We start from the raw sequence: 222,132 nt of genomic DNA on the forward strand, positions 1-222,132 counted from the left end.
TCGCGGCCGGCGCGAATTAACCACGATCGCAGGCGTCGCGTCGCGAGGGCTATTGCCCGGGCTGCCGCAGGCCTACCTGCATGGCAGGAGCAAAAGCCATGAAGCGTTTGATCTTTGCAGGTAGCTTGCTGCTCGCGTCCGGGACGGTGAGCCTCGCCGATGGATTGTTCTGGGTGGTCGGCAACCGCGCCACCGGCAAATGCGATATCGTGACCAGCAATCCCGTGATCATCGGCGATATCTGGTTCGGTGACGGCCCCTACAAATCCAAGGCCGACGCCAAGCTCGCCCGTTCGACGATCCGCGCCTGTCCCGCGGCAACGCCCGACGAGGAGAAGGACGAGGACGGGTCGAACTAAGTCGCTTGCACCTAGTGCAGGACGCTGCCGCCGCGCTCGGTGAGACCGCGATCGGCGACCGCGGCGTAAGCCTTTGCAAGCTCCGCTTCGAGATGCTCGTTGATCAGGAGCAGCGCCCGCACGGCACCGCGCAGGTCGCCGCTGCAGCTCGCGACGATCTCGTCGATCGCAGTGTCGTTCGATCTGAAGCTCATCGAAAATCCTCCGGTTCAAACCAGGAAAAAATCCTGCCGGTCTTTCCCGCATCCCCGAGGCTGCGAGGAGGATCGGCGCCCACCCGCGCCTAGATGGCCGAACCGACCATGGCGATTATATGGAAGCCGCGATGACGACTGCATGAAGCTGGTCCGAGGCTTGCGTGACGCCAAGGAATATTGTTGATTCCGTTGGGTTTTTACGTTCCCTAATTGTGCACATATCCACAGCCCCGCTGTTTCCGGTGGAAGCCCTGAAGCCGACTGAGCGAAACTGCCGTGTGCCAAGACCCGTAACTGCCTTGTGCCCAGGACCGCCCGGATTCGCTCAATGATCGTGATGTCAGTCGTGACGGCGCTGGTTCTGCTGGCGCTGGCCACGCAGGCCGGAATCCTTGTCGTGCAGCGCGCCTTTCCGCCGCAGGGCCGGATGATCGAGGTCGACGGCGCGGTGCTTCACGTCGTCGATCTCGGCCCGCGCAATGCTGGCCTGCCGATCGTGATGCTGCACGGCGCAAGCTCCAATCTCGAAGCAATGCGGCGGCCGCTCGGTGATCTCCTCGCCAGCGATCATCGCGTCATTCTGATCGACCGTCCCGGCCATGGCTGGAGCACGCGCGTGCGGCGGCAGGATTCGACGCCGCAGATCCAGGCGCGGATGATCGATGATGCGCTTCAGAAGCTCGGGATCGACCGCGCGGTCTTCGTGGTGCATTCCTGGAGCGGCGCCCTGGGCGCGCGGATCGCGGTCGATCACCCGCACCGCGTCGCTGGCCTCGTGATGCTCGCGCCCGTCACTCATCCCTGGCGCGGCGGCGTCGGCCGCTACAACGAGATCATCGCAACGCCTGTGATCGGTTCGCTGCTCGCCTACACGATCACGCTGCCGCTCGGCTATGCTCTTACTGAATCCGGTGCGCGCAACGTCTTCCTGCCGCAAGTCATGCCGGACGGCTTCGTCAAGGACTCCGCGACGCCGCTGCTGCTGCGTCCGCGCGAGTTCATCGCCAATGCCTATGATCTGGTGACGCTGAAGGAAGCGGTTGCTGCGCAAGTCGCGCGTTATGGCGAGATATCGGCGCCGGTCACGATCATCGCCGGCGAGCCCGACAAGACCGTATCGACCGGCATCCACGCACGCCCCTTTGCCGCGATCGTGCCGAATGCGAAGCTGATCGTGCTGCCCGATCTCGGCCACATGGTGCAGAACGCCGTACCGGATGTCGTGAAGGCGGAGATCGAGACGATGATCGGGAAAATCGTCTCGGCGCAGGCGGCCGCCGATTAAAGCCTTTTCGAGCGAAGTGGATACCGGTTCGCGTGAAGGAAACGCGTCAAGAAGCTAGAGCTTCGGTTCTGATTCAATCAGAATCGAAGCTCTAGCGGCCGCCTTTTCCGCACCTACTGCTTGATCTTCCCGTCCTTGTCGAACTGCGAGACATAGGCCCAGAGATTGTTGATCTCGGTCTCGTTCTTGATGCCGGCGAACGCCATCTTGGTGCCGGGGATCTTGGCTTTGGGATCCTTGATGTATTCCTTGAAGGTCGGCTCGTCCCAGGTGATGCCGGAATTCTTGTTCGCATCCGAGTAGTTGTAGTCCGGAGCGGTGCCCGACTTGCGGCCGTTGAGGCCGTTGAGCTCGGGGCCGACCTTGTTCTTGGCGCCTTCGCCGATTGCGTGGCAGGCCAGGCATTTGTTGAACGATGTCTTGCCGGCCGCGACATCCTGCGCCATCGCGGCGGGTGCGGTGGCAATCACGGTGAGGATCGTCAGTGCGCCAAAAGTCAGTTTTGTCATCGGGTGCTCTTCGTCTCTTCCCTGGTGGGTCTAGTCAGTCTCTTGCCTGAGCGGCAATCGTCGGACCTGCCGGTTTTGGCAGGCCTGCCCGGCTTGGACAAGCCGCCAGACCATGACAGGTTTCACGATTTCCTACTTGTCCCAGAGCGAACTCGCTGGCGATTGCGGATCCGACTTTCGGATGGCCTACCCAAACACCCCCGGACGTGGTTGATTTACCGCGACAAATTGGACCGCCCGGCGTGAGCCGGAAGGATATGCCATGAAGGATTTGATATGGCCATCATGATGCCTGCGAGCGACCAGGCCGTGCTCGCGCGCCGCGCGGACGTCGTTGCCGCACTGCGCGCAATCGTCCCCGGCGAAGGCGTGATCGACAGCGCCGCCGAGATGCGAGCCTATGAATCCGACGGATTGACGGCCTATCGGCAGCCGCCGATGGTCGTGGTGCTGCCTGACACCACCGAGCAGGTCTCGCTGGTCCTGAAATATTGTGCAAAGCAGGGCATCAAGGTCGTGCCCCGCGGGTCCGGTACCTCGCTGTCCGGGGGCGCGCTGCCGCTCGAGGACGGCGTGCTGCTCGGGCTCGGCAAGTTCAAGCGCATCCGCGAGATCGATTTCGACAACCGCGTCGTCGTCACCGAGCCCGGCGTCACCAACCTCGCCATCAGTCAGGCGGTCGCGCATGCCGGCTTTTACTACGCGCCCGACCCGTCCTCGCAGATCGCCTGCTCGATCGGCGGCAATGTCGCGGAAAATTCCGGCGGCGTGCATTGCCTGAAATACGGGATGACCACCAACAACGTGCTCGGTTGTGAGATCGTGCTGATGAGCGGCGAGATCCTGCGCATCGGCGGCAAGTCGGCGGAGAACCCTGGCTACGATCTGATGGGCGTCATCACCGGTTCCGAAGGCCTGCTCGGGGTCATCACCGAGATCACGGTGCGCATCCTGCAAAAGCCGGAGACCGCGCGTGCGCTGATGGTCGGCTTCGCGGAGGTCGAGGCCGCCGGCGAATGCGTGGCGCGCATCATCGGGGCCGGCATCATCCCTGGGGGCATGGAGATGATGGACAGGCCCGCGATCCACGCCGCCGAGGCCTTCGTCCATGCCGGCTATCCGCTCGATGTCGAGGCGCTGCTGATCATCGAGCTCGACGGTCCCAAGATCGAGGTCGACGAGCTGATCACGCGCGTCGAGGCGATCGCGAATGGCTGCGGTTCGACCACCTGCCAGATCTCGACCTCGGAGGCCGAGCGCAATCTGTTCTGGGCGGGCCGCAAAGCCGCATTCCCCGCCGTGGGCCGCATCTCGCCCGATTATCTCTGCATGGATGGCACGATTCCCCGCGGCGCGCTGCCGAAGGCGCTGGCGCGCATCCGCGAACTCAGCGAAAAATACCAGCTCGGCTGCGCCAACGTGTTCCATGCTGGCGACGGCAATCTGCACCCGCTGATCCTCTACGATGCCAACAAGCCCGGCGAGATCGAGCGCGCGGAGGCTTTTGGCGCCGACATCCTGCGCGCCTGCGTCGAATTCGGCGGCGTGCTCACCGGCGAGCACGGCGTCGGCATCGAGAAGCGCGACCTCATGCCGGATATGTTCAGTGAGATCGACCTCAACCAGCAGCAGCGGTTGAAATGTGCCTTCGACGCGCAGGGCCTGCTCAATCCCGGAAAGGTGTTTCCGACCCTGCACCGCTGCGCCGAGCTCGGCCGCATGCATGTGCATGCAGGTAAGCTGGCGTTTCCGGATATTCCCCGGTTCTGAGCGACCGGGATCACTCACACGAAGAGCCGCCGGGTTGAGACCGCGGCGGCTCTTGTCATTGGCCTATTGGCAATTGCGGGGCGACCGTCAGTAGCCAGACTTCGTGCTCGCGCCACCAGACTTCGTGCTCGCGCCAGTGGTTTGGCCGGGAGCGTAGCCAGAAGCGCCGGGGTGACCTTTCTTAGAACCCATGGCGTGCTTCTTATGTCCCGGAGTGTAGCCGGATGCTCCCGGATGGCCTGCCTTGGAGCCCTTAGTCTGCATCTCTTGGCCCGGCGTCTTGCTTGATACGCCTTGGGCAAAGACGGCCGGCGCAGTGCCGATGAGGGCGATGGCAGAAAGTGCAACAATTATTCTCTTCATCTTCATTCCTCCTTCTGAAGGAAGCACCGTGATCAACGGGTTGGAAACTGCGCCGTTCCATGAACGCCTGTTCATCAATCTATTATCGAGGGTCCACCAAATGCCCGATGTGCGCGTCGCGCCGATCCGCCGAAGCAGTACCGGTGATCCCGACGATTGATGCAGAGCGCGAAGTCTGGTTGCGGGCGCCGAGAGATTGCGTCGCCTTACCGTTCTTGCTCGCTTCGTCCGGCTGGGCTGCTTCGGTAAGATGCGCCAGTTGACGACAAGCAGCGGAAGGCATGAGCAGCATAGCGAGCGCCCGGCCACCGCTCTTTCGCGTTGCACCAGAGATTGCCGGCCTGGGCGAAGCGCAGTGTCTGACAGATTTGATTTCCGGCGCGAATTTCGTTACGGCCTCCTCTCGTGGATACGCTCAAGGTCAGAGACGGCAAAGACGTCGAAGAGGTGGTGCGCGCGGCGATCGCCAACGAGCAGCCGCTCGAGATCATCGGTCATGGCTCCAAGCGCGGTATCGGCCATGCGATGGCGACCAATGCCGTGCTCGACGTCTCCGCGCTCAATGCGGTCACCTCCTACGAGCCCAACGAGTTGATCGTCACGCTCCAGGCCGGCGCGCCGCTGGCCGACGTGCTGTCGCTGATCGATGCCAAAAACCAGCAATTCGCCTTCGAGCCGATGAACACGGCGCCGCTGCTCGGCACGCCGGCGCTCGGAACCATCGGCGGCATGATCGCCGCCGGGCTCGCCGGTCCCCGGCGGATCAGGGCGGGCGGGGCGCGCGATCACCTGCTCGGGGCGCACGCCGTCTCCGGCTTCGGTGACAGCTTCAAGACCGGCGGCAAGGTGGTGAAGAACGTCACCGGATACGACCTGTGCAAGCTTCTCGCGGGGTCCTGGGGTACGCTGGCGGTGATGACCGAGGTCACGCTCAAGGTGATGCCCAAGCCCGAGGCCGAGCGGACGCTGCTGCTCCGCGGGCTCGACGATGCCCGCGCCAACAAGGCGATGACGGCGGCGCTCGGCTCGCCCTTCGACGTTTCCGGAGCCGCGCATCTGCCGAAATCGGCCTTTCGCGCCAAGGCCAACGGGCTCGGCGACATCGCGGGCCAGGACGAGGCACTGACCGTGCTGCGGCTCGAGGGCATCATGGCCTCCGCCGCGCACCGCGCCGGCTCCTTGCGGGAATTGCTGGCGCCGTTCGGAACCGCGACCCTGATCGAAGACGGCGCATCGGCCGCGCTGTGGGCCACGATCCGCGACGTCCTGCCGTTCGCGGCAAGCGGCGCGGTGGGCGCCTGGCCGGTCTGGCGGATCGTCTGTCCGCCGGCGTCGGGCGCGGCGCTCGGCACCCAATTGGCACGCGAGACCGGCGGCGACCTGATCTACGATTGGGGCGGCGGACTGATCTGGGCGGCGGTGCCGCCGAAGCCGGACGCGCATGCCCCGGCCGTGCGCCAGCTCACCAACGCGTTCGGAGGACATGCTACACTGATCCGGGCGGCCGAGGACGTCAGGCGTGATGTCGATGTATTCCATCCGCAAGCGCCTGGCATCGCGGCGCTGAGCGAGCGGGTGCGCGCCAGTTTCGATCCCAAGACTATTCTCAACCGGGGACGCCTGAGGCGGGGCGCTGCGGCATGAAGACCGAATTCTCACTGGCGCAGCTCGCCGACCCCGACATCGCCGAAGCCGACAAGATCCTTCGCGCCTGCGTCCATTGCGGCTTCTGCACCGCAACCTGTCCGACCTATGTACTGCTCGGCGACGAGCTCGATAGCCCGCGCGGCCGCATCTACTTGATCAAGGAGATGCTGGAGAAGGACCTGGCGCCGACCGCCGAGGTGGTCAAGCATGTCGACCGCTGCCTTTCGTGCCTCGCCTGCATGACGACCTGCCCGTCAGGGGTGAACTACATGCACCTCGTCGACCAGGCCCGGGTCCGGATCGAGCAGCGCTATCAGCGGCCGCTGACTGAGCGGTTGTTGCGTCAGGTGCTGGCCTTCGTGCTGCCGGACCCGCAGCGTTTCCGCGCGAGCATGTGGCTGGCGCGGCTGGCCCGCCCGCTTGCCGTCTTCCTGCCGACGCCCAGGCCCTCGGCCACGCCCGGACTGATCCAGCGCATCAAGGCGATGCTGGCGCTGGCGCCGAACCGACTGCCATTGCCGGGGCCCGCCGCCGGCAGCGTGTTCGCCGCGCTCGGCAAGAGACGCGGCCGGGTCGCTCTGCTGCAGGGCTGCGCCCAGCAGGTGCTGGCGCCGCGCATCAACCAGGCCGCCATCAGCCTTCTCACCCGCCACGGCATCGAGGTTGTCCTGGTCCGGGACGAGCAGTGCTGTGGCGCGCTGACCCATCACCTCGGCAACGACCACGACGCATTGGCGCGGGCGCGCGCCAATATCGCTGCGTGGTGCCGGGAGGCGGCCGGCGAGGGGCTCGACGCCATCCTGGTGACGGCGTCCGGCTGCGGCACCGTGATCAAGGACTACGGCTATCTGCTGCGCGAGGATGTGGCGTTCGCAGCCGATGCGGCGAAGGTGTCCGCGCTTGCCAAGGACATCACCGAATACGTCGCCGGCCTCGGACTTTCGGCCACCGCGCCTCAGGACAACATCGTGGTCGCCTATCACTCCGCGTGCTCGTTGCAGCATGGGCAGAAAATCACGGGCCTTCCGAAAGAATTGCTTTCCAAGAATGGATTCGTGGTGAAAGATGTGCCGGAGAGCCATTTGTGTTGCGGTTCGGCGGGCACCTACAACATTCTCCAGCCCGAGCTTGCGGACCGGTTGCGCGATCGCAAGGTCGCCAACATCGCGAGCGTCAAGCCGGACATGATTGCTGCGGGCAATATCGGCTGCATGGTGCAGATTGCCAGTGGCACATCAATTCCGGTCGTACACACGATTGAGCTTCTCGATTGGGCTACGGGCGGGTCGCGGCCGGCATTGAACGCGCAAGTTTGAGCTTTCAAAAGCTGAGCTTTCGTCCGCAGGTGACGGCAGAAAGACGCCCGATCGACCATTGTTCGGCGGCAACAGGAGGACCACGATGGCGAAAGCGAAGAAGAAAAAAAGCAAGAAGGCCAAAAAGGCTAAGAAGGTCGTAGCGGCGAAGAAGAAGACCGCGAAGAAGGCAGCCAAGAAGTCCGCGAAAAAGTCTGCAAAGAAAGCTGCGAAGAAATCTGCCAAGAAGGCAGCCCCGAAGAAAGCCGCCAAGAAGGCTGCGACGAAGTCGGCCAAGAAGGCCGCACCCAAGAAGGCCGCGAGGAAAGCGGCACCGAAGAAAGCGAAGGCAGCTCCTGCTCCGAAGCCATCAGCACCGGTGGAAGCTCCGGCTCCCGAGCCTGCCGCCGAGACAAGCTGGGCGATGCCTTCGTCTTCTGCGGAATCGGCGCCGGCCGAGGGACAGGGGTAGGTCCAGCGACGCGATCGACAACAGAAAGGCCGCTGCGGTGACGCTGCGGCCTTTTTGCATCGCCACAAGCACCTACAGAGGCCGCCCTTTCTCGCGCCTGTCTGATTCGTAACCTGGGGGCCACGCTTCCTGGCTTCCCCGTACTTGCACGGACCATCCTTTGCAGTTTGCGACGCAATTGATGTGTTCGAGAAGACACACAAGCTGACAACCTTTCGTGGAACGGTCAAAACGCCTAAAAAGGCGGCAGATGCCCGCGCTTTTTGCTTCACCGTTCGCACCCCTCAATTCACATTGCCGCAGTTACGAAATTTGCAATCAGGTCGAGCGCCCCGGGGGGCTAACGGGATCTGACTGGGTCTAAGAACTGGCGATGGGGATCGAAATGAAAAAAGTGGCTTTGTTGGCAACGGCGCTGGCAATGGTGGCGGGTTCGGCTTTCGCGGCAGACATGCCGGTCAAGGCATTGAAAGCCCCGCCGCCGCCGGCCTTCGATCCCTGGGATATCGCCTTCGGCGGCGCCATCATGAGCGACTACATCTTCCGCGGTATCACCCAGTCGAACCACAAGCCGTCTGTCGCCGCCTATTTTGAGCCGCGCTACAACGTCACCAAGGACCTCCAGCTCTATGTCGGCTTGGCCGGTGAGAGCATCTCCTTCCCGAACCGCGCCGCGGCCGAGATCGACGTCTACGGCGGTATCCGCCCGACCTTCGGTGCGTTCGCCTTCGACATCGGTGTCTGGGGTTATCTGTATCCGGGTGGCACCTGCTTTTACGGCGCGCCGACTGACACCGCCGGCAACCCGCTCAGCGCGCAGTGCGCGGCGAACGCCCTGCTCAACGGCAACGTGATGAAGAAGGATGTCAGCTTCTTCGAAGTCTACGGCAAGGTGGCTTACACCATCAACGACAGCTGGACCGTCGGCCTGAACGAGTACTACACGCCGAGCTTCCTGAACTCCGGTGCGTGGGGCGACTATGTGTCGATCACCGCCAAGTACACCGCGCCGAGCACCATTTTCGGCTCCAGCGGCGTCGGCATGTACGTCTCGGGTGAGTTCGGCCGCCAATTCCTGGGCACCTCCGACTCGTTCTACGGCACTGGCTTCGCCGCGCCGGGCTTCGCCGGTCCGTTCCCGAACGGCATCAAGTACGCCGATTACAACACCTGGAATATCGGCATCGGCTTCACCTACAAGGTGTTCACGCTCGACCTGCGTTACTCCGACACCGACCTTTCGAAGGCGAACTGCAACGCGTTCACCAGCGACTACACGGCAGGCTTCAACGGCAGCTTCAGCAACATCAATCCGACTGGCGTCGGCTCCAATTGGTGCGGCGCCGCCGGTATCGCCAAGCTCTCCTTCGACCTGACGGCGATGACCAACCTGAAGTAAGTTTCTTCCCGAAACGACTTGATGAGGGCGGCGGAGCAATCTGCCGCCCTTTTGCTTTGGGGCTAATAGACTAAAGGAGTTCGGCCGTGGCGTGCGCGGTGAGGGCTCGATGTTGGCCACATCGTCATGGCCGGCCCGACCTGGACAAGCCAGGGCATGACGTGAAGAAACTTCCACCCTCCCCTGGAGAGGCCCTGTAGGGGGAGGGTCGATCGCGCGCAGCGCGAGCGGGGCGGGGTGATCTCTCGACACGGACAGTGTCAACGCGGATAGACCGTCACCCCACCTCGGTTCGCATTACGCTTCGCTGCATGCGAACCGATCCTCCCCCTCAGGGGAGGATGGGAGCTCGTGTCGCGAAACCGCGCTAAATCACGCCGCCGCGCACACGAATCCGGAGCGCCGCGCCTCAACGCGCCGCGCTCGGCTCCGCTACAGCCGGTTCGCCGCCGAGGACGTGGATCTCGCCGTCCTTCACCATTGTCATCTTGCGGGTGTGGAAGGCGTCGAGCGTCGAGCGGTGGCCGATCGAGACAATGGTCGCCTGCGGCAGCTTCTCCGCCAACAGCCGGTACAGCCGGGCCTCGGACGGCTCGTCCAGCGACGCCGTGGCCTCGTCCAGGAACAGATAGTCCGGCGCATGCAACAGCGCGCGAGCGAGCCCGAGGCGCTGCTGCTCGCCGAGCGACAGCATCCGGTTCCAGTGACCGTCCTCGGCAAGCCGCTTTGCCAGACGCGGCATGCCTACCGCTGTCAGCACTTCCGCGATCTTCTCGGGCGCGATTGTGCCATGATCGGAGGGGTAGATCACGGCATCCCCGAGCGGACCGATCGGGAAATACGGCCGCTGCGGCACCATCATCAGCTTCGCCTTCTCAGGAATGGCGATCGTTCCGTCGCCGAAAGGCCAGATGCCGGCAATGGCCCGGAACAACGTCGACTTGCCGGAACCGGACGGTCCGGTCACCAGAACTCGCTCTGCCGGCCGGACGATGAAGGCATCGGCGCTGACCAGTGGCTCGCCGTTTGGCAGGTTCACCAGCAATTGCTTGAGCGTGATTGCCTTGGCGCTGCCTGGCGCAACGCTGATGGCCGGCTCGTGCGCCGCGACGGTGGCTGCTGAGCTGACCGACATCTCGAAGCCATCGAGACGAGCAATCACCGAGCGCCATTCCGCGAGCGAGCGATACGCCGTGACGAAGAACGACAGCGCATCCTGCACGCTGCCAAACGCCGAGCCGGTCTGCATCAAGTCGCCGAGCTGGATTCTCTTGGCGAAGTAAGCCGGAGCCACCACCACATAGGGGAAGATCACTGCAGCCTGACTGTAGCTTGCCGTGAAAGCGGTCAGGCGCTTGGTCCTGCTCATAATCGCGTACCAGTTGCCTATGACGAAACCAAAGCGCTGCAGCAGATTCCCTCGCTCCGCGCTCTCACCTTTCAAAAGGGCGATCTGCTCCGAATTTTCGCGCACGCGGATCAGGTTGAAGCGGAAGTCGGCCTCGAAGCGCTGCTGTTCGAAATTGAGGTTGATGAGCGGGGCACCGATCCAGTGCGTCAGCGCCGTACCCAGGATTGCGTAGACCAGCGCACACCAGACCAGAAAACCAGGGATAACGATATCGGTACCGTAAATGTGCAGCGGCGCCTTGTCCGACAGGCCCCAGAGAATGACGACGAACGAGGCCAGCGTCACGATCGACGACAGCAGGCCGAGGCCGATGGTCAGGGTCTGCTCGACGAAATTCTTGACGTCCTCGGTGATACGCTGATCCGGATTGTCGGCGGCGTCGCCCTTGAGCTGCATGCGGTAATGCGTCGAGCCGTTGAGCCATTCGCCGAGATAATGTTGCGTCAGCCAGCGCCGCCAACGAATCTGGAGCCACTGGTTCAGGTAGAGCTTGTAGACCGCCAATGCGACGAAGGTGAAGGCAAGGCCAAGAAAGATCCAAATCTCTCTGACGAACCGGTCCAGTTCATATCCCTGGATCGCACTGAAGAATCGGTTCTGCCACTGACTGACCAGAACATTGATCGCCACCAGCGCCAGCTCCATGGCGATGACGGCGGCGAGCAGGCCGCGGCCAGCCCATTTGTCCTCCGATCGGAAATAGGGGGCGGCGATTCGCCAGACGATCGCGAGCGTGGCGCGGATGTTCTTCACAGAGCTGGGTCTCCTCAGGGGATGTGCATAACGGCCCAGAGCCATATGGCTGAGGTAATGGCGAAAATGGGCGCGCTTAGACTAAAGTCGCAAGGTCTGCAATTTGCGTTGGCTTGTCGCAGCTTGCAACCCTAGCATGGGGCTCGACGGCGCGGGGCGGGGTGCTTCGGGATTTCGCGAGCTTGTGAGCGGACGGGAACCGCCGCATTCGCGAGGAATTCGCGTCCGACCCGGGGGTTATCGCTTTCAGCGTCAAGCAGGACCGGCTCTCCACGCGGGTCGCCTGCCACAAACATGCGTGGGGAGGAAGACCATGTGGAATCAAATCTATGACCCGCTGCACAGCCCGGTGCTGTCGACGATCGCGGCGGCAGTGCCCGTCGTCACGCTGCTGGTCCTGATCGCGAGTGGCCGCGTCCAGGCCCATATCGCAGCCGTCATCGCAGTGATCGTGACCAACCTGATCACGATCTTCGTCTTCACCATGCCCGCGAACATGTCGATCCGCGCCTCGGTGCTGGGCATCGTCACCGGGTTCTTCCCCATCGGCTGGATCGTCCTCAACGTCATCTTCCTCTATCAGGTGACGGTAGGGTGCGGAAAATTCGAACTGCTGAAGCGCGCGATCGGCGGCGTCACCGAGGACCGGCGTTTGCAACTGTTGCTGGTGGCGTTCTCGTTCGGTGCCTTCTTCGAGGGTGCCTCGGGCTTCGGCACGCCGGTCGCGATCACCGGCGCGGTGTTGATCGGGCTCGGCTTCTCGCCGCTCGCAGCCTCCGGCCTGTCGCTGATCGCCAACACCGCGCCGGTCGCCTATGGCGCGCTGGGCACGCCGATCCAGGGCCTTGCCTCGGTCACCGGGCTCGACCCGTATATCTTGGGTGCGATGGTCGGCCGGCAATTGCCGTTCTTCTCGCTGATCGTGCCGTTCTGGGTGGTGTGGGCGTTCGCGGGCTGGAGGGGCATGAAGGACGTCTGGCCGGCGATCCTCGTCACGGGCGTGTCGTTTGCAATACCGCAATATGTGATCTCGAATCACATCAATCCCTGGATCGTCGACATCGGGGCATCGCTGATCTCGATGGGCGCCCTCATCCTGTTTCTGAAGGTGTGGCAGCCGAGGCAGCTCTGGCTGTCGCCGGAGCTGCGTGGACACGACGAGTCGCATGCGACCATGGCGCCGGCGAAGCCGCTCGACAAAACTCCGCTCACGCAAGCGGAGCTTTGGAGCGCGCTCTTGCCGTGGATCATCGTCTGCGTCGTGATGCTGCTGTGGGGCAGCGGCTGGTTCAAGACCTGGGCGAACTCGATCTTCACCTTCAACTACGCGGTTCCCGAGCTCGACAAGATGATCAACAAGATGCCGCCGGTGGCGGCGAAACCGACGCCGGAAGGCGCGGTGTTCAGCTTCACCTACCTGTCCTTCACTGGCACGGGCATGCTGATCGCGGCGATCATCTCCGGCTTCCTGATGGGCGTCGGTCCCGTCAAACTCGTGACCGAGTACGGCCGCACCATCCGGCTGTGCGCGATCTCGCTGATCACGATCTCCGCGATGCTCGCGATCGGCACCTTGACGCGCTTGTCCGGCGTCGACGCGACGCTGGGCCTCGCCTTCGCGGCCACCGGCGTGCTCTATCCCTTCTTCGGCACGCTGCTTGGCTGGCTGGGTGTCGCGCTGACGGGATCGGACACCGCCTCAAACGTGCTGTTCGGAAACCTGCAGAAGATCACCTCCGAGCAGCTCGGCCTGTCGCCGGTCCTGATGGCTGCGGCGAACTCCTCCGGCGGCGTGATGGGCAAGATGATCGACGCGCAATCGATCGTCGTCGCCTCCACCGCCACCAATTGGTACGGCCACGAGGGCACCATCCTGCGCTTCGTGTTCCGGCACTCGATCGTGCTGGCCTGCCTCGTCGGCGTGCTCGTGACGTTGCAGGCCTATGTCTGGCCGTTTACGGCGCTGGTGCTGAAGTAGCGGTCGACGCCAGGCTGCGATGCCAATCCCCGCGAGGCTCGCCTCGCGGGGATTTTTGCATCGACATCCGCCATGGGCGAACCTTCTCAAGAACGCTGCCGTCTTATAGAAGGTGCGGCAAGTCAGGTCGGTCGAGAGGTCTCATGGTTTCGTTCAAGCGGTTGGTGTGTGCGGCAGTTGCCATGCTCGCGATGTCCACGCTCGCGCGTGCCGAGGACGGGTTCCCCTTCGGCACCGAAATGACGCTGGAAGCGCTGCCACAGCCCGGCTCGAAGCGGATACCGAACATCGAGATCGGCGACAATGGCGAGGTCGTGCTGGAGCTCTGGTGCAAGGGCGGCAAGGGCCAGTTCTCGGTCGCCGGCAACACCGTGATCTTCGTTCCCGGGCAGATCCAGGATCGTTCCTGTCCGCAGGCCAAGGCCCAGGCCGACGATGAGCTGGTCGGAGCGCTCGGCAGCGTCGAGACTTGGAAACGCCAGGGCGACGTGCTGACGCTGATCGGCCCCAAGCCGCTGCGCTTTCGCGTGAACGGGAATTAGATCTGCTCTCGTGTCCCGGACAAGGCGCGTCGCGTAAGCGAGGCGCCGCAGAGCCGGGACCCAGATTCTACCGGTTATCGAACTCGTGGCCTCTGGGCCCCGGCTCTGCAGCGCTACAGCGCTGCGTCCGGGGCACGATAGCGGCGCCTACTTCCACACCGACTTGTCGGCGTCCCAGCGCTGGCCCTTCAGTTCCTTGGCGAGTGCCTCGACCGAGCCGTTGTCGTCGGGCAGATCGCCTTCCTCGTCGGCCGAAGCGTCGTCCGAGAGGTTAAGCTTGGCGCCGCTACTTTCATCAGCTGTCGTGGTCGCGGGGCTGCCGATCCACAGCATCAGCTTGTCCGTGGTGCCGGGCTTGTCGGGCGAGACGAGCCCTGCGACCTCGATCGTGTCGGTGAGCTCGAGCGCCGGATGATCCTGGTTCGGCCGCTTGAACACCAGCTTGAGCTTGCCGGTCGCCGGGTTGAAGCTTTGCGACACCGGCTTTGCCGCCAGCGTCCTGCTCAGCACGCCCGCAACCGCGGTCGCGAGCTTGTCGCGGTTGATCTTGTCGCCATCGCGCCAGTCGGCGGCGGGGAAGCGGATGGTGCGGTCCATCTCGGTCATGCCCGCGGTCCAGCCCGCGGCGGTGACGCCGGGCATCGCCTTGAACTTTGCCAGCAGCGCCCCCGCGCGCTCCGGATCGACCGACATGTTGATGGTCTGCTCACCGGCGCGCAGCGCGTCGCAGCCGACATTGAGGCTGGCCAGCGTCACCTCAACCTCCTGGCCCTTCAGGCTCTTCAGGAAGTCGGTCGCGGCATCGAGCTTGACCTTGACCGCGATCGCCTCCGGCGAGACGTCGGTGAAATCCTTCGGCTGCGGCGTGATGCCGTCATCGGAGGTCTGGTTGTCGAGGAATTCCTTCTCGCTGAGATCGGAATTGTCGGGCGAGGTGACCTCGGTCACGGTCTGGCCGATCGTGATCTGGCCGCGGAACTCGAACGTGTCCCCGGCCTGCTTGCGCAGCAGCTTGACGCTGACCGGCGCCTTCGCGCCGAGGCTCTGCGTCGTGCCCGTCAGGTTCTGGCCCGCAACCTGGAGATTGACGACGAAGCGGTCCTTCCGGTCGGAATTCTTCGCGACGGGATAGCAGACGTCGAGCACGGCCGCCGTGACCGTCTTGCCCTGGCGCGTCTCCTTCAGGATCACGTCGGCATTGCCGTCCATCAGCCCGTCGATCGAGGTGAAATAGCGCGTCTCGACGCCGCCGGGCGTAGTGGCCTTCGGCGACAGCTTCATCTGGGCGGAAGCGATCTCGGGCGAGGCGGCGAGTAGGGCCACCAAAAGGGCTGTCGAACAAACCGGAAGCGCGCGCATCGACGAAATCCTCGAGCAATCAGAATCGGGGCCACCGTAGTGGGTTTTGGCCGCCGGTTGAATCGGAAAGCGGAGGGGCAGGGTCGGCAAAAAAGAAGGCCGCCCGGAGGCGGCCTTCGTAACACTGGAGGGTGAGGATGGGCCTTAGAAGCCGCCCATGCCGCCGCCGGCCGGCATGGCGGGCGGAGCTTCCTTCTTCGGCATTTCGGCGACCATGGCTTCGGTGGTCACCAAGAGGCCGGCCACGGAGGAGGCGTCCTGGAGCGCGGTGCGCACCACCTTGGCGGGATCGATGATGCCCTTCTCGACCATGTCGACATAGTCCTCGTTCTGGGCGTCGAAGCCGAAGGTCTCGGACTTGTTCTCCAGGATCTTGCCGACGACGATCGAGCCTTCCACGCCGGCGTTCTCGGAGATCTGGCGGATCGGGGCTTCCAGCGCCTTCAGCACGATGTTGATGCCGGCCTGGACGTCGGCATTGTCGTTGGACAGGCGGCCGACCGCCTTCTTGGCGCGCAGCAGCGCGACGCCGCCGCCGGGCACGATGCCTTCCTGCACCGCGGCGCGGGTGGCGTTGAGGGCGTCCTCGACGCGGTCCTTCTTCTCCTTGACCTCGATCTCGGTCGCACCGCCGACGCGGATTACCGCGACGCCGCCGGCGAGCTTGGCGAGGCGCTCCTGAAGCTTCTCACGGTCGTAGTCCGAGGTGGTCTCCTCGATCTGCGCCTTGATCTGGCCGACGCGGGCCTCGATGTCGGGCTTCTTGCCGGCACCGTTGACGATCGTGGTGTTCTCCTTGTCGATCACCACCTTCTTGGCGCGACCGAGCATCTTCACCGTGACGTTCTCGAGCTTGATGCCGAGCTCTTCGGAGATGAGCTGGCCACCAGTGAGAATCGCGATGTCCTCGAGCATGGCCTTGCGGCGGTCACCGAAGCCAGGCGCCTTGACGGCGGCGACCTTGAGGCCGCCCCGCAGGCGGTTGACCACCAGGGTGGCGAGCGCCTCGCCCTCGACGTCCTCGGCGACGATGACGAGCGGCTTGCCCGACTGCACCACGGCTTCGAGCACCGGCAGCATGGCCTGCAGGCCCGAGAGCTTCTTCTCGTGCAGGAGGATATAGGCGTCCTCGAGCTCGGCGGTCATCTTCTCGGCATTGGTGACGAAGTAGGGGCTGAGATAGCCGCGGTCGAACTTCATGCCCTCGACGATGTCGACCTCGGTGTCGAGCGACTTGTTCTCCTCGACGGTGATGACGCCCTCGTTGCCGACCTTCTGCATCGCCTGGGCGATCATCTTGCCGATGGCGGCATCGCCGTTGGCCGAGATGGTGCCGACCTGGGCGACTTCGGAGGAGGCGGCGACCGGCTTGGCGCGCTTTTCGATGTCCTTGACCACGGCCGCAACCGCGGAGTCGATGCCGCGCTTGAGATCCATCGGGTTCATGCCGGCGGCAACCGCCTTGGCGCCTTCGCGCACGATGGCCTGGGCCAGCACGGTCGCGGTGGTGGTGCCGTCGCCGGCGAGGTCGTTGGTCTTGGAGGCGACCTCTCGCACCATCTGGGCGCCCATGTTCTCGAACTTGTCCTCGAGCTCGATCTCCTTGGCGACGGTGACGCCGTCCTTGGTGATGCGGGGTGCGCCGAAGCTCTTCTCGATGACGACGTTGCGGCCCTTCGGGCCGAGCGTCACCTTGACGGCGTTGGCGAGAACGTCGACGCCGCGCAGCATGCGATCGCGCGCGTCTCCGGAAAACTTGACGTCTTTGGCAGCCATTTCTGCAATCCCTCGTGTTTCGTGATGTATCTGCCGCTTGTGTTGCGCCAATCCCGGGTCCGCAAGTCGAACCCGGCGGAATGATGGATGCCCGGATCGCGCGATCCGGGCATGGCATTCAGCGGCCGTTCAGACGGATGGCCTTAGGCCAGCACGCCCATGATGTCCGACTCCTTCATGATCAGGAGCTCTTCGTTCTCGATCTTGACCTCGGTGCCCGACCATTTGCCGAACAGCACGCGGTCGCCGACCTTGAGGTCGATCGGGATCAGCTTGCCGGTCTCGTCGCGGCCGCCCGGGCCGACGGCGACGATTTCGCCCTGGGAGGGCTTTTCCTTGGCGGTGTCGGGAATGATGATGCCGCCCTTGGACTTTTCCTCGGCGTCGATACGTTTGACCACGACACGGTCATGCAGCGGACGAAATTTGGATTTAGCCATGACGTTTCCCTTTGGAGGCTCGCTTCGGAAGTAGTGGAAGTGGGTTGGGGCGGCGCTTCCGTCCACCCTCTTCCCGAGGATCGAACGGCACGCTTAGCAATCGGGCTTTCCGAGTGCTAATAGTGCGCCCGGAAATATGGCTTGGCCGCGATCCTGTCAAGCAAAGGTGGTTAAGCGATTGGTGAGGCGGATATAGGATGGTGGCATTGGAAACTCGTTCGGGGCGCCGGCGTATCAAACGACGGCATTGCTCCAGCGGCGGTTTTGCGCTTGGCTGCGGGAGGGGTGCGGCCATGGTCTTGTTCGGGGGAATGCCATGATCAGTTCAGCTCGCGCGCGCACGGTTGCCAATCTGGCCGCCGCGTCTTGTCTGGCGCTATTGCTGGGCGCCTGCGGCGGCGGCATGAGCCTGCCGTCCTTCTCGTCGTCTTCGCCGCCGCCCGAGGCTGAGCCGGGCACCGGCCCGGAAATGCCCGCGACGATCCGCTCCGACGAGATCGTCGGCCGCTGGGGTCTCGCCTCGTTCCAGAACCCGGCCGACCGCGCCCGCACCGAGGCTGCCGCCCGGGCGCAGTGCAAAAATCCCTATGTGATCACCGCCGGCTCCTCCGGCGGCGTGATCATGCATCTGGCCGACCAGGCGACCCCGCAGGAGCTGCGGCTGAAGGGCTCGCCGAGCGGCAAGAACTACATCGGCCCCGCCGGCCCGACGCCGGGCGAGCAGGACCGCGAGATCATCTCCTTCGATGGCCGCGTGCTGATCACCCGCTTCATCGACAAGGACGCCGCCACCCGCTACGGCAACATGGTCTACGTCCGCTGCGCGCCGAGGGCGTGATCGGGATTCCGGCCTAACCACGCGTCATTGCGAGCGGTAGCGAAGCAATCCAGAGTCTTTCCACGGTGACGGTCTGGATTGCTTCGCTACGCTCGCAATGACGGCAAACAAAAAAACGCCGGCTTGCGCCGGCGTTTTGTTTTTCAGAATGACAAGTCCGCTCAGTCGAACAGCGCGTCGATGTCGTCCTGCGAGGCATGGCCGACGTCGCCGGCGAGTTTCGGGCCGTTGAGGAGCTTTTCGTCATCGCTGCGGTTGTCGACAGGCGCCGGCACATGGGCCTTGATCGCGTCGACGCCGCCCCAGATCTCCATCATCGCATTGATGTGCTGCTCGATGAACTTCATCGTGGTCATGACCTTGCTGATGCGCTGGCCGGTCAGATCCTGGAAGTTGCAGGCTTCGAAAATTGAGATGACGCGTTCCTGGATGTCGTCGGCGAGCCGCTTCTGCTGATCGGCCGATTGCACCTTGGACATCGCGCTGGCCGCCTGGTCGATCGACTCGGCGGCTTCGAGGATTTGCTGCGTCGCCTGCTCGGTGCCGCCGACGACCGCGCCGAGCTCGCCAGTGACCTTGGCCATCTCGCCGCCGTCGAAGCTCTTGCCGTGCAGCGTCGCGATCTCGCGCTTGGTGCGGTCGATGGCGTCGTGGATGAGGTCGAGCTCGACCTTCAGCTTCTCGCACTGCTCGATCTGCGCCCGGTAGGTCTCGAGCATGGTACGAGCTTCCGACAGCTCGTGGGCGGTGGAGGCGTCGATCGCCGCCATGGCTGCGCTGCCGGACAAGGGCACAGTGCCCTTCGCCATCTGTGCGCGGATCGCGCGCAGCTCGGCCATGATCTCGCTATGCATCGGGATTGCTTCTTCGGTTACGTCAAGAATCGGCATCTCGCCACCGGCGATATCTTCGACGCGAAAACGCTTGCGGTGAACAGCCATCAGGATACTCCCCCCACCTCATTCACGCGTCTTTGTAGGCAGAAGCGATTTAACACGAAGTTCACAGCCGGAACTGTCGTGCGGCGTCGCGCGACGGCGCGCAAAGAAGCGATTAACCATGGCCGCGCTGCGTTCATCGAAAATAAACGCTGATCGCCAAATTGGCCCGCGCTTGACGACGTGGTGAATCCAAACGCCTGATACGTTTACCAAACAAAACGGCTTTTGCTTTTTATTGACCACGTCGCGGCGGTCGATCAGCCAGGCGCCTTCCCCGACGCATGTGATCTAGACGAAACAGTACAGAGTACGTCGATGTTCAAGAAAATGTCTGTCGCGCTGCTCGGCAGCGCTTGCACCTTCATTGCCGGCGCAAACAGCGCCAGCGCCTTCGATAACACCGTGCCGAACGATCCGCCCGCGGTGCTCTATGCGCCGCAGGTGCCGCCGGCGCCGGTGCGCGTCGCCTCCAACTCGAACATGGGCGGCGGCTTCATCGAATTCCTGTTCGGCGACGGTCCCGGCCGCGGTCCGGCCTATGCGCCGCAGCAGCCGGTGTATCAGCAGCAGCCGGCCTATTACGATCAGCGCCGTCTGCCGCCGATGGGCGAGCCGCAGATGCAAGGCGGAGTTCAGCAAGGCGCGCTCCAGCAGGATGCGGTCGATCCGCGGCAGCGTCCGTTCGATCCGAAATTCGAGAAGCAGCTCGTTGACTATGGCGGCAAGGAAAGCCCCGGCACGATCGTGGTCGATACGCCGAACAAGTTCCTCTATCTCGTCGAGGGCAACGGCAGGGCGATGCGCTACGGTATCGGTGTGGGCCGTCCCGGCTTCACCTGGTCCGGCGTGAAGTCGATCACCGCTAAGCGCGAATGGCCGGACTGGACGCCGCCGGCGGAAATGCTCGCACGCCGCCCCGATCTGCCCCGGCACATGGAAGGCGGCCCGGAAAATCCGCTGGGCGCCCGCGCGATGTATCTGGGCTCCACGCTCTACCGCATCCATGGCTCCAACGAGCCCTGGACCATCGGCACCAACGTCTCCTCCGGCTGCATCCGCATGCGCAACGAGGACGTCATCGACCTCTACGGCCGCGTCAATGTCGGCACCAAAGTCGTGGTGATGTGAGGCGTTTTGCGCTTGAAGCGAGCCGTCAACCCGCGCCGGCTCGCGATGCGCGGCATCGAAGGCGTTGCGTGCCGCCGGCGAACGCCTTCCAGCTATGCTCGCTGACGGTGCCGCGTCGACCCGGCAACGGAGCAGCGACGACGAGTTGACGAATGGGAATGCGGTGCGCGAGCGGAGCGGTTCAGCCGCCGCGCCGACAGCTCTGCCTTCCTGAGCCGCTCGTGCAGTCCCTCCAACTCGTACAATTCGGTGATGAGATGTGTCGTCACGTCGGATAAGGTTGCAATGCGCTGCTGAAGTGAACTCATTTTAAAACCCCGACTGTTGCCAAGAGCGGCAGCCACATCGTGTGTGGCATGAGCAACGTGTTCTTCCAGTTGAACACCCATGTCCGAATTTGGAAATCCGGGAGTCTACGGCCGCGCGCGTCAGAAAGTGATTTCGGCTTTCATGGTGAACTCGGGCGCGTCCGGCAACGTTCAGCTCAGTGTAAGCCAGCAACCATGCGCATTAGTCATACTATATCGAACGGCTTCTCTGCGCGCGGTGGCACAAGAGGCGCTTGAGCTACGCCCTAAAAGAAAACGGCCGCCGAGAGGCGGCCGTTTCGTATCTACCGGGTGAATTGCTCACGCGTAATCGCTGCCGCCATCGTCGCCGCCGCCGAAATCGCTGTCGTCGCCGGTGTCCATGTTGTCGTCGCCATCGTCGCTGTAATTCTGGTCGTTGTTGTCCCGATCGTTCGACGCCTGATCGAAGAAGCCTTGGCGCGAGTCGTCGCGGCGGTTCGAGCCGATATCGTCGAGGCCCGCATCGCGCGCGAGCGAGCCGCCGGACTGGTCACTGCCGCCCCAAGGACTTCCACCAGCGCTGCGGTCGCCCAGGGCGTTGGTGTCGCCAAAGGCCTGCTGATGCGGTCCGCCCATCATGCCGCGGATGCTGGAGAGCAGCAGCGAGCCGCCGACGACGCCGGCCGCGGCCGCCGCCGCCGTGCCGAGGAACGAGCCGCCAGCACCGCCGATCGGCGGCGCGCCATAACCCTGACCCGGACCCTGGCCGTAGGCCTGACCGTAAGGCGGCTGGCCGTAGCCCGGCTGGGTCTGCTGCATGGCCTGGCCGCTATTCCAGACCGGCCGCGAGTCGCGCGGCGGCACGTTCGGAACCGAACCCCGCGACGGGCTTCCGCCGAACAACGTCTCGCGCATGGAATCCAGGAAGCCGCCGGACTGCGCCTGCTCGGGCGCCTGCCCCGCTTCCAGCTCCTGGATACGGGCGTGGGCGCGCTTCAGCGCTTCGTCCTGCAACAGCACGGTCTGCACCAGCGCGTAGATCGCACCGGGTGCCTTGCGCAAGCCGTCGGAGATCGCGGCGGTTGCGTCCGGATCGCGCGGTGCATTTTCCAGTTTGGTAAGCCGGTCGAAAAGCTCGTCGACGAGCTGGCGTTCCTGCGGCGTCATGATCAATCTCCTTCGCGCAAAACCAAGCGCGCAGGAGATGTAGGGTTCCATTATGGCCCCAACAGTGCCGGCCGGATTAAATTTCGGTATGCGACAAGCTGCCCCGCAAGGCGGTTTTCGGCGACTTCATCCCAGCGTGACGCCGCTGTCCGCCAGCAGACGTGGGAACGCGTCGCCGGCGAAATAAGCGTGCTCGCGTTCGCGCACATCCGTCATCGGGTCGAGACCGACAAGAACGTCATCGACGAAACCGGGATGGCACATCACGAGACCGCCCTCGGGGAGGCCTTCCAGGAACTGCCGCATCAATGCGCCGAAATCGGCCGCCCGCGTGAAGTCGTAAGCCCCGGCGAAGCCGGGATTGAAGCTGAGACCGGCCGCGCCGGCGCGGCGGCGGAATTGCGCGCTGAGGATATCGAGCACCATGGCCTTTAGTGAGGCCATCCGCTGCGCCAGCGGCAGGTTGCGTCCGCACTGGCGTACCCAGGCGTTCGGTGCGGTCTCGCTCACGGCATCGACAAAGCCGTCGCGCACCTGGGGATAGAGCTGCACATGCTGGTGGCCGTCGACGAAGTCGGGCGCACGCCCGAATGCTTCGGTGAACGCTGCGAGCTGCGCCTTCACCTCGTTGCGAAAGAATTCGCGGTCGAGCCGCCGCATCAGTCCGGCGCGCAGCAGCTTCGGAAAGGCCAGGAACATGTCGCCGTCGAGAGGGCGGAAATGCATGGTGAGCGGCCGGAACGGTGCCGACAGCGTCACGTGCAAGCCGATCGCGCAGCGCGGGCTCGATTTGGCTGCCGCGTCCAGCGCTTCGATCTCGCTGCGCTGGATCGCCGGACCCACCATCATCACCGACGTGGCGTTGAGGCGGCCGCGTTCGATCAGGTCGCGGATGGCGCGGTTGACGCCCGGGCTGATGCCGTAATCGTCGGCGCAAAGCCAAATCCGCCGCAGGCCCGCGGCAGCACTCATTCGGCGGCCGTCCTTTTCGAAGCGTCGTCGGCGTTGTCGGCCTCAAAATGCTTCTCGCTGTGCTCGGCGACGAAGTAGATCGGGCGCGCCTTCAGCTCGGAGAGGATCTTGCCGATATATTCGCCGACGATGCCGATCATGATGAGCTGCACGCCGCCGATGGTCATCAGGCCGACCACGAGCGAGGGATAGCCGGGCACCTGCTTGCCGGTCGTGAAGACCTCCCAGAGGATGGAGAGGCCGAACAGGAAGGCGATACCGGCAAGAGCCGCGCCGAGCAGGCTGGCGAAGCGCAGCGGTGCCACCGAGAACGAGGTCAGGCCCTCGATCGACAGGCCGAGCAGGCGAGCGGCGTTGAAGGTGGTGACGCCATGGGCGCGCGGCGCCGGTTCGTAGTCGACGCGGATCTGGCGGAAGCCGATCCAGCTGGCCAGTCCTTTGAAGAAGCGGTTGCGCTCCGGCAGCTGCCTCAGCGCTGCGACCGCGCGCGGTGAGAGCAGGCGGAAGTCACCGGCGTCCTCGGGAATCTTCTGCCGTGCGCCCCAATTGATCAGCGCGTAGAAGCCGTGCACGGCGAGCCGCCGCAGGAAAGGCTCGTTGTCGCGATGCGCCTTGGCGGTATAGACGACGTCGTAGCCGTCTTCGATCCAGTGCTGCACCAGCTGCTCGACCAGGGCCGGCGGATGCTGGCCGTCGCCGTCCATGAACATGACGGCGCCGAGCCGCGCATGGTCGAGGCCGGCCATCAGCGCCGCCTCTTTGCCGAAATTGCGCGACAGCGAGACCACCTGGACGCCGATCGCGTCGGCCGGCAGGCTGCGGGCGATCGACAGCGTCGCATCCGCGCTGCCGTCGTCGACATAGACGACCTCGCAAGCAAGGCGATAGCGCTGCCGCAAGGTCTTCGCGAGCTCGCAAATCCTCTGATGCAGGGCGGCGAGGCCCGCCGCCTCGTTGTAGACGGGGACGACAATCGACAGCCCCTTCGCGGCGGCGCTGGCCGCTGTGGTCGTCATGCCGGAAACGTCAGAGCCCAGCGTCATCGATCAAGGTTCCAGAGGCGTTTAGGTCTTCTCAACCGCATATGGTAGCAGCCGTTTGCTGTCGCTACGCTGAACAAAGCTAGGGCTCACCGCCCCAGGAACGCTTCGAGCTTGGCGAACAGCGGGTTCTCCCGGTCGAACACGTAGTCGAGCGAAACCACCGAGACGGTCTCGGCGCCATGCTCGCGCAGGAAGCTCGCCAGCGCATAGAGCTGCCCCGGGGGGCAGTGCAGCGTCAGCATGCCTGACGAGGTCGGTCCGCCAAATGGGGCCTCCACGCCGAACCGGCTGTGGGCCTCGCCGAGCAGGGCGGCGTCGCACTGCCGGAAGCGGGTGCGGACCTCGCGGTATTTGTTGGCCCGCGCCCGCGCCGCAATGTGATCGAGGATGACGCGCGCGGTCTCGCGCGCCTGCGGCGACCAGTCGGCCTCCTTCGAGGCGACCAGATTGGCCTGGCTGCGCAGGATCACGCCGTCGTCGAGCACCCGCAAGCCATTGGCGGCGAGCGTTGCACCGGTCGTGGTGATGTCGACGATCAGCTCGGCGCTGCCGGCCGCGGGCGCGCCTTCGGTCGCGCCGGCGCTTTCGACGGTGCGGTAGTCGGTGATGCCGTGGCTCTGGAAGAAGGCGCGGGTCAGATTGATGAACTTGGTCGCGACCCGCATCCGCATGTGATGCTGCTCGCGAAAGCCGGTGGTGACGTCGTCGAGGTCGGCCATGGTGCGGACGTCGATCCACGCCTGCGGCACCGCGACGACGACATCGGCATAGCCGAAGCCGAGCCCCTCGATCAGCGACACGCGCTTGTCGGCATCAGCGATGTTCTCGCGCACCAGGTCTTCGCCGGTGACGCCGAGATGCGCGAAACCGCGGGACAGTTGCGAGGCGATCTCGCTCGCCGAGAGATAGGCGACCTCGACATTGTCGAGGCCCGCGATGGTGCCGCGATAGTCGCGGGCACCGCCGGCCTTCGACAGCTTGAGCCCGGCGCGGGCGAAGAAGGCTTCGGTGTTTTCCTGCAGGCGGCCCTTGGAGGGAACGGCCAGAACGAATGGCGCGCTCATGACTTAAGCTCCCACCTTGCGGCCGATCTTGGTCAGCGCGTCCACCCAGACCGAGAAGCCGACCGCAGGGATCGGCTGCGCTGAGCCGAGCTGGGTCATCAGCCCATCATAGCGGCCGCCGGCGACCAGCGGCTCGGCGCCATTACCCCTGTGATGCAATTCGAACTCGAAGCCGGTGTAATAGTCGAGCCCGCGTCCGAACGCGGTCGAGAAGCGCGTCAGCTTCACGTCGATGCCGCGCGCCGCCATGAAGCCGACCCGGCTCTCGAGCTGGTCGATCGCAGCCGTGAGATCGAGCTTGGCATCGGTGGTCAGTGCGCGCAGCTCTGCGATGGCATCGTCGGGATTGCCTGCGATCGACAGGAAGCGTTTGAGCACGGTGATCGCCTCGCGCGGCAGCGCGCCACCCTTCAGCGTCGATTGCTCGAGGAAGCGGTCGGCGATCTCGGCCGTGGTGCGGCCGCCGACATTGGTGGTGCCGGCGATCGACATCAAATCGGTGACGAAGGCGAGCGCTGCCTTGCGATCGGAGCCGGCCAGCGCGGCGAGCACGCCCTCATATTCGCTGCGGGTCGCGGTGGCCGCGGCCGCCAGCCGCTCCAGATCCTGCTCCAGGCTGATCTTGCGGTTGAAATCCTTGACCAGCCGGCGGCGCCAGACTGGATAGAGATCGAGCGCATCGAGCAGGGCGTTGAACAACGCGACGTCGCCGGTGCGGATCTCGACGTCGCCGACTCCGAAGGCGGCGGTCGCCTCCAGCGCCAGCGCCAGCATCTCGGCATCCGCCGCGGCGCGGTCCTGACGGCCGAAGGATTCGATGCCGGCTTGCAGGAATTCGCTGGCCTGGCCGCTGCGGTAGCGGAACACCGGGCCGAGATAGCTGAACCCGGCCGCCTGGCCGGCACGGGCAGAGGCGAGGTAATCGCGCGCCACTGGAATGGTCAGGTCCGGGCGCAGGCAGAGCTCCTCGCCCGTGAGGTCCGTGGTCAGGTAGAGGCTCTTGCGGATGTCTTCGCCCGAGAGGTCCAGGAACGGCTCGGCCGGCTGCAGGATGGCGGGCTCGGCCCTGACATAGCCCGCCTGCGCGAACGACAAGAGCAGCGTGTCCGCCCAGGCGGCGGAGCCGGCAGCATTTGAGGTGGCAGTCGCGGTCATAACAGGGTCCATCGTCCCGGTGGAACCGGGCAGGCAAGGGGAAGGCAACAGAATTGGCGCAGCCCTTAGCATGGCCGGAAAGCGGTTTCGACCTCCAAAGGATCAATCGCTTAACGGCCGGGCAATTCATCGTTTCATCGTCAGGCCGACGGAAGCTAGCCAGTCTTGCCGCCCCAATCGCCCAGCACCGCCTGCACCAGCGCCAGGGCCGCCACCGCGGCGGTGTCGGCCCGCATGATCCGGGGGCCGAGCGCCAGCCGCAGGATCTTCGGCTGCCGCAGCAGCAGTGCCCGTTCCTCCGCGGCAAAGCCGCCTTCGGGGCCGATCAGCACGTCGATGCCTTGGTCGGCCTCGCGCGCGTTCTGTAGGCTCTGAATGGGGCTTTCGACCTCCGCCGCCTCATCGCAGAAGATCAGCAGCCGGCCCGCGGCGCGCTGGCTGAGGTACCGCTCCAGCGGCACCGGCTCGGCCACCGCGGCGATGCTGAGGATGCCGCATTGCTCGGCCGCTTCGACGACGTTGGCGCGCATCCGTTCGGTGTTGACCCGGGAGGCCTGGGTGAACCGGGTCAGGACCGGCTGAAGCGTGGCGGCGCCCATCTCGATGGCCTTCTGCACCATGTAGTCGAGCCGGGCATGTTTGAGCGGGGCGAAAATGTAGGCGAGGTCGGGCAGTCGGTCCTGGGGCCGGGTCTGCTGGAGGATGACGAGGCCGTCCGGCCGCTTGCGGCCTTCGATGGCAGCTTGCCACTCGCCGTCGCTGCCGTTGAAAGCCAAAACCTCGGCCCCGGCGGCAAGCCGCAGCACATTGCCAAGATAGTTGCTCTGGTCGCGGTCGAGCAGGACCCTGGCGTCCTGGGCCAAGGGAGCGTCGACGAACAGGCGAGGGGCGCGAAAATCGTGGGAAGGCATCGTTCGAAGGTCCGATTTATCGCCGTTCTTAACCGAAAGCCGCCATTTCGGGGGTAAATATTGCCAAACTGGTGCGTCCCAGCGCCGCGCTCTTGCCCTATTCCACGGGTTGTTAAGCGCCGGTGGGAATCGTAGAAACGCGAACACGCTGGTTGCGCTTCCAATTGGGAAGACGCCGAAACCGTAAGCTCCTGCCGGAGAGACTATCTTGATGATCCGTCATTTGATGGTTCCGATCACTGCCGCCATGGTCACGATGGGCGCCGCGGGCGCTGATGCGCAAAGCGCGTTCCCGGCGCCGCTGCCCAATCAGGCCGCGACCAGTTCCGCGTTTCCGCCCGTGAACGGTTCGGCGCCCGTCGCGTCCGTCGGCACCGCGCCGCAATCGTCCTTTCCCGTGAACGGCGCTGCGCCGATCGGCGGCGCCGGCGCCTTCAGTGCGGCCCCGCCGACGCAAGGCGGTCCCGGCGAGGACTGTATGAAAGCGTTCATTCCGCTCCGCGAGGAAGCCGAGAAGCGCGGCAAGCTGATCAAGGCCGCGAGCGACCGTCATGCGCCGCCGGACGAGGCCTGCAAGCTGATCGGCAACTTCAGCCAGGCTGAGCTGAAGATGATCAAATACATCGAGTCCCACGCCGCCAAATGCGGAATCCCGCCGCAGATCGGCGAGCAGATGAAGACCGGCCACAAGAACACCGAGACCATGCAGAAGAAGGTCTGCACGGTCGCGCAGCAGATGCAGCAGCAGCAGGCGCGCCCGGCCGGCCCATCGCTGAGCGAGGTGCTGGGTTCGGGCTCGGCGCCTGAAGCCAATGCCGGCAAGAAGGGCGGCAGCACCTTCGATACGCTCAATGGCAACGTCCTGACCCGATGAGCGATACATCCGCCCGCGTTGCCGATTCCACTGGCAACTGGGTCGATACGCGCGCGCCGCAATGGGCGCGGCCTTATTTGCGCTTGTCCCGCTTCGACCGTCCGATCGGCTCCTGGCTGCTGTTGATGCCGTGCTGGTGGTCGGCGGCGCTCGCCGCCGGCATCGCGCACGAGGTCCGCGGCCTGCCGCTCACCATCATCCTGTTCTTCATCGGCGCCTTCGTGATGCGTGGGGCCGGTTGCACCTGGAACGACATCACCGACCGCGACCTCGATGACAAGGTCGAGCGCACCCGCTCGCGGCCGCTGCCATCAGGGCAGGTGACCACGAAGCAGGCGCTGGTCTTCATGATCGCACAGGCGCTGATCGGTCTCCTCGTGCTGTTGCAGTTCAACCGCTTCGCGGTCCTGACCGGCATCGCCTCGCTGTTGATCGTCGCGATCTATCCCTTCATGAAGCGCATCACCTGGTGGCCGCAGATCGTGCTTGGGCTGGCCTTCTCCTGGGGCGCCCTGATGGGGTTTGCCGTCACGTTCGGACGCATCGACGTCACCGCGCTCGTGCTCTATGCCGGCGCAATCTCCTGGGTGATCGGCTATGACACGATCTACGCGCATCAGGACGCCGAGGACGACGCGCTGATCGGCATCAAGTCCACCGCGCGCCTGTTCGGCGCGCACACGCATCAGGCGCTGATCCTGTTCTACGGGCTCGCGGTGATGCTGATCGGCGTCGCGCTGGCCTCCGGCGATGCGCGCTGGCCGGCCTGGCTCGGGCTTACGGCCTTCGCCGTGCATCTGGCGTGGCAGATCGTGCGGTTGAGAATCCACGATCCCGAGCTCTGCCTGCGCCTGTTCAAGTCGAACCGCGATGCAGGCTTGCTGCTGTTTGCGGGATTGCTCGCGGACGCGGTGATGCGGGCTGCGTAGCTCTCGTAGGGTGGGCAAAGGCGCCCTTGCGCCGTGCCCACCATGTTTCCGAGACTGGGATAGAAGAGGTGGGCACGCTTTCGCTTTGCCCACCCTACGGCACCTTTAATTCCTTGCGATGATCTCGCGTTCGCCGCGATGGACGGAAAGCTCGCGTGCGATGCCGGTGCGCCGGCGCATCAAAAATTTCGGGCGGCGGGCGCGGATCGCGTTGGTGCGGCGGCGACGCGGTGCGGGTTTGCGTGCGTCTTCGTCGAGCTGCGGCAGCGCAAAGATCTCGCTCCAGATCGCCCAGGCTTCAGTGAGCTCGTCGCCATCGGCGCCGACCAGCAGCGGAACGGAGAGCGAGGGATCGCGATGCACGAGGATAAGGGCCTGCGCCTCGTCGTTGCCGCGGAGCGCGACACCGGTGAAGTCGCTGACGCGGACGTTGATCGCCATTTGCATGCCGCGAACGGCACGACGCAGCACCACACGCTCACGATGAAGCTCGATCTGCCTGACATGTCCGTCGGCGCGCGGATCGTGCGCATCGAAGCGAACCGGTAGGGAAAGAGGGTCGAGCCGCAAGGAGCGGCTCGACCCGGCGGGAGTGACCCCGCTTGTTGCTGTTTGACGCCTCACGGCTTTAGTTCTCCCCGCCGGGATTATGTTCCCGGTCGATGCGAGGACCTTAGCGCGCGCCTTTCCCAAACCGCTTAAAAAGGCTGGTTAACCCACCGTCACTGCTGCTCATGATTGACAAGACCTTGGCGCGCATGATTGACGAGACGTTGCGCCGAAGTCGCGAATCTGAGCTTTTGGCGGGCTGAAAATGCTTGAAGTCCGCGCTATCAGGGCACATCTGTGGGTTCCAGTCCCGAACCCCCGCCCCAACAGGATTTCGTTCGTGAACTCTTCACCATCCGCAAGCTCGACGCTTTCGACCTCAGCCAATCGCGACCTGTTCGATCAGTCCGCGCTCTCCGATCTCGCGCAGCGACTGGTCGAGGCGGCCAAGCGCGCCGGCGCCGATGCGGCCGATGCGGTCGCAGTGCGTGGCGTCTCGCAGGGCGTCGAGGTGCGCGACGGCCGCGTCGAGGAATCCGAGCGGTCCGAGGGCGACGATGTCGGCCTGCGCGTTCTGGTCGGCCAGCGCCAGGCGGTGGTCTCGACCAACGACGTCAGTGGCGATGCCGTGACCAAGCTCGCCGAACGCGCGGTGGCGATGGCGCGTGTTGCGCCCGACGACAAATATGTCGGCCTCGCCGATCCCGCGCTGCTCGCGCGCGACTTCCCCGATCTCGACCTGCTCGATTCCGACGTGCCCACGACATCAGAGCTCGAGCGCCGCGCGCTTGCGGCCGAAGCTGCCGCGCTCGGCGTCAAGGGCGTGACCAAATCCGGCGGCGCCTCGGCTTCTGCCGGCATCGGCGGCATGGTGCTCGTCACCTCTACCGGCTTCCACGGCTCTTACTTGCGCTCCAGCCAGGGCATCTCCGCGACCGCCATATCGGGCGAAGGCACCAGCATGGAGCGCGACTACGACTTCACTTCGGCGCCGCACGGCGCCGATCTGCTGTCGCCGGAAGCCGTCGGCCGTTCCGCCGGCGAGCGCACCGTAGCGCGCTACAATCCGCGCAAGGTCGAGACCTGCAAGGTGCCCGTCGTGCTCGATCCGCGCGTTGCGGGCTCCCTGGTCGGCCATCTCGTCGGCGCCATCAACGGCGCCTCGATCGCGCGCAAGACCAGCTTTTTGAAGGACAAGCTCGGCCAGCAGCTGTTCGCGAAGAACATCCGCATCGTCGACGATCCCTTGCGCAAGCGCGGTCTGCGCTCGCAGACGTTTGATGCCGAAGGCGTCGCGGTGAAGAAGACCGCGCTCGTCGACGAGGGCGTGCTGACGACCTGGCTGCTCGACTGCGCCACCGCGCGCGAGCTCGGCCTCACCACCACCGGCCACGCCCATCGCGGCGTCTCCTCCTCGCCCTCGCCCGGGCCGTACAACCTGCATCTCGAAGCCGGAACGCCGACACCGGCCGAGCTGATCGCCGACATCAGCCAAGGCTTCTACGTCACCGACCTGATCGGCTCCGGCGTCAACGGCGTCACCGGCGATTACAGCCGCGGCGCCTCCGGCTTCTGGATCGAGAACGGCGAGATCACCTATCCCGTCAGCGAGGTGACGATCGCCGGCCATCTGTTCGAGATCTTCAAGTCGATGCAGCCGGCGAACAATCTCGAGTTCCGCTACGGCATCAATGCGCCGACGGTGCGCATCGAGGGTCTGACGCTTGGCGGACGTTGACGCGCAATCCCTGGACGCGACCATCCTGACGCGCGATGCGGCGCTGCTGAAGGACGCGGTGCGGGACGCAGGCGCGCTGGCGCAATCGATGTTCCGCACCGAGCTGAAGAAGTGGATCAAGGGCGTATCCTCGCCGGTGTCCGAAGCCGATATCGCGGTCAACGATCTGCTCGAAGCGCGCTTGCGTGCTGCGAGGCCCGATTATGGCTGGCTGTCCGAGGAGAGCGCCGACGATGCGGCACGGCTGTCGCGGCGGCTGACCTGGATCGTCGATCCCATCGACGGCACGCGCAATTATCTGGGCGGCCATGACGATTGGTGCGTCAGCGTCGCGCTGGTCGAGGACGCCTCGCCGGTGCTTGCCGCGGTTTTCGCGCCGTCGCGCGATGAGTTCTTCTTCGCGGTCCGCAGCGAGGGCACGACGCTCAACGGCGAGCCGGTACAGACGACGTCCGGGTCCGAGCTCGACTTCGCACGCGTCGCCGGCCCGAAGCCGCTGGTCGAGCGGCTGAAGCCCTCGCTTGGCGAAATCAAGCTGCATCCGCGAATCGGCTCGCTCGCGCTGCGTCTGTGCCGGGTCGCCCACGGCGCGCTGGATGCGGCTTTTGCGGGCGGCAACAGCCATGATTGGGATCTTGCGGCGGCCGATTTGATCGTGCAGGAAGCGGATGGTAAGATGAGTGACCTCTCCGGAGAACCCATCCTCTATAACCGCCGGGAAGTGGCGCACGGGGTGCTGGTGGCAGCGGGACGCGATCGTCATGCGGGCATTGTCGCGCATTTTCGAAACCGCCCCTTAGCCTAAAGCGCTTTCGTCGTGCTTGTCGAACACTGCTTTGCCGGGCAGACCGTTAGGAAGAGAACCCATGCCAGATAGTGCCCCGCAACAACTGCTTCACCTCGTCATCGGTGGCGAGCTCGTCGATCTCGAGCACAATACCTTCAAGAACCTCGACGACGTCGACATCGTCGGCATCTATCCGAACTATGCCACCGCGCACGCGGCTTGGCGGGCCAAGGCGCAGAGCACGGTCGACAACGCGCAAATGCGCTATTTCATCGTCCATCTCCACCGGCTGCTCGACCCCAATCAAGAACCGGCGCGTTGAAAAAACTGCTTCGCAATACGCTGCGAAGCAGCTGGTTTCAGCGTGCCGTCGGGGTCCTGGCGGCCGAATATCTGCGTCTGGTCTGGTGGACCAACAAGTTCACGTTCGATCCGGCTGACGTCTATGACCTCGTCGAGCCGCAGATCCCGGCGATCTTCGCCTTCTGGCATGGCCAGCATTTTCTCACCCCCTTCATCAAGAACAAGGACTGGTACCAGGCCAAGGTGCTGATCTCCCGTCATCGCGACGGCGAGTTCAATGCCATCGCCGCCGAACGGCTCGGCATCGGCACCATCCGCGGTTCCGGCGACCATGGCGGCGCCTTCCACCGCAAGGGCGGGGTCGGCGCTTTCAAGGAAATGGTGCGGACGCTCCAGGACGGTTGTAATGTCGCGCTGACCGCCGATGTCCCCAAACGCTCGCGCGTGGCCGGGCTCGGCATCATCATGCTGGCACGGGAATCGGGGCGGCCGATCATGCCTTTCGCAATGGCGACCAGCCGCTTCATCCGGCTCAAGAACTGGGACCGCACCACCATCAATTTGCCATTCGGGCGCGGCGCATTGGTCGGAATCAAGGAGATCCACGTTCCGCCGGATGCCGACGCAGCCACTATGGAAGCGCTGCGGCTGGAGTTGGAGGAGACGTTGAACGAGGCGACCCGCCGCGCCTATGCGCAACTCGGCCGCCCGGGACCGGAAGATGTCTGACCCGCTGCCGATGACGCTGCGAATGTATCGCCGGCTGGCCTCCGGCCTGGTGCCGCTCGCGCCCGCGCTGATCAAGCGGCGATTGAAACAGGGCAAGGAGGATCCCGCGCGCGTCGGCGAGCGGCGGGGCTTGTCGCGGGACGTGCGGCCACATGGCCCGCTGGTCTGGATCCACGGCGCCAGCGTCGGCGAGGTTCTGGCCGCGGCGGCGCTGGTCGAACGGCTGCGCGATCTCAATCTGCGCATCCTGCTCACCTCCGGCACCGTCACCTCGGCGGCCGTGGTCGCGAAGCGCTTCCCGCCCGACGTCATCCATCAATACGTGCCGTATGATTCCCCGCGCTATGTCGCGCGCTTCCTCGACCATTGGAAGCCGTCGCTGGCGCTGTTCATCGAATCCGACCTGTGGCCGAACCTGATCCTCGCCGGTGCGGCGCGCCGGGTGCCGATGGTGCTGGTCAACGGGCGGATGTCGCCGCGTTCCTTCCCGCGCTGGCGGCGCATGCATGGCACCATCTCGGCGCTGTTGTCGCGCTTCGACATTTGTCTTGCACAATCGCAGACGGATGCTGAGCGTTTTGCCACGCTTGGCGGCCGCGACGTCCTCACGACGGGCAATCTCAAGCTCGACGTGCCGGCGCCGCCGGCCGATCCCGCCAGACTCGAACGGCTGATGGCTATGACGCGCGGGCGTCCCATCATCGTCGCGGCCTCGACCCATCCGGGCGAGGATGAGATGCTGATCGCGGCGCATCGCAGCCTCGCCGGTTTCTTCCCGCAACTCTTGACCGTGATCGTGCCGCGCCATCCGGATCGCGCCCCCTCGATCGCGGGCCTGATCACGGCCTCGGGCCTGAAGCCGGCGTTGCGCTCGCGCGAGGAACTGCCGACGGCGACGACCGACGTCTATGTTGCCGACACCATGGGCGAGCTCGGCCTGTTCTACCGCCTTTCGCCGATCGTCTTCATGGGCGGATCGCTGATCCATCACGGCGGCCAGAATCCGATCGAGGCGATCAAGCTCGGCGCCGCCATCGTCCACGGTCCGCACGTCTTCAATTTCACTGACGTCTACGAGGCGCTCGACAAAAGCGGCGGGGCGCGCCAGGCCGACACGCAGGAGGCGCTGGTCAAGCAGCTCGGCCAATTGCTGGCCGATCCGACCATGCGCGACAAGATGCAGCGCGCAGGCTCGGGCGTGGTCGAGCAGCTCGGCGGCGCGCTCGATCGCACCATGACCGCGCTCGAGCCCTATCTGTTGCAACTGCGGATCGAGATGGGGGCCGCCAATGCGTGAGCCGGCCTTCTGGTACCGGCCACGTTCCCCGCAGTCGTATCTCCTTAGTCCTCTGGGCGCGCTCTACGGCGCGATTACAGCGCGCCGCATGGCGCGCCAGGGCTTTGACGCCGGCATTCCCGTAATCTGCGTCGGCAACTACCATGTCGGCGGTGCCGGCAAGACGCCGACCGTGCTGGCGCTGACCAAGCTCCTGCGCGAGCTCGGTGAGACCCCGGTGGTGCTCAGCCGCGGCTATGGCGGAAGCCTGAAGGGGCCGGTGATGGTCGACCGGATGCGCCACACCGCTGCCGACGTCGGCGACGAGCCGCTGATGATGGCGCGCGAGGTCCCCGTCGCGGTCGCGCGCGATCGCCTCGACGGCGTCGCGCTGGCGAAGTCGCAAGGCGCTACCGTGATCCTGATGGACGATGGCTTCCAGAATCCGAGCCTGCTCAAGGACGCCTCGCTGATCGTGATCGACAGCGAGCGCGGCCTCGGCAACGGCATGGTGTTTCCCGCCGGTCCTCTTCGCGCGCCACTGCAAGCACAGCTCGCGCGCACCGATGCGCTGGTCCTGATCGGCGACGGGCGTGCCGCGAACGATGTCGCGGCCGAGCTTGCCAAGCGCGACAAGCCGGAGCTGCGCGCGCGGCTGCAGGCGGATGCGGCCTCGCTCGCGCAGCTCCTTGGCAAGCGGGTTTTCGCCTTCGCCGGCATCGGCGATCCCGAGCGCTTCTTCCGCAGCTTGCGCGCCAGCGGCGTCGATGTTGCGCGCATGCGTTCCTTCGCCGATCACCACATGTTCTCGGATGACGAGCTCGCCGCGCTCGCGGTGGAGGCCCAGCGCGAACAGCTCACGCTGGTGACCACGGAGAAGGATCTCGCGCGTTTGCGCGGCCGCGCGGGCGTGCCTGATAACATTGTGCCGTTCGCCGTCCAGCTCGAGTTCGACGATCCGGCAAAGCTGCGACAGTTGATCAGCGATCATCTGTACAAGGCGCGCGAGCGGCGGTTCAGCACGCGTTGATCTCGCGCGTTAAAGCATGATCCGGAAAGTGCGCAGCGGTTTTCCGAAAAGATCATGCTCAAACAACAACCTAAAGCGCGATGACGATTCATCCTAATCTCATCGCGCTTTAGGCAAGCGTCTCTGCCGTAGCCCATACGCCGAACGAACTTGCTTGCCAGCGGCAGCGGCAACGGCCTGGATCGCGGTGCAGCATTCAGTCATGCTCACCACGCCCCGATGGCGATCAATCCAATAATGGTCAGGCATGAAGCGCAGGCTACCATCACAGTATAGCATTCGGGTGTATTCATCGCTGCCTCCCAAGCTGCAATTTGCTTGGTCATCGCTACGCGGGAGAGATCGTGGTCTTGGGGCCGCTTCAATTCGGCATGCCGCAATCGGTCTTGCGCTGCGCGTCCGTCCTCTCATCGCCACCCTGATCCGCAGGCGGATAGTGCGCTTCGTGAGCTTCAGCGCGTTGGGCTGAGATCAGAAGCTGTTTCCGCATTTCAGCGAGGCGGGCGCGGCAATATTCACGATAGAGCATGTCGAATATGGTGGGCATGATTCACCCCCATCGCTTGACCCTGATTTACAGATATTCCACCGCGAATTTTCGAGGTGATCGTAGCCCGCCAGATGGCTCTTCGATATGAGCCCGTTCACAGACTGCGCCAATTCCAAAGCTCGATCGCTGTTTGGCTGACTTGATTGTCCGCGCGATAAAAAGAGCAGGGCTGATTACCTAACACGCAATATAGCAGCCCTTTGTTTCACCAAGACTTCGTCAAACAACTTAAGAGCGCTGATCTGCAACAAAGAATCCAACTACAGCGCGAAATGACAAACTACGGAGTGCAGGCACTGTTCGATGCAACGTCGGATCGGAACGATTGCGGGAGGGCGAGCCGCGCACAAGGCGCGGGAACGGCGGTTCAGCGCACGATGATTCCGTAGGCGGCAAGGCGACCTGTTCACGAGCTCAACTCGGAAAGCATGCCCGGGCGGTCAGCGTCACCGGGGACAGATTGAGAATCTCCGGAAACGTAAATGCATAACTCGCGCTTACCTCGTTGCCGCATGCTGACGTGGAAAAGGTGAATGTGTCCGCAGGGAGCGTGAGGCCGAACGCCTGCTGGGCAGCGTAGCTCGTTATGGCGCTGCTGCTTGGGCAGAGCGTGCTATTGACGGTTGCGCAACGCGCCGCCATTTCGCTCCCATGCTGGATCCCCAGCTGAGTCCAGAACAGCAGCCCGCATTCGATGATCCCAAATATGAACAGGAAGAATGCGGGAGCGGTCAGCGCAAATTCCAGCGCCGACGCGCCCTGATTGTCGTGCCATAGCGCCGTGAGTTTCACTGCAGCCTCGCAGTGGATTGCGCGCTATAAGTATATGTGGCTGCCACGATCTGGTAATCGATGAGCGTATAGTAGGTCGCTCGCGCCGAGACCGTCGTATACGTTCCAGCCTGCGTGCCGCCGGTGCAGGTCGTCCCGCAAGTGACAGCGCTGACTCCCGCGCTCGTTGGACATCCGCAAAATTGGACCGGCGCAGGCGAAGCAGTGATGTCCGTGGCATTGGTGGCATTTGTCACGGCGTTCGAAATGCCGCTCACGTCAAAGCCGCGCGCAATTGCGTATTGCGCTCCCGCTTGTGCGGCATTTTCGACCTGCATCTTGCGATAGAGTGCGAGCCCGATGTCTATCACCGACACGACCATCAGAGACAGTATCGGGATCAAGATGCCGAATTCGGCGGCCGCGACGCCGCGTTTGTCGCCGATAGCGGCGCGCACGTGCCCCGTCAGAGAATGAAGCAATCGACGGCAGTGCCTGGATGAGAAGTTCTGGATTTGCATTGGTCCAAACCTCATTCGATGAGCTGCGCGGTTTGCGAACCTATCGTCGCGGTGCCGAGCGCGGTACAATTGACCTGGAGGTTCGACGTGCCGCTGAACGTCAGCGTATCCGCGATGATTTTGGTGCAGGATGTGCTCGTGCCGTTGCCGCCACTGAAGCTGAGGTTGGCCTTTGGCAGGTAGATGGCACCGCCGAAGTTCTGTGTGCTGCCGCCGGTGAGATTGAAAGCAGTCCCGGCCGGCATATTGCGATCGCCGTACATGACGATGCCTTTCGTGGCGCCGCTGGTCGGCGCCGTCAGGTCGACGGTCGCGTTGCTGCCGATCGAAGCGGTGCCCCAGTTGCTTCCCGAGCCGGTAAACACCAGGGTTACGCCGCTGCCCGTGATGGTGGCGTTTCCAGCGACGCTCAAGCTTGCCCCGTCCAGATAATAGATGCCTGGATTAAGGTTCAGGACTGCGCCGGCATTGACCGTAATGCTGCCCGTGTAGCAGCCGGGGTCGAGCGAGGTTGTTTTTCCATTGGAGTTGACCACTATCTTGCCGTTGGTGCAACTCGGCCTCGCGGGGGGAGAGACGTTGGCGTAGGGGTCGGCGACGGGCAAAATGTGCGTCTTGACACCGTTGGTCGCCGTGATGCTGCTCGCGCCTGAGACGTCGCCAACCACTCCGACCTGATTTGCAGCGACCGAGGCGCTGCCGGCAACGTTGAGTGAGGGGCTTGCACTTGAGTTGCTGTAAAGGTTGCACTTGATCAAGTTGAGCTGGTTGCCGCCGCTGACGTTGACAGCGGGACTTGCGCTCGAGTTGAGCGCAAGTACGCAGCCTGTCCCGGAATTGGGCAGGGCGACAGATCGTGCGGTTATGAGGACAGGATCCGAGCCGAACAGGGCTGATAGCAGCCGCTGTTGCGGTTGACTCACGATGACTTCGATGGCCTGCGAATTGGATGTGTGATTGCCTGTCTTCGGCGGCTGGTTCACCGTGACCGTGACGTTGTTTGCCCCGTTCGCGTAACCGTAGTTTGCCGTAACCGCTTTGGCTTCGGACGAGGGGTCGGTCCCTGCACTCGCCGCTGTCGCAGCGCTGACCGCGCCAGAGTCAGCCGCGCTCTGCATGTTCTTATGTTTGTAGTACCACCAGCCCACTTCCGTGCCGAGCCCTGCTGTGCCGACCAGGACCGGCATCAGCAGCGCCGAAATGATCACATAGCTGCCCGACTGATCTCGGGCGAATCGTTCAAGCAGGCTAACCGCCCGCTCGCGCCGACGAGCATGTCGCTCTGGGCCGAATGGTGCATCGAACGAATGGCTGCAAAGTCTCCGGGGGTCCATGTGCGTCCTGCCCGCTTGCCACTTTTTCCCGTGGCAATGTGCTGCAGACCGACTTAAACCGGCCCCAATGGAAACGAGACAATTTTAAACATCAGCCGACATTCAGCCGGCATTCATGGCCGCGCTTCTATCGATACATCTCCGATCAGGAGAATTCGATGAAACTGCGGTCCGCGATCATTGCCGTCAGCCTCACGTGTCTGCCGGTTTTGCCCGCCCTTGCTCAGACTCCCTCGCCGCCGCCTGCGGCCGCTCCGGCAAATCCGACAGGTGCGGTGCCGGTTCCCGCGACCAAGCGCGTCACGTGCCTCGCCACGACGCAAAACCTGAAGGGACAGGATAAACGCGACCAGCTGCAGCTCTGCATGGCGCAGGCGCGGCTCGACTGCCTCAAGCAGGCGATCGATCAGAAGATCGTCGGCGAGGCCCGCAAGACTTTCATCAAGACCTGCGTGGGCGCGGATGGCACCGAGCAACAATAGCCGCAGGCGCGCGGCCTTATCCCTGCGGCTTCGGCGCGCCGGGGAAATGCCGCTGGAGCACGGCGGCGGGCGTGGCGTAGGCTTCCTGCAGATCCACGCTCCAGTATTTCAATTCGTCGAGCGGGATACGCGTGTCGGTGATCGCGCAGCGCACATAGGTCCCCGGCGAGATCACCCGGAAATCGCCGTCGAGATATTGCACCTGCGCTTCGCCATGGCCCGAGGGGCCAAACTTGTTCAGCACGGTCGAAAGTCTCCGTGGAAGGCCTCTCCGTGGAAATTCCTTGGAGGGCACGATGTGTCGGGCTGGATGTAGCATAGATAGGGTGGCTTGTCCGCCCGGTAAACCCACTGGTTTGTGATGTTTTGGCGCCGTTTCCGCGTGGTAGTGCTTGGACGAAGGGTCTTGACGCCGAGTCCGATGCGCCTTCGACTGACCGCCTTGTTCCTGACGCTCCTGATGTCGGCCGCGCACGCTGCGCCTGTGCCGCAGCAGGTCGACATCCCGCTGTCGTCGGGCGTCCTGCATGCGCAGCTCTACAAGCCCGAGGGCGAGGGGCCATTTCCGGCCGTGATCGCGCTGCATGGCTGCGGCGGGCTCAGTGGCCATTCCGATTCCGTACTGCCGCGCTATCGCGACTGGGCCGAGCGGCTGCTTAGGGCCGGCAACGCCGTGCTGCTGCCTGACAGCTACGGCTCGCGCGAGCTCGGGCCGCAATGTCGCGTCAAGGAGATGCACGTCAAGGCGCGGCGTGAACGCGTCACCGACATCGCAGCGTCACGCGCCTGGCTGATGAAGCAGAGCTGGGTGGCGCGCGACCGTGTCAGCCTGATCGGCTGGGCCAACGGCGCCAGTGCGCTGCTGTGGGCCGTGCGGCCGCAGAGCGCGGCGCGCGATTTGAGCCCGGATTTTCGCGCCGCGGTCGCCTTCTATCCCGATTGCCGGATCTCCGCCGGCCTCGGCTGGAGCACGCGGGTGCCGACCCTGGTGCTGATCGGCGCCGATGACGACGTGTCGTCGCCGCCGGCCTGCCGCCAGATGGTGGACGGCGCGCGCGGCCGCAGCGCGCTCGCGCGCATCGTGGTCTATCCCGGCGCCTATCATGATTTCGACCGCGCCAACACGCCGCTGCACGCAGCTGCGGGCGGCACCGACGTGGCCGCGCCCGAGCATGGCCATCTCGGCACCGATGCGCAGGCGCGTGCGGAGTCGCAGAAGGACGTCGCGGAATGGCTGGCGCGGTGAGGATGGTGCCGTAGTTCCTAGCCCGGACTTGTCCCGCCGTAGCTCGGTAGAGCGAAGGCGGAAGCGGGGCCGGCCGAGGAACAACGTCAGGCGGACAGCCCCGCATCGACCACCGCCCTGCACGGACCATGATGGCCGACCGGGAATCTACGGATCGCGCGTGGCGCCGGTTTCAGCATGTCGCGATGCCATCATTCGACCACGATGTCGATTAAACGCAATCAGTATGCGCAGCCGTATCGTCCTGCTCTCCTCCGCCGTGATCGTCTTCACTGTCGCGATCTTCCTGTTTGAAGCCCACGCCGGCGCGCCACAGTTCGCGCCGAAACATTGCGGCTTCTGGACCACGATCGACGCGGGATTGTCGTGCCGCTGAAGTACACCAATCCATCGCCGTCATCCCCGCGCAACGGCGAAGCCGATGTCGCTGGAGGTGCTCGCCTCTTCGGCGAGCCTCGAAGGACGACGGCCCGGCTGCATCTCGGCCGTACATCCTTCGAGGCTCATCTTGCGATGCGCCTGCATCGCAAGCCTCGCACCTCAGGATGACGGGTCTGAATGGGCTCCGCCTTGCCGCCACACCGTCATTCCGAGCGCAGCGACTTGTCCGCCGAAGCTTTAACAAGATGGAAGCAATTCAGAGTCCCTCTGCGGAAAGATTCTGGATTGCTTCGTCGCAAGGGCTCCTCGCAATGACGAGGTTGTGGCTACACTCGCCTCCACACACGCGCTGTCATCGCCCGGCTTGACCGGGCGATCCAGTACGCCGAGACGTCAGTGGTTCACCGAGAAGCCTCGGCGTACTGGATTCCCCGCATTCGCGGGGAATGACACCGGGCGAAGTGCTGCCCTCGCGCCTCAGAACAAGCTGCCCTGATCCACCGGCTTGGCCACGCGCTTCGGCGCGGGCTTTGCGTCTTGCGCGGCCGGCTTTGGCTGTGAGGGCGCACGCATTGCCGTCGGCGCCGGGCGGTCCGCATCCGCAGTCGCGGCCACACGTCCGTCGGCAAACTCGATCTCGAGCCGCGCATTCGGCCCGACACTGTCGGCCGCATGCAGGGGGTGGCCGGCTTCATCGCGCACCAATGCAAAGCCGCGCGCGAGCACGCTGCGGTAGGACAGCGCGGAGAGCAGCTTGCCGCTGTTCTCGACACGCGCATCGAGCCGTTGCAGCAGCGTGACAAGCGCGCGTTGCGCGCGCTCGGCGAGCCGATGCGTGTGCTCGCGCTGGCGCAGAATCGCGTTGCGCTGCGCCTGTGCGTTGGAAAGCTTTGAGGCGCGCAAGCGAACCTCGAGCCCGGCAAAGTGGTCGCGCCGCCGCCGCAGCAGCGAGCGCGCGGAGAGGCCGAGCCGCTCGCCGCACACGGTGAGGCGGTGATCGGCCTGCGCGATCTGGCCGTGCAGCACCCGTAGCGTCAGCTTGGCACTCGCCGCCGTAAAACGGCGGAAATGCGCATGCGTGTTGGCCTTGAGGCAGCGGGGCAGGGAGGCGCCCGCCGAATCCAGCCGCTGCCGCGGGATCGCCAGCAGGTCGCCGGCCGCCGGCAGCGCGCGCGCGGCGGCGCGCAACTCGTTGCGCCGGCTTTCATGGCCGCGCTGCCAGCAGGCGCGGGTGCGCCGTCCGAGATCGGCGACCTCGACGAAGAGGTCGCTGCGCACCGGCACCGCCATCTCGGCCGCCGCCGTCGGCGTCGGCGCGCGCTTGTCGGCGACGAAATCGATCAGCGTGATGTCGGTCTCGTGCCCGACCGCCGAGATCAGCGGGATCATGCTGTCGGCCGCTGCGCGCACCACGATCTCCTCGTTGAACGACCAGAGATCCTCCAGCGAGCCGCCCCCGCGCGCGACGATCAACACATCGGGCCGCGGAATCTTGCCGCCCTCGGGCAGCGCGTTGAAGCCGCGGATCGCGGCCGCGACCTGCTCGGCCGAGCCTTCGCCCTGCACCTTGACCGGCCACACCAGCACGCGGCGGGGAAAGCGGTCCTCGAGCCGGTGCAGGATGTCGCGGATGACCGCGCCGGTCGGCGAGGTGACGACGCCGATCACCTCCGGCAGCCAGGGCAAGAGCTGCTTGCGCGCCTGGTCGAACAGGCCTTCGGCGGCAAGCTTCTTCTTGCGCTCCTCCATCAGCGCCATCAGCGCGCCAATGCCGGCCGGCTCCAGCGCCTCGATCACGATCTGGTATTTCGAGGAGCCTGGATAGGTGGTGAGCTTGCCGGTGGCGATCACCTCGAGCCCCTCCTGGGGCTTGAAGCGCATGCGGCTATGCACGCCCTTCCAGATCACCGCCTCGATCTTGGCGCTGTCGTCCTTGAGCGCGAAATAGCAATGACCGGAGGAGTGCGGTCCGCGGAAGCCGGAGATCTCGCCGCGGACCCGGACATGGCCAAAGGCGTCCTCGACCGTCCGCTTCAGGGACAGCGAGAGCTCGGAGACGGTGAATTCGGGCGCGTTGAGCAATTGTTCCGCAGGCGGCATCGGCAAACGATTCGGCATTTTGGGGTCAGACCCGACGTTAAGGATTTTCGCGCCGCGGCGCCAATCCCGGGATTGATTGGAAGAGTACTCTGTAATATAGAGTTCTCTATTGGTTGATGATTAGGGGGATGAGCCATGGCGATCGGGCTGCTGCGCGGCGTTTTGACCGGCCTGAAATGGGCCTTGTGTGCGCTCGGCGGCGTGGCGCTGATCCTGGGCGCCATGATCGCAACGCCGCTGGAGCGGCCGCCTGAGATGCGATCGGTCTCGGATTCAGCCAAGGGCATCGACTGGTCCACGTTGCCACCGCTCGAACGCTTTCAGGCCCGCGATGGCACCTGGATCGGTTATCGCCACTATGCGCCGAACGGCCCGGAGACGAGCCGCGGTGCGATCTTCATCCATGGCTCTTCCGGCTCCAGCGGCACCGTCAATCACGCGCTGACCCATGCGATCGCCGCGCGCGGGGTGGAGACCTGGGCGCTGGACATCCGCGGCCATGGCGGCTCCGGCACGCGCGGCGACATCGGCTATGTCGGCCAGCTCGAGGACGACCTCGTCGACTTCGTCGCTCATGTCCGCAGGAACGCGCCCGATCTGCCGCTGACCTTGATCGGCCATTCCGCTGGCGCCGGCTTCTCGCTGCGTGTCGCGGCCACGCCGATCATGCAGGACATGTTTGTCCGCACCGTGCTGCTCGCGCCCTATCTCGGCTATGACGCGCCGACCAACAAGCCGCATTCCGGGGGCTGGGCCAATGCCGATATGCCGCGCTTATTCGGGCTTGCCGCGCTGCGCAAGCTCGGCATCGATTGCTGCGCGCAGCTGCCGGTGCTCGCCCTGGCGGTGCCGCCGGCCTCGGCGAAGTACCTGGTCTCCACCTATTCCGACCGCCTGATGCGCAATTTCGCGACGCGTGGCTATCGCATCGATCTTCCGGCGACGACACGTCCGATCACGATCTTCGGCGCCGCCGAGGACGAGATGATGATCTCGGACAAATATGCCGAGACGGTTCAGGCGATCAAACCGTCGATCGACGTCAAGATCATCGACGGTGTCAACCACATGGGCATCGTCACCAATCCGAGGGCGGTCTCCGCAATCGCCGAGGACGTGGCGACGCGCGGTGCGGCGGGGAGCTGACCATGATCGCGCATTTGACCCTTGCAGGTACGATCCATCTGGTGCTGGCGCTGCTCTGCAGTACCGTCGGGTTCATCCAGTTCCTGCGTCCCAAGCGCGGCGCCGGCCACCGTGCGCGCGGTTACTTCTACGTTTACGCCATGCTGGTCTCTGACGGCACGACCTTGCTGATCCACCGGTTCACGGGGCATTTCAACGTCTTCCATGTCGCCGCGATCGTGAATTTCGCCTGCATCGTGCTGGCGGTCGTTCCGCTGCTACGCATGCCGAGGCCGTCGAACTGGAGATCCATCCACTACCACTTCATCGCCTGGTCCTATGTATCGCTGATGTCGGCCGCGGCAATCAACACAGCGTTGCGGCTGTTGCCGCTGACGATGCGGAACCAGGCCGGCTTGGCGGCACTCATCGTGTCGATGGCGACGATGACGATCGCCTATCTCGTGATCCGCAAGTACCGGCCTCCAGCGGATGTGGCGGCGCCATCCACCGGGTTGGCCGGGCAGGCTGGAGCGCCGTCATGATCGACAGCAAGCAAGCCGCGGACGCGATGGCGGATATCGACGACACCGTCCGCCGCGTGCGCCAGTCGCTGATCTATCAAGTGTCGAGCCTGGCGTTGTTGATGTGGGGCGTGCTGGCGTTCGTCGGCAACATCGCAGGCTGGTTCTGGCCGCGCTATGGACTCTATTTCTGGATCAGCATTTACGCGGTGTCGATCGTCGGCTTCCTTGCTATCGGCGCCTATCACCGGTCCCGAAGCCGCATTCGCGTGTTCGACATCCGCTATCTCCTGACATTTCTGCTGATCGTCGCCTTCGGCATCTTCGTCTGCTATTTCGGCCATTTCACCCCGCGCCAGCAGACGGCGTTCTGGCCGATCTACATCATGCTGTTCTACATCATGGCGGGGGTGTGGTTCGGCTACGCCTTCCTCGTGATCGGCGCCACCATCATTGCGCTGACGCTGATTGGTTATTTCTACATCCCTGGCATATCCCTGTTGCTGTGGATGGCAGTCGTCAATGGCGGCGGGCTGACCCTCGGCGGCCTCTGGATGCGGCGGAGCTAGCATTGGCCGAGCTCGACGAGATCATCCATCAGCCGCTGCGCCTGAAGATCATGGCCGCGCTGAACGCCCTGCCTGCGGAGGTGGGGCTCGAATTCGTCCGCCTGAAGAAGCTCACCGGCGCCACCGACGGCAATCTCGGCGCGCATATCGAGACGCTCGCGAAAGCTGGCTATATCCAGGTGGACAAGGCGTTTGTAGGCAAGAAGCCGCAGACCACGGTGACCGCCACCGCCGCCGGCCGCGGCGCCTTCGCACGCCATGTCGCGACGCTGCAGGAGATCATCGCGGGGAAGCAGGTGTGATCTCTGCGGTGCCCATTGATGCGCCCTCTCCCCTTGTGGGATTACGGTGACAGTGCTGTCACCGTAATATGCCGGAGTGAAAGACGCGTTTGCCGGTAATCGCGAACCGATTGCCGGATCCTCTCCCTTGCAAGAGCGGGATGATTGCCCATTGCGCCACAACTACAGATGGCAATACGATTGCCTGGGGAGGGGTAATGGCGGACCTGACCGAGGACGAGCTGCACTTTCTGTACAACCAACGCATTGATGAGAGCGCGGTCATGGACTGCTCGTGGATGCGACCGCGTGGCTGCAAATGGCATATGGAGCAGCAGGGATACCTTTGGTGCACAGCGCCGAAGCCCTGCTATGCCGGTCAATCGTGCCGCTCACCAAAGATCTTTGGAGCAGATTTTGTTCACGATATATGACGAAATAGAGAGCGCTTGGGCAAAGGCTTACAATCATATTCAACTGAGTCAGGACCACCGAGGATCGTTCTCCGAGTTCATCTCGGGTGAGGAAAAGGAATCCAGAACGAAGGCTACAGTTGATCTACAACCATGGCTTGCGATCTTTGAACTCGGCCTTGAATGGCTTTCTTATGTGCATGTGGCACTTTCAAATGGCTTGAAAGAAAAATCTGGCGACGGACGATACTTGGCCACTTGGTCGCTTGTCGGCTCCGCTGTTTCCTTTGGTCTCTCCATCCGGCTGTTGTGCATCTCGGGGTTCGACACACCTGCGCGGGCGCTATCTCGCAGTTACACCGAAGCGCTCTTGCTTTGCTTGGCCGTTCTAGAAGACGAGCAGATGGCTACGGCTTTCGTGACTTCCGTGACCGATGAGGAGGTCAAAAACTTCTGGCATTCGGCGGCGTCGCCTAAGAACCTTCATAAGCGGATCATCGAAATCGAAAGAAAATCAGGACTACCCGCAGCGGATATCGACTCGATGACGTCTTGGCGTCGCGAAGAATACGAAATCTTGTCTCAGTCGTCACACCTTTCTTACACCGCGTCGGTCTTAACCAGTAGGACGCAGCCTTTGAGCGAGGGAGGTGAAGACGAAGAGAATTTCGCGATCGGAATTTGGGGGATGGCGTCAGAATTTTCGCACAGAACCATTCACTATGCTGCCGCGACGGCTTGGTACTTCTCTCGGTTTAGCTACCGTCATCTGATCGTTCGACAACCATCCGAAGGATTGCTTGTCCTTGACCGCGCGGATGAATGGCAGCGCAAAATTGTGCTAGGACGTGACGTTCTCGATGGTTTGGTTTCGGCGCATTGGAACGACTAGCTTTGATCGCGCTCCTTTAAGTCATTGCCGCCTGCCGACCGCCCGCATCACAGACGGTGGTCGGCGACCTCTTTCATTCAGCCAGCGTTGACTTCCGCCTGTGGCCTTCAGCGGCACCACGCGGTGACGCGCCTATATCGTTGCTTTCGGCGCTTGAGCGGACATCGTCCGCTCCATCTCCCGCCAGTGTCATCGGAATTTCGGTTTTCTACACCGGCCATACACTCGAACGATTGCCGATTGATTTCGCTCAGCAATTCCCGCTATTGACTTTCCCACAAGGGGAGAGGGAAGAGGAGCTTCGCTGCGCGCCGGAATGAAGGGGAGTTTGGGCCGTTTCCCCTTGAGGCCCGCCCCGATTCGTGCGACCTCCGCCCCCAGCAAAACCCCTCATTTTCTGAGCCTTCGATGCACATTCTCCTGCTCGGTTCCGGCGGCCGCGAACATGCCCTGGCGTGGAAGATCGCAGCCTCTCCCCTGGTGACCAAATTCTGGTGCGCGCCCGGCAATGCCGGCATCGCGCGGGAGGCGGAGTGCGTGGCGCTCGATATTGCCGACCATGCCGCGGTGATCGACTTCTGCAAGACAAACGCGGTCGAGCTCGTGGTGGTCGGGCCGGAGACGCCGCTCGCGGCCGGCATCGTCGATGACCTCGCCGCCGCCGGCATCAAGGCGTTCGGCCCGAGCAAGGACGCGGCCCAGCTCGAAAGCTCCAAGGGTTTCACCAAGGCGCTCTGCACCGAATTCGGCATTCCGACCGGCGCCTACAAACGCTTCACCAATGCCAATGAGGCGCGCGCCTATGTCCAGAGCCAGGGCGCGCCGATCGTGGTCAAGGCCGACGGTCTTGCCGCCGGCAAGGGCGTCGTGGTCGCCAAGACTGTGCGCGAGGCCGAGGACGCCATCGCCATGATGTTCGAGGGCGCCTTCGGCGAGGCCGGCGCTGAAGTCGTGATCGAGGAATTTCTGCCCGGCCGCGAGATCAGCTTCTTCGCGCTGTGCGACGGCGAGACCGCCATTCCGCTGGCCTCGGCCCAGGACCACAAGCGCGTGTTCGACCACGACGTCGGCCCGAACACTGGCGGCATGGGCGCCTATTCGCCGACGCCGCTGGTCACGCCCGCGATCCACGACGCGATCATGGCCAAGATCATCCTGCCGACGGTATCAGGCATGAAGCAGCGCGGCACGCCGTTCCGCGGCGTGCTCTATGCCGGGATCATGCTGACGACGCAGGGCCCGAAACTGTTCGAGTTCAACGTCCGCTTCGGCGATCCCGAGTGCCAGGTGCTGATGCTGCGCATGATGTCGGACATCGTGCCGGCGCTGCTCGCCGCCTGCGACGGCGAGTTGAAGCATTTCGATCTGCGCTGGTATCCGGAGTCCGCGCTCACCGTGGTGATGGCGGCGAAGGGCTATCCCGGCGACTACCAGAAGGGCACGCGCATCGGCGGGCTCGATGACGCCGCCAAGGTCGATACCGTCGAGATCTTCCACGCCGGCACCGTGGCAAAGGATGGCGCCATCCTCGCCAATGGCGGCCGCGTGCTCAATGTCTGCGCGCTCGGCAAGACCGTGACCGAGGCGCAAGGCCGTGCCTATCAGGCCGTCGACCGCATCGACTGGCCGGAAGGCTTCTGCCGCCGCGACATCGGTTGGCAGGCGGTGGAAGCGGAGAAGGCCAGGAATTAACGCGACTGGCTCGCGATCCCGGACGGTGCGCAAAGCGCACCAGTCCGAAAATCTCGAGGCTTGCTGTCACCGCGCCGCCACATCGACATTCCAGAATGTGCAATCGGCTGTTGGGGTTAGCAGCCCCGCCGATAATACCGCTACTGTGCATGGGGTTGTTTTCGACATTTGTTTGTCGGGGGCCGGCTCCGGGACTGACCAGACAAGGATGCAGAAAGATGTCCGATCTCGCCGACCTCTATCCGGGCTTTGCCGCCGAATGGATCGACACCTCCTTCGGCCGCATCTTCGCCCGCGTCGGCGGCAGCGGGCCGCCGCTGCTCCTGCTGCATGGCTTCTCCGAGACCCACGTGATGTGGCACCAGGTGGCGCCGCAGCTGGCCGATAGGTTCACGCTTATCATTGCCGACCTGCCGGGCTATGGCTGGTCCGACATGCCCGCGAGCGATGCGCTGCATATCCCCTACAGCAAGCGCGCCATGGCCAAGGCCATGGTCGAGGTGATGGAGCGCCTCGGCCACGTGCATTTCGCGCTCGCCGGCCACGACCGCGGCGGCCGCGTCTCCTACCGCCTCGCGCTCGACCATCCCGGCCGGCTGTCGCGCCTCGCCGTGCTCGATATCCTGCCGACCTACAATTACTGGGAGCGGATGAACCGCGCCTACGCGCTGAAGATCTATCACTGGACCTTCCTGGCGCAGCCTTATCCGTTGCCCGAGACCCTGATCGCCAGCAATGGCGAGTTCTTCCTGCGCTTCAAGATGGCGAGCCAGACCAAGTCGAAGACGTTGGACGCGATCGACGAGCGCGCGCTCGAGCACTATCTCGCCCCGTTCCGCGATCCCGCCCGGGTGCATGCGATGTGCGAGGACTATCGCGCCGGCGCCTATTTCGACTACGACCTCGACAAGGCCGATTTCGAGGCCGGCAAGAAGATCGCCGTTCCCATGCTGGCGTTGTGGGGCAATGCCGGCATCGCCCAGGCCGCCGCCACCCCGCTCGACACCTGGAAGGAATGGGCCACGGATGTCGTGGGCATGCCGGTGGATTCCGGCCACTTCCTCACCGAGGAGAACCCGGAGGTCACCGCGAGCGCGTTGCGCGAGTTTTTCTCGGCTTGATCCTCATCGTCATTGCGAGGAGCTCTTGCGACGAAGCAATCCAGTCTGTCTCCGCGGAAAGAATCTGGATTGCTTCGCTACGCTCGCAATGACGAGGAGGGACCTACCGCCGTTCGCGAAAGAACTCCCGCAGCAGCCGCGCCGCCTCGCTCTCGCCGACCCCGGAATAGACCTCCGGCGCGTGATGGCAGGTCGGGGAAGCAAAGAACCGCACGCCGGACTCGACCGCGCCACCCTTGGGGTCGGCGGCGCCGTAATAGAGCCGCCTCACCCTTGCAAAGGAGATGGCGCCGGCACACATGGTGCAGGGCTCGAGCGTCACGTAGAGGTCGCAGTCGACGAGGCGCTCGCTGCCGATCTTCTTCGCCGCCTCGCGCAGCGCGATGATCTCGGCATGGGCCGTCGGGTCGTAATCGGTCAGCGTCCGGTTCGCCGCGGTGGCGATGACCTCGTAATTGCGGACCACGACGCACCCGATCGGAACTTCGCCCGATTTTCCGGCATTTTCGGCCGTCTTAAGCGCCAAATCCATGAAAGAAGGGGCTTTCATGCCTCGTATCATCGCCAGAAACCTGCTACTAGCTCCGCCTTCAGCAAGAGTGGATACCGATTTTGCCTGAGCATGCGGCTCGGAACGAGCGCGCACAATGCTCATCGCGCCACCCCTAAGTGAGATTATTCATGCCCCGCGACAGCGACAAAGACAACGATTCCCGCGGCCGGCGTGATCGTGGCCCGTCCAAGGGCCGTACCGGCAAGCCCCGGGGACCGGACAAGAAATTCGCCAAGCGCGGCTTCGAGGGCAAGCGCGATCGCGACAGCCGCCCGCCCCGCGAGGGTCGTGAGGGCCGTCCGTTCCGCCGCCGCGAGGAGGGCGACGCGCCGCGCCGCGATTTCAGTGACCGTCCGCGCTTCAAGCGCGACGACCGCGGCGGAGAGGGCCGCGGCGAGCGCAGCTTCAAGCCGCGGGGTGATCGGCCGTTCAAGCCGCGCGGCGACCGTCCGAAGTTCGATCGTGATGAGCGCGCGCCGCGCGGTGAGCGTTCGGAGCGGCGGTTCGAGGACCGCAAGTTTTCGCGCGGCGACTCCGACCGGCCGCGTAAGGACTTTGGCCGCGACCGTGACTTCCGGGATAGCAAGCGCAGCTTTGGCGACCATCCGAGGGATCGTGGCGAGCGCGGCGATTCAAAGCCGTGGCAGAAGCGCGACGATCGTCCGCGCAGTGACCGGCCGCGCAAGAGCTTCGACAAGGATTTCGGCGGCCGTGATCGCGGCGATGAAAAGCCCTGGCGTCAGCGCGACGACCGTCGTGAAGGTGGCCGTGGCGACGATCGTCCGCGTTTCTCCCGGCGCCGCGACGAGGGCGATGATCGCCCGCGTTTCTCGCGCCCGCGCGAGGAGCGCTCCGGTGACGATCGTCCGCGCTTCAATCGCTCGCGCGAAAAGCGGCCGGAAGGCCGCATGGACTGGCAGGAGCATCCCCGCAGCGAGGGTCGCTTCCGCGATCGGCCGCCCCGCGACAACGAGGACGACAGCAGGATTTTCGAGAAGCGTCCCGCCTTCGGCGGCCGCGGCGCCTATCGCGATCGCGATCGCGATTTCGAAGGGCGTCCGCGCCGTGAAGACGCGCCTAAGCCGAAGAAGGCCGGCGAGCGCATTGCAAAAGTGCTGGCCCGCGCGGGCCTCGCTTCGCGGCGCGATGCCGAGGAATTGGTTACGCAGGGCCGCGTCACCGTCAACGGCCGGGTGATCAATTCGCCGGCGCTCGACGTCACCCAGAACGACGTCGTCGCCGTCGACGGCAAGCCGTTGCCGCCGCGCGAGCGCACGCGGCTGTTCCTCTATCACAAGCCACGCGGGTTGATGACGACACATGACGACCCCGAGGGGCGCCCGACCGTGTTCGACAATCTTCCCGAAGGTCTGCCGCGTTTGATCAGCGTCGGCCGGCTCGACTTCAACACCGAAGGCTTGTTGCTGCTCACCAATGACGGCGGCCTCGCCCGTACGCTTGAGCTGCCGGACACCGGCTGGCTGCGCCGCTACCGCGTCCGCGCCCATGGCGACGTCACCCAGGCGCAGCTCGACGAGCTCAAGGGTGGCATCGAGGTCGAAGGCGTCAAATACGGTCCGATCGAAGCGACGCTGGAGCGCGACCAGGGCGCCAATGTCTGGCTGGTGTTCGCGATCCGCGAGGGCAAGAACCGCGAGGTGCGCAATGTCTGCGCCCATCTCGGGCTCGAGGTGAATCGGCTGATCCGCGTCTCCTATGGCCCGTTCCAGCTCGGCGAGATCCCGGAAGGCCAGGTCGAAGAGATCAAGTCGCGCGTGCTGCGCGAGCAGCTCGGCGACAAGGTGATCGAGAAGTCGGGCGCCGAGTTCGACGTGCCCGCGAAATCCGCCGCGCGCGAGGGCGATGCGCCGAAGAAGCCGATGAAGCGCGCTGTCATCAACGATCGCAAAGGCCGCCGCGTGCTGGTGCAGCGTACCGGCAGCGAGGAGGCGCGCGAGCGCAACGAGCTGGAGGCGAGCGGCTATGGCCCGCCGCGCCGTCCCAAGCGCGGCTATCACGGCAAGCGCGACCTGACGCCGCGGGAGGATTAATTTGCGCGTCGTCGGCGGTCGTCTGAAGGGGCGCAATCTTGCCTCACCGTCTTCGCGCGACATCCGCCCCACGGCGGACCGCCTGCGCGAGTCCGTGTTCAACATCCTCGTGCACGCCTATGACGATCCGATCGAGGACGCGCGCGTGCTCGATCTCTTCGCTGGCACCGGCGCCCTCGGCATCGAGGCGTCGTCGCGCGGGGCGAAGTTCACGTTGTTCGTCGACAATGGGGCCGAAGCGCGAGCATTGCTGCGCAACAATGTCGAGTCGCTCGGCCTCGGCGGTGTGACCAAGGTCTATCGCCGCGATGCGACCGATCTAGGCCCCGCGCATCCCGTCGAGCCGTTCTCGCTGGTGTTCCTCGATCCGCCCTATGGCAAGGGCTTTGCTGAGAAGGCGCTGGCGAGCTTGCGCGACGGCGGTTGGCTCACGCCGGGTGCACTGCTGGTGGTGGAAGAGGCGAAGGCCGCGCAGTTCGTGACGCCGGAAGGTTTCGAAGAATTGGAGCGGCGGGCTTATGATGACACGGAGTTCGTGTTTCTGAGGAAGCCGTAGTCTCGCTGCCGTAGGGTGGGCAAAGGCGCAAAGCGCCGTGCCCACCATCTTTTCTTGATCGCCAGAGAAATGGTGGGCACGCTTCGCTTTGCCCACCCTACGGCACCGTCACCTCCGCCCGAACAGCTTCTCCACATCGCTCAGCTTCAGCTCGACATAGGTCGGGCGGCCGTGATTGCACTGGCCGGAGTTCGGGGTGTCCTCCATCTCGCGGAGCAGGGCGTTCATCTCCTCCGGCCGCAGCCGGCGGCCGGCGCGGACCGAGCCGTGGCAGGCCATGGTGGCGGCGACATGCATCAGGCGGCGCTCCAGCGGCAAAGCCTCGTCCCACTCGGCCATGTGCTCGGCGAGATCGCGGAGTAGCCCGCCTGCATTGGTCTTGCCCAACAGCGACGGCGTCTCGCGCACCGCGACCGCGCCGGGGCCGAAGGACTCGATGGCGAGACCGAACGATGCCAGCTCCTCGCTGCGATCGAGCAGGCGCTCCACAGTAGATTCGTCCATCTCGACGATCTCGGGGATCAGCAAGATCTGCCGCTGCACGCCGTTCGCCGCCAGCGAGGCCTTCAGCCGCTCATAGACGATGCGCTCGTGCGCGGCATGCTGGTCGACGATGATCAACCCGTCGCGGGTTTGCGAGACGATATAGGTCTCGTGGATCTGGGTGCGTGCGGCGCCGAGCGGGCGGTCGACGAGATCGCCGGCGGGCTGCGTCTCGGTTCGCACATCCGCACTGGGCGCACCGACATCGAATGCGGCTTGCGCGCGCTCGGCGAAGGCGGGCGCTGCTGAACCTTCGAACGACGGCAGCGTCCCAACCGGGACGGATGGCGATTGGCGCCAGTCCCAACTGGCAGACCGTTGCGGCGTGAAGGCAGGGCGGAACGAGGACAAGGCGGCACCGCCGCTGTTGGCCGCCGTGCGCCGTCCCTCGCGCGCAAGCCCTTCCTTCAATCCATGCACGATCAGCGCGCGCACCAGCCCCGCGTTACGGAAGCGCACCTCGGTCTTGGCCGGATGCACGTTGGCGTCGACCTCACGTGGATCGAGCGTGACGAACAGCGCCACCACGGGATGGCGGTCGCGCGGCAGATAGTCGGAATAGGCCGCGCGCACCGCGCCGAGGATCAGCTTGTCGCGCACCGGACGGCCGTTAACGAAGAGATATTGCCCGAGCGCGTTGGCTTTGGTCAGCGCAGGTGCGGCGGCATAGCCGGCGACCACGACGCCCTCGCGCTCGGCATGGACCTCGATGGCGTGGCTGCGAAACTCCGCGCCCAGGATATCGCCGAGCCGCGTCAGGCGCCCCGCGGCACCGGGCAGCGCCGCGGCCCAGGTCACCGGCGCACGCTCCTCGCCCGCGAGCGTGAAGGCGATATCGGGCCGCGCCATCGCGAGGCGCCGGACCACTTCGCGAATGGCTTCCGCCTCGGTGCGGTCGGTCTTCAGAAACTTCAGCCGCGCGGGTGTCGCGTAGAAGAGATCGTTGACCTCGACCCGCGTGCCATGCGCCAGCGCCGCCGGCATGATCTCGGACTTCTCGCCGCCTTCGACAGTCAACGCCCAGGCGTGCGGCTCGCTGGCGTGCCGCGTCGTGATGGAGAGGCGCGCGACTGCCCCGATCGACGGCAGCGCCTCGCCGCGGAATCCGAGGGTGCGGATCTGGAGCAGGTCCTCATCGTCGAGCTTGGAGGTGGCGTGGCGCTCGACTGCGAGCGCGAGATCCTTTGCAGTCATGCCGCCGCCGTCATCGGTGATGCCGATCCGCCGGCGCCCGCCACCGTCGGTGAAGACGTCGATGCGGCTCGCGCCGGCATCGATCGCGTTCTCGACGAGCTCCTTGACCACGCTCGCCGGACGTTCGACCACCTCGCCGGCGGCGATGCGGTTGACGACTTGCTCTGGAAGCTGGCGGACGGGCATGACTCGATCTTGGGGCTCGAACGGGGATTCGCAGACGACGCTATTCTAGGCCGTGTTGCGTCAAAAGCATGGGCTGGGCAACACCGGAGTGGCGGGCTGGGGAAGAGGGCTCTCTATCACATTGAAGACATTGGGCGTTCGAGAAAATTCCGCAACCGGGATGGACGCGTCTCCGGCCACCGTCGTGATTGTGAGGTGCCGGGGAGCGGTGTAGCATCGTGAAAAAATGGCAACAGGACGGGAGGACGCCATGTGCCATCTCTTCGCGCACCAGCCCCAACGCGACTACGAATCCCAAACCCGTTCGTTAAGGATCGGCGGGCACTGCACCTCGATTCGGCTGGAAATGGCGTTCTGGGACACGCTGGAGGAGATCGCGGCCAAGGAGAGCATGAGCCTCGGCAAGTTCCTGACGACACTCTACAACGAGGTGCTTGATCATCATGGCGAGGTCAACAATTTCGCGTCGCTGCTGCGGTGCTCGTGTTTGATCTACCGCTCCCGGAGCTCGGTGCCGGTGCAGGAATTCAAGGGCACCGTGGAGCCGATTCTCGACGCGGCGGAATAGACGTTCCAACATAAGTGCGTAGCCCGGACGGAGCGAAGCGCAATCCGGGATTCGAGCGCACGTGAAGGCGGCCCCGGATTGCGCTGCGCTCCATCCGGGCTACGGGACTACGATACCCCCCGGCGTCATTGCGAGGAGCTCTTGCGACGAAGCAATCCAGACTGTCGCTGCGGAGAGATTCTGGATTGCTTCGCTGCGCTCGCAATGACGGGGAGGATGCCCGGCCTCAAATCTCCTTCTTCTGCATCGCGCCGGCGATGTAGTCGGCCTGCCGGATGGCCAGCGCGACGATGGTCAGCGTCGGGTTGCAGGCCGCGCCGCTGGTGAACTGGCTGCCGTCGGAGACGAACAGGTTCTTGATGTCGTGGCTCTGACCGAACTTATTGACCACGCCGTCCCGCGGTTTGTCGCTCATCCGGTTGGTGCCAAGATTGTGCGTGCTCGGATAGGGCGGCGTCGGATAGGTCACGGTGGCGCCGACGGCGTCGTAGACTGCAGCGCCTTGCTTGTAGGCATGGGCCCGCATTGCGACGTCGTTGGGATGATCGTCGAAATGTACGCTCGCGACCGGCTGTCCGAACTTGTCCTTCACGACAGGGTCGAGCGTTATGCGATTGGTTTCCTGCGGCATGTCTTCGCCGACCAGCCACATGCCGGCCATCCTGGGATAACCGTCGAGTGCTGAGGTGAACGGACGGCCCCAGGCGCCGGGATTGAGGAACGCCGCCATGAAGGGCAGGCCGATCGACAGCGTCTCCATCTCGTAGCCGCCGACGAATCCGCGCTTCGGATTGTTGGCGGCTTCATCACGGATGATGCCGGCCATGGTGGTGCCGCGATACATGTGCACCGACTTTTCGAACACGGCGTAGACGCTGCCGGTCATGTGACGCATGTAGTTGCGGCCGACTTGGCCGCTCGAATTGGCGAGACCATCGGGGAACGTGGTCGAGGCGCTGTTGAGCAGCAGCCGCGGGCTTTCGATCGAATTGCCGGCCACCGCGACGATGCGCGCCTTCTGGCGCTGCATTGCGCCATTTTCGTCGGCGTAGACGACGCCGGTCACCTTGCCGCTCGCATCGTGCTCGATCTTGACCACCATGCTGCCGGGGCGGACTTCGAGATTGCCGGTCGCCTCGCCCTTCGGGATCTCGGTGTAGAGCGTCGACCATTTCGCGCCGGATTTGCAGCCCTGGAAGCAGAATCCGATCTGCTGGCAGGAGCCGCGCCCGTCGCGCGGCTGGCTGTTGATCGCCATGTTGCCGGTGTGCACGGTCTTGTAGCCGAGCTTCTTCGCGCCGGCCTCCAGCACCTTGAAGTTATTATTGCCGGGAAGCCCGGGAATGCCGTTGGTGCGGGTCACGCCCATCTTGTTCTCGGCCTTGGCGTACCACGGCTCCATCTCCGCGAGCGTGACCGGCCAGTCCAGCAGATTCGCACCGGGAATGTTGCCGTAGGTGCTCTTCACCCTGAACTCGTGCTCGTCGAAACGCAGCGAGGCGCCGGCCCAATGCACGGTGGAGCCGCCGACCGCCTTGACGATCCAGGCGGGGAGACCCGAAAAATCCTTGGCGACGCGCCATGTGCCTGACGTGGTGCGCGCATCGGTCCAGGCGAGCTGCGAGAAGCTCTCCCATTCGTCGTTGATGAAGTCGTGGTTCTCGATGCGGGGACCTGCCTCGAGAATGACGACCTTGACGCCTTTCTGCGCGAGCTCGTTGCCCAGCGTGCCGCCGCCGGCGCCGGAGCCGACGATCACCACAACGCTGGAGTCGTTCAGATCGAATTTTGCCATATGCGTTCTCCTGAACCGTTGGGTGACGTTAAGCCTTCGGCAGCCAGTCAATGTCGGCAAAGCCGCGGTTGATGTATCCGCCATGCTCGGCCGAGGAGCCCTCGTAGCCGAACCGCGGCCAGACCTCTTTCTGGTTGTAGAGCGAGACGACGAGGTCGCCGCGCACCTTCTGGAAGAAGTCGCTCTGCTCGATCTCCTTCAGCAACACCACGCGGTCGGCTTCCCAGGGCACCTCGGCGTAAGCCACCTTGTGGCGATCGCGCGCGTTCTGGTCGAGCCGCGTGATGCCGTCGCTGATCAGCGATTTGACGGCGGGATCCTTGGCCGCCTTGCCATCCCACGGCTTGATCGCGGTGATGTAGTAGCTGTCGCCGAGCACATCGTGCGGATAGATGTCGCGCGCGACCTTCAGCAGTGTCTTCATTGTCGCGGGCGACAGCGCGCTCGCTTCATCTGCCCAGGCATTGTCGATACTGACACCGACGCTGGTCGCGACGGCCGCAACCGGTACGGCGGTTGCCGCGCCCTTGAGAAAGACGCGGCGGCTGTGCTTGCTTCGACGGTCGACTTCTCTCATGGCATGTCCTCCTTCAATTCTTGTGATTTGGATTATCGTGATTTGGTCAATTGAACCGGCCGCCCCGTTGGATCACTTCGATCTTGTAGCCATCGGGATCGTTGACGAAGAAGAAGCGCGCCAGCGTCCTGCCGTCGTGCTTGAAGTCGCGTAAGGGGCCCGGCGCGAGCTGCTCGCGCTCGAAGCGGGCATGTTCGGCGTCGAGGTCTTCGACCACGACGGCGAGATGGCCGTAGCCGTCGCCGAGCTGGTACGGCTCCTGGCGGTCGAAATTCACCGTCAGCTCGAGCTCGAAAGGTGAGGAGGGATGACGCAGATAGATCAGGGCGAAATCCGCGAATTTCAGATGGTCGGCGACCTCTAACAGGCTGTTGAAGAAGTAGCCAATCGGCGGGCGATAAAAGGAATGTCGTCGCCGCCTTCGAGGCATATCTTACCTTCGAGCGAGCCATCGGCGAGCTCTTCTGCCCAACCACGGCCTTTTGCGGGCTCCATCTCGTCGTTGCCATCCCATGTGAACTCGACGGCATCGCCTTCGCAACGGCCGTATATTGCCCCGGTGAGACAATCCAGGGCGAACTCGCCACCATCGTTTGTGAACAGGATGTAAGAGCCCGACCCGGCCATGTCGTGATCGGGCGTTTCCACGACGCGCCATTTGCCCCGCACGCTCATAGCTGCACCGCCAGCAGCTTGGGCAGGCGGATCAGATTGTAGGCGGCAAGCGCCAACGTAAAGACGGCGTCCACACGCTCGCGCCCTCGCAGCTTTACCTTGGCCAGACCGGCGGAACTCTTGATCCATCCGAACACTTCCTCAATCCGCTTGCGGCAGCGTTGGCTGATCTCGTAGCCGGCATGGCGGGTGGAGCGGGCATCGACCGCCGTCTTGCGCGGGACGCCTGTCTTGCTGAGGTGTCCGTCGATTGCGATGTGCGGCGTCACCGATCGTTCTCTCAAGTCGTGCACGAACTGCGTAACGTCATAAGCCTTGTCCGCGCCGAGCGTGACCCGCCGGCCTCTGGGATGGCAATTATCAATCAACGCCAGCGCTGTCTCTCGTTCGGCCGTACCGGTGGCCTGGCTGACAATGCCGCCGACCGCCAAACCATGGCGATTTTCCATCAGAGCATGCCCCATGTAGCAGAGCTTGGCCGGCTGCCCATCGCCCTTCTTGTACAGCCGAGCCTCCGGATCGGTGGTGCTTTGGTGCGTCTTGTTTGAACGCTTCTCCTTGTGGAAGCTGCGCTCAGCGTTACGTCCCGGCCCCCCACTGTCGTTGTCGCCTCCATCCCTTCTGCGGAAGCTCTTGATCGAAGCCCACGCCTCAATCAGCGTGCCGTCCACCGAGAAGTGGTCGCTCGACAATAGCCGCTTCACTTTCGGCTGAGCCATTACCGCGGAGAGGAACTTAGCGGCGATCTCACCCTCTAGCAGCCGGTCGCGGTTCTTGGAAAAGGTCGAGTGGTCCCACACCGGATCGTCCACGCCAAGACCGACAAACCAGCGGAACAACAGGTCGAACTCCAGCCGCTCCATCAATTGTCGTTCCGAGCGGATGCCATAGAACGCCTGCAACAACATCGCCCGAAGCAGCCTCTCCGGTGCAATCGAGGGTCGGCCAAAGTCCGTGTAAAGCCCCGCAAATGCCTTCGATAGATCGTCCAGCGCAGCGTTCACAATCTCCCGGATCTTCCGTAAGGCGTGATCCGGGCGAACCCGCGCTTCAAGATCCACGTAACTGAAGAGCGATCCAGACCGCTCGTCCGATCCCCGCATCATGGCCTCCCGATTCAACTATCGAGAGAATCACGTCCACTGCCATCCCGCCAGAGACTTCTTCAACAGCCTGCTAAGCCGAAGGCGCGTCTGTAGAAGTCGAGCGATCGCGCGTCGTCGCGCACGCGGATCATGGAATGGACGGGCTTTGCCATTCAATTCTGCTCCTTGAGATAAGTGATGATGGCGGCGCGCGTCTCCGGCTTCGCCTGCCGGTAAGCCATGACCACGCCGGGAACGACCGCTTGAGGATTGGCCAGCCAGGCGTCGAGCTTTGCCTCGTCCCAGGCGAAGTCAGCCTTCGCGAGATTCTCCGAGTAGCGAAAGCCATCGAGCTTGCCGGCGGGCCGGCCCACGATCTTGACCAGAGGCGGACCCTGCCGCATCGGCTCCGACAGGTTGGTGGTGTGGCACACCGCGCATTGCTGTTTGAAGAGTGTCGCGCCATCCAGCGGTCTTGCCGCCGGCAAGGGCATCTGCGCGTCGGCAACCCGCATCATCAGCACCATCGCGGTGCACAATGCCAGCACGACTGCGCGCATCGCCAAGAGCTCGCCCCATCCACTTCGAAGTCAGCGTGCGCAAACTCTAGGCGGCGCCAAAGATGCAGTGGTAGTAGCGGGCTGTTTCGCTGCAAGCGGGGGCTCGCGCGTGGCGTGTGTTCCGCGCTGCCGCATATGAGGAGCACAATTCCGCGAAACCGCCCAGAAATCCCTAAACGATGACCACACGACGCAGGTTGCATCACAACCGCGCCGTTCAAACTCTCTTTGCGATGAACTGGTCCGGTGCAGGCGAGCGGCGCAGGGATGTTGCCGTGCCGTTCATCGCGAAAAAATCCAGGAGAAATGGATGAAGTTGGTGAAGACCTCTGCAATCGCATGCGCTCTCTCGGCCCTCATTGCGACGCCTGTTCTCGCGCAAGGTACGTCATCTGGCGTGAAGCCCGGAGGCACCGTGCAAAGCAAACCCATGCAGGGCGGCACGGTGGGCAGCGAGGATGATGATGTCGGCGCGCAGCAGGGGGCTGCCGGCGAGAAGGTCGGCGTGAAGTCGACCAAGGGTAAAGGTACCGCCGGAACCACTGGCAGCGCGACACGTAAGGGCACGGCCGACGATGCGGCTACGGGCGGTGCTGCGACCGGCAAGCGCTACTGACGCCAGCTTACGAACCGGCAAACCTTCGGTCGCTCTGCGACCGAAGGTTTTTGCTTGATCAATCGTCGAAGCGGCCGCCGCGTCCGGCCTTGATGTCGCTACGCCGCTTCTTGCCTTCGAGCCGGCGCTGCTTGGACGCGAAGGTCGGCCGTGTCGCGCGCCGCGGGATCGGGCGTACCATCGCCTCGCGCAACATTTCGACCAGCCGGTCGATGGCATCCTGCCGATTGCGCTCCTGGGTGCGGAAGCGCTGGGCGTGGATCACGATCACGCCGTCCTTGGTCATGCGCTGTCCGGCGATGCGGGCAAGCCGGATGGCGGCATCCTCCGGCAGGGTCAGCTTGCGCGTGTCGAAGCGCAGTTGCGCTGAAGTCGCGACCTTGTTGACGTTCTGTCCGCCAGGCCCGGAGGCGCGGACAAAGCCGATCTCGATGTCGTCCTCGTCGATGACGAGATCGCGGGATATCCGCAGCATGATGGCACCATTCGTGATGTCCGGACATATCGCGAACATCTACGTTCGGCAATGGTGCATCGTGGAAACGCAAATGGCCGGGACCCGGCTCCGCTATGGCTTCGCCGGACTTTGAGTGCTGGGCCGGCGAAGCCGCAGGCGGAGACGGCGAGCGGCCATTCCAGGAGACGTTTTATCCGATCAGTTCGACTTCGTCGCCGGTACCGCCACCGGCTGCGCAGCGGCCTGGGGGGCGCGGCCGACGACGACGGTGAGGAGGCCCTCGCCCCACAGGCGCTTCGCGGCAGCCTTGGCGTCGTCCAGCGTCACCGCATCGACGATGGCGTTACGCTTCTCGATATAGTCGATCGGCAGCTTGTCCTGCTGATACTGCAACAGCGCCTGCGCCAGCTTGGAGGAGGTGTCGAGCGCCAGCATCTGCGAGCCCTTGAGGTAGGACTTGGCCTCATCGAGCTCCTTCTGTGTCGGGCCCTCCTCGGCGATGCGGCGGACCTCCTTCTCGATGGCGTCGATGGTGTCGCCGGCGCGGTCGGCGCGCGTGCCGGTATTGCCGGTGAACAGCGCCGAGTGCTCCATCCAGAGCAGCGATTCGTACACGGAATAGGCCAGCCCGCGCTTCTCGCGGACCTCGCGATAGAGCCGGGAGGACAATCCACCGCCGCCAAGGATGTGATTGACGACGTAGGCGGCCATGAAGTTGGGATCGCTGCGCTTCACCCCGGGGCCACCGAAGGTGATCACGGTCTGCGGCACGTCGAGCGTCACGAAGGCGCGCTGCGGCGGCTTTGCGGCATCGACGTCGGGGACCGGCGTGAGGTTGGCCTTGGCGGGGAGGCTACCAAAGGTGTGGTCGAGCAGCTTGCCGAGCGTGGCCGGATCGACGTCGCCGACGACCGCGATCTTCAGCCCATCCTTGGCGAGCACGCGGCCGACATAATCCTTCAAGTCGGCGACCGTGATGGTCGGCACGCTGTTGAGGTTGCCGTTGGTCTGCCGGCCGTAGGGGTGATCGCCGAAGGCGACCTCGAGGAATTTGCGGCTCGCCAGCGATGTCGGATTGGTGGTCTCGCGGCGCAGTCCCGAGATGACCTGCGAGCGGATGCGCTCGACGTCGGCGGTGTCGAAATGCGGCGAGGTCAGCGCCATCCTGAGCAGATCGAAGGCCTCGTCCTTATTGTCGCGCAACATGCGCAGGCTGCCGCGGAAAGTATCGCGTGTGGCATTGAAGGAGAGCTCGATGGCGCGGCGGTCGAGCCGTTCATGGAACGTCTTGGAGTCGAGATCGCCGGAGCCCTCGTCGAGAAGGTCGCCGACGAGGTTGGCGACGCCCGATTTGTCCTTGGGATCCTGCGCCGAGCCGCCGGCGAAGGAATATTCCATGGCGATCAGCGGCACGGTTGCGTCCTGCACGAACCAGGCTTCGATGCCGCCCGGAGAGGTCAGATGCTGGATCTTTGCGGCTGCATGCGACGGCGAGACCGCGGCCAGTGCGAGGGCCGCGCCGGTAACGAAGGACAGCGCGAAATGATGCGCGCGAAGGAAGGGATAGGTCACGAACGCTTCTCCTCGCGCTTGGCGGTGGCGGTGTCCTTGATCAGATAGCCCGTCACCGAGCGCTTCTTTTCGAGCCATTTCTGCGCAACGGCGCGAACCTGCTCGGCAGTGACTGCGCGGATGCGGTCGGGCCAGCTCCTGATGTCCTCGATCGATAGGCCCGTGGTCAGCGCGCCGCCATACCAACGCGCCAGCACCGCCTGGTTGTCCTGGGCGTAGATCGCTTCCGCAATGAGCTGGGTCTTGACCCGCTCCAGATCCTCGGCGCGGATCGGGTTCTGCGCGACATTGGCGATGACGCCATCGACCGCCTGCTCGACCTCTGCAAAGCTGACGCCGGGTTTCGGTGCGGCCGAGATCGCGAACTGGGTCGGGTCGAGCGAGATGCTCGAATAGCTGGCGTTGGCGGAGACCGCGAGCGGCTTGTCGACGACGAGGGCGCGGTAGAGATAGGAATTGCTGCCGCTGCCCATCAGCTGCGCGAGCACGTCGAGAGCCGCGCTCTCGCCGGCCGCAGCGGTGGTCGCCGAGGGCACGAGATAATAGCGCCGCATGTTCGGCTGCTCGACCCGCGGGTCGGCCAGCGTGACGGTGCGCGGTGCGGCCGGCTCCGGCTCCTGCGGACGAATGCGCCGCGCCGGGATGGCGGGCTGCGCCGGGATGGCGGCGAAATTGCGCTCGACCAGCGGGCGGATTTCAGCGGCGTCGACGTCGCCGGCGATCACCAGGATCGCGTTGTTCGGCGCGTAGAAGCGGCGGTAGAAGGCGAGCGCATCCTCGCGATCGAGCTTCTCGATCTCCTGGTGCCAGCCGATCACCGGCCGGCCGTACGGGTGGTTGAGATAGAGCGCGGCCATGATCTGCTCGTTCAGCCGCGCGTCCGGATTGTTGGCGACGCGCATGTTGTACTCTTCGAGCACGACGTCGCGCTCGGGCAGCACGTTCTCGTCCTTGAGGATGAGGCCGGTCATGCGGTCGGCCTCGAACTCCATCATGGTCGGCAACTGCTCGCGCGGAACGCGCTGGTAGTAGTTGGTGTAGTCGACCGAGGTCGAGGCGTTCTCGTTGCCACCGACGCGGAGCACGGTCTGCGAGAATTCGCCGACCGGATGCTTCGAGGTGCCCTTGAACATCAGGTGCTCGAGGAAATGCGCGAGGCCGGATTTGCCTGGCGTCTCGTCGGCCGAGCCGACCTTGTACCAGATCATCTCCGTGATCACGGGCGTGCGGTGATCCGGGATCACCACGACCTGCATGCCGTTGCTGAGCGTGAAGCTGGCGGGCGGGGCCGATGTTACCGTGGTCTGGGCGAGGGACGCGCCGGCCGTCAGGACACTCGTCGAAAGCAGCGCGGCAAGGAGGCAGGCAGCCGATCGGTAAGAGGACATCATGATCCCTAGTGAAAGGCCGAGATCCGGATGTCCGGCTCGGAAGCACGGCATGGTACACCGTGCGGCTGAGGCTTCGCGTCACGAAGCAGAGAACTCAACGCGGAGGCAAGTTACTGATAAGCAATTTTGGAACCGCGTCCGGCGTGCACGAGCCGCCGGCGCAGGGTGCGGTTCTGTCAGGATGTCGCGGCGCGACAGGAACGTTATTGTTCCTTCTCCTTGCCGGACATGATGTCGAAATAGGTCCGTCGCGACTTGTCAGGCCCGGCGCCATAGGCGTAGTTCGGCGACGGCGTCTGATACCCAGGCGGGGGCTCGACCAGCGATTGGCGCGGCGGCTCGCTAACGAATTTCTTTTCTTCGGAGCTGTTGCCGCCCTTCATCATGTTCCACAGACCACCAGTGTATCCGAGTTCGGCGGGGCTGAGCGACGGGTTGCCGTTGGCTCCCGGCTGTATGGGATCATTGCTGGTGCGGGGGGCCGCGGCGACCTCACCCGCCTTCATCTCAGCAGGGGTCAGGGGCCGGGCGGCCTGCCAGTTCTCCGTCGCCTTGGTGGCTTTCTTGCGCGCGGCAATCGCTTCCTTGCGGCGCTTCTCGTCGGGGTCCTTCGGCCAGTTCGGCGCATTCGTGGCCTGGGTGGCGGCCGGCGGCGGCAGGTCGAGCTTGGGCGGCACGACCAGCGGCGAACGCTCGCGGTACTCGATGCCGGGCTTCTCCATGCTCTTGGCGCCGAGGCCGGACATCAGATTGTCGATGAGCTTCTCTTCGAAGGTCATGTCGTCTTCCTCGTCGTCGTCACCGGCGCGGGCAGCGCCGGTCGATATGACGAGACCGATGCCGAGCGCGACAGCGGACAATTTCAATGCCCGCCAGAACCCCCATTTGGGGTCTCGAACCATTGAACTGCTGGTCTTCGAGCTGCGCATCACCATACCTGTTCCAAATTGTGGCAGTTTGCCGCTCGCACGCGGCTTGACCCTTGCAAAAACGGGTTCCACCTGCCGGTCGTATCGGCCGGGATCAGGGCGCTTTTGCGGCGGGTACCCCCAGGAAGGAATCATACAATAGCGCCGCCACCCCAGCAACGATGGCCACGTCGGCGAGGTTAAACACGTACCAATTATAGGTATGTCCGCCGATTTCGATGTGAAACAGGGCGAAATCCACCACCGCACCATAGGCCAGGCGGTCGATGCCATTGCCGATGGCGCCCCCGATGATCAAGCCCAGCGCGATGGTCGCGAGAAGGGTGTGGGAGCGGGCCATCCAGATCGCCAGCGCGACTACCGCGATAGCTTTGACGGCCATCAGCGCGAGCTGCGCCGCCTGGCCGTCGTTCTGGAGCCAGCCGAAGCTGATGCCGATGTTCCACGCCAGCACCAGATCGAAGAACGGTGTCACCCGCACCACGTCGCGATGAGCGAGGTCGAACACGTTCAGCAACCAAAGTTTGGAGGCCTGGTCGAGGACGAGGGTGACCAGGGCGGAGGTGATGCCGGCGCGGAGCGGGGTCATGGGCAGACAGCCGCCGCAGTCTCTGCCGTCGTCGTCCTGGCGAAGGCCAGGACCCATAACCCCAGGCGGTGATTGTTTGAAAGACTCGTAGTCATCAGCCTTCGCTGCAATTAGCCGCGGTGGTAATGGGTCCTGGCCCCCGTGCGCAATTGCGCACTGGGCCAGCACGACGGGTTGAAACTTAAACGCTGACCCCCAGCGCCTTCCATTCGCGCAGTGCCTGAGCGTCGCGCGGGGTGACGTCGGGGTATTCGGGGTCTTCGCCCACCGTCGGTGAGATCTTCCAGGAGCGGGCGCATTTGGTGCCGACCGCCTTCTCGACGACGACCGCGACGCCGGGCACGGCATCGAGGCGGAACGCGGAAGCCGGCGCCTCGCCCTCACGCACCTCGTAGTTCGAAGTGATGCAGACTTCGGCGAGATCGACGTCGAACAGCGTCGCCAGCATGACCCGGTCGGCGACATAGATCACCGGCGAGGCCTCCAGCGACGAGCCGATATTCTTGGCGGCGCGTTCGAGCTCGAGCGCGCCGGTGACGACGCGGCGCACGTTGCGGATCGTCTCCCACTTCGCCGCGAGCTTGTCGTCGCGCAAGCTTTCGAGATCGTTCGGAAACAGCGTCAGATGCACGGACGGCTCGGCGTCGGGCCGGTACATGCGCCAGCCTTCCTCCGCGGTGAAGCTGAGGATCGGCGCCAGCCATTTCAGGATCGAGGCGCACAACAGGTCGATGGTGGTCAGCGCCGCCTTGCGCGTCAGCGAAGAGGGCGGATCGCAATAGAGCGTGTCCTTGCGGATGTCGAAGTAGAAGGCTGACAGCTCGCTGTTGAGGAAGGCGGACAGAATAGCCACCACGCTCTTGAAGTCGAACTCCCGATAGGCCTTGTCGATGGCGGCAGCGCGGATCGCGAGCTCGTGCAGCATCAGCCGCTCAAGCTCGGGCATGTCGGCAGAGGCGATCGCGTCGGCCGGCTTATAGTGATGCAGCGTACCCAGCATCCAGCGCACGGTGTTGCGCAGCTTGCGATAGGTCTCGACGGTGTTCTTCAGGATCTCGGGGCCGATGCGCTGGTCGTCGGTGTAGTCGCAGGACGCAACCCAAAGTCTCAGGATGTCGGCGCCGGATTCCTTGATGACGGCCTGCGGCTCGATGGTGTTGCCGAGCGACTTCGACATCTTGCGGCCGTCCTCGGCCTGGGTGAAGCCGTGGGTCAGCACGATGTCGTAAGGAGCCCGACCGCGCGTGCCGCAGCTCTCCAGCAGCGATGAGTGGAACCAGCCACGATGCTGGTCCGAGCCTTCGAGATACATCACCGTGTCGGTGCCGCCATCGACCTTGCGCTTGATACCGGCGAGGCCCGGGAAATGCACGGGGTCTTCGAGCACGAAGGCGTGCGTCGAGCCGGAATCGAACCAGACGTCGAGGATGTCGTCGACCTTCTGCCAGTCCTCGCTCGCGCGCGGGCCGAGAAAGCGCTCGCGCGCTCCCTTCGCATACCAGGCGTCCGCGCCTTCCTGCTCGAAAGCTTCCCCAATGCGCGTATTGACGGCCTCGTCCTGGAGGATCTCGGCGGAGCCGTCGCCCTTCTCGCGCACGAACACGGCAATCGGCACGCCCCAGGCGCGTTGGCGCGAGATCACCCAGTCCGGCCGGGCCTCGATCATGCCGTTGATGCGGTTCTCGCCCGACGGCGGCACCCATTGCGTCACCGAGATCGCGTGCAGCGCGCGCGCGCGGAGCGTGTCGCCGGACTTCGTCTTGCCGTCAGCGGCAACGTCCTTGTCCATCGCGATGAACCATTGCGGCGTGTTGCGGAAGATCACCGGCTTCTTGGAACGCCAGGAGTGCGGATATTGATGCTTCAGCCGACCGCGCGCGAGCAGCATGCCTCTTTCGACGAGCGCCTTGATCACGGCCTCGTTGGCGTCGCCCTTCTCGCCCTTGTCGTTGATGACCCGCTTGCCGGCAAACCCCGGCGCATGATCGGTGTAGGCGCCGTTCTCATCGACGGTATAGGGGATCGCCGTGTTGATGCCGCGCGCATCGAGATCGCGCGCCTGCGCCATCCACGCGTCAAAGTCCTCGCGGCCATGGCCGGGCGCCGTGTGCACGAAGCCGGTGCCGGTGTCATCGGTGACATGATCACCGGGCAGTAGCGGGACGATGAAGTCGTAGCCGCCGGCGAGGCCCTTCAGCGGATGGGCGCATTCGATCGCGTCCATGGTGTCGCCGGGGACGTCGCGGACCTTCTCATAGGCTGTCACGCGCGCCTGCTTGAAGACTTCTTCAGCGAGCGCGTCGGCGAGGATGAGGAGATCGCCGGTCTTGGCCCAATTGTCGGCGGGCGCGTCCGTCACCTTGTACAGGCCATAGCCGATCTTCGGCGAGAACGAGATCGCGCGGTTGCCGGGCAGAGTCCAGGGCGTGGTGGTCCAGATCACCACGCTTGCGGAGGCAAGCGCGCCGTGCGCGGGCGAGGTGACCGGGAATTTCACCCACACCGTATCGGAGGTGTAGTCCTCGTATTCGACCTCGGCTTCGGCCAGCGCGGTCTTCTCGACCACGCTCCACATCACCGGCTTGGAGCCGCGATAGAGCGTGCCGTTGGCGGCGAACTTCATCAGCTCGCGCGCGATCTGGGCTTCGGCCGGAAAGCTCATGGTGGCGTAGGGATGGTCCCAGTCGCCGATCACGCCAAGGCGCTTGAACTCCTCGCGCTGCACGCCGAGCCAGTGCGTGGCATAGGCGCGGCATTCCTTGCGGAAATCGATCATCGCGGCACTGTCGCGGAAGTCGGGCTTCTGCTTGCCCTTCTTGCGATAGTGCTCTTCCTCGACCTTCCACTCGATCGGCAGGCCGTGGCAGTCCCAGCCCGGCACGTAGTTGGAATCGAAGCCGAGCATCTGCTGGCTCTTGGTGACGAGATCCTTCAGGATCTTGTTCAGCGCCGTGCCGATATGGATGTTGCCGTTGGCGTAGGGCGGGCCGTCATGCAGGACGAATTTGGCGCGACCCTTGGCGCTCTCGCGCAGCTTCTCGTAGAGGCCGATCTCGTACCAGCGCTTGAGGATCTCCGGCTCGCGCTGCGGCAGGCCGGCGCGCATCGGGAATTCGGTCTGCGGCAGGAATAGGGTTTTCGAATAGTCTTTGACTTCAGACTTTTGGGACTTCTGCGGCTTTTCGGACATGAGGCTGACTGGCTCGGAAGGGGCGCGGAAAACGGATAGCGATAAGGAATCGCGGGGGTGAAACGACAACATCCCGGTCTTGCGCCGAGCCGAAGGCTCAGGCGGAAGCCGGGCCGCTAATCGCTATGATGCGCCGCGCAAACATGGGCTCTCCATAGCAGCCGGGCGGGGGAAGCGCAAAGGTTCGGGTGGCCCGGTTTCCGGCTCAATCGATCGCGCCAAGCTTCGGAAACGCGTCCGGGGCGGCGGCCAGCATGGCGCGGGCGCGGGCGGAATCGTCGTCCATCTGGCGGATCAGGGCCTCCAGGCTGTCGAATTTCAGCTCTTCGCGGATGAAGCCGACGAAGGCGCAGTCGAGCGCCTGCCCGTAGAGATCGCCCTTGAAGTCGAACAGGAAGATTTCCAGCAGCGGCGCGCCATTGTCGAAAGTCGGGCGGCGACCGAAGCTTGCCACGCCGTCGAGGCGCTCGCCGCCGCGGCCGACCCGCACGGCGTAGATGCCGTGCTTCAGGCCGCAATTGGCGTCCAGACGGATGTTGGCGGTGGGATAGCCAAGGTCGCGGCCGCGCTTCTCACCGTGGATCACCTCGCCGGTGATGAACCAGGGGGCTCCCAGCATGCTGGTGGCTTCGTCCACCTGGCCCTCGGCGAGGGCGATCCGGATCGCGCTGGAGGAGACTGGCCGCTCGTCGATATCGACATGGGGCTGCACGTCGACCTCGATGCCGAGCCTGGGCGCCTCGTTGACCAGCAGGCTCGGCGAGCCGACGCGACCTTTGCCGAAATGGAAGTCGTAACCGACGGCGATGCCGCTGACGCCGAGGCGTCCGATCAGGTCATGGTGAATGAAGTCTTGCGCGCTGGTTCCGGCGCGCGCCTTGTCGAAAGTCATGACCACGGCGCCGGCAAGGCCGGTGCCGGCCAAAAGCCGCAGCTTGGCCGGCTCGTCCGTCAAGCGGAATTGCGGGGTGTTGGGGCTGAAAAACCGTCGCGGATGCGGTTCGAAGGTCAATGCTAGCGCAGGGCGGCCATGCGCCCGGCCCATTTCCAGGGCGGCCGCAATCACGGCGCGGTGACCGAGATGAACGCCGTCGAAATTGCCCATGGCGACCACGGCGCCCCTCGGAATCGCAGAGTCCGGCGTGGTGTCGCGGATGACGGTAAAATGCGGAGCCATCAGGGGAATTCTCGAAGCGGCAGGACCGGTCGGGACCGTGGCTCGACCGGCCTGACGAAGTCAAGCGGGGGGAGCCGGGAGATTGAACACGATTTCAGTCCTTTGGAGGCGTCCGCAGTTAACGCGCTGTTTAACGCCTTGATGCTAGTCCTTGAGCGTGGAACTGCCGGGCTTCGGGCCTGGCAGGTCCGATCGTAATATTCCTGGGTTTGCGTTTGGGGGAGTCGAGATGGCGGTTGATTTGTCGATGCCGGTTCTGGTGGTGGACGACTACAGCACCATGATCCGTATCATCAGGAATCTGCTGAAGCAGCTTGGCTTCGAGAACATCGATGATGCCAGCGACGGTTCGGCGGCGCTGAACAAGATGCGCGGCAAGAAGTACGGGCTCGTGATCTCCGACTGGAACATGGAGCCGATGACGGGTTACGACCTCCTGCGTGAAGTGCGCGCGGATCCGAACCTCGCCACCACGCCCTTCATCATGATTACGGCCGAGTCCAAGACCGAGAACGTGATCGCGGCCAAGAAGGCCGGCGTGAACAACTACATCGTCAAGCCGTTCAACGCGGCGACGCTGAAGACCAAGATCGAGGCGGTCTTCCCGGACATGGCGAGCGCGTAAGGGCGCCTGGCCTGAAAACAGTCATCCATTGAGATCGTCATGCCCGGGCTTGTCCCGGGCATCCACGTTCTTGGACATGCGAAGGACGGCCGTCATGGCCGGGTCAAGCCCGGCCATGACGAGGTCTGGAGCCCTGCAATTCGTCCAAGCTCGCGTCGTGTCGTAGTACGCCATCACCACTTCAATTCGCGCATCAGCGCCTTCGGCGGATGGCCGAACAATTCCATCACGGATGCCGGATCGAGCTGATCGAGACCCTCGAACTCCTCGGCATGGATGCCGCGGGTGACGAACAGGCAGTCGATGCCGAACTCGCGCGCGCCGGTGAGATCGGTGCGGACGGAATCGCCGATCGCCAAGACCTTTTTGCGATCAATTTGGTGGCCCTGGCGTTCGCCGGCGAGCGCCATCGCGCGCTCATAGATCGGCCGGTGCGGCTTGCCGTAGAAGATCACCTCGCCCCCGAGCTCGCGGTAGAGCTCGGCGATGGCGCCGGCGCAATAGATCAGCCGGTCGCCGCGTTCGACCACGATGTCGGGGTTGGCGCAGACCAGCGTCAGCTTGCGCTCGCGCGCCTTCAGCATCATGCCGCGATAGTCTTCCGCCGTCTCGGTCTCGTCGTCATAGAGGCCGGTGCAGACGATGTAATCGGCTTCCTCCAGCGGCGCGGTCGTCGCATCGAGGCCACGGTAGATCGAGTTGTCGCGCTCGGGGCCGAGCCAGAACATCTTGCGGCCGGGATGCTCGGCGACATAGAGCCGCGTCAGGTCGCCCGACGAGACGATCGCGTCATAGGTCTCGTCCGCGACACCGAGCTTGCGCAATTGCCGCTGCACGGAGTCGGCTGGGCGCGGTGCGTTGGTGATCAGGATCACCGTGCCGCCGCGGCTGCGATAGGTATGGAGCGCCTCGCAGGCCTCGGGGAAGGATTCGAGACCGTTATGGACCACGCCCCAGATGTCGCTGAGCACGACGTCAACGCCAGCCACGAGCTCGCGCAGGCTTTCGGCAAAATGCAACGTGGTCATGATGCGCGCGGCCGATCAGATGCGGCGCGCGAGCGCCGCGTTGCCGGTGATGCGTTGTGGCGGCGGCGCTGAAGACGTTGCGCCTGAGCTGGGTGTGCCGGAGCCATTGGATCCCTGGATGTCCTGCGCCTGGTTCGGCGAGGCCCCGCCGGTAGCAGATGCCCCTTCCGGCCGCAATGGCCGGGGCGGTGCGAACAGAAAGCCCTGGCCGAACCGCACGTCATAATCGAGCAGGTCGACCACCGCGCGCTCGCCCTCGATCCGCTCGGCGATCAGGTCGATGCCGAAGCGGCCGAGCAGGTCGGAGAGATCGGACGGATGGATGTCCGAGGTCGAGGCCTGCTTCGGATCGAGCAGCAGCGTGGCCGGCACCTTGATGAAGCGCACGCCGCGGTCGGCGAGCTCGCGCGGCTCGATGCGCAAATCCGTGACATGGTCGATCGAGAAGCGGTAGCCGCGCTGGGCGAGTGCGGCGAGATTCTCGGTCTCGGCCGGGCCGAGGTTGCGGAAGGTCGACTGCTTGAACTCCAGCACCAGCGAGGGTGCCAGCGCCCGGTTGGCTTCGAGGAAGTCGAGGCATTGCGCGAAGGTGGTGGAATTGCCGAGCGTGGAGGCCGCGACATTGCAGAACACGCCGACATCCTTGTTGCGCACCATCAGGCGCCGCAGCACCTGCACACAGCGCAGCATCACCATGTTGTCGATGCGCCCGATCAGCCCGGAGGCTTCCGCGATGCTGATGAACTCCTCGGCGGCGATCAGCTGGTCGCGCTCGTCGCGCAGGCGCGTCACCGCCTCGTAGAACCGTACCTTGCGCTGCGGTAGCGTCACCATCGGCTGGAGGAAGATGTCGATGCGGTTCTCGTCGATCGCGTTGCGCAGCGTCGCCAGCAATTGGGTCTGGTTGCGGCCGTTGGCGACTTGGGTTGGGGCCGCCTGTGCGGGCCGCGGCTGCGCTGCGGGAGGCGGGGGCGCCACGGGCAACGGTGACGGGGCAGCCGGCCGCTCGTCGATCGTCGCGATCAGATCGAGCGGCGCCACCGGATCCTGCTTCTCGACCGGGCTTGCGGCTGATACCGGAGCGCCGCCAGCCAGCAGGTCCTCATGCGCCGAGACGGTGGTCGCGAGCTGCCTGACCAGTCCGCCGAGCTCGTTGATCTCGCCGACCACCGAGTGGATGCGGTCGGAGTTGGTCGAATTGGACGAGGCGATGCGTCCCTCGACCGCCGCAAGCCGGCGGCCGAACTCGGCCACCTGACGGGCGAGGTCGGCGGTGCCGCGCGAGAGGTCGGCGATCTGGCCGCCGACGTCGCTGCGGTCGCGCAGCCGCATCGACACCGCGTTGTAGAGGATCAGGAAGGTCAGCGCGGTCAGCGCCACGATCGCGGATTCGGTTCCGCTGATGCCGGCGACCGAATAGAGCATCAGCCCGAGCGAGGCCGCGACCAGAACCATGCAGATGGCGATGAAGATCGTCGAAATGCGAATCATGCCGCGCGTTACTTCTCAAGAGCTGACTGTCTTACCCGGGAAAACACGGGCCGCCGTCCGACCCGTCACTCCTCATGCTCCCCCAAGCAGCATGACTTTAACATCATTGTTGATTCGAGGGGATAGCAGCCTCCGGCACGCGCGTTCAGGACTGTCATGGCCTCAGGCCGGCGCGGCCGCGCCGACCGTATCGGCCGAGACGGCTTCGCGGCTGCCGAGCGGCTTCGGCCGCCCGGTGGTCGTGTCGCGCAGGGTCTGCCGTTCGATCTCCGAGTTCAGCTCGGCTCCGAACATGATGACGATCGCAGACACCCACATCCACATCATCAGGCCGATCGCCGCACCGAGCGAGCCGTAGGTCGCGTTGTAATTGGCGAATTCCGAGAGATACCAGGACAGCAGTGCCGAGCCGGCGATCCAGAGGATGGCCGCCGTCACCGCGCCGAGGCTCAGCCATTGCCAGCGCGGTGCATCGCGGCTGGGCGCGAAGCGGTAGAGGATGGCGAGCGCCACGAGCAGGATCAGGAACAGCAGCGGCCATCGTGCCAGCGCCACGATCAATTTGCTTTCAGGCGCCAGGCCGAGGTGATTGAGCGCGAGCGGGAGGGCGACGACGGCAGCCACCATCAGCAACAGCGCCATGATGCCGCCGACCGTGAAAGCCAGCGACACCATGTTCAGCCGGATGAAGCTGCGCTTCTCGCGCTCCTCATAGGCGACGTTGAGGGCGTCGAAGATCGCCTTGACGCCGGCATTGGCGCTCCAGATCGCAAGCACAAGGCCGAACAGGAAGGTGGCACCCAGCGCCGTATTGCCCTTCGACACCACACGCCCGACCTGCTCCTCGACGATCTGGAAGGTACCTTCGGGAAGCATCATCGCCAGCTTCTGGAGGTTATCGCTGATCGTGGAGGGATCGGCGAACAGCCCGTAGGACGAGACCAGCGCGGTCACGGCCGGAAAGATCGCGAGCAGCCCGAAGAACACGACGCCGCCCGCTGTGGCGAGCAGGCGATCCTCGTCGATGCGCTGATAGGTGCGCCAGAAGATATCCTTCCAGCCAGCCCAGGGGATCGTGAAAGGGCTCTTCGCGCGGCGGCCATGGCCGGGCTGTACGGCTGCGCGCGCCGGGTCGGTTTCCGGTGAATTCGCCTCTCCTTTGCGGTGGTCCTGCGGGGGCCCCGAGCGGACCAGGCCGGAGTCCTGGAAGTAGCGCTCGGCGGTGAGCACGAAGACAGCCGTGGCCGCCACCAGCAACCAGTTATCCATCCGCTCGGAGCGCCGTACCACCACTCACGCCTCCAGACTGTGCCTATGGCGCCGCCGGCGTGCGGCCGTAAGCCCAACCAGGCCGACGGCTGCGAGCATCAGGCCCAGTTGCACGGGACGGTTGGCGCGGTTCGGCCAGGCTTTGCTGCCATGACCGCGTTCGCCGGGCGCAAGCGGCACGAGGGGGATCGTCGTTGCGACCTCCTTCACGGCCTCCTTGACCGTTCCACGAGGAATCCGCGGGGTGGTGATCGCAACGCGCACGCGGCTGGCAAGCGGCACGACCGGCTTGGCCGGCCGCTTCATCATCGTCATGGCGATGCCGACGCAGACCGCCGCCAACACCAGCAGCACTGCACCGACAGCACCGAAACCCCAGAATTGCCCGTAGGTGATCTCAACCCAGCGATACAGGGCGGCCAGACCGACAAAGAAGGCCGCGATGACGAACAGCCCGGCCACCGCAAACAGGCCGGCTGCAACCGCGTAGGACGTCGCGCGTCCGGTGGCCTGGCTGGTGCGGTCGCGCAAGTACGATTGCGTGGCTCGCTTGAGATGGTTGAGCTTGAGCGCCACGCCGGCGCGCAGCAATTCGCCCGATGGCGCGAGCATGCGGACATCCTCCGAGAGCCACGAAATTCGTCGGAGGATGAACGTGGCGGAATTTGACTTGTTCCGAGGGAGCGGGCCCGCCGTAGAGGATCAGCCGAGATCGGCGGCTGCGATCCAGAACACTTCGGCCTCGGAGTCTTCGGTGTCCAGCCAGAGCAACGGCAGTTCCGGAAAGGCCTCGTCGACCAGCTCGCGGCCGCGCCCGATCTCGCAGATCAACCCGCCATCCGGTGTCAGGTGATCGGGCGCCTCGCGCAGGATGCGGCGCACCACGTCGAGGCCGTCGGCGCCGCCGTCGAAGGCGAGTTTTGGTTCGGCCCGGCACTCCGGCGGCAGCGCGGCCATGCCTTCGGCATCGACATAGGGCGGATTGGTGATGATCAGGTCGTAGCGTGCATCGCCGAGCGGGGCGAACAGGTCGCCGCGATACAGGCTGATCCGGTCCTCCAGCCCATATTCGCCGACATTCCGCGTGGCGACCTCGATCGCGCCCTTGGAGATGTCGACGGCATCGACCGCAGCATTCGGAAAATGATGCGCGGCGAGGATGGCGAGGCATCCCGATCCCGTGCAGAGATCGAGCACGCGCTCGACGGCGGAGGGATCATCGATCAGCGATCCGGCAGCGCCGTCGCTGCCGAAATGCGAATCCAGCAGCTCGCCGATGAAGGAGCGCGGAACGATGACGCGCTCGTCGACATAGAAGGGAAGGCCGCGCATGTAGATCTTGTTGACGAGATAGGCGGCCGGTTTGCGCGTGGTGACGCGCCGATGGATGAGATCGAGGATGGTCTTGCCCTCGGCGACTGTGACGCGCGCGTTGGCAAAAATCTCGAACTGTTCGGGATTGAGATGCAGCGCCTCGCTGACCAGGAAGGCTGCCTCGGCAACCGGATCGGTCGTGCCGTGAGCAATGGCGAGCTCGGCTTCGACAAAGCGGCTCACCGCATAGCGGACGAAATCGAGCAGCGTGAGAAGCTCACCCGGGCCGACCTTCGCAAGTCTTGGCGCGGCGCGGCCGCGCGCGGTCTTTTTGGTTGCTCTTGCCATCAGGATCGGGTCCAGCGCGCGGCGGCTTCGTCGTCACGGGCCTGGGCCTCGACCCAGCCGGCGCCGGCTTCGCTCTCTTCCTTCTTCCAGAACGGCGCGCTCGTCTTGAGATAATCCATCAGGAACTCGGCCGCCTGGAACGCGGCCTGGCGGTGTTGCGAAGCAGTCAGCACCAGCACGATGTTCTGGCCGGGCATGAGGCGGCCGACGCGGTGGATCACCGTGACGCCGTTCAGCGGCCAGCGCGAAATCGCCTCGTCGACGCGACGCTTGATCTCTTCTTCCGCCATGCCCGGATAATGTTCGAGCGTGAGCGCTGCGATCTTCGCGCTGTCCTCGTCGGCGCGGCAGATGCCGGAGAAGCTCACGACCGCGCCGATGTCGGAACGGCTCTTGGTCAGGATCGCGATCTCGCGCCCAATGTCGAAATCATCCTCCTGGATGCGGATGGTGACGGGGCAGGTGGTGACAGCGGAGGTCATGGCCTAGCCGCCGGTCATCGGCGGGAAGAACGCGATCTCGCGGGCGCCCGCGATCGCGGTGTCCTGCTTGACATGGGCATGATCGATCGCGGCGCGGATCACCTTCGGCTTCTCGAAGGCGTAGGCGTAGGCCTCGCTCCGGCCGGACAGCCAGGCGATCAGCTCCTCGATGGTGCGCACCGTCGCGGGCGGCTCGATCATCTCCTCGGCCTTGCCGACGCGCTCGCGCACCCAGGCGAAATACTTCACCTTCATCCCTCGTCCTCCTTGATGAGGTGATGGATGCCGGCACGGAAATAGTCGTAGCCGGTGTACATGGTGAGGATCGCCGAGGCCCACAGCAACGCCAGTCCGATCATCGACACCACCGGCACCACTTCATCGCCGGCCGGGCCGGCGAGCAGGAAGCCGATGGCGACGAGCTGAACCGTGGTCTTCCATTTGGCGAGCTTGGTCACGGGCACGCTGACGCGCAGGGCGGCGAGATATTCGCGCAGGCCGGAGACCAGGATCTCACGGCACAGGATCACGATGGCAGCCCACAGCGACCAGCCATGGATGATACCGTCGGCGGCCAGCATCAGCAGGCACGAGGCGACCAGCAGCTTGTCGGCGATCGGATCGAGCATCCGGCCAAACGCCGATTGCTGATTCCAGATTCGCGCATAATAGCCGTCGAGGTAATCCGTCACCGCGGCGCCGATGAAGATGGCCACCGCTACCCAGCGCAGCCACAGCGGCCCATCCACGATCGACTGCGCGTAAATGCATCCGACCACGACCGGGATCGCGGCGATCCGGCCGTAGGTCAGGATGTTGGGAAGGGACATCGAGCGCCTGGTTGCCCCTCGTGTCGTTGCGATGTTCATCCGTCCTACCAATACCGCTGGTGCCTGAACGTCAACCGTTCCGCTCCCCAAATGAGGCGCGGACGCAACGATCATATGACCGCGGTCCCCCTTTAGTTCATCCCGGCTGGGGATGGAAATACTCGAAAATCCTGCGGGCGCTCTCGGCGCTGACCCCCGGAACCTTGCCGAGATCGGCGATCGAGGCACGTTCGATCTCCTTCAGGGTTCCGAAATGATGCAGCAAGGCACGTTTGCGTGACGGGCCGATGCCCGGGATCTCCTGCAAACCGGCCTCGCGGATGTCCTTCTTGCGCAGCTTGCGGTGCGAGCCGATGACGAAGCGGTGGGCCTCGTCGCGCAGGCGCTGGATGAAATAGAGCACGGGATCGCGCGGCTCCAGCTTGATTGCCTCGCGCTCCGGCATGAACAGGGTCTCGCGGCCCGCATCCCGGTCCGGCCCCTTGGCGACCGACATCAGCGACACCTCGGTCAGGCCGAGATTTGCAAAGATCTCGCGGACGGCGTTGAGCTGGCCGCGGCCGCCGTCGATGATGACCAGGTCGGGCCATTGCGGGAAATCGTCGTCCTTCGCCTTGGTCACGCCCTCCTCAGGCGGATTGATCAGGCGCTTGAAGCGTCGCTCCAGCACCTCGCGCATCATGGCGTAGTCGTCGCCGGGCGTCAGCCCTTCCGACTTGATGTTGAACTTGCGGTACTGGTTCTTCACGAAACCATCCTGGCCGGCGACGATCATGGCGCCGACCGCGTTGGTGCCCTGGATGTGGCTGTTGTCGTAGACCTCGATGCGCTTGGGCACGTGCGGCAGGCTCAGCGTCGCGGCCATGGCCTCGAGCAGGCGGCTCTGCGTCGCGGTGTCCGCGAGCTTGCGGCCGAGCGCCTCGCGCGCATTGGTCAGCGCGTGGGTGACGAGCTCCTTCTTCTCGCCGCGCTTGGGCGCGGTGACCTCGACCTTGTGGCCGGCCTTGATCGACAGCGCGTTGGCGAGCAGCTCGCTCTCCTCGATCTCGTGCGAGAGCAGGATGTTCTTTGGCGGCGGCTTGTCGTCGTAGAACTGGGCGAGGAAGGAGCCGAGCACTTCCTCCGGGGTAAATGTCTTTTCCGCACGCGGAAAATAAGCGCGGTTGCCCCAATTCTGTCCGGTGCGGAAGAAGAACACCTCGACGCAGGAGAAGCCGCCCTCCTGGTGGATGGCGAACACGTCGGCTTCCTCGACCGTGCGCGGATTGATGCCCTGCTGCGACTGGATCGCCGAGAGCGCGGCGAGGCGGTCGCGGTAGAGCGCCGCGCGCTCGAATTCGAGCTCGCCGGAGGCCTTCTCCATCTCGCCGGCGAGCTCCTGCTTCACCGCATGGCTCTTGCCGGAGAGGAAGTCGGTCGCCTCGCGCACCAGCGTCGTATAGCCGGGAAAGTCGATCTCTCGGGTGCAGGGGCCGGCGCAGCGGCGGATCTGGTAGAGCAGGCAGGGCCGGGTGCGGCTCTCGAAGAAGGAATCGGTGCAGGAGCGGATTAGGAACGCGCGCTGAAGTGCGGTGATGGTGCGGTTGACGGCGCCCGCCGAGGCGAACGGGCCGAAATAGCGGCCGGGCCGCGTCTGCGCGCCGCGGTGCTTCAGGATCTGGGGCGCCCAATGGTCGCCGGTGATCAGGATGTAGGGAAACGACTTGTCGTCGCGCAGCTGCACGTTGAAGCGCGGCCGCAGCTGCTTGATGAGGTTGGCCTCCAGCAGCAGTGCTTCCGTCTCGGTGTTGGTCGAGACGATCTCCACGGTCACCGTGGCGGCGATCATGCGCAGGATGCGCGCCGGCTGCGGCGCACTCTGGCGCGCATAATTGGACAGGCGCTTTTTGACGTTCTTGGCCTTGCCGACATAGAGCACGTCCGCGTTCGCATTGAGCATGCGATAGACGCCGGCCGAGGTGGGGGCGAGCCGGACCGCGCGCTCGATCGCCTCATGACCGGTCGCCAGCGGGCCCTCGCCGACCGCGCCGCTCTCTTCCAGGATATCCGGCAGCCGCGCATCGTCCTCGTCGTCGCCGCTCGCGGTCGCGGGATCGAGGTCCGGTGGCGTCATTTCCGTGTCCCGGGGCGGGGCGTCCGGCGCGGTGACGCGCACCGGTTTGCGCGCGCGTGCCTCGTCCGGGTTGTCGGGGGAATCGTGAACCATGGTACGAATTTAGGCGCTGGGGTTGCCGATTTGAAGTTCCGGCCGTGGCGCCCGCACAGGGATGGCGGGCGCAGTTCCCGGTAACGCTTGCTTAAGCCTGTTAACAGCGCGGTAACCCGGCTTAACAGCCCTTTAACTTAGAACTCTCGATAAATCTTACGCGAAAAAGTGGTGGTTCCGTAACCATGCGGTCTGGCCTTGCGCGGCAGCGCAGGCATCGCGGTGGCGGCAGTTGCGTTGGAGTGTGTGATGAAGGGGCTCGTTGTGGGCGCAGCCGCGTTGGTTGCAGCCGGCTGGACAGCTTCGGCAGGGGCCGCCGATTTCAATTACGGGCAGCGCGCGCCCTATACCGTCAATCAGCCGCTCAATGCGTATAGCTGGGCTGGTCCTTATCTGGGCGGCAACATCGGCTACGAATGGGGCTCGGTCGACAACAATCCCTCAAAGCCCTCCGGCTTCGTCGGCGGCGTGCAGGCCGGCTATAATTTCCAGAACGGCCCTTGGGTGTTCGGCGTGGAGGGCGACATCCAGGCCGCCGGTGCCGACGATACCTTCGCGCCTTGGAAGTTCTCCAATCCGTGGTTCGGCACCCTGCGCGGCCGCGCCGGCTATGCCTTCAGCAACGTGCTGTTCTACGGCACCGCCGGCCTCGCCTTCGGCGAGCTGCGCGCGCAGACCTTCGGCTGGACGGAGTCGCACACCACCGCCGGCTGGACCATCGGTGCCGGCGCGGAAGTCGGCCTTGCGCCGAACTGGAGCGCCAAGCTCGAATATCTCTACATCGACCTGTCGACGAGTCAGTTCGCAATTACGGGCGTGTCAAACGGCTATAGCGCCAGCGTTGTCCGCGCAGGCGTGAACTATCACTTCTGATAGCTGAAGAAGAAAATACCGGACCAACCTCCCGGCCGCTCGCGGCCGGGATTTTTTTAAAGCCAGGCTCGCTAGGAGAGGATGACCAAATTGACCGCCTTCGGTCCCTTCCCCTTCTTGTCCGGTTCGACTTCGAACGTAATACGCTGTCCTTCGGCAAGGTCCTTCAGTCCCGCCCGCTCCACGGCGGTGATGTGAACGAAGACGTCGCGGCCGCCGTCGTCGGGCTTGATGAAGCCGTAGCCGCGCTCACCGTTGAAGAACTTGACCGTTCCCGTCATGGCCATCGGGAAACTCCCCCTCATTGCTCCTCCGCCGCGACGCAGACTCACGTCACGACATGACCGGACCTTACGAAGCCCGGGAGCTGGCCATCCTTGGCGGACCTCATCGGTCCGGCCGGATCTTTCTTAGGCCTTCACTCCGCCGCAACCATTCGCGGAAGCGGAACGTAAAGCCAGTCACGGCAACAGCATAATACGGTTCTTCGCAGATTGACTACCGCTCCTGCATATTTTTCCCAAGAATGCCGGAGTGTTACGGCCTCGGCACCTCCAATCGGAATCTGGCAGCGCCGCCCTGGCCGAGCGGCATTTCGAGCTCCGGCAGGATCGTCTTGAGCTCGCCGTGCAGCGTGTAGGGCGGGTTGACGATCAGAAGACCGGCGGAGGTGAGGGCCGCACCATCGAGCTGCGGGGCCACACTGAATTCGAGGCGCAGGCATTTTCCGGGCGGCTTTGCTGCGGCTGCGAGCCGCGCCACCATTTGCGCCAGCGTGTCGGTGGCGCGCCGGTTCTTGGCCGGATACCAGATTACGTAGATACCGGTCGGCCATTTCGCGAAAGCCGTCGCGAAGGCCTCGCCAAGCCGCTCGAACTCGTCCTTGGCCTCGAAGGGCGGGTCGATCAGCACGAGGCCGCGCCGCTCTTTCGGCGGTACGAAGGCCGGCAGTGCCATCCAGCCGTCGAGATCGACCACCCGCGCCTGTTCGTCGCGGCGCAGCACGTCGATCAGCGCCTTGCGTGCCTTCGGCTCGAGCTCGCAGGCGACGAGGCGGTCCTGCGGCCTGAGCAGGCCGCGCGCGATCAGCGGCGAGCCCGGATAGGCCTTGAGCTCGCCCTTCGGATTGAAGGCGCGGACGATGTCGAGATAGGGCTTGGTCAGCGCCGCGGTCTCGTTCGACAGGCGCGCCTGCATCAGCCGTGCAATGCCGGTCAGCCACTCGCCGCCGCGGCGTGCCTCGTCGCTGCCGAGGTCGTAGAGACCGGCGCCGGCATGGGTGTCGATGACGCGGAACGCCGCCGGCTTGTCCTGCAAATAAGTGAGGATGCGCGCCAGCACGATGTGCTTGATGACATCGGCGAAGTTGCCGGCGTGGAAGGCGTGGCGGTAGTTCATGGGATCAGACTATGTTGTCTCGCGCGATCCCAACCCCTTGTCATTGCGAGCGCAGCGAAGCAATCCAGAATCTAACTCCGGAGGCAGTCTGGATTGCTTCGTCGCCAGCGCAAAATTGCTTCGCAATTTTGTCGCGGGCTCCTCGCAATGACCGGAACTATCCACCCCTGATCGGCGGCATCGTCACCTGGTCGCGGCGACAGGCGCGGCGTTCGATCTCGTCGCAGGCGCGGAATTGCAGGTCCTTGCTGAGGCAGATGCGCACCTCGGAGAGCCGGGTCCGGTTGCAGGTGACCGAGATGGCGGCATCGTTGAGGCCGGGATTGGCCTTGATGAAGGCGTCCTCGATCTCCGCCGGCGCCACGGTCTTGGCCTGCGACAGATCGAGATATTCGGCCGGGATCTTGATCGCGGCGCGCGCCTTGCGGATCGTCTCGAAATAACTGCGGCCCTCGAGCCCGGAGCAGGTGCCGTGCTTGTCCCATTCGTTGAAGATCAGGCCCGGCGCCGGCATCAGGTCGAGCATCGAGGAGACGATGCTGCGGTTCAGCCGCGGTGCCGGCCGCTGGCAATATTCGGGGAAGCCGTTTTCATATTGCGGCCACAGCCCATGCACCACGAAGGCGTAGGGGCGTCCGCTGCACTGCATCTGTGAGCGGCCGCCGCGCTCGGCCGCTTCCTCGCAGAAGGAGGGCGACCATGACAGCGACAGCACATAGAAATCGAACTCGCCCGGCGCGTTCTGCCGCTTGTCCTGGGCCTTTGCGTCACCGGCGAACGAGGCCAGCCCCGCGGCAAGGATCAGGGAAAGGGTCAGCGAGATCACCAGGCGGGAGAACGAATGCAATCTGGAATGAAACATGGCGACGCCCCTCAACTAGACTGTGCAAGGAAGCCTAGCAGGCGATAAGAACATTTCAAGAACAAAATTCAGGCGACCGCCATTCAGCCGCCAGATCGACCCGAATCAGGGCTTTGCGGCGCGGCAGGCCGGATTATAGGCCCAGTTGCGGTCGACGCCGACGACGCACCATTCGACGCCATTGCCGTAGCCGGCGAAGCCGCCATCCTCGATGATCGAGAAATGCACCTTGCGCACCTTGCCGTCATTGAGCAGGGCATCGCCGGTGCAATAGCGGCGCGGAATGTTGTCGGACTGCCAGGGACGGAACGCGGTCTCGCGAACGGCGGAGAAGCCGGTGATTTTCAGCGAGGAATTCCAGAACGAGCTTTCTTTTTCCCAGAACTGGGCGGCGATCGTCGGCAGCGCCTTGTCGCAATCGGCGACGGCGCCGTCGTAGCGCGGTCCGCTCAGCCAGAAATTCAGCTCCAGCGGATTGGCGGCTCTGGCCTCACCGAACGACAGCGCCCCGAACATGAGGCCGAGCACGGCGGCAAAGCGGAGCGATTTCAGGGAGGGGGCGCGCATGGTCAATCCGGACAGCTGGGTCTTGCGAAGGTCGGACGGTGCCGCGAAGGCCGGGGGAGGTCAAGTGCACCGCGGCAACACTTCGCCAGGAGTTGACCATATCGTCGCAGCCGACAGGGCTTCCGTTCTTTTCACTTCCAGTCCGGCACCGTAAACTGGGGGCAGCCAATTGGAGTGACGGGAATGCGAATCATTGCGGCCGCGGGCCTTCTTGCCTTGGGTATGATGGCGAGCCAGTCGGCGCGCGCCGATATCCTTCCAGTGCCGCCGTTCAAGGGCAACGACACCGGCGGCATCATCGCCTATTCGATGGCGACCCAGGCCGATGCGCGACAGGTCGCGGTCGATCACTGCGCGCGCTACGGCAAAGTCGTCAAATTCCTCGCGGTGCAGGCCTATGAGGGCGGCTACATCTCGTTCTCCTGCCGCTGGGTGCCCTATGGCGCTGCCGAGCAGCCGATCCGCACGCTGTACTGAGGCGTTGTCGTAACGCCCAAACTCTCAAGCCGGGAGTCTTCCACATGACGCGCAAACTCGCTTTGCTCGGCTCGGTCGCTTGTCTCGTGCTGTCGGCAGGCGCAGCCGGCGCCGACGAGCTGCCGATGCGCAAGGCCGGGCTATGGGAAATGAAGCTTGTCACGACCGGTTCGCCCGTGCCCGAGATGACCATGCAACACTGCACCGACGAGACCGTCGATAAGGAGATGAGCAACAACGTCTCCCCGATGGCCAAGCAGATCTGCGCCAAGCAGGAGATTAAGAAAACGGCGACCGGCTATGTCAGCGATTCCGAATGCAGCGTCGCCGGCGTCAGCACGACCTCGCATGCCGAGATCACAGGCGACTTCAATTCGGCCTACACCGTGAAGACCTCCTCGCATGCGCAAGGCGGCGTCGCCGGTGCGGCCGGGCGCGATAGCACCATGACGCTGCAAGCCAAATGGTTAGGGGCCTGCAAGGCGGACCAGAAGCCCGGCGATATCGTGATGCCCGGTGGCTTCAAGATGAACGTGCGCGATGTCGATAAGCTGAAGGCGCTGCTGCCGAAGTAGACGCACTCACCGCGCAACCGGTGCGCTCCCTCGCCCCGTTCTTACGGGGAGAGGGGTGAGGGGCCTCTCTCCGCGAACGAGATTTTTGTGAGACCTGTACCCCCTCACCCGAATTCGATCTGCGATCGAATTCGACCTCTCCCCGCAAGCGGGGAGAGGTGAAGATGCCGCCTACACCGGAATCCTCACGCTCGCCCTCAATCCTCCCATCGGGCTGTCGCCGAGTGTGATGTCGCCGCCATGGGAGCGGGCGATGTCGCGGGCGATCGCAAGACCAAGACCGGTGCCGCCTTCGTCCTGATTGCGGGCGTTGTCCAGCCGCAGGAACGGCTTGAACACCTCCTCGCGCAAATGCGCGGGAATGCCAGGGCCGTCGTCGTCGACCGTGACGGTGAGATAACGGTGATCGCGCTGGCCGGTGATGGCGATGGCCTTGCCGTAGCGCGCGGCGTTGGTGACGAGATTGGCGAGGCAGCGCTTGAACGAGGCCGGCTTCACCGTCACCACCGGCAGGCCGTGGAATGCGACGGTCGCAGTGTGGCCGTGGCGTTCGGCGTCACTGCGCAATTCTTCCAGGGCCTGGGCCATGTCGGTCGGCTGTGACTGCTCGCCGGAATCGCCGCGGGCAAAGGCGAGGTAATCCTCCAGCATCATCGACATCTCGTCGACGTCCTTGCGCATGCCCTCGAGCTCGGGACTGTCGCCGATCAGCGCCAACTCGAGCTTGAAGCGGGTCAGGATGGTGCGCAGGTCGTGGCTGACGCCGGCCAGCATCGCCGTGCGCTGCTCCATCGTGCGCTCGATGCGCGATTTCATCTCGAGGAAGGCGACGGAGGCGCGCCGCACCTCGCGCGCGCCGCGCGGTCTGAAGTTCGGCGCCTCGCGGCCCTTGCCAAAGCTTTCGGCGGCGTCGGCGAGCCGCAGGATCGGCTTGATCTGGTTGCGCAGGAACAGCACGGCGACGATCAGCAGGATCGAGGACGTGCCGACCATCCAGAACAGGAAGATCTCCGAGTTCGAAGCATAGGCGGCGCTGCGCTGCGCGAACACGCGCATCACGGCATCGTCGAGCTGGATGCGGATCTCGACGAGGTTGGAGCGGCCGACGGTGTCGATCCAGAACGAACGCCCGATCTGGCGGCCGAGCTGCACCGACAGCGTCTGGTCGAGCAGCGAGAAGAACGGCTTCGGTCCCGGCGGCGGCATGTCGCCGGCGGGCAGGAAATCGACGACGAGGCCGAGCCGCTGCTGGGCGATGCGGCGGATCTGGTCGCGATCTTTGTCCTGCGGATAGCCCTTGTAGACGTCGATCAGCGCGGCGATGTCCTGCACCACTGCGGCCGACAGGCGGCGCGTCACCGTGTTCCAGTGCCGCTCCATGAACACGAAGGCGACGACCGATTGCAGGATCACCATCGGCACGATCATGATCAGCAGCGCGCGCGCATAGAGGCCGGTCGGCATCCAGCCCTTGAACGCGTTGCCCATCCAGCCATTGGCGGCGGAGACGCGGCCGGCGGCGCTCTTCAGAAGCGTCAGGCCGGTATCGATCGTGCTCATCGGTCGCGCTTCACTGCGGTTTAAGGCGAGGCCACCAGCCGGTAGCCGATGCCGCGTACCGCCTGGAGGAACAGTGGATTGGCGGGATCGGTCTCGATCTTGCGCCTGAGGCGGTTGATCTGCACGTCGACGGCGCGCTCGTTGACGCTGCCATTGCCGGTGAGCGCGCTGCGCGGCACGGTCTCGCCCGGCGTCTCTGAGAGGATACGCAGCATCTCGCGCTCGCGGTCGGTGAGATGGATGATCTCATCGCCCTGGCGCAGCTCGCCGCGATCAAGATGGTAGACGTAGGGGCCGAAGGCGATCTTCTCCACCGCCGCGGCCTGCGGCGGCGGCGCGGCGCGCTTGAGGATGTTGTTGATACGCAGCGCGAGCTCGCGCGGCTCGAACGGTTTGGCGACATAGTCATCGGCGCCGATTTGCAGGCCCTCGATGCGCGCTTCTGCCTCGTGCCGCGCCGTCAGCATCACGATCGGCACCGAGGACGAGGTGCGGATGAAACGGGCGAGCTCGAAGCCGGTCTCGCCGGGCATCATGACATCGAGGATCAACAGATCGAAATGCAGACCGATGAGCTTGGCGCGCGCATCGCTGGCACTGGCGGCGGTCGAAACGCGGTAGCCTTCGCTGGCGAGGAAGCGCGAGAGCAGATCGCGGATGCGGCGGTCGTCATCGACCAGCAGCAGATGCGGGGCATCGTCGGCGGGTTGCACCGGCGGACGGGCGAGCGTGGCAGCGAGCGGCACGGTCACTCCTTGGCGTCCTGGTTGACGGAAGCGAAGATCGTCTCGAGCACCTTGTCCGGATCATCGCGGTCGATCATCGCGCGCAGGAAGCGCTTGACGGTCTCGGCATCCTGCGGACCCATCTCGGCGAGCGCCTTGGTGATCCGCATGGTCTGGAGCCCGGCAAGCTTCTGCACCAGCGCTTCGCCCTTCGGCGTCGCGTAGAGCAGGCGCTGGCGACGGTCATTGTCGCCGGTCTTCTGCACGATGTAGCCCTCGTCGAGGAGCTGCTTGAGCACGCGACCGAGCGACTGTTTTGTGATGCGCAGGACGTCGAGGAGGTCGGCGACCTTGAGGCCGGGGTAGCGATAGACGAAGTGCATGACCCGGTGATGGGCTCGGCCGAAGCCGAAGGCTTCCAGCTCCTGGTCGGGATCGCCGACGAAATCGCGATAGGCGAAGAACAGCAGCTCGATGATATCCCAGCGCAAATTGCCTCCATCCCCTGCGGCCGGCCGAGGCTCGGCGGCATCTTGAGAAGGACTTACGAAATTTATGTCAGGCATATTGACGTATCTTGGGTTCAATGTTACAAAACGATCGACCCGCACGAAATTTTAGATCGTTTCGCGACGGGCAGCGTCGAAGCAGGGACGGCGGAAAGAGCCGGACAGGCGACGACGGGCGATCAGATCTACCGTGCGATTGTCGAGCGGCATTTCGGCAAAACATACTGGACTTCCGCCTTCGGCAAAAGCATGTCCTCGGCGACATGCTGGCCACGGGAAACCGGCCGTAACAAGGCTGGCGGTGGTCCAGACAGACACCTAATGAAGCCAGCCGGCCCCGAACAGGGGTAGGCCGGTGCCAGAACAGCGCCGATACCGGCAGCGGGAGCCAAGGACATGAGTATGACATTCGACATCCAGCCCGCATCCAATCCGACTCCCGAGAAGGACCGCATCGCCAAGCTGGTGGACCCCGGGTTCGGGCGGGTCTTCACCGATCACATGGCGATCGTCCGCTACAACCAGGCCAAGGGCGGCTGGTACGAGGCCAGAATCGAGGCGCGCGCCAACTTCCAGCTCGATCCTGCCGGCGCGGTCCTGCACTACGCCCAGGAAATTTTCGAGGGCCTCAAGGCCTACAAGCGCGACGACGGCGGCGTGAACCTGTTCCGCCCCGATGCCAATGCGCGGCGCTTCAAGGACTCGGCCGACCGCATGGCGATGGCGCAATTGCCCGAGGACGTCTTCATCGAGGCGGTCGAGCAGGTCGTGCGCATCGACCGCGCCTGGATGCCGGGCGGCGAGGGCAGTCTTTACTTGCGGCCCTTCATGATCGCGAGCGAGACCTTCCTCGGCGTCAAGCCGTCCTCCGAATACATCTTCGCGGTCATCGCCTCGCCGGTCGGCTCCTATTTCAAGGGCGGACCTGCGCCGGTGTCGATCTGGGTTTCGGAGAACTACACGCGCGCAGCCATCGGCGGCACCGGCGCGGTGAAGTGCGGCGGCAATTATGCCGCGAGCCTGCGCGCCCAGGCCGAAGCGATCCAGCATGGTTGCGATCAGGTGGTGTTCCTCGACGCGGTCGAGCGCCGCTACATCGAGGAGCTCGGCGGCATGAACGTGTTCTTCGTGTTCGACGACGGCTCGCTGTCGACGCCGCCGCTCGGCACCATTCTGCCCGGCATCACCCGCGACTCCATCATCACGCTCGCCCGCGATGCCGGAAAGACGGTGCGCGAGGAGCCCTACTCGCTAGACCAGTGGCGCAAGGACGCCGCAAGCGGCAGGTTGAAAGAAGCCTTTGCCTGCGGCACCGCGGCCGTGATCTCGCCGATCGGCAAGGTGCGCTCGGTCAGCGGCGATTTCGACATCAGCGGCGGCGCGGCCGGCCCCGTCGCCATGGGTCTGCGCAAGCAGCTCGTCGACATCCAGTACGGCCGCACCAACGATCCGCACAATTGGATCCGCAAGGTGTTTTGAGGCGGAGTACTCGGCTGCGCTCTTCCTTCTCCCCTAGTGGGAGAAGGTGGCGCGCGAAGCGCGCCGGATGAGGGGTCTGCTTCCGCGGATAGAACCCCTCACCCGTCTCGCCGCTAGCGCGGCGAGCCACCCTCTCCCGCAAGGGGAGAGGGGAAAAGCCAGCGGTTGCCGCACCGCGCGTCGGCTGGTAAACGCCGCGGATGGCCGAGAAACCCAAAAAACCCCAGAAACTGAAGGCGCGCCTGCCGCGCGGGCTCGAGGATCGCGATCCCGCCGCGATCCGGGCGACGCGCGAGATGGTCGAGAAGATCCGCGCCGTCTATGAGCTCTATGGCTTCGAACCGGTGGAGACGCCGGCGATGGAATTCACCGACGCGCTCGGCAAATTCCTGCCCGACCAGGACCGTCCGAACGAGGGCGTGTTCTCGTTCCAGGACGACGACGAGCAGTGGATCAGCCTGCGCTACGATCTGACCGCGCCGCTCGCCCGCTATGTCGCGGAAAATTTCGACACGCTGCCAAAACCCTATCGCAGCTACCGCGCCGGCTACGTGTTTCGCAACGAGAAGCCCGGCCCCGGACGCTTCCGCCAGTTCATGCAGTTCGATGCCGACACGGTCGGCTCCGCGACGCCGGCGGCGGATGCCGAGATCTGCATGATGGCTGCGGACACGATGGAGGCGCTGGGCATTGCCCGCGGCTCCTATGTCGTGAAGGTGAACAACCGAAAAGTGCTCGACGGGGTTCTGGAAGCCATCGGGCTCGGCGGTGATGAGAACGCGGCACGCAGGCTGACCGTGCTGCGCGCGATCGACAAGCTCGACAAGTTTTCCGCCGACGAAGTGCGCAAGCTGCTTGGTCCCGGACGGTGGGACGGCGGCGAAGAAGGCAAGGGCGACTTCACGAAAGGCGCCAACCTGAGCGCGGCGGAGGCTGACGTTGTTCTCGCCATCACCAAGTCGCGCGACGATTGGAAAGAGGCAATTGCCGCGGCAGAAACCTACCTCGCCAAGAGCGAAGTCGGTCAGGCCGGCGTGAGCGAACTGGAAGAGATTGCCAAGCTGGTCTCGGCCTCGGGTTACGGGGCGGATCGCATCAAGATCGATCCCTCCGTCGTGCGCGGCCTCGAATATTACACCGGCCCGGTCTACGAGGTCGAACTCCTGCTCGACACCAAGGACGAAAAGGGCCGCCCGGTGCGCTTCGGCTCGGTCGGTGGTGGCGGTCGTTATGACGGGCTCGTCTCGCGCTTCCGCGGCGAGCCGGTGCCGGCGACCGGTTTCTCGATCGGCGTCTCTCGCTTGCAGGCCGCGCTGACGCTGCTCGGCAAGCTCGACACGCGGCCCGAGTTCGGCCCCGTCGTCGTCACCGTGTTCGATCGCGACCGCGTCGCCGACTATCAGAAGATGGTCGCATCCTTGCGCACCGCCGGCATCCGCGCCGAGCTCTATCTCGGCAATCCCAAGAACATGGGCAATCAGCTCAAATATGCCGATCGCCGCAACGCGCCCTGCGTCATCATCCAGGGCTCGGATGAAAAGGCGCGCGGCGAGGTGCAGATCAAGGATCTGATCGAAGGTGCCAAGGCCGCCGCCGCGATCGCCTCCAACCAGGAATGGCGCGAGAGCCGGCCGGCACAGTTCTCGTGCAGCGAGGCCGATCTCGTCGCCAAGGTGCGCGAGGTCCTGGCGCGCCATGACGTGAGCTGGGGCTAGCCATTCGCTGACGCCGTCATGCCTGGGCTTGTCCCAGGCATCCACGTCTTGTTTGATGGCGGCCGTCAATGGCCGGTGTTCGGCCGCAAGGGAGAGAAAAATGCCTGAGATCACCATCAGCATGGCCGAAGGCCGCACCGACGAGCAGAAGGCCGGCATGATGCGCGACATCACCCAGGCGCTGGTGAAAAATCTCGGCGTCGACGCCGATGCCGTCGTCATCCAGATCAACGAAGCCCCGCTTCGCCATAAGATGAAGGGCGGCAAGACCTTCGTGGAGCGCGCGGCGGCTGCGAAGAAATAACAGCTGGCGCTGCAACCGCAGTCGTCGTCCCGGACAAGCGTCAGCGCAGATCCGGGACCCATAACCACAAGGGTTAGCTGGCGAAGCGGCAACTCCGAATCCCCGCAACCACGACGCCCTGTGGTTATGGGTCCCGGATCAGCGCTCCGCTCTAGACAACGCTGCGCGTTGTCGAGAGCTTCGCTTGTCCGGGACGACAGCGGAGTTTGAGGCAGGATGGACGCACGCGACTTCATCACAATCGGCATGAGCGCTGAGCGCACGCTGGTGGTGCCGGTGGAGCGCACGGTCGGGCATTTCGTGCCCGGCATGCCCATGGTCTACGCGACGCCGATGATGATCCTGGAGATGGAGATGACATCGGGCGATGCGATCCGCTCAGCGCTCCAGCCTGGGTGGGTCACCGTCGGCACCGAGGTCGACATCCGCCATCTCGCCGCCGCTCTCGTCGGTGCCACGGTGCGAACCGCCGCGAAGGTGGTCGCGGTCGAGCGCCGCGTCATCCGCTTCGAGGTCGAGGCGTTCGAGGGCGCCCGCAAGCTCGGGGAGGGGCGCCACGCGCGCGGGCTCGTCAATGTCGAGATGTTCAATAAGCGGCTCGGGGCTGGCTCGACGCCGTAGGGTGGGCAAAGGCGCGAAGCGCCGTGCCCACCATCTTTCCGGGACCGCGATGAAGTCGGTGGGCACGCTGTCGCTTTGCCCACCCTACGACACCTGCTTACTTCGCCAATTCCTTCGACCGCTGCGTCGCCGCCGCGATCGCGCGGATCATGAGGTCCCGCAGGCCGGGCTCGCCCATCAGCACGCCGAGGGCCGCAGCGGTCGTGCCGCCGGGCGAGGTGACGTTCTGGCGCAGCGTGCTGGATGCAAGCTCGGATTGGTGCAGCAGCTCGCCGGAGCCGGCGACGGTCTCGCGTGCGAGCCTGGTCGCCAGCGCCTCGGGCAATCCGGCCTCGACGCCGGCGCGGGCGAGTTCCTCGGCGAGCAGGAACACGTAGGCCGGGCCCGAGCCGGAGACGGCAGTCACCGCGTCCATCAGGCTCTCATCGTCGACCCATTCCACCGAGCCGGTGGCGCGCAGCAGTGCATCGGCCACCGCGCGCTGAGACGAGCTGACGTCTGGTGCGGCGACGGCGACGGTGATGCCGCGGCCGATCGCAGCCGGCGTGTTCGGCATCGCGCGCACCACGGCGCCGCCGCAGACGTCCTGAAGCGAGGCGATCGTGGTGCCCGCCATGATCGAGACCACCGACGTCTTGTCCGAAACGAATGGTTTCAGCTTGGCGCCCGCCTCGCGGAACATCTGCGGTTTCACCGCGACGACCAACGTTTCGATCCTGCCGGCGGTCGTCACGTCGGGATTGAGTGCAACCCCCTTGGCCGCAAGCGCGGCGATCTCGGGCGAGACCTGCGGATCGATCACCGCGACGCGGCGCGGATCGAGCCCGCCCGCCAGCCATCCGGTCAGCATTGCGCCGCCCATCTTGCCGGCGCCGGCGAGGAGGATGGTGCCGGTGATGTTTTGGAGGGTGTTGTTCGCCATCGCTGTTGCCACAAAATCCGTCGTCCTGGCGAAAGCCAGGACCCATTACCCCAAGTGGTTCTAGTGGATGGAGGGCAGGGCAACAAGCATCGCGAGCTACGGAAAGACCTCGCGGTATGGGTCCTGGATCGGCGCGACGACAGCGCTTCGCGCCGGCGTCGCTGGTCCAGGACGACGATGAGGGGAGAGCTCTGGCTCCCTCACGCCTGGTGGAGGCAGACGTAGTTACGCCTCTCCCACCGTGTCGAACATCGCCGCGTCCATGGCTTGCGCGGTGGTCTTGCCGGCCCACACCACGAACTGGAATGCCGGGAAGTAGCGCTCGCACGCGTGGATGGCGCCGGCGAGCATGGCTTCGCACTGCGCGGTCGAGGCGGTGAGACCGCCCGGCAGCACCAGCGCCTGGCGGTGCATGATCATGCCGGTGTTGGTCCAGAGGTCGAAATGGCCGACCCACAATTGCTCGTTGACGGCGGCGACGAGCCGCTGCACCTCGCCGCGCCGTGCGGGCGGAATCTTCATGTCGAAGGCGCAGGCCAGATGCAGCGCCTCGATCTCGCCCATCCAGGTAAAGGAGAGCTGGTAGTCGGTCCATTGTCCCTTCGAGACAATCGTGAGTTCGTCTTCGCCGGAGCGTTCGAACGGCCAGTTGTTGCTGGCAGCGATATCCTCGACCACCGCGAGCGGGTGGCTCTTGGAATCGATAGTGCCTTCGAGCAGGGACATGCCGTCTCGACCTCTTGCCTTCTTGTTGTCTTTGATACGCACGCGGTTGGCCCGGCGCGCGCTCCCTTCACGTCGCTACGGCGATCCCTGGGGTCGCTCTCGCGATCCCCTCGGATCAACGCGGGCCTGTCGCGGATCAAGTGATGTGATTTGCGGAATCTGCGCAACGGGGTCCCGAGTCCGTCCACAAGCCAGGACTCCTTCGTCCACAGCTCATCTCCGCCACAATTCTTAACGGGGCGAGGCAAAACCGGACGAAGCAGAACAAACCGGAATCGGATTCGGGCGGCGGCCTTCAATCGCTAATTCCGTCCCGCGAGGGCCGCTCCCACCGCGACGGCATGGGACCATGCGATTTGCCCATGCGGAACGCGCTTGCCGCGACGGCTCCCCGGCGGCATATTTCGCCTCAGGCCGTTCATCCCGAACGGCCGATGTTCTCAGGGCGGGGTGAAAGTCCCCACCGGCGGTAAGGGCCGAAAGGCCCAAGCCCGCGAGCGCCTTCCCCCAGGTTCTGTCCTGAAAAGGATTTCACTGAAGGGAAGGGTCAGCAGATTCGGTGCAACTCCGAAGCCGACGGTCAAAGTCCGGATGAAAGAGAACGGTCGGTGGCAGACGCATCGCAAGATGCGGCTGTTTGTCGTTCCGTGTGCCCTGATTCTGGTCCTTAAACCGAGGAAAGCCATGAATCAGATGTTGCAAGATCCCCAAGTCCAAACCTCCAAAGTCGAAACTGAAGTCGCCCGACCGCCGGTTCCGCAGGATCCGGCGCCCGAACACCCGCGCTTCGCAAAGCCGCAGCGGGTGGCCTTCGTGCAGGCCCGCTGGCATCGCGATGTGGTCGAGGAGGCCCGCATCGCCTTCCTGAAGGAAGCAGAAGCGCGGCACCTTACCCATGTCGACGTGTTCGAGGTGCCTGGCTCGTTCGAGATCCCGCTGCACGCACAGGTCCTCGCCAAGACGCGGCGCTACACCGCGATCGTCGCGGCCGGCCTCGTCGTCGATGGCGGCATCTACCGCCATGAGTTCGTCGCCGACACCGTGATCAAGGCGCTGATGGACGTGCAGCTCCGCACCGAGGTGCCGGTGTTCTCGGCGGTGCTGACGCCGCAGCAATTCCACGAGACCGAGGTGCACTACGACTTCTTCCGCAAGCATTTTGCGATCAAGGGCGTGGAGGTCGCGGCCGCCTGCGCGGAGACATTGCTCGGCCTCGAACGCCTGCGCGGCCAGGTCGCGGCAGGGATCGCGGGGTAGTAAGGGGCGGAAGGACCGCGCACTCCCTCGCCCCGCTTGCGGGGAGAGGGTGGGGTGAGGGGGAGTCTCAGCGGGGACGGTGAGAGTTGGACTCGCGGAGAGTCCCCCTCACCCGGATTGCATCTGCGATGCAATCCGGCTTCTCCCCGCACGCGGGGAGAGGCGAAAAGGAAAGATCAGTCGAACAGGCTCGACACCGACTCTTCGGCCGCCGTGCGCGCGATCGCATCCGAGATCAGGCTGGCGATCGGCAGCATGCGGATGTTCGGCGCCTTGGTCACCGCATCGGTCGGCAGGATCGAGTCGGTGATCACCAGCTCCTTCAGCTTCGAGCCGGAGATGCGGGCGGCCGCGCCGCCGGAGAGCACGCCGTGGGTGATGTAGGCGTAGACGTCCTTGGCACCCTTGGCGATCAGCGCGTCGGCTGCGTTCACCAGCGTGCCGCCGGAATCGACGATGTCGTCGACGAGGATACAGGTGTGGCCGGCGACGTCACCGATCACGTTCATGACCTCGGACTCGCCCGGACGCTCGCGGCGCTTGTCGACGATGGCGAGCGGAGTGTTGATGCGTTTGGCAAGGCCACGCGCACGGGCCACGCCGCCGACGTCGGGCGAGATCACCATCACCTTTGAGAGGTCGAACTTCTCCTTGATGTCGCGCACCATCAGCGGGGCCGCGTAGAGATTGTCGGTCGGGATGTCGAAGAAGCCCTGGATCTGGCCGGCATGCAGGTCGAGCGTCATGACGCGGTCGACGCCGGCCTGCGTGATCAGATTGGCGACGAGCTTGGCCGAGATCGGCGTGCGCGAACCCGATTTGCGGTCCTGCCGGGCATAGCCGAAATAGGGCAGCACCGCGGTGATCCGGCGCGCCGAGGAGCGGCGCAGCGCGTCGGTGATGATCAGCAATTCCATCAGATGGTCGTTCGCCGGGAACGAGGTCGACTGGATGATGAACGCATCCGAGCCGCGGACGTTCTCCTGAATCTCGACGAAGATCTCCATGTCGGCGAAGCGCCGCACCACCGCCTTGGTCAGCGGCAGGTCGAGGCCTTGCGCAATGGCCTGGGCGAGAGCCGGATTGGAGTTGCCGGCGACGAGCTTGATGGAGCCGTTTTTGGCCGACATGGACGCTTCCTCCCGCGCTTTGCTGGATACGACGTTCAACATCCTACGAATACCCACTGGAAGCACGGTTTACGACGGGCGAGGAAATATCAGGCCGGAGGCTCAAATGGCAACCCGGGATGCTACGTTTTCCCTTCGAAAATCCCGAGTCGGGCCAACGGTTTGGCCGTAACTTGGGCCCGTGGTTTAGCGGGGGTTATTGCTCGGCATAGCCGAGCGCCGTGACCGGCATCTCCGCCGCCGGCGCCTCCCGGATCACGCCTGCCACCGCCGGTCCCCGCAGGTTCGGAGCATCCGGCGTTCCGTTGATCATGTTGGAAAGTCCGCTGAATCCGGCCTGGGCGATCTTGCGCAGCACGAGATCGTCGGCAGCCGCCCAAGGATCACGGGCAGCATCGCGGCCACCCTTCGCCGAGGTCGGTTCCTCGCCGGAGAGGCGCAGCGCCCGCTGCTGGTTGGCGTCGTAGACATCCCAGACCCAGGCGATCACGGTCTTGCCGCGCACGACCTGGGCGGAGAGGTAGCTGCGCACGCGATAGGCGGCCGTGCCCTCGCGGGAGACCACGGACAGGCTGCGCAGCTTGGATTCACTGTCGAGCACGCCGACCATGCGGTCGAACACCTGCGGCGGTGGCCCGTCGATCGATTCGAAGGCGACCGTTGCGCCGCTGCCGCCGCTCGGCGCCATCGCATAGGAATTGCTCGGCGCGTTGCCGCCGGCGCAGCCGGCAAGCATGGTCGCAGCCGCCAGCAGCATGACCGCCAGCACGCGCGAGCCCGCGCGGCGCAGGATGGATGACGCTTCCCTCATTATGGAGGGCAGCGATATCGTTAAAATCGATTAAGGTCTAGGGCGGGCGAGCCACAAACACACTGTCATTCCGGGGCGCGCCACCTGGCGCGAGCCCGGAATCCATTTCGCCGCGTGATTTGCCGCACGATGGATTCCGGGTTCTCGCTTCGCGAGCCCCGGAATGACGATCGTTAATGTTGCCGGTGTGTTCACGCTTCGAGCGCGATCGCGTGAATGTGCCGGCCGTAGTCCGGCTCCTTGCGATGAACCGAGCGGCGGTAGCTGAAGAAGCGTTCGTCGGCATAGGTGTCGAGGCCGAGATCGTCGATCATCAGGATGCCGGCAGATTCGAGCCGCTTGCGGATGAAGCCGGGGAGATCGAACATCGCGTGGCCCTCGCGCGCCGACGGGATGAAGAACATGGCGTTCTCCGCGTCGGCTTCGATGAAGCGCGCCACGAACTCGTTGCCGACCTCGTAACTTTCCTGCCGGATCAAGGGGCCGATCGCGGCGATGATGCCGCCGCGCGTAGCGCCGAGATTCTCCATCGCCGAGATCGTTGCTTCCAGCACGCCTGATAACGCGCCCTTCCAGCCGGCATGGGCGCCGCCGATCACGCGTGCATTGGGATCGACGAACAGGACCGGCCCGCAATCGGCGGTGGAGACGCCCAGCGCGATGCCGGGCGTCTTGGTGACGAGTGCGTCACCCTTCGGGCGCGGTCTGCTCGGCCACGGCATTTCGGCAATGAGCACGTCGGGCGAATGGATCTGGTGCAGGCTGAGGAAGCGTTCCGGCGCGACGCCGACATGCTCGGCCATGCGGCGGCGGTTCTCCGCGACGAGGGTCTGATCGTCGTTGGAGCCGAGCCCGCCGTTCAGTGCCGAATAGATGCCGCTGGAGACGCCGCCTTCGCGGGTGAAGAAGGCATGGCGCAGGCCGGGCACGGCCGACAGCAGCGACGAAGCAAGCGTCATGAGGCCTCTCCAGCCTGTTCGAGATCGCTGAGGCCGGCAAGGCCGGATAGCCGCGGCTCGGAGATGCCAAGCACCTTGAACATCGAGCCCATGCCGCTGCGCCCGGTATCGGTCAGGCGCTTGAGCGCCACTGAAATGTCGGTGGCGACCTCGGGCGTCGCCTTCTGCATCAGCGCCGCCGCGCGGGTGTCGATGCCGACGCGCTTGAGGAAGTCACCTTGCGTCACCGGCCCGTGCACGCGCGCGCCGACGTCCTCGGCCGCACGCGCCAGCGCCTGGAAGTCGACATGGGCGGTGACGTCGGCCTGGCCCGGCGCCTTCAAGGGATCGGTGAAGCTGTGACGCGCAATGGCCTGAAACGTATCGCCGGCATCGCTGCGCAAATGGCCGTAGTCGATGATCAGCGCCGCGCCATCCTGGTCGCGCACGCGCGTCGCAAGCTTCATGATCTCGCCATCGGGCCGCCATTCGAACACGGCGCCGATGGGTGCGGCACGCACCAAGGGCGGCAGCAACACGTCGAAGCGCGGCGTCGGCTCGGGCGCCGCGCCGAATTGAAGCTTGCCGTTGGGATCGATCTCGATCACGCGTTCGTGCCAGCCGTTCTCGTGCCGGACCATCTGATGGATCGGCAGAACGTCGAAATATTCATTGGCGAGGATGATGCTCGGGCCTTCCGGCACCTCGTCGATGCTGTCGTGCCAGGCGATGTTGCGCACGGCGGACAACGTCGCGCTCTGCCGGTCGCGCAGCACCGGATTGACCTCGACCATGTGGATATAGAGCGCCTGGTAGAGCGGCGGCAGCACGCGCAATGCGCGCAGCGCGTCCGCCATCATGGTGCCGCGGCCGGGGCCGAGCTCGATCAACCGCAAGAATTGCGGCGAGCCCATCTGCTTCCACACCGAGGCGGCCCACAGTCCCAAGAGCTCGCCGAACATCTGGCTGACCTCGGGCGCGGTGGTGAAGTCGCCCTCCCGCCCGAGCGGATCGCGCGAGACGTAATAGCCATAGCGCGGGTGCATCAGGCACAGTTCCATGTAGCGCCAGACCGGCATCGGGCCTGAGGATTTGATCAGCGCCTTGATCTCGTTGAGTAGCGGCGAGTCGGTCACGATCCATGTTCTCGAAATGAATTAACGAATGGCCTCGATAGGCTTCGGCGCGCCGCGCCGGATAGCCCATACAATAAGTATGGCGCCGACGATAAGCATCGGGATCGACAACAGCATGCCCATGGTTAATCCGCCCCAGAGGAAGCCGAGCTGTGCGTCCGGTTCGCGGAAGTGTTCGCCGGCGATCCGGGTCAGGCCATAGATCAGGATGAAGGCGCCGAGGATCATGCCGGGCCGCTTCAGGGCACCGAAGCGGATCATGATCGCGAGCACCGTGAACAGCAGGATGCCCTCCATGCCGGCCTCATAGAGCTGGCTCGGATGGCGCGGCAGCTGTGTGGGATCGTTCGGGAAGATCATCGCCCAAGGCAGGCTCGCATCGGTGGCGCGGCCCCACAATTCGCCATTGATGAAATTGGCGATGCGTCCGAGCAGCAGCCCGACCGGGGCGACCGCGGTGGTGATGTCGCCGAGCGACAGGATCGAGATGCCGCCTCGATAGGCAAACCACATCACCGCAACGACGCAGCCGAGGAAGCCGCCATGGAAGGACATCCCGCCCTCCCACAATTTGAAGATCGCAGCAGGATGCTCGATGAAGAAAGGCAGATTGTAGAACAGGACGTAGCCGGTGCGGCCGCCGAGGATGATGCCGAGCGTGACCCAGAGGATGAAGTCGTCGATCTGGAGCAGCGAGATCGGTGCGGGTCCGCCCCACAGACGCTGGTTCTTCAGGAGCGAGCGCGCATAGAGCCAGCCGAACACGATGCCGCAGATATAGGCCAGCGCGTACCAGCGGATCGCGAACGGACCGATCTCAATCGCGATCGGCTTGAAGGCTGGGAAGTCGATGAGCAGGAAGGGCATCGCGCCTTGCTTCTAGGGACTGATGGGCAAGCTGCGGCCCCGACGGAGCTGCGCCCCCTCTCCCGCTTGCGGGAGAGGGTTGGGGTGAGGGTGTTTCCGCGACGAAGACTCCCCAAGAGGAGAGAGCCCGCTCCCGCCTCGCATCTGTCGATGCGATGCGACCTCCCCCGCAAGCGGGGGAGGTGAAGCGAGATCGCGTATAGACTGATCCATTCTGCTTACACGAGATTGCGGCGATAGAGCCCTAGCAGCCGCTGCTCGATCTGCCGGTCGATCATCTCTGGCACCTTGTGATTCTTCTTATGCAGGGACGTTGAGTACGATTGCAAGGAAACCGGAGCATGACAAGGATACCTCCGCTCGGCCCTTGAACCGTTCCCTTCGGATTGCCATTGTGTTTCGGAGAGTTCGCGCAAAGTTTATCGGAGGCCGCCATGACCCAGACCAGCAACCGGTTTTTCGACGAGATCGGCCGCCTGATGAATGACGCCGCCGGTGCGGCCCAAGGCGTCAAGCGCGAGTTCGACACGGTGATGCGGACGCAGGCGGAAAAATTCCTGCGCGACATGGATCTGGTCAAGCGCGAGGAGTTCGAGGCGGTCAAGGACATGGCCCGCCTCGCCCGCGAGGAGAACGAGGCGCTGAAGGCAAGGATCGCCGCGCTGGAGGCCAAGCTCGGCGGCACGCCGACGTAAGGCACTCTTTTTTACCCCCCCCCCTCCAGGGCCCTCCAAGGGAGGGTGGGAACTCAGGCCGGCAGCCCATTCTCCTTGTCATTTCCGCATCTTCCGGGTAAAAGCCCGCCACGTCCGCGGCCCCCGCACCCCTGGAGGCTTGCTGCGGACTATGCCATGGGCCGCGCTGCGGCCCATTAACTTTTGCAAAAACAAGGACTTAACGACATGGCGACGACCGTCAAGGAATTGAAGGCGACCGCACGTCCGAAGAGCGGCAAGGGGGCCGCCCGGGCTGAGCGTCGCGCCGGCAGAGTGCCCGGAGTGATCTACGGCAACAACCAGCCCCCGGTGACGATCTCGATCGAAGATCGCGACTTGCGCCAGCGCATCCTCGCCGGCCGGTTCCTGACCACGCTGGTCGACATCGACCTCGAAGGCAAGAAGCACCGCGTGATTCCGCGCGACTATCACCTCGATCCGGTCAGGGACTTCCCGATCCATGTCGACTTCATGCGGCTCGGCGAAGGCGCCACCATCCGCATCAGCGTGCCCTTGCACGTGGTGAAGGCGGAAGGCTCGCCCGGCGTGAAGCGCGGCGGCACCGTCAACATCGTCGCCCACGCGATCGACCTCGAATGCGGTGTCGAGAGCATTCCGCAATACATCGAGGCCGATGTCGGCTCGCTCGAAATCGGTCACTCCCTGCATCTGTCGGACATTAAGCTGCCGGCCGGTGTGAAGGCGATGACCCGCGAGGACGCGACTCTCGTCACCATCGTCCCGCCGTCGGGCTACGCCGAAGAGCAGAAGGCGGCGGCTGCGGCTGCGGCGGGTGGTGCGGCTCCGGCCGCGGGTGCTGCTGCTCCGGCGGCTGCTCCGGCTGCGGGCGCTGCTGCTCCGGCTGCGGCTGCCAAGGCTCCGGCCGGCGGCGACAAGAAGAAGTAATCTCTCAAAGCTGGCGCGCGGTCCTTGATCGCGCGCCGAGCGAGGGGCGCGCCGCGTCATGCGACTCTTTGTTGGGCTCGGCAATCCCGGCGCGAAATACGCACGTAACCGGCACAATATCGGCTTCATGGCCGTCGACGAGATCGCGCGGCATCATGGCTTTGCGCCATGGCGCCGCCGCTTTCAGGGCGAGACCTCGGAAGGTGCGCTCGGCACAGAGCGCGTCATCCTGCTCAAGCCCATGACCTACATGAACGAGTCCGGCCGCGCCGTGCAGGAGGCGGCAAGCTTCTTCAAGATCGCTCTGGGCGACGTCACCGTGTTCCATGACGAGCTCGAGCTGCCGCCGGGCAAGGTGCGGGTGAAGATCGGCGGCGGCATCGCCGGGCACAACGGCCTGCGGTCGATCTCAGCCCACATCGGCAACGACTATCGCCGGGTGCGGCTCGGCATCGGTCATCCCGGCATCAAGGACCTGGTGCATGGCCACGTGCTGTCGGACTTCGCCAAGGCCGACAACGAATGGGTGGCGACGCTGTGCGACGCGGTTGCCGAGCACGCGGCGCTGATCGCCAAAGGCACGGACGCGACCTTCGCCAACAGGGTGCATCTCGCCATGCAGGCGAAGGGATTTTTGACCAAGGACGAGAACGGCAAGGAATAACGCTCGTGGGATTCAAATGCGGGATTGTCGGGTTGCCCAATGTCGGCAAATCGACCTTGTTCAATGCGCTGACCGAGACGGCCGCGGCGCAGGCCGCGAACTATCCGTTCTGCACCATCGAGCCGAATGTCGGCGAAGTCGCCGTGCCCGATCCGCGGCAGGAGAAGCTCGCGGCCATCGCCAAGTCGGGGCAGATCATCCCGACGCGATTGACCTTCGTCGACATCGCCGGCCTCGTGCGCGGCGCCTCCAAGGGCGAAGGCCTCGGCAACCAGTTCCTGGCCAACATCCGCGAGGTCGACGCGATCGCGCATGTCGTGCGCTGCTTTGAGGATTCCGACGTTACCCATGTCGAGGGCAAGATCGCGCCGCTCGCCGACATCGAGACCATCGAGACCGAGCTGATGCTCGCCGACCTCGACAGCCTCGAGAAGCGCGTCGACAACCTCTCCAAGAAAGCCAAAGGCAACGACAAGGACGCCAAGGAGCAGCTCGACCTCGTCAACCGCACCTTGGTGCTGCTGCGCGAAGGCAAGCCCGCCCGCCTCGTCGAGCGCAAGGCGGAGGAGGAGCGCGCCTTCTCCATGCTGGGGCTGCTCTCATCAAAGCCCGTGCTCTACGTCTGCAACGTCGAGGAAGGCTCGGCCGCAACAGGCAATTCGTTCTCCAAGGCCGTGCAGGAGCAGGCCGCCAAGGAAGGCGCCGTCGCCGTCGTCATCTCCGCCAAGATCGAGTCGGAGATCGCGACCATCTCGAGTGAAGAACGCGCTGACTTCCTGGAGACGCTGGGTCTCGAAGAAGCCGGTCTCGATCGCCTGATCCGCGCCGGCTACACGCTGCTCGACCTCATCACCTATTTCACGGTGGGACCGAAGGAAGCGCGCGCCTGGACCATCCATCGCGGCACCAAGGCGCCGGCGGCGGCCGGTGTGATCCACACCGACTTCGAGAAGGGTTTCATTCGCGCCGAGACCATCGCGTATGACGACTACGTCGCCCTCGGCGGCGAAGCTGGCGCCCGCGACGCCGGCAAGCTGCGGCTCGAAGGCAAGGAATACGTCGTCGCCGACGGCGACGTGATGCATTTCAGGTTTAATACGTAAGATCTCGATAGATTCGTAGGGTGGGTTAGCCCTCGGCTGCGCGAAGCGCAGTCGATGGCGTAACCCACCATGCTTCCGCGTTTGCCGAACGAAGTTGGTGGGTTACGCCTTCGGCTAACCCACCCTACGGCACCTGCGCCGTCCTCACCGCGTCCCGCTGCCCTGGTCCCTGATCGCGCCGAGATGCTCGTTGATGCGGAAGACAATCAGGATCAGCTCGGCGAGGATGCGCGAGAACACCACGCCGACGACGACGCTCGCAATCGACGACAGCAGCACCAGGAAGCCGCCGAACGGACTGATCGCCATCGCAGCCAAGCCGGAGAAGATGCCGGAGAGGCCGAACAGGCAGATCAGCGCGATCACCAGCCAGTAGAAGGTCTTGATGATCGTCGGTGTGATGAAGCGGTCCCATTGAAACAGGTCGCTGAATGAAAACATCGCTCTCCCCAGGGCAAAGCGGCCTTGCCAAATTGGGCCTTGCTCAATGATCCTGACCCCCCGGTTGATCCGACTCAAGACCAACCCCGCTGCGCCGAATGTAGCACGAGCCATGCGGGCCCGCGGGTTGAGATTGCCGTAAAGTGCGGCCACAATCTGTCATTTCCACGAACCAATCCCAAGATGACCCTGACCTTCGAAGATTTCCCGCCCGGGCGGTTCGGAACGTTCGGCCCGCGCCATGTCACACGCGACGAGATTTTGGCCTTTGCCGCCGAGTTCGATCCGCAGCCGATGCACCTCGATGAAGAGGCGGCGGCGAGAAGCATGCTGCGCGGCCTGTCCGGCTCGGGCTGGCACCTCTGTTCGCTGATGATGCGGATGATGGCCGACGGTTTTATCACGCGCGCCGCTTCGCTCGGCTCGCCCGGCGTCGACGAGGTGCGCTGGTTGTCTCCGCTCCGGCCCGGCGACGACCTCATGCTCGACGTCGATGTCGTGGAGGCGCGCACGTCGAAGAGCCGCCCGGAGCTCGGCATCGTCAAGTTCAAATGCACCGCGCGCAACGCGGCGGGGCAGGCCCTCGCCGAGATGACCTCGCCGATCCTGATCAAGCGGCGCGAGGGAGCGCTCTGATGCGGTTCTTCGAGGACATCGAGATCGGCCAGCGCCGCGAGATCGGCACCTATACGTTCACGGCGGAGTCGATCAAGACCTTCGCCGCGAAGTTCGACCCGCAGCGCTTTCACCTCGACGAAGAGGAAGGCAAGAACTCGCTGTTCGGCGGGCTCGCCGCCTCCGGTTGGCATGTCGGCTCCGCCTGCATGAGCCTGCTTGTCGCCGACGGCCAGCGCCTGGCGCGTGAGGCCACCTCGCGCGGCGAGGAAGTCGCGGTCTGGGGTCCATCGCCGGGCTTTCGCGACCTGCGCTGGATCAGGCCGGTGCTCGCCGGCGACACCGTCAGTTACGTCAGCATCGTCATCGACAAGCGCAGCTCCGCCTCGCGCCCCGGCTGGGGCATTTTGACGGCCCGCACCACCGGCATCAACCAGCGCGGCGAGGAGGTTTACTCGATCACCGCCACCGCCTTCGTGCCGATGCGGAAGGGTGGCTAGACCTGTTCCAAGATGAACGGTCCAATTGAGTGCGCGAGTGTTGCTCGCGCGCTATGGACGCGATTCCAGGCGGCTGCCATAAGCCTGCGCAACATGGTTACCGCGAAGCAGTTTGGCGGAACCACCGAGTTGCTAACTAATTATGAACCTGTCGCTGTCTATTTGAAACGAATTGGGCAGAGACAGGGGACGAGGACCATGGCAGATCGCGGCGCACTCAAATTTGTCGGATTCATCTTCGCGACTGCGACGCTGGCCGTGATGCTGGTCGCCGGCATGGTGGTGAAGGGTTATGCCGATGGCGGCTACACCCTGGAAGCCTCGACCGTGGAAGCCGCCCGGTAAGGGTTCGTAGAATTGTCGGGGCCGCGTCAGGCCCCGTGTCAGCGGCTGTAGACGAACGCCAGCACCGCGATCGCAACCGCCAGCAATCCGACAAAGCGCAGCATGATCGTGCCGAGCTGATTCGGCGCCGGCCGCAGTGATATAGGGTCCGTGTTGTCGGGCCGAATGCTTTCCATCACATGTCCCCCCGGCCCGGCCGAAAGGCTGCGGGCGCTTGGCATTCGTCGCTGGGGAGGGGTGGAGGGTTCAAACTGCACTCTCGTGTCCCGGACGCGCTGCAGCGTGCAACGCTGCTGCGCAGAGCCGGGACCCATCACGCCGCGCGTTCATCCGAACGATGGGCCCCGGTTCTGCGGCGCGTCACTGCGTGCCGCACCGCGCCCGGGGCACGAGATCCTCAAATCAAAACCGCCGCGCTCCCTTTCGGGAACGCGGCGGCCGGTGATGCTTGTGCTTGCGATCAGCTGTTGCGCAGGCCGTCGGCGGCGCGCTTCCACTGCGCGACGTTGTCGGCGATCATGCGGGTCGACTTCATCGCGGCCTGGCTGAGCTGGGCGTAGCCGGAGATCTCGCGCTGGACGCGCTGGCCTTCGGCATGGAGCAGGTCGCGCAGGCTCTCGAGCTCGGAGATCAAATTCTCGATCTCGGCCAGCGAGGTTCCGGCCACGCGCTGGATCAGCGAGTTGACGTTGTTGACGGTGGCTTCGGCGCTCGCGTCGAGCGGCGGCGCGTCGGTCGTGGCCGCCGGCCGGCGCAGATAGGCGATGTCGTTGCGGACGAAATCGCGGATGCCGGCCTCGACCTCGGTCACGGCGGCGAGGTTGTTGTCGACGGTCTCGGTCTCGGTGGTTTCGGTCTTTTCCGGACGGATGGCGTTCATCGTTATTCCCCTTTTCGCGTTTGAGCGCGGCGCGAGTGTCCCCCGCACGACGACGTCTGTTTGGGCGACTAGGACGCCCGATTTTGACCGCAAATGGGCCGAGATGCGGCAAGGGCGGACCATTCGGGGGTTTTGCCGTGGCGTATGGTTAGGAGAGTGTGAATGGCTGCGATTCGAGCAGTCGTCGACTCCCTCGTCCCGCTCTTGCGGGGAGAGGCGAAAGAGCTACCAGCTCTTCTTGAACCCGGCCGTCAGGCTCTTGTTGAGCGCGCCTTGCGAGGTCTCGCCGACCGAGCCGGAGACGGTGACGTTGTCGAACAGCTTTTGCTCGGCGCCGAACTTGCGCAGCCATTTGTCGTCGGTGGTCGACAGCGTCTGGCCGGCGGTGATGCTGGTTCCGGTGTCAGTGAGGGTGACCTTGGCGGTCTGGTCGGTCTCGTAATTTCGCGTGATGTGGCCGCCGATGCCGGGGACAGCCGTCGTGCCCTGCTGGTTGACGCTGTAGCCGTTCTGGAGCGTCAGCGACGTGTCGCCCGACAGCGGCACCGACTTGATCAGCGACGCCCCGATCTTGCTCTGTTCGGTGCCGGGATCGACCCGGGCCTCCACCGCGGTCTTGTCCCAGATCGAGCCCGCGCCCGGCGCGGTCGCGGTGGCCCAGGCGCTGCCGGAGGATTGCGGCAGGCTGCCGCCATTGGTGGCCTTCTGCGCCAGCAACTCGGACATCGTCCGCGGCTCGCGCGTCACCGTCATGTCGGCGCCGATCCGCGTATCCCAGAACGAGAACACGGATTGCTTCACCTTCACCGCCGAGGAGCCGTTCGCATTGGGGTTCGACGACCAGTCGAGGCCATCCTTGGCCGCGGCCTGGGCGCGCTTCTTGGCGGCCATGGGGTCAATGCCGGTGCCGGCATCGACCGCGAGCTGGCTCCAGTCGAGCTTGTCGACGTCGATGCCCTTGAGCACATCGGGGTCGTTGACGTCGGGGGCCTTCGTCGCCGCAGTCTCAGCCTCGTCGTCAGGCGCGGCCGCTGTGGGCGGAATGATCTGCGCCGAGACCGTTAACACCGAGCCCAAGATGAAGGCGGCCGCCAGCAACGGCAGCCTGGTCCAGCCAAACCCTGTCGAGAATTCCATCGTCCTGCCCACGAACCCCAGCGCATGCTTTTCGATAATATATATCGGCCTTCGGCCATGCGCCAATTCCGCGCGAAACATGCTGATCCATCGTCGCGAAATTGTGACGGCTCGCCTCGAATGACGAACCAACGGGCCGCGCGAAGAGCGCGCGCCCGACAACGAGCTTCTGACACGGCCGCATCCGGCGGGGCTGGAGGCCAGGGCGTCATGTGAGTGTCGTCATCGGTCCCGAATACCGGGACCCGTTGGCGTCCCCCTCAGCCGGCGCGGCTCATCTTCGGCAGATGAATGGCGCGGCCGAGTGCCTGCTCGACCAGGTCGAATGTGTCGATCAGCACCCGCATGCTGACGAGCTTGCCCGCCCTGAACTGGGCGAACTGCGCGACGCGCAAGCTGATCGGCTTATTGGAATCGAGTGCCGTCAGCGAATAGCGCAGCATCGAGGCGGCGGAATCGACGCCGAGCATGATGCTCTCGCGATCAAAGCGGCGAACATGGAAATTGTCGGCGAGCTGGCGGATGACGTCGAGCACGGCGTCCTTGCCCTGCCGTGCGCCGAGGAATGGAAACATGTCGATCGGACCGTACAGCGCCCACGCGATATCCTCGTCGATCAGGGCCTCGATATCGCTGAAATGCCGGTCGTTGATCGCGCGGTGCAACGCGCGCGAGAAACGCCAGAGGCTGTGCTCTGTCATTTGGGGCAGTCCTGAAGCTGGCTTGCAAAAAACGGAAAACAAACCCCATGCACAGTAAGGTGCCGGGGCTCAACTCGTTCGTGTACGAATAACTACGGGATTTCGGTCAAAACGCAATTCACGTTTTCGCAATGCACCATTGAACGCAGTTTGTGAGATTTACAACAGAGTCCGGTAATTTCCCGGTTCTGAGCGCAGGCCTTATGGAACCGAAGGCCCGCGTCCACCCCCGGTGTCGTCCTGGCCTTCGCCAGGACGACGCCATGGAGATGGTGGGCAGCGGGAGACCGCCGGCCCCCTTACATCCCGTCCGCCCGCGCGAGACGCCCGCTTTGGCGGCCTTCTCAGGATGAGGGCGGAGTGTGCGGCAGCAGTTCCAACGGCCCCGATGCCAATTAGCCTCATCCTGAGGAGACCGCGGAGCGGTCGTCTCGAAGGACGAGGCGCTTGCTCAGGCGGCTCCAAGAGATCACATGCGATAGCCATGCCCCGCAAGCGGGGCGAGGCAAAGGGCCCGCCGCGCCGCGTGACCCATCTCACATCACCACTTTGACACCGCAGCTAACAACGTCATCCCCATGTCATCAGGGAGACGTGCCATGGCCACCATCGCCGCCGCCAGAAAGTCCCGCCTGCATAACGCGCTCGAAGGCCTCGCGCTGACCGCGACCCTCCAGAGTTTCCCGACCTTCGCCGCCGCCGCCTTCTCAAGCTCGCCGGCAACCACGACCTCGTCGGCGACCCCGGCGTCGCCATCTTCGTCGCCATCGCCTCGCTTGCCCATGCGCTGCTCGCGGTGACCCTTGGCCCAAGCTTCCCGGCCTTCTTCAAGACCGTCTACGAGCCAAAATTCTTCGAGGCCCATCTGTCGCTGTCCGACAAGATCACCGCCTGGCGCACCCAGCCCATCGCCTCGCTCCAGCTCGTGACCATCATGCTGCTGCTGTCGGTGATGGCCGTGGTGACGTCGAGCGTGGGGTAATCTCTCCTCGTCATTCCGGGGCGCCGCAAAGCGGCGAGCCCGGAATCCATAGCCACCACTCGCGCGGATGCGCCTACCTCTTCTTCCACCCGCCCCGTCGCCCCGGCGCCCCGCCCGTCGACTTCGGCGCCGGCCCGAACTCCGGACCCGACTGCCGCGAGTCCGTCGGCTGGATGATCCGGCTGGTGCTGCCGAACGGCTTTGACGGCAGTGTCGGGCTCGCGCGGTAGGGCAGCGATTCCGGGCCGTGCATCTCGTCGAGATGCGGCTTGTGCACGCGTGAGCCCTTGCCGCCGCCGGCCTTGAGCGCCGTTGCGGCGCTCTTGTTCTTCATCGCGCTGACCGGGAGGTTGGCAGCGTCGCCGTATTTCTTCGCTCCGGCGTAGGCGCCGGCCTTGCCCTGCACGGCCCGCTGCTTGGCGGTGGGATCGTCGACCACGGCGAGCTCGGTGGCGCGCAGGCGCTTGACTTCGTCGCGCAGGCGCGCGGCTTCCTCGAAGTTCAGATCGGCGGCGGCCTCGCGCATGCGGGTCTCGAGATCGGCGAGCACCGCCTCGAAATTGTGGCCGATCGAGATGACGTCGTCGGTCATGTCGTGGCCGCCGACCTCGACCAGCACGTGATCGCGCTCGTAGACCGAGTTGAGGATGTCGCCGATCTGCTTCTTCACGCTCTCCGGCGTGATGCCGTTGGCGGTGTTGTACTCGACCTGCTTCTCGCGGCGACGGTTGGTCTCGGCGATGGCGCGCTCCATCGAGCCGGTCATCTGGTCGGCGTAGAGGATCACTTTGCCGTCGACGTTGCGCGCGGCGCGGCCGATGGTCTGGATCAGCGAGGTCTCGCTGCGCAGAAAGCCTTCCTTGTCGGCGTCGAGAATGGCGACCAGCGCGCATTCGGGAATGTCGAGGCCTTCGCGCAAGAGGTTGATGCCGACCAGCGCGTCGAAGGCGCCGAGGCGGAGATCCCTGATGATCTCGATGCGTTCGATGGTGTCGATGTCGGAGTGCATGTAGCGGACGCGAATGCCCTGCTCGTGCAGATATTCGGTGAGGTCCTCCGCCATGCGCTTGGTCAGCACGGTGATCAGCGAGCGATAGCCGGCCTGCGCAGTGGCGCGGACCTCGCCGACGAGATCGTCGACCTGGGTGCGGGCGGGGCGGATGTCCACCGGAGGATCAATCAGCCCGGTGGGGCGGATCACCTGCTCGACGAATACGCCGCCGCTCTCGTTCAGCTCCCAGCCGCTCGGCGTCGCCGACACCGCGATGGTCTGCGGCCGCATCATGTCCCACTCCTCGAAGCGCAAGGGGCGGTTGTCCATGCAGGAGGGCAGGCGGAAGCCGTATTCGGCGAGCGTCGCCTTGCGGCGGAAGTCGCCGCGGAACATGGCGCCGATCTGCGGGATGGTGACGTGGCTCTCGTCGGCGAAGATCAGGGCGTTGTCGGGCACGTATTCGAACAGTGTCGGCGGCGGCTCGCCGGGGCGGCGGCCGGTGAGGTAGCGCGAATAGTTCTCGATGCCGGCGCAGCTTCCGGTCGCCTCCATCATCTCGAGGTCGAAAGTGGTGCGCTGCTCCAGCCGCTGCGCCTCCAGAAGACGTCCCTGATCGTGGAGCTGATCCAGCCGCTGCTTCAATTCGAACTTGATCGACTTGATCGCCTGAACCAGCGTCGGGCGCGGCGTCACATAGTGCGAGTTGGCGTACATCTTGATGAACTCGAGCTCGTCCTGCTTGTGGCCGGTGAGTGGATCGAACTCCTCGATGTTCTCGATGGTGTCGCCGAATAGGTTCACGCGCCAGGCGCGGTCCTCATAGTGCGCGGGGAAGATGTCGATGACGTCGCCGCGGACGCGAAACGTGCCGCGGGTGAAATCCGCCTGGGTGCGCTTGTACTGGAGCGCGACGAGGTCGGCGATGAGCTGGCGCTGGTCGATGCGCTCGCCCTTCTTCAGCGCGAACGTCATCGCGGTGTAGGTTTCGACCGAGCCGATACCGTAGATGCAGGACACCGACGCGACGATGATGACGTCGTCGCGTTCGAGCAGCGCGCGCGTCGCCGAGTGGCGCATGCGGTCGATCTGCTCGTTGATCGAGGAATCCTTCTCGATATAGGTGTCGGTGCGCGGGACGTAAGCTTCCGGCTGGTAATAGTCGTAGTAGGAGACGAAATACTCGACCGCGTTATCCGGGAAGAAATTCTTGAACTCGCCATAGAGCTGGGCCGCGAGTGTCTTGTTCGGCGCCAGGATCAGGGCAGGGCGCTGCGTCGCCTCGATCACCTTGGCCATCGTGTAAGTCTTGCCCGAGCCGGTGACGCCGAGCAGCACCTGCGAACGGTCGTGGCGATTGACGCCCTCGACGAGCTCGGCAATCGCGGTCGGCTGGTCGCCCTTGGGCTCATATTCAGACTTGATCTCGAAGCGCACGCCGCCTTCGGATTTTTCCGGGCGCGGCGGCCGGTGCGGCGTCCAGACCCGCATCGAGCCATCGTCCTTGCGGAATTCCGGGCGGCCCTCGCGGATCAGCGCCTCCAGCGCATCCGCGGTGGCCTTGACGCCCAGTGCCTCCATCTTGGAGCGCGGTGGCCGCGCCAGCGCCTCGGCATCGTCCTCTTCAGTGGGAAGGCCGAGCTGACGTGCCAATTCCGGATCGAGTTTGGGGATCGTGGCCGAGGTTCCGTAATTGGCCTGCGGCGCTTCGTCGAAGCCTTCGGTGGACGCCCCCGGCGGCATCGGCTTTACAGTGGGCTTGGCCGTATCCTGCGGAAACTCCTTCGGCGTCGAGGCGCGCGCGCGATGCGCGGCGGCTTCGCCCCCGGCGCGGCGATCGCGCGAATTGTCCGGCGGCGGCTGCAGGCCGGTGCCCGATCCCAGGCCCGCATCGCCGCGATTGATCGCGGGATTGAGCAGCTCGGCCAGCGCCGGCCCGATCGGCTGCACATCGGGACGATGCGCCTTCGAGTTCGGGGCCTTGGTCTTCGGGGATTTGCCGGATTTTTCGGAGGATGCAGGTTTCTTCGCCATGGGGCGAATATGGGACGAGTCCGCCCCGCGATAAAGGGCGAATGGCCGTCGTCATGCAGCCTGCTGACAGCAGGCTGGCAGCAGCCTCGAGGCTCACACCGCCGGCCGCGGCCCCTCGTCGTCCTCGCCCGCCTGATGCGGCCTCAGGATGTCGAGATGGATGCCGCCGCAATCGGGGCAGCGCATGGTCCAGTACTCGCATCCGGCGCGACCGCCGATCACACGCAGCACCATTAGATCGCCGTCGCATTCCGGGCAGTTGGACAGCACGGCGCGGGCATAGATCCGCGGCCGTCCGTCGGCTTCGATGATTGACATGACCGGTTCCCACGCCGCCCTGTCGCTGGTCCGTTGCAGACCCGCTCGTCTATTCGTCGTCGCTATCGGGCCCGCCGGCGGAAGCGATCGATGTGGTGCTTGGCATCGGCAATCGCGGCGTCGCGATCAGGCCAGGCGAAGCCGACTTCCATGGCCGGAAACAGCACGCCGTCGATGGCAACCGGGCTGAAATCGGCGCGCCGGATGCGGGCGTGCCACAGTCCCTTGCCAGCTTCGAAGGATTCGATGTCAAAGCCGTCGTAAAGGGTCGTCATTCTATAGGTCCCACTTTTCTTTTCGGAGGGTCAGGGGACCACATTTGCGAATTTCAGGATGTGAGGCCGTTCACAAGCCGCGGGGCTTTTTTGCCTGACGCATAAAAGACGCCCGGTTCCGTACGGTTGGTGCGCTCCCTCCCCCGCTTGCGGGGGAGGGTTGGGGAGAGGGTGTTTCCGCAGAGAGATTCCCAGTGTGGAGAGAGCCCTCACCCGCCGCGCGCGGGACGATGCTTCGCATCGCCCGGAGCGCGTCGGCCTCTCCCGCAAGCGGGAGAGGCGGGAGTCCGTGGCACCAATTGACCAAAGTGCATACGGGCAGCTGACGCTCAGTTCCGCGCCGCAGCACGGCCGATCCGCCGCACCGGACGCGCCGCCGGTTCCGACGCCGTGCGCATGATCCAGCGGCGAAACGCGGCGAAGTCGCGCTGCTCGGTCTGGAAACTGCGATAGAGCAGGTACCAGCGCATGCCCTTGGGCACTGAGAGATCGAACGGCGCCACCAGCCGTCCGGCGGCGAGGTCGTCGTCGATATAGGGCCGGATGCCCATGGCGATGCCGAGCCCGTCGGCGGCGGCCTGGAGCGCCTGGCCGTAGAACTGGAACTCAGGCCCGCGCGCGCTGATGCGCGCCAGGCTCGCGGCCTTGAGCCAGAGCGGCCAGTCCTCCGGCGAATGCGCGACGCGGATCAGGCTCGGTCCCCTCAGATCGGCCGGCCGCTTCAGGCCGCTCGCAAGGCGCGGCACGCAGACCGGCGTGAGGTCGCCGGCGAACAGCGGCTCGGCGACGAGGCCGGGCCAGTCGCCGGTGCCGAGCTTGATGCCGCAGCTCCAGTCCTCGCCAAATGGCACCGAGGCGCCGCCGGTGGTGAAGCGCACCTCGATATCAGGCTCCTCGCTGCGAAATTCCGACAGACGTGGGATCAGCCAGCGCATCGCAAAGGTGTGGCCGACGCCGATGGTGAGCACGCGCATGCTGGAGGGCGCGGTCACCTGCGCGGTGAGGCTCGCCAGCGCATCGAAGATCGGCGTCAGACCGCTCTGATAGGCACGGCCGGCCTGCGTCAGCACGAGCTTGTTGGCCTTGCGCTCGAACAGCGCGAGGCCGAGCCGCTGTTCCAGCAGATGCACCATGCGGCTGACGGCAGCCGCCGAGACGTTGAGCTCGACGCCGGCCGCGGCAAAGCTGCCGGTCCGCGCCGCCGCCTCGAATGCCTTGATGCCGTTGAGAAACAGCAGCCGCCGCAAATGCCCCACCCTCAGGAAAGCTGATGCCAGGCCAAGATAACTCAGTTTGCGAAGGAAGGGCAAGCGAGGCACGTTCTCTTCGCCTCTCCCCCGCGTGCGGGGAGAGGCGACGCGCGCCGAGCGATGCGAAGCATCGTCCGAAGCGCGGCGCAAGCAGCCTGCGTCCCTTACCAGCCGACAGGAGACTCCCTTCGTGACGTCCATCATGATCGCTGCCCTCGGATTGCTGATGGTCGCCACAGCGTTCCTATCCGGGCTGTTCGGCATGGCGGGCGGGCTGATCCTGATCGGCGTGCTCTTGGCCTTGATGCCGCTGCCGACCGCGATGGTGCTGCATGCGATCACGCAGATGGCCTCGAACGGCTGGCGCGCATTGCTCTGGCGGACGCATATCCGCTGGCGGCCGGTCGCGAACTACATGGTCGGCGCTGCCATCGCACTCGCGGCCTGGTCGCTCACCCGCTACGTGCCGGACAAGCCGATGGCGCTGCTGCTGCTCGGCATCACCCCGTTCATGGCGCGCCTGCTGCCCGCGAACATCAAGCCGGACCCTGATAGGCTCTGGCAGGGCACGGCCTACGGCACGATCTGCATGGGATTGATGCTGATGACCGGCGTCTCCGGCCCGCTGCTCGACACCTTCTTCCTCGGCGGCGATTTCGGCCGGCGCGAGAAGGTGGCGACCAAGGCAATGTGCCAGCTCGTCAGCCATTTCACCAAGCTGGTCTATTTCGGCGGTATCATCGACCAGGCCGCGAGCCTCGATCCCGTGCTCGCCGGCGTCGCGATTGCGGCGTCCATGCTCGGCACCACGCTGGCGCGGCGCATCCTGGAAGCGATGACCGACCAGCAATTCGTGGCTTGGTCGAACAAACTGATCACCACCATCGCTTGCTACTACATGGCCTATGGCGGCTGGCTCCTGGTTCGCACACCGGTGCTGGCGGCCTTCGACAAGGGAGGTTTGCAATGAGCGAGGCCACCGATCCGCTGGTGCTGGATTTCGTCGAATGGGTCGCACGCGAACCGCGCGCCTATGCCGAGGTGATCGCGACCTGGAAGACCTCGTGCCCGCGCCTCACCATCTGGGAAGACGCCACTGAGCGCGGCTATGTCGCGCGCGAGACGGTGCCCGGAATCGGGCTGATCATCGCGGTGACGGAAGGCGGCGAGCGGCTATTGCGCGCGAACGGGCGGTGATCTCTCCACATCGTCATTGCGAGCGCAAGCGAAGCAATCCAGAATGTCCCTGCGGCGGCGGTCTGGATTGCTTCGTCGCAAGAGCTCCTCGCAATGACGGAGCGGATGGAGTTGCCTTTCATGTCACTCAAACTGTTCGAACTCGTCGGCACCGACGCCGCGCGCCCGTTCAGCCCGTATTGCTGGCGCACGCGGATGGCGCTCGCGCACAAGGGCCTGACGGCACAATCGCTGCCCTGGCGCTTCACCGAGAAGAGCGCGATCGCGCCGCACGGCTCGGAGAAAGTCCCGGTGCTGCTGCATCACGACAAGCCCGTGGTCGATTCCTGGATCATCGCGAACTATCTCGAAGACAATTTTCCGGATCGTCCGTCGTTGTTTGGCGGCGAGGGCGGTCGCGCCATGGCGCGCATGATCAATGCCTTCGGCGATATCGCCATCGTCGGCGGCATCTTTCCGCTGATCGTCGCCGACATTCCGAACAACCTCGCCGAGGTCGATGCCGCCTATTTCCGCCAGTCGCGCGAGGCGCGCTTCGGCGGCAAGTCGCTGGAAGAGGTCATGGCCAACCGCGACACCGGCGTGGTCGCGTTCCGCAGGTCGCTGGAGGTGATGCGGCAGACGTTGAAGAAGCAGCCCTTCATCGGCGGCGCCGCGCCGAACTATGCCGACTACATCGTGTTCGGCGGTTTTCAATGGGCGCGGGTGGTGAGCCCGTTCAAGCTGCTCGAGGCGGACGACCCGGTCTACGTCTGGCGCGAGAAATTGCTCGACGCGTTCGACGGCATGGCGCGAAAGTCGCCGGGGCATGAGGTATAAGCCTCGTAGGGTGGGCAAAGGCGCAAAGCGCCGTGCCCACCATCTCCCACACACGCAATGAAATGGTGGGCACGCTTCGCTTTGCCCACCCTACGATACTGCCGTAGCCCGGATGGAGCGAAGCGCAATCCGGGATTTGCGTTCGCGGAATGATTCCCGGATTACGCTTGCGCTCCATCCGGGCTACGCGCCTCTGCCGCCGCCTTGCGCAAACACTCCCGGCACAAACAATCCTCGCCCTCGATTGGCATCGGCAGTTTTGCCGTCTCCTCCGCGCACCAGCAATTGCCTGAGAGGTCGCAGCCGAACTCGGTGCCGCAGCGGGAGCAGGTGAGGCGGCGCGGTTCCTGCAATGAGGATTCTTGCGAATTTGTCATGATCTACGTCGAAGCTTCGCCGTCATTTTCATGTCGGGTTCATCTGTCGCTGCGGTATATTACGCGTTGCGCACGGACTCCGAAAGCGGCCCCCAACGCGCGAAGGACAGATCGATGGCCCGCGATTCGCAAGCCGCGCTTGTTGCGCTCAACCGCTTCGGCTTCGGCGCCCGCGGCGGCGCGTCCGGCGATCTCATCAACGCAGCCTCCGATCCGCGCGGTTTCGTGAAGGCAGAGCTCGCGCGCCCCCATGGCGTGCTGCTGGAAGCGCCGGGCTTGCAATCGACGCCGCAGCTGGGGCAGGCAGTGTTCGCCTATCAGGACCAGGTCAAGCAGGCGCGCGAGGCCGCGAAGGCGGCCGCTGAAGCACCGTCGACACAAGCGCCCGCCGATCAGAAGCCCGCCCTGCGCCGCAATCTCTCGCTGAACGCAGCGGCGGCGGAGGTCGCCGGCCAGATGGCGGATGCAAGACCGGCCGATCATGCGGCGAAGCCGGAGGCCATGCAGCCCAACGCCGCCGCGCCGCCTGCCGCAAAGCCCGCGCCGCAACCGCTCAACGTCATCCAGAAGACGTTTCGCGCCGAGGCGCTGGCCCGGTTGCAGCGCGCCACCCTTGCCGACTGCGGCTTCACCGAGCGTCTCGTCGTGTTCTGGTCAAACCATTTCTGCATCTCCGCCAGCAAGGGGGAGCTGGCGCGGATCTGGGCCGGCGCGTTCGAGCGCGAGGCGATCAGGCCGCACGTGCTCGGGTGCTTCGCCGATATGCTGAGGGCGGCCGAGCAGCATCCGGCGATGCTGTTCTTCCTCGACAACCAGCAATCGCTCGGACCGGATTCGCGCGCCGGGCAAAACCGCAAGCGCGGGCTGAACGAAAATCTGGCGCGCGAGATCATGGAGCTGCATACGCTCGGCGTTGGCGGCGGCTATACGCAGGACGACGTCACCTCGCTCGCGCGCATTATCACCGGCTGGACCTTTGCCGGACGGCAGGGACAATTAGGAGTGCCTGGCTCCTTCGTGTTCAACGTCAATGCGCATCAGCCCGGGTCGCAGATACTGCTCGGCAAGACGTACGCTCAGGCGGGCCTCGCGCAGGGCGAGGCCGCGCTCGCCGACATCGCGCGCCATGCCTCGACCGCGAATTTCATCGCCACCAAATTGGTCCGTCACTTCGTCGCCGATGATCCGCCGCCTACTCTGGTTGCGCGGTTGCGCGACATCTTCGTCAAGACCGACGGCGACCTGAAGGCGCTTGCCATGGCGCTGGTCGATTCCGATGAAGCGTGGAAAGCGCCGCTGACCAAGATGCGCTCGCCGTACGATTTCCTGGTTGCCAGCGGCCGGCTGCTCGCGCGCGTGCCGGAGGATCCCGGCACCTATCTGAACAATCTGAACTTGCTCGGCCAACCCCTGTGGTCGCCGGCGGGACCGAACGGTTTCCCTGACACCAGCGCCGCCTGGGCCGCGCCCGAAGGCATGAAGCTGCGGCTCGACATCGCGGCGCAGATGGGGGCGCGGCTCGGCAACAACATCGATCCGCTCGACCTCCTGGAATTCGCGGCTGCGGACGCGGCCTCCATCGAGACACGGCGAACCATCGAGCGCGCGGAGTCGCGGCAGCAGGCGCTGGCGCTGCTGTTGATGTCACCGGAAATGCAGCGGAGATGACGATGATCGACTGCGTCGAGAACCGGCTCCTCACCTCGCGCCGAGGACTCCTGCTCGGCGGCGCCTCCTTCGCGGCCTGGGCTTATCTGCCCAAATTTGCCCGCGCTGCCGACGGGCGCGATCCGCGCCTGGTCGTGGTGATCCTGCGCGGCGCGCTTGACGGGCTTTCGACCGTCGCCCCGATCGGCGACCCCGATTACGCCGGCCTGCACGGCTCGATCGCGCTCACGGCTGATGGTACGCATCCCGCGATCATGCTCGACTCGTTCTTCGCGCTGCATCCGGCGATGCCGGAGTTTTCCCGCATGTATCGCGAGATGCACGCCGCGGTGATCCACGCGGTCGCAACACCGTATCGCGATCGTTCGCATTTCGACGGCCAGGACGTGCTCGAGAGCGGCTATGCCGGCCCGGGCCGGGTGCAATCCGGCTGGCTCAATCGCGCGCTGGAAGCGCTGCCGCGCGGCGAGCGGGTATCGAGCGGGCTTGCCGTCGGCCCGACCACGCCGCTGGTGCTGCGCGGCAATGCACCGACCGTCGGCTGGGCGCCGGTCGCCCTGCCGCAGGCCGACGACGACACCGCGATGCGCCTCGTCGAGCTCTACCGCCATCGCGATCCCGTGCTGGCGACGGCTTTGTCGCAAGGCCTCCAGCTCGACAAGGCTGCAAGCGGCGACGACATGAAGCCGAAACGCGGCAATGCAGCCGCGCAGATGCGGCAGGTGGCGCGCGGCGCGGCAAAGCTGATGGCCGCCGACGACGGTCCGCGCATCGCCGCGCTCACCTTCGACGGCTGGGACACACACGCCAATGAAGGCGGCCCGGTGGGGCCTCTCGCCTTCCTGCTCGGCGGGCTCGACGGCGCGCTCGCCGAATTTGAAAACGGGCTCGGCGCGCGCTGGCGCGACGCTGTGGTCGTCGTCGCCACCGAGTTCGGCCGCACCGCGCGCATCAACGGCACCGACGGCACCGATCACGGCACGGGAACGATAGCGCTGCTCGCCGGCGGCGCCGTGAAGGGCGGCCGCGTCATCTCGGACTGGCCGGGCCTCAAACTCGCCAACCTCCATGAAGGGCGCGATCTCAAGCCCACCACGGATCTGCGCTCCGTGATCAAGGGCGTGCTGCAGGGGCAATTTGGGCTCTCGGATCGCGTGCTGGCGGAGGCGGTGTTCCCGGATAGCGTCGCAGCACGGCCGATGAAGGGATTGGTGGCTTAACAACTGCCGTCGTCATTCCGGGGTGCGCGTGGCGCGAGCTATGATGCGCAATTGCGCATCTAAGAATGAATCCATTCCTCCACCGGTTCTGTCGCAAAATGGATTCCGGGCCCGCGCCTTGCGGCGCGTCCCGGAATGACGACATGATGAGCCGAGCATCAGGAGAACCGCCGCCATGTACATCGCCATGAACCGCTTCCGCGTCGCCAAGGGCTCCGAGTCCGCGTTCGAGCAGGTCTGGCTCACGCGCGACACGCATCTGGACAAGGTGCCGGGCTTCGTCGAATTCCATCTGTTGAAGGGCCCCGAGCTCGAGGACCACACGCTGTATGCCTCGCACACTGTCTGGGCGAATTATGCGGCGTTCGAGGCGTGGACCAAGTCGGAGGCGTTTCGCGCGGCGCACCACAAGGCGGGCGATAATAAGCCGCTTTATCTCGGCCATCCCCAATTCGAAGGTTTTGAGGTGATGCAGACGGTGGGACGCGGCGCGAAGTAGCGCCGCCGCAAAGATCAGCCCTGCGTGATCTTGTCGATCTCCACCATCTCCTCCGCGCTGAGCTTCCACCCGATCGCCTTGACATTCTCCTCGACCTGCTCGACGCGGGTGGCGCCGGCGATCACGCTCGACACTTGCGGTCGCGCGGCGAGCCAGGAGAAGGCGAGCTCGAGCATGCTGTGCCCGCGTGTTTTGGCGAAGGCCGTGAGCTTCTCGACGATGTCCTCGTTGCGCGGCGTGACGTAGCGGTCGCGCAGCCGCGGCACCTTGCCGAAGCGGGTATCATCAGGCGCGGCCTCGCCCCTTCGGTATTTGCCGGTCAGAAGTCCGCTTGCGAGCGGGAAGAACGGCAATAGCCCGAGCTTGTATTCCGTTGCTGCCGGCAACAGATCTTTCTCGATGTCGCGCACGAGAAGGGAATATTCGTCCTGGCAGGAGACGAAGCGGCTGAGATTCATCGCGCGTGCGACGTACTCCGCCTCTGCGACGCGCCAGGCCGGAAAGTTCGAATTGCCGATGTAGCGGACTTTGCCCTGCCGGACGAGATCGTCGAGGGCGCGCAGGCTCTCCTCGATCGGCGTCAGCGGATCGTAATCGTGCTGCTGGTAGAGGTCGATGTAGTCGGTCTTGAGCCGTCTCAGGCTCGCCTCGACCGCGTTCATGATGTAACGGCGCGAGGCACCCTGCTTGGTGCCGTCCTCCGCCATCGGCTTCGAATATTTCGTCGCCAGCACGATATCCTTGCGGCGGTCGCCCAGCACGGTGCCGAGCACCGTCTCCGAGCCGCCCATGCTCGAATAGATGTCGGCAGTGTCGAACAGCGTGATGCCGAGATCGAGCGCGCGATGGATCACCTTGCGCGAGGTCTCCAGATCTGTGCGCTGGCCGAAATTGTTGCAGCCGAGCCCGACCGCAGAGACGCGCAGGCCGGAGGCGCCGAGATTGCGAATGTCCATGGGAGATCCTGTCAGATGAGCCGCGGCGCATTCTGACCACGGCGCCCCCCATCAGCAAGCCGCTCGCCGCGCTGCTGCCATGCCCATGAGGCGGACAAAAAAATGCGGCCCCTGTCAGACGCGGCGACTGACGGGGACCGCTTGGGGCGCTTGATCGGTGACGGGGGGGCCTGATCAGACGCAGGCGCGAGCGTAGCCCTGCTATGTTACGCGAGGGTGACAGTGGGACTTATCCACAGGGTGTGGAGAGGAATCAGAACAGCTTGCGGTAGACGATGAATCCGGAGCGCTCGGCGACCTTGTCGTACAGGCGCTGCGCCGTGAAATTGGTCTCGTGCGTCTGCCAGTAGACGCGCGGCGACCCCGCCAGTTTCGCCCGTTCATACACACCATGGATCAGCGCGGAGCCGACGCCCTTGCCGCGCACAACCTCGCGCGTGAACAAATCCTGCAAATAGCAGGACGGTTCGATCGCCGTGGTGCTGCGATGGAAAAGATAGTGCGTCAGTCCAAGCAATTGGCCATCGCTCTCGGCGACCAGCGCGTGCATCGGCTCGTAGGCGTCGAAGAAACGCTGCCACGTCATGCGCGTGATCTCGGGCGCAAGCGCGGTCGGACCCGAACGGCCGTAGAAGGCATTGTAGCCGTCCCACAGCGGCAGCCATTGATCGTAGTCCTGTTTGGTGACGGCTCGAATGGTGAGGGACATGTGAATTTCCGCGATCGATGAAGGATACTTCATACCCATGACGGGCTTGCTGATCAATTTGTCTCGCGAGTCGGATGGACATTCAGTCGTGGCGACAGCTTGCCTTGCCCCTCACCCGGATCGCTTGCGCGATCCGACCTCTCCAAGCAGAAGGGCGGGGAGAGGTAGAGATATCGGCACAGTCGAAAGTGAGGTGCGCACCGGCTTCTCGCTCCCTCGCCCCGTTCTTACGGGGAGACGGTGGGGTGAGGGGCTGTATCCGCGAGCGCCGGCGTACGATGCGCGCACGTTGCCGCGCCTACTCCGCAACGCGGAGATAGCTCATCAGCCTTCGGTTCGCGGGATCGCGCAGCGAGCGATAGTAGTCGGCGCTCGCCGGCGCATCGGTGTGGCGCACGAGGTCGGTCACCGGCGTGTAGCTCAGCATGCGGCCGCCGTCGGGCAGCGCGGTGCAGACGAAACGCAGCACCTCGCCGTTGCGCAAGGCAATGCTGATCGGCGTGGCATCGCCGATCCGCACCATCTCCATGCGCTGGGCGATGAAGGTGCCGAGTTCGTCCTCGGGCAGCTCGAACGCGCCGGTGTCGCGGCCGTGATACATCAGCGCGATGAAGGGCGGCTTGCCGTCGGCGATCTGGTCCGGCACCGCAAAATATTCGCGGAACGCGCGGTTGATGAATTCGGCCCGCGTCTCAGCATCGAGCAGCACGACGCCGATATCGATCTGGTCGAGCGCGGCCGACAGGCGTGCGGCGGTGGCGTGGCTCTGGCGCTCGGCCGCGAACGTGCCGAGCATCCGCGCGCGCATCAGGCCGGTGATGCCAGCGGTGCCGGCAACCGTGATTGCCAGGAGGCCGAGCCGGACCAGATCCGCGTTGCCATAGCCGGAGACGCCGTGATGGTTGAGGAAGAGCAGTGCCGCGCCGATCACCGCGACGGCTGCACTGGTCATGGCCGAGGCGAGGCCCGACAGCGCGCCGGCAAGCGCCACGAGGCAGACCAGCAGCGGCGCAGGCGAGGGAGTGGGGACGAAGCGATCGAAGAGCATCGCCAGCAGCAGGGTCGCTGCCGTCAGCACCGGACCGGAGATCGCGCGCCATCCGAACCGCATGGGCCAGTCTCGCTCCTCCCCCACGAGGTAAGACCGCAACACTGACGGATAGTTGCGCCGATGCGATGCGATTTCGCGCGATGCGCTTAATGGGCGCTTGCGGCGGAGCGCAAATCTTTCGGATGATTTTAGACCAAGTGCGCGTGCCTGAGGCGCTGTTGCAGCGCGGGCGCATTCAGCGTCGAGCTGCCCGAGCTCTTGCGCATGCCGGTGAAAATCAACAGCGATGCCGCGACCAGGATGGCCGCAGTCAGAGTGATCGCAACGACTACCACAGGTGACTTCATCGACGTCCTGTCGCAATGCCGGTCGGCGCGGGCCGCACGGCGCCTTGAAGGCTGGTCCAGGATGAAACGGGAATCAGATCGGCAGGCCCATCGCCATGGTCGCCTTGGTCGACATCACCGTCAGAGTGACGATCAGGCACAGCGAGAGTGCGGCGACGGCGAGCGAGGCCGCGACCGCGTTGGTCAGCCGGGAAGACGCGACGGTGGCGGATTGGCCCTGAAAGCCTGCCGTGCCGGACGCCCGAATCATGGGTCTAAATCCCTCAACACGCGAGCGAATCACCCGCGACTTTCCACAATTTCCCAGTTTCAACCGGCAATATTGCGGCGGCTGTCGCGCCGAAAGCGGCGACATTGCGGCAAGGGCGGTCCTTATGCCCACTATTTGCCGGAGCGGGGGGCAGGCCTGTCAGGCGCCCGCGGCAATGCTGGCGGGGTCGTCGATGTCGGCCGGGCGCCAGTCCATCGTCACGAAGCCGGGCGCAGCTTCCACGCGCTTCAGCCAGTCCCGGACCGCTGGGAAAGTCGAAAGATCGAAGTCGCAGCGGTCGGCGAGATGGGTGTAGCCATAGAGCGCGATATCGGCGACCGTGAGCTGGCGGGCGGCGAAATAGGCGTTGGTCTTGAGGTGGTTCTCCATCACCTGGAGCGCGCCATAGCCGCGCTCCATCCAATCCTCCAGCGAATGGGTCTGCAGATCGCGGCCGCCCTTGACCAGCGACAGCCAGAAATAGGCCGCGCCGATGTTGGGTTCGAGCGCGTGCTGCTCGAAGAACATCCACTGCAGCGCCTCGGCGCGGTCGATGCGGTTCTCCGGCGCGAGCGGCGTGCCGACGGCAACGTACCAGAGGATGGCGTTGGACTCGGCGAGATAGCGGTCGTTCCCGACCTCGAGCAGCGGCACCTGGCCGGACGGGTTCTTCGACAGAAAGTCCGGCGTGCGGCTCTCGCCGCGCAGAATGTCGATCTCGATGGCCTCATAGGGCACGTTGAGCAGCGCCAGCGCAAGGCGGACCTTGTAGCTGTTGCCGGAGCGCTGCATCGAATAGAGCTTGTACATTCTGGGAGTTCGTTTCCGAGGATGGGAAGGCGCGGCGCTGGCTGCCCTGCAGCGCGGCTAGACAATGATGCCGATGCGAATCCGCCGCAAGAGCCGGCCCATAGAAAAACTCGAAAACCCTACCGCACTGCAACGCCACGGAAGATCATTTCCGCGCGACCGTGCAACCGAGATCACGCTTGCGTCAGCACACCAATGCGTTGCTCCGCGCAATCGTGAAGTCCGCGGACGACCGTATGCATCGGGTTTAGGGCGCTAGTGCTTCCGCGTTGTCATGGCCGGGCATAGCCGACCGAAGGACGCCATCGCTTCCGATGCCCGGGACCCGGCTATCAATTGCTCCGAGGACAAGCCTTGCCGGATATGAGGAATTTGGCCGGCAAAGTTGCGGAACATTGCGGTCAATCGCGCCTCGAAACGCGGGAAATCCGCAAACTTTTGCCGGATCGGGCCGAAGTTTCTTGCGGTGCAGCGGCTCACGTTTTAGGGTGGCTCATTCCCACAATCAGAGTCGTGAGGCCGAGGGCTTCACGACGCTTGTCAGGAGATGACGATGTCCTTCCTTGCCGCTGCGCTCGACCGTGTGAAGCCGTCCGCGACCATCGCGGTCACGGATAAAGCACGCGCGCTGAAAGCGGCGGGCCGCAACGTCATCGGCTTAGGTGCCGGCGAGCCCGACTTCGACACGCCCGCCAACATCAAGCTGGCGGCGATCCGCGCCATCGAGGCCGGCAAGACCAAGTACACCGCGGTCGACGGCATCCCCGAGCTGAAGGAAGCCATCATCGGCAAGTTTCAGCGCGAGAACGGCGTCGCCTACAAGCCGAACCAGATCATCGTCGGCACCGGCGGCAAGCAAGTGCTCTACAACGCGCTGATGGCGACCATCAATCCGGGCGACGAGGTGATCATTCCCGCGCCCTATTGGGTCAGCTATCCTGAAATGGTGGCGCTTGCCGGCGGCGAGCCGGTGCCGGTGGTCTGCACCGCCGCGACCGGCTTCAAGCTCCAGGCCGAGGCGCTGGAGCGCGCGATCACGCCGAAGACCAAATGGGTGATCCTGTGCTCGCCGTCGAATCCGACGGGAGCTGCCTACACCAAGTCCGAACTGAAGGCGCTCACCGACGTGCTGCTCAGGCATCCCCATGTTTGGGTGATGACCGACGATATGTACGAGCATCTCGTCTATGACGACTTCCAGTTCACCACCGTCGCGCAGGTCGAGCCGAAACTCTACGACCGCACGCTCACCGTGAACGGCGTGTCGAAGGCCTATTGCATGACCGGCTGGCGCATCGGCTATGCCGGTGGCCCGGCGCAGCTGATCAAGGCGATGTCGACCATCCAGTCGCAGTCGACCTCGAACCCGTCGTCGATTGCGCAATGGGCGGCGGTCGAAGCGCTGAACGGTCCGCAGGACTTCATCCCCGCCAACAACAAGGTGTTCAAGGAGCGCCGCGATCTCGTCGTCTCCATGCTCAACCAGGCCAAGGGCATCGAGTGCCCGCGGCCCGAAGGCGCGTTCTACGTCTATCCGTCCTGCGCCGGCACGATCGGCAAGACCGCGCCGTCGGGCAAGGTGATCGATAATGACGAGACGTTCGTCACCGAGCTCCTGGAGACCGAAGGCGTCGCCGTGGTGCAGGGCTCGGCCTTCGGCCTCGGACCTGCGTTCCGCATCTCCTATGCGACCAAGACCTCCGACCTCGAAGACGCCTGCAAGCGCATCCAGCGCTTCTGCGGCAATCTGCGGTAAGCCTGTCGCGACAGTGCAAATTGAAAAGGCCCGCTTCGTGCGGGCCTTTTTTGTTGTGTTTCGATAAGCGGAGTCGGACGGTCCTTTGTTCTGGTCGGCATCTTGCCATGCCCCTCACCCGGATCGCTTGCGCGATCCGACCTCTCCCCGCAGAAGGGCGGGGAGAGGTTAAGTCGCGTCCGATTGCGCACTCTAATTCTTCTCGCATCGTGAGGAGCGCAGGCTCGCGCACTCCCTCGCCCCGTTCTTACGGGGAGAGGGTGGGGTGAGGGGCCTCTCTCCGCGAATTCGATTCCAGATATGTCCGATCTGGCACCGCCAAGACTCTTGTGGCATAGACGATCGCGCGGCGTGTGCCGCGTCCTTCCTGCTCGCATCCCATTCATCGCCGGAGACGTTTCATGCGCCGTTCGTTCCTCCTCGCCGGGCTCACCGCCGCAAGCCTCGTTGTCTCCGTCGCTGCTGCCAGCGCGCAGCAACGGATGACGCGGATCGGCGTGCTCGAATGCCGCGGCGGCGCCAGCGTCGGCTTCATCGTGGGATCGGTGACCCATCTCGGCTGCGTGCTGCGCGCCGACGGCCTGCCCGACGACCGCTACGTCGCGACGATCCGCAAAGTCGGCCTCGACATCGGCATCACCCAGGAGACGGCGCTCGCCTGGGGCGTGTTCGCGCCGGTCGACCGGCTCGGCCCCGGTGATCTCTCCGGCAATTACGCTGGCGCGCAGGGCAGCGCCTCGGTCGGCGTCGGGCTTGGTGGCAACGTGCTGGTCGGCGGCTCCAACAATTCAATCGCGCTCCAGCCGCTCAGCGTGCAGGGCCAGGTCGGCCTCAACGTCGCCGCGGGTCTGGAGAGCCTGGAACTTCGTCCAGGGCGTTGAGCCGCCGTCAATTCTAATTGACTGAGCCAGCTACGAGACTCACCTCTCCCTCCGGGAGAGGTGAGTACCGACGACGCACCGCAGCGACGTTTGATGCTTGCCAAATCTTGGGGACGGGCAGAGCATCTGCGTTTGCCGACCCAATCATGGGCCGAGCTCCACAAGAAGGAGGCGGCGAATGGGACAAGACGTCAGAAGTCCCCGAGGTCCACGGTGCATTGCGCTGGTGGGCCCATTCCAAAGCGGTAAAACCACACTTCTCGAAGCAATCCTGGCGCGAACGGGTGCGATCCCGCGCGCCGGCAGCGTCGATGCCGGAACTTCCGTCGGCGACGCCACGCCAGAGGCCCGTGATCACAAGATGACCGTCGGGCTGACTGCCGCCACCACGAGTTTCATGGGCGACAGCTACACCTTCCTCGACTGTCCCGGTTCCGTCGAATTCGCCCACGACATGCGCGCCGTGTTGCCCGCGGTCGATGCCGCGGTCGTGGTCTGCGAGGCCGACGAGAAGAAGCTGCCGCAGCTTCAGATCATCCTGCGCGAGCTGGAGGAGCTGAAGATCCCGCGTTTCCTGTTCCTCAACAAGATCGACCGCGCCAGCGAGCGGATCCGCGAGACGCTCGCAATGCTGCAGCCCGCCTCGTGCGTGCCGCTGGTGCTGCGCCAGATTCCGATCTGGAACGGCGAGCTGATCGAGGGCTTCGTCGATCTCGCGCTGGAGCGCGCCTTCATCTATCGCGAGCACAAGGCCTCCGAGGTGATCGCGCTCGAAGGCGGCAATCTCGACCGCGAGAAGGAGGCTCGCTTCTCGATGCTGGAGAAGCTCGCCGATCACGACGATGCGCTGATGGAGCAGCTGCTCGAAGACATCCAGCCGCCGCGCGATGCCGTGTTCGACGACCTTGCCCGCGAATTGCGCGAAGGGCTGATCTGTCCGGTGCTGCTGGGCGCCGCCGCGCGCGAAAACGGCGTGCTGCGTCTGATGAAAGCGCTGCGCCACGAGGCGCCCGGCGTTGCGGAGACCGCAAAACGTCTCGGCGTTCCCGACACCAAGGATGCGCTCGGCTACGTCTTCAAGACGCTGCATTCGCAGCACGGCGGCAAGCTGTCGCTGACGCGGCTGCTCGCCGGCCATCTCGACGATGGTGCGACGCTGCAATCCTCAGCCGGTGGCACGGGGCGCATCTCCGGTATCCTCGCCGTCAACGGCGCCTACGACACCAAGCGTGCCTCGGCCGAAGCCGGCGACACCGTGGCGCTCGCCAAGCTCGATCCCGTAAAGACCGGCGACACCGTCTCGAGCGGCAAGACGCCGCCGGCTGCGCTCGTCGCCGTGGAGCCGACGCCGCCGGTGCTCGCGATCTCGATCGCGGCCACAGATCGCAAGGACGACGTGAAGCTCGGCCAGGCGATGGCCCGGCTGCACGAGGAGGATCCCTCGCTGGTCGTGGTGCAGAACGCCAAGACCCATGACACCGTGCTGTGGGGCCAGGGCGAGATGCATCTGCGCGTCGCCGGCGAGCGGCTGCGCGACCGCTTCGGCGTTAAGATCACCTCGCATCCGCCCGCGATCGGCTATCAGGAGACCATCCGCAAGCCGATCACCCAGCGCGGGCGTCACAAGAAGCAGTCCGGCGGTCACGGCCAGTTCGGCGATGTCGTGCTCGACATCAGGCCGCTGCCGCGCGGCGACGGCTTCAAGTTCGCCGAGAAGGTGGTCGGTGGCGCGGTGCCGCGCAATTACATCCCGGCGGTGGAGGAAGGCGTCGTCGACGGGCTGGCGCGCGGCCCGCTCGGTTTCCCCGTCACCGACGTGGAGGTGACGCTGACCGACGGCTCCTATCACAGCGTCGACTCGTCGGACCTCGCCTTCCGCACGGCGGCGCGGGTCGGGCTCAACGAGGGCCTGCCGCAATGTCAGCCGGTGTTGCTCGAGCCGATCCACATGGTCGAGATCGTCTGCCCGACCGACGCCACCGCCAAGATCAACGCGATCCTGTCGGCGCGGCGTGGCCAGATCCTCGGCTTCGACACGCGCGACGGCTGGAGCGGCTGGGACTGCGTCCGCGCCATGATGCCGGAAGCCGAGATCGGCGAGCTCATCGTCGAACTGCGCTCGGCCACCGCCGGCGCCGGCAGCTTCACCCGCCAGTTCGACCACATGGCCGAAGTGACCGGCCGCGCCGCCGACCAGATCATCGCCGCCCACCAGCACGCGGCGTGATCTGTGAGTGAGGCAACCGGCCTCTCACTCCCTCTCCCCGTTCTTCACGGGGAGAGGGAGGGGTGAGTGGCTGCCTCCGCGGATGCGGCATTTCATTGAGCCGAACCCGCGCCCAACCTCCGTCATTGCGAGCGCAGCGACTTGTCCGCCGAAGCCTTTGGCGAAGGCGGAAGCAATCCAGAATGTCTCTGCGGAGATAGTCTGGATTGCTTCGTCGCAAGAGCTCCTCGCAATGACGACGGAGGCAGATGGGGCAGTCGATACAGGCCTTGCGCCCAGCCATAAATGATGTATTTTATATCATTGTATATGTCTTAGATATCATTTATACGCTCTGATACGTGAGGCCACGGTGATCACGTCGTTCCAGATGCGGGCAGCGCGGGCGCTGCTCGGCATTGACCAGAAAACCCTGGCCGAGCTCGCCGGCGTTTCGCTGCCGACCATCCAGCGGATGGAAGCCAGCACCGGCAATGTTCGCGGCGTGGTCGAGACCCTGATCAAGGTGGTCGAGGCGTTCGATCGGGCCGGCGTCGAGCTGATCGGCGAGCAGGCGCGCAGCGACATTGGCGGGCGCGGCGTTCGCCTCAAGGAGCCGGGGCCGCCGCGGCGGGTGGGGGCATGATCGGGCGTTGATCATGCTCGGGATCAGGAATGGGATAGCGCATCGTCGCACCTCGGCAACACGGGACGCACGATGCTTCGGAGCATCGTGGGCATGAGCATCACAAGCGATCAAGCGGGCCAACTGCATCAGCTTCGCCGGCCGACCTTTGTCGAATTGTATTTGCCAAAGCTCGTCACCATTTGGCGTGAGGGGTACGGCGTCGCGGACTTTCGCGCCGACGTCTTCGCCGGCCTCACCGTCGCGATCGTGGCACTGCCGCTGTCGATGGCGATCGCGATCGCCTCGGGCGTGACACCGGACCGCGGCCTCTACACCGCCGTCGTCGGCGGCTTCATCGTGTCCCTACTCGGCGGCAGCCGTTTCCAGATCGGCGGACCCGCGGGCGCCTTTATCGTCCTGGTTGCGGTGACGGCCGAGCGGCACGGCGTCGACGGCGTGATCCTCGCCACCATGATGGCGGGGCTGTTCCTGGTCGCCGCAGGCCTGTTGCGGGTCGGCACCTACATCAAGTTCATTCCCTATCCTGTGACCGTCGGCTTCACCGCCGGCATCGCCGTCATCATTTTTGCGAGCCAGCTCCGCGATCTCGGCGGGATCACGCTGGCCGGGAAAGAGCCCAGCGAATTCGTTCCCAAGCTCGTTGCGCTCGCCGGAGGCCTCAACACCATCAATCCATCGGCCGTCGTGGTCGCGATCGGCAGCATCGTCATCATCGCCGCCTTGCGGCGCTGGCGGCCGTCCTGGCCCGGCATCCTGATCGCGGTTGCGCTCGCGGCGGTCGCGAGCGCCGTGCTGTCGCTGCCGGTCGAGACCATCGGCTCGCGCTTCGGCGGCATTCCGCGCGAGCTGCCCTCGCCGGCGCTGCCCGCGTTCTCGCTGGAGAAGGCAAAGGCCGTGCTGCCGGACGCGATTGCATTTGCGCTGCTGGCGGCCATCGAATCGTTGTTGTCGGCCGTGGTGGCCGACGGCATGACCGGACGCCGTCATCGCTCCAATTGCGAGCTGGTGGCGCAAGGCGTCGCCAATATCGGCTCGGCGCTGTTCGGCGGCATCTGCGTTACCGGCCTGATTGCGCGCACCGCGACCAACATCCGCGCCGGTGCGCGCGGCCCGCTCGCGGGCATGCTGCATTCGGTCTTCCTGCTGCTGTTCATGCTGATCGCGGCGCCGCTCGCAAGCTACATTCCGCTCGCAGCGCTCGCCTCCGTGCTCGTCGTGGTGGCTTGGACCATGGCGGAGAAGCAGGAATTCGCGACGCTGCTGCGCTCGTCATGGGGCGATGCCGTCGTGCTGCTCGCAACCTTCCTGCTCACGATCTTCCGCGATCTGACCGAAGGCATTCTGGTCGGCTTCGCGCTCGGCGCGGTGCTGTTCATCCATCGCATGGCGGAGATGACGGGCATCGAGGAGCGTACGCCGCTGGTGGTCCCCGATCGCCCCGATGACAGCAACGGTGCGCGCGTTCCCTACGATTCCGCGCTTGCGGTCGACCGCGACGTGCTGGTCTATCGCATCACCGGTGCGTTCTTCTTCGGCGCCGCCTCTGCGATTGGAGGCGTGCTCGACGGCGTCGCCGACCAGCGCAAGGCCTTCGTGGTCGATTTCGCCGCGGTGCCGTTCCTGGACTCCACCGCGGCGAACGTGCTCGGGCGCGTCGCCGCCAAGGCCCATCGCCAGGGCATCAGGCTGTTCATCACGGGGGCATCGCCGGCGGTTCGTCGCGCGCTGCTCACCCATGGCGTGACGCCGCCCCGCGCGCGGTATCGCCAGAGCCTCGAGCGAGCGATTGCCGATATCAAGGGCCGCGCAACGCAGCCCGAGGCCGATGAGGTTGCCGCGAGCTGACGGCGCCGTGGCGATGCGGCGCTCGTGCGCTTGACAGAGCCTTCGGGACGCGAAATGGATCGCCTTCCACATCGCTTGAGGGAAGGATGACGTGACCAGGGCTCCCGCCGCTTGTCTGATCGGATGGCCGGCGGCGCATTCGCGCTCGCCGCTGATTCATCATTACTGGCTGCGCACGCTCGGGATCGAGGGCGGCTACGTCATCGAGGCGGTTCCGCCCGAGGATCTGCGCGACTTCGTGCTGCGGCTGTCGCTGCGCGGCTTCGTCGGTGCCAACGTCACCATCCCGCACAAGGAGGGCGTGCTGGCGCTGTCGAAACCCGATGCGCGGGCAACGGCCGTCGGCGCGGCCAATACGCTGTGGTTCGAAGACGGCGAGCTGCACGCGACCAACACCGACGTCGAAGGCTTCATCGGCAATCTCGACGCCAGCGCGCCCGGCTGGGATACGGCTGAGGAGGCGCTGGTGCTCGGGGCCGGCGGCTCCTCGCGCGCCGTCGTGTTCGGGCTGCGCGAGCGGGGCATCAAGCGCATCCATCTCGCCAATCGCACCATCGCGCGGGCGGAGACGCTGGCAAGACAGTTCGGGCCGAACGTGCACCCCGTTGCATGGGATGCGATCAACGACGTTCTGCCGCGTGCAAAACTTCTCGTGAACACGACCTCGCTCGGCATGCATGGCCAGCCTTCACTCGACGTCGATGTTGCGCGCCTGCCGCAGGCCGCCGTGGTCGCCGATCTCGTTTATGTCCCGCTGGTGACGCCGCTGCTTGCGGCAGCAAAAGCGCGCGGCCTTAAGACCGCCGACGGGCTCGGCATGCTGCTGCACCAGGCGGTGCGCGGCTTCGAGCTGTGGTTCGGCCAGCGGCCTGAGGTCACCGCCGAGCTGCGCGCGCTGGTCGAGGCCGATCTCACAAAGACTTGAGAGAATAGCGCGGCTGTTCCGGAGTTCTCCCTCCGTGGGGATAACCGGAGACCGTCATGTCTGTTCAACGTGCAACTTTCACACGTCCACTTCTCGCCGTCGCAATGGTGGCCCTCTCGACCTACTGTATCTTCGCCCAGAAAGCGCCGGTGCCGACGCGCGTGCGCGGCACGATCGAGAGCGTCAATGGCGACACCATGCAGGTCAAGTCGCGCAGCGGCGAAGACGTCAAGCTTCACATCGCCTCTGACGTGAACGTCGCAGGCATCACCAAGATTTCACTCGCCGACATCAAGCCGGGTTCGTTCATCGGCGCAACCACCGTGCCTGGGCCGAACGGCGGCCAGAATGCGGTCGAGATCCACGTGTTTCCGGAGAGCATGCGCGGCACCGGGGAGGGCTCGCGGCCCTGGGATCTCAAGCCCAATTCCAGCATGACCAATGCGACGGTCGCCGAGAGTGTGGTCGGCAATGACGGCCACACGCTGCTGGTCAAGTACAAGGACGGCGAGAAGAAGGTGTTCGTCGCCGACAACACCCCGGTGGTCACTTATGTGCCGGGCGAGAAGTCCGAGCTCAAAGCCGGGGCCAAGATCATCGCGTTCACGAAGCAATTGCCGGACGGCTCTTTCGAGACCAATCGCGTCGGCGTCGGCCGCGACGGCGTCACGCCGCCGATGTGAGGCGCGGGATATATTGCGCAACTACCGCGACAGACACCGCTGTCGTCCCGGACAAGCGTTAGCGCAGATCCGGGACCCATAACCACAGGGTCAAGTTGTTGCGCGAAGGAGGTAACTCCGAGTCCCCGTAGCCACGTCCGCCTGTGGCTATGGGGCCCGGATCGGCGCGCGCTTAGGGCGCGCTTGTCCGGGACGACGGCTATGTTTGACGCGACGGTTTCGCCTCACACCGCAATGATGTGATCGTCGATCTCGTCGATCCTGTTGACGCCGCACAGGCCCATGGTGGTGAGCAGCTCTTTCTGGATGATGTCGATCGCCTTGGCGACGCCGGCCTGGCCGCCGGCCCCTAAGCCATAGGCGTAGGCGCGGCCGATCATGCAGGATTTTGCGCCGAGCGCGAGCGCGCGCATCACGTCCTGGCCGGAGCGGATGCCGCCGTCGAACATGATCTCCATCTTGTCGCCGACCGCGTCCGCGATCTCGGGCAGCACCTCGATCGAGGACGGCGCGCCGTCGAGCTGCCGGCCGCCATGGTTGGAGACGACGAGGGCCTGCGCGCCGGTCTTAGCGGCTTCCTCGGCGTCCTCGACGTCGAGGATGCCCTTGATGACGAGCTTGCCCGGCCAGATGCTGCGGACCCACTCGACGTCCTTCCAGTTCAAGGAGGTGTCGAACTGCGATGCGGTCCATTCGGCGAGGCGGTTGAGATCCTCGGTGTTCTTCACGTGGCCGGCGATGTTGCCGAAGGTGCGGCGCTTGCCTTGCAGCACGCCTGAGACCCAGGCCGGCTTGCTGGCGAAATCCAGAAGCTTCGATAGCGACCATTCCGGTGGCACCGTCATGCCGTTCTTGATGTCGGCGTGGCGTTGGCCGATCACCTGCAGGTCGACGGTGAGCACCAGCGCGCTGCACTTGGCCGCGATGGCGCGCTGGATCAGATCCTTGATGAAGCCGCGGTCCTTCATGACGTAGAGCTGGAACCAGAACGGCTTCTCGACACTCGCGGCGATATCCTCGATCGAGCAGATCGACATAGTCGATTGCGTGAACGGGATACCGGCGGCCTGCGCGGCGCGGCAGGCATGGATCTCGCCGTCGCCATGCTGCATGCCGAGCAAGCCGACAGGCGCCAGGATCAGCGGCATGGTCGAGGGCTCGCCGAGGATCGTGGTCGAGGTGTCGCGCTTGGAGACGTCGACCAGGATGCGCTGGCGGAACTTGATCGCCTGCATGTCCTCGCGGTTGGCGCGCAGCGTCTCCTCGGCATAGGAGCCGCGGTCGCAATAGTCGAAGAACGCCTTCGGCACGCGGCGCTTATGCAGCGCGCGAAGATCGTCGATACAGGTGATGTGCTTCATGATCGTTTCCCCGGCCCGTCTTGCATCGGATGATTTCGGGGTCATCTAGCATGGTTAGATGCACAGCCAAATCGTTTGAGAGGAGGGCGCCATGACGAGGCCGCACGCCGCACCTTCGCCGGAAGAGATCAAGGAGAAGCGCGACCTCGAGGAAGCGCTGGAAGAGGGCCTGGAAGAGACCTTTCCGGCCTCCGATCCTGTCAATGTCACCCAGCCACCGCCGAGCCGCGGCGACGGCCATGTGAAGCGCACCGGCTAGGGCCGGGTTCCATCCCGTTCCGGCTTCCCTGCAGGGAAATATAGTGTTAACAATATGTTATCGGGCACGCGGCGGGCCCGGTTCCGTAATGATTCATCATATTTTTTGAAGCCAAGTTAGCCGCGATGGTTTTATAAGAGCTCAGCAAATCAGGGATGCGGGGCCTTTTCGGGCAGCCCGTGGTTGTCGAGGGGACCCCTGATTGTTGCCTGGGGGACGATATGAGCCGCAAATATTTCGGGACGGACGGGATTCGGGGCCGCGCCAACGGACTGATCACGCCGGAGCTCGCGCTCAAGGTCGGCCAGGCCGCGGGCCTTGCGTTTCAACGCGGCGACCACCGCCATCGGGTTGTGATCGGTAAGGACACCCGCCTGTCCGGCTACATGATCGAATATGCGATGGTCGCTGGCTTCACCTCGGTCGGCATGGACGTGCTGCTGGTCGGCCCGATGCCGACACCGGCGGTCGCGATGCTGACCAAGTCGATGCGCGCCGATCTCGGCGTGATGATCTCGGCTTCGCACAATCTGTTCGAGGACAACGGCATCAAGCTGTTCGGCCCGCAGGGCTTCAAGCTCTCCGACGACGTCGAGCGGCAGATCGAGCAGCTGCTCGACGAATCCCTCGACAAGAGGCTCGCGCAGAGCGCGAGCTTGGGCCGCGCCCGCCGCATCGACGGCGTGCATGACCGCTACATCGAATTCGCCAAGCGCACGCTGCCGCGCGATCTGTCGCTGGATGGTTTGCGCGTCGTGATCGATTGCGCCAACGGCGCCGCCTACAAGGTGGTGCCGGAAGCGCTGTGGGAATTGGGTGCCGACGTCGTTCCGATCGGCGTCGAGCCCGACGGCTTCAACATCAACAAGGAATGCGGCTCGACCTCGCCGGAAGCGCTGTCGAAGAAGGTGCGCGAGATGCGCGCCGACATCGGCATCGCGCTCGACGGTGACGCCGATCGCGTCATCCTGGTCGACGAGCGCGGTCATCTCGTCGACGGTGACCAGCTGCTCGCGGTGATCGCGCAGAGCTGGAAGGAAGACGGCCGGCTGTCGCGGCCGGGCATCGTCGCGACCGTGATGTCCAATCTCGGCCTCGAGCGTTTCCTGAACGGGCAGGGGCTCGATCTCGTCCGCACGCCGGTCGGCGACCGCTACGTGCTCGAGCAGATGCTGAACGGCGGCTACAATCTCGGCGGCGAGCAGTCCGGCCACATCATCCTGTCCGACTACGCCACCACCGGCGACGGCTTCGTTGCGGCCTTGCAGGTGCTGGCGGTGGTGCAGAAGCTGCGCCGTCCGGTGTCCGAAGTCTGCCACCGCTTCGATCCGCTGCCGCAGATCCTGAAGAACGTCCGTCACAAGGGCGGCAAGCCGCTCGACGATTCCGACGTCAAGTCGGCGATCTCCGACGGCGAGAAACGCCTCAACGGCTGCGGCCGCCTCCTGATCCGATCCTCCGGCACCGAACCGGTGATCCGCGTCATGGGCGAGGGCGAGGACCGTATCCTGGTCGAGGACGTCGTCGACACCATCGTCTCCGCGCTCGGCCAAGCGGCGGCGTAAGGTCTTCCTTCTCCCGCAGTGACGTAGGGTGGGCAAAGCGACTTGTCCGCCGTAGCTCGAAGAGCGAAGGCGGAAGCGTGCCCACCGTTTCATTTGCAGTGTTGGATTGATGGTGGGCACGGCGCAAGTGCGCCTTTGCCCACCCTATGATTCCGGACTCGCGGAGCGGGTAAGACAAGCTGCGCAGATCTATCTCTTCATCTTGCTCGCGGCCAACGCCGTCGGTGCGTTTCTCGGTGGTCCCTTGGGCGACCGATTTGGCCGCAAGATCGCGATTCCTGCCCAGGCTGCCGCGGCACGCGCGTTAACGCATCCTCTCTCGCCGCGTTGCGGCTTCACACATCGTTAGGAATTGCGGCGACGTCGTCGCATCTGGCGCGGCGTTCTTGCAACGCTGGCGCGACGCGCGCGTGTGCGGTGAGAAAAAATCAACCTTAAAAATTAGGGTTAAGTGGCGCTTAAACATTTGCTGCCATCGTCCGGGTCGTGAGTTTCCAGAACGTGGGGCGTCTGCATTTTTGCCTCACCGGCCATAAGGACGAAGCCAAATGCGTAGCGTTAAGTCTCTCCTTGCCGCGGGTGCGGCAACCCTGATCTCGTCGATGGCGTTCGCCGCTGATATGCCGATCGCAGCTCCGCCTCCGATGTACGCGCCGCCGGCTCCGCCTGCCGATTTTGGTGGCTGGTATCTCCGCGGCGACATCGGCATCAGCAATCAGAAGGTGAAGCAGCTCAACCCGAGCTTCATCGATCCCGGCATCAGCATTGCCTCGACGCAGGGGCTCGGCTTCGACTCGGCCGGCATCTTCGGCCTCGGTGCCGGCTACAAGTTCAACAACTGGTTCCGTGCCGACGTGACCGGTGAATATCGCAGCAGCGCAAACCTGCACGGTCTCCAGGTCATCAATTTCAACGGCGTTCCGGCCTTTACCGACGAATATCATGGCAGCAAGTCAGAGTGGCTGATCCTCGCCAACGCCTACGTCGATCTCGGTACCTGGTGGTGTGTGACACCGTTCATCGGTGCCGGCGTTGGTGCTTCGCGCAACACCATTTCGAACTTCCAGGACATCAACACGCCGCTCGGGGGTGCTGCGTTTGCGTCCAACGCCTCGCAATGGAACTTCGCGTGGGCGGCGCATGCCGGTCTCGCCTACAAGGTCAATCCGAGCCTCACGCTCGAACTGGCCTATCGCTACGTGGACCTCGGAGACGCGGTCACTGGTACGCTCACCTCCTTCGACGGCGTCAACCGCGGCCGCACCATGCAGTTCAAGGACATCACCTCGCATGACCTGAAGTTCGGCGTGCGCTGGGATCTCAGCAGCCCGCCGGTCTACGCGCCGCCGCTCGTTACCAAGGGCTGATCGAGCCTCATCGCTTAAGGTCTTTTAACGGCGCGGGATCATCTCGCGCCGTTTTGCTTTGCGGATTTTTCATGGCGCGGCAGCGACGAACGTGGCGAACGCAACCATTGGTTAAGGTTAACAGGCGATGATCATCGCAACAGTTCGAGTCCGATGGAGCGTTGCGATGCGTAGGCTGATGGTGGCGGCAGCGATGTTGGGGACGGTGTCTGCCGCGCACGCGGCCGACATGCCGGACCTGCCGATCCTGCGCGGCAGCTTCACCGACGGTCTGAGCACCTCCACAGTCAACTGGCAGGGCTCGTATATCGGAGCGCAGGCCGGTTATGGCTCGTCCGACGAGAACTTCAACGGCTCGACCAGCAACATGATGGCTGCATTGTTGGCGGATACGTTGATCGAGAGCTCGATGGGCGTGTCCCAGTGGAATCTCGGACTGGGCAAGGCCTCGCAGCGCACGACCGGTTACGGCGCCTTCGTCGGCTACAACGCGCAGTGGGACGACGTCGTGATGGGGCTCGAAGTGAGCTGGCTGCACGGCAAGTTCGGAGGAATGTCGTCGGCCAGCGAAAGGCGCGTCAGCGCCACTGCACTGGCGGACGGCAATTTCCATGATGTCACGGCGACGTCCACATCTTCGATCAGCATCAGCGACATCGGAACGTTCCGCGGCCGCGCCGCTTACGCATGGGGATGCTTCCTGCCCTACATGTTTGCCGGTCTCGCGCTCGGTAATGCGGACATTGTGCGCACTGCCTACGTGCAGGATCGCGTGAGCGCGACCCAGTTGGGGACCTACACGCCGCTCGCGCCGTTGAGCTCGACCGATGCCCAGCACAATCACCTGATCTACGGCTACACCGCCGGTCTCGGTATCGACGTCAACCTGGTCGGCGGATTGTTCATGCGTGCGGAGTACGAATACATCCGCTTCACCTCCCAGGTCGACACCAGCATCAACACCGTCCGCGCCGGCCTCGGCTACAAGTTCTGACGCGGTCACATCTGACGTGCTTCGGCTACGCCGCGGTTGACAGCTCCCGTCCGTCCTGATGCTCTGTCGCTCAAAAGCAGGGCGGCGGCGATGCAGATCTACGGCGATAGCAATTCCGGCAATTGTCTCAAGGTGAAGTGGGTCTGCGACAAGCTCGCGCTGCCCTACCAGTGGATTGAAATCGACACACGCAAGGGCGAGACCCGCACGCCGCAATTCCTGAAGATGAACGGCGCCGGTCAGGTGCCGACCGTCGCGTTCGACGACGGCCGCACGCTGGCGCAATCCAATGCCATCATCCGCTATCTCGCCCGCGACAGCGCGCTCGTTCCGCGCGACGCCTTCATTGCCGCCAAGATGGACGAATGGCTGTTCTGGGAGCAGTACAGCCACGAGCCCTATATCGCGGTGTGCCGCTTCCTCCTGGTCTATCTCGGCAGGAAGGCATCCGAGCTCGACCCCGAGAAGGTCAAGCGCGGCTATGCGGCGCTCGACCGCATGGAGCAGCATCTTTCGGTCAGCCGCTTCTTCACTGGTGAGGCGGTTTCGCTCGCGGATGTCTCGCTGCTCGCCTATACCCGCGTTGCGCATGAGGGCGGCTTCGATCTCGCTCGCCATGCGGCCGTCCGTCGCTGGATCGGCGAGGCCGAGGCCTTTCTCGGCCTTGCGCCGGCGCGCTGAGCCTGGAGTAACGCGAATGAACACTGAGGCCATTTCCATTCGCCGCGCGCGCCGCGACGATGTCGCCGCGATCGTGGCGATGCTCGCCGATGATCATCTCGGACGCGGGCGTGAGCGCGTCGAGGATCCGCTGCCCGCCGCCTATGACGAGGCATTCGCGCGGGTCGAGCGCGATCCGAATCTGACGCTTGTGGTCGCCGAGAGCGAGGGCAGGGTGGTCGGCTGCCTGCAACTCGCGATCCTGCCCGGCATCAGCTCGCAAGGCGGCGTGCGCGGCCTGCTCGAAGACGTCCGCGTTGCTTCCGATTGTCGCAGCCGCGGCATCGGCGAGCGTTTGGTGCAATGGGCGATCGCGGAAGCGAAAGCGCGCGGCTGCCATCTGGTCGAGCTGCTGACGCATCAGACGCGCGTCGACGCGCAGCGCTTCTATACGCGGCTCGGATTCGCTGCGAGCCATGTGGGCATGACTGTCCGCTTTTGAGGCAGCAAGAGCGTTTCAAACGAAGTGGATACCGGTTCGCGTAAAGAAAACGCGTCAAGACGAGATTCTGGAGCCCTGTTCTGATTCTATTGTAACGAAAGTGGCTCTAGCCGCGGGCCTTGCGCGATCAGCACATCCGGATCGCGCATTCGTTCATCTTAAGAGCTGATAAACTACCTGACCGTCGTTCATGTTTGTACAAGAACGAACGGTGCTACGGCAGCGTCAGACACCGAGCTCGGTCGGTTCGGGGATTTCGATGACAAGCTATTCGATGATCAAGGTCGGCAACGACTACGTCGTGCAGGTCAATAACAAATGCATTTTGAAGGTCGGCAGCCGCCGCAAAGCCGCGCAATTGATCAGCGAGGCCACGGACTTGCTGAATGCGCTCGCTGCCGTCGAATCCCCTGGTATCGCGCCAGAGGCGCCTTCACTCCCCCGTGAGACGCCGGAACTTCCTTGACTGCCCTTCCCGATTCCCGTATCAGCCGCGGCGGGACACCTCCCCCCAACGGGAGGCTTACTATCTGGAAGGGTAGATGATGACTGTAGCGAAGCCCGCTTCGCGGCCGAACGTGCCGCACTTCTCCTCCGGCCCCTGCGCCAAGCGCCCCGGCTGGAACGCCCAAAATCTCAAGGACGCAGCCCTCGGTCGCTCGCATCGCGCGAAGATCGGCAAGGCCAAGCTCAAGCTCGCGATCGATCTGACGCGCGAAGTGCTCGAGGTCCCCGCCGATTACCGCATCGGCATCGTGCCGGCCTCCGATACCGGCGCGGTCGAGATGGCGCTGTGGTCGCTGCTCGGTGCGCGGCCCGTCACCACGCTCGCCTGGGAATCCTTCGGCGAAGGCTGGGTCAGCGACATCGTGAAGGAATTGAAGCTCAAGGACGTCACCAAGCTGAACGCAGCCTATGGTGAGATCCCCGACCTCTCCAAGGTGGATCCCAAGAGCGACGTCGTCTTCACCTGGAACGGCACCACCTCCGGCGTGCGCGTGCCGAATGCGGACTGGATCAGCGCCAACCGCGAAGGGCTCACGATCTGCGACGCGACCTCGGCCGCTTTCGCGCAGCCGCTCGATTTCGCAAAACTCGACGTCGTCACCTTCTCCTGGCAGAAGGCGCTCGGCGGCGAGGCCGCGCACGGCATGCTGATCCTCTCGCCCCGCGCGGTGGAACGGCTTGAGACCTACAAGCCGGCCTGGCCGCTGCCGAAGATTTTCCGCATGACCAAGGGCGGCAAGATCAACGAAGGCATCTTCGTCGGCGAGACCATCAACACGCCCTCGATGCTCTGCGTCGAGGATTATCTCGATGCGCTGAACTGGGCCAAGTCGATCGGCGGCCTCAAGGCGCTGATCGCGCGTGCCGACGCCAACACCAAGGTGCTCGCCGACTGGAAGGCGAAGACGCCGTGGATCGACTTCCTGGCGAAGGATCCTTCGATCCGCTCCAACACCTCGGTGTGCCTGAAGTTCACCGATCCCGCGATTACCTCGCTCTCCGAGGACGCGCAGGCCGACTTCTCCAAGAAGCTGGTCGCGCTGGTCGAGAAGGAAGGCGCCGGCTTCGACTTCGCTTATTACCGCGACGCGCCGGCCGGCCTGCGCATCTGGTGCGGCGCCACTGTCGAGGCCAAGGACGTCGAGCTCTTGACGCAGTGGATCGATTGGGCCTTTGCCGAGACCAAGGCGCAGCTGGCCAAGGCAGCGTGAGTTTCTTTTTCGCCTCTCCCCGTTCTTACGGGGAGAGGCCGGATTGCGCAGCAATCCGGGTGAGGGGCTCTCTCCGCTTGCACCTTCGCCTGTGGCTGCCCCTCACCCCAACCCTCTCCCCGTAAGAACGGGGAGAGGGGGAAGACAAAGCCTCTTCATTCAATTCGGCCATCGCAGGCCGATCCTCCCTTTAGGGAAGGCGAAGGATCATCCCCATGACCAAACCCAAAGTTCTCATTTCCGACGCGCTCTCGCCCGCAGCCGTGCAGATCTTCAAGGACCGCGGCGTCGAGGTCGACTTCCAGCCCAATCTCGGCAAGGACAAGGACAAGCTCGCCGAGATCATCGGCAATTATGACGGCCTCGCGATCCGCTCCGCGACCAAAGCGACGGCCAAGATTATCGACAAGGCCACGAAGCTGAAGGTGATTGGCCGCGCCGGCATCGGCGTCGACAATGTCGAGATTCCCGCCGCCACGGCCAAGGGCATCATCGTGATGAACACGCCGTTCGGCAATTCGATCACGACCGCCGAGCACGCCATCACCCTGATGCTCGCGCTCGCCCGCGAGATCCCGCAGGCCGACGCCTCGACCCAGGCCGGCAAGTGGGAGAAGAACCGCTTCATGGGCGTCGAGATCACCGGCAAGGTGCTGGGCGTCGTCGGCTGCGGCAATATCGGCTCGATCGTCGCCGACCGCGCGCTCGGCCTGCGCATGAAGGTGATCGCGTTCGATCCGTTCCTGTCGCCGGAGCGCGCCAAGGACATTGGCGTCGAGAAGGTCGATCTCGACGATCTCCTCAAGCGCGCCGACTTCATCACCCTGCACACGCCGCTCACCGAGAAGACCAGGAACATCATCGACGCGGCCGCGATCGCCAAGATGAAGAAGGGCGTGCGCCTGATCAACTGCGCCCGCGGCGGCCTCGTCGACGAGCAGGCCGTGGTCGATGCGCTCAATTCCAAGCACATCGCCGGCGCCGCCTTCGACGTCTTCATCGAGGAGCCTGCGACGTCCAACGTGCTGTTCGGCCATCCCAACGTGATCTGCACGCCGCATCTCGGCGCCTCCACCACGGAAGCGCAGGAGAACGTCGCGCTCCAGGTCGCCGAGCAGATGTCGGACTATCTGCTCACCGGTGCGATCTCGAACGCGGTCAACTTCCCCTCGATCACCGCGGAAGAAGCGCCGAAGCTGAAGCCGTTCATCGCGCTCGCCGAGAAGCTCGGCTCGTTCGCCGGCCAGCTTACCGAAAGCGGCATCCTCAAGGTCGAGATCACCTATGAGGGCCACGTCGCCGAGATGAAGATCAAGGCGATCACCTCCGCCGTGCTGTCGGGCCTGCTGCGGCCGATGCTGGGCGAGGTCAACGTGGTGTCCGCGCCCGTCGTCGCCAAGGAGCGTGGCATGGTGGTGGACGAGATCGTGCGCGCTGCCCAGAGCGACTATGAGAGCCTGATCACCGTCACCGTCACCACCGAGCGGCAGGAGCGGTCGGTCTCGGGCACCGTCTATGCCGACGGCAAGCCGCGCCTCGTCGACATCAAGGGCATCCGCGTCGATGCCGAGTTCGGCAAGTCGATGATCTACGTCACCAACGAGGACAAGCCCGGCTTCATCGGCAGGTTCGCCAGCCTGCTCGGCGACGCCAAGATCAACATCGCCACCTTCCATCTCGGCCGCGTCGCACCTGGCAGCGATGCCATTGCCCTCGTCGAGGTCGACGGCGCGGTGCCGACGGACGTGCTCGCCAAGGTGCAGGCGCTGCCGCAGGTCAAGCAGGCCAAGGCGCTGACGTTCTGATCGCGCTCTCACCGTCGTCATGGCCGGGATTGTCCCGGCCATCCACGTCTTGGCACTCGGCACGAAGAACGTGGATGCCCGGGACAAGCCCGGGCATGACGCGCGAATAGAGTCACGCTCCTATCGATATTCCGACCCGCGGAACAACGCCGCCTCCAATACCTGGAGGCGGCGTTTTATTTTCCCGCGCTCGCCAAACTTTGTGTACCAATGGCGATAAGGACGCTCCGTTCAAAATCGTTCAAAAAGGGAGAACACAATGCGTGAAGCCGTCATCGTTTCCTATGCGCGCACGGGCCTTGCCAAATCCGGCCGCGGCGGGTTCAACATCACGCCGCCGATGTCGCTCGCGGCGCACGCGATCCAGCACGCGGTGAAGCGCGCCGGCGTCGACAAGGACTATGTCGAGGACTGCTATCTCGGCAATTGCGCCCATGGCGCGCCGAACATCGGCCGCCAGGCCGCGCTGCTCGCAGGGCTCCCGAAGACCACCGCCGGCGTCTCGGTGAACCGCTTCTGCTCCTCGGGGCTGCAGACCATCGCGATGGCCGCCAACTCGATCCGCTCCGACGGCGCCGACTGCATCGTCGCCGGCGGGGTCGAGAGCATCTCGATTCCGGGCGGCGGCTCGCCGAAGGAGTCGATCGATCCGGAACTGCTCAAGGTCGCGCCCGACATCTTCATGGCGATGATCGACACCGCCGACATCGTCGCCGAGCGCTACAAGCTCAGCCGCGAATATCAGGACGAGTTCTCGCTGGAATCGCAGCGCCGCATGGCCGCGGCGCAGCAGGCCGGCAAGTTCAAGGACGAGATCGTCCCGATGAAGACCAAGATGAAGGTCGTCGACAAGCAGACCAAGGCCGAGAGCATCGTCGACTACGTCGTCGATCGCGACGAGTGCAACCGGCCCGACACCACGATGGAAGGCCTTGCCAAGCTCGAGCCGGTCAAGGGTCCCGGCAAGTTCGTCACCGCCGGCAATGCCAGCCAGCTCTCCGACGGCGCCGCCGCCGTGGTGCTGATGGAAGCCAAGGACGCCGAGAAGCGCGGCCTCAAGCCGCTCGGCCGCTTCGTCGCCTGGGCGACCGCGGGCTGCGAGCCCGACGAGATGGGCATCGGCCCGGTGTTCGCGATCCCGAAGCTGCTGAAGCGCACCGGCCTCAAGATCGACGACATCGATCTGTGGGAGCTCAACGAAGCCTTCGCCAGCCAGTGCCTGTATTGCCGCGACAAGCTCGAGATCGATCCCGCCAAGTACAACGTCAACGGCGGCTCGATCGCGATCGGCCATCCCTTCGGCATGACCGGCGCGCGGCTCACCGGCCATTTGCTGCAGGAAGGCGCACGCCGCAAGGCCAAGTGGGGCGTGGTGACGATGTGCATCGGCGGCGGCCAGGGTGGCGCCGGCCTGTTCGAGATCTACAGCTGATCCAGGCCGCAGGAACGCGAAAGGGCACGGCGCCGCAAGCGCCGTGCCTTTTTATTTGAGTTTATTTGAGCGCCTACGCGGGAACTCGGGCAAATCACGCGATCAACCTCTACGGTGCTATTCTAATAAAGACAACCGCAGCGAAAGGTGCTAAAGCTTGCTTGCGATGCAGCTTGCAATGGGGAGGGGCGCAAATGGCCTTTTCGGACCCGAGCTTGGCGATCCAAAACATCATAGACGCGGCCGTCAGCGATTACATGGGGATGGCAGTCTACGTCTTCACGGATTTTGACGGCTCCGGCACCCCCTCCGCAAAGTTCTTCTCTCCCTCTAAGACTGAAGTCTGGGACTCAAATCATGATGTCGTGAGCGCTGCGAAGCTGCCAAATACTCTGTTCGAAATCGGATCCATTTCAAAAGTTTTCACGTCCAGGATTTTTTACAGTCTTCAAGGCACATATGATGGAAATACGGTTGGGTCCTGCATGCCCTCGATTTCCCTGCCGGTAGCGATCAGCGGGATTCCGGTTGCCGATATCGTCACTTATGCTTCTGGGTTTCCGCAGGACAATGACGAGCCCCCCGATCCGCGGGGACAGTTCTGCCCGCCCAGCAACTTGCAGAACCTCGCCGACCTCGTCGATTGGTTCAACAGCGGACAGCACTCGTCCTGGATCTGCCCCGCGAGGGAGTGCTACACCTATTCAAACCTTGCCTGGTCGCTCCTGGCCATCGTCGGTCTCAACCCGCAGAACCCCTACGTCGACGTCTATGATGGTTACAACGCGCAACTCGCGGAGCTGTGCGCGGATCTGGGCATGGGCAACACCGCGTTGTTCAGTACGGGCCAAGTGCCCAGCATGGTGTGTGGGTATACCGGGACGCAGCCTTTCGAGGTGGGCCAGAGCTATAAGCCGGGCCCAACGATGGAGTTCGGCGCCGGAGCGATCGTCAGCTGCGCCTCGGACATGCTTCAATGGCTGCTCTACAACATGGGTCAATTGCAGCCTTCACCAACGGAATTCGCCATCCTGCAGATGCAGCAGCAGGCCAGCCCGGCCCGCGGCAAATGCGGTACGACGGGCACCTGCCAGGTGCAGACGCAAGGCCCGACGGTCGCAATTGGATGGTTCTTTCCGAAAATCGCCGGCGCTGCGGGACGTGTCCTGTCGAAAGATGGCAGCGTACCGGGCTTCAGCTCGTGGATGGGGTTTGAGAGCTGGGTTCAGAACGGCGCAAACGCTCCGTCGGGCAATGGCGTCGTCGTTCTGTCCGCCGGCAGCCTCGCCTCGTCCGTGGGACAGAAAATCATGTCCACTCTTCTGAGCGCCGAGGTCGAGGGTGGTTTGTCGTCGAGTTGACCCAAATCCGGGCTCGTCTTTTTCGACGATAGGATGACGGACAATGCTGCGAAGGGCCTGATCGTCTATGATGTCGGCGATCAGGGACGGCCCAGCCGAGTTCGCGAGGGCTACGCAAGGGCAGGCTATCGGTTGGATCGGTGCGCGCCCAGGATGTTGATCATCTCGCCCCGCTGGTGAGTGATGGGCCTCCGACGCCGCTCTACGCCTTCGCCAGCGCCGGCGCGAACACCACTTCGATCAGCGTGCCGGAATTGCCCGCGCTCTTGATGTTGAACTGGGCGCGGTTGGCTTCGACCAGCGCCTTGGTCAGCGACAGGCTGAGCGCAGCGCTGTCGGCGGCGTCGCCCGGCGGCGGGGTGCGGAACGGCTCCATCGCGGCGGCAACTTCGCGTTCGCTGAGGCCATGGCCGGTGTCACGGATGCGAAGCGCGATCTCGCCGCGATCGGTCAGCGCGGTCGAGACGATGACCTGGCCGCCGGCGCTCGCCAGCCGGATCGAGTTCGAGATCAGGTTCACGGTGATCTGCCGCATCGCGCGCGCATCCACTGTCACCTGCGGCAGCGCGTGCGCCAGCGAGGTGCGGATGATGATGCGCTCGCGATTGGCCTGCGGCTGCATCACCGTAACGCAGGCTTCGACGAGGTCGTTGAGATTGAGGTTGGCGAAGTTGAGATCAAGCTTGCCGGTCTCGATCCGCGACAGCTCCAAGAGATCGTCGATGATGGCGATGACGCGCTCGCCGGAGGCGCGGATGTCCTTCATGTATTCGCCGTAGCGCTCGTTGCCGAGCGCGCCGAAACGTTCGGAGATCATCACCTCGGCAAAGCCGATGATGGCGTTGAGCGGGGTACGGATCTCGTGGCTGATCCGCGCCAGCATGTCGGCCTTGGCCGTCGCTGCGCCGTCGGCGCGACGGCGGGCCTGCGTCAGCTCGCTCTCGCCCTTCTTGCTCTGCGAGAGATCGCGGAACACGGCGAAGAAGTTCGGCCCATCGGGCCGTGTGCGGCCCATGATCATCGCCAGCGGAATCACGCCGCCCTTCTTCTCGCGGCCCAGCACCTCGCGGCCGTGGTCGAGCAGGCTGGCAATGTCCTGGCTCTTGAGGCTTTCGAGATAGTCGGCGACGATCTGCTGGCTCTCCGGCGCGAACAGCGTCGCCAGATTCTGCTCGAGCAGCGCATCGCCGTCATAGCCGAACAGCGCCTCGGCGCTGCGGTTGCAGGCGTGGATGTTGCCTTCGGCATCGAACATCACGATGCCCTCGGCCGTGGTGTCCAGGATCGCGGCGAGATCCTCGGCATCGGCATCGCCGGCGGCGGGCTCGAGGTCGGGCGCGTAGGGAAAGGATTCGGGGACAATGGTCTCCGCGATGATGGGGGCGGCGACCATTGGCGCGGCCTGCGGCAGCGCGCAGATCAGCGCATGCGCGCTCTCGCCGTCCCAGTCGATCGTGTGCAGATGCGCCTCGGTGGTCGCAAGCGGCGCTTCGCCGGTCGCGATCGCCGCGCTGATCGTCACCGGCGTGCCGCCTTGCGAGGTGCTGCTGGCCGTGGACACGCCCGGCTCGACATAGAGCGCGTCGAGCCCCCCGGCATGCTCCAGTGCGCCGAGGTTGGCGTGGCCCATGCGCGCGAGGAAGGCGGGGTTGGCGTAAAGCAGGCGATCGAGGCGATAGATCAGGATGCCCGTCGGCAACAGGTCGAGCAGCGCGCGGTCGCGCGCCGGCGCGCCGCGTGCGGGCGGCGCGGGCTCGCTCAGCCATTCGGCTGCGGTTTGCGGCGCTTCAAGCTCCGGCGCAGGCGGTTCGGGCGTGATCTCTGCCGCCGGTGGCTCGGATGTATCAGCCGCGATCGACTCGCGCTCGCGTTCGAGGCGCTCGGACAATTGCCGGGCGAGCTCGTTGAACGCGCTGTTCTCGACCGGCGTCAGCGTCGGCGAGCGCGCATCGCCATGCGGGCGGAATGGCACGACATTGGGAGGCGTTTCCACTGGCGTTTCCACGGACGTCTCGGGCTCGGTTGGGTGTGAAGTCACATCAGTTGCGGGTTCGGGCAGTTCAGCTTCAGGCTCGGGCGTGGGCTTGGGTGCAGGCGGCTCGATGGGCGGAGGCGGCGTCGCGGCCTCGGCCTCCGGCTCGGAGTCCGGCTCGACGACGTCGGCGGACAGGCCGCGCTGCGCCGGCACCTCGGCCAGTCGCTCGAAGCGCCGGAGCGCTTCGAGCCGGTTGAGGCCGTCGAGATCGCGGCAGACGCCAAAGCCTTTGAAGCCGGCGAAATTGCGCTCGCGATCGTAGATCGGGAGGCCCGCAAGCTCGACCGGCAAATGCTCGCCGCCATCGGCGGGCCAGTTCACGGTGATGCCGGCCCAGGTATCGTGGCTTTCCAGCGCCCGCACAACGCGCCCCTCGGGATCGAGCGAAAACTCCGCTGCGATCTCGCGCCAGGGGCGGCCGAAGCCGGCGGCGGTGTGCGGGCCGATCAGGCGGATGAATTCGTCGGAGAGCAGCACAAAGCGTCCCTCGGCATCCATCTGCCAGAGGAAGCGCAGCGGATGCTGATGCGGTGCGGGCGTCTCTGTGTGGCCCGACGGCAGCTCGAACATGGCTGACGTGATCGGCGCGGCCTGCGGCGACACAATGGCCTGGGCGCAGTTTTCAACCGGAGTCTTGGCCGCGGTGGTCTCGTCGGGCACCGGTTCTTGGAAGGCCTCCACGAGCGCTTCGCTCACGGCAGGTTCAGGCGCGGGCGTCAGCGTCTCGGCGGTTTCGCTTGCATCGGCCGGCTCTGCGAAGGCGTCGAACAATGCGATCCCGACCGGCGGATCCTGCGATGGCGGATCGTTCGGCATGCTTTTAGGCGAGGCCGCTGCGCGCGCGTCCTGCGCGGGATCGATCAGCGCGACGAGGCCGATATCGGCGCCGACACCGACCCGTTGCAGCACCATCTGGCCGATGCCGATCGGCGTCGCGGCGCGGCCGCAGGTCAGCGCTTCGCTGCGGGCGCGGTCGAGGCCGGCATCAAAGAGATCGCGAAAGCCGAGCAGGGAACGAGCGGCTTCGCTGGCGCCGACGAACATCCCGTCGGGCGCGAACGCGGCCATCGGCACCTTGGCGCCAGCGACGAGACGATGCAGCCGCTCGACCAGTGGCATGGGGCGTAGGGTCGGGTCCATCGCGGCGACGAGCACGCCATGGCCGCCATCGGCAAAGTCGAGCCGGGCGCAGGCGCAGGTCATCAGCATGCCGAGCCGGGCGCCGAAGCCGCGCAGCCGCTCGAGCCGCACGGTCCCGTTCGCCGGCAGGCTGCGGGCGAGCCGGGCGACCTGGCGGCGGTGGCTGTCCGCGGGGCCGAAAATCCTGTCCGCGAGCGCGGCGGCATGCGCCGCGCCGAACAGTTTTGCGCCGACCGGATTGGCCCAGAGCACGCGCGTGCCGTCGATCGACCACAGCCAGGCGGGCAGCGCAGAGGTCGCGTGCACGGCCAGCCGGGGATCGCCCACGCCTCGCAACTGGAAATCCGAACTCTTCATCCGACCGGCTTTAAGTCTCGCTTGTCAGCGTGAGGCGACTGCCGGGAATGGCAGCCTTAAGAAAGGGTTAGTATCGCCCGCAGGCGCGGGCAGGTCCACGGCCACGGTCTCTCACAGCCGTCCTAAAGCCGCGATAACCTTAATGGTGTCGAACCCGCAAGCCGCAGCCCGGTTGCATCCAAGGGATTCGCGGGCGGACGGCTCAAAGCCGTCGCGGCATCACCGGTGGCCCATCCTCCCCTGGAGGGGGAGGATCGGTTCGCATAGAGCGAAGCGACATGCGAACCGAGGTGGGGTGACAGTATTTCCACGGAGGCGGTGCCCGAGTGGAGAGATCACCCCACCCCGCTCGCGCTTTGCGCGATCGACCCTCCCCCTCCAGGGGAGGGTAAGGGCCGGCCTCGCCTCGGCACCAATCCTCCCCTCTCAACCACCGGTTCCCCAGCCCAGGAACCTCACCCTCTCCGAGATTAAATTTTCACGACGCCTGTTGGATCGCATTGCGATGCACAATCTTGACATGATGCGCGGCAATAATGGCGGCACTGGGCGAGCCATCTCGTTTGTTTCGCGTTTCCAGTCTTCGTACCCGCTCAATGCGAAGGGCCCAATCGGGGCCGGCGGGCGCGCCAGAAGGCTCACTCCATTTTTTCAATTTGCGTGAGGACAACCATGACAGGTGCGACTGATCCGTTTTCTGCCTCGATCATCCCGTTCGAGGTTCCCGAGCAGATGCGTGCGTTCGCCGAAAAGGGCGTGTCGCAGGCCCGCGAGAACTACGCCAAGTTCAAGGACGCCGCCGAGACCCACAATGGCACCGTCGAGGCCGTGTTCACCTCCGCCAGCAAGGGCGCGAGCGAGTACACCGCCAAGCTGGTGGAGTTCATGAAGGCCAACAGCAGCGCCCAGCTGGACTTCGCCCAGCAGCTGTTCGGCGCCAAGTCGCCGTCGGAAGCGTTGGAACTGTGGACCGGCCACGCCCGCAAGCAGCTCGAGACCTTCCAGTCCCAGGCCAAGGAGCTGGTCGAGCTCAGCCAGCGCGTCGCTGCCGAGACCGCCGAGCCGATCAAGGCCTCCGCCTCGAAGTATTACCCGCCCGCCGCCTGAGCGGTGAGGCCGGTTTGAGTTGAAAAACCCGGGCCGAGAGTCCCGGGTTTTTTCACCTCTCCCGCTTGCGGGAGAGGTCGGCGCGTCCGGGCGATGCGAAGCATCGTCCCGCGCGCCGGGTGAGGGCTCCCTCGCCACGGGAAGTCTCCTGCGCGTGGAACGGGAGCGCAGCATCCTTTTTGCCGCCATCAAGCCCGATTTCATCGCGCCGAGGGTGATTTCCGCTGGTTTTTCGCCCCTCTGCGGCCTTGCCAAAAACGCCCGTTGCACCTAGTTTCCGCCCCGTCCAGCCCCCTTAGGTCGCCGGCCTTTTTCAGGCCCGCCTAGGAGCGGCTCGCCAGGATGCAGTTGTAGCTCAGTTGGTTAGAGCGCCTGTCTGTGGAACAGGAGGTCGGTGGTTCGAGCCCACCCAACTGTACCAATATAATCAAGCAGTTATGTTAGTTCTCCATTCGTCCGAGCGCGCTGGGTGCGTAACTTAGGTACGAGGGGCCAGGCGCGCATACGCGCGATCGGTGCAATCCGTCTTGCTCCGGTCCCATGTTCCGGTTCGGTGCGACAAACCCGCTTCAACGCTTCCATCAGGTCCTGAAATTTTCCGTCCGCAGGTGAGCAATCGAATGGCTCGCTTCATTGCCGATCCTCATGCGACTCCGAATTCCCGTCTTGAGGCTTGGGATCTATCGGCAACCACCGCTTCCTTCTGCTTTCGCGGATTTCGTTTCGTTCTAATCCGCTCGCGTGAAAGTTGAAAAAATCAGCTCCTTCGCCAAATTGCCGATACACATTCAGGTGTCCTTAACTCATTGACTTGTACTTCTTGATTGTAACAACCTATTGTTACACGCACAGGAGGTTTGAGGTGTTCTCCACATTCAAGAGGTTTCTCGCGGATGAAAGCGGCGCTACCGCCATCGAATACGGTCTGATTGCCGCCGGTATTGCGCTTGCGATCATTACGGTCGTCAAGAATACGGGCACCGCGTTGAGCGGAGTATTCACAAGCGTAAACACGAAGCTCAACGCCACGCCCTAGAGCTTGCGGGAAAGCGAGGCGGCCATCGCCTCCCAGCGCCGAGACCTGGAGCCTCCATGGAGATGCCAACCGGTCGGCCGCCTCGCTCCACCTGATATGGCCTTGTTGCCGAATGATCTGGCTTCCCTGGAAAATGTTGCGGCGGAGTTGCCTCACAGAAAGAGCCGTAAAGTTCGTTCGAAAAGTCCTCTATGATCAGTCGGGGCAACGGCGATCGAATATGCCCTGGTCACTCTCGGTATTTCTCTTCCGATTATCGCCATTGTGAACGCGCCGGGGACGACGCTCGATGGCCTGTTTGGATGGATCTGCGCATTTCTCCAATGAGTTCTCGATCGTCCCGCGGTGGATAGCTCTCACGGCTGCCTGACATTCCTGTGTCGGTGCGGATTGTGCTGCCAGTTCGTTGGCTGATAGCTCCTCCGAAGATTACAGTGACAGTGCACTAAACTCCCGATGCTGCACGGCGCACGCCATCCGAAGTGCTGACAATTTTGTGCACTGTCACCGTAATTCGGCGAACTTTTTCATGACCCCAGGTTAGCTGCGGAATTTCGGTGACAGTGCACTAATCTCCGCACAGCGCGCTATCTGGAGCGCGGGTCCGGCTATTTTTGTGCACTGTTACCATAGTTTCATGCTTGATGTTAGTGCAGCGTTTCTCCTAGCCAGGATCTCTCGTGCGAGCGGTCCAAACTGAGCTTCCATCACTTTGACTATCCGTCGCGCTTCCTCGGATTCAACTTCGAAAAAATCGACGCCCCGATTGTCTTGCGCCCACGTTTGGAAGATGGCGGGTCATCAAGCCTGTTACGGAAAGGGCGGCGAACGCAAGTTCGACGACAAATGCTTTCGCCTCGTAGAGCCCGTCTTCCGTGCCGAGCTCAAAATGGAAATCGTGGACAAACCGGCAACGTCACCGCCGCCAGCAGCGTTCCCTAGCGCGACCGCGCCGGACACCGGGTTCACCAGCCGCTGACTACTGCACAGCAAAAATGTAAGCATTCGCGCCGGTCGGCATCGCCGCGAACAGCACGACGGTGCCGGCAGCTCGCGGGGGCAGGTCGAGCAGTTTTGCCAAAAGCGATCGCCGCGCCTCTCCGCCCGCCTCAAGCCAGATGCCGCTTCAATCCATCTCATCGCACGTCAGGAGATCACCGCCTTGATCTGCGCCGTGTCCGCAAACTCGGTCAGCTCGGCGATCTTGCCATCCTGAAATCTGAACAGGTCCAGGATCTCGGTGCTGAAAGTCTTTCCGCTTGGATTGTGTCGAACGAGAACCCGGGAATGGACTGCGACGCGATCTCCGTCGACGAGCTCGGCCAGGATCTCGCGGCTTTCGAAGCCGAAGGTGTCAGTGAACTGAGTGAAAGCCGCGCGAAGGGTCGGGTGCCCCTCCATGCGCCCCGTCAGTTCGAGCGCGCCCTTGTCGCCCATCAAGGTGAAGTGCCCCTCGGGATGAAAAGCCGTCACCAAGCCCTCGATGTCGCCCTTGCTGCGCGCGGCGTAGGCGGTCCTGATCATTGCGAGCATCTCTTCGCGCTGTGCCATGTGACCCTCCCTGCAATACCTATCAGGGCACACTAGCGACCTTTGCGTGCAAAGGCAAAATGATCGGAACCGCGCTGCGCTACCTCACCCCCGCCACCACCCACACCACCACCGGCAGCGTCACCGCCGCCAGCAGCGTCCCCAGTGCCACCGCGCCCGACACCGGGTTCACCAGCCGCTGATACTGGACCGCGAAGATGTAGGCGTTGGCGCCGGTCGGCATGGCCGCGAACAGCACGATCACGCCGGCTGCAAGCGGCGGCAGATCGAGCAGTTTTGCCAGCGCGAACGCCGCTGCCGGCATCGCCAGCAGCTTGAGCGCGCACATCACCAAAATGCTCAGCTTCTCGCCTTTCACCTCGAAGCGAAACAGGTTGATGCCGAGTGCGATCAGCGCCGTCGGCGATCCCGCCTGCGCCAATAGTTCGATGGTCCGGTCGACGACGGGATTGAGGCCGAGGCCGGTGAAGCGCCAGATCACGCCAAAGCCGATCGCCAGCATCAGCGGATTGCGCGCGAGATCCGCGAGCACGGGCGAGATCACCGACAGCGCCGAGCCGGTCCGCTTGCGGCTGACAAGCTCCATCTGCAGGATGCCGCAGAGCCAGAGCAGCGGCGTGTTCACCGATAGGATCAGCGCCATCGGCCCCGCGGCCTCATTGCCCAGCGCCGAGAGCGTCAAGGGAATGCCGAGCATCACGATGTTGCCGTAGACCGAGCCGATCGCGAACACGACGCCGTCCTCGCTGTCCTCGCGCCGCTTGCGCAGCAGCACTGACAGCGCCAGCGCCGCGATCCAGGTGAGGGCGAGCGCGCCGTAATAGGCGCCCCACATGCGGTAGGGGCTGACGTCGGGGAATTCCGAGACGACGATGGTGCGGAAGAGCAAAGCGGGGATGGCGATGCTGAAGGCGAATTCGCTGATGCCCTTGTGCGCGCTCTCCGAGACGAAGCGAAACAGCACTGCGGCATAGCCGGCTGCAATGAGCGCAAACACCGGCGCGACGATCAGCAATGTGGCCATGCACCCCTCACCTCACGGGGATCTGGCTGACCACCCCACGCATTCTCGATCATGCCATCATGCCACTGTTTTGCCCGACGCGTCAAATTGATTTCGTAAAATCCGTAAAGATCAATCCGCAGCTGGACTTGGCTACTGTGCATGGGGTTGTTTTCGCGGTTTTTGGTTGGATGGTCGCTGGAGCGGCGGGCTGGAGCTCGATCTCGCCCCCACCCACAACCGTCATCCCCCGCGAAGGCGGGGGATCCAGTACGCCGCGTCTGCTCGGGGAACGTCAGGCGCCTCTGGAATACTGAATCCCCCGCCCCAGTGCGCAATTGCGCACAAGGCGGGGGATGACACCTGTTTTGCTGGAAGCAGCTCCGTGCCGACACCAGACCGCCCACCCTGTTGCCGAGACCGCACACGTGCCGGCTTTCGCATCTCCCCTCGGTTGCCAACCAACGCCCGTTCACCCACTATTCCCACTGAACTCGACATGTGGGGGGATCGATGCTGGCGTTTCGCTTGAAGAAGTCAAAAGCCTTGGCCGCTGCAACCCTCGGGATTGCGCTGGCCGTCCTGGTCCTGCCGCGCGCCGGCTTCGCCTACACCCAGGAGGAGCAGCAGGCCTGCACGCCCGATGCGATGCGGCTGTGCGGCGAGTTCGTTCCGAACGTCGATGCCATCACCGCCTGCATGATCGCGAAGAAGTCGCAGCTCTCGCCGCAGTGCCGGGTGTTCTTCAGGCCGGGGCCAGAGCCGGGCGAGGTTCGCGCCGGCAAGCCGACCCACATCGCGCCCAAAACCGCGAAGAAGAGCACCAAGCCGGCGGCGAAGGCGAGCAAGAAGAAGAAATCCAGCGAAGGCTGAGCGCGACAGCACGTTCGTCCTTGAAACCCGGCAGCTGCGTTTGCCCCGCCGGACTCGTTTTGTTCGCGCAATCGGCGCGCTGGGCTTGCGGCAATTGCGAGCGCGCGCGATGGAAAAGAGTCGCGAGCAGGTTTGCCCGGCAAGGTTGCATTCCACTTTATCCCGCCTCGCTGCTCAAGAAACGCACGATTGCAGGCGTTTTCTTGCAGTTTTCATCGGGCGTCGTACCAGGCAGTGTGACTCAAAAGCCAACACGCCTTGTTATTTCGTGGCGGCAACGCAACTCCCGATAAATTTTTCTTTCACGAATCACCGCGCTGATTCATTTTCGAGCCACGGGGTCAATCTGGAGGCCGAAGGTATGAACGTTATTGTTTTTGCATCGCGTAAAGGCGGCTCGGGCAAGAGCACCCTGGCTGCACATCTCGCCGCGCAGATCAAGGCGAGCAAGCAGGTCATGCTGGTGGACGCGGATCCGCAAGGCTCGCTCACGCTGTGGCACAAGCTGCGTGGCACCAACGAGCCGCCGATCAAGCCGGCCGTGAACTCCGTCAGCGGCATCGTCTCCGCGGCCAAGCGCGACGGTTATGAATGGGTGTTGATCGACACGCCGCCGAACCTGTCGGCCGTCGTCGACGACGCGATCAGGAACGCGACGATGGTGATCATTCCGGCGCGTCCCGGCGTGTTCGACGTCAACGCGGTGCAGGAAACCATCCAGATGTGCCGCGCCGCGCGCAAGCCCTACGCGGTCGTGCTCAACGGTGCGCCGGCGCGCCGCGACGAGTCCGAAAGCCCGATTGTCACCATCGCGCGCGAGGCGCTGGCGAAATTCCGCGCACCGGTGTGGGGTGGCCAGATCACCAACCGTTCGGATCTGCTGATGGCGCTCAGCCACGGCGAAGGCGCGCGGGAGTATCAGGCCGAGAGTCGTGCGGCTCAGGAAATTGCACGGCTGTGGGCGGCGATCGAGCGTTCAGTGAAGGCTATTCGCGGCACGGCGTCGGCATCCGGCGCAATGCACAAGCAGGCGGCATAATTTCATCATTCATTTCCCCGGACGAAAACGCGCGGACGAGCCGCGCGTTTTGCGTTTTTCGGGTCTGCTGAAGGGGGCTACGCCACCATCAGCATGTAGAACACGATGACCGGCGACAGGCTGAGGATCACCGACCAGATGCCGGCGGCCCAGAGAATGTCCTCGGTGGTAAAGCTCTGCTGTCCGGCGTCGTAATGCGACGCCATCTCATTATGATTATTCACAAACGCCCCCGCGATTTCTTCGCTTATGGGCGCAGTGATACGCGGGATGTTTTAAGATTCCGGGGCGCAGCTAGCTGCACATTTGAACACAGCTGCTACCACGGGTTAACCATCCGCGCCGCGCTGTCAGCCCGCCAGCCAGACGCGAAACAGCAGCACCGGCATCAGGCCGAGCATCACCGCCCAGAACCCGAACGACGACACCACCAGAATTCCCTGCAAGAGATCGGCCGGCGCGAATTGGCTCGCGGCCGTAGGCCGGGTGCGATGTCCCATGGTCATGCCCCCTTTGGAAGGTCTCAGGCAGAAACGATAGGTGTGGTTGGGTAAACGAGGCGTGGATGCACGATGCGGCGAATGCAAAGGCCGTGTGGGGTGGGATTAACCACGGGCGCCTCTTACCCTCCCCTGGAGGGGGAGGGTCGCTCCGCATGAAGCGAAGCGAAATGCGGAGCGGGGTGGGGTGATCTCTCGACACAGGCAGTGTTCGATGCCGAGAGACCGTCACCCCACCCCGCTCGCGCTGCGCGCGATCGACCCTCCCCCTCCAGGGGAGGGTCAATGAAGCCCTACGCCGCGACCTTCATCCGTCGCTCGATCTCGCGATCGATCGTCGCGGCGAGCTCGCTGCTCACTTCCACCATCGGCAGGCGCACCTCAGGGCTGTCGATCAGGCTTGTCCGCCACAGCCAGTACTTCGCCGGTGCGGGGCTCGGTTCGGCAAACAGCAGCCGCGTCAGCTCCGCGACATCCTGCCAGCGCGCCTGCGCGGCGTCGTGGTTGCCGCGCTTCAGCTCCGCATACACGGCCGCAAATGTCGCGGTCTCGACATGGGCGGACAGCACGATGCCGCCGTCGGCGCCATCGGTGAGCGCCTCGAAATAATTCGCGTCCTCGCCGGTCAGCACGCGAAAATCCTTCGGCCGGTCACGCAGCAGCGCGATCGATTGCTCGCGGCTCGCGCCGCAATCCTTGAGGCCGACGATGTTCTTGTGTTCGGCGAGGCGCAGCAGCGTCTGGTTGGTGATGTTCACCGAGGTGCGATAAGGGATGTTGTAGAGCGCAATCGGCCAGGCGGCGTGATCGGCGAGCGCCTCGAAATGCGCCAGCAGCCCGCGCTGTGACGGCCGCACATAGTAAGGGCTCGCGATCAGGTAGCCGTCGATCGGCCAGTCCGCGGTTTCATCGAGGCGATCCTTCAGCCGCGAGGTGTCCGCGCCTGACAGTCCGAGGCAGATCGGCAAGGTGCGGCGGCCCGCCGCGATCTCGCCGCGGACGATGGCGACGAGGCGCTCGAGTTCAGCCTCGCGCAGCGTCATGCCTTCACCCGAGGTCGCCCCCAGGATGAAGCCGTCGACGGCTTGTGTGCCGTAGTGCCGCGTCAGCCGCCGCAATGATGTCTCGTCGAGACGGCCATCGCGAAATGGCGTCACCAGCGGCAACCACAGCCCGTGCAATTGGTCTCGTAGTCCGGTCATGTTTCCATCTCCTTCTCGGAAAAAACCTGAGACGGAGGGCACATGAAAAAACCCCGTCCAGGCGGCGGGGTTTTCGGGATCAGCTCGCGATGACGAAGTCAGCCTAGCGCGCGCAACATTCCGAGGTCCCCGGATGGGGGCCTTTTTTCGAAACGAGTGCGCACGACTTCGTGATCATTTGCAAATGATGCGAGGTATGCCTGGAACTGTCAATACACGCGGAAGGCGAAGCGCCATTTTGACGAAAAAAAGCCGGACCCGAAGGCCCGGCTTAGGTATTGGCCACGTGAGGCCGACACAATCACCTTCCAAGAGGGATTACTGAACTCCCGCGCCACTGGAGGAGGGGGACAAATGCGCAACGCGAAGGCTCAGCGTGCAAACAGTATGAGCTTGACGAGCGCCCTGCAGCAACAGCCGAGGCCGCATGTCAGTCATGCGGAAATCAGGACGGCCAGCGCTGCGCCTTGCTCACCACGAAGTCGCGGAACACCTGCACGCGTGCGACCGTCTTCAACTCCTCGGGATAGACGAAATAGGTGTCGAGCTGGATCGAATCCGATTCACCGAACAGCTGCACGAGCTTGCTCTGCTCCTCGACGAGGTAGTCGGGCAGGGCGGCGATGCCGAGGCCCTGCTGGCAGGCGCGCACGAGACCGAGGATGTTGTTGACCTTGAAATAGGCTTCGCGCGGACCCGACCCGTTGCGACCGGCTTCGACCAGCCAGTTGCGGTTCTGCAGATGCGGCGCGAAGTTGCCGTCAGCAAGCGTGATGATGCGGTGGGAGTCGAGCTCCTCCAGCGTGCGCGGCGTGCCGAAGCGCTTGATGTATTCCGGCGAGCAATAGGCGTGAAAGCCCATCGCGAACAGCTTGCGCTGGATCAGATCGGGCTGCGTCGGCTTGCGGGTGCGGATCGCGACGTCAGCCTCGCGCATCGACAGGTCGAGCTCCTCATCGGTGACGATCAGCGAGATCCGGATCTCGGGATAGAGCGCAGTGAACTCGCCGAGCCGCGGGATCAGCCAGTTGATGCCGACGCCGGGCGTCGTGGTGATCTTGAGGTCGCCGCTCGGCCGCTCGCGGCTGTCGGTCAGCTTGGCGCGCGCCGCCTGCAGCTGCATGAATACGTCATGCGCAGTGCGGAACAGCAGGTCGCCCTGCTCGGTGAGGATCAGGCCGCGGGCGTGGCGGTGGAACAACGAGACCGAGAGCTCCTGCTCCAGCGCCGAGACCTGGCGTGACACCGCCGATTGCGACAGGCCGAGCTGCTCGCCCGCATGCGTGAAGCTGCCCGCTTCCGCCGCCGCGTGAAACACCTTCAGCTTGTCCCAGTCCATATCCGTAAATCCGTCGCGTGTTCGGGGCATGATTCTATTCCGCTGCGGCGCGCTCGCTGGCGCGCAGGGCCAAGAAACGTTCGGCTTCGAGCGCTGCCATGCAGCCGAGGCCGGCGGCCGTCACGGCCTGGCGATAGGTCTCGTCGGCGACGTCGCCGGCGGCAAACAGGCCGGGCACCGAGGTGGCGGTCGAGTTCGGGGCGACCTCGACATAGCCCGACGGTTTGAGCTTGACCTGGCCTTTGACGAGTTCGGTCGCCGGCGCGTGGCCGATGGCGATGAAGATGCCGTCGGTCTTCAGGTCCCTGAGCGCGCCGGTCTTGACGTTCTTGAGGCGCACATGGGTGACCTTGTTCGGGTTCTCGGTGCCGCAGATCTCGTCGACGGCAGAGTCCCAGACCACCTTGATCTTCGGGTGCTTGAACAAACGCTCCTGCAGGATGCGCTCGGCGCGGAAGTGATCGCGACGATGCACGATGGTCACCTGCGAGGCATGGTTGGTGAGGTACAGGGCTTCCTCGACCGCGCTGTTGCCGCCGCCGACCACCACGACTTCCTTGTTGCGGTAGAAGAAGCCGTCGCAGGTGGCGCAGGCCGAGACGCCGCCGCCCTGGAATTTCCCTTCGGACGGCAGCCCGAGCCAGCGCGCCTGGGCGCCGGTGGCGAGGATGACGGTGTCGGCGAGATAGACGTCGCCGCTGTCGCAGGTCAGGCGGAACGGCCGCTGCGCAGTCTCGAGCTTGGTGACCAGGTCGGTGACGATCGTGGTGCCGACATGGACCGCCTGCTTCTCCATCTGCTCCATCAGCCAGGGGCCCTGGATCACGTCGGCGAAGCCCGGATAGTTCTCGACGTCGGTGGTGATGGTGAGCTGGCCGCCCGGCTGGATGCCCTGGATCAGGATCGGCTCGAGCATCGCACGCGCGGCGTAGATCGCCGCCGTGTAACCGGCGGGGCCGGAGCCAATGATGATGACCTTTGCATGAACAGGAGCGGACATTTCGATGGACGCCTTTCACGGGGGATTTTGCAGCGCGGGCGCGGAACGTGCCGGGAGGCCTCGCGGAGGCGCTGAAATATCAGAGCTAATCTAAGCCTTCTGGTGAGCTATGCAAGAATTGCATTCCCTATCGGCGGATTTTTCCAACAAGGAACAAAAGTCGATTGCGTTGCACGCGCAATAAAATTGCGCTGCGCGCGTGGACTAGGGTATGACGATTGCGACAAACCACCCAATACCGCCGCAAAGGGCAGGAGTTCCAATCACGTGTCGCGGAACCTAGACGAGATCGACCTGAAGATTCTCACCGAGATTCAGGCCGACGGTCGAATCACGAATGTCGAACTGGCCAAGCGCGTCGGCATCTCGCCGCCGCCCTGCCTGCGCCGCGTCCGGGCGCTGGAGGAGGAGGGCTACATCCACGGCTATCGGGGCCTTCTGGACGCCCGCAAGCTAGGCTTCGACGTCACTGTGTTCGCCGCCGTGCACCTGTCCAGCCAGGCCGAGACGGATTTGCGCGCCTTCGAGGAATTCGTCCGCGCCGAGCCCTTGGTGCGGGAATGCTGGATGCTGTCGGGCGAGGTCGATTTCATCCTGAAATGCGTCGCCCCCGACATGGCGACCTTCCAGGATTTCGTCACCCACCTGACCGCCGCGCCCCATGTCCGCAACGTGCGGACGTCGCTGGTGCTGCATAATTCGAAATATGAGGCGGCGGTGCCGTTGGACGTGAAGGGACGAAGGTAACCTCTCTAAGCGTCCCTGCCGTCATCCTGAGGTGCGAGGCATCGGGCGCAAAGCGCCCGATGGGGAGCCTCGAAGGATGCACGGCCCGTATATGTAGCGGCGCGCGGCAACAGTTGGGCCGTCGCCCTTCGAGGGCCGCTGAAGTAGCGGCCACCTCAGGATGACGGTGATGGAATGATGCTCGCTGCATCAACATCGTCATTGCTGTCGATGACGAGTGGAGAGAGCGCGACTTCATCTCGTGCACCGAGCAATGTGCAGACACAAAAAAGGCCGCGCAGCGCGCGGCCTTTTTCGAAACGTCGTCACAGGCAACGGCAAATCCTTACCGCCACTCCACCTTGGTGATCTCATACGCCTTGGCGCCGCCCGGCGTGTTGACCTCGACGGAGGCGCCCTTCTTCTTGCCGATCAGTGCGCGGGCGAGCGGCGAGGTGATGGAGATGCGGCCCTTCTTGGCGTCGGCCTCGACCTCGCCGACGATCTGCCACACCGTCTTCTTCTCGGTGTCCTCGTCGACCAGCGTCACGGTGGCGCCGAACTTGATGGTGTCACCGGAGAGTTTCGAGATGTCGATGATGTCGGCGCGCGCAAGCTTGTCCTCGAGCTCGGCGATGCGGCCTTCATTGTGGGACTGCTCTTCCTTCGCGGCATGATATTCCGCGTTCTCCGACAGGTCTCCGTGCGAGCGCGCCTCCGCGATATGCTCGATGATCCGCGGACGATCCACGGACTGGCGATGCTTCAATTCTTCCCCGAGCGCGGCAAATCCGGCCGAAGTCATCGGAACCTTTTCCATCTTTTCTCTCGTCCTTCGGTCGCGCGCCCCAGAACAGGAATGAGCGCCCAACCTTGATTCGTCGGTCTTTCCGGGGCTCGACACGCGGGCCGCCGGACGTTGACAGATATGGGCTTAGCGTCGGAACAGAACACCCCCATGGCCGGACAGTTCCTCCGGCCATTGTGGCTTCATTGCCAATCACTTAGCGGAAAGCTTGAGCCCCCAAGGCCTTGGCCCCCCGCTAGCGATCAGGTTTCCGAAAAGTAGCTCTGCAGGGTACGAACCTCAAGGTCCCCGCCCAGATAGGCGCGGATGCCCTGCGCGGCCGCCACGGCCCCGGAAAGAGTGGTGTAATACGGCACTTTATGCAAGAGGGCCGCGCGCCGCAGCGAGCGGCTGTCGGCGAGCGCCTGCGGACCTTCGGTGGTGTTTAAGACGAGCTGGACGTCGCCATTGGTGATGGCGTCGACGATGTGCGGCCGGCCCTCCAGCACCTTGTTCACCTTCTCGGTCGGGATGCCCTGATCGGTCAGGAAGCGCTGAGTGCCCGACGTCGCCAGCACCTTGAAGCCGAGCGAATGCAACTCGCGAACGGCGTCGGCGATCCGCGTCTTGTCGCTCTCGCGAACCGAGACGAACACCGTGCCCTTGCGCGGCACCCGCGTGCCGCCGCCGAGCTGGCTCTTGGCGAACGCCACCGCAAACGAGCGGTCGATGCCCATCACTTCGCCGGTCGAACGCATCTCGGGGCCGAGCACCGTGTCGACGCCAGGGAAGCGGGCGAAGGGGAAGACCGATTCCTTGACGCCGACATGCTTGAGCTCTGCCTTCTTCAGCTTGAAGTCGGCGAGCCTCTCGCCGGCCATGATGCGCGCGGCGATCTTTGCGACCGGCGTGCCGATCACCTTGGCGACGAACGGCACCGTGCGCGAGGCGCGCGGATTGACTTCGAGCACGTAGATCTCGCCGTCCTTGATGGCGTATTGCACGTTCATCAGGCCGACCACGTCGAGGCCGAGCGCGAGCTCGCGGGTCTGCCGCTTCAGCTCCTCGATCATCCCGGCATCGAGCGAGTGCGGCGGCAGCGAGCAGGCGCTATCGCCGGAATGGATGCCGGCTTCCTCGATGTGCTCCATGATGCCGACGATGAAAGTGTCCTTGCCGTCGCAGAGGCAGTCGACGTCGACCTCGGTCGCATCCGACAGGTAGCGGTCGAACAGCAGCGGGTTCTTGCCGAGCACGGTGTTGATCTGCCCGGTCTTGTCGTTGGGATAGCGTGCCTTGACGTCGGCCGGCACCAGCTCCGGCAGCGTGCCGAGCAGATAGTCGTTGAGCTGGTTCTCCTCGCGGATGATCTGCATGGCGCGGCCGCCGAGCACATAGGACGGTCGCACCACCAGCGGCAGGCCGAGATCGGCGGAGACGAGCCTCGCCTGCTCGACCGAATAGGCGATGCCGTTCTTCGGCTGCTTGAGCCTGAGCTTGTCGAGCACGCGCTTGAAGCGGTCGCGGTCCTCGGCAAGGTCGATGGCGTCCGGCGAGGTGCCGAGGATCGGCACTTCGGCGGCTTCCAACGCATGCGCCAGCTTCAGCGGGGTCTGACCGCCGAACTGCACGATCACGCCGTGCAGCGTGCCCTTGCTGCGCTCCTTGGCAATGATCTCCAGCACGTCCTCGGCGGTGAGCGGCTCGAAATAGAGCCGGTCGGCAGTGTCGTAGTCGGTCGACACGGTCTCCGGGTTGCAGTTGACCATGATGGATTCGTAGCCGGCGTCATGCAGCGCGAAGCAGGCGTGACAGCAGCAATAGTCGAACTCGATGCCCTGGCCGATGCGGTTCGGCCCGCCGCCGAGGATGATGACCTTCTTCTTGTCAGACGGGGTGCTCTCGTCCGCAGGCGCACCCGCAAACGGCGCCTCATAGGTCGAATACATATAGGCGGTGGGGGAGGCGAACTCGGCCGCGCAGGTGTCGATGCGCTTGTAGACCGGGCGAACGCCGAGCGCGTGGCGCTTCGCCTTGACCTCGGCCTCCGTCGTCTCGGCGAGCACCGCAAGGCGCGCATCAGAGAAGCCCATGGCCTTGAGCGAGCGCATGCCGAAGGCATTGCCAGGAAGGCCGTTCTTGCGAACCTTCTCCTCCATGTCGACGATGCCGCGCATTTCGCCGAGAAACCACGGATCGATCTTGCAGGAGTTGAAGATGTCCTCGTCCGACCAGCCGAGCCGCATGGCCTGGGCGACCTGAAGCAGCCGGTTCGGCGTCGGCGTGCCGAGCGCGGCGCGGATCGCGTTCTTGTCGTCGTCGCGGCCGAGACCTTCGATCTCGATCTCATCGAGGCCGGTCAATCCGGTCTCGAGCCCGCGCAAGGCCTTCTGAAGACTTTCCTGGAAGGTGCGGCCGATCGCCATGACTTCACCGACCGACTTCATCGAGGTCGTCAGCGTGGTCGAAGCACCCGGGAATTTTTCGAAGGCGAAGCGCGGCACCTTGGTGACGACGTAATCGATGGTCGGCTCGAACGAGGCCGGCGTGGCGCCGCCGGTGATGTCGTTGGCGATCTCGTCGAGTGTGTAGCCGACCGCGAGCTTGGCGGCGACCTTGGCGATCGGAAAGCCGGTGGCCTTGGAGGCCAGTGCGGACGAGCGCGACACGCGCGGATTCATCTCGATGACGACCATGCGGCCGTCGTCGGGATTGACGCCGAACTGCACGTTGGAGCCGCCGGTCTCGACCCCGATCTCGCGCAGCACCGCCAGCGAGGCGTCGCGCATGATCTGATATTCCTTGTCGGTCAACGTCAGCGCCGGCGCCACCGTGACGGAATCGCCGGTGTGCACGCCCATCGGATCGAGGTTCTCGATCGAGCAGACGATGATGCAATTGTCCTTCTTGTCGCGCACCACCTCCATCTCGTACTCTTTCCAGCCGAGCACGGATTCTTCGATCAGCACTTCGTTGGTGGGCGATGCATCAAGGCCGCGTTCGATGATGTCGAGGAATTCTTCCTTGTTGTAGGCGATGCCGCCGCCGGTGCCGCCCATCGTGAAGGAGGGGCGGATGATCGCGGGCAGGCCGATCTCGGACAGCGCCATCATCGCCTGGCCCAGCGCATATTCCTGATAGCGCTTGCGGCGGTCGCCTTCGCCGAGCGTCCATTGCCGGTCGAGCTCTTCGAGAGCCGCGCCCGACAGCTTCTCGCGTTCGGCGTGGTATTTGTCGCGGAACGACTTCTTCAGTTCGGACGCGTTGGCGAGCCGCGACTTCGGCGTCTGCAGCCCGATCTTCTCCATGGCGTTGCGGAAGAGCTGGCGGTCCTCGGCCTTGTCGATCGCGTCAGCGGTGGCGCCGATCATCTCGACGTCGAACTTCTCCAGCGTGCCCTGCCGGCGCAGCGACAGCGCACAGTTCAGCGCGGTCTGGCCGCCCATGGTCGGCAGCAGCGCGAAGCCGCCGGGAATGACGTGGCGTTCCTTCTCGATGATCTTGGCGACGATCTCGGGCGTGATCGGCTCGATATAGGTCGCATCGGCCAATTCCGGGTCGGTCATGATGGTGGCCGGGTTGGAATTGACGAGGACGATGCGATAGCCCTCTTCCTTCAGCGTCTTCACCGCCTGTGTGCCCGAATAGTCGAACTCGCAGGCCTGGCCGATCACGATGGGACCGGCGCCGATGATGAGGATGGTCGAGATGTCGGTTCGTTTAGGCATCACCGCTCGCGGGCTGGATTTTGGGCACAAAAAAAGGGCGCGCTTGCCGCGCGTCCCCTTTAGCCGAGAGCGCGGGTTTCCCTCGCGCGCGGGTGGGTCTTAGACCAGTTTTCGGGGCGGCGAAACCCCGAAAAACGCCCATCAACCGGCAATTTTGACCGGTTTTGGCCGCGCCTGCCAGCCGCGGGCGAGGTGCACCAGAAGCGAGGCCGCAACGCTCGTTCCGCCGATCCAGCCGAGGTCGTTGGGCGAGAGGGTGGCCAGCACCGCGCCGCCCAGCGCGCCGCCGATCGCGAAGCCGAGATACATCGCGGAAGCGTTGAGCGAGAGCGCGATCATCGAGGCCTGCGGCTCGATCCGGATGATGCCGGCGATCTGGGCCGGATAGAATGCCCAGCCCGAGAGGCCCCAGAGGAAGATCGCGCCCAGCACCGCATAATGCGCCTGTCCCGGCATCAGCTTCAGGACCAGCGAATGCAGGATCAGCGCGCTCGCCATGCCGGCAAGCCCGAGGGCCGCGGTGGCGAGCGTGCCAAGCCGGTCGGCCAGGACGCCGCCGAGCATGTTGCCGATCGCGGCGGCGCCGCCGAACACCAGCAGCGCCAGGCTGATCTGCGAGGCGTCGAAGCCGAGGCCGCGCAGCGGAATCGCGAAATAGGTGAACACGGTGAAGCCGCCGAGCGCCCAGAGAATGGTGATCGCAAGCGCGACCAGCACGTTGCTGTGACGCGCTACCGCCAGCCGCTCGCTGAGCGAGGCCGTGTTGCGCGGCAGGCCTTTGGGTAGCCCGAGCAGCAGGCCCGCCAGCGCCACCGTGCCGATCAGCGCGACCATGGCGAAAGTTGCGCGCCAGCCGAGCAGGCTGCCGACGAGATTGCCAAGGGGAACGCCGATGACGGTCGCGACCGTGAGGCCCGAGGTGACGAGGGCCACCGCACGTCCGCGCCGTTCGGGCGAGGCGACCGCCACGGACACCGCGAGCGCCGTCGGCATACACAGCCCCGAGCCCAGCGCCATCAGCATGCGCGAGGCCAGCAGCAGGGCGTAGTTGGATGCCACCACCGCGGCGAGGTTACCGGCGATGAAGGTCGTCAGTGCCAGCGCCAGCACGGTGCGGCGGTCGATGTTGTTGAGTGTCACAGCCAAGATCGGCGAGCCCACGGCATAGGTGAGGGCGTAAGCCGTGACCAGTTGCCCGGCGGCCGAGACCGAAATCGTGAGGTCGGTGGCGATCGCGGGCAAAAGCCCTGCAATAACAAAGCCTTCCGTGCCGATCGCGAAGGCCGCCAAGGCCAGCCAGAACACGCTCATGGAGAAATCCTTATGTTCAACGTTTATTGAACTATTGGCTCGGCTGATCCAGGAGTCAATTGGTTCAAGAACTATTGAACATCGCGGCCTTTTCGCTATGATTGATCCATGAGCCGCACGCCCCTTCACCCGACCCGCGAGCAGATCGAGCTGCCGATGGTCCTGGATTGCCTGAGCGATCCGATCCGATTGGCAATCGTCTATCAGCTCGCGCAGCAAAAACGTGTCAGCAGCGAACTCTGTTGTGGCGATTTCAGCGGCCTCGGCGGCAAGTCCAACCTCGCCTATCACTTCGCCAAGCTGCGCGAATGTGGGCTGATGCAGACCCGCGTGGCCGGAACAAACCGCTTCATGCGGCTGCGCCGCGAGGATCTGGACGCGCGCTTCCCCGGCCTGCTCGATGCCGTCATCAGCTCCGCAGCCAGGGACGCCCGCCGGCTTCAGCTCCTGTCCGAGTGCGATGTGATTGAGGCAGATTGAGCCGCGGATACAGTCCGTCTGCGCTTCCGCTTCGTTTCAGCTACGCCGGACACGCTTCGCCGCTGCGCGCCTCACGTGGCTGCGCCACGCCCGTCTTCGCCCTTCGGGCTTCGCCGCGGCAGCCTTCGCTATGAAAGGGCTTGCCTAGCTGAACCCGCCTTCGCTCTGCGAGCTATGGCGAGGCGAGGCGAGGCGAGGCTGGCTTGCCTAGCCGAAGCTGGCGAAGCCAGCGAAGGCTGGAGACCCGGCCTGGATTTGAACCAGGATGAAGAGCGTTGCACCGCCCTCGCGTAGACGCTTCCGCCACCGGGCCAGGGCGATCATTACCGATTGCAGTGCGACAAGCCACAACGGCTGATTGTTATGCTTAACGAACCAGTGGCGGCCGCGCGACGAAGGTCATGCGCCAGCGATTGTGGCCGATATTGCTGTGTGCGCGTTGGACTACGAACCCGGCCGCGGTCAGCTTGGCGGTGATCTCCGCCTCGCTGTAGCGCTGGAGCCCGATGCGCGTGCGCAGCTGGCGGTAATCCGACAGTGCGGTGCTGATCAGCCCGACCAGCGCGTCTTTCAGGAAACCGTGCCGCAGGCCGAAGCCGAGCAGCGCCATCACGTCCCTCACCATGCCGACATTGGGCTGGAGGATATCGCCGAGCACCAGCTTGCCGGAGGGTTTCAGAATCCGGCGGATGTTGAGGAGGGCGGCATCGAGCTCCTCCGGCGTCATGTATTGCGCGACCGAGTTCATCACGACGAGATCGACCGACTGGTCCTGCATCTTGCGGACGTCTTCGAGCGAGCGGACGCGGATCTTGGTGTTCGGGGCGAACCGCGCGATCAGTCGGCCGCGCACCCCGGGCGCGGGCTCCGCCAGGATCAGCTTGCCGCAGGCGGATGCCACCTGGTTCGCCGACAGCGCCTCGCCGCAGGCATAGTCCAGCACTACCGCCTCGGGCGAGGGGATATAACCGATGATGTCCCGCGCAATGATCTGGAAGTGCAAGTCGCGATGCAGCTTGCTGACATAGATCGTATGCGTGGAGTCGTAATAATCGATCCAATCGTCCATGGTACTCGAGGGTCCCGGCCAAATGGTTCCGCTAAAAGGAACCGGCGCTGCCCGCCTTGCGTTAGGGGTGCGACGGCGCGCCGTCAATGTCCGCGTCCTAACAGGAAGGTCTCCCGTGAGCAAAACCAACAACAAGGTCTCGCCCGATCTCGACACTCCCACCGATCTGTCGCCCGATGGGGTCAAGAAGGTCTCGGAGGCGCTCAACGTGCTTCTGGCCGACGCGTTCGCGCTGTATCTGAAGACCAAGAATTTCCACTGGCACATCAGCGGCCGGCATTTCCGCGATTACCATTTGCTGCTCGACGAGCAGTCCGATCAGATCTTCGCCACCACCGACCAGCTCGCCGAGCGCGTCCGCAAGATCGGCGGCACCACGCTGAAGTCGATCGGCCAGGTCGCAAAGCTCCAGACCATCAAGGACAACAACGAGAACTACGTCCCGCCGCGCGAGATGATGCGCGAGCTGATGCAGGACAACAAGCATGTCGCCGCTGCGATGCGCAAGGCACATGACGTCTGCGACGAGGCCGGCGATGTCGCCAGCGCCAGCATCCTCGAAGTCTTCATCGACGAGACCGAGCGCCGCACCTGGTTCCTGTTCGAAGCGACACGGCAGGAGGGCAGCAACGCGGCGTAGGGGATGCAACTGCCGTAGGGTGGGCAAAGGCGCGCCATTGCGCGCCGTGCCCACCATCCATCCTTACGGTCGATGTGTTTGGTGGGCACGCTTCCGCCTTCGCTCTTCGAGCTACGGCGGACTAGTCGCTTTGCCCACGGGCACCTGCGCTTTGGCTACCGCCACAGCCGCATCAACGCGCCATCCTTGCCCGTCACGGGATCAGCTGGCGGCAGCGCCACGTTCGGAATCGTCTTCAGCGCCTTGGCGTGGTTCTCCGGTGTGGCGCGCGTGATCTCCATCTTGGCGCCCGGCGGATAGGCGCCGATCACGCAGAAATCGTCGCTCGCCTTGATGCATTGATGGCCGGTACCGGCCGGCAGGATCGCGACGTCGCCGGCCTTGATCTGTAGCTCCTGGCCATGATCGCCGCCGAAGCGGACGCGAGCGCTGCCGCGCGCAACACCGAGCACCTCGTGCACGGTCGAATGATAGTGCAGATAGTCGAAGACGCCGTTGCGCCATGTGCCGCCCCAGCCGTTCGCTTCGAACAGCTCTTCGATGGTCTCCTCCGGATGCTCCGGATCGAGCTTCACCGCGCTCTGGTAAACCAGGAACGGGAGGATGTTGTTCGGCACGAGCCCGTCATCCTCGAACACGATGGCAAGCGGCTCGGCCTTGTCGCGGACGACGGACATGGCGGGGCTCCGAGAAAAGAACGCGTGCTCGTTCAACCGGAGTCGCCCGCAATGCGTTCCGTTCCTGTCCCAGACGCGATGCAGCGCGAAGCGCTGCTTCGCAGGGCCGGGACCCAGAATGCCCCGGTTCAGCAGCGCATCACGCCGCGAAAAGCGGCGCGCTGCACTGCGCCCGGGGCACGAGAGCCGCAGTGTGCCTCAAGCGCTCTTCTTCTGCCGCATCAGCTCCGCGAAGCGCTGGAACAGATAGTGCGAGTCGCGCGGACCCGGGGATGCCTCGGGGTGGTACTGCACCGAGAACACCGGCTTGCCGTCGAGCTGGATGCCGCAATTGGAGCCGTCGAACAGCGAGATGTGGGTCTGCGTCGCTCCCCTCGGCAGCGTCGTCTCGTCCACGGCAAAGCCGTGGTTCATCGAAGTGATTTCGACCTTGCCAGTGGTCTCATCCTTGACGGGATGATTGGCGCCGTGATGGCCCTGATGCATCTTCTTGGTCTTGGCGCCGACGGCGAGGCCGAGCATCTGGTGGCCGAGGCAAATGCCGAAGGTCGGCGTGCCCGACTTGATCACGTCCCGGATGACTGGCACGGCATATTTGCCTGTGGCGGCGGGATCGCCAGGGCCGTTCGACAGAAACACGCCGTCCGGCTTCATCGCCAAAATGTCTTCGGACGAGGTCGTCGCCGGCACCACCGTCACCTTGCAGCCGACGCCGGCGAGCAGGCGCAGGATGTTGCGCTTGATGCCATAGTCGATGGCGACGACGTTGAACTCCGGCTCGTCCTGGCGGCCAAAGCCCTTGTCCCACAGCCAGGGCGTCTCGTCCCAGGTGAAGCGCTGGCCGGAGGTGACCATCGGCACGAGGTCCATGCCTTCGAGGCCCGGCCATTCGCGCGCCTCTTCCTTGAGGCCATGCAGGTCGAACTCGCCGGTCCTGGAATGGGCGATCACGGCGTTGGGCATGCCCTTCGAGCGGATCAGCGCGGTCAGCGCGCGGGTATCGATGCCGGAGAGGCCGATGATGCCGCGGGCCCTCAGCCACTGGTCGAGATGCTTGGTGGCGCGGTAGTTTGAGGGATCGGTGATCGCGGTGCGCAGGATCACGCCGCGCGCGCCGGGCGTCGCCGCCATGTTCACCGTCTCGATGTCGTCCTCATTGGTGCCGACATTGCCGATATGCGGGAAGGTGAAGGTGATGAGCTGGCCGGCATAGGAGGGATCGGTCAAAATCTCCTCATAGCCGGTCATCGCGGTGTTGAAGCAGACTTCACCGACGGCGTGGCCTTCGGCGCCGAGACCAAAGCCTTCGAGCACCGTGCCATCGGCAAGCACGAGGAGCGCGGTCGGTTTGTGGTCCGGCCAGGCGGGATCGTTGTCATGTTGTGTCATGAGCGCGTTTCATAGTCTGCGCAAACGCCGCCGTCAAAGCGGGAGAGGCCGGATTCACATGCGTTTTTGCATATTTGGCGGGCGGCTTCAGGTACTTAAGCCGGAACTGGCAATTTTGAGCCATTTCGAGCCCTGGCAAGGAAACAATGCACCGGCGCCCGGTCCGGTATGGCCTCTTGCCCGCGAACGGCTTAGATCAGGCGCGACAGATTGAGAGGATCCGACCATGCTGCGCGACGACATCAACAATGCGGTCAAGGAGGCCATGAAGGCCAAGGACGAGCGCAAGCTGTCCACGCTGCGCATGGTCAACTCGACCATCAAGAATGCCGACATCGACGCTCGCGGCAGCGGCAAGCCGCCGCTGTCGGACGCCGACATCCTCGCCGTGCTGCAGAAGATGATCAAGCAGCGCCAGGAGGCGGTCGAGCTCTACGACAAGGGCGGCCGCGCCGAGCTCGCCGCCCAGGAGCGCGAGGAGATCGCGGTGATCTCGGCGTACCTGCCGAAGCAGATGTCGGACGACGAGGTGAAAAAGGCGATCGCGGATGCGATCGCTGAAACGGGCGCCGCCGGCATGAAGGACATGGGCAAGGTGATCGCGGTATTGCGAGCGAAATACGCCGGACAGATGGATTTCGGCAAGGCGTCCGGCCTGGTGAAGGCCGCGCTGTCGGGCTAGCTCGTTCTTCCCCTCTTTCCTTTGTGGAGAGGGTGGCATAGGCGGCCTTCGGCTGCCGATGCTTCGCGCGTCATGCCCGGGCTTGTCCCAGGCATCCATAGCCTTAAACTGGTGGCAACGAACAAGAACGTGGCTGGCCGGGACAAGCCCGGCCATGACGCCGACCGCGGAAACGACCCCATGCTCACCGAAGCCGCAACCTACGACGAGCTCTATCGCAATTTCCGCTGGGACATCCCCGCGCGCTTCAACATGGCGGAGGCGTGCTGCGATCGTCATGCCGATGGCACCGGCCGGCTCGCGCTGATCTATGTCGACGACAACGGCGCCACCACGCGCACGTCCTTTGACGAGGTCGCCGAGATGTCGCGCCGCTTCGCCAATGTGCTGACGGCGGATGGACTTGCGCGCGGCGACCGCGTCGCGGTGTTCCTGTCGCAGTCGCTGGAGCTGCCGATCGTGCACATGGCGGCGTTCCGCGCAGGCCTGATCTCGATCCCGCTGTTCGCGCTGTTCGGCGAGGACGCGCTGGAATTCCGCCTGTCGAATTCCGAGGCCAAGGCGATCGTCACGGACGAGGGCGGCTGGGACAAGCTTGCAAAGATCCGCGATCGCCTGCCGGAGCTGAAGAATGTCTATGTCGTCGGCGCGCGCGCACCTGAGGACGCGAAATCATTCTGGGACGCGGTCAAGGCAGCCTCGCCCGACTTCACGCGGGTCGATACCTCCGCCGATGATCCCGCGCTGATCATCTATACCTCGGGCACGACCGGAAACCCCAAGGGCGCCCTGCATGCGCACCGCGTCGTGCTCGGCCATCTGCCGAACGTCGAGATGTGCCACAACTTCCTGCCGCGCCCCGGCGATCTCATGTGGACGCCGGCGGACTGGGCCTGGATCGGCGGCCTCGTCAATGGCCTGCTGGCGTTCTGGTATCACGGCATTCCCCTGGTCGGCCATCGTGCGCGCAAATTCGAGCCGCAGGCGGCGATGCAGATGATGGCGGACCTCGGCGTGCGCAACGTCTTCCTGCCGCCGACCGCATTGAAGCTGATGCGGCAGGCCGGTGTGAAACATCCAGGTGTGAAGCTGCGCAGCATTTTTACCGGCGGCGAGTCTCTGGGTGGCGAATTGCTCGGCTGGGTGCGCGACACCTTCGGCATCGATGCGCACGAAGTCTTCGGCCAGACCGAGTGCAATCTGGTGATCGGCAGCAACTCCAACCTGTTCCCGATCCGCCCCGGCGCGATGGGCAAGGCGACGCCGGGCTTCGACGTCCGCATCGTCAACGACAAGGGCGAAGAGCAGAAGCGCGGTCAGCGCGGCATCATCGGCGTGCGCCAGCCATGTCCCGTCACCATGCTCGAATATTGGCGCAACCCGGAGGCGACTGCGAAGAAATATGCCGGCGAATTCCTGCTCACCGGCGATCTCGGCGTGCAGGATGAGGAGGGCTATTTCTGGTATGTCAGCCGCGAGGACGACGTCATCACCACCGCCGGCTATCGCGTCGGCCCGTCCGAGATCGAACACACGCTGATGAAGCATCCGTCGGTGGCGATGGCCGCCGTGGTCGGCATTCCCGATCCGATCCGCACCGAATCGATCAAGGCCTGGATCGTGCTGCGCCCCGGCTTTACCGGCAGCGACGCGCTTGCGCGAGAAATCCAGGAGTTCGTGAAGGTGCAACTCGCCGCTCACGAATATCCGCGCTTCGTCGCGTTCGCGGAGACGCTGCCGATGACCGCCACCGGCAAGGTGCTGCGGCGCGAGCTGCGGGCGAAGGGTTAGCTTCCGACAATGGCAAAGACGTCTCAAGCCGCGGGGCTTCTCCGCGCCTCACTGCCGAAGCTGCACGATCTGGATGCGGCGCTGGAGCTGATGTATTACGGCTGGCGCGGCATGACGCTGGAGGCCGACGCATATCTTGCGAAGCAGGGCCTGTCGCGTCCGCACCACCGCATCCTCTACGTGGTGGCGCGCCGGCCCGATATCGCGATCGGGTCGCTGATCGAGATCCTCGGCATTTCCAAGCAAGCCCTCAACCGGCCGCTCAACCTGCTGCTGGAGCGCAAGCTCGTGACGTCGAAGCGCTCGCCCGAGCAGCATCGCTCGAAACTGCTGCGCCTCACGACGGCGGGACAACGCATCGAGCAAAGGGCATCGGACCACGAACGCAAGGTGCTGCGCGAAGCGTTCGACCGCGTCGGCGCGCCGGGTACGGTGGCATGGATGGGCGTCATGGAGGCGATCGCCGACAACAACTGATCGAAACTTCAAGTCAATATAGTTGACATGATGTTCTGGCTTTGCCATTTTCCCGGCCAACGAGCCAGGGAGGGCGCCGATCATGGGTGCACAGGCAATGAATCGCGCGACCATCGAACGCTTTGTCGCGGCATGGTGCGCGAGCTGGTGCAGGGTCGATATCGATGCGGTCGTCGCGCATTTTGCCGACAATGCGCAGATGCGCAGTCCTCTTGCTCTTACACTGACGGGCTCTCCACTCGTCACGGGCGCCGAGAACATCCGCGCCTATTGGCGGAAGGCCTATGGCCACATCGAGAGCGCCGACCTGAAGATCCTGGGCTGGAGCTGGGATGAGGCGATCGCGCGACTGACCGTGTGGTGGCAGCTTGGCGACACACGCGCCAGCGAGTTCATGGACTTCGACGATGCGGGCCGTGTGGTGCGCAGCGAAGCTTTTTACGGAAAATAGTCATGCGCTTTTCGGATATCGTCCTGCTCCTCAACACGCTCTGGTTCGTCGGCGCCTTCGTCCAGTTCAGCATCGCCCAGCGCAACACGCTGAAGATCCTGCTGCCGCGGGAAGAGCGCAGCAATCCGATCGCACCGACCCTGGCGGCCAGCGTCGCGTTCCTCGGCGGGATGAATTTACCGATCGGACTGTTGTCGTTCTATCTTTTGGCCGCGCGTCCGTCCTTCTTCCAGCCGGTCGAAGCCCAGCTCGCGCTGTTCCTGTTCTTCGCCGCCTGCCATTTCAGCCAGTTCGCCTACAACGTTCCGGTGCTGATGCGCGGCGGCCGCGTCGGGGTGGCCTACTGGCCCGTGCTGAAAGGCCCGATGCTCAGGATCTTCGTCATCGATGCGGCTCTGTTCGTGGCAAATCTCGGTGTGGCGCTGCTGCTCACATCGCGCGCCTGACAAGCGCTACGTTTTCCGGTGGCGGATGGCGGTATCAGCCGACCGTCAACTCTTCCAATGCAAGGATCGCGAGAGCGAGCTAACATCAGCCCAACAACACGCGGCGAAGATCGCGTGAGGGAGGAAGCTGATGTCCATCTCGGGCAAGGTTGATCCGGTGGTGCGTCCCGTTGCGGCGACCGACATCGCCGAGGCGCTGGTCGAGGGCCTGCGCGATTTCCAGGCGCTGCCGCTCTACGGCGTCTGCTTCGGCGCGCTCTATGCCGCCGGCGGCATCGTCATCATGCTGTGCCTCACCGCCTTCGGCATGGTCTATCTGGTCTATCCCCTGGCGGCGGGCTTCGCGCTGATCGGACCGTTCGTCGCGATCGGTCTCTATGAGGTCAGCCGCCGCCGCGAGCGCGGCGAGCCGGTCTCCTTCGGCGCGATCTGGTCTGCGGTGCGCTCGCGCAGCGAAATCGGCTGGATGGCGTTCGTGACGCTGTTCGTGTTCGTGGTCTGGATGTACCAGGTGCGGCTCCTGATCGCGCTGCTGCTCGGCCTGCATGCCTCGTTCTCGAGCCTTCAGGAATTCATGACGGTGGTGTTGACGACCAACGAGGGCTTACTGTTCCTCGCCATCGGCAACGCGGTCGGTGCCGTGCTGTCGCTGATCCTGTTTTCGCTGACCGTGGTGTCGTTTCCGCTGCTGCTCGACCGCGACGTCGATTTCGTCACGGCCATGGTGACGAGCGTGCGCGCGGTGGTGATGAGCCCGCTGCCGATGATCTCATGGGCCGCGGTGATCGTGATGCTGCTGATCGTCTCGGCGCTGCCTTATTTTCTCGGCTTGATCGTGACGCTACCGGTGCTGGGGCATGCGACCTGGCATCTCTATCGGCGGCTTGTGGTGCCGATTCCATAGTCGTCCTGGCGAAAGCCAGGACCCATTACCCCGGGGAGCAGTTTGGCGCGGACTGGTCATGACCAGCCTTCGTCAAATCGGCTTTGGTGGCAATGGGTCCTGGATCTGCGCGCCGCTTCGCGGCACTTGTCCAGGACGACAGCGGAGATTGCCGCAACTACGGCGTCTTGATCCCCATCGCCTTCAGCGCATCGAGCATCCGTTGCGGCGGGCCCAGCTTGACGACAAGCGGCTTGCCGGTCTCGAGCAGGCTCTTGAGGCTGGACAGGACCGCCGGCCAGCCGGAGCGCCCGCCTGCAAGAATATCATCGCTGAGCGGGCGATCGTGGCCTTCGCTCATGGTGAGCCGGACCGCATCGCCGACCTGTTCGATCTCGTAGGTGACGAGGGTCGGGCCGAGCTTCTCGATCAGATCGGGCCAGTTGACGTTGAACGTGACCGCGAGCTTCCGCGGCGGGTCGTAGGCGAGAACCTCGCCGCTGATGTGCAGGGCGCCGTCAGGCGTGCGCACGATGAAGGCACCGCCGAGCCGTGGCTCGACCTCGACGGCATTGCCGAAGAAATATTGCTGGCTGAACTCCGCCGAGGTCAGCGCCTCCCACACCTTCTCCGGCGTGGAGGCGATGTAGATGGTGTAGACGGTGAGCGGCGTGAATTGATCGAGGCTCATCACTCAAATCCTTCGATACCGAGTGCGGCGGGGGGAATCGTGGGCGCCTTGCCGGTCTCCAGCAGGCTCTTGAGCCCGGACAGGATCGCGGGCCAACCCTTGGAGATGCCGTCGAGCAGCTTGCTGCCGGCGGCGAAGCCTTCATGCGTCACCGTCAGCTTCACGAGATTGCCGTGAGGCACGATGGTGAAAACGACTTTCGTCGCCGCCTCGTTCCGCATCTCCTCCATCAGCTCGTGCTTGAACGTATAGGAGAGCCGCCGCGGCCGGTCGGCCTCGAGGATCTCGCCGGTGTCCGTGACCTTGCCGCCCATCACGAGGGCGAGGGGCGAGCCGACCTTCCAATCGGACCTAACTTCGGTGTCGAACCAGTACTGCCGCGTGAACGCGCTGTTGGTCAGCGCCTCCCAAAGCTTCTCCGGCGTGGTCTCGATATAGGTGACGTAGACGAACTCCGGCTTACTCATCGCGCTTCTCCAACTGACGTTTCAACTCGCTGAGCGCGGCGAGCTTGCAGCGCTCGAACTTCCTCATCCAGCGTTCGCCGATCTGATGGATCGGCACGGGGTTGAGATAGTGCAGCTTCTCGCGGCCATGCCTGATGGTGCTGACGAGGTTGGCTTCCTCCAGAATCACAAGATGCTTGGTCACGGCCTGACGCGTCATCGCAAGTCCCTCGCAGAGCTCGTTCAGCGTCTGGCCGTTCCGGGCGTGAAGCCTGTCCAAGAGCGAGCGTCGTGACGCATCGGCGAGCGCTTTGAAGACCTCATCCATGGCCGTGATAATAGGCAACCAAGTGGTTGCATGTCAAGCGCGGCTTGAGAAATCGTGTTTTGGTCGCGCGCAATCCGCCGTGTTAGCCTCACGCCTCAGCCAACGCAGATTGGTTCCGGGAGGACTTCATGTTCCGTTGCGTCTTGACTGCTGCCTGCCTCGTCTTTTTTGCCGGCAGCACGGCCGTTCACGCCCAGAAGCAGCAAGTGATCGGCGCGCCGCCGGAATCTTCCAACATGAAGCTGGTCGGCACCAACGATCTCCAGGCGCGCAGCGCCTATCAGCCGACCATCCATCATCAGGGCGATCGCTGGATCGCCTATATCGGCCATCACGGCGGCACTGACGACGTGCCCGCGCCCGTCAACCCGATGACGGGCAAGGCCGAACCGAACGGAACGTCCATTGTCGACGTCACCGATCCCGCGCATCCAAAATATCTGCGGCATCTGCCGGGGCAGGAAGGCAAGTACGAATCCGGCGGCGCGCAGATGGTGCGGGTCTGCGACGGCAAGGCGTTGCCGAAGGGTGATCCCAACGCTGTCTACATGCTGCGCACCTTCGGCGGCGAGGCGCATGAGATCTGGAACGTCACCGATCCCGCCAGCCCCGTGCTCATCAGCCGCATCGGCGGCTTGAAGGACACGCATAAGAGCTGGTGGGAGTGCGATACCGGCATTGCCTTCCTGGTCTCGGGCGCACCGGACTGGCGCACGCGGCGGATGACGCAGGTCTATGATCTCTCCGATCCCGCGCATCCGCAGAAGATCCGCGACTTCGGCCTGCCTGGGCAGGAGCCCGGCTCGACCGGCGCGGTGCCGACCGAATTGCACGGTCCGATCTCGACCGGGCCCGATGGCAATCGCGTCTATTTCGGCTACGGCACCAACAAGGGCGGCATCCTGCAGATCGTCGATCGCGAAAAGCTCTTGAACGGATCGAAGGAGCCCACGGCGGACAATCTGCGCTATCCGGAGATTTCGCGCATGCCGATGTCGGCCTTCAACGGCGCGCACACCACGTTCCCGATGCTCGACATGCCCATCGCCGAGTTCGCCGAGGACAAGGACGGCAAGACCCGCGACATCGTGATGATCGTGGACGAGGCGATCTTGAACGAATGCGGCGAGGCGCGGCAGATGGTCTGGTTCGCCGACGTCACCACCGAGGCGCGGCCGATGATGATCTCGAGCTACACGGTGCCGGAGGCGAGCGGGCAGTTCTGCCAGCGCGGCGGCCGCTTCGGCTCGCATTCCGCCAACGAGAGCATGGCGCCGGTCTATTACAAGAAGATGGCCTTCATCGCCTTCTTCAATGCCGGCGTGCGCGCGCTCGACATCCGCGATCCCTATCATCCCAAGGAAGTCGGCTATTTCATTCCGTCGATCACGGCTGCCACCGACAAGCGTTGCATCCCCGTCGAGGGCGGCGAGCGCTGCAAGGTCGCGATCCAGACCAACAATGTCGAAACCGACGACCGTGGCTACATCTACATCGTCGATCGCGCCAATACCGGCTTGCATATCCTCGAGCTGACAGGACCGGCGCGCACCGTCGCCGGCCTGCCGAAGAATTGACGATGCGGCGCGCGGCGACGATCGCGGCCGTGATGATCGCGTGTGGTGTGTCCGGTGTCGCCGCCCACCAGCTCGCGCCGCCGCCGGTGCAGGACTTGGCGCATTGGCGCGAGATCGCCTGGCCGTTTCCGCGCGATGGTTGGCCGGTGGGCCGTGCATTCCGCTGCGACGGCGCCTGCGCGGGCACCGAGCTCTACGTGCGCGCCAAGCGGGGCTTCTGCAATTGCGACCGCGGTGTCGCCGACGATGATGAGGTGGATCGTGTTGCGGACGTCGATATGATCAGCCCGCGGTTTGCGGCGGCCGCACCGGGTGAGGAGGTGGGGTTTGGCGAGATGCGCGGTCGCGCAAGGCGATATGATCTCAAGATGCCGGACGGAGCGCGCTCCGCCGCGATCGGCTTCGCCGTCTCGCGCCGCTGCGATCTGCTCGTCGCGGTCGCGCAAGGCGCGGGCGATGCGAACGACTTGCAGCGCGCGACGCTAGCGTTTCTGGAAACGGAGGAGATGAAGCAATGGATGGTCGCTGCGCTCGATGGAAGGTGATGTTGGTGCGCCGCTTCCACATTCTCCGCTGTCATTCCCCCGCGAAGGCGGGGATCCAGTATTCCAGAGACGCTGGTGGGGATACGGAGAGGCCGCGGCTTACTGGATGCCCGCCTCCGCGGGGCATGACGGCTGTGATTGAGGAGCCTTCCGTTCCTGCCCTTCCCATGCATTAATGCGCACAAACCGCAGCGAGTCCTTCCCCATGATGTCCATGCAAGCCTATCTCGCCTTCGTCGCCGCCTGCATTGCGCTGGCGCTGCTGCCGGGGCCGATCGTCACCCTCGTCATCGCCAACGGCCTGCGCCACGGCACGCGCGCGGCGCTTACCAACGTTGCCGGCGCGCAAGCGGGTCTCGCCATCGTGATCGGCGTCGTCGCGGTCGGCCTGACCTCGCTGATGGCGACCATGGGCTACTGGTTCGACTGGGTGCGCTTTGCCGGCGCCGCTTATCTGGTCTGGCTCGGCATCAGGCTGATCTGGGCGCCGGTCGAGGGCGTCGGCGTCGACGCGCCGCCTCCGCCGCCGCGCGGCGGCTTCTTCCTGCAAGGATTTCTGGTGCTGCTGTCGAACCCGAAAGTCCTGGTGTTCTTCGGCGCCTTCATCCCGCAGTTCATGGACATGAACCAGCCGCACGTTCCGCAAGTCGCACTGCTGGGCGCCACCTTCATGGTCACGGCTGTCATGACGGATGCGCTCTACGCCATCGCCGCCGGCCGTGCCCGGAAATTCTTCTCGGCGCGCCGCACGCGCATGATGTCGCGCATCTCCGGCGGCTTCATGATCGGCGGTGGCATCTGGCTGGCGCTGACCAGGGCCAAGTGAGGCCTACACCAACAGCTCCGCCTTCAGCTCGACCTCGATCTCGGCAAAGATCCGCGCCAGCCGCTCGGCCCATTGCCGCTGGCCGGACTGGTCGGCGATCAGATCCTGGCGGATCTCGATGCCGGTGTTGACGAGGCCGCGCGCCTCGCCGTGCACGGGAATGGTGTAGTCGGTGTGGTCACTCACCGCATAAGGCTCGTTGTCGCCGACGACGAGATCGCTTTCAGCGCGGAGATGTTTCAAGAGCAGCTGCGGCAGGATCGTGTCGCGGTTATACAGGGCGCCGATGTGCCAGGGCCGCGCGACGCCGGCATAGACCGGCGTAAAACTGTGCAGTGACACCAGCACCGTCGGTTGCTTGCCGTGCAGGCGGCGGGCAATCGCGGCATCAATGCGATGATGATAGGGTACAAAAATCTCGCGCCGCCGCGCCTCGCGCTCCCATTCCGAAATGCCCTCGTTGCGCGGAATCGCGGTGGCTTCGGAGATCACGGGAATCGAGCTCGCCACGGCGGGCGGGCGGTTGCAATCGATCACCAGCCGCGAATAGCGCTGCGCGATCAGATGCGCGTCGAGCATTTTTGCGAGCCGCTCGGCGACGCCGGCAATGCCGATGTCCCAGGCAATGTGCCTGACAAGATCGCTTTCCGCGACGCCGAGATCGCCGAGCGCGCGCGGCAGCACCCGTCCGTAGTGATCCGCGGTGAGCAGGAAGGGCGATTGGCCGCCCGTATTCACCTCATGCACTGGCGCAATGTCGCCCTCGCCGAGCAGTTGATCGGTCGCGTCGGCCGTGTCTAAAGCCATCCTGATTGCCTATGGAAAAAGTCGCCCCGAAAGTCGGATGGAAATCGGTATAGATTGGTTCGCTTCAAATCACCATGCTTCACCGAGGATGCCGTTGAGAGCGTCATTGCCTACACATCGTCGTCCTGGCGAAGGCCAGGACCCATTACCCCGGCTGCCCGTGTGGCCCGAAGCTGGGACGATCAGATTGCCCATTGCTGCGTTCGGTGGCTATGGGTCCTGGCCTTCGCCAGGACGACAGCGAATATGCGGCGCTGTCGTTCCGCATCATTGCCAGCTATAGATTCCCCATGACCACCGATCGTCTCTTCGTCTACGGCACCCTGATGCGCGGCTTCGATCATCCGATGGCGCGACTGCTCTCGGCGCATGCGGATTTCCTGGGGGAAGCGATCTGCCGCGGCAGGCTCGTCCTGGTGAAGCATTATCCGGGGCTGCTGCTGTCGGACGCGCCGTCCGACATCGTCCATGGCGAGCTCTTTCACTTGCGGGCGGGCGACGAACTCCTGCGCGAGCTCGACATGTATGAGGCCTGCGGCGAGGGCTTTCCGGAGCCGACCGAATATCTGCGCAGGCTGATCGACGTGACGCTGCCAGACGGCACCACCGAGAAGGCCTGGACCTACATCTACAACTGGCCCGTCACCGATCTGCCGCGCATCGAGTCCGGCCGCTTTCTCGATCACTAAGCCGACAGCACCTCCTTAACCATGCGCAAATCGACTTCGCGCTCGACGTAACTCCATTCCTCGGTCCGTCGCAGCATCGCCACGAGCTCTTCGAACAGCGCGGCATGAACCGGAGCGAACTCGAACCAGGTGAGGAAGTCGAAGGGCTCGCCGAGGTCGCGGCAGTGATAGAGCTGCCGCGCGATCGCGGGCAGGTAGCGCAGGCTGCTCGCGATGTGGTGCGATCTGTCCTCGAAGATTTTGCGGCGCTCTTCCTGCGTCAGCTCCCACCAGGCCTGCGACTTGCGGATCGGGATCAGCGCTGCGCTGGTCGCCTCTAACCGGCCGAGGCCGGCCTGCACAGCTACGAGCTGCTCCTTCTCGGGCCGCTCGGTGTAACGCAAGCTGCTCGTGACGCCGACCAGCCGCCAGGCATTGCGCGAGGGCACCAGCGGCAATGAGACGGCTTCGCTGTCGGTCACCGACAGCGCCGGCACGAAGGGCAGGGGCTCGCCCGTCACAGGCGAAATCGAGGTCACACGCCAGCCCCCGCTCTGGCCACCTCGAAAGGTCCTGAACATGGGGGTATGGAAGCGTGGAACCGGGCGCGGTTCAAGCTTTTCCGCGGCCTCCGTCATCTCCGGACGCGATCCCAGCAACGACGGAATGGCCTGTGCATAGGTCGAATAACCCGGATAAGCCCGACAAACCTAGCCTTTAGCCCAGCCGCACCTATATCCCTAACCTTTCGCCCGACTCACACGGTTTCGCGCTACACACACGCCATGCGCTTCACGCCTCAATTCCTCGACGAGCTTCGTGCCCGGCTTTCGGTCTCCGAAGTCGTGGGCAAGCGCGTCAAGCTGAAGAAGGCGGGGCGGGAGTGGAAGGGGCTGTCGCCGTTCCAGCAGGAGAAGACGCCGTCCTTCTACGTCAACGACCAGAAGGGATTTTACCACGACTTCTCCTCCGGCAAGCACGGCGACATCATCACCTTCGTGATGGAGACCGACGGCGTGCCGTTCGCGGAGGCCGTCGAGCGGCTCGCGGGCATGGCGGGTCTGCCGCTGCCGGCGGTGACGCCAGATGCGGCCCGGCACGAGCAGCGGCGCAAATCGCTGCATGACGTCATGGATCTCGCGGCAAAATTCTTTGCGGAGACGCTGGCCTCGCGCGTGGGGGCGAAAGCGCGCGGCTATCTCGCCGACCGCGCCATCTCGCCCGCAACGCAATTGCAGTTCCGACTCGGCTATGCTTCGCCTGACCGCTTCGCGCTGAAGGAGCATCTCGGCAAGCTCGGCGTCTCCGTCGACGACATGGCCGAGACCGGCCTGCTCGTGGGCGGCGACGACATTCCCGTGCCGTACGATCGCTTCCGCGACCGCGTAATGTTTCCGATCACCGATTTGCGCGGCCGCGTCATCGCCTTCGGCGGGCGCGCGCTGGAGAAGGACGTTCCGGCCAAATATCTGAACTCGCCGGAGACGCCGCTCTTCCACAAGGGCGACAATCTCTACAACCACCAGACCGCGCGCGCCGCATCCCACAACGGCGCGCCGCTGATCGTGGTCGAAGGCTATGTCGACGTCATCGCCATGGTCACCGCGGGCTTTGCAGGGGCCGTCGCGCCGCTCGGCACCGCGCTCACCGAAAGCCAGCTCGCGCTGCTCTGGAAGATGGCGGACGAGCCGATCCTGTGCTTCGACGGCGACCGCGCCGGACAGAAGGCGGCGTATCGCGCCGCCGACCTCGCGCTGCCCTTCCTCGCACCCGGCAAGAGCCTGCGCTTTGCGCTGCTGCCGGAAGGGCAGGACCCCGACGATCTCGTGCGCTCGGGCGGGCGCGGCGCGATCGAGGAGGTGATCGCGGCGGCGCGTCCGCTCGCCGACATGATCTGGTCGCGCGAGCTCGAAGGCGGCAATTTCGCCACGCCCGAGCGCCGCGCCGCGCTGGAGGCGCGCATCAAGGAGCTTTCCAACGGCATCCGCGACGAGGTGGTGCGGCGCTATTACCGTGACGACTTCGCCGACCGGCTCCAGCGCGCCTTTGCCCCCGAGGGCGGGCGCGGCGGCTTTGGCGGCCGGGGCAATTTCCGCGGCAATTCCGGTCGGTCCTTTCAGCCCAGGGGCGGGGGAGGGGCGAATCGATTCGGTGGCCAGGGATTTGGCGGAGGCCGCCGCGGCCCGCCCGGTCCCGTGCCGCTGCCCTCGGGTCCCTACCAGGCGGCGAGCCCGCAGCTGGCGGCGAGCCCGATCATGCGCGGCCAGCGCAGCGCCATCTCCCGCCGGGAGGCCCTGATCCTGCAATGCCTGATCAACCACCCCTGGCTGCTGCATGAGCACCTCGAGGAGGTGGCCGCCCTGGAGCTGGCCCATCCCCAAGCTCATAAGCTCAGGGCCGGCATCATCGCCGCCTTTGCCAACGACCATCACCACTCAGCGGACCCCGGCGAGCAGGCCGAGAAGATGCGCGCCGATCTCGAAAAGGGTGGATTTTCTCAAACACTTCAAAGGGTTGAGAACGGTATCACGACCGCCGCGGTGTGGGGCGCCCGCGAGGGCGCGGCGCGGGACGACGTTCTTGCCACCTGGCATCAGCTGGTTGCCTTGCATCGGCAATGGCATTCACTACTTAGAGAGCTGAAAGACGCCGAGCTGGCCTTGGGGGAGGATCCCAGCGAGGCCAATTTGGCATGGCTGCGTGACGTCAAGGCTCGGATGGGCGAAGTCGACGGTACCGAGGCCCTGATCGAGGGTTTTGGTGAGCTGTCGGGCCGGCTCCAGAAGAGCATGTGATGAAGAATCATGCGGACGGCCGCGGCCGAAACCGCTAAAAGACTCGCCAAATCCTGGGTTTGGCGGCAAAAACAGGGTTAATCGAGGCTTAACGGTCTTGTAGCACTTTGGCCAAGAGGCGGCCGCAGGCAGAACAGACGCGTCAGGAATAAATCCGCGCGAACACTGTTGGCACTACACCTGCATCCGCTGCGGCAAAGAGGCTCACGAAGCGTTAGGCAAATCCGGCGAGAGAAAGTTGGGGGTGGCGAGAGACATGTGCGCCGCCCTTTCTGTGTCGAGAGCTGCCGAAGCGAGAGCGTCGAGCAACAGGTTCATGTGAATTCAGGCAGGCGGGGCGCGCCGTCTGCATTGAAGCGCGTTTAGGAGCAATGGATGGCCACCAAGGCAAAGACGCTGCAGGCGAAGGACAAGGAAAAAGACGACAAGGCAGCGGATGCGCCGGAGAAGGACTCCCAGGACGCGCCCTCGCCCTTGCTCGACCTGTCCGACGCCGCCGTGAAGAAGATGATCAAGCAGGCCAAGAAGCGCGGCTTCGTGACCTTCGATCAGCTCAACGAAGTCTTGCCGTCCGACCAGACCTCGCCCGAACAGATCGAGGACATCATGTCGATGCTCTCGGACATGGGCATCAACGTCACCGAAGCCGAGGACACCGAAGGCGAGGACGAGAAGGACGAGGCCGACGACGAGACCGATAACGAGCTCGTCGAGGTCACCCAGAAGGCCGTCACCGAGGTCAAGAAGAGCGAGCCGGGCGAGCGCACCGACGATCCCGTGCGCATGTATCTGCGCGAGATGGGCACGGTCGAGCTGCTCTCCCGCGAAGGCGAAATCGCCATTGCCAAGCGCATCGAGGCCGGCCGCGAGGCGATGATCGCAGGGCTCTGCGAAAGCCCGCTGACATTCCAGGCCATCATCATCTGGCGCGACGAGCTCAACGAAGGCAAGATCTTCCTTCGCGACATCATCGATCTCGAAGCGACCTATGCCGGCCCCGACGCCAAGGGCGGCATGAACACCGCGATGATTGCCGGCCCGAACGGCGAGGGCGGCGAAGCGTCGACTGAGGGTGGCGACGCCACCGCGTCTGCAGCTGCCCCCGCGCATGTCGCCCCGCCCGCTGCGCCCCCGTCGCCGACACCGTTCCGTGCCGCACCGGCCGCCGCTGGCGCTGAGGCCGGCGAGGACAAGGATCCGGGCGAGGCCGCGGCCGAAGCCGACATGGACGACGACGAGTTCGAGAACCAGATGTCGCTCGCGGCGATCGAGGCCGAGCTCAAGCCGAAGGTGGTCGAGATCTTCGACAAGATCGCCGACAGCTACAAGAAGCTGCGCAAGCTTCAGGAGCAGGACATCCAGAACCAGCTCCAGAACGAGTCGCTCTCGCCGCACCAGGAGCGCAAGTACAAGAAGCTGAAGGACGAGATCATCGTCGAGGTGAAGTCGCTCCGCCTCAACCAGGCTCGCATCGACAGCCTCGTCGAGCAGCTCTACGACATCAACAAGCGCCTCGTCTCGCACGAGGGCCGCCTGATGCGCCTTGCCGACAGCCATGGTGTCGCGCGCGAAGACTTTTTGCGCAACTACACCGGTTCTGAATTGGACCCGCGCTGGCTCAACCGTGTCTCAAAACTGTCGGCCAAGGGCTGGAAGAATTTCGTCCACCACGAGAAGGACCGCATCAAGGACCTCCGCCACGAGGTGCATCAGCTTGCCGCGCTGACCGGCCTCGAGATCGTCGAGTTCCGCAAGATCGTGCACTCCGTGCAGAAGGGCGAGCGCGAGGCTCGCCAGGCCAAGAAGGAGATGGTGGAAGCCAACCTCCGTCTCGTGATCTCGATCGCGAAGAAATACACCAACCGCGGCCTACAGTTCCTCGACCTGATCCAGGAAGGCAACATCGGCCTGATGAAGGCGGTCGACAAGTTCGAGTACCGCCGCGGCTACAAGTTCTCGACCTACGCCACGTGGTGGATCCGGCAGGCGATCACCCGCTCGATCGCCGACCAGGCGCGCACCATCCGCATTCCCGTGCACATGATCGAGACGATCAATAAGATCGTGCGCACGTCCCGCCAGATGCTCAACGAGATCGGCCGCGAGCCGACCCCGGAAGAGCTCGCCGAAAAGCTCGGCATGCCCCTGGAGAAGGTCCGTAAGGTCCTCAAGATCGCCAAGGAGCCGCTGTCGCTGGAGACGCCGGTCGGTGACGAAGAGGATTCACATCTCGGCGATTTCATCGAGGACAAGAACGCGATCCTCCCGATCGACGCCGCGATCCAGTCCAACCTGCGCGAGACCACCACGCGCGTGCTGGCCTCGCTCACCCCGCGCGAAGAGCGCGTCCTGCGCATGCGCTTCGGCATCGGCATGAATACCGACCACACGCTGGAAGAAGTCGGCCAGCAGTTCTCGGTGACGCGCGAGCGCATCCGCCAGATCGAAGCGAAGGCGCTGCGCAAGCTGAAGCATCCGTCGCGGTCGCGGAAGCTGCGGAGCTTTTTGGATAATTGATCGTAGGCAGCGATCCAAAGCAAAACGGCGGGCGTTGGCCCGCCGTTTTTGTTTTGTCGTCATTGCGAGCGCAGCGAAGCAATCCAGAGTCTTTCCGCAGAGGCATTTCTAGATTGCTTCGCTGCGCTCGCAATGACGTGGAGAAGCTGAAGGCCTACTTCTTCTTCGCCCCGACCCGCTCGATCCGCTTGATCTCGAGCGCAGGCCGCCCAGACTTCTCGGCGATCTCGCGGTCTTGCTCCATGATGAAGCCGCGCGCGGGCTCGTCGCCGTCGAGTCCGCCGAGCAGCTCAGCGGGCACGCGGCGGTTGGAGCGCTGTGAGCCGTCTTCATAGACGACGTTGAAAAAGGCGAACTCGCCTTTGGGATTGGTTCCGGGTTTTTTGGCCATGGCGGCTTGTCGTCGATCAGGAGGCCGCAGTCAAATGACTTCGGCTGTTATCGACATCAGCGTCGCGCCGGAGCGTTAGATTGACCAACAATGGAGCCGCGATTGCCAAGCGCCTGCCGCGCCTCTCAGCCTCAATAAACGGCGGGCCGCAAAGCCCGCCGTTTATTTGGTCTTCAGTGTCGCCCGGGGCTGGCGGGGCGACAACCTAAAATAGAAGACTATAGAACATGCCCTGCGATGGCAAGGCAAATCGTGGCGGCGTTGATGTCGCAGCGGGCGCATCAGATATGCGTTGGTCGCGGCGTGCGGTTTTGAAGCGCGTCGCAACAATTGCTTGGATCGTTCAATCACTTTGTTCATCTTGCCTACCGTCGCAATGCAGCGCGGCTGGCGCGCTTTGTAGCGAAGTGCGCCAGCCTGCACGCCTTCCCGCCTGCGTGCAGGTGATGCGATCCGATGTGCAAAAGCGAGTTCCATCACCCCCGCATATCTCAGGTGTGCGCCTGCGCGGCGCAAGTTCCTGCGCGGCGAGCCGCGATCCGTGTCCGCTGTCATGGCCGCTGCGCTCTTCCTTGCGACCCTGCGCCATGATCGCGCTGCCCATCGCGGCGGAGCCGAAGGTGATGAGGAAGGACGCGAGCAGCAGCGCAAGCGCGATGCCGGGCGAACGGTCGGCAAAGATCAGCTCGCGCAGATGTCCGGGATTGAGCCAGAGCAGTCCGCCGACGAGCAGCGCCGCAGCGCAGGCGCCGATCGCGAGGTTGATGGCGAGCAGGCGGAAGAGGGGGATGCGGAGGAGGGCGCCGCGAGGTGGATGAAAAGGCCGCTGGCGGTGGAACATGGGTGATTGCCTCATGGGCACCTGACGCAGAAGTCGAACGCGTCGTCCGACCATTGGCATCATAGCGGCTCGTTTCTCATTCGTCCTTGCGACGCGCCCCGAAATGACCGGGGTGTGCGCCGCCCTTTATCTCACGCCGCAGGCGCAACCCGGCTGTCGGCCTCGGGCTCCTGCGCCGCCTGCTGCCGCTCCATCATGGTCTGCCACAGCGTTGCGATGCTCACCTGCGTCTGCGGCGCAATCAGGCAGTGGCCCTCATTGTCGAAACCGCAAAACCGCACCGAAGGATCCTTCTTCACCTCGGTCAGCGCCTGGTTGATCATCTCCAGGCAGGTCATGACCTGGCCAACGTCCTGAAGTCGCGTGTGGTGCAGGATGTCCATCAGGCGGACTATCATCACCGCGGGCTGGCCAAAGCTGATGCCGGGACGGCCGAGCTCGAACAGTACGTTCACCGCGGGAAATACGCCGCGGATGTGCTCGAGCACGCTGGCCATGTCCTCCACGCTACAGGCGACGAGATGGGCGGCCTGCGGCGGGGCGGCGGCCGGTGTCCGCGGCGCGAGGCCGAGCGCGGCGATGACCTCATGCTCGATCCATTGCCGCACTGGTGCGGGGGCATTGCGAATCTGCTCGGCGGTCAAGGTAATTCCGGTCATGGGCTAGTCTCCTGGGCGGCTCTCCTGTTCGCTGCAATCTAGAAAGCAGGGCGCGAGACACGTTGATGCGGATCAAGCGCGCCGCTTTGACGGTTCCCGCTTTCCCGGGCATGATCCGCGCCGCTTCACGCCAGGATTTTTGGGGGATTGCTCCACATGCTGAGACTGCTTCTCGCCGCCGCGTTCGTCGTTTGTCTGGCCGGGTCGGCGCAGGCCGCGCGCTGCGGCGGCGACTTCAACAGCTTTGTCGCAACCATGGCGTCAGAAGCGCAAGGAGCCGGCGTCTCGGCAAGCGTGACCAATGCGGCGTTCAGCGGTGTGACCCCCGATGGCGCCGTGCTCGCCTTCGACCGCCGCCAGCGCCACACCTTCAATAAGAGTTTTGAGCAGTACGTCTCGACCCGCGTCGGCCCCGGCCGCATCAACGGCGGGCGGGCGCTGCTCCAGCGCCATGCCGCGCTGCTGTCACGCATCGAGCAGCAGTTCGGCGTGCCGCGCTATATCCTGGTGGCAATCTGGGGACTGGAGAGCGATTTCGGCAAGGGCGACACCGGCAAGCTGCCGGTGATCAAGACGCTGGCGACGCTCGCGCATGACTGCCGCCGCACCGATCTGTTTCAGGGCGAGCTGCTCGCCGCGCTCAAGATCGTGCAGCGCGGCGACCTGCCGCTGCGCGACCTCATCGGCGCCTATGCCGGCGAGATCGGCCAGACCCAGTTCCTGCCGTCGTCCTACATCAAATACGGCGTCGATTTCGACGGCGACGGCCATGTCGACCTCCGCCACAGCGTCGCCGACGTGCTCGCCTCGACCGCGAACCTGCTCCACACCAGCGGCTTCAAGATGGGCCAGCCCTACGGCGAAGGCACCGCCAATTTCGAAGCGATGCGCGAGTGGAACAGGGCGGTGGTCTACAGGAAGACCATCGGATATTTCGCGGATCGTTTGATGGGGCAGTGAGGGGCGATAGCCGCGGTCGTCATTGCGAGCGAAGCGACTTGTCCGCCGAAGCCTTTGGCGAAGCGGAAGCAATGCAGAATCTTGCCGCGGAGGCAGCCTGGATTGCTTCGTCGCAAGAGCTCCTCGCAATGACGGTTGAGAGTCGCGCGCGATCTCTCCCCCCATCGTCGTCCTGGCGAAAGCCAGGACCCATTACCCCAGGGAGGAGTTTGGCGACGACTGGCATTCACTTGCATTGGCTGAGCAACTGCCAGTCTTCGTCAAATTGAATTCGGTGGTTATGGGTCCTGGCTTTCGCCAGGACGACGGCGGAGGATGCCGGACGGTAGCGTTGGAGCAGATCCATGAAGCGGCGTCGTTGCCGCTCAGGATGCGCGGCTCGTTCTTTTTCGATGCCTGCTGATGATGCGCAGCGCGGCCCTTCGGCGTGGTCATGAGGTTCCCCGCCATGCCCTTAGAGCGGGAACCATGATTTACATTTTTTCAGAATGGAACTGAACAATGGCCGAGTTGGACCTTTAACATGTGTTACGTGAGCAAATATTGGAGCCGCTGATGGGACAGGCACAACCATTTCGTGCAACAGCGCTGATCGTTGAAGACGACGTCATGCAGCGGGAGATGCTGTGTCTTCTTCTCGAAGAGAGCGGCTACCAGGTCATCCAGTGCGAGAGCGCCGAGGACGCCGAACGCGTCCTCGACAAGGACGCGGGCGCGCTTTGCCTGATGCTGACCGACGTCCAGCTCGCCGGAAGCATGAGCGGGGTCGAGCTCGCGCATGTCGCCAAGGAGCGCAATCCCAAGCTCGACGTTGTCGTCACCTCCGGCCGTCCCTTGAAGCAGCCCTTGCCTGCCGGCGCAAAATTCTGGGCAAAACCCTGGGCACCGCTCGACGTGCTGCGCGAGGCCGAGATCGCGCAGATGTCCTGACGACTATTCCGCAGGCTCGCTTTCTCGCCGCGAGCTGGTAAGGTCGGCCCAATGACCTGGTCCTTCCTGCTCACCTCGCTCATCGTCGTCGCTTCGCCCGGCACCGGCGTGCTCTATACGCTCGCCGCGGCGCTCACCCGCGGCTCACGCGCCAGCGTCGCGGCGGCCTTCGGCTGCACGCTGGGCATCGTGCCGCACATGATCGCGGCGATGCTCGGCCTTGCCGCGGTGCTCCACACCAGCGCGCTCGCCTTCGCCGCGCTGAAATGGTGCGGCGTCGCCTATCTGCTCTACATGTCCTGGCAGGCGCTGCGCGAGCGAGGCGCGCTCGCGGTCGAAGGCAAGATCGCGGAGCGGTCGAGTGGCCGCGTCATCGTCACCGGCTTCCTGATCAACATCCTCAATCCCAAACTGTCGATCTTCTTCCTCGCCTTCCTGCCGCAGTTCATCGCGCTGGATGAGGCCCATGTGCTGGCGCGGATGCTGGAATTGAGCGGCGCTTTCATGGCGATGACCTTTGCCGTGTTCGTCGTCTATGGCCTCTGCGCCGCCTCGGTGCGCGAGCGCGTCATCTCCCGTCCCGCCGTCATGGCCTGGCTGCGCCGCGGCTTTGCCGCCGGCTTTGCCGCACTCGGCGCCAAGCTTGCGTTTGCGGAGAGGTAGGCTTTCCTTCAGTTTTCCCGCTTGCTTCCTTCACCTCTCCCCGCTTGCGGGGAGAGGTCGCATCCCATCGCAGATGGGATGCGGGTGAGGGGGTACAGGTCCATCGACAATCTCATGCGGGATAGAGGCCCTGATCTTCCCCCGAAAAAGTGGAGGGGTTTAAGCGGCTTTTAGCTCCATCTCGATCGGGGCGATATATCCGGTCGCGGAATGGAGCCGGGTGCGGTTGTAGAAGCCCTCGATGAAGGCGAAGATATCGCGCTGGGCCTCGGCGCGGGTCTGGTAGTCGCGATGGTGAACGAGCTCGGTCTTCAGGGTATGGAAGAAGCTCTCCATCGGGGCATTGTCGTAGCAATCGGCCTTGCGGCTCATCGATGCAACGATGCCGGCGCCCGTGAGAGCGTCGCGATAGGCGTGTGAGGCATACTGCACGCCGCGATCGGAGTGGTGGATCAATCCGGCCTGCGGCCGTTGCTGCTGGAGGGCCATCGTCAACGCCGCGGATGCGAGTTCGACTTGCATGTGATCCCGCATGGCCCAGCCGACGATCTTTCGACTGAAGAGATCCATGACGGCCGCCAGATACAGCCAGCCCTCCGCGGTCGGGATGTAGGTGATATCGGCGAGCCAAACGCGGTTCGGGGCTTCCGCTGTGAAGTCGCGCGCGATCAGGTTCGGGGCGATCGGCAGGTCGTGACGGCTGTCGGTGGTGCGCACCCGGCGCGGCGGCGCCGTGATGGCGCGGATACCGTGCCGGCGCATCATCCGCTCGATCCGGCCGCGGCTGGCGCCACGGCCCTGCGTCCGCAGCACGGCATGGACGCGGGGACTGCCGTAGCGTCCGCTGCTGTCGTGATGGGCCTGCCGGATCGCAGCCAGCAGCGTGGCATTGGATTTGGTCCGCTGACCCGCCGGGCGATCGCGCCAGGCGTAATAGCCGGCCGGCGAGACCTCGAGCACGGCGCACATCAATCGTACCGGATAGGCGTCGCGATGGTCCTCGATGAAGCGGAAGCTCATGTCCGGGTTCCGGCAAAGATCGCGATCGACTTTTTTAAAATGTCGCGCTCCATGCGCAGCCGTTCGTTCTCCTGGCGCAACCGGGCGATCTCCGAAGCCTGGTCCGCCGACATCGGCGTCGCCTGCGTGGTGGGGCGCCACGCCGCCGATGCCGGCTGCTGCCCGGCCTTATCCACCCAGCGCCGCAGCACCGAGTCGCGCAGCCCGAGTTCCTTGCCTACCGACGTGATCGAGCGACCGCTCGACACCACCAGCTCAACGGCCTGGCGCTTGTACTCTTCGGTAAATGACCGACGTTGACGTTCCATTCGACACCTCCGGGCTCAATGAGCCTACTACAGGTGTCCACTCATTCGGAGGAGGTTCAGCCCCTCACCCCAACCCTCGCCCCGTAAGAACGGGGAGAGGGAGTAAACTCAGCCAATAAAAAAAGCGAGCCTTGCGCCCGCCACCTTCAAACACGCTCGACTTCCCGACGCCCGGGCGGAGCGAGGCTCCACCCGGGCAAAGAAAAAGAAGCCGCGTTACTTCTTCTTCGCCTTCTTGGCCTTCTTCGCCTTCTTCTTCGCCGCCTTCTTCGCTTTCTTAGCCATAGTATCCTCTTAGGGGTTAATGGTGGAACGCGACACGAGGGATGCTCGGCGGAGGGCCAGCCTCGCAACATCCTCGACGGCAAGCTCAGCAGATTCGCAGGTCTCTGCCCCGCGCCGTCACATCCGTGTCATCGTGTTATCCACAGCTCAGATGCATTTTCAGGTGATTTTGGTGCGCGAATCCGCATCGCCGCGGCATCGCCGGCGACAGGCTTAACGATCCGACAACAGCCGCGCGCCGTTCATGAATCCAAAACCAAAGGCGCGTTTTCGGGGATCGCAGTGAGACTCCGTTAAGCGCAACCGCCGCATTGTCCCCCGCAAGAAAACGGGGATGGGTGATGGACGGACGGCTGCCAGGGACGGGGGGCGCGACGCTGCGTGTGCCGCACGCGCCATGCTGAACGTACCGACATTGTGGATGGTCTTCGTCGTCAACTTCCTGGCGCTCGGCGTGATCTGGGCCTACGTGACGCGCTCCTATCCGAAATTCGCGGCTGCGCGGTTCTGGATGGCCTCGTCCTTCGTCGGCGCGGCCGGAGCGATGACGGCCCTGATCCGTCTGTTCGTTGCCTCTCCCCTGCCGCTTCTGCTCGGAGCTGGCGGCGTCATTGCCGCAAGCTGCCTTGCCGCCATGGGCATTCAGCGCTTCTATGATCGGCCGGTCTCCTGGCGCCTCATGACTGCAACGGGAGGCTTGAGCCTCGCCGGCGTCGTGGTCTTCATGGTCGGCTTCGAGCACATGCAGCTGCGCATGCTCAGCTACACGCTCGGCCAGGCCCTGCCGCTGGTGCTGGCGCTGCGTCTGTTGCTGTCGCCGGAGGGGCGCGTCAGTCCGGGCGCGCGGCTATCCGGCATCGTCATCCTCACCATCATCGCGATCCTGCTCGTGCGCACGGTGGGCAATCTGCTCGGCCATGATCTGTCGGCGCGCGCCGGTGGTCAGCCCCATGCCGTGATCGTGCTGGGGCTGCTATTCCTGTCGATGACGCTGAATTTCGGCTTCCTGCTGATGGCGATGGACAGCTTGCGCAACGAGGTTGCCGACCTCGCGCTGCTCGACGATCTCACCGGCGTCGCCAACCGGCGGCATCTGCTGCAGCGCCTGACCGAGGAATGCGCCCGCTCGGAGCGCGGCGGCGCGCCGTTCTCGCTGCTGGTGATCGATCTCGACGGCTTCAAGACCATCAACGACACCCATGGCCATGCCGCTGGCGACGCCTGCCTGCGGCACTTCACCTTGATGGCGCAAACGCGGTTGCGCCCCGGCGACATGCTCGCCCGCACCGGCGGCGACGAGTTCTGCATCGTGTTGCCGTCGTCATCGCTGCGTGAGGCCGCCGCGATCGCCCGCCGCGTGCTCGAGGTCTGCCGTCAGGACGCCGCGACCTGCACCGGCGGCGACATCCCGATCGCGATCTCGATTGGCGTCGCGCAGTGGGACCGTGGCATCGGTCAATTCCCGGACCGCCTGATCGCGCATGCCGACCACGCCCTCTATGCCGCCAAGAAGAACGGCAAGAACGATTTTGCCGTCTACGATCCGGCGCCGCCGCTCTCGCCCGAGCCGCTCGGTCCCGGCGAGCCTGTGCGCAACTTCGCGTAGAGGCGTGCTACATCAGGGTCCGCATTGGATCCGCATCATGATGTCTCGCCTGTTCGCGGCCGTTCTCGCCGCTCCGTTTCTGACAGCCCCCGCCACCGCTGAGGACGCCGAACTGGCCAAACTCGCGCGCGCCTCCGGTACGCCCGACATTCCCGGCCTGAAGATCGTGTGGCTGGCGCCATGGGGCGACGTCGGCAGCGCAACCCCCTGGCGCAACATCATCGTGCATCAGACCGAAGGGCCGGCGGGGTCGGCGCGCGGCGGCGCGCTGGCGCAGGCGAAGAACCCGACCCGTCGCGGCGTCACGGTGTGGGTCGAGACCGACGGCACGGTCTATTGGGCGGTGGCGGAGAATTTGGTGCCGACCCATGGCGACGGCGCCAACCGCAACGACAACAAATACATCGACAACAGGCCGACCTATCGCCAGGTCGTGCGCGACAATTCGATCGGCGTCGAGTTCGCCGGCAATTATCCCGACGTCGCGACCGGCCCGACCGAGGCGCAGGTCGCGGCCTGGAAGATCCTCGTCAAGGTGCTGCGCGCGCGCTACCGCATCTCGACTGGCCACGTCTATGCGCACAACTGGATCGACTACAAGGATGCCCGCTATTGCGAAGGCTGCTGGCTCGCCACGCTGGCGCGGGTTTGGGGGGAGTAGGGTTGCCTGTCATTCCGGGCGCGCGCAGCGCGAGCCCGGAATCCATTCATCCACCAACTCTGCGGCCTAATGGATTCCGGGCTCGCGCCAAGAGGCGCGCCCCGGAATGACGGGAGCCAGCTAAACCGCCTGCGACATCCAGCCGAAAAAACGCCGGATCAAGCCCGGTCGCCGCGGCAGTTCCGACGGTTCGTCCACGGCCAGCACGCGCTTGAAGAAATAGTCCAGAAACACCATGTCGTTCGGCTCGGTGACGGTGAATTGCTCCTCGCCGAAGAACACGCTGTAGCTATAGAAGAACGGGCCCATGAGCGGGATCGTCGCTGTGCCCGCATAATCCTTCGAGATCACGAACTCCGACGGCTCGAGCCCGTGCTCGCGCATCGCCTGCTCGACCAGCGGCAGCTTACGCATGAACTGGGCTTCGAAGCCGCCGACGGTGGATTGCAGGATGATCGACACGGTGTCCGTCCAATCGATGCTGTCGGTCCGACAGTTTTGGGTCTGCTGACCGGCAACGCGGGTTCAAGACGAGTCAGTTCTACATCGCAGCCACAACCACCGCTGTCATCGCCCGGTTCAACCGGGCGATCCAGTATTCCAGAGGCGTGGGTTGGATATCTCGCTGTCGCTACGCTCGCTGCGGCGTACTGGATGCCCCGCCTGCCGCCTTCGCTGAAGCTTCGGCGCCCCTGGACCTTCACCCCGGCGAAGCCTTGGCGTAGCCGGCTCGCGGGGCATGACAACGAATGTAGTGACGCTCAATCTCCACCCCAAACAAAAAAGCCGGCGTTGCCGCCGGCTTTTGTCTCTCTTCGATCCGCCAATCTCTCTGGCGCCGTAACGCCGCCTAATGCGCGGCTTCCAGCGCGGCTTGTTCCTGCCTTGCGATCGTGCCCTTGACCGCGGACTGCACCTTCTCGAAGGCGCGAACCTCGATCTGGCGGACGCGCTCGCGCGACACGCCAAACTCGGCGGCAAGGTCTTCCAGCGTCATCGGCTCATCGGCGAGGCGGCGGGCCTCGAAGATGCGACGTTCGCGCGGGTTGAGCACGCCCATGGCGCCGTTCAGCGCGTCACGGCGGTGATCATACTCCTCGTGCTCCGCCATCAGGGCTTCCTGGTTCGGCGTATTGTCGACCAGCCAGTCCTGCCATTCGCCGGCTTCGCCGTCGTCGCGGATCGGCGCGTTGAGCGAGGCGTCGCCGCCGAGGCGGCGGTTCATGTCGATCACGTCCTGGTCGGTCACGCCCAGCCGCTTGGCAATGGTCGCGACCTGGTCGGGGCGGAGATCGCCTTCGTCCAGCGCGTTGATCTTGCTCTTCGCCTTGCGCAGGTTGAAGAACAGCTTCTTCTGGTTCGCGGTGGTGCCCATCTTCACGAGCGACCAGGAACGCAGAATGTACTCTTGAATCGACGCTTTGATCCACCACATCGCATAGGTGGCGAGACGGAACCCCTTCTCGGGTTCGAATCGCTTCACGGCCTGCATCAGGCCGACATTGCCTTCCGAGACGACCTCGGAGATCGGCAGGCCGTAGCCGCGATAGCCCATGGCGATCTTGGCCACGAGGCGGAGGTGGCTGGTGACGAGTTGGTGCGCCGCGTCGCGATCGTCATGCTCGCGCCAACGCTTGGCGAGCATGTATTCCTGCTGGGGTTCCAGCATCGGAAACTTGCGAATCTCGGCGAGGTAACGGGAAAGGCCGGATTCTCCATTGAGGACCGGCAAAGTAGCGGTACGGGCCATAGTGCGCCCTCCAAAAGGTTCAGGCCCCCGATAGCGGCGGGCCAGGCAGACGACCGCTGTGTCAAAGCCGGCCGGGCTGCGATGTTCCGCGTTGGTCATTTCCAACGCAGGCGCAATATACCCCATAGGGGGGCAAAAAGGGAAGGATTGCTGACGTCACGTCCCCGTGTGGCAGCTATAACGTTTTGTAATGTAACGCTTTTCTTAAAATGGCTGCGTCATAGCGCCGCTTTCAGGCAGCTTTCGAGGAGAAGCAAATCCTCCGACAGGGGCGCCTCCCAGTGCAGAAGTTCTCCCGTCCTTGGGTGCTGCAATACCAGCAGGTATGCATGTAAGGCCTGCCGCCCCAACGCCGCCAAAGCGGCCTGCGACTGAGGCCCGAGCTGGTTCGCCTTGGTCTTGAAATGCGGGCCGTAGACGGCGTCGCCCAGCAGGGGATGGCCGATATGGGCGAGGTGGACGCGGATCTGGTGGGTGCGCCCGGTCTCGAGCTCGCAGGCGAGCAGGGCGGCGACGCCCTTACCGTCGCGCCCATTGAAACTCTCCAGGATTTCCCAATGCGTCACCGCCTCGCGGCCGCCCTGGCGCACCGCCATCTTCTCGCGCGCATGCGGATGGCGGTCGATCGGCGCGTCCACCGTGCCGCGATGTCGGTTCGGTACGTCCCAGGCAAAGGCCATGTAGCCGCGCCGCATCTCACCGGTGCGGCCGTGGTCGGCGAATTGCGCTGACAGCGAGGCATGGGCGAGGTCGTTCTTGGCCACCACCATCAGCCCTGTGGTGTCCTTGTCGAGCCGGTGCACGATGCCGGGCCGGCGTACCCCGCCGATGCCGGAGAGCGAAGCGCCGCAATGGGCGATCAACGCATTCACCAGCGTGCCGGTCTCGTGACCGGCCGCGGGGTGCACGACCAGGCCCTTCGGCTTGTTGATGACGATGATGTCGTCGTCCTCGAACACGATGTCGAGGGCGATATCCTCGCCCTTCGGTTCCGCCGGCGCCGCCTCGGGCACGTCGATTGTGATCGTATCGCCGGATGCGACGTGATAAGCGGGGTCGCGGACCGCGGAAGCCTTCAAACTCACTGCGCCCGCCAAAATCAGGGCTTTCAGCCTCGATCGCGACAGGTCGGTGAGGTGCGCCGCCAGCACGCGGTCGAGCCGGGCCGAGCCCTCGTCGCCGGCGACCACGACCTCCAACCTTTGCGCAGAGCCAAAATTGTCCATGACGACGTCTGATACCGCTATTCCCGAACCGACCCCCGAGCAGGCCGCGCTGTTCGCGCGGGTGCGGCGGATGATGCTGATTGCGGGGTTGACCACGGCGCTGGCGATCTGCGCCGTCCTGATCGCGGTGGGCTACCGCCTTTTCAAGTCGGAGGGAAGGGCGGTTGAGGTGGCCAGCGACGTCACCGCCACCCTGCCGAAGGGCGCCAAGATCGTCGCAACTGGCGTGGCCGGCGACCGCGTCGTGGTCACGCTGGACGTGGGCGGCGTGATCGAGATCCGCACCTTCGATGCCCACACCTTGAAGCCGGCCGGAAAGCTGAAATTTGCCAATGAACCGTGAGGGCTGGCCCGCATGCCAGCCTCCATCGTCGTCCTGGCGAAAGCCAGGACCCATAACCACCGAATCCAGTTGCCTGAATGAGATCGTGGCCACGATTTCATTCAAACACGACCATTTGGGGTAATGGGTCCTGGCTTTCGCCAGGACGACGGCCAAGAGAGGACCGTCCAACCCCCAATCTCACCTTGCCGCCGGCAAAATTCGCGGCTATGTCGTACCCCTCACGCTCCCTTCGTCTAGCGGTTAGGACGCGGCCCTCTCAAGGCTGAAACAGGGGTTCGATTCCCCTAGGGAGCGCCAGCAAACTCAGGCACTTGGCTAGTCGCCAGCCGCGTTCGTTGAATAATGGTTGAATAAGACGCTGGTGAACAGCGGCGAACGCTTGCGGAATTTGCTCCCGATATTGGCAGACCAGCCTTGGCGCAATGCCTCACCGTGGCTGGCGCATTCGCGAAAAATTTCTCAGTCGCCCTTGGTGTCCGGAAATATTCAAACCGCCGCTGACGTGCGCTGTCGTACGCCAGCGCCTTCGGATGTTCGCATTGACCTTGCCCGTCGCACAATCAACTCTCGTCCTGTCGAGCTTGGTGCGAATAGGAGGGCCACGTGAGAAACAATCGACGAGAGAAAACTTGCGGACAACAGTCACAAGTCAGTCTATCCCCTCCGAAAGCCGCAGAACTGAGCGCGTTGAAACCTGGTGACTTCACGTAGGGGTGACCGGCGTCCGGCGATACGAGAACAGTACTGGCGCAATAGTGGGTTTCGCGATGTAGCGGACCGGTGACTCGAACCACCGATATTTCGAGTATGTCGATCTGCCAACCACGACGAACTTTGCAGTTGGATTTCTCATTGTAAGCCATTGATCTCTAATGATCGGATTTTGGCTCAGTTGGACGGCGGCACCATCCTTCAGCTTCGTCAGATTCGTCGTCCATCCGCTCTATCCTCCAGGTTTCGGCCGAACCTAACGCCGGCCGCAGAAAGTCTGAAGAGGCGGCCGTCGATATCGGCCCTGATCACGTTCGACGCAGCGATATTGTGATAGAGCCTAAACCGCCTGTCCGCGTTTTCAGCGATCGTGCAGATTTCGACAAGACGTCGCCGGGGGGCTGACCAGTACTACGCGCTCGAAGCTCGCGCGGATGGCGTTGATTGGAGTCAAGTCGCCGATACCATGCTGCGCGTCAAACAGTCCGGGCTAAACCGGACCTCGGTCGCGCAGTCTGTTCTGGACGCCGCCACGAAGAACCTACCATCCGGCTCCGACAGAGTGTTCTTCCAAGGAATGCCGCAACGAAATCGCAACGAAATAGGCGAAACGACCGTGAACAAAACGAGACGGAAACGCCTGCCACATCAAGAAAATTCAACAACTTACAAGATACTCACTGCGTTCGGGACGCAGGAACGCCCTCGTCAGATCGAGACTTGAACCGAATGTCGGTATCGGTGGTTGCGCCTCCGGGATTTGAACCTACGGATCTCGTGCAAACGGCGGCTATGGGGCCCAATCCATGATCGTTACGAGGAAGCCATATAGGCCTGCACCTCCCTGATAATCGCAGGCTGGTCAGTGCTTGGTTGTCGATGGCTCCAGTATGGGTCTTGGATCGTCTGGCCGACCTCGCATGCCAACTCTGTCAGGGTCTGAATATTTACCGCGATCTCTTCGAGGCTCGCCGAGGGAATTGAAATGCTCAAGGCCATCGGCGTCGACTCCATCGATGAAGAGAAGGCCACTCCGACGGAGACTCTATCGACGAATAGCTCGTCGACAATGATGCTCCACCCATGCTCCCTAGTGAAAGCGACGTCCGCAAACACTGCGTCGATATCGGTCTTCGACTTCTCCGTCCACGCAGCCAGTTTCTTTCCCGTCAAAAGCTTCCGCAGTTCCACATCGCTCATTCTGGCGAGAAGCGCTTTGCCGCCCGCGCTGGCGTTGGCTGGAAGCACATTGCCAGCGTTGACGTAGAAACCCTGATCGCGTGAGCCGGGAAAGCGGCTGATGAGCATCGAGTTCGTTTCGGTCAGAACGGACACCCAGCACGTGTGTCCTGTTTGAGCCACGACCTTCCGGGCTCCGTCATTGATGCGATCAGCCAAGCGGTTTTGTGCGTGGTAGAGCAGGCCCAGCCGGTATGCGAGAGGTCCCGGCTGGTAGGATCGGTCCGGTTGCCGTTCGATGAGGCCAGAGGTCGCGAGCGAAGAGAGCAACCTCGAGGCGGCGCTTGCTGTTAACCCGAAATTATTGGCCGCCTGACTGACTGTCACTGCTGGGGTGTCAGCGCTGAACATCGTCAAGATCTGCACCGCGGTCTTCACGGTCTTCATCGGTTTCCTTTCTGCATCATCTTTCCAATCCCCGAAATCAGATCGCTCGCTGTTGGTTGGAGCTCAGCGCAGCGCTTAGTTGTGTCTCCCGTGTCTTGGGCTCGTAAACTGGCCCGACCGCTCGTGAAACGGCGCTTGGATTTTGTGATTGACAAGACGGCGGCGTCATATTTCAATATATGCATGCATTTGCACTATTTGCAATAAGCGCCGGAGATATTTTGGGGAGAAATCGATGACGATCGGAAATCAATCGAAGTTCGGCCGAGTTCTCTGCATCCTCTCGCTCTTCGCGGGGACAACTCTGTCGACTTCCACTTTCGCGGCGGATCTAACGAGTCTTGCGCCTGATAAGTACAAGAGCGCGCCGATCATCATCGGCACCACCGCGACGATGCCGCCAGTCGAGTCGGTGGATCCAGCCACCGGGCAGGTCATCGGCATCGAGGCTGATTTGGCGAGGGCAATCGGCAAGAAGCTCGGTGTAAACGTCGACATCCAAAACGTTGCATTCGACGGGCTTCTCGCAGGCATGCAGGCCGGACGTTTCGACATCGCGATGTCGGGTTTGGCAGACACGGTTCAGCGACAGCAGGCGATGGATTTCGTCGACTGGTATGTGTCTGGCGTCCAACTGATCGTACCGAAGGGCAATCCCAAGAAGGTCACCTCCCTCGAGACATTGTGCGGCCATACACTGGGCGGGACCCGTGCCTCGACCGAATTCCGGCGGATGGAGGCAGTTGCGAAGAACTGCGGCTCAACGGAAACAGCGTTGGTCGCGACAGAAAATAGCCCATCGGGGCTTCTGTCGCTGAAAGCCGGGCGAGTTGACGTGTTCGCCGTCAATTTCCCGTCAGGGATGAGCTACGTCCAAGCCAATCCGGAACTCGAACTTGTTCCGGGCCAGTTCAAGGTCGTCGTTCGCGGCGTCGCAATTGCCAAGAGCAACGGCGGTCTTCGCGATGCGTGGCAAGCCGGCCTCAAGGCAATCATCGATGACGGCCAATACGATGAGATCCTGAAGCGCTGGGGTGCGCCGGATGCGGCCTACAAGCAGGCGACCATCAACGCAGGTACTGAATAGGGAGGCGGGCGTTGAGCATGCCTCTACATTCCGGATCCGATGCGGTTCATCGCGATAGCGCCCCCAACAATCTCAATGCGAAGGCGCCGCTCAGGCTGGCGGAGATTGTCCTGGCCGTCGCCATGCTCGTGGCAATCGCACTTTTCTTCGCTTCACTCAGCGCAAGCCCGAATTTCCAGTGGGGCGTCTTCGCGCGCTATGTCACTGCGGATTTGGTGCTATCGGGCATCCGGGTGACGCTCACGCTAACCGTGATCGCCTCGGTGCTGGGCCTTGCCGTGGGATTGCTTCTCGCGGCGATGTCCACGTCGAGCTTGCGGCCGTTGCGCTGGATGGCGGGAACCTACATCTGGTGCTCGCGTGGCACGCCAGTACTGATGCACTTGCTGCTCTGGTTTAATCTCGCCCTCTTTTTTCCGGTCGTCTCGATCGGAATTCCGTTCGTCTACTCGGCGTGGCAGATCCCGACCAACCAGCTCATCACGAGCTTTACGGCCTCCATTCTCGGCCTTGGCCTCTCCGAGGCTGCCTACATGGCGGAGATCGTGCGCGGCGGCCTCAATGCCGTCGATCACGGCCAAGTCGAAGCCGGCAGAGCCCTCGGACTGAGGCGCTCGCAGATCCTGATTTTCGTCCAGTTGCCGCAGACGATGCGCGCGATCATTCCGCCGATTTCCAATCAGATCATCCTGATGCTGAAGACGACGTCCCTGGTCTCTGTCATAGCCGGCAACGATCTGCTCACACGCGTCAAGGATATCTACAACGACAACTTCCAGGTGATACCGCTGCTTCTCGTTGCAACATTCTGGTATCTCGCGTTCGCCTCAGTCGCAACCATCTTTCAGCACTATCTCGAAGCCCGGTTCTCGAGAGACCTTGTCGGTCGGCGCGTGCGAAAAACGCTGATGACTTCGGAGGTGGCGCTGTGAGTTGGGACAGCCAGAGGCCCATCATTCGCAGCCGCAACCTCCGCAAGCGATTCGGCTCACTGGAGGTGCTCCGAGGAATCGACTTCGAGCTCCACGCTGGACAAACCTCCGCTCTGATCGGTCCTTCTGGATCGGGAAAGAGTACGCTTCTGCGTTGCATCAATCAGCTTGAGACGATCGACGGCGGTCTGCTCGAGGTCAAGGGACAGCGGCTGGGCGTACGCCATACCCGCCGCGGTTGGGTACGGCTCACCGAAGACGAGGTGCGCCGTCAGCGCCTCGGCATCGGGATGGTCTTCCAGCGCTTCAATCTTTTCGGTCACCTGACCGCCCTCGACAACATCGTCCTCGCCCAGCGCAAGGTCCTCGGCCGATCGAAGGGCGAGGCGCGGGAAGCGGCACACCGGCAGCTCCGGCGTGTCGGTCTCGCGAACCGCGGAAACGCCTATCCAAGCCAATTGTCCGGTGGCCAACAGCAGCGCGTCGCAATCGCCCGCGCTCTCGCGATGGACCCCGAGATCATGCTGTTTGATGAACCGACATCAGCGCTTGATCCCGAACTCGTCAGCGAGGTTCTGGACGTGATCGCCCAGCTCGCGAGTGAGCGCATGACCATGATCATCGTGACTCACGAAATCCGCTTCGCACAGCGTGCGGCAACGACGATTCACATGCTGGCGGACGGGCAGATCATCGAGAGCGGCTCCCCAGATCTACTGATCAGCGCACCCTCACACGAACGAACCCGAGCGTTCCTGGCCCAAGTGCATTAGCCGGCCACTCGAACAACCAACCCCAAGCTTTAAGGACAGTCATGTCGACCAGAAATAGCAATACAGGCGCGGAAGCGGTCAGTGATGCGCTCGTGCAGATCGGCGTCACCCATATATTCGGCATGGATACGCCCGAGCCTCTCTACATGGAGCTCGACCCGAGCATTCGAGCGATCACGGTTCATGATGAGCGGGCCGGAGCGGTCATGGCGGACGCTTTCGCCAGGGCCTCCGGCAGGGTCGGCGTTTGCAGTTCAATTCGAGGCCCCGGCGCTACGAACCTGGTCTCGGGCCTAGCGGAGGCATACAACACGTCGACGCCCGTCCTCGCGCTCATCAACGATGTTGCTGCCCCCAATCTCGATCGCAACCCCATCCAGGGCATCGATCACGTCCGCCTGCTCGAACAAGTGACGAAATGGGGCCGCCGCGTAGAAACGCCCGAACGCACGGCGGACTATGTTGCGCATGCCGCCCGTGTTGCCACGACCGGACGGCCAGGTCCTGTCTTGCTTGCCTTCCCGGATTCCGCGTTGCTCGGCGGTCCCGCCCATACCGCTGACATCGCCGAGGCTGCCGTCTACCCGCGGGTGCGCATGGCTGCCGATCCGTCGCTGATCGACGCGGCGGCGGAGGAGATCGCCGCTGCCGCCCGTGTCATTGTAATCGCGGGTGGCGGCGTGCATCTGTCGCAAGCGTATGATGCCCTTCAGGCGTTCGCGGAGCATTTGCAGATCCCCGTTGCCACCACTCCGCTGGGCAAGGGCGCCTTCGCCGAATCGCATGCGCTCGCCGCGGGCGTGGTGGGTGCCTATACGATCGGCAAGGGCGCGCGTGGAGAGCTCGCGAACCAGGCAGTCCGAGAGGCCGACCTCGTCATTTTGATTGGCACGAAGACCGATTCTATCGCGACAAACGAGTGGACCATCCCGGCGAGGAACCAGAGAGTCATTCACATTGATATCGATCCGATTGAGCTCGGCAGAAACTATAAGGGGCTCGAGATCGCAGGGGATGCCAAGCTCGTTCTCGAGCAGCTTGTTCGAGCAGCGGCGCCGAGAACGGCACCGTCGGATTGGACCAAGGCGCTGCAGAAGAAAGTCGTCGATTGGTACGCCGATTTCGAGAGGCTCGATTTGAGCAAAAGCGAGATCGACCCTCGCCAGATCTATCGGACTCTGAATGCACTCCTCGGTGAGGACGACATTGTCACAACGGACGCCAGTTATTCGTCGGCCTGGGGGATGGATCTTCTGCGCTACAAGAAGGCTGGCCGCAAGTTCCTCGTGCCCCGTGGGTTCGCCGGATTAGGATGGGGCGTGCCAGCGGCTATCGGCGCGAAATTCGCGAAGCCGGATTCCGCCGTCTACTGCGTGACGGGCGACGGCGGCTTCGGTTATGTCGCGATGGAGCTGGAGACGGCCGCTCGCTACAACGTGCCGATCTGCGTGATTGTGCTGAACAACAGCATTCTCGGCTTCCAGAAGCACTACGAAACGCACCGGTTTGGCAAGACTGTCGAGACGAGCTTCACATCGGTCAACTATGCGGATTTCGCTCGCACGCTGAATTGCGATGGGATTCGTGTCACGACGCCCGTGGAATTAGATGAAGCAATGAATAAAGCCCGCAGCCTGCGCAAGCCGCTACTGATCGATGTGGTGGTCCCGCCCGATGCGAAGCCACCGATTGGCACGTTCGCTTCCGCGCCGGCCGACGCCCGCCATTGAGATCAAGGAAGCCGACCCGATAGGGTTCAAATGGAGGACACTCATATGCTCTTTATGGTGGTCGAGCACTTCAAGAACGGCGACGGACTCGCAGTTTACAGCCGCATGCGAGAGAAGCCGACGTCCGGCCCCGGCGGAGAACTCGTGCCGGGCAAGTGGAAGCCGTCGACTTGTCCCGAGGGCCTGAAGGTGCAGGGTAGCTGGATCGAACCGAGCTTCAATCGCTGCTTCCAGTTGATGGAGTGCGACGATCTGGCGCTCTTCCAAAAGTGGATTCTCTCGGCCTCGAACGACTTGATCGACTTCGAAATCGTGCCGGTCAGAACGGCAGCCGAGACGCGCGAATTGATCGCTCCCTACGTCGATCGAGCCCAATTCAAGCGGCCCTGAGTGTCCGATCGAGCGATCAGTCGCCGCTCGTCTTCCTTTCAATCTGCGGATGAGATCCGATGGCAGTGGATGTTGATGTTCTGGTGATTGGTTCCGGATCGGCAGCCATGTCGGCCGCCCTTCGGGCCCTCGTCGGTGGTTTGAAGGTTACCGTTATTGAGAAGTCCAATTATCTCGGCGGCACCAGTGCCATGTCCGGAGCCGGCATATGGGTTCCAGCCAATCATTTGGCCCGCGCGCAGGGGATTCCGGATAGTCGTGAAGAAGCGTTGGAGTACGTCCGGGCGGCCTCTCCGCCGACTTGGCACGAAGAAGAGGACCACCTGTGGCGCGCATTCATCGAACACGCCCCCGAGGCACTGGAGTTCATCGAAGAACATTCGCCGCTTGAACTGGAGCTCGTCAGCGAGCCAGATGTCATGGCGGAGCTCCCCGGCGGCAAGGTCAAAGGGCGAATGGTTTCGACGAAGCCTCTTAGCCGCAAATTGCTGGGCAAGTTCGCGCGAAAGCTGCGCCCTTCCACGCTGCCAAACTGGTTCACTTATCAGGAGCAGCTTACCTACGATGCCTGGCACCATCCGCTCAGGATCGTGCTGAATATCTGGCCTCGCCTTCTCTATCGATTTCTAACCGGCAGCCGCGCGATGGGCGCCGCACTCATGACGGCGTTGATACGCGGATGCCAGGATCGCGATTGCGAATTTCTGCTCAACGCTCGAGCGCGAAAGCTTGTTTGCGACCAAAGCGGTCGCGTAACGGGAGCCCTCGTCGAGGTTGGCGGCGAAACACGCGAGATCAATGCGCGTCGCGGTGTTGTCATCGCCTCAGGGGGATTCGAGTGGGATCCCGAGCTGAGAGAGAGGCACTTTCCGGGGCCCATAGATCGCCTGGGGAGCCCTTGGTCTAATGAAGGGGACGGCCAGAAGATGGCTGCCGAAGTCGGCGCCAAACTCGATCGCATGGACCAGGCGAATATCTTCCCGTGCGTGCCGACGCGCTATGAAGGTAAGCCTCTTGGCCTGCCCAAGACATTCCAAGCCGAGCGGCACAGCGTGGTGATCGACGGAACAGGCCGCCGATTCGTGAGCGAGACGAACTTCAACATCGGCGAGGTCATGGATGCGCGCGACCCTATGACGGGGCAGCCTTTGCACCAGCCGATATGGCTCATTGGCGATGCACGTTATTACCGCGCATCGCCGCTTTTTGCCTGGTACTCCCGCTATGAAAAGGACTGGGTCAAGTCCGCGAATACGATATCAGACTTGGCCAGAAAGATCGGGATTCCGGCAGATAGTCTCTCTGCAACGATCGACCGATTCAACAGCATGAGCAACAAAGGAAGGGACGATGATTTCCATCGCGGCCAAATAGCGTTCGAGAACTACAAGGCCCGTGGCGCCAAAAATCCGCTCGGGAGAATAGAACGTGCGCCATTCTACGCGGTCTCGTTCAACCGTTCCATCCTGGGGACGAAAGGTGGCGCGCGGACGAACGAACGCGGCCAGGTACTGCGTCCGGATGGCAGCATTATTGCCGGGTTGTATGCTGCCGGCCTCAGCATGGCCAACCCCATCGGAACACGTGCGATCGGTGCCGGAACGACGATCGGGCCAAATCTCACCTGGGGCTATATTTGCGCCGAGGCAATTCTCAAGCAGAATAGAACATAGTGGTGATCGTTTTCTTTTCGTCGGCAAATGAAATCGGCGATCTCCAGGTACCGCCAACGCGCGAGCGCCGAAGCGTGCTCTCTTGCGGAACTCTATAGATAGGATGAAGCATATCTTATGTATAGATATCAACCGAACCACCACTGGCGGAAAATATCAAAAGAGCCAGAGCTTCCGCTTCAGGAGCTAGAAAACGAAGAGGAAGTTGACTTCACCGTCGTTGGGGGCGGGTTCACCGGCTTGTTTGCTGCCTATCGCTTGAGAGAAATCGGTGCCTCGGTGGCGGTCGTTGAGGCGCTTCCGCTAGGGCAGGCCGCTTCGGGCCGGTCAAACGGTCAAGTTATTCCTCATCATGCCAAATCAACGCCCGCTGAGATCGAAGCCAAGCTCGGATCTCGGAAAGGTCAACTGTTCAATGCTCTCGTTGCGGAGGCGCCCAGGAAGCTGTTCGAGCTGATCCGGCAAGAGTCGATTCAATGCGATGCCGTAGAGCGGGGTTGGATTCACGCGAGCCATTCCCTGGAAATGGTCGATCGTCTGCATGACATTCAAAGCCAATGGAAGGCGTTCGGCGCGCACGTCGAATGGCTTGATAAGTCAAAGATGGGAGAATTGGTTGGTGGAGGACAGTTCCCGGCCGGTTGGAAGGCGCATGACGCCGGATACCTCAATCCGTACGCTTTGGTTCAAGGCCTCGCCCGAGTACTAACGCGGCGTGGCGCAAAGATTTATCAGAAGTCTCCCGTAGAAGCGATCGAGCCGGTAAACGGCTCGTGGCGAGTCAAGACGTCACGGGGCTTGATCTCGTGCCGAAAGGTCCTCGTCGCGAGCAATGCTGCCGACGGAAGCTTCTGGCCTGGCTTGAACCGCGTTCGCATTCCAGTGCGTCTTTACCAGATCGCGACGGAGTCATTTCCCGACAGTTTGCAGGCGACAATATTGCCGGGACGAGAGGGTCTATCCGATACAAGCAATGCCATCCGCGCCTTCCGTTATGATGCTCGCGGAGGGTTGGCGATGGTTGGACGCCATCTGTTTTGGCAGGATGGCGAAAGGCGTGGGAAAAATTATGTCATCAAGCGTTTGCGCGAGATTTTCCCGGACATTCCCGATCGACCCGCCGCCGAGTATTGGGAAGGCGTCATCGCTGCGACGCCGGACAGGATGCCGCGTCTGATGAGGCTGACGCCGGGCATTCTGTTTTCCGGCATCTACTCTGGACGCGGTCTCGCGATGAGTTTGGCGTGGGGAAGACTCGCTGCAGATCTCATTTCGGAGACATGTGCGGACGGAGATTCGCCGTTGGCGGTGACGGAGAAGCGCGACATCGCCTGGCAGTCGATCGGTGTCTACGTCGCGAAGTACAATCTGGCGTGGCAGAGACTTCGCGACAGATTCCAGACAGTTCGTTGAAGACCAGGTGTAGAGGAATCAACCATGCTTTTCATGGCGATCGAGCGCTTCAAGAACAGGGATGCGATGGCCGTCTACAGCCGGTATCGCGAGAAGCCAACGGGTGGGCCGGATGGCCAGATGGTGCCCGGTCTCTGGAAGCCGACGGCGCGTCCGGAAGGTTTGACGCTTGTCGGCAACTGGATCGAAGAAAATTTCGATCGATGCTTCCAGCTCATGGAGGGTTCGGATCTCGCGCTGATGCAGCAATGGACGCTCGGGACTGCCTACGATCTGTTGGACTTGGAAATCGTGCCGGTGAGAACGTCTGCGGAGACCGGGGAATCGATCGCTCCTTACATAGGCTGCTCTTAGGTCATTAGACAAATAGGATTGGCTTCAACCTCCGCGACGCGGGAAAGGACATGCCGTGGGTGTCTTCAACGGCAAGATCGTGTGGGTTACGGGTGCCGGCACTGGGATCGGCAAGGCGGCGGCGACGATGTTCGCGGCGGAGGGCGCCAAAGTCGCGCTGATTGGTCGTCGGCTGGAGCCGCTCATGGAGGTGTACGGGGAGATCATGGCGGCCGGTGGAATGGCGACCGCGGAGCCGCTCGATGTTGCGGACCGAGCCGCTGTCGACGCCGCATCCACCCGGCTCATCGCCCAATTCGGTCGCGTAGATATCCTGGTCAATAACGCTGGAGTCAATGTGTCCAATCGGCGACTCGAGGAGCTTGCGCCCCAGGATTGGGACTTCGTCATCGACGTCAATCTGACAGGCACCTTCAATATGGTTCACGCGGTGTTTCCGACGATGAAGGATCAAGCGGAGGGCTTGATCATCAATGTCGCCTCCACCTCCGCGCAGCAGGTATCCGGCCTTTCGGGTGCCGCCTACTCTGCCTCGAAGTTTGGTGTCAGAGGATTGAGCTTGTCGTTGACGCAAGAGGCTTGGAAATTTGGAATCCGGACCTGCTGTTTGTGCCCAAATGAAGTCAACACGCCGATCATGACACGGCGGAAGGTGCAATATTCTCAGGAAGTATTGGATCAGTGCATCCAGCCCCGAGATCTTGCAGAGGCTATGCGCTTTGTGGCGTTGATGCCCCAGCGGACTTCGATTCCAGAAATGACGATCTACCCGACCGTGATCAGAACGCGTACGCCGGCGGAAGTCGGTCTTCCCGATTAGTCTTGAGAATGGGCCGCGCTCAGTAGGCCAATGATGTAGCAATTGTCATTTCCGGCGGTAGGTTAATCAGTGGGTTTGGTCTAGGAACGCTGCAAATGCTCAGTGGTCATAGTGCATCAATTCGTTTGGAAACTGCCGCCAACCTGTTGATATTGCTGACGTACAATTCTGTGCGTTTTTCCAAACGCGCGCTGAAATCGTTGAATAATCAAGCAGGTTTTGATTCCGCCATTCCCATCTCCGGCCGGTCCCCTCAGCCAAGACTGAAAGCATTGAGCTTGTTACGTAAAGACCAACGCATCGGGGCAGAGTTTCGAGCGCATTTGGAAGCCGCTACGGATGCTCCTCTTTCCGAGCGGAACTAGTGTTGTTGATTTCGATCTTGGTCAGGTTGCCTTGCCACGCTCACGTTCGATGTCTCAGCGAGCGCCGTTCTCGTTGCCAGAGGCCGCAATGAAATCGCAACGAATTGGGTGAAACGACCGTGAACAAAACGGGACGGAGAGGATCGCCACAACAAGAAAGATCAATAACTTAGAAGATGCTCACTGCGTTCGGGGCGCAGAGCATCCCTCAGTCGGATAGCAACTTGGACCGAACGTCCGTATCGGTGGTTGCGCCTCCGCGATTGAAGCCGCGATCGCAGCTAGGCTGGCTCCCAAGGAAACGGTCCGCCCAATCCTGCGATCGCGGCACCGAATATCGCGCTCGCTTTCGATCTTCCACGACAGAAATCGCTTTCGCACGACTGGTAGCGCAAGGTCTTTCAACATTCCGCGGTACAAGCGTAAAGCTCGCTGGCCCCAAGGCTCACGAACCGCCTATGCGTAAGATTGGATGAGATATCGCAGGTTTGGTTGGTGTGGGGAAAAGCGGTAGCGCTCCCCCGCTACCAATCTTGGGATTTTGTACGCCAAACTACGATTTTGCGCTCCTGATGCTAGCTGATCGAGTGCAGGGCCGGAATTATGTCAGGGAGAGATTTGCCAGCCCGTGATTGAGCTTCACCGAACTCACTCCGCGCCCAAAGCGCCGTGCTGCTAGGTGCTCGAGCTCGCTAAGAAGGGAGATCGCCAAGCATATCCTGCCTGAACCGGGGCTTGTGAAATCCGGTGACCTTCAGCTCTTCGTGCCAGAACCTCTTAGCGCATTCCAAGCCGCCTGATTGGCCTGATCGAAGGCTTTGCGAGACTCGGCGAGCGCTCCGCTCAGCACCGTCCATGACTCGCTGCCGGCCTGCTTCAGCTTCTGCAGACGCGCTTCCGCCTCCGACGCACCGGACTTCATTTGCTTGAGCGCGGCGTCGAAGTCTCCGGTATGTGCCGCGGCGACCTTGCCGGCAGCCTCACGGAACTTGTCGGCGGCCTCGCGCCAGGCCTTTGCCTGCGCGGCGGCGATGTCCTTGAAGGTGGCCTGCTGCTGCTCGAGCTGCTTGCCGGCGCCCTCGAAGTAGACCTTCATCTGCGCCTCGAATGCGTTCCACTGCTTCTCGAGCTCTGTCTTGCCCCTTGCCCAGGCCGCTTCGCCGGCTTCGGCTTGTGCCTTGAGCTGCACCTGGAATTCGTCGCGGCGCTTCTTCAGCTCGGCGATGATCTGCTCCGACTTGACCTTGGAGTCGGCCTTGGCCTCGCCCGCCTTGACCTCGAACGAGGCGAGCGCGGCATCCATCTCGTCGATGCGCTCCTTGGCCCAATTCAGGTAGAAATGCATGCTGCTCTGCTCTGACATGACCGTCTCCATTGACTGTTCGAATTGCATGATCCCCGAGCTTGGCTTTGCCCGTGTTGACTTGGGTCAACTGCTTCGCGGCTGATGCGATGTCCCTCAGGCCGCGAGATAGGGAAAATGCCTTGCCCTTTCAGCTCCGGTCCTTGGCCGCGTCCGCGACGGCCTGAAACACATTGCTGCATAGAACTCGCTCGGAGCCACCACCACGGTATCGCGCGGCAGGACATCCGCATTGTAGCTGGCCTCGCACAGGCGCAGGGCATTGAGCAGGCCGTTATCTTCCGCAACGTTGAGCTGGAAGGTCCCGGTCTGGTTGAAGCGGCTGGTTGCCTTGAGAGAAGACATGATCGATTGCTCCGTGAAGTGAACGGGCTAGGCTGCCGTCCAGCCCCCATCCATCGAGAGGTTGGCGCCGGTGATCTGAGCGGCGTCGTCGCTGCACAGGAACAGCGCGAGCGAAGCAACCTGCTCGACGGTGACGAACTCCTTGGTCGGCTGCGCGGCGAGCAGGACGTCGCTGATCACCTCGTCTCGCCGCATGCGGCGGGCCGCCATCGTGTTCGGAATCTGCTTCTCGACCAGCGGCGTCCAGACGTAGCCGGGACTGATGCAATTGCAGGTGATCTTCGAGCGGGCGAGTTCCAGCGCCACAGTCTTGGTGAGGCCCGCGATGCCGTGCTTGGCCGCGACATAGGCCGACTTGAAGGGCGAGGCGACAAGTGAATGCGCCGAAGCTGTAGTGATGATGCGCCCCCAACCACGCTTCTTCATGCCGGGCACGACCGCGCGGATGGCATGAAACGCGGCGGACAGGTTGATCGCGATGATCGCATCCCATTTCTCGGCGAGGAATTCCTCGACCGGCGCAACGTGCTGGATGCCGGCATTGTTGACCAGGATGTCAACGCTGCCGAATGTCGCTTCGCCGAGAGCGATGAGCTCGGCGACCTCGTTCGGCTTTGTCATGTCCGCGGGCGAGTAGATCGCCCGAACCGCAAAAGCGCGCTCGATCGCAGTACGTTCATTCTCGATGTCGGCGGGCGCGCCCATGCCATTCATCACGACATTGGCGCCCGCCTTGGCGAAGGCCTGCGCGCAGGCGAGGCCAATGCCGCTGGTTGAGCCGGTGACGACAGCCGTCTTACCGTTCAGAATTCCCATGTCGTACACTTTCCTTGTAAAATACCAATCAGAACCGAGCTGCGCGGCGCGCATTTTGACTTAGAAGACCAGAGCTCTCTCGCCGGTTCGTATCGAGCCGCGAGCCGGCTGGTGCAGATAGTCGTGCACCACCGTCCCGAGACCGAGCGTAAGATCGGCGCGGATGTGGACGGCTGAGACGATCTCCAGGACCGGCAGTTCGGCGACCGGCGCCAAGGCGTGTGGCGTCAGGGCCAGGGCCGCCGGTCCGGTCCATGCACCTTTCAGCACGATGTCCTCGAGATGATATTGAACGAGCTCGCAGATGCGTGGGCTGCCGTCGACGTGCGGGATGATCTTGAGCAGGAAGTTCGGCTCGATAAGCGTGGCCTTGACCTTCGCCAGATCGGCCTCGCGGTGCTTGTAGCCCATCGTCCCCGTGGCGACGCGCACGGGGCCGTAATCCAGCGTGCCGATCAGCGTATCGACCTCGGTTCGCAAGGTCGGTTGCGCAAGCTTCTTCGGAAAGCCCCAGAGCTCGCGTCCGCCCGCGATAGGTCCTTCGTCGTTGAGGAACATGCAATGGGTGTAACCGCCCTTGCGTCCACGGAAGGAGACGGGGATGACCTGGCCGCTTTCCGTGTAGTCACCAAAGCCGTTGGAATCGGGCATGCGGATGAACTCGTATTTGACGAGAGCTTCTCGCTCGTCGACCTCGAGCGGACCCGGAACCAGCGTCCGGAGCTTTGTCGGATCGGTCCGATAGGTGATGATCAGGTATTCGCGATCGACGAACCGGTATGGCCCGGGCGGATAGGCCGGGTTGGTCAGGGGCATGGCGAAGGCCCGTTGTTTCACATCAGTCTCGCGCATTTGCGATATCTCCAGGCGATGAGGTTCGGTTACTCGCGGCCGTCGTGTTCGAGATCGAAGGTGAAGACTCCGTCAGGGCTCGAGGGCCGAGCGAGCACCTCGGGATGACGCAGGGTGCGCAGCGCGTCATGATAGCCGGCGCGCCAATGGTCCTGCATCGACAGCCGCGAGAACTCGTAGTCCTTGGAATGCCCTTCGTGATTGCGCGCGCGATAGATCAGATGAACGATGTTGTAGACGTTCCGCGAGACCGCCGTGCTGAGCAGTTTCACGTCGTCATGCTGGCTGAGATCGTCGGGCAGCCTCCCCAATAGATCGGTGAGTGCGCGCCGCAGGCGCTGCACATGCTTGAATTGGTCGGTGCTGGCGCGCGTGCGGCTCGAATACTGGATTTCCTTGTGCCGCGTGACGACCTCAGCCATGTTGCGCGGAAGTTGACCGCGCGCGCTCCAGAGGTCGACCTGGAACGCGAGCATGTCCTGCGGGGCATTCGATTCAATCACCCATTGCAGCGGTGTGTTTGAGACGAGGCCGCCGTCCCAATAGTGCTCGCCCTCGATTTCGACGGCCGGAAAGCCCGGCGGCAACGCGCCGCTGGCCATGATGTGCTCCGGCCCGATGGTATGGGTCGTGCTGTCGAAATAGACGAAATTACCGGTTCGGACGTTGACCGCGCCGGCGCTGAAGCGCGTCAGCCCGGCATTGATACGATCGAAGTCAACCAGGCGCTCCAGCGTGGTCTTGAGCGCGCGCGTGTCATAGATGCTGGTCGCATCGCTGGCTCCGCCGGGCTGCAGCCAGGGCAGGACGGGACGGGCGGAGAAGAATCCGGTGGCGCCACATGTGGCCGCCAGACCGGCGCTCATCTGGTTGATGAGGTTGCGCGTATTGTCGATCCGCGTCCAATCGAGGAAAGGATTGCCGGACCAAACCCAGGGCGCGGTCGAGGTGACCTGGGTCCAAAAATCGCGCAGGCGGTCAACACGGGACTCGGGCGCGTTCCCGGCAATGATCGCGGCATTGATCGCTCCGATCGAAATGCCGGCGACCCAATCGGGGTGGATGCTGGCTTCGGCAAGGGCTTCGTAGACGCCCGCCTGGTAGGCGCCAAGCGCGCCGCCGCCTTGCAACAGCAATGCGATGCAATCGAAGGGGAGCTGCCGTTGCGCGGATGAGAGCTGCGGTCGAGGCTGGAAGTTCATGGCGAGTGGGCTCTTTGACTGGTGATGGCGATGCCTTGTTAGTGACGGCTCGATTCCTGCTTTCCGACTTTGGGCGGCTCGAGCATCACTTCCTTCAAATGGTCCCCGGCGGCGACGACGATCACGAAGTTGAGCTTGCCGTCCTGTCGGATCACGCCACCGGCCAGCGCGCTGCCGGCCGCCGCTCTCTCAGCGACCTCTACGGCATCCGACAACTCCTGCTTGATCCATCTCAGGGCGAGGACGTTGGCGAGGTCGTTGCGATCGAGCTCCTTCAGCGACGACGTCAGCTCCTTGCCGGTGATCCTGCCGGTATTGGCATCGACGACGTTCTCCCACACGTGTTCATTTTTGATCGTGCGGACGCGATAGACGGGCGGGCCGTCGATTTCGAAGCTGATGTCGGCGGTCTTCGAGCCGTCATGCAGGTGTTCCGCAATCAGCATCGCTCGGCTGAGCGGGACGCGCGTGGTGCGGAATTCCGAGAGGACGCGGCGGATGGCGGCCTCTTCGGTATCGCTCTGCGCGGCCGCAGTTTGACTGTCGGCCGCTGGGGCATTTCTGACGTCCGCCACGGCGCAGGTGGCGGCCAGCGTGGCGGTCGACACGATCAGGGCAAGCAAATGCTGTTTCGACATCGGATCAATCTCGAATCTGGTTGATTAGTCGCTCGCCGCGGGCGAATGCGCGACGACGATCTCCTTGTCGGAGGGCCCCGGCAGCGACTGATTCGTATCGATCACGACGCGCTCCGGTGGTTTCACGGCGGAGTGGATGCGGATTGGGGGAAGTGCAGGGTCCGGCTCGGCAGGATGAGCCGGCAGTTGCGTCGGCAGCACCCAGCTCGCCAGCAAGAGCAGGCAGACCAGCGCTCCACCCACCGACAGGAAATAGCCGCGCAAGGGTAGGGCGGAGTCGGTCGGCTGGCTCGCACGCATGAACATTGCGGATCGTCGGCTCACGGTAGGTCGTTCCTGACGAGCAAATCAGTCCGTCTCATCATCAAATGCTCCAGGGGCGCGGGTGCCGGCGTGCGAGCTCGACATCGAGATAGCCTCGCTCGTCGAGCCAGTCCGTCGGACAATAGGCGCTGGCTTTCGGGTCGATCATGAATCCGTCGCGCTGGAGCGCCGTTCGTGTTCCGGTGCGACCGGTCCAGATGGCCTCCCCACTCGTCGGACTCACTTCCATCACGTCAAACACTTCGATGAAGTTCAGCATGTCAGGACACCGGGCGTCGTCTCACGCCGCCTGCGATAGACGGTCGAATTCCTCGGGCGCAACGCCTCTGCGCGCGAGTTCTGACTCGATCACGTCGAACACGCATTCGACGGGCGCGATCCAGACGTTGACCCAGTAGATGATGCAGTCGCGGGCGATCAGCAGGGCCGCTGTCATGCGACCGTCCTCGGCTCGAGCCGAACCGCCTCGGGCGCGCGCGCGGCGAGCGTATGGGCCCACGCGATGGCGATCGTGATGCCGAGCAACACGCTCAGGGCCACGAGGCACAAGGCGACAATCACGTTCAGCGATGCGGCGCCGAGGCCGGGCAACGGATTTTCGCGCATCAACGCAAACAGCAGGGTTGACATTCGGCGTCTCCTTAATAAAATACACCGTATAGTTCATATAAATCACGCGCCACGGCCGAAGTCAAGACCAGTGCGTCACAAGCGCGTGTGCAGGATCAAAGGCGGCGAGGCTCCGCCAGGTTCAACTAGAAGCCTCGAGCAGAGAAGGGATCTGACATGATGAGATTAATGCCGGCGTTGTTCGCAGCAGCCGTAGTCGCGCTTGGCAGCGCAACAGCTTTTGCCGAGGAGAACCGAGGTACACCGGAGCAGCGGGCGGCCTGCACGCCTGACGCCTTTCGTCTATGCAGTGCCTACATTCCTGACCCGTCGGGAGTGGAAGCCTGTCTGCGGCTCAGGAAATCGGATCTGAGCGAAGGGTGTAAGGCGGTGTTCGAGCAGGCATCCGCCGGATCAAGCAAGGGCAGATGAACAGCGAAGTTGATCTGCACTGCGACAGGAGAGAGGAGCGATTTTATGAGCACGGTGTATATACCGGCCCTGGCTGCCTTCGGCGGCTCTGCGTTCGGCGCGCTCTCGACCATCATCAGTGGATGGTTTACCGGACGCCGAAGACGTCGTGAGCTTCATCATGCCCGCTCGTTCTCGAAGCGCGAGCAATTGTACCATAGCTTCATCGAGGAGGCATCGCGCCTCTATGCCGACGCCCTGGTCAACGATCGGGCCGAAATCCCGCAACTGGTCAGCCTCTATACGCTGGTCGGACGCATGCGGATCCTGTCGAGCAACGAGGTCGTTCAGGCCGCCGAGAGAGCTGGGCACCTGATCATCGAAACATATGTCTCGCCCAATCGCACATTCGTCGATCTCCCCAAATTCATCGAGGAAATGGATCCCTTGCGCGATTTCGGAGAGGCCTGCCGCCGGGAGCTGATGAACCCTTTGGCGCAGTGAGTGACGCTATGCGCAAGCAGATTGACGATCGAGCGAGGAGTGCCCGCCGCAGGATCGTGCAGGCCGCCATCCATCTCTATGGCGAGATGGGACACAACAAGACCACCGTCGCCGACATCGCGCGGAGTCTGGAGATGTCTTCGGCAAGCGTCTATCGATTCTTTCCCTCGAGGCGGGCGATCGAGGAGGCTGTGGTGGAGCAGGTGCTCGAGGAGGCGGTCAGTGTGGCGGCTGAGGCGGCTGGCAGCAGTGGACCAGCGTTACGGCGCCTGGCCGCAATCCTGAAGGCCATCGCCGACTGCAATGAAGCTCGACCGGCGAAGCATCGAAGACTGCAAGACCTGATAACTCTGGCCGTTCGTGAAAACTGGACGGTCGTCCTCACCTACGACGACAGGATCCGAGGGCTGGTGCGACCGGTCATCGGCGTGGGGCAAGCACGCGGTGAACTGCAGGGCGGCAGTCCGATGGCGCTGACCTGCTGCCTGCTGGAAGCCATGGACGTCCATCTCAATCCGTCGCGGATCGGAGCCGCGACGCTGCGACCAAGCTTCGAGGAGATGTTGAGATTTTGTACGGGCGCTTTGCGTCGCGCGCCATTCCTGCAGCCGGCCGAGATGGCAGCTCACGTGCAGCTCAAGGCCGCCGGCTGATGCGAAAGCTTCCAAGCCAACCGTGTAAAGGAGACAGCTAGTACGACCAGTCCGTCTCGCAGGCGGCCAGGAAGAAGCCCACGCGCTCGCGCACGAAACCGGGAAGCTCCTTCTTCAGGTCCTTCTGAGTTTCACCGACGAGCGACCGAAACAGCATCGGTAGCAGAATCAGGTCGAGAAAGATCTGCGCGGTAGCACGGCTTCGCTTGGCGCTGAAAGGGCCCTTCGGGGTGCGAGCGAGCTTCTGCGTGGCGTCGTCCAGCAACTGGGACACCGCGGCCAGGGAGCGATCGCGCGCAGCGTCGTGAACGTTGCGGCTCAGTTCGGGGAACCGCTGCGATTCCGCGATCGTCGCGCGCACCATGCCGAGCGATTCCTCGACCACCCTTTCGACGATGGCGGTCCCGAGGCTCATCAGCTTGTCCTCGATGGTGCGGCCCTGGGGCGAAAAGCCCTCGAAGTCCGTCAAGCCGTCGATGGTGCGTGCCACGACCGCCGCGAACAGCGCTTCCTTGCCGGGGAAGTGGGCATAGATCGTCGGCTTGCTCGCAGGAGCAAGCTCGGAAATGTCGTCGATGCTAGCGCTGCGGTAGCCCTTCTCCAGAAACAGCTGCTGGGCCGCATCGAGAATGCGCGCTGGCGCGTCGCCGGCAAGATCCTTGGGCGGTCTGCCTCGCTTCGTCTTCTTCATTCTTGGACCTCCGAAATCACGAGTCTGTGCGCGTCGCTTTCTCGCTTGACATGGTTCGCGAAGAAAGGCAAGAAAAAGAAAATATACGGTTTAGTTTATTAATGCTTTGATCTGCACGCGCGCGAGCTTTGGCGGGTGCTCCTGACGATCAGGGTCGCAAAGATGTGGGGCGTTCGACTCCGATCGCCCGAGGGAATGAGGAGAATGTCGTGTCTGTGTTGAGCCCAGCCTCGTCTGGCCTGCCGGAAGGCGTGCTGCTGCGCGAGCTGCATTGCAGGGTCACCAACGGTGTCGCCTTCACCATCAATCTGGTCTCCGCCGCCGCAATCAGGGTGGAGGGGACCGAAGCCAAGAGCGCGCTCAGCGATGTCGTCGAGCTGTTGCATGGCTACGCTGACGTGCATCGTACGTTGGCCATGCCGGCGGGTGAAACGCTGACCCAGGCCGCGACCTACATCCGCAAGCTGGGTTGTGGCATGCGCCGGGCAGTCCTGGACCGGATGAACATTCAGCTGGCATTCGCAACCCAGTCGCTCGCGCTTCAGCCGCAGCGCTGCTGGCATCTGGGGCTGATCGTCCATGAGCTCGTGATGGACGCGGCAAGGCACGCTTGTTTCGATGCCCGGGCGGGGCAGATCAGGATCAAGCTGACCCGTACCGGTGCGCTCGTGAACTGCGTGATCCTGGACAACGGCTCACGTCCCGCGCGGGAGACTTCCGACCGCGAATTGCGCATTGGCAGGGATATCGCGCGGGCGCTCGGCGGTCGGATCGAGCAGGGTTTCGGCGCCGAATTCACCTCGATTGTCCTTTCGTTCCCGCTGACCGAGCGCGAACGGGGCGCAAACTGGTCGATCGCAACGCGCCAGATGAGGGCTCCGCGCCGCACGAGAGCCACCGCTTCAAATAAAGCAGTGCTCACGGCAAGCGCGGCGGCCGATCAACGCGGGCCCACCGTTGAGACCGATCCCTTGGCGGGACTACTGCGTCAGCAAGAACGCGGATTGTTCATCCCCCGCCAATCCGCCGATGCGCTTGGCGGGCTGTTGTCGCCTTCCCATCGTACGGACGCGTCATGACAAACCAATCCTCCGATCCGATTCATCACGTTCGAACGCCACGTGCAGCGAAGGCCCTCGCCGCAGCGACCGTGCTTGTCAGCATTGCGCTGACCGGTTGCAATGATCACGCGGCGCAGACACGAGCAACGCTGGTCCGGACCACGATCGTGCAGCCGCGCGACCGGCAAGCCGCCATCACATTGACCGGAGAGGTCCAGGCGCGCTTCCGTGCCGATCTTTCGTTCCGCGTCAGCGGACGTGTGATCGCTCGCACCGTGGATGTTGGTGCTCACGTCAACGAGGGCGACGTCCTCGCCCGGCTCGATCCGGCCGAGCAACAGGCCGATGTCGATGCCGCGACCGCGGCAGTGGCCTCCGCCGAAGCCCAGCTGCGCGTGGCGAAGGCCACGTTCGAGCGGCAGAAAGCGCTGATCGCAAGCGGCTTCACTACCCGGACCGTTTACGACCAGGCCCAGGAAGGTCTGCGAACCGCAGAGGGAGTGCTGGAGGCGGCCAAGGCGCAGCTGGGCACCTCGCGCGAAGCGCTCGGGTATACCGTCCTGCGCGCTGAAGCGGACGGCGTCATTACCGCGCGCAATCTCGAGGTCGGGCAGATCGTTCCGGCAGCCCAACCCGTGTTCTCGCTTGCTCAAGACGGGGAGCGGGATGCCGTCTTCGAGGTCTACGAATCCGTCTTCCTTGGCCAGACCGACAGCCGCTGCGTGACGCTGGCGCTGGTCTCCGATCCCGGCGTGACAGCGACGGGAGAGATGAGAGAGATTTCACCGGCGATCGACGCGAAGAGCTCCACGATCCGCGTCAAGGTGTCCATCGAGAACCCGGCGGCTGCGTTGACGCTGGGCAGCGCCGTCTCGGGAACGGTGAAGGCGAAAGCTCAGAAGGAAATCGCCTTGCCCTGGAGCGCGCTGATGGCCGCAGGCAGGAGGCCTGCCGTCTGGACCGTAGACCCGAAAACGCAGACAGCATCGCTGAAGCCCGTCACGGTCGGCGCCTACGAAGCCGGTCAGGTGCTGATCAAGGCAGGCCTCGAGCCTGGCGAGCGCGTCGTCGTCGACGGCGGCAAGCTCTTGAGCGTCGGTCAGTCGGTCACTGAGGACGGGGGTCAGTCATGAAGCGACAGGTCATGATGATCGCTGGCACGCTCGCGGCGGCCTCGCTGCTCACCGGCTGTCAGCAGGAGACGAGCGCGCCGGAGCCCGTGCGCCCCGTGTTCTCAATGGTGGCCAAGCCGAACAGCGGTGACAGCACGATTGCGGTCGGCGTCGTCGAGCCGCGCTACAAGACCAACCTTGGCTTTCGCGTACTCGGGCGGCTGACTTCGCGTCCGGTCTACGTTGGCGACATCGTCAGCGAAGGACAGATCATCGGGACGATTGATCCCACCGCACTCGATCTCGCCGTTCGCGCGGCCAAAGCTCAGCTTGCCAAGGCCGAGGCGCAGCTTGCGACGGCCAGGGCCACGGAAGAGCGGCAACGCACGCTCATCACCAGCGATGCGACCACCAGGCAGACGCTTGATAATGCCGAGCAGGCCCGCGCTGGCGCCGAAGCGAGCGTCGCGCAGGAACAGGCGAACCTGACCAAAGCGATCGAGCAACTCGGCTATGCCCAGATCAGAGCCGACTTCGGCGGCGTCGTCACCGCCGTCGGCGCGGAGGTTGGCCAGGTGGTCTCGCCCGGTCAAACCGTCGTGACGGTCGCGCGCCCGGACATTCGCGAGGCGGTGGTCGATATCGGGGAAGACCTGCCTGTGCCGCTCGAAGTCGGTCTTCCGTTCACCGTCAGCCTGCAGCTCCTCCCTACCGTTCAGGTCGAGGGCAGGATTCGCGAAATCGCGCCACAAGCCGACGCCGTGACGCGGCTGCGACGCGTCCGGATTGCGCTCGACAACCCGCCCGAAAGCTACCGTCTCGGCGCGACGGTCACGGCAAAGTTCGGCAAGGATCAGAGCAAGGTCTTGCGCCTGCCCGCATCGGCGGTCCTCGCCAAGGACGGCGTCGATTTCGTCTGGGTGGTCGATCAGTCCGCCGGCACCGTCTCGCTGCAGAAGATCGATGGTGTCGCCGAACCGGCGGGCATCCGCGTCACCGGCGGGCTTGCCGCGGGCACCCGCGTCGTTACTGCCGGAATTCACAGCCTCAAGCCGGGACAGCACGTCCGCTTCGAACAGGATCAAGAGCCATGAAGTCGTTCAACCTCTCCGACTGGGCGCTCGGCCATCGTTCGCTCGTCTGGTATTTCATGATCGCCTTCATGGCGGCCGGCCTGTTTGCCTATCTCCAGCTGGGACGACAGGAGGATCCTGACTTTACCATCAAGACCATGGTGATACAGGCGCAGTGGCCGGGCGCCTCGCCCGAGGAGATGACGAGGCAGGTCACCGACCGGATCGAGAAGAAGCTGGAGGAGCTGGAATCGCTCGACTACACCAAGAGCGTGACGGTCGCGGGTCAGACCACCGTCTTCGTCTACTTGCGCGATTCGACCAAGGCGGCAGACGTCAAGCCGACTTGGGTGCGCGTCCGCAATATGATCGCAGACATCAGGGGCGATTTTCCACGTGGCGTGATCGGACCCGGTTTCAACGACCGCTTTGGTGACGTCTTCGGCAACGTCTATGCCTTCACCAGCGACGGCTTGAGCCAGCGACAGCTCCGCGACCAGGTCGAGGACATCCGGGCCAAGGCGCTGACGGTGCCCGATGTCGGCAAGGTCGACATTCTCGGCGCGCAGGACGAGGTGATCTATCTCGAATTCTCCACCCGCAAGATCGCGGCGCTCGGCCTCGACGTCCACGCCATCATGAATTCGCTGCAGGGCCAAAACGCGGTGGCGCCCTCCGGCGTGTTCCAGGAGGGGCCGGAGCGGATCAGCGTCCGCGTCAACGGCCAGTTCACCTCGGAGGCGAGCCTGAAGGCGGTCAATCTGCGCATCAACGACCGCTTCTTCCCGCTGACGGATGTCGCGACCATCACGCGCGGCTACGCCGATCCGCCGTCAACCCTGTTCCGATACAACGGTCAGCCCGCCATCGCGCTCGCGATCGGCATGAAATCCGGGGGCAATTTGCTCCAGTTCGGCGAGGCGCTGAAGGAGGTGATGACGAAGATCATCGCCGACCTGCCGATCGGCATCGGGGTCCACCTCGTGGCCGACCAGCCCGTCGTGGTCGAGCATGCCGTCTCGGGCTTCACCGAAGCGCTGTTCGAGGCCGTGATCATCGTGCTCGGCATCAGCTTCCTGAGCCTGGGCCTGCGTGCCGGTCTGGTGGTTGCCGTCGCCATTCCGCTCGTGCTTGCGATCACCTTCGTGGTGATGGCCTATTGCGGGATCTCGCTGCAGCGCATTTCGCTGGGCGCGCTGATCATCGCGCTCGGGCTCCTGGTCGACGACGCCATGATCGCGGTCGAAATGATGGTGGCGCGGCTCGAGATCGGGGATCCGCTCGAAAACGCGGCAACCCACGTCTATACGTCGACCGCGTTCCCGATGCTGACGGGAACGCTGGTCACCGTGGCCGGCTTCATCCCGATCGGGCTCAACAGCAGCAACGCCGGCGAGTTCACCTTCACCCTGTTCGTGGTGATCGCGGTGTCGCTGATCGTCTCATGGATCGTGGCGGTCTTGTTCACGCCGCTGCTTGGCGTCACTATTCTGCCTGCGAAAATGAAGGGACATCACGAGCAGAAGGGCCGCCTCGCGCAGATGTTCGGGCGCCTGCTGCTGTTCTGCATGCATCATCGCTGGAGCACCGTCGCGGTGACGGCCGGCGCCTTCCTGCTCGCCCTGTTCGGCTTGCAGTTCGTGCAGCAGCAGTTCTTCCCCTCGTCGGACCGCGCCGAGCTCGTGATTGACTGGAACCTGCCGCAGAATGCCTCGATCA

At 64.0% G+C, this 222,132-nt stretch carries 230 protein-coding genes, 3 tRNA genes, 3 pseudogenes and 1 riboswitch (1 of these 237 running past the window's edge); of the genes and pseudogenes, 119 read left to right on the forward strand and 117 right to left on the reverse strand.

Translation table 11 applies throughout. The annotated features are described in order from the left end of the window. The first annotated feature begins 98 nt into the window (after positions 1-98). Positions 99-359 (forward strand): hypothetical protein, encoded by a 261-nt coding sequence (locus XH85_RS07365; RefSeq protein WP_128931362.1) that lies wholly within the window; start codon positions 99-101, stop codon positions 357-359. A gap of 11 nt (positions 360-370) precedes the next feature. Here the strand turns inward: XH85_RS07365 and XH85_RS07370 are convergent, their stop codons facing one another. Then, positions 371-553 (reverse strand): hypothetical protein, encoded by a 183-nt coding sequence (locus XH85_RS07370; protein ID WP_091886978.1) that lies wholly within the window; start codon positions 551-553, stop codon positions 371-373. Positions 554-884: 331 nt separating this feature from the next. Here XH85_RS07370 and XH85_RS07375 point away from each other — a divergent pair, with 331 nt between their 5' ends. Beyond that, a complete protein-coding gene (locus XH85_RS07375; RefSeq protein WP_164940094.1) occupies positions 885-1,841 on the forward strand; it encodes an alpha/beta fold hydrolase in 957 nt (318 codons plus the stop codon). A gap of 113 nt (positions 1,842-1,954) precedes the next feature. Here XH85_RS07375 and cycA read toward each other — a convergent pair whose 3' ends face one another. Beyond that, entirely contained in the window at positions 1,955-2,350 is a 396-nt protein-coding gene (gene cycA, locus XH85_RS07380) for a cytochrome c-550 CycA (protein ID WP_091886974.1), read from the reverse strand. Between the two features lie 276 nt (positions 2,351-2,626). On the opposite strand from cycA, the gene XH85_RS07385 reads away from it, so the two are divergent. The 6 genes from XH85_RS07385 (at position 2,627) to XH85_RS07415 (ending at position 9,296) form a co-directional block, all read left to right on the forward strand. Next, positions 2,627-4,120: an FAD-linked oxidase C-terminal domain-containing protein gene (locus tag XH85_RS07385; RefSeq protein ID WP_128931364.1), complete on the forward strand. Its 1,494-nt coding sequence runs from the start codon at positions 2,627-2,629 to the stop codon at positions 4,118-4,120. A 244-nt stretch (positions 4,121-4,364) separates the two neighbouring features. Beyond that, positions 4,365-4,643, forward strand: a complete 279-nt coding sequence (locus tag XH85_RS44770; RefSeq protein ID WP_164940093.1) for a hypothetical protein — start codon at positions 4,365-4,367, stop codon at positions 4,641-4,643. A gap of 245 nt (positions 4,644-4,888) precedes the next feature. Further along, positions 4,889-6,127 carry an FAD-binding protein gene (locus XH85_RS07400; protein ID WP_128931366.1) on the forward strand — a complete coding sequence of 413 codons (1,239 nt, stop codon included), beginning with the start codon at positions 4,889-4,891 and terminating at the stop codon, positions 6,125-6,127. Beyond that, on the forward strand, positions 6,124-7,446 hold the full coding sequence (glcF, locus tag XH85_RS07405) for a glycolate oxidase subunit GlcF (RefSeq protein ID WP_128931367.1): 1,323 nt from the start codon (positions 6,124-6,126) through the stop codon (positions 7,444-7,446). Before XH85_RS07400 ends, glcF begins: the two co-directional genes overlap by 4 nt. Positions 7,447-7,531: 85 nt before the next feature. Next, positions 7,532-7,897: a histone gene (locus XH85_RS07410; protein WP_128931368.1), complete on the forward strand. Its 366-nt coding sequence runs from the start codon at positions 7,532-7,534 to the stop codon at positions 7,895-7,897. Positions 7,898-8,282: 385 nt separating this feature from the next. Then, entirely contained in the window at positions 8,283-9,296 is a 1,014-nt protein-coding gene (locus XH85_RS07415) for a TorF family putative porin (RefSeq protein WP_128931369.1), read from the forward strand. Between the two features lie 409 nt (positions 9,297-9,705). Here XH85_RS07415 and XH85_RS07420 read toward each other — a convergent pair whose 3' ends face one another. Continuing rightward, positions 9,706-11,460 (reverse strand): ABC transporter ATP-binding protein/permease, encoded by a 1,755-nt coding sequence (locus tag XH85_RS07420; protein ID WP_128931370.1) that lies wholly within the window; start codon positions 11,458-11,460, stop codon positions 9,706-9,708. A gap of 313 nt (positions 11,461-11,773) precedes the next feature. Between XH85_RS07420 and XH85_RS07425 the strand changes: the two genes are divergently transcribed. After that, positions 11,774-13,438 (forward strand): L-lactate permease, encoded by a 1,665-nt coding sequence (locus XH85_RS07425; RefSeq protein ID WP_128931371.1) that lies wholly within the window; start codon positions 11,774-11,776, stop codon positions 13,436-13,438. A gap of 143 nt (positions 13,439-13,581) precedes the next feature. After that, the gene (locus XH85_RS07430; protein WP_128931372.1) at positions 13,582-13,980 is read left to right on the forward strand and encodes an META domain-containing protein; all 399 of its coding nucleotides are present in this window, start codon (positions 13,582-13,584) and stop codon (positions 13,978-13,980) included. A gap of 147 nt (positions 13,981-14,127) precedes the next feature. Here XH85_RS07430 and XH85_RS07435 read toward each other — a convergent pair whose 3' ends face one another. The 3 genes from XH85_RS07435 to XH85_RS07445 form a co-directional block, all read right to left on the reverse strand. Further along, complete coding sequence (locus tag XH85_RS07435) at positions 14,128-15,339, reverse strand: hypothetical protein (protein WP_128931373.1); 1,212 nt, start codon at positions 15,337-15,339, stop codon at positions 14,128-14,130. Between the two features lie 144 nt (positions 15,340-15,483). After that, a complete protein-coding gene (gene groL, locus XH85_RS07440) occupies positions 15,484-17,115 on the reverse strand; it encodes a chaperonin GroEL (protein WP_128931374.1) in 1,632 nt (543 codons plus the stop codon). 143 nt (positions 17,116-17,258) lie between these two features. Further along, positions 17,259-17,555, reverse strand: a complete 297-nt coding sequence (locus XH85_RS07445) for a co-chaperone GroES (protein WP_091886950.1) — start codon at positions 17,553-17,555, stop codon at positions 17,259-17,261. A 316-nt stretch (positions 17,556-17,871) separates the two neighbouring features. Here XH85_RS07445 and XH85_RS07450 point away from each other — a divergent pair, with 316 nt between their 5' ends. Then, positions 17,872-18,393: a hypothetical protein gene (locus XH85_RS07450; RefSeq protein ID WP_164934682.1), complete on the forward strand. Its 522-nt coding sequence runs from the start codon at positions 17,872-17,874 to the stop codon at positions 18,391-18,393. A 161-nt stretch (positions 18,394-18,554) separates the two neighbouring features. Here XH85_RS07450 and XH85_RS07455 read toward each other — a convergent pair whose 3' ends face one another. Next, a complete protein-coding gene (locus XH85_RS07455; RefSeq protein WP_128931375.1) occupies positions 18,555-19,334 on the reverse strand; it encodes a protein phosphatase CheZ in 780 nt (259 codons plus the stop codon). A gap of 315 nt (positions 19,335-19,649) precedes the next feature. On the opposite strand from XH85_RS07455, the gene XH85_RS07460 reads away from it, so the two are divergent. Beyond that, entirely contained in the window at positions 19,650-20,462 is an 813-nt protein-coding gene (locus XH85_RS07460) for a L,D-transpeptidase (protein WP_128931376.1), read from the forward strand. Positions 20,463-21,091: 629 nt separating this feature from the next. Here the strand turns inward: XH85_RS07460 and XH85_RS07465 are convergent. From XH85_RS07465 to XH85_RS07490, 6 genes are all read right to left on the reverse strand, one after another. Next, a complete protein-coding gene (locus XH85_RS07465; protein WP_128931377.1) occupies positions 21,092-21,919 on the reverse strand; it encodes a DUF2076 domain-containing protein in 828 nt (275 codons plus the stop codon). 126 nt (positions 21,920-22,045) lie between these two features. After that, positions 22,046-22,891 (reverse strand): ChbG/HpnK family deacetylase, encoded by an 846-nt coding sequence (locus XH85_RS07470; RefSeq protein WP_128931378.1) that lies wholly within the window; start codon positions 22,889-22,891, stop codon positions 22,046-22,048. Beyond that, on the reverse strand, positions 22,888-23,934 hold the full coding sequence (locus XH85_RS07475; RefSeq protein ID WP_128931379.1) for a glycosyltransferase family 2 protein: 1,047 nt from the start codon (positions 23,932-23,934) through the stop codon (positions 22,888-22,890). Before XH85_RS07475 ends, XH85_RS07470 begins: the two co-directional genes overlap by 4 nt. Positions 23,935-24,020: 86 nt before the next feature. Beyond that, positions 24,021-24,998 carry an ATP phosphoribosyltransferase gene (gene hisG, locus XH85_RS07480; protein WP_091886940.1) on the reverse strand — a complete coding sequence of 326 codons (978 nt, stop codon included), beginning with the start codon at positions 24,996-24,998 and terminating at the stop codon, positions 24,021-24,023. Between the two features lie 3 nt (positions 24,999-25,001). Beyond that, complete coding sequence (locus tag XH85_RS07485) at positions 25,002-26,153, reverse strand: ATP phosphoribosyltransferase regulatory subunit (protein WP_128931380.1); 1,152 nt, start codon at positions 26,151-26,153, stop codon at positions 25,002-25,004. A gap of 155 nt (positions 26,154-26,308) precedes the next feature. Further along, positions 26,309-27,064, reverse strand: coding sequence for a 16S rRNA (uracil(1498)-N(3))-methyltransferase (locus XH85_RS07490; RefSeq protein ID WP_128931381.1), 756 nt, complete (start codon positions 27,062-27,064; stop codon positions 26,309-26,311). 211 nt (positions 27,065-27,275) lie between these two features. Between XH85_RS07490 and XH85_RS07495 the strand changes: the two genes are divergently transcribed. Both XH85_RS07495 and ubiA read left to right on the forward strand, forming a co-directional pair. Then, positions 27,276-27,938 (forward strand): hypothetical protein, encoded by a 663-nt coding sequence (locus XH85_RS07495; protein ID WP_128937137.1) that lies wholly within the window; start codon positions 27,276-27,278, stop codon positions 27,936-27,938. Beyond that, entirely contained in the window at positions 27,935-28,867 is a 933-nt protein-coding gene (gene ubiA, locus XH85_RS07500; RefSeq protein ID WP_128931382.1) for a 4-hydroxybenzoate octaprenyltransferase, read from the forward strand. Before XH85_RS07495 ends, ubiA begins: the two co-directional genes overlap by 4 nt. Before the next feature lie 105 nt (positions 28,868-28,972). Here ubiA and XH85_RS07505 read toward each other — a convergent pair whose 3' ends face one another. After that, positions 28,973-29,491, reverse strand: a complete 519-nt coding sequence (locus XH85_RS07505; RefSeq protein ID WP_128931383.1) for a DUF6101 family protein — start codon at positions 29,489-29,491, stop codon at positions 28,973-28,975. A gap of 265 nt (positions 29,492-29,756) precedes the next feature. Here XH85_RS07505 and XH85_RS07510 point away from each other — a divergent pair, with 265 nt between their 5' ends. The 6 genes from XH85_RS07510 to lpxK all read left to right on the forward strand — a co-directional run bounded on the left by XH85_RS07510 (position 29,757) and on the right by lpxK (position 35,279). Beyond that, positions 29,757-31,154, forward strand: coding sequence for a TldD/PmbA family protein (locus tag XH85_RS07510; RefSeq protein ID WP_164940713.1), 1,398 nt, complete (start codon positions 29,757-29,759; stop codon positions 31,152-31,154). Further along, entirely contained in the window at positions 31,141-31,959 is an 819-nt protein-coding gene (locus tag XH85_RS07515; protein WP_128931385.1) for a 3'(2'),5'-bisphosphate nucleotidase CysQ, read from the forward strand. The genes XH85_RS07510 and XH85_RS07515 overlap by 14 nt, the downstream gene beginning before the upstream one ends. Before the next feature lie 61 nt (positions 31,960-32,020). Then, complete coding sequence (locus XH85_RS07520) at positions 32,021-32,263, forward strand: DUF4170 domain-containing protein (protein ID WP_091886920.1); 243 nt, start codon at positions 32,021-32,023, stop codon at positions 32,261-32,263. Continuing rightward, positions 32,260-32,973: a lysophospholipid acyltransferase family protein gene (locus XH85_RS07525; RefSeq protein ID WP_128931386.1), complete on the forward strand. Its 714-nt coding sequence runs from the start codon at positions 32,260-32,262 to the stop codon at positions 32,971-32,973. Before XH85_RS07520 ends, XH85_RS07525 begins: the two co-directional genes overlap by 4 nt. Beyond that, complete coding sequence (locus XH85_RS07530; RefSeq protein WP_128931387.1) at positions 32,936-34,270, forward strand: 3-deoxy-D-manno-octulosonic acid transferase; 1,335 nt, start codon at positions 32,936-32,938, stop codon at positions 34,268-34,270. The genes XH85_RS07525 and XH85_RS07530 overlap by 38 nt, the downstream gene beginning before the upstream one ends. Beyond that, positions 34,263-35,279: a tetraacyldisaccharide 4'-kinase gene (lpxK, locus tag XH85_RS07535; protein WP_128931388.1), complete on the forward strand. Its 1,017-nt coding sequence runs from the start codon at positions 34,263-34,265 to the stop codon at positions 35,277-35,279. The genes XH85_RS07530 and lpxK overlap by 8 nt, the downstream gene beginning before the upstream one ends. A 361-nt stretch (positions 35,280-35,640) precedes the next feature. Here lpxK and XH85_RS07540 read toward each other — a convergent pair whose 3' ends face one another. The 4 genes from XH85_RS07540 to XH85_RS07555 form a co-directional block, all read right to left on the reverse strand. After that, positions 35,641-35,826, reverse strand: coding sequence for a hypothetical protein (locus XH85_RS07540; protein WP_128931389.1), 186 nt, complete (start codon positions 35,824-35,826; stop codon positions 35,641-35,643). 417 nt (positions 35,827-36,243) lie between these two features. Beyond that, on the reverse strand, positions 36,244-36,621 hold the full coding sequence (locus XH85_RS07545; RefSeq protein ID WP_245473389.1) for a TadE/TadG family type IV pilus assembly protein: 378 nt from the start codon (positions 36,619-36,621) through the stop codon (positions 36,244-36,246). Further along, complete coding sequence (locus XH85_RS07550; protein ID WP_245473898.1) at positions 36,618-37,121, reverse strand: TadE/TadG family type IV pilus assembly protein; 504 nt, start codon at positions 37,119-37,121, stop codon at positions 36,618-36,620. The genes XH85_RS07545 and XH85_RS07550 overlap by 4 nt, the downstream gene beginning before the upstream one ends. A gap of 11 nt (positions 37,122-37,132) precedes the next feature. Continuing rightward, positions 37,133-38,455 carry a TadE/TadG family type IV pilus assembly protein gene (locus tag XH85_RS07555; protein WP_128931390.1) on the reverse strand — a complete coding sequence of 441 codons (1,323 nt, stop codon included), beginning with the start codon at positions 38,453-38,455 and terminating at the stop codon, positions 37,133-37,135. 38 nt (positions 38,456-38,493) lie between these two features. Here XH85_RS07555 and XH85_RS07560 point away from each other — a divergent pair, with 38 nt between their 5' ends. Continuing rightward, positions 38,494-38,937, forward strand: coding sequence for a hypothetical protein (locus XH85_RS07560; protein WP_420837868.1), 444 nt, complete (start codon positions 38,494-38,496; stop codon positions 38,935-38,937). A gap of 16 nt (positions 38,938-38,953) precedes the next feature. Here the strand turns inward: XH85_RS07560 and XH85_RS07565 are convergent, their stop codons facing one another. After that, positions 38,954-39,181, reverse strand: coding sequence for a DUF2093 domain-containing protein (locus XH85_RS07565; protein WP_091886894.1), 228 nt, complete (start codon positions 39,179-39,181; stop codon positions 38,954-38,956). A gap of 177 nt (positions 39,182-39,358) precedes the next feature. Here XH85_RS07565 and XH85_RS07570 point away from each other — a divergent pair, with 177 nt between their 5' ends. Beyond that, entirely contained in the window at positions 39,359-40,183 is an 825-nt protein-coding gene (locus tag XH85_RS07570) for a dienelactone hydrolase family protein (protein ID WP_164940090.1), read from the forward strand. Positions 40,184-40,409: 226 nt separating this feature from the next. Then, positions 40,410-40,559, forward strand: a complete 150-nt coding sequence (locus XH85_RS07575) for a hypothetical protein (RefSeq protein ID WP_164940089.1) — start codon at positions 40,410-40,412, stop codon at positions 40,557-40,559. A 20-nt stretch (positions 40,560-40,579) separates the two neighbouring features. Here XH85_RS07575 and XH85_RS47240 read toward each other — a convergent pair whose 3' ends face one another. Together XH85_RS47240 and xseA are read right to left on the reverse strand one after the other, a co-directional pair. Beyond that, complete coding sequence (locus XH85_RS47240; RefSeq protein ID WP_276485815.1) at positions 40,580-40,708, reverse strand: hypothetical protein; 129 nt, start codon at positions 40,706-40,708, stop codon at positions 40,580-40,582. 333 nt (positions 40,709-41,041) lie between these two features. Continuing rightward, complete coding sequence (xseA, locus tag XH85_RS07580) at positions 41,042-42,664, reverse strand: exodeoxyribonuclease VII large subunit (RefSeq protein ID WP_164940105.1); 1,623 nt, start codon at positions 42,662-42,664, stop codon at positions 41,042-41,044. 135 nt (positions 42,665-42,799) lie between these two features. Between xseA and XH85_RS07585 the strand changes: the two genes are divergently transcribed. The 7 genes from XH85_RS07585 (at position 42,800) to XH85_RS07615 (ending at position 49,281) form a co-directional block, all read left to right on the forward strand. After that, positions 42,800-43,810 (forward strand): alpha/beta hydrolase, encoded by a 1,011-nt coding sequence (locus XH85_RS07585; protein WP_164940088.1) that lies wholly within the window; start codon positions 42,800-42,802, stop codon positions 43,808-43,810. 2 nt (positions 43,811-43,812) lie between these two features. Beyond that, positions 43,813-44,334, forward strand: a complete 522-nt coding sequence (locus XH85_RS07590) for a DUF2306 domain-containing protein (RefSeq protein WP_128931394.1) — start codon at positions 43,813-43,815, stop codon at positions 44,332-44,334. Then, positions 44,331-44,882 carry a hypothetical protein gene (locus tag XH85_RS07595; protein WP_128931395.1) on the forward strand — a complete coding sequence of 184 codons (552 nt, stop codon included), beginning with the start codon at positions 44,331-44,333 and terminating at the stop codon, positions 44,880-44,882. Before XH85_RS07590 ends, XH85_RS07595 begins: the two co-directional genes overlap by 4 nt. Before the next feature lie 2 nt (positions 44,883-44,884). Further along, a complete protein-coding gene (locus XH85_RS07600) occupies positions 44,885-45,184 on the forward strand; it encodes a winged helix-turn-helix domain-containing protein (RefSeq protein WP_128931396.1) in 300 nt (99 codons plus the stop codon). 351 nt (positions 45,185-45,535) lie between these two features. Continuing rightward, a complete protein-coding gene (locus tag XH85_RS07605) occupies positions 45,536-46,468 on the forward strand; it encodes a hypothetical protein (protein ID WP_128931397.1) in 933 nt (310 codons plus the stop codon). Positions 46,469-46,876: 408 nt separating this feature from the next. Further along, entirely contained in the window at positions 46,877-48,160 is a 1,284-nt protein-coding gene (gene purD / locus XH85_RS07610; protein ID WP_128931398.1) for a phosphoribosylamine--glycine ligase, read from the forward strand. Between the two features lie 218 nt (positions 48,161-48,378). Next, entirely contained in the window at positions 48,379-49,281 is a 903-nt protein-coding gene (locus XH85_RS07615) for an alpha/beta fold hydrolase (RefSeq protein ID WP_128931399.1), read from the forward strand. Between the two features lie 103 nt (positions 49,282-49,384). On the opposite strand, the gene XH85_RS07620 is transcribed toward XH85_RS07615, so the two are convergent. Continuing rightward, the gene (locus XH85_RS07620) at positions 49,385-49,843 is read right to left on the reverse strand and encodes a nucleoside deaminase (protein ID WP_128931400.1); all 459 of its coding nucleotides are present in this window, start codon (positions 49,841-49,843) and stop codon (positions 49,385-49,387) included. Positions 49,844-49,962: 119 nt separating this feature from the next. On the opposite strand from XH85_RS07620, the gene XH85_RS07625 reads away from it, so the two are divergent. Together XH85_RS07625 and rsmD are read left to right on the forward strand one after the other, a co-directional pair. Further along, the gene (locus XH85_RS07625; RefSeq protein ID WP_164940087.1) at positions 49,963-51,885 is read left to right on the forward strand and encodes a pseudouridine synthase; all 1,923 of its coding nucleotides are present in this window, start codon (positions 49,963-49,965) and stop codon (positions 51,883-51,885) included. 1 nt (position 51,886) lies between these two features. Continuing rightward, complete coding sequence (gene rsmD, locus XH85_RS07630; RefSeq protein ID WP_128931402.1) at positions 51,887-52,441, forward strand: 16S rRNA (guanine(966)-N(2))-methyltransferase RsmD; 555 nt, start codon at positions 51,887-51,889, stop codon at positions 52,439-52,441. Between the two features lie 108 nt (positions 52,442-52,549). Here the strand turns inward: rsmD and mutL are convergent, their stop codons facing one another. After that, complete coding sequence (mutL, locus tag XH85_RS07635; protein ID WP_128931403.1) at positions 52,550-54,364, reverse strand: DNA mismatch repair endonuclease MutL; 1,815 nt, start codon at positions 54,362-54,364, stop codon at positions 52,550-52,552. A 250-nt stretch (positions 54,365-54,614) separates the two neighbouring features. Here mutL and XH85_RS07640 point away from each other — a divergent pair, with 250 nt between their 5' ends. Next, positions 54,615-54,932 (forward strand): ribbon-helix-helix domain-containing protein, encoded by a 318-nt coding sequence (locus XH85_RS07640; protein ID WP_128931404.1) that lies wholly within the window; start codon positions 54,615-54,617, stop codon positions 54,930-54,932. Between the two features lie 226 nt (positions 54,933-55,158). On the opposite strand, the gene XH85_RS07645 is transcribed toward XH85_RS07640, so the two are convergent. The 7 genes and pseudogenes from XH85_RS07645 to XH85_RS07675 form a co-directional block, all read right to left on the reverse strand. Continuing rightward, positions 55,159-56,727, reverse strand: coding sequence for a GMC family oxidoreductase (locus XH85_RS07645; RefSeq protein ID WP_128931405.1), 1,569 nt, complete (start codon positions 56,725-56,727; stop codon positions 55,159-55,161). 28 nt (positions 56,728-56,755) lie between these two features. Then, positions 56,756-57,304 carry a gluconate 2-dehydrogenase subunit 3 family protein gene (locus tag XH85_RS07650; RefSeq protein ID WP_128931406.1) on the reverse strand — a complete coding sequence of 183 codons (549 nt, stop codon included), beginning with the start codon at positions 57,302-57,304 and terminating at the stop codon, positions 56,756-56,758. Between the two features lie 46 nt (positions 57,305-57,350). Beyond that, positions 57,351-57,734, reverse strand: a complete 384-nt coding sequence (locus XH85_RS07655; RefSeq protein WP_245473395.1) for a VOC family protein — start codon at positions 57,732-57,734, stop codon at positions 57,351-57,353. Next, entirely contained in the window at positions 57,665-57,979 is a 315-nt protein-coding gene (locus tag XH85_RS07660; protein ID WP_128931407.1) for a hypothetical protein, read from the reverse strand. Before XH85_RS07660 ends, XH85_RS07655 begins: the two co-directional genes overlap by 70 nt. Then, the gene (locus XH85_RS07665; RefSeq protein WP_128937143.1) at positions 57,976-59,082 is read right to left on the reverse strand and encodes an IS5 family transposase; all 1,107 of its coding nucleotides are present in this window, start codon (positions 59,080-59,082) and stop codon (positions 57,976-57,978) included. The genes XH85_RS07660 and XH85_RS07665 overlap by 4 nt, the downstream gene beginning before the upstream one ends. Positions 59,083-59,156: 74 nt before the next feature. Continuing rightward, positions 59,157-59,237: pseudogene (locus XH85_RS07670) on the reverse strand (VOC family protein); the annotation flags it as partial. Beyond that, the gene (locus tag XH85_RS07675; protein WP_338025611.1) at positions 59,238-59,591 is read right to left on the reverse strand and encodes a c-type cytochrome; all 354 of its coding nucleotides are present in this window, start codon (positions 59,589-59,591) and stop codon (positions 59,238-59,240) included. A gap of 343 nt (positions 59,592-59,934) precedes the next feature. Here XH85_RS07675 and XH85_RS07680 point away from each other — a divergent pair, with 343 nt between their 5' ends. Beyond that, a complete protein-coding gene (locus XH85_RS07680) occupies positions 59,935-60,240 on the forward strand; it encodes a hypothetical protein (protein WP_128931408.1) in 306 nt (101 codons plus the stop codon). A 58-nt stretch (positions 60,241-60,298) separates the two neighbouring features. Here XH85_RS07680 and arfB read toward each other — a convergent pair whose 3' ends face one another. From arfB to XH85_RS07715, 7 genes are all read right to left on the reverse strand, one after another. Beyond that, positions 60,299-60,715 (reverse strand): alternative ribosome rescue aminoacyl-tRNA hydrolase ArfB, encoded by a 417-nt coding sequence (arfB, locus tag XH85_RS07685; protein ID WP_128931409.1) that lies wholly within the window; start codon positions 60,713-60,715, stop codon positions 60,299-60,301. Between the two features lie 180 nt (positions 60,716-60,895). Beyond that, positions 60,896-62,269 (reverse strand): M16 family metallopeptidase, encoded by a 1,374-nt coding sequence (locus tag XH85_RS07690; RefSeq protein ID WP_164940250.1) that lies wholly within the window; start codon positions 62,267-62,269, stop codon positions 60,896-60,898. Continuing rightward, positions 62,266-63,660 carry a M16 family metallopeptidase gene (locus XH85_RS07695; protein ID WP_420837869.1) on the reverse strand — a complete coding sequence of 465 codons (1,395 nt, stop codon included), beginning with the start codon at positions 63,658-63,660 and terminating at the stop codon, positions 62,266-62,268. The genes XH85_RS07690 and XH85_RS07695 overlap by 4 nt, the downstream gene beginning before the upstream one ends. Positions 63,661-63,863: 203 nt before the next feature. After that, positions 63,864-64,589, reverse strand: a complete 726-nt coding sequence (locus XH85_RS07700) for a hypothetical protein (RefSeq protein ID WP_164940251.1) — start codon at positions 64,587-64,589, stop codon at positions 63,864-63,866. A 94-nt stretch (positions 64,590-64,683) separates the two neighbouring features. Beyond that, a complete protein-coding gene (gene lspA, locus XH85_RS07705) occupies positions 64,684-65,178 on the reverse strand; it encodes a signal peptidase II (RefSeq protein WP_164940249.1) in 495 nt (164 codons plus the stop codon). A 181-nt stretch (positions 65,179-65,359) separates the two neighbouring features. Continuing rightward, complete coding sequence (ileS, locus tag XH85_RS07710; protein ID WP_128931412.1) at positions 65,360-68,368, reverse strand: isoleucine--tRNA ligase; 3,009 nt, start codon at positions 68,366-68,368, stop codon at positions 65,360-65,362. A gap of 205 nt (positions 68,369-68,573) precedes the next feature. Further along, positions 68,574-69,545 carry a bifunctional riboflavin kinase/FAD synthetase gene (locus XH85_RS07715; protein WP_128931413.1) on the reverse strand — a complete coding sequence of 324 codons (972 nt, stop codon included), beginning with the start codon at positions 69,543-69,545 and terminating at the stop codon, positions 68,574-68,576. A 229-nt stretch (positions 69,546-69,774) separates the two neighbouring features. Between XH85_RS07715 and XH85_RS07720 the strand changes: the two genes are divergently transcribed. Further along, positions 69,775-70,170 (forward strand): response regulator, encoded by a 396-nt coding sequence (locus XH85_RS07720; protein ID WP_008567674.1) that lies wholly within the window; start codon positions 69,775-69,777, stop codon positions 70,168-70,170. 173 nt (positions 70,171-70,343) lie between these two features. Here XH85_RS07720 and XH85_RS07730 read toward each other — a convergent pair whose 3' ends face one another. The 9 genes from XH85_RS07730 to uvrC all read right to left on the reverse strand — a co-directional run bounded on the left by XH85_RS07730 (position 70,344) and on the right by uvrC (position 79,138). Next, positions 70,344-71,198 carry a TIGR01459 family HAD-type hydrolase gene (locus XH85_RS07730; RefSeq protein ID WP_128931415.1) on the reverse strand — a complete coding sequence of 285 codons (855 nt, stop codon included), beginning with the start codon at positions 71,196-71,198 and terminating at the stop codon, positions 70,344-70,346. Positions 71,199-71,213: 15 nt separating this feature from the next. Next, complete coding sequence (locus tag XH85_RS07735) at positions 71,214-72,689, reverse strand: EAL domain-containing protein (protein ID WP_128931416.1); 1,476 nt, start codon at positions 72,687-72,689, stop codon at positions 71,214-71,216. Positions 72,690-72,851: 162 nt separating this feature from the next. Next, positions 72,852-73,982 (reverse strand): YihY/virulence factor BrkB family protein, encoded by a 1,131-nt coding sequence (locus XH85_RS07740; protein WP_128931417.1) that lies wholly within the window; start codon positions 73,980-73,982, stop codon positions 72,852-72,854. Continuing rightward, positions 73,983-74,570: a phage holin family protein gene (locus XH85_RS07745; RefSeq protein ID WP_128931418.1), complete on the reverse strand. Its 588-nt coding sequence runs from the start codon at positions 74,568-74,570 to the stop codon at positions 73,983-73,985. Positions 74,571-74,660: 90 nt separating this feature from the next. Next, complete coding sequence (prmB, locus tag XH85_RS07750) at positions 74,661-75,620, reverse strand: 50S ribosomal protein L3 N(5)-glutamine methyltransferase (protein WP_128931419.1); 960 nt, start codon at positions 75,618-75,620, stop codon at positions 74,661-74,663. Next, the gene (locus XH85_RS07755; RefSeq protein ID WP_128931420.1) at positions 75,620-76,102 is read right to left on the reverse strand and encodes a molybdenum cofactor biosynthesis protein MoaE; all 483 of its coding nucleotides are present in this window, start codon (positions 76,100-76,102) and stop codon (positions 75,620-75,622) included. The genes prmB and XH85_RS07755 overlap by 1 nt, the downstream gene beginning before the upstream one ends. Positions 76,103-76,105: 3 nt before the next feature. Then, positions 76,106-76,357, reverse strand: a complete 252-nt coding sequence (gene moaD, locus XH85_RS07760; protein ID WP_091886798.1) for a molybdopterin converting factor subunit 1 — start codon at positions 76,355-76,357, stop codon at positions 76,106-76,108. Continuing rightward, positions 76,354-76,971, reverse strand: a complete 618-nt coding sequence (gene pgsA / locus XH85_RS07765) for a CDP-diacylglycerol--glycerol-3-phosphate 3-phosphatidyltransferase (protein ID WP_091886795.1) — start codon at positions 76,969-76,971, stop codon at positions 76,354-76,356. The genes moaD and pgsA overlap by 4 nt, the downstream gene beginning before the upstream one ends. Positions 76,972-77,068: 97 nt before the next feature. Continuing rightward, the gene (uvrC, locus tag XH85_RS07770; protein ID WP_128931421.1) at positions 77,069-79,138 is read right to left on the reverse strand and encodes an excinuclease ABC subunit UvrC; all 2,070 of its coding nucleotides are present in this window, start codon (positions 79,136-79,138) and stop codon (positions 77,069-77,071) included. A gap of 249 nt (positions 79,139-79,387) precedes the next feature. Between uvrC and XH85_RS07775 the strand changes: the two genes are divergently transcribed. Beyond that, positions 79,388-80,011 carry an outer membrane protein gene (locus XH85_RS07775; RefSeq protein WP_164934673.1) on the forward strand — a complete coding sequence of 208 codons (624 nt, stop codon included), beginning with the start codon at positions 79,388-79,390 and terminating at the stop codon, positions 80,009-80,011. A gap of 71 nt (positions 80,012-80,082) precedes the next feature. On the opposite strand, the gene XH85_RS07780 is transcribed toward XH85_RS07775, so the two are convergent. The 4 genes from XH85_RS07780 to XH85_RS07795 form a co-directional block, all read right to left on the reverse strand. Continuing rightward, entirely contained in the window at positions 80,083-80,298 is a 216-nt protein-coding gene (locus XH85_RS07780) for a cold-shock protein (RefSeq protein WP_008544396.1), read from the reverse strand. Positions 80,299-80,548: 250 nt separating this feature from the next. Next, on the reverse strand, positions 80,549-81,409 hold the full coding sequence (locus XH85_RS07785) for a 23S rRNA (adenine(2030)-N(6))-methyltransferase RlmJ (RefSeq protein ID WP_128931423.1): 861 nt from the start codon (positions 81,407-81,409) through the stop codon (positions 80,549-80,551). A 157-nt stretch (positions 81,410-81,566) separates the two neighbouring features. Beyond that, positions 81,567-82,271 (reverse strand): ribonuclease T2 family protein, encoded by a 705-nt coding sequence (locus XH85_RS07790; RefSeq protein ID WP_128931424.1) that lies wholly within the window; start codon positions 82,269-82,271, stop codon positions 81,567-81,569. Between the two features lie 105 nt (positions 82,272-82,376). Continuing rightward, complete coding sequence (locus XH85_RS07795; RefSeq protein WP_128931425.1) at positions 82,377-82,838, reverse strand: hypothetical protein; 462 nt, start codon at positions 82,836-82,838, stop codon at positions 82,377-82,379. A gap of 183 nt (positions 82,839-83,021) precedes the next feature. Here XH85_RS07795 and XH85_RS07800 point away from each other — a divergent pair, with 183 nt between their 5' ends. After that, positions 83,022-83,315, forward strand: coding sequence for a hypothetical protein (locus XH85_RS07800; RefSeq protein ID WP_128931426.1), 294 nt, complete (start codon positions 83,022-83,024; stop codon positions 83,313-83,315). Positions 83,316-83,359: 44 nt separating this feature from the next. Further along, a complete protein-coding gene (locus XH85_RS07805; protein ID WP_128931427.1) occupies positions 83,360-83,890 on the forward strand; it encodes a DUF3617 domain-containing protein in 531 nt (176 codons plus the stop codon). 171 nt (positions 83,891-84,061) lie between these two features. Here XH85_RS07805 and XH85_RS07810 read toward each other — a convergent pair whose 3' ends face one another. The 3 genes from XH85_RS07810 to XH85_RS07820 are packed head-to-tail and all read right to left on the reverse strand — an operon-like array spanning position 84,062 to position 86,741. Further along, positions 84,062-85,450, reverse strand: coding sequence for an ATP-binding protein (locus tag XH85_RS07810; RefSeq protein ID WP_128931428.1), 1,389 nt, complete (start codon positions 85,448-85,450; stop codon positions 84,062-84,064). 20 nt (positions 85,451-85,470) lie between these two features. After that, a complete protein-coding gene (locus XH85_RS07815) occupies positions 85,471-86,202 on the reverse strand; it encodes a response regulator (protein WP_128931429.1) in 732 nt (243 codons plus the stop codon). Continuing rightward, complete coding sequence (locus XH85_RS07820) at positions 86,199-86,741, reverse strand: MarR family winged helix-turn-helix transcriptional regulator (protein ID WP_245473479.1); 543 nt, start codon at positions 86,739-86,741, stop codon at positions 86,199-86,201. Before XH85_RS07820 ends, XH85_RS07815 begins: the two co-directional genes overlap by 4 nt. A gap of 339 nt (positions 86,742-87,080) precedes the next feature. Between XH85_RS07820 and XH85_RS07825 the strand changes: the two genes are divergently transcribed. From XH85_RS07825 to XH85_RS07840, 4 genes are all read left to right on the forward strand, one after another. After that, complete coding sequence (locus XH85_RS07825) at positions 87,081-88,163, forward strand: branched-chain amino acid aminotransferase (RefSeq protein WP_128931431.1); 1,083 nt, start codon at positions 87,081-87,083, stop codon at positions 88,161-88,163. A 200-nt stretch (positions 88,164-88,363) separates the two neighbouring features. After that, complete coding sequence (gene hisS, locus XH85_RS07830; protein ID WP_128931432.1) at positions 88,364-89,878, forward strand: histidine--tRNA ligase; 1,515 nt, start codon at positions 88,364-88,366, stop codon at positions 89,876-89,878. A 55-nt stretch (positions 89,879-89,933) separates the two neighbouring features. Next, positions 89,934-90,182: a tautomerase family protein gene (locus tag XH85_RS07835; protein WP_128937147.1), complete on the forward strand. Its 249-nt coding sequence runs from the start codon at positions 89,934-89,936 to the stop codon at positions 90,180-90,182. Positions 90,183-90,398: 216 nt separating this feature from the next. After that, positions 90,399-90,803, forward strand: coding sequence for a thioesterase family protein (locus XH85_RS07840; protein WP_128931433.1), 405 nt, complete (start codon positions 90,399-90,401; stop codon positions 90,801-90,803). A gap of 97 nt (positions 90,804-90,900) precedes the next feature. Here XH85_RS07840 and proC read toward each other — a convergent pair whose 3' ends face one another. Both proC and XH85_RS07850 read right to left on the reverse strand, forming a co-directional pair. Further along, the gene (gene proC / locus XH85_RS07845) at positions 90,901-91,725 is read right to left on the reverse strand and encodes a pyrroline-5-carboxylate reductase (protein WP_128931434.1); all 825 of its coding nucleotides are present in this window, start codon (positions 91,723-91,725) and stop codon (positions 90,901-90,903) included. 225 nt (positions 91,726-91,950) lie between these two features. Continuing rightward, positions 91,951-92,451 (reverse strand): type III secretion system chaperone family protein, encoded by a 501-nt coding sequence (locus tag XH85_RS07850; protein ID WP_128931435.1) that lies wholly within the window; start codon positions 92,449-92,451, stop codon positions 91,951-91,953. A gap of 432 nt (positions 92,452-92,883) precedes the next feature. Further along, positions 92,884-93,058, forward strand: a riboswitch (FMN riboswitch). A 77-nt stretch (positions 93,059-93,135) separates the two neighbouring features. On the opposite strand from XH85_RS07850, the gene XH85_RS07855 reads away from it, so the two are divergent. Next, complete coding sequence (locus tag XH85_RS07855; RefSeq protein WP_128931436.1) at positions 93,136-93,708, forward strand: 6,7-dimethyl-8-ribityllumazine synthase; 573 nt, start codon at positions 93,136-93,138, stop codon at positions 93,706-93,708. Between the two features lie 176 nt (positions 93,709-93,884). Here the strand turns inward: XH85_RS07855 and XH85_RS07860 are convergent, their stop codons facing one another. The 5 genes from XH85_RS07860 to lgt form a co-directional block, all read right to left on the reverse strand. Then, positions 93,885-94,838 (reverse strand): ribose-phosphate pyrophosphokinase, encoded by a 954-nt coding sequence (locus XH85_RS07860; protein ID WP_164934670.1) that lies wholly within the window; start codon positions 94,836-94,838, stop codon positions 93,885-93,887. A gap of 196 nt (positions 94,839-95,034) precedes the next feature. Continuing rightward, positions 95,035-95,649, reverse strand: coding sequence for a hypothetical protein (locus XH85_RS07865; RefSeq protein ID WP_128931438.1), 615 nt, complete (start codon positions 95,647-95,649; stop codon positions 95,035-95,037). A 191-nt stretch (positions 95,650-95,840) separates the two neighbouring features. Beyond that, a complete protein-coding gene (pgeF, locus tag XH85_RS07870; RefSeq protein WP_128931439.1) occupies positions 95,841-96,608 on the reverse strand; it encodes a peptidoglycan editing factor PgeF in 768 nt (255 codons plus the stop codon). After that, positions 96,605-97,723, reverse strand: a complete 1,119-nt coding sequence (locus tag XH85_RS07875) for a class I SAM-dependent methyltransferase (protein WP_128931440.1) — start codon at positions 97,721-97,723, stop codon at positions 96,605-96,607. The genes pgeF and XH85_RS07875 overlap by 4 nt, the downstream gene beginning before the upstream one ends. 21 nt (positions 97,724-97,744) lie before the next feature. Then, positions 97,745-98,590, reverse strand: coding sequence for a prolipoprotein diacylglyceryl transferase (gene lgt / locus XH85_RS07880; protein WP_128931441.1), 846 nt, complete (start codon positions 98,588-98,590; stop codon positions 97,745-97,747). Positions 98,591-99,024: 434 nt separating this feature from the next. On the opposite strand from lgt, the gene XH85_RS07890 reads away from it, so the two are divergent. From XH85_RS07890 to ychF, 4 genes are all read left to right on the forward strand, one after another. Beyond that, positions 99,025-99,285, forward strand: coding sequence for an accessory factor UbiK family protein (locus tag XH85_RS07890; RefSeq protein WP_091886723.1), 261 nt, complete (start codon positions 99,025-99,027; stop codon positions 99,283-99,285). Positions 99,286-99,492: 207 nt separating this feature from the next. Continuing rightward, the gene (locus XH85_RS07895) at positions 99,493-100,212 is read left to right on the forward strand and encodes a 50S ribosomal protein L25/general stress protein Ctc (RefSeq protein ID WP_091886720.1); all 720 of its coding nucleotides are present in this window, start codon (positions 99,493-99,495) and stop codon (positions 100,210-100,212) included. A 58-nt stretch (positions 100,213-100,270) separates the two neighbouring features. Next, entirely contained in the window at positions 100,271-100,876 is a 606-nt protein-coding gene (gene pth / locus XH85_RS07900) for an aminoacyl-tRNA hydrolase (RefSeq protein ID WP_128931442.1), read from the forward strand. Between the two features lie 5 nt (positions 100,877-100,881). After that, positions 100,882-101,979, forward strand: a complete 1,098-nt coding sequence (gene ychF, locus XH85_RS07905; protein WP_128931443.1) for a redox-regulated ATPase YchF — start codon at positions 100,882-100,884, stop codon at positions 101,977-101,979. A 144-nt stretch (positions 101,980-102,123) separates the two neighbouring features. Here the strand turns inward: ychF and XH85_RS07910 are convergent, their stop codons facing one another. Continuing rightward, positions 102,124-102,420: a DUF4282 domain-containing protein gene (locus tag XH85_RS07910; protein WP_091886710.1), complete on the reverse strand. Its 297-nt coding sequence runs from the start codon at positions 102,418-102,420 to the stop codon at positions 102,124-102,126. A gap of 183 nt (positions 102,421-102,603) precedes the next feature. On the opposite strand from XH85_RS07910, the gene XH85_RS07915 reads away from it, so the two are divergent. The 3 genes from XH85_RS07915 to XH85_RS44775 all read left to right on the forward strand — a co-directional run bounded on the left by XH85_RS07915 (position 102,604) and on the right by XH85_RS44775 (position 103,880). Next, positions 102,604-103,056, forward strand: a complete 453-nt coding sequence (locus XH85_RS07915) for a MaoC family dehydratase (RefSeq protein WP_128931444.1) — start codon at positions 102,604-102,606, stop codon at positions 103,054-103,056. Continuing rightward, positions 103,056-103,535 (forward strand): MaoC family dehydratase, encoded by a 480-nt coding sequence (locus tag XH85_RS07920; RefSeq protein ID WP_128931445.1) that lies wholly within the window; start codon positions 103,056-103,058, stop codon positions 103,533-103,535. The genes XH85_RS07915 and XH85_RS07920 overlap by 1 nt, the downstream gene beginning before the upstream one ends. Positions 103,536-103,733: 198 nt before the next feature. Further along, positions 103,734-103,880: a hypothetical protein gene (locus tag XH85_RS44775; RefSeq protein ID WP_164934669.1), complete on the forward strand. Its 147-nt coding sequence runs from the start codon at positions 103,734-103,736 to the stop codon at positions 103,878-103,880. A gap of 38 nt (positions 103,881-103,918) precedes the next feature. Here the strand turns inward: XH85_RS44775 and XH85_RS44780 are convergent, their stop codons facing one another. The 5 genes from XH85_RS44780 to XH85_RS46135 all read right to left on the reverse strand — a co-directional run bounded on the left by XH85_RS44780 (position 103,919) and on the right by XH85_RS46135 (position 107,382). After that, positions 103,919-104,056, reverse strand: coding sequence for a hypothetical protein (locus tag XH85_RS44780; RefSeq protein ID WP_164934668.1), 138 nt, complete (start codon positions 104,054-104,056; stop codon positions 103,919-103,921). A 284-nt stretch (positions 104,057-104,340) separates the two neighbouring features. Further along, positions 104,341-104,760, reverse strand: a complete 420-nt coding sequence (locus XH85_RS07925; RefSeq protein ID WP_091886700.1) for a hypothetical protein — start codon at positions 104,758-104,760, stop codon at positions 104,341-104,343. Positions 104,761-104,985: 225 nt separating this feature from the next. After that, positions 104,986-105,897, reverse strand: a complete 912-nt coding sequence (locus tag XH85_RS07930; protein ID WP_128931446.1) for a hypothetical protein — start codon at positions 105,895-105,897, stop codon at positions 104,986-104,988. Positions 105,898-106,157: 260 nt separating this feature from the next. Further along, a complete protein-coding gene (locus XH85_RS07935) occupies positions 106,158-106,598 on the reverse strand; it encodes a nuclear transport factor 2 family protein (RefSeq protein ID WP_128931447.1) in 441 nt (146 codons plus the stop codon). A 541-nt stretch (positions 106,599-107,139) separates the two neighbouring features. Then, entirely contained in the window at positions 107,140-107,382 is a 243-nt protein-coding gene (locus tag XH85_RS46135) for a hypothetical protein (RefSeq protein ID WP_245473478.1), read from the reverse strand. Positions 107,383-107,394: 12 nt separating this feature from the next. Between XH85_RS46135 and XH85_RS46140 the strand changes: the two genes are divergently transcribed. After that, positions 107,395-107,580 carry a hypothetical protein gene (locus XH85_RS46140; RefSeq protein ID WP_245473477.1) on the forward strand — a complete coding sequence of 62 codons (186 nt, stop codon included), beginning with the start codon at positions 107,395-107,397 and terminating at the stop codon, positions 107,578-107,580. Between the two features lie 73 nt (positions 107,581-107,653). Here the strand turns inward: XH85_RS46140 and uvrB are convergent, their stop codons facing one another. The 4 genes and pseudogenes from uvrB to XH85_RS07960 form a co-directional block, all read right to left on the reverse strand. Beyond that, a complete protein-coding gene (uvrB, locus tag XH85_RS07945; protein WP_128931448.1) occupies positions 107,654-110,605 on the reverse strand; it encodes an excinuclease ABC subunit UvrB in 2,952 nt (983 codons plus the stop codon). Positions 110,606-110,698: 93 nt separating this feature from the next. Further along, complete coding sequence (locus XH85_RS07950) at positions 110,699-110,923, reverse strand: TFIIB-type zinc ribbon-containing protein (protein WP_128931449.1); 225 nt, start codon at positions 110,921-110,923, stop codon at positions 110,699-110,701. A 49-nt stretch (positions 110,924-110,972) separates the two neighbouring features. Continuing rightward, a pseudogene (locus XH85_RS07955) lies at positions 110,973-111,198 on the reverse strand (hypothetical protein). Positions 111,199-111,527: 329 nt separating this feature from the next. Further along, the gene (locus XH85_RS07960) at positions 111,528-112,445 is read right to left on the reverse strand and encodes a LysR substrate-binding domain-containing protein (protein WP_128931451.1); all 918 of its coding nucleotides are present in this window, start codon (positions 112,443-112,445) and stop codon (positions 111,528-111,530) included. Positions 112,446-112,638: 193 nt separating this feature from the next. Here XH85_RS07960 and XH85_RS07965 point away from each other — a divergent pair, with 193 nt between their 5' ends. The 3 genes from XH85_RS07965 (at position 112,639) to XH85_RS07975 (ending at position 114,464) form a co-directional block, all read left to right on the forward strand. Next, positions 112,639-113,418 (forward strand): sulfite exporter TauE/SafE family protein, encoded by a 780-nt coding sequence (locus tag XH85_RS07965; RefSeq protein ID WP_128931452.1) that lies wholly within the window; start codon positions 112,639-112,641, stop codon positions 113,416-113,418. Beyond that, positions 113,415-113,645, forward strand: coding sequence for a hypothetical protein (locus XH85_RS07970; protein WP_091886673.1), 231 nt, complete (start codon positions 113,415-113,417; stop codon positions 113,643-113,645). Before XH85_RS07965 ends, XH85_RS07970 begins: the two co-directional genes overlap by 4 nt. Before the next feature lie 120 nt (positions 113,646-113,765). Next, the gene (locus XH85_RS07975) at positions 113,766-114,464 is read left to right on the forward strand and encodes a glutathione S-transferase family protein (RefSeq protein ID WP_164940247.1); all 699 of its coding nucleotides are present in this window, start codon (positions 113,766-113,768) and stop codon (positions 114,462-114,464) included. 161 nt (positions 114,465-114,625) lie between these two features. On the opposite strand, the gene XH85_RS46145 is transcribed toward XH85_RS07975, so the two are convergent. Next, positions 114,626-114,841 (reverse strand): cysteine-rich CWC family protein, encoded by a 216-nt coding sequence (locus XH85_RS46145; protein ID WP_128931454.1) that lies wholly within the window; start codon positions 114,839-114,841, stop codon positions 114,626-114,628. A 114-nt stretch (positions 114,842-114,955) separates the two neighbouring features. Here XH85_RS46145 and XH85_RS07985 point away from each other — a divergent pair, with 114 nt between their 5' ends. From XH85_RS07985 to hmuQ, 3 genes are all read left to right on the forward strand, one after another. Then, positions 114,956-116,509 (forward strand): DUF1800 domain-containing protein, encoded by a 1,554-nt coding sequence (locus XH85_RS07985; protein WP_164940246.1) that lies wholly within the window; start codon positions 114,956-114,958, stop codon positions 116,507-116,509. Next, a complete protein-coding gene (locus XH85_RS07990; protein WP_128931456.1) occupies positions 116,506-117,729 on the forward strand; it encodes a DUF1501 domain-containing protein in 1,224 nt (407 codons plus the stop codon). The genes XH85_RS07985 and XH85_RS07990 overlap by 4 nt, the downstream gene beginning before the upstream one ends. A gap of 175 nt (positions 117,730-117,904) precedes the next feature. Beyond that, positions 117,905-118,228 carry a heme-degrading protein HmuQ gene (hmuQ, locus tag XH85_RS07995; protein WP_128931457.1) on the forward strand — a complete coding sequence of 108 codons (324 nt, stop codon included), beginning with the start codon at positions 117,905-117,907 and terminating at the stop codon, positions 118,226-118,228. Positions 118,229-118,242: 14 nt separating this feature from the next. On the opposite strand, the gene XH85_RS08000 is transcribed toward hmuQ, so the two are convergent. The 6 genes from XH85_RS08000 to XH85_RS08020 all read right to left on the reverse strand — a co-directional run bounded on the left by XH85_RS08000 (position 118,243) and on the right by XH85_RS08020 (position 122,351). Next, positions 118,243-119,184 carry an aldo/keto reductase gene (locus XH85_RS08000; RefSeq protein ID WP_128931458.1) on the reverse strand — a complete coding sequence of 314 codons (942 nt, stop codon included), beginning with the start codon at positions 119,182-119,184 and terminating at the stop codon, positions 118,243-118,245. A 253-nt stretch (positions 119,185-119,437) separates the two neighbouring features. Beyond that, positions 119,438-119,893, reverse strand: coding sequence for a GNAT family N-acetyltransferase (locus XH85_RS08005; RefSeq protein WP_128931459.1), 456 nt, complete (start codon positions 119,891-119,893; stop codon positions 119,438-119,440). A 298-nt stretch (positions 119,894-120,191) separates the two neighbouring features. Then, positions 120,192-121,004 carry a PAS-domain containing protein gene (locus XH85_RS08010; protein WP_128931460.1) on the reverse strand — a complete coding sequence of 271 codons (813 nt, stop codon included), beginning with the start codon at positions 121,002-121,004 and terminating at the stop codon, positions 120,192-120,194. A 128-nt stretch (positions 121,005-121,132) separates the two neighbouring features. Next, entirely contained in the window at positions 121,133-121,291 is a 159-nt protein-coding gene (locus XH85_RS08015) for a hypothetical protein (RefSeq protein ID WP_091886648.1), read from the reverse strand. Positions 121,292-121,364: 73 nt separating this feature from the next. After that, on the reverse strand, positions 121,365-121,541 hold the full coding sequence (locus XH85_RS44785; protein WP_164934664.1) for a hypothetical protein: 177 nt from the start codon (positions 121,539-121,541) through the stop codon (positions 121,365-121,367). Between the two features lie 159 nt (positions 121,542-121,700). Continuing rightward, a complete protein-coding gene (locus XH85_RS08020) occupies positions 121,701-122,351 on the reverse strand; it encodes a glutathione S-transferase family protein (protein WP_128931461.1) in 651 nt (216 codons plus the stop codon). Positions 122,352-122,904: 553 nt separating this feature from the next. On the opposite strand from XH85_RS08020, the gene XH85_RS08030 reads away from it, so the two are divergent. The 7 genes from XH85_RS08030 (at position 122,905) to XH85_RS08060 (ending at position 131,296) form a co-directional block, all read left to right on the forward strand. Beyond that, the gene (locus XH85_RS08030) at positions 122,905-124,107 is read left to right on the forward strand and encodes a pyridoxal phosphate-dependent aminotransferase (RefSeq protein ID WP_091887068.1); all 1,203 of its coding nucleotides are present in this window, start codon (positions 122,905-122,907) and stop codon (positions 124,105-124,107) included. A 401-nt stretch (positions 124,108-124,508) separates the two neighbouring features. Beyond that, positions 124,509-124,988, forward strand: coding sequence for a DUF992 domain-containing protein (locus XH85_RS08035; protein ID WP_128931462.1), 480 nt, complete (start codon positions 124,509-124,511; stop codon positions 124,986-124,988). A gap of 178 nt (positions 124,989-125,166) precedes the next feature. Beyond that, positions 125,167-127,215 (forward strand): elongation factor G, encoded by a 2,049-nt coding sequence (locus XH85_RS08040; protein ID WP_128931463.1) that lies wholly within the window; start codon positions 125,167-125,169, stop codon positions 127,213-127,215. A 352-nt stretch (positions 127,216-127,567) separates the two neighbouring features. Continuing rightward, entirely contained in the window at positions 127,568-127,840 is a 273-nt protein-coding gene (locus XH85_RS08045) for a helix-turn-helix domain-containing protein (protein ID WP_091886630.1), read from the forward strand. 93 nt (positions 127,841-127,933) lie between these two features. After that, positions 127,934-129,688: a SulP family inorganic anion transporter gene (locus XH85_RS08050; protein ID WP_128931464.1), complete on the forward strand. Its 1,755-nt coding sequence runs from the start codon at positions 127,934-127,936 to the stop codon at positions 129,686-129,688. 91 nt (positions 129,689-129,779) lie between these two features. Next, positions 129,780-130,613 carry a shikimate dehydrogenase gene (locus XH85_RS08055; RefSeq protein ID WP_128931465.1) on the forward strand — a complete coding sequence of 278 codons (834 nt, stop codon included), beginning with the start codon at positions 129,780-129,782 and terminating at the stop codon, positions 130,611-130,613. A 56-nt stretch (positions 130,614-130,669) separates the two neighbouring features. After that, on the forward strand, positions 130,670-131,296 hold the full coding sequence (locus XH85_RS08060) for a hypothetical protein (RefSeq protein ID WP_128931466.1): 627 nt from the start codon (positions 130,670-130,672) through the stop codon (positions 131,294-131,296). 224 nt (positions 131,297-131,520) lie between these two features. Here XH85_RS08060 and XH85_RS08070 read toward each other — a convergent pair whose 3' ends face one another. Beyond that, positions 131,521-132,657, reverse strand: coding sequence for an alpha-hydroxy acid oxidase (locus XH85_RS08070; RefSeq protein ID WP_128931467.1), 1,137 nt, complete (start codon positions 132,655-132,657; stop codon positions 131,521-131,523). Between the two features lie 91 nt (positions 132,658-132,748). Between XH85_RS08070 and XH85_RS44790 the strand changes: the two genes are divergently transcribed. The 11 genes from XH85_RS44790 to XH85_RS08125 all read left to right on the forward strand — a co-directional run bounded on the left by XH85_RS44790 (position 132,749) and on the right by XH85_RS08125 (position 144,320). Further along, positions 132,749-132,916, forward strand: coding sequence for a hypothetical protein (locus tag XH85_RS44790; RefSeq protein ID WP_164939789.1), 168 nt, complete (start codon positions 132,749-132,751; stop codon positions 132,914-132,916). A gap of 221 nt (positions 132,917-133,137) precedes the next feature. After that, positions 133,138-134,481 (forward strand): phosphoglucosamine mutase, encoded by a 1,344-nt coding sequence (glmM, locus tag XH85_RS08075; RefSeq protein WP_091886618.1) that lies wholly within the window; start codon positions 133,138-133,140, stop codon positions 134,479-134,481. A gap of 548 nt (positions 134,482-135,029) precedes the next feature. Further along, a complete protein-coding gene (locus tag XH85_RS08085) occupies positions 135,030-135,848 on the forward strand; it encodes an outer membrane protein (protein WP_128931469.1) in 819 nt (272 codons plus the stop codon). Between the two features lie 166 nt (positions 135,849-136,014). Beyond that, positions 136,015-136,842, forward strand: a complete 828-nt coding sequence (locus XH85_RS08090; RefSeq protein WP_206734831.1) for an outer membrane protein — start codon at positions 136,015-136,017, stop codon at positions 136,840-136,842. Positions 136,843-136,932: 90 nt separating this feature from the next. Beyond that, positions 136,933-137,523, forward strand: a complete 591-nt coding sequence (locus XH85_RS08095; protein ID WP_128931470.1) for a glutathione S-transferase family protein — start codon at positions 136,933-136,935, stop codon at positions 137,521-137,523. A 16-nt stretch (positions 137,524-137,539) separates the two neighbouring features. Then, positions 137,540-138,004 (forward strand): GNAT family N-acetyltransferase, encoded by a 465-nt coding sequence (locus tag XH85_RS08100; protein WP_128931471.1) that lies wholly within the window; start codon positions 137,540-137,542, stop codon positions 138,002-138,004. A 259-nt stretch (positions 138,005-138,263) separates the two neighbouring features. Next, entirely contained in the window at positions 138,264-138,470 is a 207-nt protein-coding gene (locus XH85_RS08105) for a hypothetical protein (RefSeq protein WP_128931472.1), read from the forward strand. 79 nt (positions 138,471-138,549) lie between these two features. Then, positions 138,550-139,722: a phosphoserine transaminase gene (locus tag XH85_RS08110; protein WP_128937149.1), complete on the forward strand. Its 1,173-nt coding sequence runs from the start codon at positions 138,550-138,552 to the stop codon at positions 139,720-139,722. A 215-nt stretch (positions 139,723-139,937) separates the two neighbouring features. Continuing rightward, positions 139,938-141,527 (forward strand): phosphoglycerate dehydrogenase, encoded by a 1,590-nt coding sequence (gene serA / locus XH85_RS08115; protein WP_128931473.1) that lies wholly within the window; start codon positions 139,938-139,940, stop codon positions 141,525-141,527. A gap of 259 nt (positions 141,528-141,786) precedes the next feature. Beyond that, the gene (locus tag XH85_RS08120; RefSeq protein WP_128931474.1) at positions 141,787-142,959 is read left to right on the forward strand and encodes a thiolase family protein; all 1,173 of its coding nucleotides are present in this window, start codon (positions 141,787-141,789) and stop codon (positions 142,957-142,959) included. Positions 142,960-143,153: 194 nt separating this feature from the next. Next, the gene (locus tag XH85_RS08125) at positions 143,154-144,320 is read left to right on the forward strand and encodes a serine hydrolase (protein ID WP_128931475.1); all 1,167 of its coding nucleotides are present in this window, start codon (positions 143,154-143,156) and stop codon (positions 144,318-144,320) included. 202 nt (positions 144,321-144,522) lie between these two features. Here the strand turns inward: XH85_RS08125 and XH85_RS08130 are convergent, their stop codons facing one another. Next, positions 144,523-147,852, reverse strand: a complete 3,330-nt coding sequence (locus tag XH85_RS08130; protein WP_128931476.1) for a PAS domain S-box protein — start codon at positions 147,850-147,852, stop codon at positions 144,523-144,525. A gap of 672 nt (positions 147,853-148,524) precedes the next feature. On the opposite strand from XH85_RS08130, the gene XH85_RS08135 reads away from it, so the two are divergent. From XH85_RS08135 to XH85_RS08150, 4 genes are all read left to right on the forward strand, one after another. Further along, a complete protein-coding gene (locus tag XH85_RS08135; RefSeq protein WP_128931477.1) occupies positions 148,525-148,959 on the forward strand; it encodes a phasin in 435 nt (144 codons plus the stop codon). A 344-nt stretch (positions 148,960-149,303) separates the two neighbouring features. Beyond that, positions 149,304-149,380: transfer RNA gene (locus XH85_RS08140), tRNA-His, on the forward strand. Between the two features lie 441 nt (positions 149,381-149,821). After that, entirely contained in the window at positions 149,822-149,995 is a 174-nt protein-coding gene (locus XH85_RS08145; RefSeq protein WP_128931478.1) for a Flp family type IVb pilin, read from the forward strand. A 213-nt stretch (positions 149,996-150,208) separates the two neighbouring features. Further along, on the forward strand, positions 150,209-150,322 hold the full coding sequence (locus XH85_RS08150) for a hypothetical protein (RefSeq protein WP_128937150.1): 114 nt from the start codon (positions 150,209-150,211) through the stop codon (positions 150,320-150,322). 819 nt (positions 150,323-151,141) lie between these two features. On the opposite strand, the gene XH85_RS08160 is transcribed toward XH85_RS08150, so the two are convergent. Beyond that, positions 151,142-151,546 (reverse strand): nuclear transport factor 2 family protein, encoded by a 405-nt coding sequence (locus XH85_RS08160; protein ID WP_128931479.1) that lies wholly within the window; start codon positions 151,544-151,546, stop codon positions 151,142-151,144. Between the two features lie 79 nt (positions 151,547-151,625). Next, positions 151,626-152,570 (reverse strand): AEC family transporter, encoded by a 945-nt coding sequence (locus XH85_RS08165; RefSeq protein ID WP_128931480.1) that lies wholly within the window; start codon positions 152,568-152,570, stop codon positions 151,626-151,628. A 492-nt stretch (positions 152,571-153,062) separates the two neighbouring features. Between XH85_RS08165 and XH85_RS08170 the strand changes: the two genes are divergently transcribed. Both XH85_RS08170 and XH85_RS08175 read left to right on the forward strand, forming a co-directional pair. Next, on the forward strand, positions 153,063-153,422 hold the full coding sequence (locus XH85_RS08170) for a hypothetical protein (RefSeq protein WP_128931481.1): 360 nt from the start codon (positions 153,063-153,065) through the stop codon (positions 153,420-153,422). A gap of 361 nt (positions 153,423-153,783) precedes the next feature. Beyond that, a complete protein-coding gene (locus XH85_RS08175) occupies positions 153,784-154,461 on the forward strand; it encodes a ParA family protein (RefSeq protein ID WP_091886574.1) in 678 nt (225 codons plus the stop codon). A gap of 77 nt (positions 154,462-154,538) precedes the next feature. On the opposite strand, the gene XH85_RS44795 is transcribed toward XH85_RS08175, so the two are convergent. The 5 genes from XH85_RS44795 to trxB all read right to left on the reverse strand — a co-directional run bounded on the left by XH85_RS44795 (position 154,539) and on the right by trxB (position 158,502). Next, positions 154,539-154,685 (reverse strand): hypothetical protein, encoded by a 147-nt coding sequence (locus tag XH85_RS44795; protein WP_164934659.1) that lies wholly within the window; start codon positions 154,683-154,685, stop codon positions 154,539-154,541. 126 nt (positions 154,686-154,811) lie between these two features. Next, on the reverse strand, positions 154,812-154,961 hold the full coding sequence (locus tag XH85_RS44800) for a hypothetical protein (RefSeq protein WP_164934661.1): 150 nt from the start codon (positions 154,959-154,961) through the stop codon (positions 154,812-154,814). A 293-nt stretch (positions 154,962-155,254) separates the two neighbouring features. Further along, the gene (locus tag XH85_RS08180; protein ID WP_164940244.1) at positions 155,255-156,163 is read right to left on the reverse strand and encodes a 4-hydroxy-tetrahydrodipicolinate synthase family protein; all 909 of its coding nucleotides are present in this window, start codon (positions 156,161-156,163) and stop codon (positions 155,255-155,257) included. A 445-nt stretch (positions 156,164-156,608) separates the two neighbouring features. After that, complete coding sequence (locus XH85_RS08185) at positions 156,609-157,532, reverse strand: LysR family transcriptional regulator (protein WP_027575284.1); 924 nt, start codon at positions 157,530-157,532, stop codon at positions 156,609-156,611. 4 nt (positions 157,533-157,536) lie between these two features. Then, complete coding sequence (gene trxB, locus XH85_RS08190; protein WP_128931483.1) at positions 157,537-158,502, reverse strand: thioredoxin-disulfide reductase; 966 nt, start codon at positions 158,500-158,502, stop codon at positions 157,537-157,539. 267 nt (positions 158,503-158,769) lie between these two features. Here trxB and XH85_RS08195 point away from each other — a divergent pair, with 267 nt between their 5' ends. Continuing rightward, positions 158,770-159,249, forward strand: a complete 480-nt coding sequence (locus XH85_RS08195; protein WP_091886563.1) for an Lrp/AsnC family transcriptional regulator — start codon at positions 158,770-158,772, stop codon at positions 159,247-159,249. Positions 159,250-159,574: 325 nt separating this feature from the next. Here the strand turns inward: XH85_RS08195 and greA are convergent, their stop codons facing one another. The 3 genes from greA to XH85_RS08210 all read right to left on the reverse strand — a co-directional run bounded on the left by greA (position 159,575) and on the right by XH85_RS08210 (position 165,054). Continuing rightward, on the reverse strand, positions 159,575-160,048 hold the full coding sequence (gene greA, locus XH85_RS08200; protein ID WP_027525218.1) for a transcription elongation factor GreA: 474 nt from the start codon (positions 160,046-160,048) through the stop codon (positions 159,575-159,577). Positions 160,049-160,278: 230 nt separating this feature from the next. Beyond that, positions 160,279-163,743, reverse strand: a complete 3,465-nt coding sequence (carB, locus tag XH85_RS08205) for a carbamoyl-phosphate synthase large subunit (protein ID WP_128931484.1) — start codon at positions 163,741-163,743, stop codon at positions 160,279-160,281. A gap of 141 nt (positions 163,744-163,884) precedes the next feature. Beyond that, entirely contained in the window at positions 163,885-165,054 is a 1,170-nt protein-coding gene (locus tag XH85_RS08210) for an MFS transporter (RefSeq protein ID WP_128931485.1), read from the reverse strand. Positions 165,055-165,162: 108 nt separating this feature from the next. On the opposite strand from XH85_RS08210, the gene XH85_RS08215 reads away from it, so the two are divergent. Then, on the forward strand, positions 165,163-165,534 hold the full coding sequence (locus XH85_RS08215) for an ArsR/SmtB family transcription factor (RefSeq protein WP_128931486.1): 372 nt from the start codon (positions 165,163-165,165) through the stop codon (positions 165,532-165,534). 237 nt (positions 165,535-165,771) lie between these two features. Here the strand turns inward: XH85_RS08215 and XH85_RS44805 are convergent. Beyond that, positions 165,772-165,847 (reverse strand) — tRNA-OTHER (locus XH85_RS44805). A gap of 54 nt (positions 165,848-165,901) precedes the next feature. Beyond that, positions 165,902-166,603, reverse strand: a complete 702-nt coding sequence (locus XH85_RS08220) for a class I SAM-dependent methyltransferase (protein ID WP_128931487.1) — start codon at positions 166,601-166,603, stop codon at positions 165,902-165,904. A gap of 115 nt (positions 166,604-166,718) precedes the next feature. Here XH85_RS08220 and XH85_RS08225 point away from each other — a divergent pair, with 115 nt between their 5' ends. After that, entirely contained in the window at positions 166,719-167,243 is a 525-nt protein-coding gene (locus tag XH85_RS08225) for a Dps family protein (RefSeq protein WP_128931488.1), read from the forward strand. 155 nt (positions 167,244-167,398) lie between these two features. Here XH85_RS08225 and XH85_RS08230 read toward each other — a convergent pair whose 3' ends face one another. Continuing rightward, positions 167,399-167,920 carry a cupin domain-containing protein gene (locus XH85_RS08230; RefSeq protein WP_128931489.1) on the reverse strand — a complete coding sequence of 174 codons (522 nt, stop codon included), beginning with the start codon at positions 167,918-167,920 and terminating at the stop codon, positions 167,399-167,401. Between the two features lie 198 nt (positions 167,921-168,118). Beyond that, positions 168,119-169,309 (reverse strand): glutamine-hydrolyzing carbamoyl-phosphate synthase small subunit, encoded by a 1,191-nt coding sequence (carA, locus tag XH85_RS08235; protein ID WP_091898753.1) that lies wholly within the window; start codon positions 169,307-169,309, stop codon positions 168,119-168,121. A gap of 226 nt (positions 169,310-169,535) precedes the next feature. Between carA and XH85_RS08240 the strand changes: the two genes are divergently transcribed. The 6 genes from XH85_RS08240 (at position 169,536) to XH85_RS08265 (ending at position 174,060) form a co-directional block, all read left to right on the forward strand. After that, a complete protein-coding gene (locus XH85_RS08240; RefSeq protein WP_128931490.1) occupies positions 169,536-169,991 on the forward strand; it encodes a GatB/YqeY domain-containing protein in 456 nt (151 codons plus the stop codon). Positions 169,992-170,171: 180 nt separating this feature from the next. Continuing rightward, the gene (locus XH85_RS08245) at positions 170,172-171,782 is read left to right on the forward strand and encodes an acyl-CoA synthetase (protein WP_128937151.1); all 1,611 of its coding nucleotides are present in this window, start codon (positions 170,172-170,174) and stop codon (positions 171,780-171,782) included. Positions 171,783-171,791: 9 nt separating this feature from the next. Beyond that, complete coding sequence (locus tag XH85_RS08250; protein WP_128931491.1) at positions 171,792-172,259, forward strand: MarR family winged helix-turn-helix transcriptional regulator; 468 nt, start codon at positions 171,792-171,794, stop codon at positions 172,257-172,259. An 82-nt stretch (positions 172,260-172,341) separates the two neighbouring features. Next, complete coding sequence (locus XH85_RS08255; RefSeq protein ID WP_128931492.1) at positions 172,342-172,710, forward strand: YybH family protein; 369 nt, start codon at positions 172,342-172,344, stop codon at positions 172,708-172,710. A gap of 2 nt (positions 172,711-172,712) precedes the next feature. Further along, positions 172,713-173,156, forward strand: a complete 444-nt coding sequence (locus XH85_RS08260) for a hypothetical protein (RefSeq protein ID WP_128931493.1) — start codon at positions 172,713-172,715, stop codon at positions 173,154-173,156. A 130-nt stretch (positions 173,157-173,286) separates the two neighbouring features. Further along, positions 173,287-174,060: a DUF2189 domain-containing protein gene (locus XH85_RS08265; protein WP_128931494.1), complete on the forward strand. Its 774-nt coding sequence runs from the start codon at positions 173,287-173,289 to the stop codon at positions 174,058-174,060. 157 nt (positions 174,061-174,217) lie between these two features. Here XH85_RS08265 and XH85_RS08270 read toward each other — a convergent pair whose 3' ends face one another. Genes XH85_RS08270 through XH85_RS08280 form a run of 3 tightly spaced genes read right to left on the reverse strand, consistent with a single transcriptional unit; the run spans position 174,218 to position 175,504 of the window. Then, the gene (locus tag XH85_RS08270; RefSeq protein ID WP_128931495.1) at positions 174,218-174,730 is read right to left on the reverse strand and encodes an SRPBCC family protein; all 513 of its coding nucleotides are present in this window, start codon (positions 174,728-174,730) and stop codon (positions 174,218-174,220) included. After that, positions 174,730-175,197 carry an SRPBCC family protein gene (locus XH85_RS08275; protein ID WP_128931496.1) on the reverse strand — a complete coding sequence of 156 codons (468 nt, stop codon included), beginning with the start codon at positions 175,195-175,197 and terminating at the stop codon, positions 174,730-174,732. Before XH85_RS08275 ends, XH85_RS08270 begins: the two co-directional genes overlap by 1 nt. Further along, positions 175,190-175,504 (reverse strand): ArsR/SmtB family transcription factor, encoded by a 315-nt coding sequence (locus XH85_RS08280; RefSeq protein WP_128937152.1) that lies wholly within the window; start codon positions 175,502-175,504, stop codon positions 175,190-175,192. The genes XH85_RS08275 and XH85_RS08280 overlap by 8 nt, the downstream gene beginning before the upstream one ends. A gap of 128 nt (positions 175,505-175,632) precedes the next feature. On the opposite strand from XH85_RS08280, the gene XH85_RS08285 reads away from it, so the two are divergent. The 3 genes from XH85_RS08285 (at position 175,633) to XH85_RS08295 (ending at position 178,452) form a co-directional block, all read left to right on the forward strand. Then, positions 175,633-177,081 (forward strand): LVIVD repeat-containing protein, encoded by a 1,449-nt coding sequence (locus tag XH85_RS08285; RefSeq protein ID WP_128931497.1) that lies wholly within the window; start codon positions 175,633-175,635, stop codon positions 177,079-177,081. A 2-nt stretch (positions 177,082-177,083) separates the two neighbouring features. After that, on the forward strand, positions 177,084-177,626 hold the full coding sequence (locus tag XH85_RS08290; RefSeq protein WP_128931498.1) for a hypothetical protein: 543 nt from the start codon (positions 177,084-177,086) through the stop codon (positions 177,624-177,626). Positions 177,627-177,831: 205 nt separating this feature from the next. Beyond that, entirely contained in the window at positions 177,832-178,452 is a 621-nt protein-coding gene (locus tag XH85_RS08295; protein WP_176946147.1) for a LysE family translocator, read from the forward strand. Between the two features lie 3 nt (positions 178,453-178,455). Here the strand turns inward: XH85_RS08295 and XH85_RS08300 are convergent, their stop codons facing one another. Beyond that, positions 178,456-179,259 (reverse strand): N-formylglutamate amidohydrolase, encoded by an 804-nt coding sequence (locus XH85_RS08300; protein ID WP_128931499.1) that lies wholly within the window; start codon positions 179,257-179,259, stop codon positions 178,456-178,458. 290 nt (positions 179,260-179,549) lie between these two features. Between XH85_RS08300 and XH85_RS08305 the strand changes: the two genes are divergently transcribed. Continuing rightward, positions 179,550-179,948 (forward strand): gamma-glutamylcyclotransferase family protein, encoded by a 399-nt coding sequence (locus XH85_RS08305; RefSeq protein WP_128937153.1) that lies wholly within the window; start codon positions 179,550-179,552, stop codon positions 179,946-179,948. Here the strand turns inward: XH85_RS08305 and XH85_RS08310 are convergent. Continuing rightward, positions 179,945-180,508 (reverse strand): chlorite dismutase family protein, encoded by a 564-nt coding sequence (locus XH85_RS08310; RefSeq protein WP_128931500.1) that lies wholly within the window; start codon positions 180,506-180,508, stop codon positions 179,945-179,947. The two genes, XH85_RS08305 and XH85_RS08310, sit on opposite strands and share 4 nt — an antisense overlap. 204 nt (positions 180,509-180,712) lie before the next feature. On the opposite strand from XH85_RS08310, the gene dnaG reads away from it, so the two are divergent. Next, positions 180,713-182,722 carry a DNA primase gene (gene dnaG / locus XH85_RS08315; RefSeq protein WP_128931501.1) on the forward strand — a complete coding sequence of 670 codons (2,010 nt, stop codon included), beginning with the start codon at positions 180,713-180,715 and terminating at the stop codon, positions 182,720-182,722. A 375-nt stretch (positions 182,723-183,097) separates the two neighbouring features. After that, the gene (gene rpoD, locus XH85_RS08320) at positions 183,098-185,239 is read left to right on the forward strand and encodes an RNA polymerase sigma factor RpoD (protein WP_128931502.1); all 2,142 of its coding nucleotides are present in this window, start codon (positions 183,098-183,100) and stop codon (positions 185,237-185,239) included. A 154-nt stretch (positions 185,240-185,393) separates the two neighbouring features. Here rpoD and XH85_RS08325 read toward each other — a convergent pair whose 3' ends face one another. The 3 genes and pseudogenes from XH85_RS08325 to XH85_RS08335 form a co-directional block, all read right to left on the reverse strand. Beyond that, positions 185,394-185,630 carry a hypothetical protein gene (locus tag XH85_RS08325; RefSeq protein WP_128931503.1) on the reverse strand — a complete coding sequence of 79 codons (237 nt, stop codon included), beginning with the start codon at positions 185,628-185,630 and terminating at the stop codon, positions 185,394-185,396. Between the two features lie 544 nt (positions 185,631-186,174). Beyond that, positions 186,175-186,471, reverse strand: a pseudogene (locus XH85_RS08330) (hypothetical protein); the annotation flags it as partial. Positions 186,472-186,602: 131 nt separating this feature from the next. Further along, on the reverse strand, positions 186,603-187,130 hold the full coding sequence (locus tag XH85_RS08335) for a hypothetical protein (protein ID WP_128931504.1): 528 nt from the start codon (positions 187,128-187,130) through the stop codon (positions 186,603-186,605). Between the two features lie 156 nt (positions 187,131-187,286). Between XH85_RS08335 and XH85_RS08340 the strand changes: the two genes are divergently transcribed. The 3 genes from XH85_RS08340 to XH85_RS08350 all read left to right on the forward strand — a co-directional run bounded on the left by XH85_RS08340 (position 187,287) and on the right by XH85_RS08350 (position 189,683). Next, positions 187,287-188,090, forward strand: a complete 804-nt coding sequence (locus tag XH85_RS08340; protein WP_128931505.1) for a lytic murein transglycosylase — start codon at positions 187,287-187,289, stop codon at positions 188,088-188,090. A gap of 555 nt (positions 188,091-188,645) precedes the next feature. Next, on the forward strand, positions 188,646-189,020 hold the full coding sequence (locus tag XH85_RS08345; RefSeq protein ID WP_128931506.1) for a response regulator: 375 nt from the start codon (positions 188,646-188,648) through the stop codon (positions 189,018-189,020). A gap of 51 nt (positions 189,021-189,071) precedes the next feature. Continuing rightward, positions 189,072-189,683: a LysE family translocator gene (locus tag XH85_RS08350; protein ID WP_128931507.1), complete on the forward strand. Its 612-nt coding sequence runs from the start codon at positions 189,072-189,074 to the stop codon at positions 189,681-189,683. 159 nt (positions 189,684-189,842) lie between these two features. On the opposite strand, the gene XH85_RS08355 is transcribed toward XH85_RS08350, so the two are convergent. Continuing rightward, positions 189,843-191,011 (reverse strand): IS3 family transposase gene (locus XH85_RS08355; RefSeq protein ID WP_128931508.1). Its coding sequence is split into 2 segments (ribosomal slippage): positions 189,843-190,723 and positions 190,723-191,011, totalling 1,170 coding nucleotides; the frame shifts between segments, so codons are not numbered across the junction. Positions 191,012-191,693: 682 nt separating this feature from the next. Between XH85_RS08355 and XH85_RS08360 the strand changes: the two genes are divergently transcribed. Together XH85_RS08360 and XH85_RS08365 are read left to right on the forward strand one after the other, a co-directional pair. Then, positions 191,694-192,902, forward strand: a complete 1,209-nt coding sequence (locus XH85_RS08360; RefSeq protein WP_164934997.1) for a GGDEF domain-containing protein — start codon at positions 191,694-191,696, stop codon at positions 192,900-192,902. 37 nt (positions 192,903-192,939) lie between these two features. Beyond that, entirely contained in the window at positions 192,940-193,563 is a 624-nt protein-coding gene (locus XH85_RS08365) for a peptidoglycan recognition protein family protein (RefSeq protein ID WP_128931510.1), read from the forward strand. Positions 193,564-193,683: 120 nt separating this feature from the next. Here XH85_RS08365 and XH85_RS08370 read toward each other — a convergent pair whose 3' ends face one another. The 3 genes from XH85_RS08370 to XH85_RS08385 all read right to left on the reverse strand — a co-directional run bounded on the left by XH85_RS08370 (position 193,684) and on the right by XH85_RS08385 (position 196,539). Beyond that, on the reverse strand, positions 193,684-194,025 hold the full coding sequence (locus XH85_RS08370) for a hypothetical protein (RefSeq protein WP_128931511.1): 342 nt from the start codon (positions 194,023-194,025) through the stop codon (positions 193,684-193,686). 388 nt (positions 194,026-194,413) lie between these two features. Further along, positions 194,414-195,313 carry an RNA polymerase sigma factor RpoH gene (gene rpoH, locus XH85_RS08380; protein ID WP_091896948.1) on the reverse strand — a complete coding sequence of 300 codons (900 nt, stop codon included), beginning with the start codon at positions 195,311-195,313 and terminating at the stop codon, positions 194,414-194,416. Positions 195,314-195,531: 218 nt separating this feature from the next. Continuing rightward, positions 195,532-196,539, reverse strand: coding sequence for an RluA family pseudouridine synthase (locus tag XH85_RS08385; RefSeq protein WP_128931513.1), 1,008 nt, complete (start codon positions 196,537-196,539; stop codon positions 195,532-195,534). Here XH85_RS08385 and XH85_RS08390 point away from each other — a divergent pair. Both XH85_RS08390 and XH85_RS08395 read left to right on the forward strand, forming a co-directional pair. Further along, complete coding sequence (locus XH85_RS08390) at positions 196,538-196,882, forward strand: hypothetical protein (protein ID WP_091896954.1); 345 nt, start codon at positions 196,538-196,540, stop codon at positions 196,880-196,882. The genes XH85_RS08385 and XH85_RS08390 overlap by 2 nt on opposite strands. Before the next feature lie 225 nt (positions 196,883-197,107). After that, positions 197,108-197,182, forward strand: a tRNA-Glu gene (locus tag XH85_RS08395). A gap of 1,227 nt (positions 197,183-198,409) precedes the next feature. On the opposite strand, the gene XH85_RS08400 is transcribed toward XH85_RS08395, so the two are convergent. Next, positions 198,410-199,222 carry an IclR family transcriptional regulator gene (locus tag XH85_RS08400; protein WP_128931514.1) on the reverse strand — a complete coding sequence of 271 codons (813 nt, stop codon included), beginning with the start codon at positions 199,220-199,222 and terminating at the stop codon, positions 198,410-198,412. A gap of 235 nt (positions 199,223-199,457) precedes the next feature. Between XH85_RS08400 and XH85_RS08405 the strand changes: the two genes are divergently transcribed. From XH85_RS08405 to XH85_RS08450, 10 genes are all read left to right on the forward strand, one after another. Further along, positions 199,458-200,309, forward strand: coding sequence for an ABC transporter substrate-binding protein (locus tag XH85_RS08405; protein WP_128931515.1), 852 nt, complete (start codon positions 199,458-199,460; stop codon positions 200,307-200,309). 17 nt (positions 200,310-200,326) lie between these two features. Continuing rightward, positions 200,327-201,241, forward strand: coding sequence for an amino acid ABC transporter permease (locus tag XH85_RS08410; protein ID WP_164940714.1), 915 nt, complete (start codon positions 200,327-200,329; stop codon positions 201,239-201,241). Continuing rightward, a complete protein-coding gene (locus XH85_RS08415) occupies positions 201,238-202,014 on the forward strand; it encodes an amino acid ABC transporter ATP-binding protein (RefSeq protein WP_208758089.1) in 777 nt (258 codons plus the stop codon). The genes XH85_RS08410 and XH85_RS08415 overlap by 4 nt, the downstream gene beginning before the upstream one ends. Before the next feature lie 41 nt (positions 202,015-202,055). Beyond that, a complete protein-coding gene (locus tag XH85_RS08420) occupies positions 202,056-203,744 on the forward strand; it encodes a thiamine pyrophosphate-binding protein (RefSeq protein ID WP_128931517.1) in 1,689 nt (562 codons plus the stop codon). 45 nt (positions 203,745-203,789) lie between these two features. Beyond that, entirely contained in the window at positions 203,790-204,134 is a 345-nt protein-coding gene (locus XH85_RS08425; RefSeq protein ID WP_128931518.1) for a DUF3303 domain-containing protein, read from the forward strand. Between the two features lie 59 nt (positions 204,135-204,193). Continuing rightward, complete coding sequence (locus XH85_RS08430) at positions 204,194-205,807, forward strand: FAD-dependent oxidoreductase (RefSeq protein WP_128931519.1); 1,614 nt, start codon at positions 204,194-204,196, stop codon at positions 205,805-205,807. Between the two features lie 117 nt (positions 205,808-205,924). After that, positions 205,925-207,220 (forward strand): NAD(P)/FAD-dependent oxidoreductase, encoded by a 1,296-nt coding sequence (locus tag XH85_RS08435; protein ID WP_128931520.1) that lies wholly within the window; start codon positions 205,925-205,927, stop codon positions 207,218-207,220. A gap of 24 nt (positions 207,221-207,244) precedes the next feature. Next, on the forward strand, positions 207,245-207,574 hold the full coding sequence (locus XH85_RS08440; protein ID WP_128931521.1) for a DUF3303 domain-containing protein: 330 nt from the start codon (positions 207,245-207,247) through the stop codon (positions 207,572-207,574). Between the two features lie 55 nt (positions 207,575-207,629). Continuing rightward, positions 207,630-208,394 carry an SDR family oxidoreductase gene (locus tag XH85_RS08445; protein WP_128931522.1) on the forward strand — a complete coding sequence of 255 codons (765 nt, stop codon included), beginning with the start codon at positions 207,630-207,632 and terminating at the stop codon, positions 208,392-208,394. Between the two features lie 95 nt (positions 208,395-208,489). Beyond that, positions 208,490-208,759: a hypothetical protein gene (locus XH85_RS08450; RefSeq protein WP_128931523.1), complete on the forward strand. Its 270-nt coding sequence runs from the start codon at positions 208,490-208,492 to the stop codon at positions 208,757-208,759. Between the two features lie 754 nt (positions 208,760-209,513). On the opposite strand, the gene XH85_RS08455 is transcribed toward XH85_RS08450, so the two are convergent. The 10 genes from XH85_RS08455 to XH85_RS08495 all read right to left on the reverse strand — a co-directional run bounded on the left by XH85_RS08455 (position 209,514) and on the right by XH85_RS08495 (position 214,929). Beyond that, positions 209,514-210,122, reverse strand: a complete 609-nt coding sequence (locus tag XH85_RS08455; RefSeq protein ID WP_128931524.1) for a sll1863 family stress response protein — start codon at positions 210,120-210,122, stop codon at positions 209,514-209,516. A gap of 96 nt (positions 210,123-210,218) precedes the next feature. Further along, complete coding sequence (locus tag XH85_RS08460; protein WP_128931525.1) at positions 210,219-210,467, reverse strand: hypothetical protein; 249 nt, start codon at positions 210,465-210,467, stop codon at positions 210,219-210,221. Positions 210,468-210,494: 27 nt separating this feature from the next. Beyond that, complete coding sequence (locus tag XH85_RS08465) at positions 210,495-211,283, reverse strand: 3-hydroxybutyrate dehydrogenase (RefSeq protein WP_128931526.1); 789 nt, start codon at positions 211,281-211,283, stop codon at positions 210,495-210,497. Between the two features lie 60 nt (positions 211,284-211,343). Beyond that, complete coding sequence (locus XH85_RS08470; protein WP_128931527.1) at positions 211,344-212,135, reverse strand: acetoacetate decarboxylase; 792 nt, start codon at positions 212,133-212,135, stop codon at positions 211,344-211,346. Between the two features lie 29 nt (positions 212,136-212,164). Next, positions 212,165-213,337 carry a DUF3734 domain-containing protein gene (locus tag XH85_RS08475; RefSeq protein WP_128931528.1) on the reverse strand — a complete coding sequence of 391 codons (1,173 nt, stop codon included), beginning with the start codon at positions 213,335-213,337 and terminating at the stop codon, positions 212,165-212,167. 38 nt (positions 213,338-213,375) lie between these two features. Beyond that, a complete protein-coding gene (locus XH85_RS08480) occupies positions 213,376-213,975 on the reverse strand; it encodes a PepSY domain-containing protein (protein ID WP_128931529.1) in 600 nt (199 codons plus the stop codon). Between the two features lie 24 nt (positions 213,976-213,999). Beyond that, positions 214,000-214,299 carry a hypothetical protein gene (locus XH85_RS08485; RefSeq protein WP_128931530.1) on the reverse strand — a complete coding sequence of 100 codons (300 nt, stop codon included), beginning with the start codon at positions 214,297-214,299 and terminating at the stop codon, positions 214,000-214,002. Positions 214,300-214,339: 40 nt separating this feature from the next. Beyond that, positions 214,340-214,558, reverse strand: a complete 219-nt coding sequence (locus XH85_RS08490; RefSeq protein ID WP_245473899.1) for a hypothetical protein — start codon at positions 214,556-214,558, stop codon at positions 214,340-214,342. Between the two features lie 21 nt (positions 214,559-214,579). Beyond that, positions 214,580-214,735 carry a hypothetical protein gene (locus tag XH85_RS44810; protein WP_164940715.1) on the reverse strand — a complete coding sequence of 52 codons (156 nt, stop codon included), beginning with the start codon at positions 214,733-214,735 and terminating at the stop codon, positions 214,580-214,582. Continuing rightward, complete coding sequence (locus XH85_RS08495; RefSeq protein ID WP_128931531.1) at positions 214,732-214,929, reverse strand: hypothetical protein; 198 nt, start codon at positions 214,927-214,929, stop codon at positions 214,732-214,734. Before XH85_RS08495 ends, XH85_RS44810 begins: the two co-directional genes overlap by 4 nt. 420 nt (positions 214,930-215,349) lie before the next feature. Here XH85_RS08495 and XH85_RS08505 point away from each other — a divergent pair, with 420 nt between their 5' ends. Beyond that, entirely contained in the window at positions 215,350-215,823 is a 474-nt protein-coding gene (locus XH85_RS08505; protein WP_128931533.1) for a hypothetical protein, read from the forward strand. A 56-nt stretch (positions 215,824-215,879) separates the two neighbouring features. Further along, entirely contained in the window at positions 215,880-216,476 is a 597-nt protein-coding gene (locus XH85_RS08510) for a TetR/AcrR family transcriptional regulator (RefSeq protein WP_245473900.1), read from the forward strand. 37 nt (positions 216,477-216,513) lie between these two features. Here the strand turns inward: XH85_RS08510 and XH85_RS08515 are convergent, their stop codons facing one another. After that, the gene (locus XH85_RS08515) at positions 216,514-217,167 is read right to left on the reverse strand and encodes a TetR/AcrR family transcriptional regulator (RefSeq protein WP_128931535.1); all 654 of its coding nucleotides are present in this window, start codon (positions 217,165-217,167) and stop codon (positions 216,514-216,516) included. 209 nt (positions 217,168-217,376) lie between these two features. On the opposite strand from XH85_RS08515, the gene XH85_RS08520 reads away from it, so the two are divergent. The 4 genes in view from XH85_RS08520 to XH85_RS08535 are tightly spaced (each overlapping or abutting the next) and all read left to right on the forward strand, a layout consistent with a single transcriptional unit that may run on beyond the window. Beyond that, positions 217,377-218,246, forward strand: coding sequence for a sensor histidine kinase family protein (locus XH85_RS08520; protein WP_245473901.1), 870 nt, complete (start codon positions 217,377-217,379; stop codon positions 218,244-218,246). Further along, a complete protein-coding gene (locus XH85_RS08525; protein WP_128931536.1) occupies positions 218,243-219,361 on the forward strand; it encodes an efflux RND transporter periplasmic adaptor subunit in 1,119 nt (372 codons plus the stop codon). Before XH85_RS08520 ends, XH85_RS08525 begins: the two co-directional genes overlap by 4 nt. Next, a complete protein-coding gene (locus tag XH85_RS08530; protein ID WP_128931537.1) occupies positions 219,358-220,434 on the forward strand; it encodes an efflux RND transporter periplasmic adaptor subunit in 1,077 nt (358 codons plus the stop codon). Before XH85_RS08525 ends, XH85_RS08530 begins: the two co-directional genes overlap by 4 nt. Beyond that, positions 220,431-222,132 carry the 5' portion of an efflux RND transporter permease subunit gene (locus XH85_RS08535; protein ID WP_128931538.1) on the forward strand. Its footprint extends 1,448 nt past the window's final position, so 1,702 of the gene's 3,150 nt are visible here — the first part of the coding sequence; the start codon lies at positions 220,431-220,433; its stop codon lies beyond the right edge, outside the window. Before XH85_RS08530 ends, XH85_RS08535 begins: the two co-directional genes overlap by 4 nt.

It is taken from the genome of Bradyrhizobium zhanjiangense, from assembly GCF_004114935.1.
GTDB lineage: Bacteria > Pseudomonadota > Alphaproteobacteria > Rhizobiales > Xanthobacteraceae > Bradyrhizobium > Bradyrhizobium zhanjiangense.

Excerpts from the sequence above, each read along its gene's own strand:
- XH85_RS07365 (WP_128931362.1), top strand. The coding sequence starts at position 99 with ATGAAGCGTTTGATCTTTGCAGGTAGCTTGCTGCTCGCGTCCGGGACG.
- XH85_RS07370 (WP_091886978.1), bottom strand. The coding sequence starts at position 553 with ATGAGCTTCAGATCGAACGACACTGCGATCGACGAGATCGTCGCGAGC.
- XH85_RS07375 (WP_164940094.1), top strand. The coding sequence starts at position 885 with ATGATCGTGATGTCAGTCGTGACGGCGCTGGTTCTGCTGGCGCTGGCC.
- cycA (WP_091886974.1), bottom strand. The coding sequence starts at position 2,350 with ATGACAAAACTGACTTTTGGCGCACTGACGATCCTCACCGTGATTGCC.
- XH85_RS07385 (WP_128931364.1), top strand. The coding sequence starts at position 2,627 with ATGGCCATCATGATGCCTGCGAGCGACCAGGCCGTGCTCGCGCGCCGC.
- glcF (WP_128931367.1), top strand. The coding sequence starts at position 6,124 with ATGAAGACCGAATTCTCACTGGCGCAGCTCGCCGACCCCGACATCGCC.
- XH85_RS07410 (WP_128931368.1), top strand. The coding sequence starts at position 7,532 with ATGGCGAAAGCGAAGAAGAAAAAAAGCAAGAAGGCCAAAAAGGCTAAG.
- XH85_RS07415 (WP_128931369.1), top strand. The coding sequence starts at position 8,283 with ATGAAAAAAGTGGCTTTGTTGGCAACGGCGCTGGCAATGGTGGCGGGT.
- XH85_RS07425 (WP_128931371.1), top strand. The coding sequence starts at position 11,774 with ATGTGGAATCAAATCTATGACCCGCTGCACAGCCCGGTGCTGTCGACG.
- XH85_RS07430 (WP_128931372.1), top strand. The coding sequence starts at position 13,582 with ATGGTTTCGTTCAAGCGGTTGGTGTGTGCGGCAGTTGCCATGCTCGCG.
- XH85_RS07435 (WP_128931373.1), bottom strand. The coding sequence starts at position 15,339 with ATGCGCGCGCTTCCGGTTTGTTCGACAGCCCTTTTGGTGGCCCTACTC.
- groL (WP_128931374.1), bottom strand. The coding sequence starts at position 17,115 with ATGGCTGCCAAAGACGTCAAGTTTTCCGGAGACGCGCGCGATCGCATG.
- XH85_RS07445 (WP_091886950.1), bottom strand. The coding sequence starts at position 17,555 with ATGGCTAAATCCAAATTTCGTCCGCTGCATGACCGTGTCGTGGTCAAA.
- XH85_RS07450 (WP_164934682.1), top strand. The coding sequence starts at position 17,872 with ATGATCAGTTCAGCTCGCGCGCGCACGGTTGCCAATCTGGCCGCCGCG.
- XH85_RS07455 (WP_128931375.1), bottom strand. The coding sequence starts at position 19,334 with ATGGCTGTTCACCGCAAGCGTTTTCGCGTCGAAGATATCGCCGGTGGC.
- XH85_RS07460 (WP_128931376.1), top strand. The coding sequence starts at position 19,650 with ATGTTCAAGAAAATGTCTGTCGCGCTGCTCGGCAGCGCTTGCACCTTC.
- XH85_RS07465 (WP_128931377.1), bottom strand. The coding sequence starts at position 21,919 with ATGACGCCGCAGGAACGCCAGCTCGTCGACGAGCTTTTCGACCGGCTT.
- XH85_RS07470 (WP_128931378.1), bottom strand. The coding sequence starts at position 22,891 with ATGAGTGCTGCCGCGGGCCTGCGGCGGATTTGGCTTTGCGCCGACGAT.
- XH85_RS07475 (WP_128931379.1), bottom strand. The coding sequence starts at position 23,934 with ATGACGCTGGGCTCTGACGTTTCCGGCATGACGACCACAGCGGCCAGC.
- hisG (WP_091886940.1), bottom strand. The coding sequence starts at position 24,998 with ATGAGCGCGCCATTCGTTCTGGCCGTTCCCTCCAAGGGCCGCCTGCAG.
- XH85_RS07485 (WP_128931380.1), bottom strand. The coding sequence starts at position 26,153 with ATGACCGCGACTGCCACCTCAAATGCTGCCGGCTCCGCCGCCTGGGCG.
- XH85_RS07490 (WP_128931381.1), bottom strand. The coding sequence starts at position 27,064 with ATGCCTTCCCACGATTTTCGCGCCCCTCGCCTGTTCGTCGACGCTCCC.
- XH85_RS07495 (WP_128937137.1), top strand. The coding sequence starts at position 27,276 with ATGATCCGTCATTTGATGGTTCCGATCACTGCCGCCATGGTCACGATG.
- ubiA (WP_128931382.1), top strand. The coding sequence starts at position 27,935 with ATGAGCGATACATCCGCCCGCGTTGCCGATTCCACTGGCAACTGGGTC.
- XH85_RS07520 (WP_091886920.1), top strand. The coding sequence starts at position 32,021 with ATGCCAGATAGTGCCCCGCAACAACTGCTTCACCTCGTCATCGGTGGC.
- XH85_RS07530 (WP_128931387.1), top strand. The coding sequence starts at position 32,936 with ATGCGCAACTCGGCCGCCCGGGACCGGAAGATGTCTGACCCGCTGCCG.
- lpxK (WP_128931388.1), top strand. The coding sequence starts at position 34,263 with ATGCGTGAGCCGGCCTTCTGGTACCGGCCACGTTCCCCGCAGTCGTAT.
- XH85_RS07540 (WP_128931389.1), bottom strand. The coding sequence starts at position 35,826 with ATGCCCACCATATTCGACATGCTCTATCGTGAATATTGCCGCGCCCGC.
- XH85_RS07550 (WP_245473898.1), bottom strand. The coding sequence starts at position 37,121 with ATGCAAATCCAGAACTTCTCATCCAGGCACTGCCGTCGATTGCTTCAT.
- XH85_RS07555 (WP_128931390.1), bottom strand. The coding sequence starts at position 38,455 with ATGGACCCCCGGAGACTTTGCAGCCATTCGTTCGATGCACCATTCGGC.
- XH85_RS07570 (WP_164940090.1), top strand. The coding sequence starts at position 39,359 with ATGCGCCTTCGACTGACCGCCTTGTTCCTGACGCTCCTGATGTCGGCC.
- XH85_RS07575 (WP_164940089.1), top strand. The coding sequence starts at position 40,410 with ATGCGCAGCCGTATCGTCCTGCTCTCCTCCGCCGTGATCGTCTTCACT.
- XH85_RS47240 (WP_276485815.1), bottom strand. The coding sequence starts at position 40,708 with ATGCAGGCGCATCGCAAGATGAGCCTCGAAGGATGTACGGCCGAGATG.
- xseA (WP_164940105.1), bottom strand. The coding sequence starts at position 42,664 with ATGCCGCCTGCGGAACAATTGCTCAACGCGCCCGAATTCACCGTCTCC.
- XH85_RS07585 (WP_164940088.1), top strand. The coding sequence starts at position 42,800 with ATGGCGATCGGGCTGCTGCGCGGCGTTTTGACCGGCCTGAAATGGGCC.
- XH85_RS07590 (WP_128931394.1), top strand. The coding sequence starts at position 43,813 with ATGATCGCGCATTTGACCCTTGCAGGTACGATCCATCTGGTGCTGGCG.
- XH85_RS07595 (WP_128931395.1), top strand. The coding sequence starts at position 44,331 with ATGATCGACAGCAAGCAAGCCGCGGACGCGATGGCGGATATCGACGAC.
- XH85_RS07605 (WP_128931397.1), top strand. The coding sequence starts at position 45,536 with ATGCCGGTCAATCGTGCCGCTCACCAAAGATCTTTGGAGCAGATTTTG.
- purD (WP_128931398.1), top strand. The coding sequence starts at position 46,877 with ATGCACATTCTCCTGCTCGGTTCCGGCGGCCGCGAACATGCCCTGGCG.
- XH85_RS07615 (WP_128931399.1), top strand. The coding sequence starts at position 48,379 with ATGTCCGATCTCGCCGACCTCTATCCGGGCTTTGCCGCCGAATGGATC.
- XH85_RS07620 (WP_128931400.1), bottom strand. The coding sequence starts at position 49,843 with ATGATACGAGGCATGAAAGCCCCTTCTTTCATGGATTTGGCGCTTAAG.
- XH85_RS07625 (WP_164940087.1), top strand. The coding sequence starts at position 49,963 with ATGCCCCGCGACAGCGACAAAGACAACGATTCCCGCGGCCGGCGTGAT.
- mutL (WP_128931403.1), bottom strand. The coding sequence starts at position 54,364 with ATGCCCGTCCGCCAGCTTCCAGAGCAAGTCGTCAACCGCATCGCCGCC.
- XH85_RS07640 (WP_128931404.1), top strand. The coding sequence starts at position 54,615 with ATGTGCCATCTCTTCGCGCACCAGCCCCAACGCGACTACGAATCCCAA.
- XH85_RS07645 (WP_128931405.1), bottom strand. The coding sequence starts at position 56,727 with ATGGCAAAATTCGATCTGAACGACTCCAGCGTTGTGGTGATCGTCGGC.
- XH85_RS07650 (WP_128931406.1), bottom strand. The coding sequence starts at position 57,304 with ATGAGAGAAGTCGACCGTCGAAGCAAGCACAGCCGCCGCGTCTTTCTC.
- XH85_RS07655 (WP_245473395.1), bottom strand. The coding sequence starts at position 57,734 with ATGCCTCGAAGGCGGCGACGACATTCCTTTTATCGCCCGCCGATTGGC.
- XH85_RS07660 (WP_128931407.1), bottom strand. The coding sequence starts at position 57,979 with ATGAGCGTGCGGGGCAAATGGCGCGTCGTGGAAACGCCCGATCACGAC.
- XH85_RS07665 (WP_128937143.1), bottom strand. The coding sequence starts at position 59,082 with ATGCGGGGATCGGACGAGCGGTCTGGATCGCTCTTCAGTTACGTGGAT.
- XH85_RS07675 (WP_338025611.1), bottom strand. The coding sequence starts at position 59,591 with ATGGTGCTGATGATGCGGGTTGCCGACGCGCAGATGCCCTTGCCGGCG.
- XH85_RS07680 (WP_128931408.1), top strand. The coding sequence starts at position 59,935 with ATGAAGTTGGTGAAGACCTCTGCAATCGCATGCGCTCTCTCGGCCCTC.
- arfB (WP_128931409.1), bottom strand. The coding sequence starts at position 60,715 with ATGCTGCGGATATCCCGCGATCTCGTCATCGACGAGGACGACATCGAG.
- XH85_RS07695 (WP_420837869.1), bottom strand. The coding sequence starts at position 63,660 with ATGATGTCCTCTTACCGATCGGCTGCCTGCCTCCTTGCCGCGCTGCTT.
- XH85_RS07700 (WP_164940251.1), bottom strand. The coding sequence starts at position 64,589 with ATGCGCAGCTCGAAGACCAGCAGTTCAATGGTTCGAGACCCCAAATGG.
- lspA (WP_164940249.1), bottom strand. The coding sequence starts at position 65,178 with ATGACCCCGCTCCGCGCCGGCATCACCTCCGCCCTGGTCACCCTCGTC.
- ileS (WP_128931412.1), bottom strand. The coding sequence starts at position 68,368 with ATGTCCGAAAAGCCGCAGAAGTCCCAAAAGTCTGAAGTCAAAGACTAT.
- XH85_RS07715 (WP_128931413.1), bottom strand. The coding sequence starts at position 69,545 with ATGGCTCCGCATTTTACCGTCATCCGCGACACCACGCCGGACTCTGCG.
- XH85_RS07720 (WP_008567674.1), top strand. The coding sequence starts at position 69,775 with ATGGCGGTTGATTTGTCGATGCCGGTTCTGGTGGTGGACGACTACAGC.
- XH85_RS07730 (WP_128931415.1), bottom strand. The coding sequence starts at position 71,198 with ATGACCACGTTGCATTTTGCCGAAAGCCTGCGCGAGCTCGTGGCTGGC.
- XH85_RS07735 (WP_128931416.1), bottom strand. The coding sequence starts at position 72,689 with ATGATTCGCATTTCGACGATCTTCATCGCCATCTGCATGGTTCTGGTC.
- XH85_RS07745 (WP_128931418.1), bottom strand. The coding sequence starts at position 74,570 with ATGCTCGCGCCATCGGGCGAATTGCTGCGCGCCGGCGTGGCGCTCAAG.
- prmB (WP_128931419.1), bottom strand. The coding sequence starts at position 75,620 with ATGGCAAGAGCAACCAAAAAGACCGCGCGCGGCCGCGCCGCGCCAAGA.
- XH85_RS07755 (WP_128931420.1), bottom strand. The coding sequence starts at position 76,102 with ATGACCTCCGCTGTCACCACCTGCCCCGTCACCATCCGCATCCAGGAG.
- moaD (WP_091886798.1), bottom strand. The coding sequence starts at position 76,357 with ATGAAGGTGAAGTATTTCGCCTGGGTGCGCGAGCGCGTCGGCAAGGCC.
- pgsA (WP_091886795.1), bottom strand. The coding sequence starts at position 76,971 with ATGAACATCGCAACGACACGAGGGGCAACCAGGCGCTCGATGTCCCTT.
- uvrC (WP_128931421.1), bottom strand. The coding sequence starts at position 79,138 with ATGGTTCACGATTCCCCCGACAACCCGGACGAGGCACGCGCGCGCAAA.
- XH85_RS07775 (WP_164934673.1), top strand. The coding sequence starts at position 79,388 with ATGAAGGGGCTCGTTGTGGGCGCAGCCGCGTTGGTTGCAGCCGGCTGG.
- XH85_RS07780 (WP_008544396.1), bottom strand. The coding sequence starts at position 80,298 with ATGGCCATGACGGGAACGGTCAAGTTCTTCAACGGTGAGCGCGGCTAC.
- XH85_RS07785 (WP_128931423.1), bottom strand. The coding sequence starts at position 81,409 with ATGAACTACCGCCACGCCTTCCACGCCGGCAACTTCGCCGATGTCATC.
- XH85_RS07790 (WP_128931424.1), bottom strand. The coding sequence starts at position 82,271 with ATGTTTCATTCCAGATTGCATTCGTTCTCCCGCCTGGTGATCTCGCTG.
- XH85_RS07795 (WP_128931425.1), bottom strand. The coding sequence starts at position 82,838 with ATGCGCGCCCCCTCCCTGAAATCGCTCCGCTTTGCCGCCGTGCTCGGC.
- XH85_RS07800 (WP_128931426.1), top strand. The coding sequence starts at position 83,022 with ATGCGAATCATTGCGGCCGCGGGCCTTCTTGCCTTGGGTATGATGGCG.
- XH85_RS07805 (WP_128931427.1), top strand. The coding sequence starts at position 83,360 with ATGACGCGCAAACTCGCTTTGCTCGGCTCGGTCGCTTGTCTCGTGCTG.
- XH85_RS07810 (WP_128931428.1), bottom strand. The coding sequence starts at position 85,450 with ATGAGCACGATCGATACCGGCCTGACGCTTCTGAAGAGCGCCGCCGGC.
- XH85_RS07820 (WP_245473479.1), bottom strand. The coding sequence starts at position 86,741 with ATGCCTGACATAAATTTCGTAAGTCCTTCTCAAGATGCCGCCGAGCCT.
- XH85_RS07825 (WP_128931431.1), top strand. The coding sequence starts at position 87,081 with ATGAGTATGACATTCGACATCCAGCCCGCATCCAATCCGACTCCCGAG.
- hisS (WP_128931432.1), top strand. The coding sequence starts at position 88,364 with ATGGCCGAGAAACCCAAAAAACCCCAGAAACTGAAGGCGCGCCTGCCG.
- XH85_RS07835 (WP_128937147.1), top strand. The coding sequence starts at position 89,934 with ATGGCGGCCGTCAATGGCCGGTGTTCGGCCGCAAGGGAGAGAAAAATG.
- XH85_RS07840 (WP_128931433.1), top strand. The coding sequence starts at position 90,399 with ATGGACGCACGCGACTTCATCACAATCGGCATGAGCGCTGAGCGCACG.
- proC (WP_128931434.1), bottom strand. The coding sequence starts at position 91,725 with ATGGCGAACAACACCCTCCAAAACATCACCGGCACCATCCTCCTCGCC.
- XH85_RS07850 (WP_128931435.1), bottom strand. The coding sequence starts at position 92,451 with ATGTCCCTGCTCGAAGGCACTATCGATTCCAAGAGCCACCCGCTCGCG.
- XH85_RS07855 (WP_128931436.1), top strand. The coding sequence starts at position 93,136 with ATGAATCAGATGTTGCAAGATCCCCAAGTCCAAACCTCCAAAGTCGAA.
- XH85_RS07860 (WP_164934670.1), bottom strand. The coding sequence starts at position 94,838 with ATGTCGGCCAAAAACGGCTCCATCAAGCTCGTCGCCGGCAACTCCAAT.
- XH85_RS07865 (WP_128931438.1), bottom strand. The coding sequence starts at position 95,649 with ATGAGGGAAGCGTCATCCATCCTGCGCCGCGCGGGCTCGCGCGTGCTG.
- pgeF (WP_128931439.1), bottom strand. The coding sequence starts at position 96,608 with ATGACGCTTGCTTCGTCGCTGCTGTCGGCCGTGCCCGGCCTGCGCCAT.
- lgt (WP_128931441.1), bottom strand. The coding sequence starts at position 98,590 with ATGCCCTTCCTGCTCATCGACTTCCCAGCCTTCAAGCCGATCGCGATT.
- XH85_RS07890 (WP_091886723.1), top strand. The coding sequence starts at position 99,025 with ATGACCCAGACCAGCAACCGGTTTTTCGACGAGATCGGCCGCCTGATG.
- XH85_RS07895 (WP_091886720.1), top strand. The coding sequence starts at position 99,493 with ATGGCGACGACCGTCAAGGAATTGAAGGCGACCGCACGTCCGAAGAGC.
- pth (WP_128931442.1), top strand. The coding sequence starts at position 100,271 with ATGCGACTCTTTGTTGGGCTCGGCAATCCCGGCGCGAAATACGCACGT.
- XH85_RS07910 (WP_091886710.1), bottom strand. The coding sequence starts at position 102,420 with ATGTTTTCATTCAGCGACCTGTTTCAATGGGACCGCTTCATCACACCG.
- XH85_RS07915 (WP_128931444.1), top strand. The coding sequence starts at position 102,604 with ATGACCCTGACCTTCGAAGATTTCCCGCCCGGGCGGTTCGGAACGTTC.
- XH85_RS07920 (WP_128931445.1), top strand. The coding sequence starts at position 103,056 with ATGCGGTTCTTCGAGGACATCGAGATCGGCCAGCGCCGCGAGATCGGC.
- XH85_RS44775 (WP_164934669.1), top strand. The coding sequence starts at position 103,734 with ATGGCAGATCGCGGCGCACTCAAATTTGTCGGATTCATCTTCGCGACT.
- XH85_RS44780 (WP_164934668.1), bottom strand. The coding sequence starts at position 104,056 with ATGGAAAGCATTCGGCCCGACAACACGGACCCTATATCACTGCGGCCG.
- XH85_RS07925 (WP_091886700.1), bottom strand. The coding sequence starts at position 104,760 with ATGAACGCCATCCGTCCGGAAAAGACCGAAACCACCGAGACCGAGACC.
- XH85_RS07930 (WP_128931446.1), bottom strand. The coding sequence starts at position 105,897 with ATGGAATTCTCGACAGGGTTTGGCTGGACCAGGCTGCCGTTGCTGGCG.
- XH85_RS07935 (WP_128931447.1), bottom strand. The coding sequence starts at position 106,598 with ATGACAGAGCACAGCCTCTGGCGTTTCTCGCGCGCGTTGCACCGCGCG.
- XH85_RS46135 (WP_245473478.1), bottom strand. The coding sequence starts at position 107,382 with ATGGGCAAGCGAGGCGATGGCGACGAAGATGGCGACGCCGGGGTCGCC.
- uvrB (WP_128931448.1), bottom strand. The coding sequence starts at position 110,605 with ATGGCGAAGAAACCTGCATCCTCCGAAAAATCCGGCAAATCCCCGAAG.
- XH85_RS07950 (WP_128931449.1), bottom strand. The coding sequence starts at position 110,923 with ATGTCAATCATCGAAGCCGACGGACGGCCGCGGATCTATGCCCGCGCC.
- XH85_RS07970 (WP_091886673.1), top strand. The coding sequence starts at position 113,415 with ATGAGCGAGGCCACCGATCCGCTGGTGCTGGATTTCGTCGAATGGGTC.
- XH85_RS07975 (WP_164940247.1), top strand. The coding sequence starts at position 113,766 with ATGTCACTCAAACTGTTCGAACTCGTCGGCACCGACGCCGCGCGCCCG.
- XH85_RS46145 (WP_128931454.1), bottom strand. The coding sequence starts at position 114,841 with ATGACAAATTCGCAAGAATCCTCATTGCAGGAACCGCGCCGCCTCACC.
- XH85_RS07985 (WP_164940246.1), top strand. The coding sequence starts at position 114,956 with ATGGCCCGCGATTCGCAAGCCGCGCTTGTTGCGCTCAACCGCTTCGGC.
- XH85_RS07990 (WP_128931456.1), top strand. The coding sequence starts at position 116,506 with ATGACGATGATCGACTGCGTCGAGAACCGGCTCCTCACCTCGCGCCGA.
- hmuQ (WP_128931457.1), top strand. The coding sequence starts at position 117,905 with ATGTACATCGCCATGAACCGCTTCCGCGTCGCCAAGGGCTCCGAGTCC.
- XH85_RS08000 (WP_128931458.1), bottom strand. The coding sequence starts at position 119,184 with ATGGACATTCGCAATCTCGGCGCCTCCGGCCTGCGCGTCTCTGCGGTC.
- XH85_RS08005 (WP_128931459.1), bottom strand. The coding sequence starts at position 119,893 with ATGTCCCTCACCATTCGAGCCGTCACCAAACAGGACTACGATCAATGG.
- XH85_RS08010 (WP_128931460.1), bottom strand. The coding sequence starts at position 121,004 with ATGCGGTTCGGATGGCGCGCGATCTCCGGTCCGGTGCTGACGGCAGCG.
- XH85_RS08015 (WP_091886648.1), bottom strand. The coding sequence starts at position 121,291 with ATGAAGTCACCTGTGGTAGTCGTTGCGATCACTCTGACTGCGGCCATC.
- XH85_RS44785 (WP_164934664.1), bottom strand. The coding sequence starts at position 121,541 with ATGATTCGGGCGTCCGGCACGGCAGGCTTTCAGGGCCAATCCGCCACC.
- XH85_RS08020 (WP_128931461.1), bottom strand. The coding sequence starts at position 122,351 with ATGTACAAGCTCTATTCGATGCAGCGCTCCGGCAACAGCTACAAGGTC.
- XH85_RS08030 (WP_091887068.1), top strand. The coding sequence starts at position 122,905 with ATGTCCTTCCTTGCCGCTGCGCTCGACCGTGTGAAGCCGTCCGCGACC.
- XH85_RS08035 (WP_128931462.1), top strand. The coding sequence starts at position 124,509 with ATGCGCCGTTCGTTCCTCCTCGCCGGGCTCACCGCCGCAAGCCTCGTT.
- XH85_RS08040 (WP_128931463.1), top strand. The coding sequence starts at position 125,167 with ATGGGACAAGACGTCAGAAGTCCCCGAGGTCCACGGTGCATTGCGCTG.
- XH85_RS08050 (WP_128931464.1), top strand. The coding sequence starts at position 127,934 with ATGAGCATCACAAGCGATCAAGCGGGCCAACTGCATCAGCTTCGCCGG.
- XH85_RS08060 (WP_128931466.1), top strand. The coding sequence starts at position 130,670 with ATGTCTGTTCAACGTGCAACTTTCACACGTCCACTTCTCGCCGTCGCA.
- XH85_RS08070 (WP_128931467.1), bottom strand. The coding sequence starts at position 132,657 with ATGAAGCACATCACCTGTATCGACGATCTTCGCGCGCTGCATAAGCGC.
- XH85_RS44790 (WP_164939789.1), top strand. The coding sequence starts at position 132,749 with ATGACGAGGCCGCACGCCGCACCTTCGCCGGAAGAGATCAAGGAGAAG.
- glmM (WP_091886618.1), top strand. The coding sequence starts at position 133,138 with ATGAGCCGCAAATATTTCGGGACGGACGGGATTCGGGGCCGCGCCAAC.
- XH85_RS08085 (WP_128931469.1), top strand. The coding sequence starts at position 135,030 with ATGCGTAGCGTTAAGTCTCTCCTTGCCGCGGGTGCGGCAACCCTGATC.
- XH85_RS08090 (WP_206734831.1), top strand. The coding sequence starts at position 136,015 with ATGCGTAGGCTGATGGTGGCGGCAGCGATGTTGGGGACGGTGTCTGCC.
- XH85_RS08095 (WP_128931470.1), top strand. The coding sequence starts at position 136,933 with ATGCAGATCTACGGCGATAGCAATTCCGGCAATTGTCTCAAGGTGAAG.
- XH85_RS08100 (WP_128931471.1), top strand. The coding sequence starts at position 137,540 with ATGAACACTGAGGCCATTTCCATTCGCCGCGCGCGCCGCGACGATGTC.
- XH85_RS08105 (WP_128931472.1), top strand. The coding sequence starts at position 138,264 with ATGACAAGCTATTCGATGATCAAGGTCGGCAACGACTACGTCGTGCAG.
- XH85_RS08110 (WP_128937149.1), top strand. The coding sequence starts at position 138,550 with ATGACTGTAGCGAAGCCCGCTTCGCGGCCGAACGTGCCGCACTTCTCC.
- serA (WP_128931473.1), top strand. The coding sequence starts at position 139,938 with ATGACCAAACCCAAAGTTCTCATTTCCGACGCGCTCTCGCCCGCAGCC.
- XH85_RS08120 (WP_128931474.1), top strand. The coding sequence starts at position 141,787 with ATGCGTGAAGCCGTCATCGTTTCCTATGCGCGCACGGGCCTTGCCAAA.
- XH85_RS08125 (WP_128931475.1), top strand. The coding sequence starts at position 143,154 with ATGGCCTTTTCGGACCCGAGCTTGGCGATCCAAAACATCATAGACGCG.
- XH85_RS08130 (WP_128931476.1), bottom strand. The coding sequence starts at position 147,852 with ATGAAGAGTTCGGATTTCCAGTTGCGAGGCGTGGGCGATCCCCGGCTG.
- XH85_RS08135 (WP_128931477.1), top strand. The coding sequence starts at position 148,525 with ATGACAGGTGCGACTGATCCGTTTTCTGCCTCGATCATCCCGTTCGAG.
- XH85_RS08160 (WP_128931479.1), bottom strand. The coding sequence starts at position 151,546 with ATGGCACAGCGCGAAGAGATGCTCGCAATGATCAGGACCGCCTACGCC.
- XH85_RS08165 (WP_128931480.1), bottom strand. The coding sequence starts at position 152,570 with ATGGCCACATTGCTGATCGTCGCGCCGGTGTTTGCGCTCATTGCAGCC.
- XH85_RS08170 (WP_128931481.1), top strand. The coding sequence starts at position 153,063 with ATGCTGGCGTTTCGCTTGAAGAAGTCAAAAGCCTTGGCCGCTGCAACC.
- XH85_RS08175 (WP_091886574.1), top strand. The coding sequence starts at position 153,784 with ATGAACGTTATTGTTTTTGCATCGCGTAAAGGCGGCTCGGGCAAGAGC.
- XH85_RS44800 (WP_164934661.1), bottom strand. The coding sequence starts at position 154,961 with ATGGGACATCGCACCCGGCCTACGGCCGCGAGCCAATTCGCGCCGGCC.
- XH85_RS08180 (WP_164940244.1), bottom strand. The coding sequence starts at position 156,163 with ATGACCGGACTACGAGACCAATTGCACGGGCTGTGGTTGCCGCTGGTG.
- XH85_RS08185 (WP_027575284.1), bottom strand. The coding sequence starts at position 157,532 with ATGCCCCGAACACGCGACGGATTTACGGATATGGACTGGGACAAGCTG.
- trxB (WP_128931483.1), bottom strand. The coding sequence starts at position 158,502 with ATGTCCGCTCCTGTTCATGCAAAGGTCATCATCATTGGCTCCGGCCCC.
- greA (WP_027525218.1), bottom strand. The coding sequence starts at position 160,048 with ATGGAAAAGGTTCCGATGACTTCGGCCGGATTTGCCGCGCTCGGGGAA.
- carB (WP_128931484.1), bottom strand. The coding sequence starts at position 163,743 with ATGCCTAAACGAACCGACATCTCGACCATCCTCATCATCGGCGCCGGT.
- XH85_RS08210 (WP_128931485.1), bottom strand. The coding sequence starts at position 165,054 with ATGAGCGTGTTCTGGCTGGCCTTGGCGGCCTTCGCGATCGGCACGGAA.
- XH85_RS08215 (WP_128931486.1), top strand. The coding sequence starts at position 165,163 with ATGAGCCGCACGCCCCTTCACCCGACCCGCGAGCAGATCGAGCTGCCG.
- XH85_RS08220 (WP_128931487.1), bottom strand. The coding sequence starts at position 166,603 with ATGGACGATTGGATCGATTATTACGACTCCACGCATACGATCTATGTC.
- XH85_RS08230 (WP_128931489.1), bottom strand. The coding sequence starts at position 167,920 with ATGTCCGTCGTCCGCGACAAGGCCGAGCCGCTTGCCATCGTGTTCGAG.
- carA (WP_091898753.1), bottom strand. The coding sequence starts at position 169,309 with ATGACACAACATGACAACGATCCCGCCTGGCCGGACCACAAACCGACC.
- XH85_RS08240 (WP_128931490.1), top strand. The coding sequence starts at position 169,536 with ATGCTGCGCGACGACATCAACAATGCGGTCAAGGAGGCCATGAAGGCC.
- XH85_RS08245 (WP_128937151.1), top strand. The coding sequence starts at position 170,172 with ATGCTCACCGAAGCCGCAACCTACGACGAGCTCTATCGCAATTTCCGC.
- XH85_RS08250 (WP_128931491.1), top strand. The coding sequence starts at position 171,792 with ATGGCAAAGACGTCTCAAGCCGCGGGGCTTCTCCGCGCCTCACTGCCG.
- XH85_RS08255 (WP_128931492.1), top strand. The coding sequence starts at position 172,342 with ATGGGTGCACAGGCAATGAATCGCGCGACCATCGAACGCTTTGTCGCG.
- XH85_RS08260 (WP_128931493.1), top strand. The coding sequence starts at position 172,713 with ATGCGCTTTTCGGATATCGTCCTGCTCCTCAACACGCTCTGGTTCGTC.
- XH85_RS08265 (WP_128931494.1), top strand. The coding sequence starts at position 173,287 with ATGTCCATCTCGGGCAAGGTTGATCCGGTGGTGCGTCCCGTTGCGGCG.
- XH85_RS08270 (WP_128931495.1), bottom strand. The coding sequence starts at position 174,730 with ATGAGCCTCGATCAATTCACGCCGCTCACCGTCTACACCATCTACATC.
- XH85_RS08275 (WP_128931496.1), bottom strand. The coding sequence starts at position 175,197 with ATGAGTAAGCCGGAGTTCGTCTACGTCACCTATATCGAGACCACGCCG.
- XH85_RS08280 (WP_128937152.1), bottom strand. The coding sequence starts at position 175,504 with ATGGATGAGGTCTTCAAAGCGCTCGCCGATGCGTCACGACGCTCGCTC.
- XH85_RS08285 (WP_128931497.1), top strand. The coding sequence starts at position 175,633 with ATGTTCCGTTGCGTCTTGACTGCTGCCTGCCTCGTCTTTTTTGCCGGC.
- XH85_RS08290 (WP_128931498.1), top strand. The coding sequence starts at position 177,084 with ATGCGGCGCGCGGCGACGATCGCGGCCGTGATGATCGCGTGTGGTGTG.
- XH85_RS08295 (WP_176946147.1), top strand. The coding sequence starts at position 177,832 with ATGATGTCCATGCAAGCCTATCTCGCCTTCGTCGCCGCCTGCATTGCG.
- XH85_RS08300 (WP_128931499.1), bottom strand. The coding sequence starts at position 179,259 with ATGGCTTTAGACACGGCCGACGCGACCGATCAACTGCTCGGCGAGGGC.
- XH85_RS08305 (WP_128937153.1), top strand. The coding sequence starts at position 179,550 with ATGACCACCGATCGTCTCTTCGTCTACGGCACCCTGATGCGCGGCTTC.
- XH85_RS08310 (WP_128931500.1), bottom strand. The coding sequence starts at position 180,508 with ATGTTCAGGACCTTTCGAGGTGGCCAGAGCGGGGGCTGGCGTGTGACC.
- dnaG (WP_128931501.1), top strand. The coding sequence starts at position 180,713 with ATGCGCTTCACGCCTCAATTCCTCGACGAGCTTCGTGCCCGGCTTTCG.
- rpoD (WP_128931502.1), top strand. The coding sequence starts at position 183,098 with ATGGCCACCAAGGCAAAGACGCTGCAGGCGAAGGACAAGGAAAAAGAC.
- XH85_RS08325 (WP_128931503.1), bottom strand. The coding sequence starts at position 185,630 with ATGGCCAAAAAACCCGGAACCAATCCCAAAGGCGAGTTCGCCTTTTTC.
- XH85_RS08335 (WP_128931504.1), bottom strand. The coding sequence starts at position 187,130 with ATGACCGGAATTACCTTGACCGCCGAGCAGATTCGCAATGCCCCCGCA.
- XH85_RS08340 (WP_128931505.1), top strand. The coding sequence starts at position 187,287 with ATGCTGAGACTGCTTCTCGCCGCCGCGTTCGTCGTTTGTCTGGCCGGG.
- XH85_RS08345 (WP_128931506.1), top strand. The coding sequence starts at position 188,646 with ATGGGACAGGCACAACCATTTCGTGCAACAGCGCTGATCGTTGAAGAC.
- XH85_RS08350 (WP_128931507.1), top strand. The coding sequence starts at position 189,072 with ATGACCTGGTCCTTCCTGCTCACCTCGCTCATCGTCGTCGCTTCGCCC.
- XH85_RS08360 (WP_164934997.1), top strand. The coding sequence starts at position 191,694 with ATGCTGAACGTACCGACATTGTGGATGGTCTTCGTCGTCAACTTCCTG.
- XH85_RS08365 (WP_128931510.1), top strand. The coding sequence starts at position 192,940 with ATGATGTCTCGCCTGTTCGCGGCCGTTCTCGCCGCTCCGTTTCTGACA.
- rpoH (WP_091896948.1), bottom strand. The coding sequence starts at position 195,313 with ATGGCCCGTACCGCTACTTTGCCGGTCCTCAATGGAGAATCCGGCCTT.
- XH85_RS08390 (WP_091896954.1), top strand. The coding sequence starts at position 196,538 with ATGACGACGTCTGATACCGCTATTCCCGAACCGACCCCCGAGCAGGCC.
- XH85_RS08385 (WP_128931513.1), bottom strand. The coding sequence starts at position 196,539 with ATGGACAATTTTGGCTCTGCGCAAAGGTTGGAGGTCGTGGTCGCCGGC.
- XH85_RS08400 (WP_128931514.1), bottom strand. The coding sequence starts at position 199,222 with ATGAAGACCGTGAAGACCGCGGTGCAGATCTTGACGATGTTCAGCGCT.
- XH85_RS08405 (WP_128931515.1), top strand. The coding sequence starts at position 199,458 with ATGACGATCGGAAATCAATCGAAGTTCGGCCGAGTTCTCTGCATCCTC.
- XH85_RS08410 (WP_164940714.1), top strand. The coding sequence starts at position 200,327 with ATGCCTCTACATTCCGGATCCGATGCGGTTCATCGCGATAGCGCCCCC.
- XH85_RS08420 (WP_128931517.1), top strand. The coding sequence starts at position 202,056 with ATGTCGACCAGAAATAGCAATACAGGCGCGGAAGCGGTCAGTGATGCG.
- XH85_RS08425 (WP_128931518.1), top strand. The coding sequence starts at position 203,790 with ATGCTCTTTATGGTGGTCGAGCACTTCAAGAACGGCGACGGACTCGCA.
- XH85_RS08430 (WP_128931519.1), top strand. The coding sequence starts at position 204,194 with ATGGCAGTGGATGTTGATGTTCTGGTGATTGGTTCCGGATCGGCAGCC.
- XH85_RS08435 (WP_128931520.1), top strand. The coding sequence starts at position 205,925 with ATGTATAGATATCAACCGAACCACCACTGGCGGAAAATATCAAAAGAG.
- XH85_RS08440 (WP_128931521.1), top strand. The coding sequence starts at position 207,245 with ATGCTTTTCATGGCGATCGAGCGCTTCAAGAACAGGGATGCGATGGCC.
- XH85_RS08450 (WP_128931523.1), top strand. The coding sequence starts at position 208,490 with ATGCTCAGTGGTCATAGTGCATCAATTCGTTTGGAAACTGCCGCCAAC.
- XH85_RS08455 (WP_128931524.1), bottom strand. The coding sequence starts at position 210,122 with ATGTCAGAGCAGAGCAGCATGCATTTCTACCTGAATTGGGCCAAGGAG.
- XH85_RS08460 (WP_128931525.1), bottom strand. The coding sequence starts at position 210,467 with ATGTCTTCTCTCAAGGCAACCAGCCGCTTCAACCAGACCGGGACCTTC.
- XH85_RS08465 (WP_128931526.1), bottom strand. The coding sequence starts at position 211,283 with ATGGGAATTCTGAACGGTAAGACGGCTGTCGTCACCGGCTCAACCAGC.
- XH85_RS08470 (WP_128931527.1), bottom strand. The coding sequence starts at position 212,135 with ATGCGCGAGACTGATGTGAAACAACGGGCCTTCGCCATGCCCCTGACC.
- XH85_RS08475 (WP_128931528.1), bottom strand. The coding sequence starts at position 213,337 with ATGAACTTCCAGCCTCGACCGCAGCTCTCATCCGCGCAACGGCAGCTC.
- XH85_RS08480 (WP_128931529.1), bottom strand. The coding sequence starts at position 213,975 with ATGTCGAAACAGCATTTGCTTGCCCTGATCGTGTCGACCGCCACGCTG.
- XH85_RS08490 (WP_245473899.1), bottom strand. The coding sequence starts at position 214,558 with ATGCTGAACTTCATCGAAGTGTTTGACGTGATGGAAGTGAGTCCGACG.
- XH85_RS44810 (WP_164940715.1), bottom strand. The coding sequence starts at position 214,735 with ATGACAGCGGCCCTGCTGATCGCCCGCGACTGCATCATCTACTGGGTC.
- XH85_RS08495 (WP_128931531.1), bottom strand. The coding sequence starts at position 214,929 with ATGTCAACCCTGCTGTTTGCGTTGATGCGCGAAAATCCGTTGCCCGGC.
- XH85_RS08515 (WP_128931535.1), bottom strand. The coding sequence starts at position 217,167 with ATGAAGAAGACGAAGCGAGGCAGACCGCCCAAGGATCTTGCCGGCGAC.
- XH85_RS08525 (WP_128931536.1), top strand. The coding sequence starts at position 218,243 with ATGACAAACCAATCCTCCGATCCGATTCATCACGTTCGAACGCCACGT.
- XH85_RS08530 (WP_128931537.1), top strand. The coding sequence starts at position 219,358 with ATGAAGCGACAGGTCATGATGATCGCTGGCACGCTCGCGGCGGCCTCG.